Below are 227,431 nucleotides of genomic sequence, written 5' to 3'. Positions count from 1 at the left end.
GCGACGGCCTGTTGCTTGAGGCTTCGATCGAAGAAAAGAACTTCCTCGGCCGCGGCCAGTATATCCGCATTTCGGCCGGTGGCGGCCAGGAAGGCTCGCGCGCTTACGGTCTTAACTTCACCGAACCCTACTTCCTCGGCTATCGTCTTGCCGCCGGTTTCGACGTCAATCACAGCGAGACATCGAGCAACGACAACTACGACTACGAAGAAACCAGCGTGGTCCTGCGCGTAACGGCGCCGATCACGGAAGATCTGGCGACGACGTTCCGCTACAACTACAAGCAGATGAAGTACGACGGCAATACGGCCGATCTGTCTGCGACCTATGCGAACCTGGTTGATGAAAGCCCGTGGACGCGCTCTTCCGTCTCCCAGACGCTGACCTACAATACGCTGGATGACACTGTCCTGCCGCGTGAAGGTATCTACGCCACTGCGACGCAGGAAATTGCTGGCCTCGGCGGCGATTCTCAGTACTACAAGATCTATGGTAAGGCCCGTTACTACCATCTGCTCGCTGACGACGCCGACATCATCGGCTCGCTCTCGGCATCGGCAGGTTATGTTGTCGGCTTCGGCGATCACCTGAACGTCTTCGATCAGTTCACGCTGACCAATTCCGATATTCGCGGCTTCGAGAACAAGGGTATCGGCCCGCGCATTACCAACCCGGACGATCCGCTTGGTGGTACGACTTACTTCACCGCTTCCGCCGAAGCGACGTTCCCGATGCCGGGCTTCCCGCGTGACTTCAACCTGCGCGGCGCAGTCTTTGCGGATGCCGGCACGCTGTTCGGCAACGATGTCGAGCTTCTTGGGGCAGACACCGAAGAAGGTGACGGTTCCTCCCTGCGTGCTTCGGTTGGTCTCGGTCTGATCTGGCAGTCGCCCTTCGGCGCGCTTCGCGTCGATTATGCGATCCCGGTCCTGAAGGAAGACTTCGACAAGACCCAGCGCTTCAAGTTTGGCATTAACAACCAATTCTGATATCGGCAGTCCGGAACTGTAAATTTCAATTCCGTTCTGGAGTTTTGCCGATGGAGCAAAATAGTTTTTTTCTGCCCCATGAAGGCGTGAAGCTTGTAGAGCTGGCGCAATTTCTTGGGGCAGAGCTTGGCAATTCCGCACATGCCGATGTCATCATCCGCTCGGTCTCTCCGATAGCCAGGGCGCGGGAAGGGGATATCTGTTATATCCTCTCTCGCCGCAATCGCGATGAACTGCTGAGCTGCGAGGCTTCGGCCGTGATCTGCGACAAGGCGCTTGCCGAGCTGGTGCCGCCGCATATTCCCGTGGTGATCTCTTCCAATCCGCATGCCGCCTTTGCGATGGCGGGTGGGTATCTCTATCCCGCTGCTCTGAAGCCGGTGACGTTTTCGTCCGGCGAGACCGAGATCGCGCCGAGCGCTATCGTCGATCCGACCGCGCGCCTGGAGAAGGGCGTGATCGTCGAGCCGATGGCGATCATCGGTCCCGGCGCAGAGATCGGCGAAGGCACACGCATCGGCGCCCAGTCGATCATCGGTCCCAACGTCAAGATCGGCCGCAACGGTTCGATCGCAACGGGGGTGAGCATTCTTTGCGCGCTGATCGGCAATGGCGTCATCATCCACAACGGCGTCCGTATCGGTCAGGATGGATTCGGTTATGCACCAGGCCCACGTGGCATGATCAAGATCGTGCAGATCGGCCGGGTAATTATCCAGGACAATGTCGAGATCGGCGCCAATACGACGATCGATCGCGGCGCCATGGACGATACGGTCATCGGCGAGGGAACCAAGATCGACAACCAGGTTCAAGTCGGCCACAACGTCCGCATCGGGCGCCATTGTGCCATCGTTTCACAGGTCGGTCTTGCCGGCAGCACAATCGTCGGCGATGGCGTGCAGATAGGTGGACAGGTCGGTCTCAAGGGACATATCACCATAGGTGATGGCGTACAGATCGCCGCAAAAAGCGGGGTTATGACCGATCTTGCTGCGGGCGGTCGCTATGGCGGAATACCTGCACGTCCTCTAAATGAATATCTGAAAGATGTAGCCCAGCTCATGGCAAAATCCGGAGCGCGCGGAAAAAAGGGAGACAAGAATGATTGAGGAAGCAGCCAGCACGCTTTCTTCGGCTGATATCCTGGAGATCATGAAGCTCCTGCCGCATCGTTATCCCTTTCTGATGGTCGACAAGATCGTCGATATCGATGGTGATAACGCCGCTGTCGGCATCAAGAACGTAACCGTCAATGAACCGCATTTTACCGGCCATTTCCCTGAAGCGCCGATCATGCCGGGTGTGCTGCTTGTCGAAGGCATGGCTCAGACTGCAGGCGCTATCTGCGCCAAGAAGGAAGGCCAGACCGGCAACCTCGTTTACTTCATGACGATCGACAATGCCCGCTTCCGCAAGCCCGTCGTCCCAGGCGACCGCATTGAATATCACGTGCAGAAAATCAAGCAGCGCGGCAATATCTGGAAATTCCATTGCGACGCAAAGGTCGATGGCGCGCTCGTCGCCGAGGCCGATATCGGCGCGATGATCGTACGCAAGGACAACGCATGAGCATGATCGCCGCAAGCGCCAGAATCCACCCTATGGCCGTGGTCGAGGACGGTGCCGTGGTTGGTGAAGGCGTGGTGGTCGGCCCGTTCTGTCACGTCGGCTCCAATGTAACGCTCCACGATAATGTCGAACTGATCAGCCACGTCGTTGTGCTAGGTCGCACGACTGTTGGCGCCGGTACGCGCATATTTCCTTCTGCCGTCATTGGCGGCGATTCTCAGAGCGCTCGCCACAGTGCTGTGGACACGACGCTGATCATCGGGCGCAATTGCACGATTAGAGAAGGCGTCACGATGAACACCGGAACCGTCGAACATGGCGGTTCGACGGTTATCGGTGACAACAGCCTTTTCCTCGCCTATTCGCATGTCGCCCATGATTGCCGCGTGGGCAACAATGTCATTATGTCAAATAACGTCATGCTGGCTGGCCATGTATCCATAGGCGATCACGCGATCATCAGCGGCGGCGCAGCCGTGCACCAGTTCACCCGCGTTGGCAAATACGCCTTCGTCGGCGGTCTTTCCGCCGTCAGCTACGATGTCATCCCCTACGGCATGCTGAACGGCAATCCGGGCGTCCTGAGCGGTCTCAACGTCGTCGGCATGACTCGCGCCGGCGTTGATCGCGCGGTCATCCATACGGTTCGCCGCGCTTATAAGGCGATCTTCGAGGGCGCCGGTTCGATTCGCGAGAATGCTGCCAAGATTCGCGACGTATATAGCGATTGCGAACAAGTAATCGAGATCCTCGATTTCATCGCAGCTGAAAGTGACCGCGCATTGTCTTCGCCAAGCCGGGGGCAGAAGGGCTGATCTGTGGCTTCCGCTGCCGAAACCGCTGAAGGCCGGCTGGCGATTATAGCCGGCGGCGGCCTTCTGCCGTCCTATGTTGCTGAGGCTGCGCGTTTGGCCGGCGAAGACCCTGTCATCGTTATCCTGAAGGATGAAAGCGACCGTCGCTGGGATGGCTTCGATCATGCAATGATCGGCATTGGCGATTTCGCTTCGCTCGATCGGCTTTTCAAGAGATACGGCATCGGCCGCGTTGTCATGTCGGGCAGTGTCCGTCGACGGCCGGACTGGCGCGAAGTTCGGCCAACGCTGCGTATCCTGACCAAGGTTCCCGCCGCCATCCGTACTCTTCTGTCCGGCGGTGACGATACCGTGCTGCAGATGGTCATCAAGCTGATAGAGGGTAGGGGGCTACGCGTCGTCGGCGCCCATGAGATTGCGCCCGATCTGCTGACGACCGCGGGTCCCCTCGGCGCTGTTTCGCCCAACAAAGAGGACCACCGTGATATTGAGCGCGCAGCCGAGGCGGCCGGGGTGCTGGGTGGCCTGGATATCGGCCAGGGCGCCGTCTCGATCGGTGGACGTGTCGTCGCCGTGGAAGGCGTGGAAGGCACGGATGGTATGCTCGAACGTGTCACGGTTCTGAGAGCCGCGGGCCGTATTTCGCAGCGCCGCCGCGGCGTGCTGGTCAAGCTTTGCAAGCCGCAGCAGGATATCCGCGCCGACTTGCCGGCGATCGGCGTCTCCACGATTCTCAACGCTAAGGCCGCTGGTCTTGCCGGCGTCGCCATCGAAGCCGGCCGGTCGCTTGTGCTTGATCGCGACACGCTGATCAAGGCCGCGGATGAGAGTGGTCTTTTTGTCTGTGGTATTGACAAGGGCTTGCCGGGATGGGGGCTTCAATGAGTGAAGGTCCGCTGAAGATTGCCGTCATAGCCGGCGAAGTCTCCGGCGATCTTTTGGGCGCTGATCTCATTGCCGAGCTTAGGAAAATCCATTCCGGACCGATCGAACTTGTTGGCGTCGGCGGTGAGGGGTTGCAGGCTGAGGGGCTAAAATCGCTCTTCGATTTTTCCGAGCTTTCCATCATGGGCATCACGCAGGTGCTGGGGAAACTGCCGAAGCTCTGGTTCCTTATTCGACAGGCGACGGCGGCGATCATCGCGGCAAAGCCCGATATCCTGCTCATCATCGACAGCCCGGATTTCACCCATCGTGTCGCCAAGCGCGTGCGCACGGCCTTGCCTGACCTGCCTGTGGTCGACTATGTCTGTCCGAGCGTCTGGGCGTGGAAGGAGTATCGCGCTCAGCGCATGCTCGCCTATGTCGATCATGTGCTGGCTGTGCTCCCGTTCGAACCGGAGGCGATGCAGCGCCTCAACGGGCCGCAGACAACCTATGTCGGTCATCGGCTGGTCGCAGATCCTGCGCTGCTCGAAACGCGGCGCCTTCGCGCCGGCAGACAGCCGGGCAACGGCCCCATTCTGCTTCTTCCCGGTTCCCGCTCGTCCGAAATCAAAAAACTCCTGCCCTATTTCGGGGTCGCAACGAGTGAACTCCTCGCGCGCAACAGCGCAAAGCGCTTCATCCTGCCGACCGTGTCGCATAAGGAAGCGCTCGTGCGCGAAATAACGGCCGAATGGACGGTCAAACCGGAGATAGTCGTCGGCGCTGAGGCGAAGTGGAGAGCTTTCGCCGAAGCCGATGCCGCAATGGCGGCGTCAGGAACCGTGATCCTGGAACTGGCGCTTGCCAATGTTCCCGTCGTCTCTGCCTACAAAGTCGACTGGATCATGCGCATGTTGACCTCGGGCATCAAGACCTGGACTGGCGCGTTGCCCAACCTGATTGCCGACTACGCGGTCGTACCGGAATATTTGAATGACATCGTTCGCGGCGCGAGCCTCGCGCGCTGGATGGAAAGGCTCTCTGCCGAGACCTACCAGCTCAAGGCGATGAAGGAAGGCTATGATCTCATCTGGCAGCGTATGCAGACCGAGAAGCCGCCCGGCGAGTACGCGGCGCAGATCCTGCTCGATGTTCTCGCCAACAAAAAACCCGGCCGTTTCTGACCGGGTTTTCTTTTGTCTTAAAGTCAGCGCTTAGCGCTTGGAGACCGGTACGTAATCGCGCTTTGGCTCGCCGATATAGAGCTGGCGCGGACGGCCGATCCGCTGTTCAGGATCTTCGATCATTTCGTTCCACTGCGCGATCCAGCCAACGGTACGGGCCAGAGCGAAGAGCACGGTGAACATGGTCGTGGGGAAGCCCAGGGCCTTCAGCGTGATGCCGGAGTAGAAGTCGATGTTCGGGTAGAGCTTCTTCTCGATGAAGTAGGAATCAGTCAGTGCGATGCGCTCCAGCTCCATGGCGACTTCGAGAAGCGGATCGTCCTTGATGCCGAGTTCGCCCAGAACTTCATGCGTGGTCTTCTGCATGATCTTGGCACGCGGATCGTAGTTCTTGTAGACGCGATGACCGAAGCCCATCAGGCGGAACGGGTCATTCTTGTCCTTGGCGCGAGCGATATATTCCGGAATGCGATCGACAGTGCCGATTTCCGTCAGCATGTTGAGGGCTGCTTCATTGGCGCCGCCATGAGCGGGACCCCAGAGGCAGGCGATGCCGGCGGCAATGCAGGCGAACGGATTTGCACCCGAAGAGCCGGCGAGACGGACCGTTGAAGTCGAAGCGTTCTGCTCGTGATCGGCATGCAGGATGAAAATGCGATCCATTGCGCGTGCGAGCACCGGATTGACGACATATTCCTCGCAGGGAACGGCAAAGCACATGCGCAGGAAGTTGGATGCGTAATCCAGGTCGTTCTTCGGATAAACGAAGGGCTGGCCGATATGGTATTTATAGGCCATGGCGGCAAGCGTCGGCATCTTGGCGATCATGCGCAGGCTGGCAACCATGCGCTGATGCGGATCAGTGATGTCGGTGGAGTCGTGATAGAAGGCCGAAAGCGCGCCGACGCAGCCGCACATGACGGCCATCGGATGGGCATCGCGACGGAAGCCGGTGAAGAAGCGGCTCATCTGCTCATGCACCATGGTGTGGTGCGTGACGCGGTAGTCGAAATCCTTCTTCTGGGCGGCGGTCGGCAGTTCGCCGTAAAGCAGCAGGTAGCAGGCTTCCAGGAAGTCGCCATGCTCGGCAAGCTGCTCGATCGGGTAGCCGCGATGCAGCAGAACGCCCTCGTCGCCGTCGATATAGGTGATCTTCGATTCACAGGATGCAGTCGACGTAAACCCGGGATCGTAGGTGAAGGAAGCCGTGTTCTTGTAGAGGGCACCGATGTCGATGACGTCGGGTCCAACCGTGCCTTTTCGCACGGCGAGATCGACTGATTTGTCACCGATTTTGATTGTAGCGCTTTGATCCGTCATGCTGATCCTCCGGGGTGGCGGTGGCGCCGCAAAAGCGCCATAAGGGTTAAGCGTCCTAAGCGATAGCTATATGATCGCGAAGCTAATGCCAAGTTACCGTGATGCCATTTTGTGCATCGCGGCATTATCTTTTAGGCACTGCAGCGACGAGCTAAATGCATATCAGAACACCATGATTTGACTGGATTTTCGCCCCTGTGAATTTTCCTCTTATTTCAATCGATTATTGTTTGCTCGTTTTGATCTCAGGTTGCATTCTTCTGGGATCAAGGGCAGCTCCAGGCGAATATGACGAGGTTAGAGACAAGAGAACGACAGACGCAATCCATTGGTGAGAAAATGGATTTTGCAGGCATTGCTCCGCGCGCCATTGTGACGCAATCGGCTCGGACGCAGGTTGCGATCCCATTTCGATCGAGATTGGCGACTGTTGCGAAACGATACGTCGGGTCGTCCATGCGGATGGCCGCCGAAGAGACCGATCACGGTCGCCTCATCCTCATCTCGCCGGTCTTCCTTGGTGCGGGTGCCGCGACCTGGTTTCTGGCAGCTTCGGATTTTCCGGCCGTCTCCCTCGGTCTCTGCCTGCTTGCGCTTGTTCTCGCTGTTGCGCTTTGCGGCCATGCCCGCACCAAATTGCGGGCGACGCTCCTCGCACTGCTTCTCTTTGTCGGCGGAATGCTCTCGGCGCAGATCGAAACATGGCGGGCAAAGACCCTGATCCTCGATTCAGCCGTAACGACAACGGTAACCGGCCGGGTCGAACGCCGAGAAGGCGACGGCCAAGGGCGCTGGCGTTATATTCTCGACGTCACCGGTACGGATGCTCCCGAGCTCAAGCGTCCGCCCGAACGCATCTCCGTGCTGGTCCGCGGCGCCACCCAGCCGTTCGAACTCGGCGACGTTATCGAGGGCAGGGCGCGCATCACGCCTCCGGCCGGACCGGCGCTCCCACATCTCAATGATTTCGCTTTCAGCGCCTATTTCGATGGCGTTGGTGCGAACGGCTTCTTCTATGGCGCGCCGAAGAAGGTTGCGGAACAGCCGGAGCAAGCGGGTTCGGTCGCCGGGATCGTTCTGGAACGGCTCTACAGCCTGAGAACCGGCATCGGCGATCGGATCCGCTCTACGCTGCCTGGCGACACCGGGGCCTTTGCCGCTTCACTTGTCACCGACGAGAGACGGGCGATCTCGGATGAAACGACGGAAGCGCTGCGGCAATCCGGCCTTGCGCATATCATCGCGATCTCCGGTCTCAACATGGCGCTCTCCGCCGGCATCTTCTTTGTCGGCCTCCGCGTGATTCTCAGCCTGTTTCCCGGCATTGCGCAGGCATGGCCGACCAAGAAGATCGCGGCGGCCGGCGCGCTCGCGGCGGTGACGGCCTACTATCTGATCTCGGGTTTTGCCGTCTCCGCCGAACGCGCCTTCATCATGATGGCGATCATGCTGGTAGCCGTCTTCTTCGACCGTCCGTCGATCAGTCTCAGAAACGTGGCGCTTTCCGCTCTCGTGATTCTCGCCGTCTCGCCATCGGAAGTGCTCGGACCAAGCTTCCAGATGTCTTTCGCCGCGACGCTTGCCCTGGTTGCCGGCTACGATCTCTGGAAGGGGCGGCCGATGCGGGAGAATGCCTTTGCCAAGCTGCCGATCATGAAACCCTTCTTCGTCGTCGGCGGATTCTTCGGGGGCGTCTTCCTGACGTCGCTGATCGGTGGTTTCTCGACGGCACTGTTTTCGATCGAGCATTTCCACCGCCTGACTGCCTATGGCCTGCCGGCAAATCTCGCGGCCATGCCGGTTATTTCCTTCATCGTCATGCCGGCCGGGATGCTGGCGATGCTGCTGATGCCTTTTGGCCTTGATGGTCCGGTGTGGCAGGTTGCCGGCTTCGGGCTTGATCTGGTGATAAAAATCGCAACGACGGTGTCGGGCTGGGGTGGCAATATTGATGTGGGCCGCTTGCCCGGTTGGTACTTCCCGGCGGCCGTCTTCGGCTTTCTGCTGCTGACCCTGCTCAGAACCCGGCTGCGGCACATGGGAACCGCAATTGTGGCGGTCTCAACGCTTGCTGTAGTGCTGCTTCCGTCACAAGCGATGCCCGACATCGCCATTTCCGAAGATGGCGGCTTAGTCGCTATAATCGACGGACAGGCGATGGCTTCGAACCGTGAAAAGCCGCCCGCCTTCATCTTCGAACAATGGCAGAGGGCACTTGCGATCGAAGAGCATCAGAAGCCGGTTATGCTCCAAGTTGCCAAGGCGCCACCCACTGCGCCAGACGGCAAAAGGCTGCAGCTCTCGCCAGAACAACAGGATGAAGCGAGAGAGGCGATGAAACAGTCAGTTGCCACCGGTCGCCCTTCACGCTTCTCCTGCCTGAAGAGCGCCTGGTGCACCGCCTTGCTCGGCAATGGAAAGAAACTGACCGTCATCGACAATGCTGCCTATCTCGGGCCCGCCTGTGATACGGCTGATATTGTCGTGACCGCTGTTCGATTGCGCTTCGACCGTTGCCGTTCCGGCGCGCTGCTCTTTACCGGCGAAACGCTGCGCAAGACGGGTTCTGTTGAACTTCGATTCACCGATAAAGGAGCGGAGGTCGCAATCGCATTCGACACATTGCGGCGCCCTTGGATGCGCCACCGCGCCTATGACTGGCGCAGCAACACATTCGCAGACGCCAGCCTGTCGCCGGTCAGTGATAGCGGCGAATGAGGCCGACGAGCTTGCCCTGGACCTTGACACGGTCCGGTGGAAAAATGCGGGTCTCGTAAGCAGGGTTTGCTGCCTCGAGCGCAATCGATGCGCCCTTGCGGCGGAAGCGCTTGAGCGTGGCTTCCTCGTCATCGACCAGCGCGACGACGATATCGCCCGGATTGGCGGTGCTGCCATTGCGGATAATAACCGTGTCGCCATCGAAAATCCCGGCTTCGATCATCGAGTCGCCGCGAACTTCGAGGGCATAATGCTCGCCTGAACCCAGCATATCGGCGGGAACGGTGATGTCATGCGTATTGTTCTGGATTGCCGAGATCGGAACACCGGCAGCGATGCGGCCCATGACGGGAACGGAGACCGCATTGCTGTTATCGGCCGCGGGTGCGGGCTTTGCCGAGGCAGGAGGTGCCACCGGCTGGGGTTTGCCAAGACTGCCCTCGATGACGCTCGGCGAAAAGCCGCGCCGCTGCTGCAGGCTTGGGTTATAGGCTTCCGGCAATTTGATGACTTCGAGCGCACGAGCCCGGTTCGGAAGCCGGCGAATGAAACCGCGTTCCTCGAGCGCCGTGATCAGCCGATGGATACCGGATTTTGAGGCCAGATCCAGAGCGTCCTTCATTTCGTCGAAAGACGGCGGAACGCCTGACTCCTTCATCCTTTCGTGAATGAAAAGAAGGAGTTCCTGTTGTTTGCGCGTGAGCATGGCGTCTAACCCCATCTTGAAACAAATCCAGAACGGACACTATATGTTCCATATGTGTTCTGCAAGTAGCTAAATTTTCGTAAAACTTCCGTCCATTCTGTCGAGAATCTTATTTTTCTTGGCCCCCCAAGCCTTCCCGGCCTTGTCTCGGGCCGCCTGCTGAAGCACATCTCCTGCAGTTGCTGGAGGGAACTGATGAGCCAAGAAACGCTTCCGATCGACCATCTCGTTTTGCCGGTTACCGATATTGACCTTGCGCGCGAAAGGCTGGGCAAGCTGGGCTTTACCGTCGCGCCCGATGCCCGGCATCCCTTCGGCACGGAAAATGCCTGCGTTTTCTTCGCCGACAAAACCTATATCGAGCCGTTGGGTGTCGCGAGTGTGGAGGAAAGCGAGGAGACGGCGCGTGAGGGGAATGTTTTTACTGCCCGCAACCAGGCTTTCCGCTTCCGCTGCGGCGGCGAGGGACTGTCCGCCATCGCCTTCGCGATAGCGGATGCGAGGCATGAACATACTCGGTTCGCGAGGGACGGCATAAGTGCAGGTTCTGTGCTGCAGTTCGAACGTCCTGTGAAAATGCCTGATGGTACCGAAAGCGTTGCCGGCTTTCGGCTCGCTTTTGCCGGCGATCTCCGGGCCCCGGATTTCTTTCTCTTCGCTGTCGAGCGCGTCAACCCGCTTCCTGCCGACCGCAGCGCGCTGGAGACTCATGCCAACGGCGTGACAAACATTGCCGAGATTGTTCTCACTGCGCAGGAGCCGGCAGCCTTCAGCGAGTTCGTTCGCACGGCCGCAAAAGCTGCCTCTGCGGAGGAAACGAGTTTCGGGCTGGACGTCCCTACCGGAAAAGCGAAAATCAGCCTGATGACCCCTGAGGGGCTGGAGGCCTACTACGATCTGGTGATACCGGATACCGATCGCGGCCTGCGCGGCCGGGCCGTCCTCTTTGCCGTCGGCGATCTGGCCGTGACAGAAGCGCATTTGGCTGCTAACGGGGTGACCTATACACGCAAGGGCAACCGTATTCTGGTGAAGCCAACGCCCGGGCAGGGCGTGCTCTTCGCCTTCGAGGAAACATCATGAGCTCCAATACCAATGCAGAGGTCCGGATCGGCGAAGGCGCTGGCCAGGTTCTGTTTTCCAATTCCGCCAAGCTTTCGCTCATCGCAGGACCCTGCCAGATGGAAAGCCGCGAGCATGCTTTCATGGTTGGTGGCACGCTGAAGGAGCTGTGCGCCAAGCTCGACATCGGCCTCGTCTACAAGACCTCCTATGACAAGGCGAACCGTACCTCGATTTCCGCCAAGCGCGGTATCGGCTTGGAAAAGGCAATGGAAGTTTTTGCCGATCTCAAGAAGGAGTTCGGCTTTCCCGTCCTGACGGACGTTCACACGGCAGAACAATGCGCTGTTGTCGCCGAAACCGTCGATGTACTACAGATTCCAGCCTTCCTCTGCCGCCAGACGGATCTTCTGGTTGCCGCCGCCAAGACGGGTCGTGCCGTCAATGTCAAGAAGGGCCAGTTCCTCGCCCCCTGGGACATGAAGAACGTGCTGGGCAAGCTGAATGCCAGCGGCAATCCGAATGTATTGCTCTGCGAGCGAGGCGTTTCCTTCGGCTACAATACTCTGGTGTCCGATATGCGCTCCCTGCCGATCATGGCGGCGATGGGTGCTCCTGTGATCTTTGACGCCACCCATTCCGTAGCTCAGCCAGGTGGGCAGGGCGATTCCTCCGGTGGTCAGCGCGAATTCGTCGAAACGCTGGCGCGCGCAGCAGTCGCCGCCGGCGTCGCGGGTATTTTCATCGAAACCCATGAGGATCCGGACAACGCTCCTTCCGATGGCCCGAACATGCTCTATCTCAAGGAGATGCCACGGCTTTTGGAAAAGCTTCTGGCCTTTGACGCGGTCGCCAAGGGCTGACAGTCAACAGCCTGACATGATCGTGCTATAGCGACGATGGGACATGCACTTCGGAGGCGCGGCAAAGTGCCATTGTAATTTGCGCACCTTCGATTAAGACGGTTTCAAACGATTTATCCACCCACCGAGCAGGAAGAGATCATGACTGCAATTACCGATATCATCGCCCGCGAGATTCTCGATAGCCGTGGCAACCCCACTGTCGAAGTCGATGTCTATCTCGAAGACGGCAGCATGGGCCGCGCGGCTGTTCCCTCGGGTGCTTCGACTGGCGCGCATGAAGCCGTTGAACTGCGCGATGGCGGCAAGCGCTATCTCGGCAAGGGTGTCGAGAAGGCTGTCGAAGCGGCAAATACCGAGATCTTCGACGCGATCGGCGGCATCGACGCCGAAAATCAGATCCAGATCGACAAGATCATGATCGAGCTCGACGGCACGCCGAATAAGTCGCGCCTCGGCGCCAATGCCATCCTCGGCGTTTCGCTCGCCGTCGCCAAGGCCGCCGCGCAGGCCTCCGGCCTGCCGCTTTACCGATACGTCGGCGGCGCTTCCGCAAGTCTGCTGCCGGTTCCGATGATGAACATTATCAACGGCGGCGCCCACGCCGATAACCCGATCGATTTCCAGGAATTCATGATCCTGCCGGTTGGTGCAGATTCGATCCGTGAAGCCGTCCGCATGGGTTCGGAAGTGTTCCATACGCTGCGTAAGGAACTCGCTGCCCAGGGACACAACACCAACGTCGGCGACGAAGGCGGTTTCGCGCCGGGCCTGAAGAGCGCTCCGGAAGCCCTCGATTTCATCATGAAGTCGGTTGAGAAGGCCGGCTACAAGCCGGGTGAGGACATCTATCTCGGTCTCGATTGCGCCTCTACGGAATTCTTCAAGGACGGCAAGTATGTGATGGAAGGCGAAGGTCGCACGCTCGAACCGGGTGCAATGGCCGAATACCTCGCGGAACTCGTCGGCAAGTACCCGATCATTTCCGTCGAAGACGGCATGGCGGAAGACGATTGGGAAGGTTGGAAGACGCTGACCGATCTTGTCGGTAAGAAGTGCCAGCTGGTCGGCGATGACCTTTTTGTTACCAACTCGGCTCGTCTGCGCGATGGTATCCGCATGGGCGTCGCCAATTCGATCCTCGTCAAGGTCAATCAGATCGGCTCGCTGACGGAAACGCTCGATGCGGTCAACACCGCGCACAAGGCAGCCTACACTGCCGTCATGTCGCACCGTTCGGGCGAAACGGAAGACTCCACGATCGCCGATCTCGCGGTTGCCACCAACTGCGGCCAGATCAAGACCGGCTCGCTGTCGCGCTCGGATCGCCTTGCCAAGTACAACCAGCTTATCCGTATAGAAGAAGGTCTCGGCCCCCAGGCTCAGTATGCCGGCCGCTCCATCATCCGCGGCTAATACGATCTTGGAAATCAGGCATTTGGAACCCGCGCTCCGGCGCGGGTTTTTTGTTGAGTCTCTTCCGGAATCGCTCAGAGTCAACGAACGGTTAAACTCTGCGCGTTAAGTTGAAATGATTGGTAATGCGTCAGAGCATAAGTGTATGTGGACAAAGCATCATAAGAAGAGAAAGACCGGTCGCTTCGTCATTCCGGCCATGACGGTCGCCTTCCTCTCCTATTTCGGTTATCATTGCATTCACGGTGACTATGGTTTGCGTGCGACGGAGGCGTTCGAACGGCAGCGTGTCGCGCGCGAAAAGGAACTGGCCGTGCTGAAGGCCAAGCGCGAGCATCTGGAAGCGCAAGTCGCGTTGCTCAGCGACGGCTCGCTGGATAAGGATATGCTCGACGAAAAAGCGCGGTATCAGCTCAACATGTCGCGCGGTGATGAGATTGTGATTTACAACCATTATCGCAATTAACCGAATTTAAGTTAATCAGAAATTTTTGTTGTTTATCAATAGCTTATCGGCGAATACGAGCCATGCAAATATGGCATTGCTGTGGTCATTTTTCTTCCCTATGGTACGCGCCACCTGAGAACCGATAAACCCATAGGGAGGGTTGAATGGCGTTGCGCAAAACCGCGACCGTTTCCAGCCGCAAAACCAGTGCTAAATCTGCAGCCAAGGCATCGAATGGCGGTCCCATCGCCGATTTCGATCGCGAGGAAGAGCTGAAGGCTTATCGCGAGATGCTGCTCATCCGCCGTTTCGAGGAAAAGGCAGGCCAGTTATACGGCATGGGTTTCATCGGTGGTTTCTGTCACCTTTATATCGGCCAGGAAGCTGTCGTCGTCGGCATGCAGATGGCGCAGAAGGAAGGCGATCAGGTCATCACCGCCTATCGCGACCACGGTCATATGCTGGCCACCGGCATGGAAGCCCGCGGCGTCATGGCCGAACTGACCGGCCGCCGCAGCGGTTATTCGCGCGGCAAGGGCGGCTCCATGCACATGTTCTCCAAGGAGAAGCATTTCTACGGCGGCCACGGCATCGTCGGTGCGCAGGTGTCGCTCGGCACCGGTCTCGCCTTCGCCAACAGGTATCGCGGCAACGACTCGGTTGCTGTCGCCTATTTCGGTGACGGTGCGGCCAACCAGGGCCAGGTCTACGAAAGCTTCAACATGGCAGCACTCTGGAAACTGCCGATCATCTACATCGTCGAAAACAACCGCTACGCCATGGGCACCTCGACGGCCCGCGCCACGGCGCAGTCGAATTATTCGCTGCGCGGTTCCGGTTTCGGCATTCCCGGTGTCCAGGTCGATGGCATGGATGTGCGCGCCGTCAAGGCGGCTGCCGACGAGGCGCTCGAACATTGCCGCTCCGGCAAGGGGCCAATCATTCTGGAAATGCTGACTTATCGTTATCGTGGTCACTCCATGTCAGACCCGGCAAAGTACCGCACCAAGGAAGAAGTGCAGAAGATGCGCTCCGAGCAGGACCCGATCGAGCAGGTGCGCCTGCGCGTGATGGAAAAGGGCTGGGCGACCGAAGAGGATCTGAAGGCGATCGACAAGGAAGTCCGCGACATCGTCGCCGACAGCGCCGATTTCGCCCAAGCCGATCCGGAGCCGGATGTATCCGAGCTCTATACCGACATTCTGCTCTAATCGGGGAGGGAACCCATGCCTATCGATATCCTCATGCCCGCCCTTTCTCCGACGATGGAAGAAGGCACGCTGTCCAAGTGGCTCAAGAATGAAGGCGACAAGGTCACGTCCGGTGACGTGATTGCCGAAATTGAAACCGACAAGGCGACGATGGAAGTCGAAGCCGTCGATGAAGGCGTCATCGGCAAGCTGCTGGTTCCGGCCGGCACCGAAGGTGTCAAGGTGAATGCCAAGATCGCTATCCTGCTGCAGGACGGCGAATCCGCCGACGCGATTTCTGCCGCCCCGGCTGCCGCTCAGCCGGCTCCAGTTGCCGCCCCGCAGGTCGCGCAGGAAGAGAAGCCGACGAATACTGGTTCGGCTGCCGCTCCAGTTCCGGCCGAACCCAAGACTTTCGTGCCGAATGATCCGGAAATCCCTAATGGTACCGAGATGGTGTCGATGACGGTGCGTGAAGCGCTTCGCGATGCCATGGCTGAAGAAATGCGCGCCGATGACAACGTCTTCGTCATGGGCGAGGAGGTCGCCGAATATCAGGGCGCCTACAAGGTGACCCAGGGTCTTCTGCAGGAGTTCGGCGCTCGCCGCGTTATCGACACGCCGATCACCGAACACGGTTTTGCCGGCGTCGGCGTTGGTGCTGCCATGGCCGGCCTGAAGCCGATCGTCGAGTTCATGACCTTCAACTTCGCCATGCAAGCGATCGACCAGATCATCAACTCCGCTGCGAAGACGCTCTACATGTCTGGCGGCCAGATGGGCGCTCCTATCGTCTTCCGCGGCCCGAATGGCGCTGCTGCCCGCGTCGGCGCCCAGCACAGCCAGGACTACGCGGCCTGGTACAGCGCGATCCCAGGTCTGAAGGTCGTCATGCCCTACACGGCATCCGACGCCAAGGGTCTGCTGAAGGCTGCGATCCGGGATCCGAACCCGGTCGTCTTCCTTGAAAACGAAATTCTCTACGGCCAGCATTTCGATGTGCCGAAGCTTGATAATTTCGTTCTGCCGATAGGCAAGGCCCGCATCCATCGTCCGGGCAAGGATGCCACCGTCGTCTCCTTCGGCATCGGCATGACCTATGCGACGAAGGCAGTCGCCGAGCTTGAAAAGCTCGGCATCGATGTCGAACTGATCGATCTGCGCACGCTTCGTCCGATGGATCTTCCGACCGTGATCGAGTCGGTCAAGAAAACCGGCCGTCTGGTCACCGTCGAGGAAGGCTATCCGCAGAATTCCGTCGGCACCGAAATCGCCACCCGCGTAATGCAGCAGGCCTTCGACTACCTCGATGCGCCGATCCTGACGATTGCAGGCAAGGACGTTCCGATGCCTTACGCCGCCAATCTCGAGAAGCTCGCGCTTCCGAATGTCGGCGAAGTGGTCGATGCGGTGAAAGCCGTTTGCTACAAATAAGGGGAGGGCCTTTCCATGCCGATCAATATCACGATGCCCGCCCTCTCTCCGACCATGGAAGAAGGCAATCTGGCCAAGTGGCTGGTCAAGGAAGGCGATAAGGTCAAGTCCGGCGATGTGATCGCCGAGATTGAAACCGACAAGGCGACGATGGAAGTCGAAGCTGTCGACGAAGGCACTGTTGCCAAGATCGTCGTTCCGGCCGGTACCGAAGGCGTGAAGGTCAATGCCCTGATCGCCGTTCTCGCCGCCGATGGCGAAGATGTCGCCGCTGCTGCAAGCGGCGCCGGCTCTGCCGCTCCGGCACCGAAGGCTGCCCCTGCTCCGGCTCAGGCCGAAACAAAGGCTGAGGTCGCACCTGCTCCGGCACCGTCGGCTCCGGCCGCTGTTCCTGCGCCGGCTGCAGTCTCTGCGAACGGCGCGCGCACCTTCTCCTCTCCGCTTGCCCGCCGCCTTGCCAAGGAAGCCGGTATCGATATTTCCGCCGTTGCCGGCACCGGTCCGCATGGCCGCGTCGTCAAGAGCGATATCGAGGCTGTCGCAGCAGGTGGTGGCGCCAAAGCTGCCCCGGCTGCTGCTGCGGCTGCCCCGCAGGCTGCTGCACCGGCCCCAGCCGCTGCCGCTCCGAAGGGCGCTTCGGACGAAGCCGTGCTCAAGCTCTTCGAGCAGGGCTCCTACGAGCTCGTGCCGCATGACGGCATGCGCAAGACGATCGCCCGCCGCCTTGTCGAATCCAAGCAGACCGTTCCGCATTTCTACGTTTCGGTCGATTGTGAACTCGACGCGCTGATGGCGCTGCGTGCCCAGCTGAACGATGCCGCTCCCCGCAAGGACGGCGCTCCGGCATACAAGCTCTCTGTCAACGACATGGTCATCAAGGCCATGGCTTTGGCCTTGCGCGATGTGCCTGACGCCAACGTCTCGTGGACTGAAAGCGCCATGGTCAAGCACAAGCACGCCGATGTCGGCGTGGCCGTCTCCATCCCCGGCGGCTTGATCACTCCGATCGTCCGCAAGGCCGAGGAGAAGACGCTCTCCGTCATCTCAAACGAGATGCGTGATCTCGGCAAGCGTGCGAAGGACCGCAAGCTGAAGCCCGAGGAATATCAGGGCGGCACGACGTCGGTCTCCAACATGGGCATGATGGGCGTGAAGAATTTCGCAGCCGTCATCAATCCGCCGCATGCGACGATCCTCGCAGTCGGCGCGGGTGAGCAGCGCGTCATCGTCAAGAACGGCGAAATGGCGATTGCGACGGTCATGACCGTGACGCTGTCGACCGATCATCGTTGCGTTGACGGCGCTCTCGGTGCCGAGCTGCTGCAGGCCTTCAAGGGCTACATCGAAAATCCGATGGGCATGCTGGTCTAAGCAGGACGCGGGAGGGCGGACATGACGAAGACTGTTCTTTGCTATGGTGACTCGCTGACCTGGGGGTATGACGCCGACACGATCGGCCGTCATGCCTACGAGAACCGCTGGCCGAGCGTGCTTCAGGCAACGCTCGGAAGCGAGGCTCGCGTCATCGCGGAAGGCCTGAACGGCCGCACCACCGCCTTTGACGACCATCTTGCCGATTGCGATCGCAATGGCGCACGCATTCTGCCGACCATCCTGCAGACGCATGCGCCGCTCGATCTCGTCATTCTGCTGCTTGGCACCAACGACATGAAGCCGGTTGTCGCAGGCTCGGCTTTTGCCGCATGTCAGGGTATCGGCCGTCTGGTGCGGCTGATCCGCAATCATGCCTGGCCCTTTGAATTCGATGGACCGGACATTCTGATCGTGGCGCCGCCGGCGATCTGCGAGACGGGCAATGTGCCCTTCGCAGCATCTTTCCCCGGCGGAATCGAGGAATCGGCAAAGCTTCCCACGCTTTACCGTGACCTTGCCGATGAACTCGGCTGTGGCTTCTTCGACGGCAATTCCGTCGCAAGGACCACGCCGCTCGACGGCATTCACCTTGATGCGGAGAATACGCGTGCGCTCGGGCGTGGTCTTGAGCCGATCGTGCGGATGATGCTGGGCCTTTGAAGGTGGCCGCCTTCCTTGCCCTCCGGAAAGCCTCTCGTAGGGATGCTTCGGAACTGGCGATTCTGGCGGATATCGCGTCCCATGGCTTTGCTTCATGGCTCTGGTTTGCCGATGTTGCAAGCGGCATGAGCGACACGCCGCTGGAGCGAGGCCGGCTGAAGATGAGCGACGAGGCGCTCGGCGGCTGGAAGAATGCCGTCATCGGCGAGGCCTATGACGAGATCGCTGGAATGGCGATCGGCTATGAAGTGGATGAAGGCATACGCGATCTCGAAGCGCGGCATCCGGCCATAGAGCCGATGCTGGCGATGCAGAGATCGGTGATCGGGAACTGGTTTATCGGCAGCCTCGCGGTCTATCGCCATATGCGCGGCATCGGTATCGGCAAAAGGCTGCTCGAAGACCAGATAGAAAAGGCGGATGGATTGCCGGTTAGCCTGATCACGTCGGATAGTAACGAAGCGGCACTGTCGCTTTATGGAAGAAACGGATTTTCGGAAGCGGCCCGCATGGATGCCGTGCCGCTCTGCGACAACAGCAGGAAGCACGCATGGGTTTTGATGACCCGCGCGGAAGCGTAACAAAGGCAGGAAAGCAATGGCTCAATCCTACGACGTCATCGTCATCGGCTCCGGTCCCGGCGGTTATATCGCCGCCATCCGCGCAGCGCAGCTCGGCCTCAAGGTCGCCTGCGTCGAGCGCGAACATCTCGCTGGCATCTGCTCAAACTGGGGCTGCATCCCAACCAAGGCGCTGCTGCGCTCGGCAGACGTCCTTCATACCGCCCAGCATGGCAAGGACTACGGCCTCGTGCTGGAAGGCACGATCAAGCCCGATATCAAGGCGATCGTCACCCGTTCACGCGGCATCGCACATCGCATGAACAACGGCGTCGGTTTCCTGTTCAAGAAGAACAAGGTCGATGTTATCTGGGGCGAAGCCAAGATCACCAAACCCGGCGAGATTGTCGTTTCAAAGACGACGAAGAAACCCATGGAGCCGATGGGGCCGGTGCCGAAGAATGCGCTGGGCGAGGGTACCTACACCGCCAAGCACATCATCGTTGCGACCGGCGCCCGTCCGCGCGCCCTGCCGGGCATCGAGCCGGACGGCAAGCTGATCTGGACCTATTTCGAAGCGATGAAGGCCGACCAACTGCCGAAGTCCCTGCTCGTCATGGGCTCGGGCGCTATCGGCATCGAATTCGCAAGCTTCTATCGTACCATGGGCGTCGACGTCACTGTCGTCGAAATCATGAGCCAGGTCATGCCTGTCGAGGATGCGGAAATCTCCGCGCTCGCCAAGAAGCAGTTCGAACGCCAGGGCATGAAGATCCACCTGGAGGCCAAGGTCGCCAAGGTGGAGAAGGGGGCCAACTCGATCACCGCCACCATCGAGAAGAAGGATGGCACGACCGAGACCATCACCGCTGACCGCATGATCTCGGCCGTCGGCGTGCAGGCCAATATCGAAGGCATCGGCCTTGAGGCCGTCGGCGTGAAGACCGATCGCGGCTTCATCGCCATCGACGGCTACGGCAAGACCAACGTGCCTGGCATTTACGCAATCGGTGATGTCGCCGGCGCGCCGCTTCTCGCCCACAAGGCCGAGCATGAGGGCGTCATCTGCGTCGAAAAGATCGCCGGCTTGCCGAATGTTCATCCGATGGACAGGCAGAAGATCCCCGGTTGCACCTATTGCAACCCGCAGGTCGCCTCCGTCGGCCTGACCGAAGCCAAGGCCAAGGAACTGGGTCGCGATATCCGCGTCGGCCGCTTTCCCTTCAGCGCCAACGGCAAGGCTGTCGCGCTCGGCGAGGACCAGGGTCTGGTCAAGACCATCTTCGACAAGAAGACCGGCGAATTGCTTGGCGCCCACATGGTCGGCGCCGAAGTCACCGAACTCATTCAGGGCTTCGTCGTCGCCATGAACCTGGAAACGACCGAAGAAGAACTGATGCACACAATCTTCCCGCATCCGACCATTTCGGAGACGATGAAGGAAAGCGTGCTCGATGCTTACGGCCGCGTTCTGAACGCTTGATAATTTCCTTGGCCGCTCTTTATCCCGTGGTGGCAAAAAGCCATCCACAGGATGGAAAATCCATCCTCGGATAGGCTGGAAAAAACGAAAGGAAATCATCATGTCTATGGGCACGCAGTCGCTTCTCATCTTTCTGCTGATCGGCCTGGTCGCGGGCTTTCTCGCAAGCCTGGTCGTCGGCGGAGGTGGGTTGATACGATGCCTCCTGAGCGGCATCATCGGCGCGTTCGTGGGCGGGTTTCTGTTCAATGCGCTGGGGATTTCGCTGGGCATTGAAAATGCATTGGTGGTTCAGATCATCCACGCAACAGTCGGCGCCATTGTCGTGGTGCTGATTGCAAGGGCGATAGCATAGGGCAAGGGATAGGATGGAAGGCGTCGGCTGGATTTCGGCAATCATCATCGGCGGACTTGCAGGCTGGCTTGCGGGCAAGCTGATGGAAGCGCGTTACGGCATATTGCTGAACATCGTGCTCGGCATTGTCGGCTCGGTCGTGGCCACCGCCATCCTGGCGCAGTTCCATATCGAGGTTGCTGGCGGAAGATTCGGCTATTTCGTGACGGGCTTCGTCGGCGCCTGCCTACTGATATTCTTCGCGCGGCTGGTTCGAAGATAAGTGCGAAGACAGGGCGCATCTCTCACGTCGAAAGATTTGAATAAACGAACGATGCGTAATATGGCAATCCGAGCCGCATGGAGCGGCGGAAAGTTGAACTGACATGGTCACCATTCTCGACACGATCAATCCAGACGCAAAGCGCGTGCGGCATCCGGAAAAGGCGCATCGCCCGGATACGGAAGTCCTGCGCAAGCCGGACTGGATTCGTGTGAAGGCGCCGACCTCGAAAGGATACGCCGAAACCCGTTCGATCGTGAAGGAGCACAAGCTCGTCACCGTCTGCGAAGAAGCGGGCTGCCCGAATATCGGCGAGTGCTGGGACAAGAAGCACGCCACCTTCATGATCATGGGTGAAATCTGTACTCGCGCCTGCGCCTTCTGCAACGTCGCGACCGGCAGACCGAACGCGCTCGATCTGGCCGAGCCGGAAAACGTCGCCAAAGCCGTCAAGCAGATGGGCCTGAGCCACGTCGTCATCACATCCGTCGACCGCGATGATCTGGAAGACGGCGGCGCCGAACATTTCGAAAAGGTGATCTGGGCAATCCGTGCCGCATCGCCGCTCACGACGATCGAAATCCTGACGCCCGACTTCCTGAAGAAGCCCGGCGCTTTGGAACGCGTTGTCGCCGCCAAGCCCGATGTCTTCAACCACAATATGGAAACGGTCGCCGGCAACTACCTGACGGTTCGTCCTGGCGCACGCTATTTCCATTCCATCCGCCTGCTGCAGCGCGTGAAGGAACTCGACCCCACCATGTTCACCAAGTCGGGCATCATGGTCGGCCTCGGCGAAGAACGGAACGAGGTTCTTCAGCTCATGGATGACCTGCGCACCGCCGATGTCGATTTCCTGACGATCGGCCAGTATTTGCAGCCGACCCGCAAGCACCACAAGGTCGAAAGATTCGTCACGCCGGAAGAGTTCAAGTCCTACGAGACGGTCGCCTACACCAAGGGCTTCCTGATGGTCGCTTCCAGCCCGCTGACGCGCTCCTCGCACCATGCCGGCGACGACTTCGCCCGCCTAAAGGCTGCACGCGAGAAGAAGCTGCTGCTGGCGGCAGAGTAAGAACTTACCTCTTGGTTTGATGGGACCGCGACGATTTTTGTCGCGGTCTTTTTTGATGCGCTTGTTGTCATCTTCAGGTCACGTGAAGCAGCTAGCCGGTACGCCGCTTTCCCGGTTGCCATTGGCAAACGGCGAGGAGGACTGGAAGTATGCAAGGGCAGGCCGACCAAACGATCAACTATGTCGATGACGTCTTTGCTGCCGGCCGGATCCGTGACGCAAGGCGCATCATGGTCATCGGCTGCTCGGGCGGTGGCAAGTCGACGCTTGCGCAGAAGCTGGCAAGCCATTTCGACTTGACTTACCTGTCCATCGACCGCGACATCAGGTGGCTGCCCGGCTGGGTTCAACGCAGCAAGGAGGAACAATGTCAGCGCATCGTCGACAGGATTGCCGATGAGCGCTGGATTATGGATGGCACCAATACGTCCACGTTCGATATCCGCCTGCCGCGCACGGACATCGTCATTTGGGTGCGAATGCCGCGCCTGCTTTGCATCTGGGGCGTGCTGACGCGCTGGCTGAAGCATCTTGGCCGCTCGCGTCCGGAAATGGCGCCTGGTTGTATCGAAAAGGTCGACTGGCAGTTTCTGGAGTTCATCTGGACGTTCGAGAAGAAGTTTACGCCGCGCATCATTGAAGCGATTGCTGCCTACGGACCGCATGTACCCGTTTTGCAGGTGAAATCCCGTCGCCAGATGCGCGCGCTTCTTGATCTTCTCGGTGTGCCGGCTTAACTGCGCTTCATGCCGCAATTCGAAACGCATCGCCCTGTCCCGCACACGCCCGACCAGATGTTCGACCTGGTATCAGATGTTGAACGTTATCCGGAGTTTCTGCCGCTCTGCGAGGCTCTGTCGGTGAAGAACCGCAAGGAGCGCGACGGCAAGGAGCTGCTGATCGCCGATATGACGGTCGGTTACAAGGCGATCCGTGAAACCTTCACGACCCAGGTCCTGCTGAACAGGGCCGAGCGCGTTATCGACGTTAAATATATCGACGGTCCATTCCGCTATCTCGACAACCGCTGGCGGTTCGTCGTGGCTGATGGAGGCGGCTGCACGGTCGATTTCTTCATCGACTATGAGTTCAAGAGCCGCATTCTCGGCGCCCTCATGGGATCGATGTTCGACCGGGCTTTCCGCATGTTTACGGAAGCCTTCGAAAAGCGGGCAGCAGCGATCTACGGCTGATCGATCAGCGATCGATGAAATGATCGAAGGGGCGGTTCGCGGGATAGGCGTAGGCGCCACGATCGGTGAATCCGTGGCGATAGAGGCAGCCCCTGAGCGCCGCGTTGTAGATCAGGCCATGCGTGTCAGGCGATCCGCGCGTGCCCATAGCTTCCGGCTCGCAGCGACCGAGCGCATGATCATATTTGCGCAGCAGAACCGGATCGGAATCCACCCGCACGCCGCCATAAACCTGATAGTTGGATGGTGCTTCAGCCGCCGAAACGCAGGCGAGGCTCAAGACGACACCAATGCATGCGAAATATCTCATTTGACTGGTTCCTCAAAACTGGCCCTTGCCTGGACGCGGCAGAAACTGAAATTTCTGCCTTTTGTTCCGTCACTCAAATCACACAATTTCGATAAGCATTTGAAGTGCCGTGCGGATCGTTTCGATCCGGACGTCCGTGCGGCCAATGTCTCCGTAGAGCATCTTACGATGGACAAGCTTACCCGAACGCGATTTCGCCGCAAGATGCACCAGCCCGACCGGCTTTTCCGGCGATCCGCCGCCGGGACCCGCAATACCCGTCACAGCGACCGCCAGATGGGCGCGTGAGCGGAAGAGGGCGCCATGCACCATCTGCCGGGCCGTCTCCTCTGAAACCGCGCCGAAACGGATGAGCGTCTCTTCCTGCACGCCGAGCATCTGCATCTTGGCGGTGTTGGTATAGGTCACGAAGCCACGGTCGACGACAGCGGACGATCCTGAAATCTCCGTGAGCGCGCCGGCAATCAGTCCGCCGGTGCAGGACTCTGCCGTCGACACCATCAGGCCCGCAGCCGTGAAATTGTGGATGATGTTTTCCGCCATCGAAGTGATATCTGCGGGAAACAGGCTCATCGCTTGTTGCCTCCATAGACGACGGTTGCCGTTGCGATCGCGGCAATTCCCTCGCGGCGGCCGACGAAACCGATCTTCTCGTTGGTGGTGGCTTTCACCGAGCAGCGCTCGATGTCGATGCCGAGGAACTCCGAAAGATTGGCGCGCATGGCTTCGCGATGCGGCCCGACTTTTGGCGCTTCCGCAATCAACGAGACATCCGCATTGGTGATGGTACCGCCATGATCGCGCACGATTTTTGCGGCATGTTCGATAAAGATACGGGAGGCCGCCCCCTTCCATTGCGGATCGGATGGCGGGAAATGATCGCCGATATCTCCGGCGCCGCAGGTGGCAAGCAGCGCGTCCGTCAGCGCATGCAGCGCCACATCCGCATCCGAATGGCCCTTGAGCTTCTGGTCGTGCGGAATGAAGACGCCGCAGAGCGTCACACCGTCGCCGGGCTCAAGCTGATGCACGTCATAGCCGTTGCCGGTGCGCACATCCGGGATACGAGCGTTTGAGAGCTTGTCGTCGGCCATGGTTATATCGCTTCTGACTGTCAGCTTGACGTTGGCCGGTGTACCCTCGACGATAGTTACAGGAATACCGAGCCACTCGGCAATCGAGGCATCGTCTGTGAAATCCGTCCTGCCACTCGCCGCCGCCTTCTCATGCGCTTCAAGAATGGCGGCAAAATCGAAGGATTGCGGTGTCTGCGCCGCATAGAGCTGGTCGCGCGGAATAGTCTTGGCTACGGTTCCGTCGCTGCCGGCTCGCTTCAGCGTATCGGCGACCTGCACGGCAGGCAGCACTGCCGTCGCGCCGGCCGAAAGCCTATCCGCGATCCGGTCGAGAAGCTGGTGATCGAAGAAGGGCCGCACCGCGTCATGGATTAGCACATGGCTGACGCCCTTATCCCTGAGGTGCCGAAGACCGGCCAGCACCGATTGCTGCCGGGTCGCGCCGCCGTGAACCGTGTCAATCGGTGTGGCGGAGATGATGTGCCGGGACGCTCTTGCGAAGAGTGCTTCGTCATCCGGGTGAATGACGACGACGATGTGCGTTGCCGCTTCCCATGTCATGAAATTTTCAAGCGTGTGGACGATAACCGGCTTGCCGCCTATCATCCGGTACTGCTTGGGGCCTTCCTCATGCGATCCGGCGCGTTCACCGCGGCCCGCCGCAACGACGACAATTCCAGCCGATATCGGTTGCTTACTATGCATTTGCAGCATAAATCCTTGAAATATGCGGAATAGATTTCAGTTGCTCTATCGTCTTGCTCGGACCTTTTCCAGCATTTGCCCAAAAAATATCAATTCGGGCTCGACCCTCTTGGCAAGCCGCAGAACTATGGCTAAAAATAATGCAGCTACATGGTGTGCCTGAAAGATAGTCATTTGATTTCCAAAGATCTCGCAACGCCTTTTCGAATCGGACCCGTGTCCGTGCAGAACCGCGTTGTGCTTGCGCCTATGTCGGGTGTCACGGACATGCCGTTCCGTCAGCTTGCCTGGCGCCATGGCGCAGGCCTCGTCGTGACCGAAATGGTGGCGAGCCGGGAACTGGTGAATGACACCGCTGAGTCCTGGTCGCGCCTGCGGGCTGCCGGCTTTCGTCCTCACATGGTGCAGCTCGCCGGTCGCGAGGCATATTGGATGGCCGAAGCCGCCAAGATCGCGGCCGATCATGGCGCCGACATCATCGACATCAATATGGGCTGCCCGGCCAAAAAGGTCATCGGTGGCTATTCCGGTTCGGCACTGATGCGCGACCCGGATCATGCGCTCGAGCTTGTCGAGGCTACCGTCAAGGCTGTCGATATCCCCGTGACGCTGAAGATGCGTCTCGGCTGGGACGAAAATTCCATTAACGCGCCCCATATAGCCATGCGCGCCGAAGAGGCGGGCGTCAAACTCATCACCATCCATGGCCGCACCCGCATGCAGTTTTATACGGGCAGGGCGGATTGGGATGCCATTCGCCTCGTACGCGATGTCATTTCCGTGCCGCTGATCGCCAATGGCGATGTTGAGACGGCTGAGGATGCGCAGGAGATCCTGCGCCGATCGGGCGCCGATGCTGTCATGATCGGCCGCGGCAGCCAGGGCAGGCCGTGGCATGCCGGTGTACTGGCAGGTGCCCGTGAACCCGAGCGCGAGGAGATCGCTGCCATTGCCGTCGAGCACTATCGCATGATGCTGGAATTCTATGGCGAGGCTGTTGCCGTCAGGCACGCCCGCAAACATCTCGGCTGGTATCTGGAGCGTTTCGCGCCGGATCTTCCGGGCGAGCAAAAGGCTGCGATCATGACATCGCGCGATCCTATTGATGTGATTGCTCGCTTCAGCGATGCGATAGCGGCAGGTGCGGTAGAGCGGCGGGAGGCTGCATGAGCACGGACGGCACAGCTTCTTGCGAGAACGCAGTCAACACGATGGCAATGGCGGTGCTGAACGCCATCCAGAATCCCGTCGTCATGGTGGATGAGGGCGGTTTCATCGCCTTTGCGAACTGGGAAGCCGAAGCCTTCTTCGGCGCCAGCGCTGCGCATCTCTCCCGCTACCGCATCTCGACCTTCATCCCCTTCGGCAGCCCGCTTCTCGCGCTGATCGATCAGGTGCGCGAACGCAAGGCACCCGTCAACGAATACCGCGTCGATCTGAGCTCACCGCGCCTCGGCCAGGACAAGCTCGTCGATCTCTATGTCGCGCCTGTCATCGCCGAGCCGGGCTCGGTCGTCGTCGTCTTCCAGGAACGGTCGATGGCAGACAAGATCGACCGGCAGCTGACGCATCGCGCAGCCGCCCGCTCGGTCACGGGTCTCGCTTCCATGCTCGCGCATGAGATCAAGAACCCGCTTTCCGGTATCCGGGGCGCCGCCCAGCTTCTCGAACAGTCCGTCATCGACGACGACCGCGCCCTGACGCGGCTGATCTGCGACGAGACGGATCGCATCGTCTCGCTGGTCGATCGCATGGAAGTCTTTTCCGACGAGCGCCCAGTCGACCGTGTGCCGGTCAATATCCATTCGGTGCTCGATCACGTGAAGGCCGTTGCCAAGGCAGGCTTCGCCCGCAATATCCGCGTCACCGAGAATTACGACCCGTCGCTGCCGGCCGTCTATGCCAATCGCGACCAGCTCGTGCAGGTCTTCCTCAATCTGGTGAAGAACGCTGCCGAAGCCGTCGGCGACCGGCCGGACGGCGAGATCATCCTGACGACGGCCTATCGTCCCGGCATCCGCTTATCCGTTGCCGGCACGCGCGAGAAAATCTCGCTGCCGCTGGAATTCTGCGTCATCGATAATGGTCCCGGCGTGCCGACGGACCTGCTGCCGCATCTTTTCGACCCCTTCATCACCACCAAGACCAATGGCAGCGGTCTCGGCCTCGCCCTCGTTGCCAAGATCATCGGCGATCACGGCGGCATCATCGAATGTGACAGCCAGAACAACCGCACGATTTTTCGCGTCCTCATGCCGGCCTCCAAGGATGCCTCGCTTGATGACGCCGGTATTGCAAGCTCGACAGGACCCAATAGATGACAGCCACGATCCTCGTTGCAGATGACGATGCGGCCATCCGCACGGTGCTCAATCAGGCCCTGAGCCGCGCCGGTTATGATGTGCGCATCACTTCCAATGCCGCGACGCTGTGGCGCTGGGTTTCGGCCGGCGAGGGCGATCTCGTCGTGACCGACGTCGTCATGCCGGATGAGAACGCCTTCGACCTTCTGCCCCGCATCAAGAAGGCGCGGCCGGACCTGCCCGTTCTCGTCATGAGCGCGCAGAACACCTTCATGACGGCGATTAAGGCGTCGGAAAAGGGCGCCTATGATTACCTGCCCAAGCCCTTCGACCTCACGGAGCTGATCGGGATCATCGGCCGGGCGCTCGCCGAACCGAAGAGAAAACCGGCCAAGCTTGATGACGACACGCAGGACGGCATGCCGCTCGTCGGCCGCTCGGCGGCGATGCAGGAAATCTACCGCGTTCTCGCCCGTCTCATGCTGACGGACCTGACGCTGATGATCACCGGCGAGTCCGGTACCGGCAAGGAGCTTGTGGCGCGTGCGCTGCACGATTACGGCAAGCGCCGCAACGGCCCCTTCGTCGCCATCAACATGGCCGCCATCCCGCGCGACCTCATTGAATCTGAACTCTTCGGCCACGAGAAGGGCGCCTTCACCGGTGCGCAGACCCGCTCCACCGGTCGTTTCGAACAGGCTGAAGGCGGCACGCTGTTCCTCGATGAAATCGGCGATATGCCGATGGATGCCCAAACGCGTCTTCTGCGCGTGCTGCAGCAGGGCGAATATACGACCGTCGGCGGCCGGACGCCGATCCGCACCGACGTGCGGATCGTGGCGGCAACCAACAAGGATCTGAAGCAGGCAATCAATCAGGGCCTGTTCCGCGAAGACCTCTATTACCGACTCAATGTCGTGCCGCTGCGCCTGCCGCCGCTGCGCGATCGTGCGGAAGATATCCCGGACCTCGTCCGCCATTTCGTCCAGCAGGCCGAAAAGGAAGGCCTCGGCTCCAAACGTTTCGATCAGGAGGCGCTGGAGCTGATGAAGGCCTATGCCTGGCCCGGCAACGTGCGCGAACTGGAGAACCTTATCCGCCGCCTGATGGCTCTTTATCCACAGGATGTCATCACCCGCGAAATCATCGACGCCGAGCTTCGCTCTGATGTCCCCGATAGCCCGATCGACAAGGGCCCGATCCGCAGCGGCACGATGACGATTGCCCAGGCGGTCGAAGAGAACATGCGTACCTATTTCGCCAGTTTCGGCGAAAACCTGCCGCCGCCGGGCCTTTACGATCGCATATTAACGGAAATGGAATATCCGTTAATACTTGCGGCATTAACGGCCACCCGCGGCAACCAGATCAAAGCCGCCGATTTGCTGGGCCTGAACCGCAATACGCTGCGCAAAAAGATCCGCGAACTCGGCATTTCCGTCTACAGAAGCTCCCGTACCGCCTGACCTTCGACCTTGACATTGTGGCAAAGTGCGTTGCATTTTCGCCACAATGCGTTGCTTAAAGGTCACGCATAGGGTTGGACATTCGCCCACGATCGAGCCGTTTGAACGCCGGTTTTCGCAAACCGGCGTTGGTCGGGCTTCTCGTTGGGCGCGACGGCACTGCTGTTCGAAGAGAGGCTGAATGGACGAAGAAGGGGTATCGCCGGGAACGGCGAACGAGTCGGTGACAACGGTGACCGATCGTCGTGCCCTGTTTGCCGTACCCGGTCTGGTGCTTGCCGGCGGCGCCTTGGTGTGCGCAACCGTCACACTCTTCGTGCTGCTCGGCGTAACGCCGATTGCCCCGACCTCGCACGTCGTTATCGGCTCGGTCGTCATCAATTCCTTTTTCGTGCTTGGCCTGATCGCGCTGATCGGTCGTGAATTTGCGCGGCTTTTCAAGGCCCGCACGCGCGGACGCGCGGCTGCCCGCCTGCATATCCGTATCGTGGTGCTCTTCTCGATTGTCGCGATCACGCCGGCGATCCTTGTTGCGATCTTTGCCAGTATTACGCTGAATGCCGGCCTCGACCGCTGGTTTGCGCTCAGGACTCAGGCAATCGTCAGCTCCTCCCGCAATATCGGCCAAGCTTACATGCTGGAAAACGCCAGCTATCTGCAGGGCCAGACGGTGTCGATGGCAAACGACCTTGAGCGCAATCGCGCGCTTTACAGCCTGGACAAGACCGGCTTCGGGGAATTGATGACCCGCCAGGCAAGGGGCCGCGGTCTTCTCGGCGCCTTCCTTGTCGAGCGTGACGGATCAGTTATCGTCCAGGCCGACATCGCTACGGAAAAGCCGTTGCCAGCCATCCCCCAGGATGCGCTGGAAAAGGCTGCTGCCGGCCAGCCGACGCTGATCCCGCCCGGTGTGACCAACCTTGTCGGCGCCATTATCAGACTCGAGTCTATCCCCGGAACCTTCCTCTATACGGTGCGCGCCGTCGACCCCAAGGTCATGAATGCTATGCGCATGATGGAGGAGAACGCCACCGAATATCGTTCGATGGAAGCCGGCCGCGTCTCGCTGCAGATCGCCTTTGCGGTTCTCTATATCGGCTTCGCGCTGATCGTGCTGCTGGCGGCGATCTGGACTGCGATTGCGGTGGCCGATCGCATCGTGCGGCCGATCCGCCTGCTGATTACCGCTGCCGATAGCGTCGCATCCGGCAACATGGATATCGTCGTACCGGTTCATGCGGTCGATGGCGACGTTGCCAGCCTGTCGCGCACCTTCAACAAGATGATCTCGGAAATCCGCACACAGCGTGACGAGATCCTGGAGGCGAAGGACGAGGTAGATGATCGCCGCCGCTTCATCGAGGCCGTGCTCTCGGGTGTGACGGCTGCCGTCATCGGCGTCGAGCAGGACCGGCGCATTACCATCGTCAACAGTTCTGCCGAGACCCTAATGGCGTTGCGGGCCGATGAATTGCTCGGCAAGCAATTGTCGGAAGTCGCGCCCGAAGTGGATCAGGTGCTGACGGAGGCCGCCGCACGTTACCGTGGCGATTTCCGCAAGCAGATCGCGCTGGTGCGCGGCGGCACGGTGCGCACGCTCAGCGTCCAGGTAACCCGCGAAGAAGTGCGAGATCTCAGCGAATCCTACGTCATTACGCTCGATGACATCACGGATCTGGTGATTGCCCAGCGCTCTACCGCCTGGGGCGATGTTGCGCGCCGCATCGCTCACGAGATCAAAAATCCGCTGACGCCGATCCAGCTCTCGGCCGAACGTATCCGCCGCCGCTACGGCAAGCAGATTGACGAAAACGACCGCGCCGTCTTCGACCAGTGTACAGACACGATCATCCGCCAGGTTGGCGATATCGGCCGCATGGTCGACGAATTCTCGGCCTTTGCCCGCATGCCGAAGCCGACGAAGGAGCCGAGCGACCTGCGTGCCATCCTTCACGATGCGATCTTCCTGCGCGAGATGGGCAACAATCATATCTCCTTCCTGCAGGAGCTTGGCGAGGAACGGCTGGAAGGCGCCTTCGACAGCCGCATGCTGGGTCAAGCCTTCGGCAATCTCATCAAGAACGCCGTGGAAGCAATCGAGGCCGTGCCGAGCGAGGAACGCGAATCGCGCAAGATCCTAGTCCGCGCCTCTCTGGACGAGGCGCGCGACCGCTTCACCGTCGATATTATCGATAATGGCCGCGGCCTGCCTGTCGAGAACCGCCACAGCATTCTGGAACCCTATATGACGATGCGTGAGAAGGGCACCGGCCTTGGTCTCGCCATCGTCAAGAAGATCATCGAGGAACATGGCGGGCAGCTCGAACTGCATGATGCACCCGCAGATTTTGACCAGGGAAGAGGAGCCATGATCCGCGTGCATCTGCCACGCCGCGACGTGGCCACAGCCTCGGCAGCCAGTGACAAGGAAAGCGTTTATGGCCTCTGATATTCTCGTCGTCGACGATGAACATGACATTCGCGAGATCGTTGCCGGTATCCTGTCCGATGAGGGTCACGAGACGCGTATGGCGCATGACAGCGACAGCGCGCTGGCGGCAATTTCCGACCGTGTGCCGCGCCTTGTCTTTCTCGATATCTGGATGCAGGGCAGCAAGCTCGACGGCCTCACGCTGCTGGACGAAATCAGGACGCGCCATCCCGAGCTTCCCGTGGTGATGATATCAGGCCACGGCAATATCGAGACGGCTGTCTCCGCCATCAAGCGCGGCGCCTTCGACTTTATCGAAAAGCCGTTCAAGGCCGACCGCCTGATCCTGATCGCCGAGAGGGCATTGGAAAATTCCAAGCTGAAGCGTGAAAACATCGAGCTGAAGCGCCGCGCCGGCGATGCGCTGGAGCTGATCGGCACCTCGGTCGCCGTCTCGCAGTTGCGCCAGACGATCGAAAAGGTCGCCCCCACCAATAGCCGCATCATGATTTTCGGTGCATCCGGCTCCGGCAAGGAGCTTGTGGCGCGCATGATCCACAAGAAGTCGACGCGCGCCAACGGTCCCTTCGTCGCGCTGAACGCGGCCAACATCACGCCCGACCGCATGGAAGTGGCGCTGTTCGGCACCGAGGGTGCACCGGGGCAGGCGCGCAAGATCGGCGCGCTCGAAGAAGCCCATCGCGGCATCCTCTATCTCGATGAAGTCGGCGAAATGCCGCGCGAGACGCAGAACAAGATCCTGCGCGTGCTGGTCGACCAGCAGTTCGAACGCGTCGGCGGCTCCAAACGTGTCAAGGTCGATGTGCGCATCATCTCCTCGACCGCCTACAATCTGGAAAGCCGCATCGCGGAGGGCTGGTTCCGCGAGGATCTCTATCATCGCCTGGCTGTCGTGCCGGTGCGTGTGCCGCAGCTTTCGGAGCGTCGGGAGGATATTCCGTTCCTGGTCGATCAGCTCATGCGACAGATTTCCGAACAGGCAGGCATCCGGCCCCGCCGCATCGGCGATGACGCCATGGCAGTGCTGCAAGCCCATGACTGGCCGGGCAATATCCGCCAGCTGCGCAATAATATCGAGCGACTGATGATCCTTGCCCGCACTGATGGCCCGGATGCGCCGATCACTGCCGACATGCTGCCGACCGATCTTGGCGATATGCTGCCGAAGGTCTCGGCCAAGAACGATTATCACATCATGACACTGCCGCTGCGCGAAGCCCGCGAGATGTTCGAGAAGGATTATCTGATCGCCCAGATCAACCGCTTCGGTGGCAACATCTCCCGCACGGCCGAATTCGTGGGCATGGAGCGCTCCGCACTGCACCGCAAACTAAAGTCGCTCGGCGTCTGATTTTTATCCGGCGCGGGCTCAAGTCGCGCTGTTCCTTTCTTTGCCCTAAGCAGGTTTTCAATGCCAAGAATTGCCTATGTGAACGGACGCTACGTGCCGCATTCCAACGCCATGGTGCATGTAGAGGATCGAGGCTATCAGTTCGCCGACGGCGTCTATGAAGTCTGCGAAGTCCGTCACGGCCTGATCGTCGACCTGACCCGGCATCTGAACCGTCTGGACCGTTCGCTCAGTGAGCTGCGTATCGCCTGGCCGATGAGCCGTGCAGCACTGACGCAGGTGATTCGCGAGACGCTGCGCCGCAATCATGTCCGCAACGGCCTGTTCTATCTGCAGGTGACGCGCGGTGTCGCTCGCCGCGACCACGTCTTCCCGGCTGAAGGTACGCCGCCCTCGATCGTCGTGACGGCCAAGAGCACCGATCCGTCTGTCATCGCCAAGAAGAATGCCACTGGCATCAAGGCGATCACGGTTCCCGACAATCGCTGGGATCGCGTCGACATCAAGTCGGTCGGGCTGCTGTCGAATGCGCTTGCGCGCCAGCAGGCCAAGGAAGCGGGTGCTCAGGAAGCGATCTACATCGATACCGATGGCATGGTGAAGGAGGGGGCTGCGACCAATGTCTGGATCGTCGACGCCGACGGTAAACTGTTAACGCGACCCGCCGAAAGTGGCATCCTGCGCGGTGTTACCCGCACGACTCTGATCGATGTTGCAGCCAAATTGGGGGTTGAAATCGTCGAACGAAAGTTCTCCGTTTCGGAGATGATGGCAGCTCGCGAGGTCTTCATTACCGCAGCCACAAGCATTTGTTTTCCAGTGGTTTCCATTGATGGACAGGCGATTGCGAATGGTCATCCCGGAAGCCTCTCGCAGAATATTCGGGAAGCCTTTTTCGACGTTGCGGAAAAGATTACGATTTGATACCAAGATTTGCTGGACAGGTGGAATGAGGGTGCCGCCTGCCTTGCTGGTGAGGTTGATTGATATTCTACCGGCTTGATCAGGCCGGCAATAAAGAAAGAAGCGGCGCGATGGCGGAACGTTCTCAGAATCTGCAGGACTTATTTCTCAATACTGTACGCAAGCAAAAGATTTCCCTGACAATCTTTCTGATTAACGGCGTAAAGCTCACGGGTGTTGTCACGTCTTTCGACAATTTCTGTGTTTTGCTTCGCCGTGACGGCCATTCGCAGCTAGTGTATAAGCATGCGATCTCGACCATCATGCCTGGTCAGCCAATGCAGATGTTCGAGAGCGAAGAAGCAGCTTCCTAACCAAGGCCAGCCGTTATTTCGACACGCGATACAAAGAACGATTCCATCATCCCTGAGGCAGATAAGCACAGGGATGACATGCGCGCGACCGTTGTCGTGCCAGTGCTGAAGTCGCGCTCGCGCGGCGGACAGACCGAGTCGGCTTCGACCCGCACGCCCGAAAGCCGTCTCGACGAGGCGACCGGTTTGGCTCAGGCGATCGATCTCGATGTCGTCAACGCTTCCATCGTCTCTGTCAACGATCCGCGCCCGGCAACGCTGCTCGGCACGGGCAAGATCGAAGAGATCAAGAACCAGCTCGATGAGCGTGATTCAGGGCTGGTCATTGTCGATCACCCGCTAACGCCGGTTCAGCAGCGTAATCTCGAAAAGGAATGGAACGCCAAGGTCATCGACCGGACGGGCCTGATTCTCGAAATTTTCGGCCGCCGCGCTTCCACCAAGGAAGGCACGCTGCAGGTCGATCTTGCTCATCTGAACTACCAGAAGGGCCGGCTGGTCCGAAGCTGGACCCACCTTGAACGCCAGCGCGGCGGTGGCGGGTTCATGGGCGGTCCGGGTGAAACCCAGATCGAAGCCGACCGGCGTCTGCTGCAGGATCGCATCATCAAGCTCGAACGCGAGTTGGAGCAGGTGGTGCGCACCCGCCAGCTGCACCGCGCCAAGCGCCGGAAGGTGCCGCATCCGATCGTGGCGCTTGTCGGTTACACCAACGCCGGCAAGTCGACGCTGTTCAACCGCATCACCGGGGCAGGGGTTCTCGCTGAAGACATGCTCTTCGCCACGCTCGACCCGACACTGCGCCGCATGAAGCTGCCGCATGGCCGCACTGTCATCCTGTCCGATACCGTCGGCTTCATCTCTGATCTGCCGACCCATCTGGTCGCCGCCTTCCGCGCGACCTTGGAAGAGGTACTGGAAGCCGATCTTGTCCTGCATGTGCGCGATATGTCCGATGTGGACAATCAAGCCCAGAGCGCCGACGTGCTGCGTATTCTCCACGATCTCGGCATCGACGAGGCCGAGGGCGAGCGCCGCATTCTCGAAGTGTGGAACAAGATCGACCGGCTCGAGCCCGAAGCCCATGACGCCATGGTGCAGAAGTCCTCCGGCATGAAGAATGTCATTGCCGTTTCCGCCATCAGCGGCGAGGGCGTGGACACGCTGATGGAGGAAATCAGCCGCCGTTTGTCCGGCGTCATGACGGAAACGACCATCACACTGCCCGTTGACAAGCTGGCGTTATTGCCCTGGCTCTACGACCATGCCGTCGTCGACAGCCGCGAGAATAACGAAGACGGCTCGGTAACGCTGGAACTGCGGCTGTCCGAGACGGAAGCTGCGGAGCTTGAACGTCGCGTCGGCAATGGTCCGAAGCCCGCAAAGGAAGACTGGGACCGGTAAAGCGCCGAAGGTTCGGTGCTTCACTCCGCCCCAGCCACGACAACCCGCTCGATCGCCTTGGCTGCCTGCCAGATCTCTTCCATCCGCTCTAGGCTGGCCGCCTCCAGGCTCTCGCCTTCCACATCAAGAACCTGTTCTATGTGATTGAATCGACGTCGGAACTTTGTATTTGTTCCGCGCAGCGCCTGTTCCGGATCGGCCTTTACATGCCGGCCGATGTTAACGACGGCGAAGATCAGGTCGCCGAGTTCGTCGCTGACCTTTGATTTATCGCCCCCACGAAGCGCAACACGCAGCTCGTCGATCTCCTCCTCGATCTTGTCGATAATCGGTTCGGGTGCCGACCAGTCAAATCCGACCTTGGCGGCGCGTTCCTGGAGCTTCAACGCTTCCGTCAGCGCCGGAAAGCTGCGTTGCACCGAGCCGAGGAAGCCCGCCTTGAAATCTTCAGTAATACCGCGCCGCGCCCGGCGCTCCGTGCGCTCGCGCTTTTCCGCCTGCTTGATCTCGTCCCACTGCTTCTTCACGGCATCGGGCGTATCCGCATCCGAACGGGCAAAGACATGTGGGTGGCGGCGGATCATCTTGCGGGTAATGGCTTCCACCACATCGCCGAACGAGAACTCCCCGGCTTCTTCGGCCATGCGTGCATGAAAGACCACCTGCAGCAGCAGGTCGCCGAGTTCGTCGCAGAGATCGTCCATATCCTCGCGCTCGATCGCGTCGGCAACCTCGTAGGCTTCCTCGATAGTATAAGGCTTGATGGTCGCGAAATTCTGCTCGATGTCCCACGGGCAGCCGGTCTCGGGATCGCGAAGCGCAGCCATGATCTCGATGAGGCGCGAAATGTCTTTCGAAGGTTCCATGGTCTCTCAGCTCAGCGGAATGTCGTTGGTGCTCTTGGTCGCCTGATAGGCGTCGGAGAGGGCGGCGTAGCGCGATTTGATCCGCGCTGTCTGCGCCTTGAGTTCGGCCTTCAGCGCAGCATCCTCGGTCTCGACGAGATCGGCGATCGCAAAGCTCTTCCAGAAGGCGTTCTGCCGCCTGTAACCGCCTGGCTCGAGCCCGAAGACTTCCTTCAGGATTTTCAGATCATGCGGGATGGCAAATCTGTCGCGGGAATCTTCATGGTTGAAGAAATAGTAGAAATTGTCGAAGCCGGCCCAGGTGATCGCCGACATGCACATGGTGCAGGGTTCATGCGTGGAGAGAAAGATCAGGTCTTTCGTTGCCGGCTTATCGGTGAGTTCGTAGAAGCGTTTAAGCGTGTGAACTTCGCCGTGCCAGAGCGGGTTTTCGAGTTCGTTGTTGGTTTCGGCGACGATGAGCGCAAGATCGGATTTACGCAGGATAGCCGCGCCGAACACCTTGTTGCCGGAGGCGACGCCGACTTCCGTTATCGGCAGGATATTGTCTTCCATGACCTGCAGAAGGCGGTTAGCGATTGTCTTTTCCGGCATGAAATTCTCCCGTTTTGCCTATCCTAGCGCCCTACGGAATGAAGCGGAATGCGTAAGTCCGATGCTTGGCACTTTGCCACAGGCTTTATGGGCCTCGTTTCCAGCTTCCGCCAGAAAACCGGCGCCCAAGATATGTGCTTTTCGCGCCGCACGGGTGAGTTTTCTCAAATCATTGATCTACCGGGTAAAAGAATACGCCGCTAGCCGGCCTTTGGAATTCTGTTTCTTCATTCGGCTGTCCGGAGAATGCATATTCGAGCGACTTCGAAGTGGATTGAGAATGCCTCCCAGGACTGAACAGCTTTCGATATTTCCCGCCTTCTTTCGGGTGGAAGGTCGGACTGCGGCCGTTTTCGGCAATGGCGATGAAGCCTTCGCCAAGGTTCGCCTGTTGTTGAACACGCAGGTGCGCATCATTGCGCATGCCGATCGCCCGGAAGCCGATTACCACGCTTTTCTGATTGCCAACCGCATCGACACTGTCCGCGAAGCCTTTGCGCCTGAACAGGTCGAGGGCGCTGTCCTTGTGTTTGCGGCAACCGGTGATGCAGAGCGGGATCGCCGTATCGTCGATGCCGCCCGTGCGGCTAAGATTCCGGCCAACGCCGTCGATCAGCCCGATTATTGCGATTTCTTCACGCCTGCTCTCGTCAATCGTGCGCCTGTTGCCGTGGCGATCGGCACCGAAGGCGCAGGGCCGGTGCTCGCACAGATGATCCGCGCCCAGATCGATCAGCTCCTGTCGCCCTCGCTCGGCCGCTTGGCGGCGCTGGCGACCAGCTATCGCGAGGCCGTTGAGCACCTCGTTCCCCGCGGTATTTCCCGCCGCATCTTCTGGCGACGTTTCTTCTCCGGCCCGGTCGCTGATGCCGTTGCCAACGGCAATCTTCCGCAGGCCCGCCGTTCTGCCAATGGCCTCCTGCGCTCGCTGGATCGCGTTGAAGGCCATGTCTGGCTTGTCGGTGCCGGCCCCGGCGCTGAGGATCTTCTGACCTTGCGCGCCCAACGCGTGATGATGGAAGCCGATGTCATTGTCTATGATGCGCTAGTGCCGCAGGCGATCGTCGATATGGGCCGCCGCGATGCCGAGCGTCTTTCGGTCGGCAAGCGCAAGGGCTGCCATTCGAAGTCCCAGGAGGAGATCAATGATCTCTTGGTTGATCTAGGCCGCCAAGGAAAACGCGTGGTGCGCCTGAAGAGCGGCGATCCGCTGGTCTATGGGCGGGCAGGGGAAGAAATGGCAGCGCTACGCGCCGCCGGTATCTCCTATGAGATCGTCCCCGGCATCACTTCGGCCTTTGCTGCGGCTGCTGATTTCGAACTGCCGCTGACTTTGCGCGGCGTCGCCTCTTCACTGGTCTTCACGACCGGACATGATCTGACCGGAGACGTTTTGCCGGATTGGGCGAGCCTTGCTGTGTCGGGCGCCACGATCGCCGTCTATATGGGCCGCACGGTCGCAGCCTCTGTTGCCGAGCGGCTGATGCAGGCCGGCATCCCCGCAGAGACCACCGTTGCCGTGATCGAGAATGCGAGCCGCGCAGATCGTCGCCTGCTGCACGGAACCTTACGTGATCTTCCCGACCTGCAGCATCGTGACGAGTTGACCGGGCCGGTCATGGTCATTATCGGCGATGCGGTCGCAGGCGCCAACTTCGAACTGTCCGAACCGTTGGTGCGTGAGCGCATCCGGTTCGATGAACTTGCAAGGAGCTGACATGGTTGACAAGGTTCTGACCGCCAACCGCCTGACGGACGGCGTTGCCGTCTGGTTGAACGCCAATGGCGAGTGGGTGACCTCGTTGCAGGAGGCGCTCGTCGCCCGCCATGCCGAAGCCGTCGCCGCACTCGAGGAGATCGGCAAGAAATCCTATGCCGATAACAAGGTCGTTGACGTTGCTGTCGTCGATGTTCAGGAAATCAACGGTCAGCTCTGGCCGTTGCGCCTGCGCGAACGCATCCGGGCTCAAGGCCCGACCATGGAATATGCGCCTGGCTACAAGCCGGCCGATCCCGAATTCATTGCAGTCTGAGGAAGACGATGTACCGTTACGACGAATTTGACCACGCCTTTGTCGCTGAGCGCGTCGAGCAGTTTCGCGATCAGGTCCAGCGCCGCCTTTCCGGGGAACTGGCCGAGGATGCATTCAAGCCGCTGCGCCTGATGAATGGTGTATATCTCCAGCTCCATGCCTATATGCTGCGCATCGCCATTCCCTACGGCACGCTGAGCTCACGCCAGATGCGCATGCTCGCCCATATCGCCCGCACCTATGACCGCGGCTATGGCCACTTCACCACACGTCAGAATCTGCAATTCAACTGGCCGAAGCTGTCCGAAATACCCGATGCGCTTGCTGACCTTGCGACCGTTGAAATGCACGCCCTGCAAACCTCGGGCAACTGCATCAGAAACGTAACGGCCGATCACTTCGCCGGTGCCGCCGCCGACGAGGTTGCCGATCCGCGCCCTTACGCCGAAATTCTGCGTCAATGGTCTTCCGTTCACCCGGAATTTTCGTTCCTGCCGCGCAAGTTCAAGATTGCCGTGACCGGTGCCGAGCGCGACCGCGCCGCTATTCAGGTCCACGATATCGGTCTGCATCTGAAGAGGAACGACAAAGGCGAGATCGGCTTCGCCGTCTATGTCGGCGGTGGTCAGGGCCGCACGCCGATGATCGCCAAACTGATCCGGGACTTCCTGCCCGAAGAGGACCTGCTCTCCTACACGACCGCCATCGTGCGCGTGTACAATCTGCATGGCCGCCGCGACAACAAGTACAAGGCCCGCATCAAGATTCTCGTCCACGAAACCGGGGCCGAAGAACTCACCCGCCAGGTCGAGGCTGAGTTCGCACAGCTTAAGGATTCGGAGCTGAAGCTGCCCGAACAGGACGTGCAGGCGATTGCAGCATATTTCGCGCCGCCGGTTCTGCCGGAGCGTGCCGAAGGTTGGGAAAATCTGGCTCGCTGGAAGAAGGCCGATCCGGCTTTCGCGCGCTGGGTCCAGCAGAACGTGCAGCCGCATAAGAACCCCGACTACGGTATGGTGACGATCTCATTGAAGCCGATCGGCGGTATCCCGGGCGATGCGTCCGATTCGCAGATGGATGCGATCGCCGATCTTGCGGAGGAATATGCTTTCGACGAGATTCGCGTCAGCCATGAGCAGAACCTGATCCTGCCGCATGTGGCGCTCTCCGATCTCGAGGCCGTCTACCGCGGCCTGGTTGCCATCGATCTCGCCGAAGCCAATGCCGGTCTCATCACCGATATAATCGCCTGTCCCGGGCTGGACTATTGCGCGCTTGCCAATGCGCGCTCCATTCCGGTCGCGCAGGAAATCTCGCGTCGTTTCGGCGATCCAGTTCGCCAAGCAGAAATAGGCGAACTGAAGATCAAGATTTCCGGCTGCATCAATGCCTGCGGCCATCACCATGTCGGCCATATCGGCCTTCTGGGCGTCGAAAAGAAGGGCGCTGAACTCTATCAAATCACGCTTGGCGGTTCCGGTGACGAACATACCTCGATCGGCGAAATCATCGGCCGCGGCTTCGAGCCGGACAAGGTGACGGATGCGATCGAGACGATCGTCGATACCTATCTGGGCCTGCGCCTCGATCCATCAGAGATATTTCTTGCCACTTATCGCCGTGTTGGCCCGCAGCCCTTCAAGGATGCGCTCTACGGATCGGCTGCGGAAGCGGCATAAGGAGGGGATGATGACGAAGATCTGGAGAGAAACCGGTTTTGTCGAAAACGATCCCTGGATGATCGAGACCGACGAGGTGAAGGCGACGGGGGATCAGAAGCCGCTTCTGACACTCGACGAATTGATCGCCAAGGCCGATGAGAGCAACGATGTCGGCTTCGGCGTCTTGATCAAGCCCGCCGACGATGTCCTGAAACTCGAACCCTATCTCTATCGCCTGGAGATCGTGGCGGTTGCGTTCCCGGCCTTCAATGATGGCCGTGCTTTCAGCCATGCGTCGCTGCTGCGTCAGCGCCTTGGTTACACCAACGAGCTGCGTGCCGTCGGCGACGTATTGATCGACCAGGTGCCGCTGATGCTGCGTGTCGGCATCGACAGTTTCGCCGTCACCAACGAGACGGCGATCCGCCGTCTGTCGGAAAAGCGCCTGCCGTCCATTCCGCATCATTATCAGCCGGCGGTGCGTGACGCCGAAGCCGGCAAGGGCTATAGTTGGCGCCGTCAGGCAAAGCCGGCCGCCTGAGGCCGCCGGTTCTGCCGTCTTTTTGATGACGGAACGATAGCATGAGCAAATTCGAAGTGGCGGTGATCGGCGGCGGTCTCGCCGGCATGATCGCCGCAGTCGCCTTGGCACGCGGCGGTCGCAACGTGGCGCTGGTCGCCCCTCCATCCCCCAAGGAAGATCGCCGCACCACGGCCCTGATGGACCAGTCGATTCGTTTCCTGGATCGGCTGACACTCTGGGAAAGGCTCCGTCCGGCCGCTGCCCCGCTCACCAGCATGCGCATCATCGACGGCACCAGCCGTCTGCTGCGTGCGCCGACGACGACCTTCCGATCCGCCGAAGTCGGACTGGACGCCTTCGGCTATAATTTTCCGAACAGAGCATTGATGGATGTGCTCGAAGCCGCCGTAGCCGCTGAGGGCAATATCACCCGCTTCACCGACATGGCTGAAACGATCGGGATCGCTCCGGAATCTGTAACGATCACGCTTGCAGGCGGCGAAGAGATCACCGTCGATTTCGCCATTGGTGCTGATGGCCGCAAATCGAAGCTGCGGGAGACCGCAAGCATCGACGTGCGCACCTGGTCCTACCCGCAATCGGCCATGGTGCTGAATTTTGCGCATACGCTGCCGCACCAGAACACTTCCACGGAGTTCCACACGGAGCACGGCCCCTTTACGCAGGTACCGCTGCCCGGTAATCGTTCAAGCCTCGTCTGGGTGCAGAATCCCTCGGACGCCGCAGCCCGTGTCGAACTGTCGCTTGCCGAGCTCAGCAATGTCGTCGAAGAGCGAATGCAATCCCTGCTTGGTAAGGTCAGTGTGGAGGAGGGTGTGCAGATCTGGCCGTTGTCTGGCATGATGGCGCATCGCTTTGGCAAGGGCCGGATCGCGCTGATCGGCGAGGCCGCACATGTTTTCCCGCCGATCGGTGCGCAAGGCCTCAACCTCAGCCTTCGCGATATAATGGCACTGACCGATCTTCTCTGCACGCGCGCGGAATTGCCTGTCGCCGCCGATGCCGGCACAAGCTTCGACCGCAAGCGCCGCGCCGATATCATGACGCGCACCGCAAGCGTCGATCTTCTGAATCGTTCGCTGCTCTCCGATTTCTTGCCAGTACAGGTTCTGCGCGCCGCAGGCCTGCATGTCCTCTCAGCCATTCCACCGCTGCGCAATATCGTCATGCGCGAAGGCATCGAACCGGGGCGCGGCCTCCGCGATATTCCTGGCGCGATCAAGGAACGGCTGAGGCGAAAGAAAGCCTGATTTATCGCAATATATCGGCTGAGCCTGGCGCTCAGCCGATTTGCATGAGGATTGGGAAGGTCTGCTGGAACCAGATTGCGACATTGCTGACCCAACCGAGCAGGAAGGCAAGGCCTGCCAGCACGAGAAAGACGCCCATGATCTTCTCCACCGTCCCGAGGTGCCTGCGAAACCGCGACAGGAAGCGCATGAAGCTCCCCGAAAAGCCGGCGGCAATCCAGAAGGGCACGGCAAGCCCCAGCGAATAGACAGCGAGCAGCCCGGCACCGGAGCCCACCGTTTCACGCGATGCGGCAACGCCGAGGATTGCTCCGAGCACCGGCCCGATGCAGGGCGTCCAGCCGAATGCGAAGGCCAGCCCCATGACGTAAGCGCCCGTCAGCGTCGCCGGCTTGCCGTTGCCCTGGAAGCGAGCTTCGCGTGCCAGGACGCCAATGCGAAAAAGCCCGAGGAAATTCAGCCCCATGATGATGATGATCAGGCCGCCGATCTTGGCGAGAAGATCGAGATGCTGGCGCAGCAGCATGCCGATCGTCGAGGCACCGGCGCCGAGCGACACGAAGACGGTCGCAAAGCCGAGCGTGAAAAAAAGCGCCGAGAAAAGCACGCCGCGCCGCACATCCGGTGCTGCGGCCACCGTTCCGCCGCCGCGAAACTGCTCGACGGAAATGCCTGCCATATAACAGAGATAGGGCGGGACGAGCGGAAGTACGCAGGGCGACAGGAACGAAAGCGCCCCGGCCAGCAGCGCACTCCAAAGGGAAATATCGGCAATCGACACGCATTCTCTCCGGCACCAATCGGAGCGATGTTCCTAACGCCGCAACGGGGTGGTTGCCAATCACCTTTTTGCGCTGACGCAGCCGCCCGGATCTCCAAATTGCCGCAGGCCCCGGCATGATTTTCTCCATCCCAACATGAGACAGCGGATGTGGATATTAACCGCGCGTATACCATCGTTGGTTCTGTGAATGGATCGACTCGGGCTTAACCGGTGGTATTGCCCGGCATTTGCAGGCACCCCACTGCAAATGCCGGGAGGTCCGGTCGGCGAAGTACGAGGCCGACGCCGGACCTCCCGCGTGCTCTCCGGCTTGCTGGCGGTGGAATGGGATCTATATGTTGCGCACGATGCGTTAGCGGTCAGCGCTGCGGAAATGGCTGCAAGCCTTTTCCGCTAAAATCTCATTCCGTTGTGGTGACCGCGTGATAAATTGCCGCGAGAGAATCCGTGAGGAGAATATTGATGAGCAGATTTCGGGCACTCGTGGCAGTCGGAGCACTGATTGGCATTTCCGTGCTGACGGCATGTGCGACTCCCCCGAATTCGTATGGCTCCGCCTCGGGTTACGTGCCGGGAGATTCGATGAACCGTGCCTGCCGAGACGGCTTCAGACCGAATGATGGCCGCTCCTGCAGCTATTGAAAGCGAGAAGGTCGGGACATCAACCTGCCTGGCGGTAACCCGTCAATGCAGTTGCGGCTCATCCTCATCGAGAAAGCTTTGCACGCCATCGCGTTCAGCGGTGGCCAGGAATTCTTCCCAAGCTTCCAGATCTGTGGCGAATTTGTCTTCCCAGACGGTTACGACTTCGGTCTGTGAGATGACCTCGAGGGTCCAATCGCCATTGGTGCCGGCCGGCCGAAATATATCGACGAGCACGGTTACTCCGCTGTCTTCGAATTCGCCGGAAAAATCAGAGTGCTCAAGCTTCGGTTCTTTAGGTGTTTTCGGCATCCGACCTCCAGCACCGTCACGCGCCGTACAGCTAAAAAAAGATTATGGTGAGAGCGTCGGGGTTCGAACCCGAGACCTACTGATTAAAAGTCAGTTGCTCTACCGGCTGAGCTACGCTCTCCCTTTCCGCGAGCGCGAAGCACCCCGGCTGGAAGTGCGCGGAACATATGCAGGCGACCTATCGCGGTCAACCAAAAAAACTTCTTATCCATTGTATCGGGCACATTTCTTGTTGCCCGCCATCCGACATCGCGTTTCCGCCGGCAGCTTGCCGTCAACATGGCCAACGGCGTTCCGCTCTTCGGCGTGAGGTGGTTGCCGCCTGCTGTGGCCTTAATGGCTATGGTGGCGTCGTCATCACCACGCTGTTGGCACCCGTCGCCAGCGCGACCTTGCGCTAACTGTGAGCTTAAACGATGCCGCCGCCTTTCCCGAGCCGCCGACCGCTTCAGAGGCGGCACCGAAATGCCCGCGATACAACCCTGAATATTTGCTTCGACCGTGGGGTTTTCTTGCCGAACACCCCGCACCGACCGCGCTATCCAGCTGTTTCATTGCGAATATTTCATGTTTTTCGGCCGCATTTCCGTGCCATCGTCAGGGCATCGGTAATGTTGGGTTCATCTTCGGCATGATTATCTCATCACGCAGGGCTGATACGGCGAAGCATATATCGAGGATTTGATGGACAATTTGGAGGCTGGCAAAGAGACCGGTTCCGTAACAGGCGCAAATGCCGACCTGGCTGCCGTGCTGGTCGCCAGCCGGCAGAGCAGGGGGCGTCGCTGGCGCGGACGCCTCATCGTTCTGGTGCTCTTGATCCTCGCGGCCGCCGCCGCTGCCTATTTCTCCATCGGCCGAGGCCAGGCCGAGGTCACTTACACGACCCAGCCGGTCAAGCGCGGCGACCTCACAGTGCTCGTCACCGCCACGGGCTCCGTCCAGCCGACCGAACAGGTTGATATATCGAGCGAATTGTCGGGCACGATGCGCGACGTCAATGTCGACTATAACAGCACCGTCAGGGCAGGCGATGTTCTGGCTGTCCTCGATACTAACAAGCTGGAAGCCGATGTGAAGAGTTCGCGTGCCAAGCTCAACTCGGCAAAGGCCAATGTGGTCAAGGCGAACGCTGATTTGGAATCGGCTGCGACCTCGCTCGACCGCCTGAAGAGCCTCGTGAAAAGTAACGTCTCCACCCAGCAGAGCCTTGACGACGCAACCTACAAATATGACTCGGCAGTCGCCGCCAAGGATATCAACGAGGCGGAAGTGCTGGCCTCAGAGGCAGACTTGCAGCTTGCCGAGGTCAATCTCGGCAAGGCGAAGATCGTTTCGCCGATCGATGGCGTAATTCTGACCCGCTCGGTCGATCCGGGTGCGACCGTTGCTGCCTCGCTCTCGGCGCCTGTGCTGTTCACCATCGCCGGCGATCTCAAGAAGATGGAGCTTCAGGTAGATGTCGATGAAGCCGATGTCGGCCAGATCGCGGTCGGCCAGAAGGCGACCTTCACGGTCGACGCTTATCCAGGCCGCGCCTTCCCTGCCGTGATCGAGCAGATCCGCTTTGCCTCCGAAGTCGTCAACAATGTCGTCACCTATAAGGCGGTTCTCTCGGTCAACAATGCGGACCTGCTGCTGCGCCCCGGCATGACGGCGACCGCCGATATCACCGTTGAAGCCGTCAAAGATACATTGATGGTGCCAAATGCGGCCCTGCGTTACGCTCCGCCGCAGGCGGAAGGCCGTGGCGGCCGTGGTATCTTCAGCCTGTTGCGCCCGCCGCGTCCGTTCCGCAGCGGTGGCGGCGGTGATGTCAAACTGACCGGCACGCAGCGCCGGGTCTGGGTGCTGCGCAACGGCCACCCCGCAGCCGTCGTGATCCAGGTCGGCTCCTCGGATGGCCAGTTCACCCAGGTCACCTCGGGCGAGCTTACTGAAAAGGATGCTGTTATCACCGATGCTGCGACGCGCACCAATTGACGGGAGCCGATGATGGAACGCCCGCCGCTTCTGGAATTCAGGCAGGTCTCGAAAATCTACGGCGAGGGCGCTGCAGCAATCCGTGCGCTCGACCACGTGGATCTTTCGATCCGAACGCATGAATTTGTCGCGATCATGGGGCCGTCCGGCTCAGGCAAGTCGACGGCGATGAACATACTCGGCTGCCTCGATGTGCCAACCTCAGGCGACTATGTTTTCCAGGGTATTTCGACGAGCGGCTTTGATCGCGGCCAGCTGACGCTGCTGCGCCGGCATATGCTGGGTTTCGTCTTCCAGGGCTTCAATCTGCTGTCGCGTACCTCTGCCGTGGAGAATGTCGAACTGCCGCTGATCTATCGCGGCCTGGCGGTCGGCGAGCGGCGCAAGCGGGCGAGGGAGGCGCTCGGCCTCGTCGGCCTGTCGGGCAGGGAACATCACAAGACGCAGGAACTCTCAGGCGGCCAGCAGCAGCGTGTGGCAATCGCCCGCGCCATCGTCACCGAACCGGCCTTGCTGCTCGCCGACGAGCCGACCGGCAACCTCGATACCAAGACCAGCATCGAGATCATGGATCTGATGACGCGGCTGAACCACGAACAGGGCATCACCATCGTCATGGTCACGCACGAGCCTGATATTGCTGCCTATGCAGGTCGCCTGCTGCGTTTCGTCGACGGCAAGTTGGAAACCGAAGTAGAGCATCAGCGGAGGGCGGAATATGTTCTTTGAAACGCTGAAGCTCGCTCTGCGCGCGATCAGCCGCAATCTGCTGCGCTCCTTCCTGACCGTACTCGGTGTCGTCATCGGCGTTGCCGCAGTCATCGCGCTTGTCACGATCGGCAACGGCACGACGGCGCAGGTTTCGACCGAGCTGTCACGTCTCGGCACCAACATGCTTTTCGTGCGCCCCGGCCAATTCGGTCCCGGCCGCGCAAGTTCCGAGGCACGGCGCTTCACGCTGAAGGATGTCGAGGCGATACGCGATCAGGTTCCGGGTCTGCGGGCGGTTGCGCCCTCCAACCAGTCGACGGCAACCGTCATCTTCGGCGGCCAGAACCATTCAACCACGGTCTATGGCACGACCAACGACTATTTTGTCGCACAGGACTGGGATCTGGCGCTTGGCCGCAATTTCACGCCGGCAGAGGAGCGCGGCCAGTCGCGCTGCATCATCGGCGAGACCGTGCGCGAGCAGCTCTTCGGGGCTGCGGATCCGACCGGCCAGGTGATCCGTGTCGGCAAGGTTTCCTGCCCGGTTATCGGCGTCATGGCAAAGCGCGGCCAGTCCGGCATGGGCAACGACCAGGACGATGCCGTCATCATGCCGGTCAAGGTCTTCCAGCGCCGCATCAGCGGCACCTCCAATGTGCCGACGATCCTCATCTCGGCGCGAGACGGCGTCTCGACCTCAAAGGTACAGGCCGATGTCGAGAACCTACTGCGTGAACGCCGTAAGATCATCCCCGGTCGCCAGGACGATTTCAACGTCAATGACATGACGCAGATCGCCGAGGCCATGACCGGCACGACCACGCTGCTGACGGGCCTGCTTGGAGCGGTCGCTGCCGTCAGCCTGCTCGTCGGCGGCATCGGCATCATGAACATCATGCTGGTATCGGTGACGGAGCGCACGCGCGAGATCGGTATCCGTCTTGCGATCGGCGCACTTGAAAATCAGGTGTTGACGCAATTCCTGGTCGAGGCCGTCGCCCTGTCGCTCTTCGGCGGCATAGCCGGCATCATGCTCGGCCTGACGCTGGCCTACGGTACGGTCAACTTCCTCAATGTACCTTTCGTGGTCAGTCCGCTCATCATCTTCATCGCCTTCATCTTCTCAGCGGCGATCGGCATGATCTTCGGCTTCTTTCCGGCCAGGCGGGCTGCACAGCTCAATCCCATCGAGGCGTTGCGCCACGAGTAGCGAAAATGCGCTCGTGCGCGGCATGGCTTTGATATATCAGGATAACTTGTCTTCGGCATTCAACCGTGCCAGTATTGATATATCAGCCTCGGATTCGCCCGCATGCAGGAATCGCTAAGCCATCTCGCCTATCTGGCACTAGAGCACGCCATCGTGACCCTGGCTTTGGCGCCGGGCGCGTTGGTAACGGAAAAGCAGCTTATCGATCTTGCTGGCCACGGCCGCACGCCGGTGCGGGAGGCAATCCAGAAACTTGCCTGGCAGGGGCTAATCCTGGTCAGGCCGCGTGTCGGTCTGCAGATCGCAGAAATTCACGCTGAAGACCACGCCAATGTCATGCAGGTGCGCCGCAAGTTGGAGCCGATTGCTGCGGCTCTGGTGGCAGATACGGCCAACGAGGAGCAGAGGGGACGGCTTGCTGCCTGCGCGCGCGCGATGGAGGAATGCGCTGTCCGCGGCGATCTCGCGGGCTTCTTCGCCGCCGACAAGGCCTTTGACGAGATCCTGGAGGACGCTTGTCCGAACAGCTTCATGATCGCTGCATTGGGGCCGGTGCAGACCCATTCCCGCCGTCTTTGGTATTCGACCGCCAATCCGGAACGGATGGATCGCTCCATCTCCCTGCATGTTACTGTCATTAAAGCCATTCATCAGGGCGAGGCCGAGCAGGCGCGCGAGGCCATGGCCGACCTCATCGATTATCTGAGCCAAAAATAGAAACGGCCCCATTTCCGGAGCCGTTGCCTGTGGATCGGGATTACAGCCTCAGCCGACGAAGGCGCGCTCAATCACGAATTCAGCGGGCTTGCTGTTGGCGCCCTCGTTGAGGCCGGCCTTTTCCAGAAGCTCCTTGGTGTCCTTCAGCATGGCGGAAGAACCGCAGATCATGCCGCGGTCGACAGCCGAATCGATCGGCGGCACGCCGAGATCGGTGAAGAGCTTGCCCGAGGAAATCAGGTCGGTGATACGGCCGCGATATTCGAAATCTTCGCGGGTGACCGTCGCATAGTGGCGCAGCTTGTCGCCGACGACTTCCTGGAGGAGTTCGTCGTTCTGGATCTCGTGGATGAGATCGAAGCCGTATTTCAGCTCAGATATCTCGCGTGTCGTATGGGTGAGGATGACCTCATCGAACTTCTCGTAGGTCTCCGGATCGCGGATCAGGCTCGCGAAGGGTGCGATGCCGGTGCCGGTCGAGAACATGTAGAGACGCTTGCCGGGCGTCAGCGCATCGAGAACAAGCGTGCCTGTCGGCTTCTTGCGCATCAGCACCTGGTCGCCCGGCTTGATGAGCTGTAGGTGCGAGGTCAGCGGGCCATTCGGGACCTTGATGGAGAAGAATTCCAGTTCTTCAGCCCAGGCCGGGCTTGCGATCGAATAGGCGCGGAAGACCGGCTTGCCTTCAACCATGAGGCCGATCATCGCAAACTCGCCCGAACGGAAACGGAAGCCATCTGGCCGGGTCATCGTGAAACGGAAGAGCCGGTCAGTGTAATGCGTCACGCTCAGCACCGTCTCGGCGTAAACGCCGGCGGGAGTGGCGGATGCGAATTCTTCGGTCTTTGCGGGTGCGTTCATTTCGATATCGGGCTCGTCGTTCGCAGGATAATCAGGGCATGCGAGGCAGATATTACAAAACCCCGCTAAATTAAAGGCAATCCATTCCATCGCATGCCTGGGGAGCGAAATATGCATGTCACGGTCAGGATTCACTGGCCTGTGGCGAACTGTCGCTTTTGCGCTGGCTAAGCTATTCAAAGGATGCATATTAGGCAAAAAACGACGCCCGCCGCGACGCGGGCGCGACAGGTAGTACGGGGGAACATGAAGATTTTCAATTACAAGCGCGTTCCATACGCGGAAATGCGCGCATTTTCCGTCCATATTCTGACGGCATCCGGTTCCTTTCTCGCGTTTCTCGGCGTGGTAGCCGCCGCCGAGCACCGCTTCATCGACATGTTCTGGTGGCTGGGCCTGGCACTTCTGGTCGACGGTATCGATGGGCCGATTGCCCGCAAGGTGCGCGTCAAGGAAGTGCTGCCCAACTGGTCTGGCGATACGCTCGACAACATCATCGATTACGTGACCTATGTGCTGCTCCCGGCCTTTGCTCTCTACCAGAGCGGTATGATCGGCGAACCCTGGTCCTTCGCCGCCGCCGGCATGATCGTCGTGTCGAGCGCCATCTACTATGCCGATATGGGCATGAAGACGGAGGAGTATTTCTTTTCCGGTTTCCCCGTCGTCTGGAACATGGTGGTCTTCACGCTCTTCGTCATGCATGCGAGCGAGATGACGGCCTTTATCGTCGTCACCGTCTCCGTGATCCTGACCTTTTTGCCGATCAACTTCCTGCATCCCGTGCGGGTCCAGCGCCTGCGCCCGCTGAATCTCGGCATCTTTCTGCTGTGGTCAGCGCTTGGCGCCTATTCGCTGTTGATGCATTTCGACATGCCGCAATGGACCGTCGTTCTCTTCATTGTGAGCGGCATCTACCTTTACGTTATCGGTGCCGTGCTCCAATTCTTCCCGGCGCTTGGACGTAAATGAGGTAGACTGAGATGACAAAGACGAAGGCGGTTTCTTTCTCCAGAAACGGTGGTCCCGAGGTTTTCGAATATGTCGATATCGATCTGCCGCCGCCATCCGCGGGTCAGGTGCAGATCCGCCAGCAAGCGGTCGGGCTGAATTTCATCGATGTCTATTTCCGTGACGGCACCTACAAGGCGCCGCATCTGCCTTTCGTGACCGGCAAGGAAGGCGCCGGCGTCGTCACCTCCGTTGGCCCCGGCGTGACCGATTTCGCCGTGGGCGACCGCGTTGCTTATGCGGGCTCTGATGGCGCCTATAGCGCCGAGCGCAATATCGAGACGAAACATCTGGTGAAGGTGCCCGAGGGCGTCAGCCTGGAAACCGCAGCCGCCATGATGCTGAAGGGCATGACGGCGGAATATCTACTGAACCGCACCTTCAAGGTCGGCCCTGAGACAGTATTGCTGTTCCATGCCGCAGCCGGCGGCGTCGGTCTCATCGCCGGCCAGTGGGCAAAGGCGCTCGGCGCAACCGTCATCGGCACGGCGGGTTCGGCCGACAAGGTCCAACTGGCGCTCGATCATGGCTATGACCATGTCATCAATTACAAAACTGAGAATTTCGCCGGGCGCGTGCGGGAGATCACCGGGGGCAAGGGCGTCGACGTGGTTTATGACTCGATCGGCCGAGACACTTTCCCACACTCGCTGGATTGCCTGAAGCCACGCGGCCTCTTCGCGTCCTTTGGTCAATCTTCGGGCGCGATCGAGAATTTCACGATGGCGCACCTCGCCCAGAGGGGCTCTCTCTATGCCACGCGCCCGACGCTCTTCACTTATATTGCCTCGCGTCAGGAACTGACCGATTGTGCAAACAATCTATTTGATGTTGTGCAGAGCAACAAAGTGCGTATCAATATCAACCAAACCTATCCGCTGCGTGAGGTTGGGCGGGCGCACGCGGATCTGGAAACAAGAAAAACAACCGGAACGACGCTGCTGATTCCATGAGATCCAAAAGGACCGGTCGGCAGAAGAAATGAGGGGAACGTGTCGCCATTGAATGTGCCGGCTTCCGGCGCGTTGTTATCGGTGCAGAAGCTGACGAAATTCTTCGGTAGCTTTGCCGCCTGCAATGAAATCGATCTCGATATAGCGCCGGGCGAAATTCATGCGCTCCTCGGCGAAAATGGCGCAGGCAAATCCACGCTGGTCAAGATGCTGTTTGGCGTTCTGGAGCCGACGGGCGGCCATATCCTCTGGGAAGGCAGGCCAGTCACGATCAGCTCGCCGGGCGAGGCCCGCAGGCTCGGCATCGGCATGGTCTTTCAGCATTTTTCGCTGTTTGAGGCACTGACTGTTGCCGAAAATATCGCGCTTTCGCTTGATGACAGGATTCCGATCGGCAGGATCGCCGAGGAGGCGAGGGCACTGTCTGCGGCCTATGGTCTGCCGCTCGATCCGCATGCGCATGTCGCCGATCTCTCGGTTGGCGAGCGCCAGCGCATCGAGATCGTCCGCGCGCTCTTGCAGAACCCGAAGCTCATCATCCTCGACGAACCGACATCGGTGCTGACGCCGCAGGAGGCCGACAAGCTCTTCGAAACCCTCTTCAAGCTGCGTGCCGAGGGGCGCTCCGTCCTCTATATCAGCCACCGCCTGGAAGAGGTGCAGCGTATTTGCGATCGCGCCACCGTGCTCCGCCACGGCCGTGTGACCGGCGCCTGCGATCCGAAGCAGGAAACCCCCGCCTCTCTCGCCCGCATGATGGTCGGCAGTGAGGTGGCGGCAGTCACCCATCCCGAGCGTAGCGATAAGGGCGACGTGCAACTCGCCGTTTCGAACCTCTCCGTTGCTGCACGGACGCCCTTTGCCATGCCGCTGCGCGATGTTTCGATGAGCGTGCGCTCCGGAGAAATCCTTGCCATTGCCGGTGTTGCGGGTAATGGCCAGAGTGAACTCTTCGATGCGCTGTCGGGCGAATATCCGGTGTCGTCGGCCGAAGCGATCGTGATCCGCAAGAAGCCTGTCGGAACGCAGGGAATCACGGCCCGCCGCCTGCTTGGTGCCGGCTTCGTGCCGGAGGAGCGGCATGGGCATGCGGCCATTTCCACCATGAAACTTTCCGACAACCTCGTGCTGGCGCGCAGCCAGTCGGACCGCAAGGCCTTTCTCGGCGTTCTCGGCATCATCAGGCAGGGCGCGGTGAAATCCGCTGCACGGCGCATCTCAGAGGCGATGGACGTGCGCAAGAGTGGCGATGATCCCGCCGCGGGTTCGCTCTCAGGCGGCAATCTGCAGAAATTCATCGTCGGCCGAGAGCTTGATCGCCAGCCGGCCGTTCTTGTCGTAAATCAGCCGACTTGGGGTGTTGATGCCGGTGCTGCAAGCCGCATCCGCCAAGCGCTTGTGGATCTGGCAAAAGCGGGCTCCGCCGTCGTCGTCATCAGCCAGGATCTCGACGAAATCTTCGAGGTGGCGACAGATATTGCTGTCATTTCCGAAGGACGCCTTTCAAAACCCTATGCGGCAGGTGAACTCACGCGCGAGAAGATTGGCCTGCTGATGGGCGGACTGCATGAAGGCAAGCATGCCGCGGAGGCCGCTGATGCGCATTGAGCTTGAAAAGCGCCCGCAGGTCTCGAAGCTCTACGCCTTCGTTTCACCGCTCCTCGCTCTCGTCCTGACGCTGATCGCAGGCGCGATCATGTTCGCAATGCTAGGCAAGGATCCGGTCGAGGCACTGGATGCCTTCTTTCTCGAGCCGCTTCTGGAAGTCTGGTCGCTGCACGAATTGGCGGTCAAGGCAGCACCGCTGATCCTGATCGCCGTCGGTCTCGCCGTCTGCTATCGCTCCAACAACTGGAATATCGGCGCCGAAGGTCAGTTCACCATCGGCGCGATCACCGGCTCCTATATCCCGGTCATCTTCTACGACTGGCATTCCCCGCTCGTGCTGCCGCTGATGCTGATTCTGGGTGTACTCGGCGGCGCGCTGTTTGCCGCCATTCCGGCGTTGCTGAAGGCGCATTTCAACACCAATGAGATCCTGACATCGCTGATGCTGGTCTATATTGCCCAGCTCTTTCTCGACTGGCTGATCCGCGGCGCATGGCGTGATCCGAAGGGCTTCAACTTCCCGGTCTCGCGGGACTTTGCGCCGGAGGCGATCGTGCCGGCAATCTGGGAGGAGTCCGGCCGCGCCCATTGGGCCTTCATTTTCGCGATCGTCGCAGCTGTTCTCGTCTGGTTCATGATGCGCTTCACTCTGAAGGGCTTCGAAGTCGTCGTGCTCGGCCAGTCGGAACGGGCAGGGCGCTTCGCAGGCTTCTCGTCGAAGAAGATGATCTGGTTCAGTTTCCTCTTTTCCGGCGCGCTGGCGGGCCTTGCCGGTATTTGCGAGGTTTCGGGCTCGATCGGCCACCTGCAGCCGGCGATTTCGCCTGGCTACGGCTTCACCGCCATCATCGTCGCCTTCCTCGGTCGTCTCAATCCGCTCGGTATCATTGCTTCTGGTCTGGTGCTGGCGCTGACCTATCTGGGCGGTGAGGCGGCGCAGCTTTCGATCGGTGTTTCGGACAAGGTCACCCGCGTCTTCCAGGGGCTCATCCTTTTCTTCGTGCTCTCCTGCGATACGCTGATCTATTACAAAATCCGCATCGTCTGGTCGCGGGTGAGGGGCAGCGTGGCATGAGCATCTTCGAAGCCATTCTTCTGACTGTCATCACCGCCTCCACGCCGCTCGTCATCGCAGCGCTCGGCGAACTCGTGACAGAGCGCTCGGGCGTCCTCAATCTCGGCGTCGAGGGCATGATGATCATGGGTGCTGTCGCCGCCTTTGCCGGCGCGCAGATCTCGGGCTCACCCTATATCGGCATTATCTGCGGCATTGCCGCCGGCGCGCTTTTTTCACTGCTCTTCGCCTTCCTGACACTGACGCTGGTGGCAAACCAGGTGGCGACCGGCCTGGCGCTGACCCTTCTCGGCCTTGGTGTCTCCGGCCAGCTCGGCGAACCCTATGTCAGCGTCCCCGGCATTCAACTGAAAGAGATCGTCATCCCGCTCCTGTCCGATATTCCCTTTATCGGTCCGGTTCTCTTCAAGCAGGACCTGATCTTCTACCTATCGATCGCCTTGCTCCTTGGAGTGAGCTGGTTCCTGTTCAGAAGCCGCTCCGGCCTGAAACTCAGGGCGATCGGCGACAGCCACGGTTCTGCCCACGCACTCGGCATTCATGTCATCCGAACGCGCTATCTGGCGGTGATGTTCGGCGGTGCCTGCGCGGGTCTTGCCGGCGCGCAGCTTTCGCTGGTCTATACACCGCAATGGGTGGAGAACATGTCGGCGGGACGCGGCTGGATCACGCTTGCGTTAGTGGTCTTCGCCTCCTGGCGCCCGTGGCGGGTCTTTGCCGGTGGTTATCTCTTCGGAGCGGTCACGATCCTGCAGCTTCATGCGCAGGCCTTTGGTCTCGGCATCCCCGCGCAGTTCCTCTCGATGCTGCCCTATGCCGCGACTATTGTGGTTCTCATCATCATTTCTCATAATCGACGCACGACGTTGATCAATACGCCCGCGTCGCTTGGAAAAGCCTTCGTACCGGAGCGATAGAACAAGAACATCGAGACGGGTTTTCGGAATAACTTCAAACCAACAGGGGTCACTATGAAGAAGTTCGCACTCACACTTGCCGCATCGGCCGCAGCCGTGATCGGCATATCCTCCGCCGCCGCGGCAGCGGACAAGACGAAGGTCTGCTTCGTCTATGTCGGCGCCCACAACGACGGCGGTTATTCGCAAGCGCACGATGTCGGCCGCCAGCAGGTGCAGGCAGAGTTCGGCGACAAGATTGAAACACCCTATCTCGAAAACGTGCCGGAAGGCCCGGATGCCGAGCGCGCCATCGAGCGCCTTGCCCGCTCCGGCTGCCAGCTGATTTTCACGACGTCCTTCGGCTTCATGGACGCGACAGTCAAGGTTGCCGCCAAGTTCCCGAAGGTCAAGTTCGAGCACGGAACCGGCTACAAGTCCGGCCCGAACCTCGCGACCTACAATTCCCGCTTCTATGAAGGCCGTTACATCCTCGGCCAGATCGCCGCCAAGACCTCGAAGAATCACGGCGCTGCCTACATCGCCTCCTTCCCGATCCCGGAAGTGGTCATGGGCATCAACTCCTTCGAGCAGGGTGCAAAGTCAATCGATCCGAGCTTCAAGCTCAAGGTTATCTGGGTCAACACCTGGTTCGACCCGGGCAAGGAAGCAGACGCTGCCAAGGCCATGATCGACCAGGGCGTCGACGTGCTGACCCAGCACACCGACACCACCGCGCCGATGCAGGTTGCCGAAGAACGCGGCATCCACGCGTTTGGTCAGGCATCCGACATGATCGCAGCCGGTCCGAAGGCTCAGCTGACGGCGATCGTCGATACCTGGGGCAACTACTACTCCAAGCGCGTGCATGCCCTTCTCGACGGCACCTGGAAGTCCGAGCAGAGCTGGGACGGCCTGAAGGACGGCATCCTCAAGATGGCGCCCTACACGAATATGCCTGACGACGTGAAGAAAATGGCTGAGGAAACCGAAGCCAAGATCAAGTCCGGCGAACTGCATCCGTTCACCGGTCCGATCAACAAGCAGGACGGCACGCCTTGGCTGAAGGCCGGCGAAAAGGCCGATGACGGCACGCTGCTCGGCATGAACTTCTACGTCGAAGGCGTGGATGATAAGCTGCCGGCACAATAAGCAGATTTTGTAACTCGCAGTTGCGAAAAGGCGCTCTGAAAAGAGCGCCTTTTTTGCTGCGGTGCATACCAAAATGCGCATTTACAAAAGTAATACTATATGATTTTTTGACCCTGCGCCGCGAAGAAGCGGCATTGGGAGAGGAAATCATGAAATTGAAGACTGCACTTTTGAGTGCCACGATTCTGGCTGCCTGCATGTTCGGTTCGGCTTCGGCTGCCGGCTTGACCGTCGGCTTCTCGCAGATCGGGTCGGAGTCGGGCTGGCGCGCGGCTGAAACGACAGTGACCAAGGAACAGGCCAAGAAGCGCGGCATTGATCTGAAGTTTGCCGATGCGCAGCAGAAGCAGGAGAATCAGATCAAAGCTTTGCGCTCCTTCATTGCTCAGGGCGTCGATGCCATTCTCATTGCTCCTGTTGTCGAAACCGGCTGGGACGACGTTCTGAAGGAAGCTAAGGAAGCCAAGATTCCGGTCATCCTTCTCGACCGTACCATCAAGGCTCCTGACGATCTCTATCTGACGGCGGTTACATCCGACCTGGTCCATGAAGGCAAGGTCGCAGGCGACTTCCTGGTCAAGACCGTCGGCGACAAGAAGTGCAATGTCGTCGAGCTGCAGGGCACGACCGGTTCATCGCCAGCCATCGCCCGCAAGAAGGGCTTCGAAGAGGCTCTTGCCGGCCACGACAACCTCAAGATCGTTCGCAGCCAGACCGGTGATTTCACCCGCACCAAGGGCAAGGAAGTCATGGAAAGCTTCCTGAAGGCCGAGAATGGCGGCAAGAATATCTGCGCGCTCTATGCCCATAACGACGACATGGCCGTCGGCGCCATCCAGGCCATCAAGGAAGCCGGCCTGAAGCCGGGCAAGGATATCCTCGTCGTCTCCATCGACGCCGTGCCCGATATCTTCAAGGCCATGTCTGAAGGCGAATCCAACGCCACGGTCGAGCTGACGCCGAACATGGCAGGTCCGGCCTTCGATGCGCTCGATGCCTACCTGAAAGACAAGAAGGCTCCGCCGAAGTGGATCCAGACCGAGTCCAAGCTCTATACGCCGGCTGACGACCCGATGAAGGTCTACGAAGAGAAGAAGGGTCAGGGCTACTGATTTGAACCTCGAACCGCACCGGTCCATCTTGGACTGGTGCGGAACTGCCAGTGTCGGGCCAAGCGTTATGCCTGGTTTTGGCACAGGCGTAAGGCACAATATCAGGAAACAGCAGCCCTCATGGTTCACAATTTCGAGAATATTCTCGCAGCCTCGGCCATAGCGAAATTCTTCCCCGGCGCTATCGCCCTGGATAAGGTGGATTTCACGCTGCGCCGCGGCGAGGTTCACGCGTTGCTCGGCGAAAACGGCGCCGGCAAGTCGACGCTCATCAAATGCATTACCGGCGCCTATCGTCGCGACGGCGGAAGCCTGACACTGGAAGGTCACGAGATTGATCCGGCCGATACGCTGGCCGCCCAGAAGCTCGGCATCGGCACCGTCTACCAGGAGGTCAACCTCCTCTCCAATCTCAGCGTCGCGGAAAACCTCTTCCTCGGACGCCAGCCGAAGCGTTTCGGCATGATCGATGCCCGTACCATGAACCGGAATGCCCGTGAGCTTCTGGCAGGCTACGGCCTCGATATTGATGTAACCGCACAGCTCGACCGCTTCTCGGTCGCCGTCCAGCAGATCGTCGCGATCGCCCGCGCCGTCGATCTGTCGGGCAAGGTGCTCATTCTCGACGAGCCCACCGCCAGCCTCGATACCCATGAAGTCGAGATGCTTTTCCGCATCATAAATGACTTGAAGAAGCGCGGATTGGGTATTGTCTTCATTACTCATTTCCTCGAGCAGGTTTACGCGATCAGCGACCGCATCACCGTGCTGCGCAATGGCCGGCTTGTCGGTACTCATGAGGCCGCCGAACTGCCGCGCCAGAACCTGATCGCCATGATGCTCGGGCGTGAACTCGCCCAGACGGAGCATGCCGTCAGGGAACACACCATTGCGGCCGGTGAGGTCAAATATTCTTTCGAGGGTTTCGGAAAACGCGGAAAGGTGAAGCCCTTTGATCTCGAAGTCCGCGTTGGCGAAGTCGTCGGCGTCGCGGGGCTCCTCGGGTCGGGGCGTACGGAAACGGCCGAGCTTCTCTTCGGCATCGAAAGCGCCGATAGCGGTGTCGCCAGGATCGGCGGAAAACCGGTGGTGCTGTCGAGTCCACGTGCTGCGATCGGCAAGGGCTTCGGCTTCTGCCCGGAAGACCGCAAGACGGACGGCATTATCGGCGACCTGTCGATCCGCGAGAATATCGCGCTTGCGTTGCAGGCCCGCCGCGGCTGGGCACGGCCGCTTTCACGCGCCGAACAGAATGCAATCGCTGACGAATACATCAAGGCGCTCGATATCCGCACGACCGATCGCGAAAAGCCCATCCGGCTGCTGTCCGGCGGAAATCAGCAGAAGGCGATCCTCGCCCGCTGGCTCGCGACCAATCCGAATTTCCTGATCCTGGACGAGCCGACCCGCGGCATCGATGTCGGCGCCCATGCGGAGATCATCAAACTGATCGAGCAACTATGCGCTCGAGGCATGTCGCTGATCGTCATCTCCTCGGAACTGGAGGAACTGGTTGCCTACAGCTCGCGCGTCATCGTGCTGCGCGATCGCGAACATATCGCAGAACTCACCGGTGAGCACATCAGCGCTGCCGGCATTGTCGACGCCATTGCCGCGGCCGACAAACGAACGGAGGATGCATGACTGCCTCGCTGAAGGCGCTAGGCTTTCGTCTTGCGCCACAATTGATTGCGCTTTTGGTTGTTCTTCTTTTGAATTTCAGCTTCTTCCCGCAATTTCTTGATATGATTGTTCAAAATGGCCGGCTCTATGGGAGCCTTATCGACGTGCTCAATCGTGGCGCGCCCGTGGCGTTGCTCGCCATCGGCATGACGCTCGTGATCGCCACCAAGGGCATCGACCTTTCGGTCGGTGCGGTCATTGCAATTTGCGGCGCCGTCGCAGCCTCGTCGATCGTCGAAGGCAATTCGCTTGCCTATACGCTGGCGCTCACCGTTGTCATCGGTTTGCTCTGTGGCTTCTGGAACGGCTTCCTCGTGGCCGTCCTCAATATCCAGCCGATCATCGCGACCCTCGTTCTGATGGTCGCCGGTCGCGGGATCGCGCAGCTCATCACCGAAGGGGTCATTATGACCTTCAACAATGACGGGCTGATCTTTCTCGGCAGCGGCTCCTTCGCCTTCCTGCCCATGCCAGTCGTCATCTGGCTGATCGTCGGCTTGCTGGTCATCCTGCTGGTCCGCCGCACAGCGCTCGGCATGCTGATTGAGGCTGTTGGCATCAACAGGCGGGCCAGCACACTGTCTGGCGTACAGACGCCGGTGCTGCTGATGGCGGTCTATATGCTGAGCGGCCTCTGCGCTTCCATCGCCGGCATCATCGTCGCCGCCGACATCAAGGGGGCAGATGCCAACAATGCCGGGCTATGGCTGGAGCTTGACGCCATCCTGGCCGTGGTCGTCGGCGGCAATTCGCTGCTCGGCGGCCGATTCAGTATTATCGGGTCACTGATCGGTGCGATGATCATCCAGGCGGTCAATACAGGCATCCTGCTGTCCGGCTTTCCGCCGGAGTTCAACCTCATCATCAAAGCCGTCATTATCCTCGTCATTCTGGTGATCCAGTCGCCAGCCATGCAATCGCTGACCAGCTTCCTGACACGCCAGACGAACGCAGGGGGGCGCAAATGAATTCCAAATACTTGCCGCTCCTTGCGACGGTTGTCATCTTCGTGCTCGCTTATGCGGTCTGCACGCTGCAATATCCGAACATCTTGTCGACCCGTGTCATCGGCAACCTGCTAACCGACAACGCGTTCCTCGGCATTGCTGCCGTCGGTATGACCTTCGTCATTATCTCCGGCGGCATCGATCTGTCGATCGGGTCCATCATCGCCTTCACCGGTGTTTTTCTGGCCGTTATCCTGCAGAACACCAGCATTCACCCGCTGGCTGCTTTCGCGATCGTGCTCATCATCACTACGGCCTTCGGCGCGGTCATGGGCGTGATCATCCATTTCCTGCAGATGCCGCCCTTCATCGTGACACTTGCCGGGATGTTCCTTGCTCGCGGCATGGCCTACGTTCTGTCGATCGACAGCATTCCGATCAATCATGAATATTATTCGACGCTGACCAGCCTCTACTATCGTCTGCCGGGCGGCGGGCGCCTGACGCTGATCGGCGCCATCATGCTGATCGTTTTCGCCGCCGGCATCTTCATCGCCCATCGCACCCGATTTGGAACCAATGTCTATGCGCTGGGCGGCGGCGTGCAGACGGCACAATTGATGGGCGTTCCCGTGGCGCGCACGACGATCCAGATCTACGCGCTGTCGGGTTTCCTGGCTGGCCTATCCGGAATCGTTTTTTCCCTGTACACATCTGCCGGATATTCTCTAGCAGCGGTGGGCGTCGAACTGGACGCCATCGCGGCAGTCGTCATCGGAGGGACACTGCTGACAGGAGGAGCGGGATTCGTGGCAGGGACCTTCATCGGTCTGCTGATCCAGGGGCTCATTCAGACTTACATTACCTTCGACGGTACGCTGTCGAGCTGGTGGACGAAAATCCTGATTGGCCTGCTGCTTTTTGCATTCATGGTAATGCAGAAAGCCATCCTTTTCCTTTCCAGTCTGAACAGGAGATATGGGTAGGAGGAGCGACGGATTGCGCAACAAAACGCTTGAAACCGGTAAGGCAGGGCGAAGAACCCAAACAAGTCACGCGCATGTCGTCGATGAGCTCGGCCGGGCAATCGTTGCCGGCACCTATCCCGTCGGTACGATCCTGCCCGGAGACGGAGAATTGGCGCAGCGCTTCAAAGTATCGCGCACGGTACTGCGTGAAACGATGAAGACGCTCGCCGCCAAAGGCATGGTCGTTGCAAAGGCGCGTGTCGGCACGCGTGTGACGGAAAAGAATTTCTGGAACATGTTCGACACCGAGATCATCTCCTGGCATTTCGCCAACGGTGTCAGTGAAGAGTTTCTCCTGCAGCTTTACGATATCCGGCTAGCTTTCGAACCTTTTGCCGCAGGCCTCGTGGCGGAACGCGCGAGCCCGGAGGAGATCGAATTGTTGCGTGGCCTGGCGCTCGACATGGCCGCCAGCGACCATACCGCCGACAGCCTGGCACTTGCCGATCTGCGGTTCCATCTCGCCGTTTCGGAGGCATCTCACAACCCCTTCATGCGCACGCTCGGCGGGCTCATCGAAGCGGCACTCGTCGGCATGTTTCGCATGAGTACGCCCCCCTCGCAGAACGGTTTTGCCAACATAGCCGAAACGCACATGCGCATCGTCGATGCCATCGCCGCGGGCAATAGCGCAGCGGCGCGCAAGGCAATGGAAGATGTCATCGTCGACGGCAGAGAACACGTTCACGAAGCCTTCTCCGCGCTCGCCGAAACCACCATTTCCTTGCCGATTTCGACTTTTTGAAGCCTCACCTTGCTGCTATGAGCGGCAGAACAGCCGATCTGCAATGGATTCTCGGAGTCTGCCATGGAACGCACCTGCCTTGCCGTCATTCTCGCCGCCGGCGACAGCACGCGAATGAAGTCCGCAAAGTCGAAGGTGCTGCATGAGGTCGCCGGCCAGCCGATGATCGCTCATGTCGTCGGTGCAGTGGCCGCAACCGGCATTTCCTCCGTCGCCCTTGTCGTCGGTCGCGATGCCGAGAAAGTGGCGAAGGCTGGCGATATCGGCGGCGTGAAGATCAGATCTTATCTGCAGGAACAGCGCCTCGGCACCGGCCACGCCGTTCTCGCCGCCCGTGAGGCGATTGCCGAGGGCTATGACGATATCCTCGTCACTTATGGCGATGTGCCGCTGCAGACGGCCGGCCCGTTGCTTGAAGCCCGTAAGGCGCTGGCCGAGGGCAGCGACATCGTCGTCATCGGTTTCCACACTGACCGCCCGACCGGCTATGGCCGCCTGCTCGTCAAGGATGGTGAGCTGATGGCCATCCGCGAGGAGAAGGATGCGACGGATGCCGAGCGCACCGTCACTTGGTGCAACAGCGGCCTGATGGCCATCAACGGACGCAAGGCGCTCGACCTACTGTCACGTATCGGTAACGGCAATGCCAAGGGCGAATATTATCTGACCGATCTCGTTGAGATCGCCCGCTCACTCGGCGGCCGCGTGACTGCCGTCGATGCGCCTGAGGTCGAGATGACCGGCTGCAACAACCGTGCCGAACTTGCCGTCATCGAGCGCCTCTGGCAGGAACGCCGCCGCCAGGAGCTGATGCTTTCCGGCGTGACGATGATCGCCCCGGAAACGGTCTTCCTCTCCTATGACACCGTCATCGGCCAGGATGCGCTGATCGAGCCGAACGTCGTCTTCGGCCCCGGAGCCGTCATCGATAGCGGCGCTGTCATCCATGCCTTCTCGCATATCGAAGGAGCACATGTGAGCGAAGGCGCGACCGTCGGTCCTTTTGCGCGCCTGCGGCCGGGTGCGGATCTCGCCCTCGGCTCCAAGGTCGGCAATTTCTGTGAGGTCAAGAACGGGAAAATCGGCGAAGGCGCCAAGGTCAACCATCTGACCTATATCGGCGATGCCGTCATCGGCTCGGGCACCAATATCGGCGCGGGCACTATCACCTGCAATTATGACGGGGTGAACAAGTTCGAGACGGTCATAGGCAAGGATGCCTTCATCGGTTCGAACTCCTCGCTGGTTGCACCCCTGACGATCGGCGACAGCGCCTATATCGCTTCGGGCAGCGTCATCACGGCCGATGTGCCCGCAGAAGCGCTTGCCTTTGGCCGTGCCAGACAGGAGATAAAGCCTGAGCGGGCAAAGCTGCTGCATGAGCGGGCGCTCGCCGTCAAGGCGGCGAAGAAAGCCAGGGGCTGAGCCTTCTTCCGTAACGCGCGGAAATCGAAAGTGACCGCCGTACCAATTGAGAAATAAGCGGGAATCGCTAGGACTGGCGTCGATATTGATGCCTTAGGGGATGTTTGCATGTGCGGAATTGTGGGGATCGTCGGAAATGCGCCGGTTGCGGGCCGTCTTGTCGATGCGCTGAAGCGGCTGGAGTATCGCGGTTACGATTCCGCCGGCGTCGCCACGATCCATGAGGGCGTCATGGATCGCCGCCGCGCCGAGGGCAAGCTATTCAATCTGGAGAAGCGCCTCGACAGCGAGCCGCTGCCGGGAACGACCGGCATTGCCCACACGCGCTGGGCAACCCACGGCGTGCCGAACGAGACCAACGCCCATCCGCATTTCGTCGAAGGCGTGGCCGTCGTCCACAATGGCATCATCGAGAACTTTTCTGAGCTGCGCGATGAACTGAGCCACGAAGGCGCTGCCTTTCAAAGCCAGACCGATACGGAAGTTGTCGCCCACCTCATGGCGAAATATCTGCGCGAAGGCCTGTCGCCGCGCGAGGCGATGCTGAAGATGCTGAACCGCGTCACCGGCGCCTATGCGCTCGCCGTCATGCTGAAGAGCGACCCCGACACGATCATGGCCGCCCGCTCCGGCCCGCCGCTTGCCATTGGTTATGGCAGGGGCGAGATGTTCCTGGGATCGGATGCCATCGCGCTGTCGCCCTTCACGAACGAGATCACCTATCTCGTCGACGGCGATTGGGCCATAATCACCCGCGAAGGCGCGACCGTGCTCGATTTTTCCGGCAAGGTGGTTAAGCGTCCGCGGCAGATTTCCCAGGCGACGGCCTATGTGGTCGACAAGGGCAATCACCGTCACTTCATGGAAAAGGAAATCTACGAGCAACCGGAAGTCATCTCCCACGCGCTCAGCCATTACGTGGATTTCGCGGCCAACACGATCAGCCCGAATGCATCCGCCATCGATTTCAAGGCGGCGACCGGCCTTGCGATCTCGGCTTGCGGCACCGCTTATCTCGCCGGCTTGATCGGCAAGTACTGGTTCGAGCGCTATGCGCGCCTGCCGGTCGAAATCGATGTCGCCTCGGAATTCCGTTACCGCGAAATGCCGCTGCAGCCCTCACAGGCAGCTCTCTTCATCTCTCAGTCGGGAGAAACCGCCGATACGCTGGCCTCGCTGCGCTATTGTAAGGAAAATGGCCTGAAGATCGGCGCGGTCGTCAACGTGCGGGAATCGACCATTGCCCGCGAATCCGATGCCGTTTTCCCGATCATGGCCGGCCCGGAAATCGGCGTCGCCTCCACCAAGGCTTTTACCTGCCAGCTTGCCGTTCTTGCTTCGCTGGCGATCGGTGCCGGTCGTGCTCGCGGTACGATCAGCGCCGACGACGAGAAGGAGTTGGTGCGCCATCTGGCGGAAATGCCACGCATCATGAGCCGCGTGCTCAATCTCATCCAGCCGCAGATGGAAGGCTTGTCCCGCGAACTCTCCAAGTGCAAGGACGTGCTCTATCTCGGCCGCGGCACCAGCTTCCCGCTCGCCATGGAAGGTGCACTGAAGCTCAAGGAAATCTCCTACATCCATGCGGAAGGTTATGCCGCCGGCGAGCTGAAGCATGGGCCGATCGCGTTGATCGACGAAAACATGCCCGTTATCGTCATCGCACCCTATGACCGTTTCTTCGAAAAGACCGTCTCTAATATGCAGGAAGTCGCAGCCCGCGGCGGCCGGATCATCTTCATCACCGATGAGAACGGTGCGGCTGCTTCGAAACTGCCGACGATGGCGACGATCACGCTTCCGAATGTCGATGAAATCATCTCGCCGATGATCTTCTCGCTACCGATCCAACTGCTCGCCTACCATACGGCGGTCTTCATGGGCACGGACGTCGACCAGCCGCGCAATCTCGCAAAATCGGTAACTGTGGAGTAAGTCCCGACGGGCTGAAATATATTGTATGATAAGCCGAATTCTGGCAGTTTTGTGCCTGCGGACACAGGGGGAGGGCTGGGTGAACCGGCCTGTCTAAAGACTGAAACGGAGTTCATCAGAAAAGATGACCGAGAAGGCTCCCCGTGTGCCGGTCGCAATGCGGCTGAGGAATAATTTTCTCGCCGGCCTTATCATCTGCGCGCCGATCGCGATCACCATCTGGCTGACCTGGACGTTCATCCACTGGTCGGACAGCTGGGTGCGGCCCTATATCCCGGCGCGCTGGAATCCGGAAAGCTACATAAATTTCGCCATTCCCGGCTTCGGTCTGTTGACCGCGGTGATTATCATCACAATCGTTGGCTTCCTCGGCAAGAACCTCATCGGTCAAAGCATCGTCCGCTTCGGCGAATCTATCGTTCAGCGCATGCCGCTGGTGCGCACCATTTATAGAAGCGTGAAGCAGATCTTCGAAACGGTGCTGAAGGAACAGTCGAATTCCTTCAAAAAGGTCGGCCTGATCGAATATCCCGGCCCAGGCCTTTGGGCGCTCGTTTTCATCGCCACCGATGCCAAGGGTGAGATTGGCTCGAAGTTCAATGCGATGGGGCAGGATATGGTTGCCGTTTTCCTGCCGCCGACGCCGGTGCCGACGGCGGGCTTTCTCATCTTCGTTCCGCGCGAGAAGATCGTCATGCTCGACATGAACCCGGAAGATGCCGCCAAATTCCTGATCTCAGGCGGCCTCGTCGCCCCGGAACATTTGCCGGTTGTGCGCCCCAAACCGAAGGCCATATCCAAAGTCGATTAACCGGCTCTGAGGAACCGGATCGCTTCGTCTCGACGGAAGAGATAGAGCAGGGTGCGCACTGCCTCGCCGCGCTCGCTCGTCAGTTCCGGATCGCGCTCGATCAGATAGGCCGCGTCCCTGCGAGCGATTTCCAAGAGATCGGCATGCGCCTCGAGGCTTGCGATACGGAAACCCGGCGTGCCCGATTGCCGCGTGCCCAGAAGTTCGCCCTCGCCGCGCAACTTCAGATCCTCTTCCGCGATCCGGAAACCGTCTTCCGTCTCGCGCATGATTGACAGCCGGGCATGACCCGTCTCACCGAGCGGTCCCTTGTAGAGTAGAATACAGGTCGAGGCCTCGTCGCCCCGTCCGACACGCCCGCGAAGCTGGTGTAGTTGCGCCAACCCGAAACGCTCGGCATGTTCGATCACCATGATCGTCGCGTCAGGCACGTCGACTCCGACTTCCACGACGGTCGTCGCTACCAGCAGCCGCAATTCGCCGTTCTTGAAGGCGAGCATCACCGCATCCTTTTCCGGCCCGCTCATCCGTCCGTGAATAAGACCGATGCCGGGGCCGAGCGCCGAGACGAGCGTCGCATGTCGCTCTTCCACCGACATCAGATCGACTTCTTCGGATTCTTCGACCAGCGGGCAGATCCAGTAGGCCTTCTTGCCTTCCGAGAGCGCACTTTTCAGCCGGCCGACGATCTCCCCGGTCCGCTCGGTCGGAATGGTGATGGTGGTGATCGGCTTTCGTCCGGCGGGTTTTTCGGTCAGCTTCGAGACATCCATATCGCCGAAGGCTGCCAGCACCAGCGTGCGCGGGATCGGCGTTGCCGTCATGACCAGCATATGCGGTGAGATGCCCTTTGCTGTCAGCCGCAGGCGCTGGTGTACGCCGAAACGATGCTGCTCGTCGACAACGGCCAGCATCAGGTTCTTATAGTTGACACTATCCTGGAAGAGAGCGTGGGTACCGATGATGATTTGCGCGTCGCCCGACGCGATACGTTCGAGAATATCTTCCCGCTCGCGGCCTTTGGTGCGGCCCGTCAGCACCTCGACGCCAAGGCCCGCGGCATCAGCGAATTTTGAGATCGTTGCATGATGCTGGCGGGCAAGAATTTCCGTCGGCGCCATCAGCACCGCCTGTCCGCCACTCTCGATGACGGCGGCCATCGACAGCAGCGCGACGAGCGTCTTGCCCGAGCCGACATCGCCCTGCAGCAGCCGCAGCATGCGCTCATCGCCAGCCATATCCTTCAGGACGTCGGCAACAGCCTCCGTCTGGCTGCGAGTCGGTGAAAAAGGAAGGCTTCGCAATATCTTGCCGCTGACTTCTCCAGTGGAATGTACGGGTTGCCCGGCCACCTTGCGCAGCCGCTGGCGCACCAGCGAAAGCGACAGCTGACCTGCCAGAAATTCGTCATAGGCGAGCCTGCGGCGGGCCGCGGTCTGCGGATCTATGTCAGACGTATGCCGCGGCTCGTGCAGCATGTGGAAGCTGTCGCGGATCGACGGCAGGCCCTGCTTCTGCGCCAGCGAAAGGTCGATCCATTCCGGCAGCTCCGGCATCCGCGGCAGCGCAGCCTCGATGATCTTGCGCAGCGTCTTCGGCGAAAGCCCTGTCGTCAGCGGATAGATCGGCTCGACCAGCGGCAGGTTCTCGCCCTCGCTTGCCTTGACGATATAATCCGGATGGACCATCGAGGCGCGGCCATTGAACCAGTCGACCTTGCCGCTGACGGTCACTTCCTCATCGATCGGCAACTGTTTTTCCAGCCATGCTGCCTGTCCGCGGAAGAAGACGAGGGTCAGCTCGCCGGTCTCGTCATGCAGGAAGACCCGGTAGGGAACGTTGCGATTGCCGCGCGGCGGTGCCTGATGCCGGTCCACGCGCGCTGTAATCGTCACGATGGCGCCTTGCGGCGCACGGGCGATCCCCGGCTGGTTGCGCCGGTCGATCAGCGAGGAGGGCGCATGGAACAGGAGATCGATGACGCGGCAATCTTCGGGCGTCTCACGTCCGAGCAGCTTGACGAAGAGCTCCGAGATCTTTGGGCCGACGCCCGGAAGGCCCGAAACGGGGGAAAATAGCGGATCGAGAATGGCGGGGCGCATAGGCGCCAAAATGCGATGAACAATAGGGCCTTGGCAAGGCTGACAAGCCGCTTTTGAGAGTCTATAGAGGCGCATCAACAAAGAAGGTGAATGCCATGACAGGTGTAACGCTCACGAGCGCCGGTCTTGACCCGCGCCGCCGCCGGATTCTTTTCCGCTGCTGGCATCGCGGTATCAGAGAGATGGATCTTGTCTTCGGTCAGTTCGCTGAAAACGAACTTGCCACCATGAGCGAAGCCGAGCTCGACGAGTTCGAGACGATCATGACCGAGGAGGACAATGACCTCGTGCGCTGGATCCTGGGAACCTGGCCGACGCCCGAGCATTTAAAGACACCCATGTTTGCCCGCATCGCCGCCTACAAGCCCGATTTTGACACGCCCCGGATGCCGGAATGATCCCTGGATTTGACGCCAAGAAGCTTGCAGCTGCCGCCGAGCCGCTGACGATCGGCAACGTTCCTGCGGGCATGGAGCCGCTGCTGCTTGCCGAACTCGCCCGCAACGGCGAACCCGTTGCCTATGTGCTCTCAGACGGCCATCGCATGGCCGACCTGGAGCAGATGCTCGGCTTCGTTGCGCCCGATATCCCGGTCCTGACACTGCCAGCCTGGGACTGTCTTCCCTATGACCGTGTATCGCCGAGTGCTGATACCTCGGCACGTCGTCTGGCTGCACTCTCTGGTTTGATCGCGCACCGTAAGAAGCCGCATGCTGCAATCGTGCTGGTGACAGTCAATGCCATGCTGCAGAAGGTGGCGCCGCAGGACATCATCGAAAGCCTGACTTTCTCGGCGCGCCCTGGCAATCAGGTCCGCATGGACGATATCGCTGGTCGGCTGGAGCGCAACGGCTTCGAGCGCGTGGCAACCGTGCGCGAAGTCGGCGAATATGCCGTGCGCGGCGGCATTCTCGATGTCTTTGTTCCCGGATCGGAAGAGCCCGTCCGCCTCGATTTCTTCGGTGATACGCTAGAGAGCATCCGAAGCTTCGATCCAGCCAGCCAGCGCACGATCGGCCAAGTCCGCTCCCTCGATCTCAATCCGATGAGCGAGGTGACGCTGACGCCGGATACGATCAGCCGATTTCGCAAGAACTACCTCTCCACCTTCGGTGCGGCCACCCGCGACGATGCTCTCTACCTCGCCGTATCCGAAGGTCGCCGTTATCCCGGCATGGAACACTGGCTGCCGCTGTTTTACGAGAAGCTAGATACGGTGTTTGATTACCTTTCCGGCTTCCGCATCGTCAGCGATCATACGGTGCGTGAGGCGGCCGAAGAGCGTTCCAAGCTCGTCTATGACTATTATGACGCGCGCCTGAATTCCGGCCAGCCGGGCAAGGGCCAGATGGCGCAAGGCACGCCCTATAAGCCGGTCTCGCCCGGTCAGCTTTATCTCGACAGCAAGACCTTCGCGCGCACGCTCGATGCGATCAACGCTATTAGGGTCTCTCCCTTCAACGAACATGAGGGCGAGGCACGCCGCGTCGTCAATCTCGATGCGCGCCAGGGGCCGCGATGGGCGCGCTCCAATGCTGAAGGCGGCGGCGATGCCGAGCGCATCAACGTCTTCGACGTGGTCGTCAAGCACATCGCCGATAGACGTGCCGGCGGTGCGAAGATCGTCATCACCGCCTGGACGGAGGGTTCGCTCGAGCGCTTGCTACAAGTGCTGAACGAACACGGTCTCGAACGCGTCAAGCCAATTACGGCGCTGAAGGATGTCTCGGGCCTTGCGAAAGGCGAGGCGGCGGCAGCCGTTCTCAGCCTCGAATCCGGTTTCGAGACCGGCGATCTTATCGTCATCGGCGAGCAGGATATTCTCGGCGACCGTATGGTGCGCCGCTCCCGCCGCAGGAAGCGCGGGGCAGACTTCATCTCTGAAGTCGCCGGCCTGGATGAAGGATCGATCGTCGTTCACGCCGAACACGGCATTGGCCGTTTCGTTGGCCTTCGCACCATCGAGGCCGCCGGTGCGCCGCATGCCTGCCTCGAGCTGCAATATGCAGATGATGCCAAGCTCTTCCTGCCGGTCGAAAACATCGATCTCCTGTCACGGTTTGGTGGTGAGGGCACGGAGGTACAACTCGACAAGCTCGGCGGCGGTGCATGGCAGATGCGCAAGGCCAAGCTCAAGCGCCGCCTCCTGGATATGGCCGATGCGCTGATTCGTATCGCCGCCGAGCGCCTGACGCGACACGCGCCCGTGCTGACGACACCCGAAGGGCTCTACGACGAATTCGCAGCCCGTTTCCCCTATGACGAAACGGAAGATCAGGAAAACGCCATCGAGGCCGTGCGCGGAGATCTCGGTGCCGGCCGGCCGATGGACCGCCTCGTCTGTGGCGACGTCGGCTTCGGCAAGACGGAAGTGGCACTGCGAGCCGCCTTCGTTGCGGCCATGAATGGTGTGCAGGTCGCCGTCGTCGTGCCGACGACGCTGCTCTCCCGCCAACATTTCAAGACTTTCTCCGAGCGCTTCCGAGGTTTGCCGATCCGAATCCAGCAGGCCTCGCGCCTCGTCGGCTCCAAGGAGCTGGCGCTCACCAAGAAGGAAGTGGCCGACGGCAAGACTGACATCGTTGTCGGCACCCATGCGCTGCTCGGCGCCGGCATCAGCTTCGCCAATCTCGGCCTGCTGATCATCGACGAGGAGCAGCATTTCGGCGTCAAGCACAAGGAGCGCCTGAAGGAATTGAAGAGCGACGTGCATGTGCTGACGCTTTCGGCAACGCCGATCCCGCGCACCCTGCAGCTTGCCATGACCGGGGTGCGCGAACTCTCGCTCATCACCACGCCGCCAGTCGACCGCATGGCGGTGCGCACCTTCATTTCGCCCTTCGACAGCCTCGTCATCCGCGAGACGCTGATGCGCGAGCACTATCGCGGCGGCCAGAGCTTCTATGTCTGTCCGCGCCTTGCCGATCTCGAAGACGTTCACGCCTTCCTGCAGTCCTACGTGCCGGAGTTGAAGGTTGCCGTCGCCCACGGCCAGATGCCAGCCGGCGAGCTGGAAGACATCATGAATGCCTTCTACGAAGGCCGTTATGATGTGCTGCTCTCGACGACCATCGTCGAATCCGGCCTCGACGTGCCGACCGCCAATACGTTGATCGTGCATCGCGCCGATATGTTCGGCCTAGCACAGCTCTACCAGCTGCGCGGTCGTGTCGGCCGTTCGAAGGTGCGCGCCTTCGCGCTATTCACGCTGCCGGTCAACAAGGTGCTGACCGCAACTGCCGAGCGCCGCCTCAAGGTGCTGCAGTCGCTGGATACGCTCGGCGCCGGATTCCAGCTGGCAAGCCACGATCTGGATATCCGTGGTGCCGGCAACCTGCTCGGCGAGGAGCAGTCCGGCCATATCAAGGAAGTCGGCTTCGAGCTTTACCAGCAGATGCTGGAGGAGGCGGTCGCCGAGGTGAAGGGTGTCGACGAGATTAAGGATAGCGGTTGGTCGCCGCAGATATCCGTCGGCACGACAGTGATGATCCCGGAAGGTTATGTGCCCGACCTGCACCTGCGCATGGCACTCTACCGTCGCCTCGGCGAACTCACCGATCTCAAGGAGATCGACGGCTTCGGTGCGGAGATGATCGACCGCTTCGGCCCGATGCCGGTCGAAGTCCAGCACCTGCTGAAGATCGTCTACATCAAGTCGCTCTGCCGCACGGCCAATGTCGAAAAGCTCGATGCAGGACCGAAGGGTGTCGTCGTGCAGTTCCGCAACAAGGAATTCCCGAACCCGGCCAATCTCGTCGGTTATATCGGCAAGCAGGGCGCGATGGCCAAAATCCGCTCCGACCACAGCCTGTTCCTGACCCGCGATCTGCCGACGCCGGAAAAGCGTCTGCAGGGTGCAGCCGTGATCATGACGCAGCTTGCGGAGCTCGCGAAAAGCTAAGGGCAGCCCGGCGAAAATCGAACTGCCCTCGACTGCGTTTTTCAGTTTGCAGATGCTGACGCTTGTCAATTCATCCCGGCGCGTGCTTCGGCCTTTGCTGCGGCAATTTCCCTGAGGGCGCTTGCCAGCACATCCGGTGTTTGCGCGCCGCTGACGGCATATTGCTGATCGAAAATGAAGAACGGCACGCCGTTGACGCCCATGCGCTGCGCTGCGTCGATTTCCGAGAGAATGACGCTGCTGTCGGCGTCCGAAGCGAGCAGCGCGGCAATGACAGGACGCTGCAGGCCGGCCTTGTCGGCAATATCGAGCAACACGTCGTGATCGCCGACGTTGCGGCCTTCTTCGAAATTGGCCTTGAACAGCGCCGAGACGACGGCCTCCTGCTTCTGCCGGTCCTCGACACCAGCCCAGTGGATCAGGCGGTGCGCATCCAGCGTGTTCGGTCCGATCTTGATGGCATCGAAATTGAACTTGATGCCGACGTCGCGGCCATAGCCAGTCAGCATCTTGTGCGCCTCAGCCACACGTTCGGCGCCACCGAGTTTCTGCTCCAGCATCTTTTTCTGGTCGACGCCTTCGGGCGGATAATCCGGGTTGAGGCGATAGGGGCGCCAGTTGATATCGACGCCGATTTCATCCTGCACCTCAGCGATCGCCAGCTCCAGCCGCGCCTTGCCGAGATAGCACCAGGGACAGACGACATCAGAGACAACGTCGATGGTGATGCGTTCCATTGTAATTCCTATTCTGCCATCCCTCAGTGACGGTTGGCTCGATCGCACAGAAGATGTTTTCGACGATCTTTAGAGGAAGGTCGAGGCAAGAGAAAGGAAATAGAATAACGCGCCTGATGATGTGATTATTGCGCGCTCGTATCCCACCATGTCTGCAACTGATAGCCATAGAGCGGCACAGCATCCGGATGACCGATGCGCTTGTTGCGCGCAACCCACTGCTGATCGATGTGGTATAGCGGTAACACATAGTGACTGGAAATCAGCAGCCGATCATAGGAGCGCACGGCAGCCGTGAAATCCTCTGTCGAGCGCGCCCGCAGCAGATGATCGATCAGCGTATCAAGATTGGGGTCGTTGGCCCCGGCAAAGCTGTCCGTACCCTCGCGCGTGCGTGCGGCCGACGACCAGCGGCCCAGCTGCTCGTTCCCGGGCGACAGCGATGAAGTATAGGCCTTCATGATCATGTCATAGTCGAAACTGTTCGTCCGGCTCTGATATTGAGAATCGTCGACGGTGCGGATGGATGCCGCGACGCCGATCGTCTGCAGCGATCGCTGGTAGGCGACCGCGAGTTTTTCCTGATCGGGATTTTGCGTCATGATCTCGAAGGCAAGCTGCTTGCCGCTCGCATCAGCCATCTTGCCACCCTGGATTGTATAGCCCCCTTGCTTCAGGAGGTCGACGGCCTGCTTCAGCACCTTGCGGTCGCGTCCAGAACCGTCGGTCACCGGCAGCTTATAGCTGCCATCAAGGATCGCGGGGTCGATCTGGTCCTTGATCGGCCCGAGCAGCGCCAGCTCACGCGCATCCGCCGGTACGCCAAAGCTCGAGAGATCGGAATTCTGCCAGAAGCTTTGCGTGCGCTTGTAAGCACCGGAGTAGAGGTTCTTGTTGGCCCATTCGAAATCGAAGACCAGCGACAAACCTTCGCGCACCTTGATATCGCTAAAGATCGGCCGCCGCGTATTGAAGACGAAGCCGAGCATGCCGCTCGGCAGTTTCGGCTTGAACACATCCTTCACGACCATGCCCGACATTGCCGCCGGAAAATCATACGCGTTCGCCCAATGCCCCGGATTGCCTTCCAGATAGATATCAACGTCGCCTTTCTTGAAGGCCTCGAAAAGCGTCGTGTCCTGCAGGAAATACTGCACGGTAAGCTGGTCGTAATTGTCCATGCCGACCTTGGCCGGAATATCCTTGCCCCAATAGTTCGGGTCGCGCTCGTAGGTGATGCTCTCGCCCGGCTTCAGGCTCTTGATCTTGTAGGGGCCGGAGCCGATGGGCGGCGTGAGCGTGCTGCGGTCGAAACTATCGAGGTCGATCGCATGTTTCGGCAGGATCGGAAACAGGCCGAAGATCATCGGCGTCTCGCGATCTGCCTTGTCGTTGAAGGTGAAGCGTACGCTGTGGTCGCCGACCTTCTCCATCTTCGAAACGAGATTGAGGCGGCTGGAGAAGGGCACGCGTCCCTTGTCGCGCAGCAGCTCGAAGGAAAAGATCACATCTTCGGGCGTAACCGGCTGCCCGTCCGACCATTTGGCTTTCGGGTTGAGGTTGAACTGGATGAAGGTACGGTCTTCATCCCATTCCACCGTTTCCGCCAGCAGGCCGTAGAGCGTGAAAGGCTCGTCGCTCGAACGCTGCAGCATGGATTCGTAGACGAGGTTGCCGAATTGCGGATCCCACATGCCGCGCGCCGTTGTACGCATGCTTTTCAGGATAAAAGGGTTCAGGCTGTCGAAAGTGCCGACCACGCCATAGGTGATTTTTCCGCCCTTCTTCACGTCGGGATTGACGTAAGGGAAGTGCTTGTAATCGGCAGGCAGCGCCGGCGCACCGTGCATGGCAATACCATGTACGGGCTCAGCAGCGGCGGCGCCACTGATCAGCGTGAAAGCGGCGAGAAGGGCGATCCGAAGCATTCTGAAATTCCTCGATGCGTGGCGACGGGCACGATTCGGCGGCAGGGTAACATGCGAGCGTCCAATTCCAACCGGACCCGCCGTTTTCTTTACCTATGTGCCAAAATGCCGGAGAAATTGCCAAAGAAATGCTGGATATCTTCAACAGCGCGATGTAACACGTGACCCGAAGTTTTGGGGTCATGCATTTGCCTTAATTTTTTAAGAGGTGGAGTGCCGAACGACCCGGTGGTTGGGGCGGCCGAACGTAGCCCCGCAACGGATATCAGGAGACGGAATTCGTTATGATGTTCAAGTCTGAAAAGAAAATGCGGGCAGCACTGTCCGTTATGGCAGTGGTCTTCGGTGCTTCGGCTCCGGTCTCGTCCTTCGCACAGGACGCAGCCGCCCAGGCTCCGGCAGCGTCGGCCGACGCTCCCGCACAGGCCGCCGGCGCACCGCGCCTCGGCTGGTACAAGACCTGCAGCAAGCAGGAAGACAACGACATCTGCGTTGTTCAGAACCTGGTTCTCGCCAATGGCGGCCAACTGGTGACGGCTGTTGGCCTCATCTCGGTTTCCGGCAAGATCAACCGCAAGATCCTTCAGGTTTCGGTTCCGGCCGCACGCCTGATTCCTCCGGGCATCAGCATGCAGATCGATGGCGGCAAGGGCCAGAAGCTCGATTACGCCGTCTGCTTGCCGGACAAGTGCACGGCGGAAATTCCGCTGACCGACGCCATGATCGCAAGCCTCAAGAAGGGCAGCGACGTGGTCTTCACCTCGATCAACTTCCGCCGTGCTGCCAACCCGATCAAGGTTTCGCTCGAAGGCTTCACCGGCGCTTATGACGGCGAACCGGTTTCCGAATCGAAGCTCGCCGAAAGCCAGCGCAGCCTGCAGGACAGCATGCAGAAGAAGGCCGAAGAAGCCCGCAAGAAGCTGGAAGACGCCCAGAAGGCAGCAAAGGCCCAGTAATCGGGACTTTCATGAATTGACGGAAGACCCGGCTTCAGGCCGGGTTTTTTGTCGCTAAAAGAAAGGCCCCGACATGCGGGGCCTTGCCATGCCGGTTATGTGATCCGACTTAATGGGCGAAGCTCATCTTGGGTTTGAACTGGCCTGTCGGGCTGCGGTCGAAGATCTGCTCGACCTGCGGATTGCGAAGCGGCATATCGCTTTCGTCGCTTATCAGGTTCTGCTCGGAGACGTAGGCGACATACTCGCTATCGTCATTTTCGGCAAGCAGATGGTAAAACGGCTGGTCTTTGCTGGGGCGGACTTCCGCGGGAATGGAATTCCACCATTCTTCCGTATTCGCGAACTCCGGATCAACGTCGAAGATGACTCCGCGAAACGGAAAAACCTTGTGCCGGACCACTTCGCCTATACTGAACTTTGCAACTCTTTCTTTCATGGTACGACTTCCTTTCTCACCCAATTTGGTGATCGGTCCCCCGCAAATCAAGATTTTTGCGGGATTTCGTCACATGACTGTCATCTCTGCCCATTGGCCCTTATGGCCTCAGGATCGAAAAAAGCCCCGGCGAACCAGGGCTTTCAACTCTTGTCTTATGCCGAGTAGTACATGTCGTATTCGACCGGATGCGGCGTCATTTCGAAGCGCATCACTTCGGCCATCTTCAGTTCGATGAACGCATCGATCTGATCGTCATCGAAGACGCCGCCCGCCGTCAGGAACTTGCGGTCCTTGTCGAGGCTTTCGAGCGCTTCGCGGAGCGAACCGCAGACGGTCGGGATCTTCTTCAGTTCCTTCGGCGGCAGGTCGTAGAGGTCCTTGTCCATGGCTTTGCCGGGATGGATCTTGTTCTTGATGCCGTCGAGGCCGGCCATCAGCATGGCGGCAAAGGCGAGGTAGGGGTTTGCGGTCGGATCCGGGAAGCGGACTTCGACGCGCTTTGCCTTCGGATTAGAGCCGAACGGAATGCGGCAGGAGGCCGAGCGGTTGCGGGCGGAATAGGCCAGCAGTACCGGCGCTTCATAACCCGGGACAAGACGCTTGTAGGAGTTCGTCGACGGGTTGGTGAAGGCGTTGATCGCCTTGGCATGCTTGATGATCCCGCCGATATAGTAGAGGCAGGTTTCGGAAAGGCCTGCATATTCGTCGCCGGCGAACGTCGGCTTGCCGCCCTTCCAGATCGACTGATGCACGTGCATGCCCGAGCCGTTGTCGCCGAAGATGGGCTTCGGCATGAAGGTTGCGGTCTTGCCGTAGGCATTGGCGACCTGATGAACGACATATTTGTAGATCTGCATCTTGTCGGCGTTGCGAACGAGCGTGTCGAACTTGATGCCGAGTTCGTGCTGGGCGGCAGCCACTTCGTGGTGGTGCTTTTCGACGACGACGCCCATTTCGGAGAGAACCGTCAGCATTTCCGAACGCATGTCCTGGGCGCTGTCGACGGGCGGAACCGGGAAATAACCGCCTTTGACGCGCGGACGGTGGCCGAGGTTGCCGGTCTCGTAATCTGTGTCGTCGTTCGATGGCAGTTCCGTGGAGTCGAGCTTGAATCCGGTATTATACGGATCTGCCTTGTACTTGACGTCGTCGAAGACGAAGAATTCGGCTTCCGGGCCGACGAAGATCGTGTCGCCGATGCCGGACGCTTTCAGATAGGCTTCGGCCTTCTTGGCGGTGCCGCGCGGATCGCGGTTATAGGCTTCACCGGAAACCGGATCGAGGATGTCGCAGACGATGACCATGGTCGACTGAGCGAAGAACGGGTCCATATGCACCGTCTCGGTGTCGGGCATCAGCACCATGTCGGACTCGTTGATCGCCTTCCAGCCGCCGATCGAGGAACCGTCGAACATGACGCCGTCGGCGAACATGTCTTCATCGACGCAGGTTACGTCCATCGTTACGTGCTGCAGCTTGCCCTTGGGGTCGGTGAAGCGCAGATCGACGAACTTGACGTCGTTTTCCTTGATCTGCTTCAGGATTTCGCTTGCACTCGCCATAAGATGCTTCCTCTATTTTGTGATGACGTTAGGTTATGTACGATGAGGATGAGTGAGCTTCGCCGAAGGCAAAGCCGGTCAGATGGCATCGATACCGGTTTCACCGGTGCGGATGCGGATGACCTCTTCGACATTGGAAACGAAAATCTTTCCGTCGCCGATGCGCCCCGTCTGCGCGGCCTTGCGGATCGCGTCGATGACAGCCTCCGCGTTTTCATCTGCGAGCACGACCTCGACCTTCACCTTCGGCAGGAAATCGACGACATATTCAGCACCGCGGTAGAGTTCGGTATGGCCCTTCTGGCGACCGAAGCCCTTCGCTTCCGTGACAGTGATACCCTGCAGACCGACTTCCTGAAGGGCTTCCTTCACCTCGTCCAGCTTGAAAGGCTTAATGATCGCTTCGATCTTTTTCATGAGAAAATGTCTCTCCGCTTCTCCCGTTACAGCAGGAATTTTCCCGCTCGCGGGATATGATGCAGATATCGTGCCAGTTTGAAATCCGTCCCACGCAAAAAATCACGGAATTTTATCCGCGCAGCGCTGTTTGCCCGCGTTCCATGTCGTTTTGATGAAAAAAGAGGTGAAGGGGGTCGTGTTTTTATCGAAAATGGCACAAAACCTGAAAAAACCATTTCAATTTCGACTTCCCCGGGTGTCTTGCGATTCGATGAAAAATTAATCAGATGCATAAAATATGACCTCTTGTTTTCTTGATCATACGGTTGTTTTTTAGGCGTTTTTTGAATTGAATAGGTCCATGAGCCAGCGCCTTTCCGATCTCCTCCTGACACCCGCAGAAATGGCTGCGGCCGATAGGGCTGCTGCTGAATCCGGAATCGACTCCTACGGCCTGATGGAGAAGGCAGGTGCTGCGGTCGCCGCCACTGCGCTGCGGCTTTATCCGGGCGCTGTACGCTTTGCCGTCCTCTGCGGTCCGGGCAACAATGGCGGCGACGGCTATGTGGTTGCCCGGCTCCTGCAGGAGAGCGGCGCACACGTGGAGATCTTTCATCTTGGTGATCCGGAGAAGCTGAAGGGAGACGCCGCACGGGCGAGGGCAGCCTGTGCACTGAAAGGATTGGATATAGGCAACTATGATCCGCAGCAGGGCGATATCGTCATCGACGGTCTCTTTGGTGCGGGCCTTGCGCGCGCTGTCCCGGCGGACGTGGCCGAACTGATCCAAAAGGTGGAGAAGGCGCGCATTGCGGTCATCGCCGTCGATCTGCCATCCGGCCTCGACGGCCGCACTGGCGCAGTACTCGGAGCCGCCTTCCGCGCGGCGCATACCGTGACCTTCATGACCCGCAAGCCCGGCCATCTGCTGATGCCGGGCAGGGAGCTTTGCGGCAGCCTTGAGGTCTTCGATATCGGTATTCCGAGCCGAATCATCAGCGCGCAGACGGATGGTCGTGTCGATGAGAACACACCTGCCGCGTGGCGTGCTGTCATTCCGACCGAGCAGATGGAGACACACAAATATAAGCGTGGCCACCTTGTTGTATTTTCAGGTGATGCGAGCAAGACAGGCGCCGCCCGCATGTCGGCCATGGCGGGGCTGAAGGCCGGGGCCGGGCTTGTCACCATCGCCGCGCCGAGCGAAGCACTTTCCGCCAACAGCGCCCATCTGACCGCCATTATGCTGCACGCGATTGACGACGCGGCGGCATTGAAGGGCTGGCTTGAAGATGCACGTCTTCAGACCTTCGTTCTCGGCCCTGGCTTCGGCATCGGAAAGAAGGCCCGCAAATTCGTATCCCTACTGCGCGACCGTCATCTCGTTCTCGATGCCGACGGCATCAGCTCGTTCAAGGATGACCCGCAGGCGCTGTTCGATCTGTTCAGGGGAGAGCCGCGCCTCGTTCTAACGCCACATGATGGCGAGTTTGCGCGCCTCTTTCCTGATATCGCCGCAGATAAGAGGGCAGGAAAGGTGGACAAGGCACTGGCCGCCGCCGGCCGCTCTAATGCAATCATCATCTACAAGGGTGCCGATACCGTCATCGCCTCTCCGGACGGACGGGCGCTGATCAACACCAACGCACCGGTCTGGCTCGCGACCGCCGGTTCCGGCGATGTGCTGGCAGGCATTATCGGCGGCTTGCTCGCTCAGGGCCTGCCGGCATTCGAGGCAGCAGCTGCTGCTGTCTGGCTGCATGGAGAGGCAGGCCACCGCGCCGGGAAAGGGTTGACGGCCGAAGATCTCGCCGCGCACGTACTGCCCTACTGAGCGATTATTTGTCGATCCGCTTCTGCAGGGCGATCGCCCCATGCGGCGCATTGACTTTGCCCTCATGGATCATGAAAGCAAAGACGTCGCGCGGCTCGACCTTGACCTTCCTGTCCTTGTCGATCAACGGCAGGTCGTCAGGCACTTTTCCTTCGGCCCAGGTCTCAAGTCGTTTGGCCCAGTCCTTCAACTCCGGTTCCGGATAGCAGGTCGGAATGTCATCCGATCCCTTCTGAAGCCGCGTATAGACGAAATCCGCCGTCACATCGGCAATCATCGGATAGTCGAAATGCTCTGCGCAGACAGGCGCCACACCATATTTCTCAAGCAGTGCGACGAATTCCGGCACCTTGAAGGAATCGTGCCTGACTTCCACGACATGGCGCAGCTTCAGTCCGTCCTGCTTCTCCGGCAGCAGCTTCAGGAACGCCTCGAAATCATCGGGTTCGAACCTTTTCGTCGGCGCAAACTGCCAGAGCAGAGGGCCGAGATGATCGCCAAGTTCGCTGATGCCGGATGAAAGGAATTTCTCCATCGATTCCCATGCCTCTGCAAGCACACGGCGGTTCGTTGTGTAACGCGTTGCCTTTAGCGAAAAAACGAAGCCATCGGGCACATCAGCGGCCCATTTGGCAAAGACCGCTGGCTTCTGCGTGCTGTAGTAGGTGCCGTTGACTTCGATGACCTTCAGCTGGCGGCTGGCATAGTTCAGCTCGTCTTTCTGCTTGAGATCGGCGGGAAAGAAATGGCCGCGCCACGGCTCGAATGTCCAGCCGCCGATACCTACGCGGATCGTGCCCGATTTGCTCATCTGCTCCTCCTCTTGCGATCCCTCAGATCGCGCCAACCTTCTTTGCCCCATCGACCTTCTTTGTCATGTCGACGATGGTCCATCCTGGCCGATAGGGATTGGGCCGGCGACCCGTTTCCTGAAAACCGAAGGCGGAATAAAGCGCGATGTTTCGCTCCATCCGCGCATTGGTATAGAGCCGCATCTCTGGCTTTCCCCACTCCCGCGCTTTGTCCTCCAGCCAGCGCAGCATGGCCACGCCATGTCCCGCTCCCTGGAAGTCTGGCGATACCGCAATGCTGAAAAGCATCACGTGGTTGGCATGGCGCTCGACGACCGCGAGCCCCGCCATGGTACCATCAGCCTCCCGTAGCAGACTTCGCCGCGTTCGATCCGCGGCTCGTAATTTTCCGTCACCGGGATCGGCGGATAGCCGAAAAGATCGGTATAGGGCTGATAGGCAGCCGATGTCAGCGTCATGACCGCAGGCAGTTCCGCAATCGTGGCGATCCGCATCGTCATTCCGCTGCTACGACCGCCTTCTTGACCGGCCGCCGCTCCAGCAATTCCTTCAAGAACTGACCGGTATAGGAACGCTTCTCCTGGACAATGGTCTCCGGCGTGCCGACGGCCACGATCTCGCCGCCGCCGTCGCCACCTTCAGGTCCGAAATCGAGGATCCAGTCGGCCGTCTTGATGACTTCGAGATTGTGCTCGATGACAACAACCGAATTGCCCTGATTGACCAGCTCGTGCAGCATTTCCAGAAGCTTGGAGACGTCATGGAAATGCAGGCCGGTCGTCGGCTCGTCGAGGATATAGAGCGTGCGGCCCGTCGAGCGCTTCGATAGTTCCTTGGCGAGCTTGACGCGCTGCGCCTCGCCACCCGAAAGCGTATTGGCCTGCTGGCCGACCTTGATATAGCCAAGACCGACATCGAACAGAGACTGCAGCTTGTCGCGTACGGCCGGAACCGCTGCGAAGAACTCGACGCCTTCTTCCACCGTCATGTCCAGCACGTCGGAGATCGACTTGCCCTTGAAGGTGACATCGAGCGTTTCGCGGTTGTAACGCTTGCCGTGGCAGACGTCGCAGGTGACATAGACGTCAGGCAGGAAGTGCATCTCGATCTTGATAACGCCATCGCCCTGGCAGGCCTCACAACGGCCGCCCTTGACGTTGAAGGAGAAACGGCCCGGCTGATAGCCGCGTGCCTTTGCCTCCGGCAGGCCGGCAAACCAGTCACGGATCGGTGTGAAGGCGCCTGTATAAGTGGCCGGGTTCGAACGCGGTGTGCGGCCGATCGGCGACTGGTCGATGTCGATCACCTTGTCGATATGCTCGAAACCATCGATGCGGTCGTGATCGGCAGGGATTTCGCGCGCGCCCATGACGCGTCGTGCCGCCGACTTGTAGAGCGTCTCGATGAGGAAGGTGGACTTGCCACCACCCGACACGCCTGTCACCGCCGTGAAGACCCCGAGCGGGATCGCCGCTGTGACGTTCTTCAGATTGTTGCCGCGTGCACCAATAACCTTGATCTCCTTGCCCTTCTTCGGCTTGCGCCGTTCGTCAGGCAGGGCCACGCCAAGTTCGCCCGACAGATATTTGCCGGTCAGCGATTTCGGATTGGCCATGATCTCCTGCGGCGTGCCATGCGCCACCACCTGGCCGCCATGCACGCCCGCCGCCGGGCCGATATCGACAACATCATCTGCCGTCAGGATCGCATCTTCGTCATGCTCGACCACGATGACCGTGTTGCCGATGTCTCGCAGGTGCTTCAGCGTGTCGAGCAGGCGGGCGTTGTCGCGCTGATGCAGGCCGATCGACGGTTCGTCGAGCACGTAGAGAACCCCGGTCAGGCCCGATCCGATTTGCGAGGCAAGTCGGATACGCTGGCTCTCGCCGCCCGACAGCGTGCCGGAATTGCGCGACAGGCTGAGATATTCGAGACCCACATCATTGAGGAAACGCAATCGGTCGCGGATTTCCTTGAGAATGCGCACGGCAATCTCGTTCTGCTTGGCGTTGAATGTCGCCGGCAGTTCCTCGAACCAGTCGCGGGCGATGCGGATCGACATTTGCGTGACTTCGCCGATATGCAGCTTGTTGATCTTGACCGCCAGCGCTTCCGGCTTCAGGCGAAAGCCGTTGCAGGACGGGCAGGGGGCTGCCGACATGAAGCGCTCGATATCCTCGCGCGCCCAGGCCGAATCCGTTTCCTTCCAGCGCCGCTCGAGATTGGGTACGATGCCTTCGAAATTCTTCGAGGTGGTGTAGGAACGCGCACCATCGGCATAGTGGAATTCGATCCTCTCCTCGGTGCCGTTCAGGATGACATCCTTGGCTTTTTCGGGAAGGTCGTTCCAGCGGCTGCCGAGCTTGAAGCCGAAATGCTTGCCGAGCGCTTCCAGCGTCTGGTTGTAATAGGGCGAAGTGGACTTGGCCCAGGGCGCGATCGCACCGTCGCGCAGTGTACGCTCCGGCTCGGGCACGATCAGATCCGGGTCGATCTTCTGCTGTGAACCGAGACCGTCGCAGGTCGGACACGCGCCGAAAGGATTGTTGAACGAAAAGAGCCGCGGTTCGATCTCCGGAATGGTGAAGCCGGAAACCGGGCACGCAAACTTTTCCGAAAACAGCACACGCTCGTGCGTCTCGTTGAGCGATTTGTTGGCCGAGCCGCCGGCCGAGGTTTCCTCGGGCGGCAGCGGCTTGTCGGCGAATTCGGCAACGGCGAGGCCGTCGGCAAGCTTCAGCGCCGTTTCGAAACTGTCGGCCAGGCGCGAAGCCATGTCGGGCCGCACGACGATACGGTCGATGACCACGTCGATATCGTGCTTATATTTCTTGTCGAGCGTTGGCGCATCGGCGATCTCGTAGAACTGCCCGTCCACCTTGACGCGCTGGAAGCCCTTTTTCATGAGCTCCGCCAGTTCCTTCTTGTACTCGCCCTTACGGCCACGGATCATCGGCGCCAATATATAAAGACGTGTACCTTCCTCGAAGGCGAGTACACGGTCCACCATCTGACTCACTGTCTGGCTCTCGATCGGTAGGCCGGTGGCCGGCGAATAGGGAACGCCGACACGTGCAAACAACAGGCGCATATAGTCGTAGATTTCGGTGACGGTGCCGACGGTCGAGCGCGGATTGCGCGAGGTCGTCTTCTGCTCGATCGAGATTGCCGGCGACAGGCCGTCGATCTGATCGACATCAGGCTTCTGCATCATTTCCAGGAACTGGCGTGCATAGGCGGAAAGGCTTTCGACATAGCGGCGCTGGCCCTCAGCATAGATCGTATCGAAGGCGAGCGAGGATTTGCCGGAGCCGGAAAGGCCGGTCATGACGATCAGCTTGTTGCGCGGCAGATCGAGGTCGATGCCCTTCAGATTATGCTCGCGCGCGCCACGGATGGAGATCGTCTTCAGTTCGCTCATCGTCTCTGCTTCAAGTGGTTTGGGGATCACAGCCCTTATTTAGTGATGCCAGCGGGCGAGTCGAGGCTGAATGTCCGGAACAACAAAGGTTTTCGATTCTGTTGACAGGATCATAGCGAATAATTAGAACAAATAAAGAACAAAATTCCTTGTGGATTAAGAGGGCCTGGATGCGCATCGCTTGTCCTCTATGGTTTAAGGTGCGCCGATGATTTTTGAACGCCGCCGGTCAGGGCGGCAGTAAGGTGAGCGATATGGCTGGCAGTGTGAACAAGGTAATTCTTATCGGAAACGTGGGTGCCGACCCCGAAATCCGGCGCACGCAGGATGGCCGGCCGATCGCCAATCTCCGCATCGCGACCTCGGAAACCTGGCGCGACCGCAACTCCGGCGAGCGCCGCGAGAAGACTGAATGGCACACCGTCGTCGTCTTCAACGAAGGCCTCTGCAAGGTCGTCGAACAATATGTGAAGAAGGGCGCCAAGCTCTATATCGAGGGCGCTCTGCAGACCCGCAAATGGCAGGATCAGAACGGCAACGACCGCTACTCGACGGAAATCGTGCTGCAGGGCTTCAATTCGACGCTGACGATGCTTGATGGCCGTGGCGAAGGCGGGGGCGCGAGCTCCGGCTTCGGCGGCGGTCGCGGCGGCGATGATTTCGGGGGCGACGACTACGGCGCGGGTCCGTCGTCGGGGGGGGGCCGCAGCAGCGGTGGCGCCCGTGGCGGCAGCAACAACAGCGGTGGCGGCAACTTCTCGCGCGATCTCGACGACGACATCCCGTTTTGATCGATCCTAACCGAAGATTTGAGGATCGCGCTCTAGCCTTTTGAATCCACACATCGGCCCGAAAATCGATTCCGATTTTCGGGCCGATTTGTAAGCGCCGTTTTCAGGTCGGCGTCGCGCTGATCAGGTTGAGGGCGGATTTCGCACCGTCCACGACGAACTGGGCGGCAAGAGCCGCCAGGATGACGCCGAGAAGACGGGTCAGGATCGCCCGGCCGGTGACGCCGAGGAAGCGGTCAAGCCGGTCGGCGAGGAATAGCACCACCAGCGTGATCAGCAGGCAGCCGGCAATGACGCCGATTAGCTGCGCACGCTCGACGGTGGAGGGCAGGGTGCCTCCGAGCAGGATCGTCGCCGAAATGGCCCCCGGTCCGGCGATCAGCGGCAGGGCAAGCGGGAAGACGGCGATATTCTCGATATGATCCTTGGTGATCGCCACTTCCGTGGTCTTTTCCTTGCGGTCCTGCCGACGCTCGAAGACCATTTCGAAGGCTATCCAAAAAAGCAGCAGTCCGCCCGCCAGCCGGAATGCGCCGATGGAAATGCCGAGAACGCCGAGCACGCCGGAGCCGAACAGCGCGAAAACGGCAAGGATGATGAAGGCGATCGTGATGCCGCGCAGCGCCACCTGCTTTCGCTCCGGGCGGCTCATACCCACAGTGAGGCCGAGAAAGAGCGGGGCAAGCCCTGGCGGATCGATGGTGACAAGCAGCGTCGTGAACGCGTTGATCAGTTGGTCGGCGCTTGCCATCGCTTCTCCAAAACCCCATATAGGTGCTTGTTTTTCATGATTGTGCTGTGCCGATCCCGATTTGGCAAATGCATGATTGCTGATTGTCTTCCTACTACGGGCAAATACCGTGGTTTGCCCTCTTTCGACCGCAAAAGCCTGTTCAAAACCCTTGGCCAAATTGGCGTGGGAACAGGCTTTCCGCTATAAATCTTCGAGTGATTCTAGAAGAGAACGTGAACCGTTTTGACTGAGCAAACACCCCCCGGCGGCGGGAAGCTCCCGCCAGGCATCGAGCCCATCTCCATTATGGAGGAAATGCAGCGGTCCTATCTCGATTACGCCATGAGCGTGATCGTGTCGCGTGCGCTGCCCGACGTGCGCGATGGCCTGAAGCCCGTGCATCGGCGCATCCTTTACGGCATGTCCGAGCTCGGCATCGACTGGAACAAGAAATACGTCAAATGCGCCCGCGTTACCGGGGATGTGATGGGTAAATACCATCCGCACGGCAACGCCGCGATTTACGATGCGCTCGCCCGCATGGCGCAGGATTGGTCGCTCCGTCTGCCGCTCATCGACGGCCAGGGCAATTTCGGTTCTGTCGACGGTGACCCGCCGGCGGCCGAGCGTTACACCGAATGCCGCCTGCAGAAGGCGGCCCATTCGCTGCTCGACGATCTCGACAAGGAAACGGTCGACTTCCGCGACAACTATGACGGCACGCTCTCCGAGCCGGTCGTCGTTCCCGCCAAGTTCCCGAACCTGCTGGTCAACGGTGCAGGCGGCATCGCCGTCGGCATGGCGACCAACATTCCGCCGCATAACCTTTCTGAGGTCATCGACGGCTGTATTGCGCTGATCAACGATCCCGCGATCGAACTGCCGGAACTGATGCAGATCATTCCTGGCCCCGACTTCCCGACCGGAGCCAAGATTCTCGGCCGCGCCGGGATCCGCTCGGCCTATGAAACCGGCCGCGGTTCCGTCGTCATGCGTGGCGTTGCCACCATTGAGCCGATGCGCGGCGATCGCGAACAGATCATTATCACCGAAATTCCCTATCAGGTGAACAAGGCGACGATGATCGAGAAGATGGCCGAGCTGGTGCGCGAGAAGCGCATCGAAGGCATCTCCGACCTGCGTGATGAATCCGACCGCCAGGGCTACCGTGTTGTCGTCGAGTTGAAGCGCGACGCCAATGCCGACGTCATCCTCAATCAGCTTTATCGTTACACGCCGCTGCAGACCTCCTTCGGCTGCAATATGGTGGCGCTGAACGGCGGCAAGCCGGAACAGCTGACGCTGCTCGACATGCTCCGCGCCTTCGTCTCCTTTCGCGAGGAAGTCGTTAGCCGGAGAACGAAATTTCTGCTCCGCAAGGCGCGCGAACGCGCCCACGTCTTGGTAGGTTTGGCGATTGCCGTTGCCAATATCGACGAAGTCATTCGCGTCATCCGCCAGGCGCCTGACCCGCAGTCGGCTCGCGAAGAACTGATGACCCGCCGCTGGCCGGCGGAAGATGTCGAAAGCCTGATCCTTCTCATCGACGATCCCCGCCATCGCATCAACGAAGACCTGACCTATAACCTCTCCGAAGAGCAGGCCCGCGCCATTCTCGAGCTGCGTCTTGCTCGTCTGACGGCTCTCGGCCGTGACGAAATTGGCGATGAACTCAATAAGATAGGCGAGGAAATCAAGGACTATCTTGATATCCTGTCGTCGCGTGTCCGTATCCAGACGATCGTCAAAGACGAGCTCGCTGCAATCCGCGACGAGTTCGGCACGCCGCGCCGCACCGAGATTGTCGATGGCGGTCTCGAAATGGACGATGAGGACCTCATCGCCCGCGAAGATATGGTCGTGACCGTCTCCCATCTCGGCTACATCAAGCGCGTGCCGCTGACGACCTATCGTGCGCAGCGCCGCGGCGGCAAGGGCCGTTCGGGGATGACCACTCGTGACGAGGATTTTGTTAGCCGGCTATTCGTGGTAAATACCCACACACCGGTTCTGTTCTTCTCCTCGCGCGGCATCGTCTACAAGGAAAAGGTCTGGCGCTTGCCGATCGGCACCCCAACCTCGCGCGGCAAGGCGCTGATTAACATGCTGCCGCTGGCGTCAGGTGAACGCATCACCACCATCCTGCCGTTGCCTGAGGATGAGGACAGCTGGGATAATCTCGACGTCATGTTCTCGACCACGCGTGGCACGGTCCGCCGCAACAAGCTGTCGGATTTCGTCCAGGTGAACCGCAACGGCAAGATCGCCATGAAGCTGGACGAGGAGGGCGATGAAATCCTCTCCGTCGAGACCTGCACGGATCGGGACGACGTTCTGCTGACGACGGCGCTCGGCCAGTGCATCCGCTTCCCGGTCGATGATGTCCGCGTCTTCGCCGGCCGCAATTCCATCGGCGTGCGCGGCATCAATCTCGGAGATGGTGACCGCATCATTTCGATGACGATTGTCGGTCATGTCGATGCCGAGCCGTGGGAGCGCGCTGCTTATCTCAAGCGCTCCGCCGCCGAACGTCGTGCGACGGGCGTGGACGAAGAGGATATCGCTCTGGTCGGTGAAGAAGTCACCGAAGAGGGACAGCTCTCCGACGAGCGTTATGAAGAGCTGAAGGCACGCGAGCAATTCGTGCTGACGGTTTCTGAAAAGGGCTTCGGCAAGCGCTCGTCTTCCTACGATTTCCGCATCTCCGGTCGCGGCGGTAAGGGTATCCGCGCCACCGATACGTCGAAGACAGGCGAAATCGGCGAACTGGTCGCCGCCTTCCCGATCGACGATGGCGATCAGATCATGCTTGTTTCGGATGGCGGTCAGCTGATCCGCGTTCCGGTCGGCGGCATCCGTATCGCCAGCCGCGCGACCAAGGGCGTGACAATCTTCTCCACTGCCAAGGATGAGAAGGTCGTATCGGTCGAGCGCATCAGCGAGCCGGAAGAAGAGGCGGCAGAGAACGGTTACGAAGCCGTGGTTTCCGAAGACGAAGCTCCTGCAGCGGGCGAAGCTGACGAAACCCCATCGGCTGAATAATTCACCACTTTCTCATTGCAGACCGGGCGGCCCCTGCCGCCCGGTTTTTTATTGCGCTATGAAGAGCTTGCCGATTCATCCGGAGGGGGAATGCTGTGGGCAGCTGGACAAGGCGAGGGGTGCTGGCCGGTATTTCGGCCGCAGCCGGTGTGGCGGCGGGGCGTCTTCTGCTTCAGCCGCAAAGTGATCCCGGACCAGCCTTTCCAGCGGAACTTCCCATTGAAGATGGCGCGACCATTCTCAATGACGCCGGAGAACTGACACCGACCCGGGTTGCGGCACATCTGACCGTCAAGGAGCCGCCACAGGAGGCCACGGTCGACCGGTTGCGCACGGCGCTCGCTGAATCCGTCAAGGCAAACAGGCCCCTGAGCGCCAGCGCCGCGCGCCATTCGATGGGCGGCCAGAGTCTTGTCGAGAATGGTACGGCCCTAACGCTCGATCAGGATTGGCTGGAGGCAGATACGGCCGCCAAGACCTACCGTGTCGCTGCCGGCGCACGTTGGTCGACGATCATTTCCAAGCTCGATAGCATCGGCTTTTCGCCCGCCGTCATGCAGTCCAACAACGACTTCGGCGTTGCCAGCACCTTTTCGGTCAATGCCCATGGCTGGCCCGTTCCATTCAGTGCTTGCGGCAGCACCGTCCGTTCTATCAGGTTGATGACGGTGGACGGCAATCTGCTGACCTGCTCACGCACGGAAAACGCGGAGCTCTTCAACCATGCCATGGGCGGATACGGCCTTTTTGGTATCATCACCGAACTTGAGCTCGACATGGTGCCGAACGTGCTTCTGCAGCCTACCTTCGAGCATTTGGCGGGTGAGGATCTCGGACGGCGCTTTGCCGAAGTTCTGGCGAGCGATAGCGCGATCAACATGGCCTATGGCCGTATGGATATTTCGCTCGATCGCTTCTTTGAAGACGCGCTGCTGATCACCTATCGCGCCGCCCCGGATCAGACAAAGGTACCGCCGGCCTCCGGCTCCGGTTTCATCAGCCATGTCTCGCGCGAAATCTTCCGGGCGCAAGTCGGTTCGGATACGGCCAAACATCTTCGCTGGTGGACCGAGGCTGTCATCAATCCATCGCTTGCGGCGCAGGCGACGCGCAACAGCCTGATGAACGAACCCGTCGTCACGCTCGACGACCGCGATCCGTCCCGCACGGATATCCTGCACGAATATTTCGTCTCGCCGTCTCGCTTCGCTGATTTCGTCGCAGCCTGCCAGGATATCATTCCGGCCTCCTATCAGCAGCTCCTGAACATCACGCTGCGCTATGTCGATACCGATAGCGATAGTGTGCTGGCTTACGCCACGGAACCCCGCATTGCCGCGGTCATGCTCTTCTCGCAGGAAAAGACTGTCAGAGGCGAGGCCGACATGCAGCGTATGACGGAAGCGCTGATCGAGCGCGTGCTCTCAATCGGCGGCAGCTACTATCTGCCGTATCGGCCGCATGCCCGATTGGATCAGTTTACCCGCGCCTATCCCCGTGCCGGAGAATTTGCAGCGGCCAAGCGCCGCCTAGATCCCAGCCTTACCTTCCGCAATCATTTCTGGGATCGCTATCTCGGAAGCCTCTAGGGAGATCATGATGTCCAGGCTTCGGTTGATTGCCGCGCTTTATACGGCGGCTCTGCTCTTTGCGGCCGCGTTGAATTACATTCCGGGACTGACGGATGCGGAGGGGCGCGCTTTCGGGATTTTCGCGCTCGATATCTATGACGACAGCCTGCATCTGGCCTCGGCCGCCTGGGCCGGTATCGCAGCCTTCCTGTCGGCCCGTGCATCCCGAAACTTCCTTTTCTATTTCGGCTTGCTCTATTTCAGCGATGGCCTGCTTGGACTGGTCACCGGGTCGGGTTATCTTGATCTCGGTATCGTCAACTACGGAATTCAGGATCTTCCCTTTACGTTCAAGGTCCTCGCCAACCTGCCGCATCTCTTTCTTGGCGGTGTGGGGCTCGCATCCAGCTATATCTTCCGCCGTGAGGCCCCGTGATGCGGCGTCTTCTGAAGATCATCGGCTGGCTCCTCGCGGTTCTCGTCGTCGTCCTGCTGCTGCTCAGCCCCGTTGCCTATGTCGAAACCTTCTGCCATGCCGACCCTGAGCCTGACAGCTATAAGCCGCTGATATCGGATCCCGAATCCCGCCGGCAGGAGGCCAATACCTATCTCACCTATCCGGAGTGGCATATCGTCTATGCCTATGACGGCCTCGCCGAAACCCTGAAGACGGGCGACGAACATGGCTTCGGCTATGTCTCCAGCGTGAGGGATTTCTGGGTCGCAGACTGTGCGCTGGCCCGTATTGCCGATCGCCACGGCGGCGCTGACAGCGAGACGCGAATGATGATCGCCACCATCGGTGTCAGCTTCACCATCGAAATGGGCCTGAAGGCGACCTATGAGGAAACAGTCGGCCGGCTCTTTGCGCTCTGGCGCGGCAGCGAAAAGACGCCGCAGGATATCGTTGCCCGTGAGATGGCGATCGATTATGCCGCCTTCCTGCGTCAGACCCCATGGTACAAATATCCCTTTCAACCCTGGATCGACAGGCTTTGGGCCGCACCTGTAGAAGAGCCGCTGCGCGGCTGGGAGCGCCGTCTGGCGCTCGGCGGCGAGTGGCGTGCCAAAATTGGCTATGCCGGCATGATTGCCAGCGCTGTTGCGGCAACGGGCGAGGCGAAGCTAACGATCCGATCGGTCGTATCAGGGCTGCCGGCGAACACGCTTTCGACAATTCCCGATGTATCGGTCATTTCGGAAAGTGCTGATGGTGTACTGATCGAAACGCCGCGCTACGACCGCTTCACCCGTATCCTTGCGGAGATCGCGAAGGCCGGCGGCACAATCCGCGAGATTGCCGGCAACGACGAAATCATGGTGTCGCTAACCATGCCTTCAGGGATGGAGCAAGGCAATCTGGCCGGCGAGGTGATCGCCCGCCTGCCTCGCACCGGTTTTGACAGCGACCGCCTGCTTCTGTCAGTCAGGATACCTGATCTGGCGCCGCTGCTCAAAGACCGGCCGATTGCCGATCCCGGCCTCGAGCATATATTCGATTTCTGAACCATCGGACAGGTCGCTCTTTGATCACACGCTTGGCACGCAGGACAGGCACTTCGATTGCGGTCGTCGCTGCAGTCTTCGTGCTGTTTGCTGTGGTCTTTGCGGCAACGGGCGAGGCGCCAGCTGCCATGGTCTTTCCCGCCGGCAGCATTGAACCCGGCTCATTGCCCGAAGATGCCTCCATCCTGCGGTGGAACAGGAGCTTTGCCGTCGTCACAAGCGAACGCAGCGACTATGTGCGTGCGCTCTATGGCAAGGGGGCGCTTCTTGTTCTGCCGCTGCGTAAGAGCGGCTGTCTGGCGCTACAGCCTGCATCTTCGCCATGAGAAAAGCCGGATGCAGAACATCCGGCTTGCATTCATGCTTTGCGCTGCAGGAGCGGCTTTAGAAAGCGCTATGCTTCTTGTTGAGCGATTTCACTTCCTCGCTTTCACGGCGTAGCGCGGAAATCGTCGAAGTAACGGACACTATGAACATGATACTGATGAGTGCTGTGAGAACTGTCAGGATCGCGAACATGGCCGTTCCTTTCTACAGGGAGTTGCGTTAACGCCCCTTAGTACTGACCGAGTACGCTTACGGTGCGTGCCGAAGCGAATGGGCCATAGACTTTGGAAGCATCAACCTTCTGGTTGTCATAGAGAGCGATTGTGGCAGTCAGCATGCCCGTAATCATTACCATCCAGAGCATGTTGATCATGGTGATCTTGCCAGGCATCTTAATTCCCTTCCTGCCGCGTTGCCGCTTCTCGTATGTGTCGATCATGTGAACGCATCCGTCTTTAAAAGGTTCCCGCCGGATGTTGACGGGGGTTTACCAATGGTGTTCTGAAGCGACCTTGAATGTCGTGTTCATCTGCCGTTCAGAATTCAAATCGATTAGAACGCATGCGTCCAAGCTGGCGCATGATGGCTGCATGTTCATTGACTTCCGGGCGCACCCAGCCAAGCTGATGCCGATCTGCGAAGTAACCATAGAAAAGCTCTGCAAATACCGAAAAAATAACGGCTATTGCAATGAGGATGATCAGCATGATCCGGGTCTTTCCGGGGATGACGCTACCGGGACCGGTAGCTTCTGTGTCGATGATCTGAGTAAAGCAGATCGCGTCTGAGCGGGCCTTGAACGTGCCGTTCATTCATCGTTCAGCCGTCTCTGACGGCATGGCTAATTGACTTGCGGGAAAACGGCTTCCATGACAAAAGGCGTCAAACGAACGGCCGGACCAAATGACCACAGCTTTCTATCCGGGGTCCTTCGACCCGATCACCAACGGACACGTTGACGTGCTGGTGCAGGCGCTCAACGTCGCCGAAAAGGTGATTGTCGCAATCGGTATCCACCCCGGTAAGACAGCGCTCTTTTCCTTCAACGAAAAGGCCGAACTGATCCGCGCGTCGCTCGCCGAAGTGCTGCCGGAAAAGAGCGCGCTTATCGATGTCGTCTCCTTCGACAATCTCGTCGTCGATGCTGCGCGCGCGCATGGCGCAAGCCTGCTTATCCGCGGCGTGCGTGACGGCACCGATCTCGATTATGAAATGCAGATGGCTGGGATGAATCGGCAGATGGCGCCCGATATCCAGACCATCTTTTTGCCGGCAGGCACAGCCTCGCGGCCCATTACCGCCACATTGGTGCGCCAGATCGCGGCCATGGGCGGAGATGTCAGCGCCTTCGTACCGGCGGCCGTGTTGAAAGCCTTGAAATCCAAGCGCAAAGACTAGGCGGAAACCGCCTCAATGGAGCCCACATGAAACTCTTCTATCTTGCATTTGCCGGCGTGCTGTATTTCGCTTCTTTCGCGGGGGACGCCTTTGCGCAGGCTGCCGATCACTACGTCACCATTCAGCTGAAGAGCGGCCCGGTCGTGATCCAGCTCCTGCCTGACGTTGCGCCAAAGCACGTTGCGCAGATCGAAGCGCTGGTGAAGAAGGGTGAATACGATAATGTCGCCTTCCACCGTGTCATCCCCGGCTTTATGGCCCAGACCGGCGACGTGAAATACGGCAACATGGAAAAGAACTTCGATGCGAGCCAGGCTGGCACCGGCGGCTCCGATCTGCCTGACCTTCCGGCAGAATTTTCCAAGACGCCCTTCGTCCGCGGCACGGTCGGCATGGCGCGCGCCCAGGATCCGAATTCCGCCAACTCGCAGTTCTTCATCATGTTCGCTGACGGCTCCTTCCTGAACGGCCAGTACACGGTCGTCGGCAAGGTTGTCTCCGGCATGGAAAACGTCGACAAGATCAAGAAGGGCGAAGGCCAGAACGGCGAAGTCAGCAATCCCGATCGCATGATCAAGGTCACGCTGGGCAAGAAGTAAGTTCAAGACAACAAGGAGAACGACAATGGCCGAGATCAAGGATCCGGAAAACACCATCATTCTGGAAACCACCAAGGGCAAGGTTGTCATCCAGCTTCTGCCGCAGGTGGCTCCCGAGCATGTCAAGCGCATCAAGGAACTTGCCCGCGAGAAGGCCTATGACGGTGTCGTTTTCCACCGCGTCATCGCCGATTTCATGGCGCAGACGGGTGACGTGCAGTTCGGCAAGAAGGGCGGAGAGAGCTTCAACCCAGGTCGCGCCGGCATGGGCGGCTCTTCGAAGGACGATCTAAAGGCTGAATTCTCCGCAACACCGCATGTCCGCGGCACCTGCTCGATGGCTCGTTCGCAGAGTCCCAACTCGGCCAACTCCCAGTTCTTCATCTGCTTCACCGATGCTCCATGGCTGAACAAGCAGTATTCCGTCTGGGGCCAGGTCATCGAAGGCATGAACAATATTGACAAGATCAAGAAGGGCGAACCCGTTTCCGATCCGGATTCGATCGTCTCCATGCGGGTTGCCGCCGACGTCTGATTGTGATTTCTGCTGGAACCCGCCCTTGCGCGCGAGCGCGGGGCGGGTTTCGCTTTGCCTGAAAGTGCCTCGATGCGCGTAGACCTCTTCGATTTCGACCTGCCGGATGAACGCATTGCGCTGCGGCCCGCCGAGCCGCGCGACAGCGCGCGGCTGCTCGTCGTCGATCCGAATGCGCGGATAGTGCTTTCCGATCACCGCGTCTCGGATCTGCCCTCTTTCCTGCAGGCAGGCGATGCGCTGGTCTTCAACGATACCAAGGTCATTCCGGCCCAACTCGAAGGCATTCGCCATCGCGAGGGCGCCGGCGGCCAGCAGGTTTCGGCCACACTCCACATGCGCATCGGCGCCAACAAATGGAAGGCCTTCGCCAAGCCCGGAAAACGCATCAAGGAGGGCGACCGTATCGCCTTCGGCCATGGCGGCGAAAGCTGCATGATCGGCTCGCTCGATGCGACCGTCGAGGAAAAGGGCGAAGCGGGCGAGGTGACGCTCTCCTTCGACCTCTCCGGCCCTGCGCTCGATGAGGCCATTGCCAGCGTCGGCCATATTCCGCTGCCGCCCTATATCGCCGCCAAGCGGCCGGAGGATGAGCGCGACCGCGCCGACTACCAGACGATCTATGCGCGGGAGGAAGGAGCTGTCGCTGCCCCGACCGCCGGCCTGCATTTCACACCTGATCTGTTCGAGGCGCTCGACAAGGCTGGCATCGAACGGCATTTCGTGACGCTTCACGTTGGCGCCGGCACCTTCCTGCCGGTCAAGGCCGAAGATACCGACGATCACAAGATGCATCTCGAAAGCGGCTATGTCAGCGCCGAGATCGCTGCGAAGCTGAATGCCGTGCGGCAAAGGGGCGGGCGCATCATCTGCATCGGCACGACCTCGCTGCGGCTGATCGAGAGCGCTGCAGAGGAGAGCGGCGAGATCAAGCCCTGGGCCGGCGCGACCGGCATCTTCATCACGCCCGGATACCGTTTCAAGGCGGTCGATATCCTGATGACGAATTTCCACCTGCCGCGTTCGACACTGTTCATGCTGGTCTCGGCCTTCGCCGGCTTCGACACCATGCACGCGGCCTATAAACATGCCATTTCGACAGGCTACCGCTTCTATTCCTACGGCGACGCGAGCCTTCTTTTCCGGAAAGACCGATGACGACTGAGAACTTCCAGTTCACCCTAAAGAAGACCGATGGCGGCGCGCGCCTCGGTGAAGTTTCCATGCCGCGCGGCACGATCCGCACACCGGCCTTCATGCCGGTCGGTACGGTCGGCACGGTCAAGGCCATGTATCTCGACCAGGTGCGCGAGACGGGTGCCGACATCATCCTCGGCAATACCTACCACCTGATGCTGCGCCCGACGGCGGAGCGTGTCGCCCGCCTCGGCGGCCTGCACAAGCTCATCCGTTGGGAGCATCCAATCCTGACGGATTCCGGCGGCTTTCAGGTCATGTCGCTGTCCGGCCTGCGCAAGCTCGATGAGCAGGGCGTCACCTTCAAGTCGCATGTCGACGGCAGCCTGCATCATATGTCGCCGGAGCGCTCCATCGAAATCCAGGGGCTGCTCGGCTCGGATATCCAGATGCAACTCGATGAATGCGTGGCTCTGCCGGCCGAGCCGAAGGAAATCGAGCGCGCCATGGAGCTCTCGTTGCGCTGGGCCGAGCGCTGCAAGGTCGCTTTCGGCAACCAGCCTGGCAAGGCGATGTTCGGTATCGTCCAGGGTGGCGACGTGCCGGCCCTGCGTGTCCGCTCTGCTGAAGAACTCGCCAAACTCGACCTCAAGGGCTATGCCGTCGGCGGCCTTGCAGTCGGCGAGCCGCAAGATGTGATGCTGAAGATGCTCGAAGAAACACTTCCGGCCCTGCCGGGTGAAAAACCGCGCTACCTGATGGGTGTCGGCACACCTGACGATATCCTGAAATCCGTTGCCCGCGGCATCGATATGTTCGACTGCGTAATGCCAACCCGCTCGGGCCGCCATGGTCTGGCCTTCACCCGCCGCGGCAAGGTCAATATCCGCAACGCCCGCCACGCAGAAGACATGCGCCCGCTCGACGAACAGTCGAACTGCCCGGCGACGCGCGATTATTCACGTGCCTATCTCCACCATCTTGTCCGCGCCAACGAGGCGCTCGGCGGCATGCTGCTCTCCTGGCACAATCTGAACTACTATCAGGAACTGATGCAGGGCATCCGCAAGGCGATTGCCGAAGGTCGTTTCGCCGATTTCATGGCGGAAACGATCGAGGAATGGGCGAGGGGCGATCTCGAGCCCGTCTGATCAAATGCCTTTGCTCTCGGCATTCGGCACGATCTGCACGCCGTTGATCTTGAAGCTGCCGTCGGGCTGGCGAGCGACCTGATAGATCGCCGTCCAGTCCTTGCCGTCTCGACCTGAGATCAGCACCTCCTGATAGATCATTGCTCCGTCGTCGATCGATCTGCTGCGACCGAAGGCATAGTTGCCGGGGTGATAGACCGGCTCGTAGCTTTTCTTCACCATCGCGAAGAAGACGTTTTTGTCTGGATACATGGCCTTAATGCCAGGCGCAGCAAACGAATAGGCGGTATCCGCATCGTCCTTGAGGAATGCCCTGATCTGCTCCTCGATCATCGTCTGTGTTGCCTGCACGGGATCTTCGGCGCGGGCGGCCATGCCTGACATCACGGATACAGCACACAGAACCAGCACTGCGAAGAAGGCGCGCATAGGATCATCTCCGGCTATGTCAGCAGAAGTGTAGGCTATTTTGCGCGCAAGGAAAGAGCCCGATAAACCAGGACTCAGGACCAGCGGCGGAAGAGGGCGCTGGCATTGACGCCGCCGAAACCGAAGCCGTTGGTGATCGCATATTCCATCCCTACCTTGCGCGCCACCTTGCCCACGAGATCGATGCCTTCGGCCGCCGGATCGGCCGTTTCCAGATTGCGCGTCGGCGGAGCGATCTGGTCGCGCAGTGCGAGAATCGTGAAGATCGCTTCGAGCCCGCCTGCAGCACCCAGAAGATGACCCGTCGCCGATTTGGTTGCGCTGACGGCAACGCTGCCATCGCGGCCAAAGACTGTTCCGATTGCAGCGATCTCGCCCTTGTCACCAACCGGTGTCGAGGTCGCATGCGCATTGAGATGCTTGACCTCCGAGGCCGGGATACCGGCCTGCCGTAATGCCGCTTCCATCGCCCGGCGTGCACCGTCGCCGTCTTCTGGTCCAGCCGTCATATGGTAGGCGTCGGCGGCCGTGCCGTAGCCGACGAGTTCGGCAAGAGGTGTCGCGCCGCGCACCAGCGCATGCTCAAGTGTTTCGATGACAAGAATGCCGGCCCCTTCGCCCATCACGAAACCGTCGCGCGCCGTGTCGAAGGGACGCGAGGCCAGTTCGGGCCGGTCATTGAAGCCGCTTGAGAGTGCGCGAGCTGCCGCAAAGCCGCCGAGGCTCACCTTGTCGATGCAGGCTTCGGCGCCGCCGCAGATAGCGACGTCAGCTTCACCGGAGCGGATCAGCCGCGCCGCGTCGCCGATGGCTTGAACGCTTGCCGCGCAGGCCGTTACAGGCGCCCCGAGCGGGCCTTTGAAACCGTAGCGGATACTCACCTGACCGGCCGCGAGATTGACGAGGAAGGAAGGCACAGTGAAGGGCGAGAGCCGCCTCACGCCGCGCGTCTCAGCCGTGCGCACCGCATCCGCAATCGCCGGAAAGCCGCCGACGCCGGAGGCGATGATCGTCGCCGTCCGCTCGCGCGCATCCACGCTCTCCGGCATCCAGCCGGCTTGGCGCACCGCTTCGTCTGACGCCATCATAGCGAACTGGATGAAGCGATCCATCTTCTTCTGGTCTTTGGGCGGCACGGCGCGGTCGGGATCGAAACCGGCTTCGGCATCCTCATTGATGGAGGGAACGACCCCACCGACCTTGGCGGCGAGATCGCCGACCATATCTTCGGGGAGAACGCGCAGGCCCGAACCGCCAGCGACGAGCCGGTTCCATGTGGTCTCGACGCCAACGCCAAGCGGCGAAACAAGTCCCATGCCGGTGACAACAATGCGTTCCATGGATTTTTCCTTTCTAAAGCAATTCCAGCAAGACTGCGGAGCTGGTTTGCGTTCGGAACTGCGTAAAAACAAAGAGATAGAGCATTGGAAATGCTCTACGCGTCGATGCCGAGATAGTAGGCGCGCATGCGGGCGATCCGTTCGCGGTCGCCTTCGTCAGCAGCCGGTCCCGGCAGCAGACAGGTGTTTTCGGGTTTCAATTCTTCGCCGCTGGCTGCATCCACCAGCACGGGTTGTCGTTCCTCGCCGGAAGCGGCATTGCCGAGCAGGAACGCAAGATCCTCTTGCGGAACGTGCCGGCGTCCCCAGGAAAACAGGGCCATCAGGACGGGGAAGAAATCGCGCCCCTTGTCCGTCAGCACATATTCGTAGCGGGCAGGGCGCTCGTTGTAGAGGCGCTTTTCGAACAGTCCTTCATCGACCAGATGCGCGAGCCGCCGCGTCAGGATGTTGGGCGCCACGCCAAGGCTTTTCTGGAATTGGTCGAAGCGCGTCAGTCCGTGAAAGGCATCGCGTAGGATCATCATGCTCCACCAGTCGCCGACGCTGTCGAGCGCGCGGGCGGCCGGGCATTTGAAATTGGCGAAGCTTGTTCGTTGCATGATGAAAGTCACTACAGAAGTTACTTGCATCATGCAAGTCACTAGTTCAGGCGTTGTCTCGCCCGAAGATCTGCGCCGCACCACACCGGTTAGAAGAGCGCCCGCCGCAACGAAAATCGCGTCGACGGGGTTCCGATATAGAGCGGGCCGACATTGGCGAAGAGAAGGAAGGCCACGAGGAAATTGAACCAGCCCCAGAGGACATTGGTAACCGGTGAACTGAGCTTAGCACCCTGCAGCCGAACGAAAGACGCTCGAAAGGGCCTGCCGCTGACGCCGTTGACGAAATGTGGCAGGCTGTTGGTCAGGAAGGCGGCAATGAGGTGAACGATATAGGCGACACAGGGCAATGATTTCTGCGCTTGTCTGATGGGGCGCACCGACAATGTGGTGCGGTATCTGCGTGCGAGAAGGAAAAAAGGGGCTCCGGAAAGGAGCCCACGCAGGTTCGCCGCTTGAATAGCCAGCCTGCTCTCAAAGGAACAGGAAGTCATCATGATGGAGCGGCGCCAGGTTGGAAAATGTCGCAACCTGCACGGCCGCTCCGCGCCCGTTTCCATCGGCGTCGTAGAAGAGGTTCCCGGTCGATTGATCGTAGATCAGACGATCGTTCGCATCCAGGGCCTTGGTGCCGGGCACGAAGTTTTCGGCGGAAAAATTCTCGGGATCGATCGCCGCAAAGACCTCGTGGTCAAGCACGATTTTATCGCCGGCGCTTGTCGAAAAGTCCTCGATCTTGTCGATGTTTTTGTAGGCATTTGGCTTGAGATCGAAGATGAAATGATCGGCTCCAGCTCCGCCGTTCAGAACGTCGTTGCCATTGCCGCCGATGAGCTGGTCGTTTCCGGCGCCGCCTGAAAGCACGTTGGCTCCAACATTGCCGGTCAGTACATTGTTTCCGCCATCGCCCGTGGCGTTGATGTATCCCGTGCCGATAAGCGTCAGATTTTCGACCGTACCAAGCGTGTTCGCCAGATTGTAGGATATGGATGCATTAACGGTATCATTGCCGTTGCCGCCTGTTTCATCGACGATGTCGCCTGCCGAATCCACCTTGTAGGTGTCGTTGCCGAGGCCGCCAATCATCCGGTCTTCGCCTCTGCCGCCGTCGAAAATATTGTTGCCGGAATTGCCGGTAAGGATGTTGTTCATGACCGTACCCGTCGCATCGATGTTTGCCGACCCGAGGAGGGTCAGATTTTCGACGTTGCCGGTCACATGATCCTTATCCGCCAGGCTGACGGAGACCGTTGACTTGATGGTATCATTGCCGGACGCGCCAGCCTCGATAACGACATCGTTGGAGTTGTCGACGATGTAGGTATCGTTGCCGCGCCCGCCCGTCATCCGGTCTGCGCCTGCCCCGCCATCCAGCACGTTGTCCCCGTTATTGCCGACGAGAACATTGCCGAGTTCATTGCCGGTAGCGTTTATGTTGGCGTTACCGGTCAGCGTCAAGTTCTCGATGGCGCCGACCGCATGTGCGGTATCCGCCAGGCTGAAGCTGATCGACGACATGACGATGTCTGTTCCACCGCCGCGGCTTTCATCGACGATGTCGGTCGGGGAAGTGACTGTGAATGTGTCGTCTCCGGCGCCGCCATAGATGTGGCCGGGCTCCTGCAGGGCGGCAGATGGAGCAGCGATGTTGATGATGATGGGGTGATCGACCACATCCACGTTGAGGGAGGAGATGTTGCTAAAGCTTTTGATCGGCACGTTGCCCGTCAACGGATCGTAGACCTGCACCGTCCCGAAAGCTCCGCCCAGATTCACGTTGACGCTGGCCGTCGTCGCCTGGATCGCTTTGTCGGTCGTCTGGTTCCAGATATCGGGTTCGTTCCAGATAATGATCTGGTAGCTTCCGTCGGATTTCTCCGTCAGATAACTGCGCGCGGTGGAAGGTAGCCCGTTGATGGTGTAGTTGAGCGTCCCCGGATTGAACGTCGCCTGCGTCGCGCCGTCATCTTCGAGAATGTCTGTCAGATTGTGGATCGCCGTTGCCGCCGGCTTCGGGGTGTAATCCAGCCGAAACAGCCCGAAATGCTTTTCCTGGTCGGCGCCTCCCGGATCGGAATAGGCATCGAGAAGCTGATAGATGAAGGTCCCCTCCGATCCGAGAAAGGCGCCGTCCATCAGTGTATTGAGAAGCAGTTTTGCCTGCGTCGTCTCGTCGACGCCCTCCCACCCGCCATTGGTATCGGCGGTGAGCGACGTGTGATAGCCGATCTCGGTGATGGTGAGCGGCTTGCCGGGATCGGCCCGCATCTGGTCGCCGGATTCACGCGAAAGCCAGGAGAAGGGCTGGTCGCCCTCTTTCGCATAGGTGTGGATCGTCGTGTAATCGTTGGAAGAGGCAACCGTGTAACCGGTGAAGCCGAGAACCGGAATGTCCTTCAACAGCGGATCGGCATTCACCGCGTTGAACAGGTCCTTTTGATATGCGAGCGCCGCAGCCTCTCCCGAAAGCCCCTTATAGGACACCGGCCAGTTGTTGACCTCGTTCGGGCCTTCAATGCCGACGACTGCGCCGGGATGCGCTTCCACAAAGGCGTGCAGTCGCTGGACCACAGTGGCGGGAGTATCGTCCCGCCCGGAGACGAAAACGAACTTGACGCCCGCATCTGCCGCATCCCCAAGATGGCCTTGGCCATAAGGGTCGGAGGCGGGAGTGGGGGCGTGGTCGCGAACTGTGTCGAGGCCAAGATAATCCAGGGCTTTCACAACTTCCGCGATATTCGAATATTTTCCATCGGTATAGTCGATATGTGTATCGATTCCGAATGAATCGATAACATCTGTAATTCGAGTGGCTTGGGTCATTTCACAATCCTCCCTTGGAAGTAGAAAAGATTACTTCCAACGTATAGTGATTCCATCAAACGCAGCCCTGCTTCACAGTAGAATCCGCCAAAGTTATGATTGCGTTAACTATATTGTATTGTTCCACAGATAATTGCGGCTGATGCTTTGGCATTAACCCGATATTGTACGGACGTCGCACGCTGACAGTGGAAGGATCGGGGAGACCTCGCTAACAAAGCGAGAACGCGTGGTCGCCAACGGACACGCTATAGCGACTGGTTCGCGCTCAGAGAGAAGATCGACGTCCGCTTTGGCGCCACCAATTATAGGATGACGTCGCAAATGCAGGCAAAGTCGCATCGATTTGCGAGGGATGTCTTGACGGGCCCGCAGCGGCGCAGAGCACCGCGCGTATGAGCCAGAAGCGGCGAGCCTCGAAAACTCAGTATGGGGGGAGGGGCGGCCAACCCCGATAGGAAATGCCGGGACGTTTCCGCCCCGGCACATCGTATCGATCAGGCCGCCTTGGCGATTGTGCCATGCGGATCGAGGACGAATTTCGTCGCCGCACCCTGGTCAAAGCTCTCATAGCCCTGGGCGGCATCCTCAAGCGAAATCACCTTCGCATTGACGATGTCGGCGATCGGAAGCCGGTCATGCAAGATCGCCTGCATGAGCTGGCGGTTATATTTGAGCACCGGTGTCTGGCCGGTATGGAACGACTGCGCCTTCGCCCAGCCAAGGCCGAAACGAAGCGAGAGGCTGCCATGCTTGGCCGCATTGTCCACTGCACCTGGATCTTCCGTGACGTAGAGGCCGGGAATGCCGATGGAGCCGGCGGCGCGGGTGATCTCCATCATCTGGTTCAGCACGATCGCCGGCTGTTCACCGCCGGAATGTCCACGCGCTTCGAAGCCGACGGCATCGATGGCGCTGTCCACTTCATTGGTGCCGACCACCTGCGCGATCATATCTCCGAGCCGGTCGCTCTTCGACAGATCGATGGCTTCGAAACCGACACGGCTGGCATGGGCGAGGCGGTCCTTGTTGAAATCGCCAATCATCACGACGGCCGCGCCGAGGATGCGGGCGGATGCCGCCGCTGCAAGACCGACCGGGCCTGCACCTGCGACGTAAACGGTAGAGCCGACGCCGACGCCGGCTCTGACCGCGCCGTGGAAACCAGTCGGCAGGATATCGGAGAGCATGGTGAGATCACGGATCTTGGCCATCGCCTTGTCGCGATCGGGGATTTTCAAGAGGTTGAAATCGGCGTAGGGGACCGTGACATAACGAGCCTGGCCACCGATCCAGCCGCCCATGTCGACATAGCCGTAGGCGCCGCCGGCACGTGACGGATTGACCGTCAGGCAGACGCCGGTGTCCTGTGATTTGCAGCAGCGGCAGCGCCCGCAGGCCACATTGAAGGGCACGGACACGATGTCTCCGACATCGAGCATTTCCACATCGATGCCTTTTTCAATGATTTCACCGGTAATCTCGTGTCCCAACACGAGGCCCGGCATCGCCGTAGTGCGGCCGCGCACCATGTGCTGATCTGAGCCGCAGATATTGGTGGAGATGACTTTCAGGATAACGCCATGTTCGATGCGGCGGCCATCCGGCGCCTCGAGTTTCGGATCGTCGATGTCGCGGACTTCCACTTTTCCGGGCCGCAAATAGACGACGCCACGGTTCTTGCTCATTTCCGTCTCCTCCGTTGAAATCAAGGCAACGCGCTACAGCTCCTCCCGCAGCGATTGCTTGTCATAGAGTAGACCAGAAAGATCCGAGCGCCGTCCCGAAAGCGACGCCCTGCAGGCGGAAACCAGCAAAACCGGACCATGCCGCCGCCTTCAAAGCTCGCAGTGGCTATCGTACCGCGGCCGGCAGCACCTCGAATTTCCAGAATTTATCCGGCTGGAAGTAGGTCATGGCAAACCGGCGGATATCATCGACGGTGACTTTGTCGTAGCCGCTGAGATTGTCGCGTATCCGTTCCAAACGGCGAGGGTCGGTTTGAGCGCCGTTCAGATACTGCACCCAATATTCGTTACTCTGCTGCTGATGCTTCAATGTTTCGATGATCGGAGCCCGGGCCCTGACCAGTTCGTCCGGCGAGACATCGTTTGACCTGAGATCATCAGCGATCTTGTCCACGAGCGCATAGAAATTCTCGACCTTGTCCGGCGTCGTCTCGACATAGAGATAGGCGTAGCCATAGCCAGGAATGTCCCACGACAGGTCCATTGCGCCCTGTGGACTATAGGTCGCGCCTTCGGCAATGCGGAACTGGTCGATCAGCCTGTTTTCGAAGATTTGGCCGGCGACGTTGGCGGTAAAGCCCCGCTGAATATCCGAGAGCATATCGCCAACGGGGGCGGCGACAATCGCCGCGGCGTTATCGTCCCGGCCGTTATGGGTCCGCATGACGGGTTTTTCGGTGGGGGCAGGGAAACGCACATCGTTTGCAACATTGTCTATTGTCGCGTCCGGGCGAGCCGGCAAAGCCCCGAAGGTTTCAGCCGTCAGGCGGATTGCCTCGTCCGCCGTTATGTCGCCGACAATGGTGACATCGATGGGGCCTGCGGAAATTTGCGGCCGGAACAGCGCTTCGAAATCTTCCAGTTTCGTGGCGGACAATTGCGCCTTGTCCGGGAACGTCCAGCGCGGGTCGCCGGAATGCACGAGGCCTGCGAAATCGCGGCCGATGACGGCCCCTGGCGTCGCCTCATATTGATCAAGGTTGTTCAAGTAGGCTTGTCGGACTCGCTTGAAAACTTCCGGTCGGTAGGTGGGATCGGAAGTGTAAGCTGCCATGATCTGCAATTGCGTCGCAAGATCCCCCGTCTGTGTCTGGCCGGTGAACTGGAAGGAGCTGTCATCCACCGAGAAATCGATGCCGGCGATTTTGGCGGCCAGCGCTTTCTGTAAATCCGGGTAATCCATAGCCTTGGTGCCCGACAGGACGACGGCCGGCGATGTCCAGATCGCAAGGGGATGGTCATTTGGCAATCCCAGCCGGCCGCGACCAATATCCTCGCGCACCAGCACTTCGTTGGCGCGCAGCTTGGTCGGCTTGATGGTCAGCCGCACGCCGTTGGCAAAGCGCACCATGGTCAGGCCAAGATCCTCGACGACGCGACGTTCGACGACAGCGCCAGGTTCACCGAAATGGGTATAGGGCCAGACGACCGCTGCCGCAGCGGACGGCGCGGTGACTGGAACGGCACGGGAGGCGTCATATGCCTGTCTGATGCCGCTGGCGCCGCCCTTTGGCGCTTGAGCGGTCTGCAGGACGAGCTGCGGGCCGTTCCCGGAAAAGACACCTGCGACAACCTCGTTGACCTCGGCCGCTGTCAGGTCCTTGGTGATCGTCTCGAACATCGAAAGATTTTCCGCGGGGGAGGTGAAGACCTGATTGTCATCCACGCTGCTCGCCAGCATGGAAGCGATGTCGGTGCTCGTGCGTGTCGCAGCACCGGCGGCGGCGGCTTCAAGGAGAGAGCGATATTCGACGATTTCGCGATCAAGCTCGGTCTGCTCGGCGCCGAATTGTTGGAAACGACGCTGTTCCTGATCGATAGCCACGAGCGCCTGCTGCCATTTGTCTGTCTCGGAATTCGCCATGACGACAACGATATGGGCGGAGTCGAACAGATCCTGAGAACCGACGGAGGCGCTGATGAAAGGTGCATCGGCTCTGCTGGCCATGGCGCCCAGCCGACGTTTGAGTACCAGGAGACCGAGATCTTCAACCAGCTGCTGGCGCCGCTTGGCAAAAGTGTCAGGCGAAGCATCATAGGGTCGCGTCCAGGCGATCTGGACATTTGTTGTGCCGCCCGGAACGGTGATGACCTCGGCGCTTTCGCCTTTCGGCTTCAGCGTGCCTAGATCGGGCCTGTGCGGGGCAGGGGTAGCGACCTTCCAATCGCCGAAGTGCTGCCTGATTTCCAGTTCCATGGCAGTGGGATCGACATCGCCGACCACGATGAGCGTGGCGCGATCGGGCCGATAGTTCGCATGGTAGAAATCACGCAACAGATCGACAGGCGCATTGCTGATAATGTCGATCTTGCCGATCGGCGCGCGCATCGTCACGCGCTGGCCAGCAAGCAGGGAGTTCGTGACGCCGATTGCGGCGCGATATTGCGGCGTGTCGCGCAGTCGCTCTTCCGACAGGATGACGCCACGCTCACGGGCGAAGGCGCCGGCATCCAATGTCAGCTCGCTCGCCGTCTCGCGCATCAGCATCAGGCCGGTCGAAAGCGTGTCCGCATCGACCTCGGGAAGATCGAGTGCGTAGACGGTCTCATCATAGGACGTGTTGGCATTGGTGTCCGGCCCGAAGGCCAGGCCCTTGCGCTGCAGGATGCGGATCATCTCGTCACCGGCAACATGCGTCGAGCCCTTGAAGGCCATATGTTCGAGGAAATGCGCCAGCCCTTGCTGATCATCCCGCTCGTCGAGCGACCCGGCGCCGATCCGGAAACGGATCGCCGCCTGTCCCGGCGGCGTGGCGTTGCGCATGATCGCAAACCGCATGCCGTTTTCGAGCGTACCGAAGTGGATGCCAGGTTCGGCCGGCAGGTCGCTGAGCGTCTGCGGCCAGGGTGCGGACGGGCTTTCAGCACGAGCCGGCAATCCCGACATAAATGTTGCAGCAAGCGCGATCGCCAACAGGAATCGCAAAAAACTTTGAAATCTCATAGGTTTAAAGCATTCTCTTTAACTGGTTGGCACGGTGTGATGTTGGCCAGACTATCAATTAGGTTGCATCTCACATCAACGCCTATTTTCGGGACGGATGCTTTTCCTAAATCGTCCCAGGCGCGCGTCGGACCGACTACTTGTTAAAGCTGATGAAAGCTACGATGTCGTCAGGCTGTCAGAGGCGAGACGTCGACTGGAAGATGCGGCGATCGGGCCGCGTTTCGTTCAACGAAGGCGTCGATTGGTAGCTTCGCCGTGGATGGCTGGCATTTTCGCCGTCCCGAGCACGGCGATCGGCGACGAGGGGCGACCCACTGGCACAACACGGCGGGGCGCGTGGATGGAGATCGGGCCGCGTCCCGCTGATTATTAGACAGCCTTGAGCCCGGCTGCCGCCTTCAGAGTGGAACCCCGCCGGTACCGGTGCTGGGCGAGCCACTCGGAGCAGCTGGGGTGGTGGGCGTGGTCGGTGTCGTCGGAGTAGGGGAAGTGCCCCGGGTGGTCTGACCCGACCCACCTTCGCTTGGCGCAAAACCTCCCTTCAGTGCGTCCTGCATTAATTTCTTTCCTCCGTCCCTCTCCTCCTGCACCCGCTGTTGTTCTTGCCCGCTCAAAATGCATCCCTGAAGGACGCCGGCGGCACTTAGGAGCACTGCCGAAAGTGTGATGGTGTATCGGATACGCCTGGCTTGAATTGGCATGTTCGCATGGTCCTCAAAAAGTTTAATGCGCGTTTTGCTCGACGCATCGCGCTTGGGAATTTCAACCAGTTGTCCGTGATTTCCGTCCTCAGTCAGGACGTGATGTCGGGCCGGCAACAGCCGTCGTGGCTATCAGGCAATTGTTTGTGCAATATTTGAGAATTGAAAAAACCGGCGTCGTAATTGATCCGAACGAGCGGCTGGCGCGGCTGACTCTCGAGCGCTTCTACAGATATTCTGATGGCCGCTGGTGGCCTAGACGGCCGCGACGGAACCGATGCTGCGAAGCACAAAATCAGGAATGATTTGTTTCCCGTACAATCGCGACACATGCGCGATCATGTTGCGCATGACGTTTGCACGACCCTGTTCCAGAGCTACGTGGCGCGCAGAGGTGAAGTAGAGATACTCGATCGCGCCGGCAGCGTGATCGGGACCAAGTGCCGCAAGTGCGTGTTCCAAGGCATCCGACAATCTTTGATCGGGCGCCGCGACCATCCAGCCGATCATCAGGCGAATCTGAGGCGGGCAATCCGAGCCGAGGTCAGCCATGTCGGTGGCCCGTGCTGCCGAAGACGCACTGTGGCCTGCAGCCAGCATTGCGATACACTTCAGGACCCTCATGTGGCGGTGAAATTCGGAACCCGGTTCGGCCACTCTAATGCCTTGATCGAAGATTCCGACAGCTTCATCAAAACGCCCGCGGGCATATCGCAGCTGTCCGAGAATGGGCAGACCGGCAGTGGAGTCTTGGGTGCGGGTGAGGGCGCTCTCGACAATTTCCTCGGCGAGGTCAAGATGGCCCCGGTTGATGAAGTAGAGAAGCTTGGCGGCGCCCAGCATCAGCAGCGGTTTGTCCTCGATTTCGGGCAGGCAGTCCAGGACGGTCGCTTCGATCTCGCTCTCTATGCGATCGCGTTCCTCCAGGCTCATGCCGTCATCGAACGGACTGGTCAGGACAAGGCGCGCAAAGAGATGCAAGCCCCATTGAATCGCGGCGTCGGCATCGAAGGGGTCCTGCGAGCGGCCTTTAGCAAGTTGCTCGCCGCTTGCCAGCCACTTCGGATTCGAGGTCGAAAGCAGGTCTGAGGCCCTTCGGAGCCGGGCTTCAGGCGTTTCATCCAAGGGTATGCCGAGCCCGTTGGAGGCCTCTTCGAGGGCTTGTTGCAAAGTATCGACAACGCCTTGAGATACGCGCGTCGCCTCGTTTGCGAATGAGATATTATCTGTGACATCGAGATGCAGACGAAACGCTTTCACGATCCGCTTTGACGGCATTTCCCGCAGAGTGGCCGCACAATTGAGGCGGCCAGTGTCGGCATGAAAACTCACCTGCAGGAAATAGCGCGACTTGTCATAGGCAGAGAGAAGATTTCTGTCGGCAACAATGACCCTGCGGCCGATGCCGATACCTGCAGCAATCAGGTCGCTAAGTTTGTCCATCAAGGACAGGCCTTGTTGACGGAGCGGATGATTCTGAAGCTCGAAGCTTGGGCCGATGACCAGGAATGCATCGATCGGACCCCGGCGAGATGGCGTCGCGATCCAGACGTAACCCTCGCCATATTGGGTGGCGATATAGATGGGTGATTTTGCATTATCACCCAGCTTCAGCCGCAACCTGTTGACCAGAAAATCGATATTGCGATCGGAGGAATCGGAGCCCGGCTGAGCGATCTCATCTAGCAGACGGCTGCGAGTCATAAGACGTTGCGGACTGCTGGTGAAAGCGAGCAGCAGGGCGCGCTCGTTTCTGGTGAATTGGATAGTCTGCCCGTTGCGATGGGCAAACATGCAAGCTTCGTCGATTGTCAGATCCCCAAAATGGAGAGTTTTTGCCTTGCCTGTATCCGCAAACGAAATCATGTCAATTCCAACCGCCTGACCAGCGATCACCGCAAATCGGGCGATTGAGCGGCTTTACACCGAAAATATTCTGCAAGCCTATAAGACGAGTTTGCGCGAAACAACATACGTCGTTTGACAGAAGCGATCGCCTGATCTCAGCGTAGATGGTCGAGCGGTGACGACCGAGCTGGCGGGCCATCTCATTGATCGGAACCTTGCGCTCGACCAGGTGATGAAGGCGACGACGATCGGCCAGGGTCAATTGCGAATAGCAGCGGGACATGCCAAAATTTCCAAAGTGAAGCCATGGAAATCATTGGCATGTCGCACTTGGAAATAGAATGTACCTGCTACAAGAATAGATCGCATAACATAGATTATGGAACCGAAACCAATATTCAAACCCGTTCTCGAACCTCAGGCTTCCAACCCACTACTGCGCCGCCTGCATCTCCGGCTGTGGCCACCGCTGGAGTGCTTCCCGTCCGGCATCCGTCAAGCCGTAGACGCCTCTGTCGAGTCGTTCGAACCAGCCATAGACATTGGACAGCAGGATCTTGCCGGCTTCCGGTACACCGCACCTGATATCACGAACGCGTAGCGGCCCCGATGCCAGCGCCGCCGCGCAGCCGAGCGCCTGTTGGCGATATGCCGTCATGAGCGGCGTGCGCGTGCTGCCGCCAAGCGCTGGGTCGCCGCGGCGTTTCTGGTGCTCGCGCATCAGCCGCGATCGGCGCTTCGGATTGGTTCGCGGCATTGGCGATACGGAGCCGACGATGATGCTGACGTCGCCGGCGTCCGAAATCCCGAGCATGCCGATGCCGAGTCTCCGGCAAAGATCGCGATAGCGTTTATCGGCTTCCCGGCCTTTGCCCTTGGCTGAAATTCGCGCAGCAATCCAGACCTCGTCCGATATGGCCGCGCGATCGACGCCCTGCAGGATGAGCTCGAGATTGAAGCTGAGCTTCAGCTCGCAGACTACGACAACAGGCGGATCGTCATCACTCAGGCCGACGAGATCGCAGCCGCCGACTTCGCCCTTGACGACATAACCTGCCTTTTCGAGGAAGCCTTTCACGGGCAGATAAAGCGAAGTTTCCATGGGCCTGCGGATCGAAGAAAAGAATCGTTCCATAATCTACATCGATCCGATGATACGGGACACCGCATCGATGGCCATCAACCGGATTACACGTAATGACCGTGGATGGTCATCAACGCACCCCTTCGCAGGTTGACGGAAAACCCTCAAGACGCTAGCACGCTCGAAGCGTATCCCGGGGGTAATTCAATATGGATATTTTCACAGCGGCCGGTTTGACGGCCCTGCTGCAGGTCATTGCTATCGACCTTGTTCTCGCCGGCGACAATGCTGTCGTTATCGGCCTTGCTGCTGCCGGCCTGGAAGCCGCGCAGCGCCGCAAGGCAATCATTGTAGGCATTCTGGCGGCAACGGTGCTCCGCATCCTGTTCGCTTCCGTGGCCGTCTATCTGCTGGCAATCGTCGGATTGCTGCTTGCCGGCGGCTTGCTGCTGCTCTGGGTCTGCTGGAAGATGTGGCGCGAGCTGCGTGCCGGCCATGGTGAAGAACATGCGGCCGAAGCCGGTGCATCGGCGCCGAAGAAGACCTTCTTCCAGGCTGCAACGCAGATCGTCATCGCCGACGTTTCCATGTCGCTCGATAACGTCCTGGCCGTTGCCGGCGCCGCTCGCGAGCATCCGAGCGTACTGGTTCTGGGCCTTGGTCTCTCCATTGCGCTGATGGGCATCGCTGCGAACCTCATCGCACGGCTGCTCAACAAGCATCGCTGGATCGCCTATGTCGGCCTGCTGATCATTCTCTATGTCTCGCTGGACATGATCTACCGCGGATATATCGAGGTTGCCCCTTATATCGGCAGCTGAACCTCGACCTCGAAGCTCATCTGATCAAACGCCGGCGCTACATGGTCCGGCGTTTGCGCCGTGACCACATCATAGTCGAGCGGCGTATGCATGTGCGTCAGGATTGCCCGTCTGGGCTTAAGCCGCTCGATCCAGTCGAGTGACTGTTCCAGCGAAAGATGGCTGGGATGGTAAGCATATTGCAGGGCATCGATGATCAGCATGTCGAGCCCCTGCAGCTTCTCCACCGTCTGCGGCGGAAAATCGCTGACATCGCTGCAATATGCCACATCCCCGATGCGGAACCCGAGTGAATGGATGTCGCCGTGCTGCTGCAGATGCGGCTTGAAGGCGATCGTTCCGCCTGGCCCATGGATTTCGATGGGCTTTTCCAGATCCTCGATTACGATCGGCAGCGCGATCGGCGGATAGTTGCTGCCGGGTGGTGTTTCCAGGCAATAGCCGAAGGCGTCGCGCAATCGGTCCATGGTGAACTGATCGGCAAAGATCGGCACGCGCCGGCGGGTATTGTGGAAATAGCCACGCAGATCATCGATGCCGTGGATATGGTCTGCATGCGGATGGGTGTAGAGGACTGCGTCGACATGATCGACCCCTGCCCTGATCATCTGCTCGCGAAAATCCGGCCCCGTGTCGATGACGACGGTCGTTGCAGCGCCATCATCAGAAAACTGCTGCACCATAAAGGCGGCGCGTGTTCTTCTGTTCTTTGGATTGTCCGGATTGCAGGCGCCCCAGTCGCCGGTGATGCGCGGCACACCGGGTGACGACGAACAGCCGAGAATGGTGAACCGCTGTCGCCGTGACACGCCGCTAGATCCTCGGCATCTTCGAAAACAGCCTGAACGCGTTGTCGGTGGTGATCCGCGCGACTTCCTCGTAGAGAAGGCCGATCGTATCAGCCAGTACCTCGGCCGTATTCACTACGTAGGATGGCTCGTTGCGCTTGCCACGCCAGCGCTTGGGCGCCAAGTATGGTGCATCCGTTTCGACGAGCAGCCGGTTATGCGGAATCGTCTTTGCGATCTCGCGCAGTTCCTCCGATTTCGGAAAGGTCAGGATGCCCGAAAAGGAGATGTAGCCGCCGAGCTCGACCCCGGTCTTCGCAAGCTCGGGACCGGCCGAGAAGCAATGCAGAATGAAGGGGAAGGCCCCCTTCCCTGTTTCCTCGGTCAGGATCGCCGCCATGTCGGCATCGGCGCTGCGGCTGTGAATGACGAGCGGAAGCTGCGTCTCGCGTGCCGCCGCAATATGGCGACGAAAACCGGTCTGCTGGTCTTCGGGCTTCTGCGTGTCGTAGAAATAGTCGAGACCCGCCTCGCCGATCGCGACGACCTTGTGATGGGCATTGGCGAGCCGCACCAGATCTTCCGTCTGGATATCCAGCTCGTCGCCCGCATTGTTGGGATGCGTGCCGACCGAACAGAAGACGGAAGGGTATTTTTCGGTAATGGCAAGCAGCCCGTCGAGCTTGCGCACGCGAGTGCAGATCGTCACCATCTGCGCGACACCGGACGCATGGGCGCGCGCGACGATGTCGTCGCGCTCGGCCTCGAAATCGGCAAAGTCCAGATGGCAATGCGTATCGACCAGCACGGCTTTAAGCCTCCGGAGCCATGTAACGCGGGAAGACCGGCTTCGGCGCTTCGAGCGGCGTTCCCGGCACTAGACGGCCGGCCTCACCAAGCGCTGCGAAGTCGCGTTTATCCGCAGGCGCGGCGACGAGATCGAGCAGTTTGCCAGCCGATTCCGGCATGAAGGGCTGCAGCAAGATGGCAATCTGGCGCACGACTTCGGCAGTCACATAGAGCACGGTGCCCATGCGTGCCGGATCGGTCTTCTTCAGCGCCCAAGGCTCCTGGCCGGCGAAATAACGGTCGGTCTCGGAGACGACGGCGATAATGGAAGCCAAAGCGCGATGGATCAGCTGCTTGCCCATGTCTTCGCGCGTCGAGACATGCAGTGCGTCGGCCTGCGCCAGCATCGCCTTGTCCTCATCGGTCAGTGGTCCGCATTCCGGGATCTTGCCGTCGCAATTCTTGACGATCATCGACAGCGAACGGCTGGCAAGGTTACCGATGCCATTGGCGAGATCGGAATTGATGCGCGTTCCGATCGCCTCTTCGCTGTAGCTGCCGTCCTGGCCGAAGGAGACTTCGCGCAAGAAGAAATAGCGCACCTGGTCGAGGCCGAAATGGTTCACAAGATTGACCGGATCGACGACATTGCCGAGCGACTTCGACATCTTCTCGCCCTTGTTGAGCAGGAAGCCGTGGGCAAAAACGCGCTTCGGCAGCGGCAGCTTCGCCGACATCAGGAAGGCCGGCCAGTAGACGGCGTGGAAACGGATGATGTCCTTGCCGATGATATGCACGTCGGCTGGCCAGTATTTCGCCCGCGGTCCGTTCCTATCTTCGATATACCCCGTGGCTGTAATATAGTTCGTCAGCGCGTCGACCCAGACATACATGACATGCGAGGGATCGTTCGGTACCTTGATACCCCAGTCGAAGGTGGTGCGTGAGATCGACAGGTCCTTGAGGCCCGACTTGACGAAGGAAATCACCTCGTTGCGGCGCTCGGCCGGGCCGATGAAATCGGGGTTTTCCTCGTAGTGCTTCAGCAGCCGGTCCTGGTATTCTGAGAGCTTGAAGAAATAGCTCGCCTCTTCCACCCATTCGACTGGCGTGCCTTGCGGCCCGTAGCGCACGCCATCGGCGCGCAGCTCCGTTTCATTTTCCTGGTAATAGGCTTCGTCGCGCACCGAGTACCAGCCGGCATAGGAATCCTTGTAGATGTCGCCATTATCGGCCATCAGGTTCCAGATGTTGCGCGAAGTCTCGTGGTGACGTTCCTGCGTGGTGCGGATGAAGTCGTCATTCGAAGCATTGAGCAGCTTCGCCATCGCCTGGAATTCGCCGGAATTGCGGTCGGCAAGTGCTTGTGCCGTGATGCCTTCAGCACGCGCTGTCTGCTGCATCTTCTGGCCATGCTCGTCGGTACCCGTCAGAAAGAAGACATCCTTGCCGTCGAGGCGCTGGTAGCGCGCCATGGCATCGGTTGCGATCAGCTCATAGGCATGGCCGATATGCGGCTTGCCGTTGGGATAGGAGATCGCGGTCGTGATGTAGAAGGGAGTCTTGTCTGTCATGGCGGCCAATTCCGGCTTACTCTATAAAAATCGTCAGCCGCTATTAGCGCATGTCTCGCACAAGCGAAACATCAAGTTTGGCAGCCGCCGACGATTTCCGGGCCACGTATTGATGACCTTGACTCGCGTTCTGGCGCAATCTACCCCTTCTGTCGCAAGAGAGCGGGGCGGTAGCGAAGTGCCATTTTTCATCGATCGGAATAGTCATGGCCGCGCGCCCTCGGAGGCGCGTATTTGACGTTCGAGCCTCTCTATTCTCTCTCTGGTCTCATGGTAGGAGCGCTGGTCGGCATCACCGGCGTCGGCGGCGGTTCGCTGATGACACCTCTTCTGGTGCTCCTTTTCGGTGTCCATCCGGCGACCGCCGTCGGGACCGATCTTCTCTACGCAGCCATCACCAAGACAGTCGGCACGGCTGTTCATGGCGTGCATGGACGTATCAATTGGAAGATCGTCGGCAGTCTTGCGGCCGGCAGCGTCCCTGCCGCGCTTTCGATGCTGTGGCTGATGGCCGGCGTCGACCGCAAGAGCATTGGCGTCGCAAATACCATCACCACCGCCCTCGGCTGGCTACTGGTCATGACCGCAATCATGCTGGTTTTCCGTAGCCAGATCCTCGAATTTGCCCGTCGCGCCATTGGCCAGCGCATGCCGCCGAAACCGGCGACCATCGCCATCTTCACGGTCGTTCTCGGTTTCGTGCTCGGTGTGCTCGTTACCCTGACCTCCGTCGGCGCCGGCGCCCTGGGCGTCACGATCCTGCTTGTCCTCTATCCGCGGCTCGATGTGCGTGAGATCGTCGGCTCCGACATTGTCCATGCAGTGCCCCTGACGCTTATCGGCGGCACGGGTTACTGGCTCATCGGAGAGATCGATTGGTCGATGCTGCTTGCCCTGCTCGTAGGCTCCATTCCCGGCATCGTTGTCGGCAGCCTTCTCGCACCGAAGCTGCACGAGCGCACCATTCGTATTGTGCTTGCCATTACGCTGGGGATTGTTGCCTGGAAGCTGCTGACGGGTTGATCAGGCGCGGGGCTGCTTGATCTCCGAAAGCACTTCCATGATCGTCTGTTTGCGGTCGAGATTATAGGCGTCGGAGATGGTGAGCTTCTCGGTGATTTCGGAATAGAGCCGCGCCAGCCGCTCGGCTGCCGCAATCTGCCCTTCACCGGCGGCAAGACGCGCGCGGTTCATCACGTCATCGCCCACATGGCTGACGAAGAAATCGAAGATCGTATCAGCTTCTTTGCCCGAAAGCGCATCCGCAAGGCGGTGCATAGCCTTGCGTGCCGCTGGCCCCTCGGAGAACAGAACGTCGTTATAGGCCTGAATGATCTCGCCGCCGCCGTAGTTCAGCAGTTTCAGCGCCTCGCCGACGCTGCCCTTTGCGGCGGAAAGCAGGGCCTGCCCATCCCCCTGAATGCCGAGATGGGCAAGTGCTGAAACCAACGCACTATCATCAATGGGTGCAAGCTTCAGCGGCAGGCAGCGCGACCGGATCGTTGGCAAGAGCTTTCCCGGCGCATGAGACAGGACAAGGAACATCGCCCGCTTCGGCGGCTCCTCGAGGATCTTCAGGATGGCGTTTGCCGCATTCCGGTTCATGTCGTCGGCGGGATCGATGATGACGATGCGCCAGTTGTTGGTGCCCGAGGTCTGCGAGAAGAACTTGCCGGCCCGGCGTACCTCATCGACGGTGATCGCCGATTTGACCTTTCCAGTCCTCTCGTCGACCGGACGAGCGAGATGCAGGAGATTGTGCGAGGCGCCTGAGGCGATCTGCCGGCTGACAGCAGATCCGAGATCCGGATCGGCAATGCGTTCCGGCGCGGTGGCCGGATCGGGATGCGATAGAATATGGTTGGCGAAGCGGAAGGCCAGTGTCGCCTTGCCGATGCCCTCGGCCCCCTCGATCAGGATCGCATGATGGCCCTTGCCGGAGCGATAGAATTGAGCCAGGAAATCCTCGGCATCTTCATGCCCGAAGAGCTTCGTGTTCTCGGCCGGCCAGATGGCGCCGTCGAGCAGTCCTGGGCTGTCCTCACTCATGATGCGCCGCTTCCGGCATCCGCGCTCCGGCCGATGGCTTCAGCAACTGCTTGACGATGGTAAGTATTTCCGCGGCAATCGCCTCTTCCGGCTGCGTGGCGTTGACGACATGGCAGCGCTCAGGCTCACGCGCGGCGATATCGAGATAGGCTTCGCGACGCTTCTCGTGCGTCTCGAGCGTCTCCTTCTCAAAACGGTCGGGGCCGTCGGGGTTTCGCTTGACGACGCGCTCCAACCCCAGCTTGGCTGGAATATCGAGGATCAGCGTACAGTCAGGCATCACACCGTTGATGGCGATTCGCTGCAGTGTTTCGATGAAATCCGGTTCCAGATTGCCGGTAACACCCTGATAAACGCGCGAGGAATCCATGAAGCGGTCGCAGAGCACGATCTTGCCGTTCGAAAGAGCGGGCCGGATGACCTCTTCGACGTGGTCGTTGCGGGCGGCGGCAAAGAGGATCGCCTCCATGCGAGTGCCGAACGCTTCTGCCGCACCGGACAGCAGCACATGGCGCACCGCTTCGGCGCCCGGCGAGCCTCCCGGCTCCCGGGTCAACAGCACGTCATGGCCTTCGGCCTCGAGGGCCTTGGCGAGGCGGCGGATCTGCGTGGATTTCCCAGCACCCTCTCCGCCTTCAAACGTAACGAACAAACCCTTACCGGACGACAATGATACTTTCCTGCATTCTGAGCGCCACGCTCTTACTCTATCTATCCGAAGATGTTGCGGAGTGAAACCTTTTGCCACGGCGACATATTCGCCTTCCCCGGCAAATTACGGCTGTATTGGCCTCGAGAAAAGGTATCAGCTCTGCTCGGGCTTGTCCCACAGCCAGGAGAAGAACAGCGACTCGCCAAGTTCGAGCAACGCATCGACTGCCCGGCTGGTGAGCGATCCCACTTCCACGGATTGCGCCGTATAGAGCGGGACCTCACGCAACATCCTGTTGCCGGAAACAATGCGCAGTGTTCCGACTTCCGTGTCGGCCTTCACGGGGGCTATCAGAGGCCAATGATAGACGATGCGGGCCGCAAGCCGGTCAGGATTGTTGATGGGAACATAGACGCTGACCGGTGCCTTGGCGACGAGATCAACGGTGCGCGCCATGCCGCCATAAACGCTTGCAGCACCGATGACTTCCTTGTCGGCAAAGACCTGACGGCTCTCGAAGGCTGTGAGCCCCCATTCCAGCACCCGCTTGGCCTCCTCCGTCCGTTCCTTGTCCGAGGCGATGCCGGCAAGCGCCACGAAGAGGCGCCGTCCGTTGCGCTGCACCGAGGCGACGATCGAATAGCCCTCCCCTTCCGTAAAGCCCGTCGCCAGGCCGTCCGCGCCGAGATCCATGCCGAGCAGCGGATTGCGATTACGCTGGAAGATCCTGTTCCACTCGAAATCAGGCTGGGCGAAATAGGAATAGAGATTGGGATAGGATGTCTGCAGATCGGTGGCGAGCGTCACCAGTTCCCTGGCCGTCACCTTGCTTTTGCCATCGGGGATTCCGGTTGAATTGCCGAAGACGGCCTTGTCCATGCCGAGATCGCGTGCGCGACGCGTCATCGATGCCGCAAACTGGTCTTCGCTGCCGGCCATGCCCTCGGCAAGGATGATGCAGCCATCATTGGCGCCTTGGATCGCCACACCCTTGATGAGGTCCTCGACACGAACCTTCGATTTCAGCGCTGCAAACATCGTGGCCGCACGTGAGGGCGCGCCGCCGGTGCGCCAGGCATATTCGGAAACCGGATATTCGGTATCGAGCGAAATCTGCCCCTTGCTGACGGCATCGAAAACGAGATCCATCGTCATCAGCTTCGCAAGCGCGGCAGGCGCGAAAACTTGGTTCTCGTTCTTGGCGAGAAGTACAGTGCCGGTAGAAGCTTCGATCATATAGGCCTGCGCGGCCTTGGTGACGAAGCCGGCCTCTGTGCCCTCTGCGGCAATGGCTGCGGAAGCTGGCAAGAGCAGGCATGCAAGGAGGCGAAGCAACGGCTTCAACATCGCAATTCCCATTGATCGTGCGGGTTGATTCAGGAGGGTAAAGCGAGCCGGAAGCCGATGCAATTACACTTTGTCGTGGGGCTTTATCGCGCCTTTGCGCTGCCGCCATTCTGGCGCTTGAAGGAGGCGAGAATGGATTCCTGCGTCAGCCCGTCATTGCGCACCATCACGGCATCGAACGCGAGCGGAACCTTCACGGTGACCGCCTCCTGATAGTTCATCGCAAGCGATGTGCCCTTCGACCAGCTGTTCGGGCGTTCAAAGGGAATGGGTCCGATTTCCGGCAGGATCACGGCCTGTTCCATCGCCTGCACCCCATTGGAGAAAGCCGGGGGCGGCTGCAGAAAATGGCCGCCTGCCGGCGCTCGCATCGGCATGGGGGCCGGAGCCGGTGTCGCATTATATTTGGCGCTCGGCGAGTTGCCGGCATAGGCAGCGGACGAGAATGGCACCGGTACGCTGTCAGGAGAAGGGTCGGAATAGCCGCCGAGGCTCTGCAACTGGTCGCCGGTGATCTTCTTGCTGTTGGAGGCAACCATCACGCCGGTCGCGATCTGTCCCCCGCCCGGATAGATGCCCGGAAGACGGCTGCCCTTCGGAACATAGGAAGCCATCAGATAGGGCATGTCATGACCGTCGAGCGGCGCCTTGCCGACATACTGAACGCGAACCTTGCCGGTGCCGCTGTGCTGCAGGTCGAGCATGGAAGCCGTCTTGTTTGAAAGGTCGATGATGCGGCCTTCGTGATAAGGGCCGCGGTCGTTGACGCGCACGATGATGGATGAACCGGTCTCGACATTGGTCACGCGCGCATAGCTCGGCAGCGGGAAAGTCGGATGCGCGGCGGAAAGATGCATCTGGTCGTAGACTTCGCCATTCGCTGTCAGGCGGCCGTGGAAGGCCGAGCCATACCAGGACGCGATGCCGACCTTGTTATAGGAGTAGTCCTCCCTCGGGTAATACATCTTGCCCTTTACGACATAGGGATCGCCCACCATGTAGCGGCCACCGCCCTTGGGGATATTGTTGCCGTTGGCAACACGCGGGCTGGCTTTGACGCCATATTCGCTTTCGGAGAAATATTCCTTGCCGTGGGATTTCTTCTTGGGAACCGCCTGCGTTGTGCCGCAAGCCGCCACCGTTGCGCACACGGCTGACAATGCCAGCCACCGTGCCGCCGTTGCGAAAGACGCCGCCCCGTAATTCAATTTCATATGCCCCACGCCACCAAAGACCGCTATGGTTAAGGAACTCATTCATGAATGAGTTGAAGTGCCTTATTCCGTGCCTTCCTAACGAGACTTTAATCTTGTGGATATCGTGGCGAATTTGCGAACGATTTCGGCACGATAGCGAGAATTCTAATGATTATGGTTAACATTTGGTTGATTTTAACCTGTGCTGGAATGAAATCGCGCATGTATTTCCGCATGTTGAACCGTTTCGGATCGTGACAGTACCTTCCGGCTAGCACGATGGTCCTGACCCGCAGTAGGACACATTATGGCAGTTTATCTGTCAGAACTGTCAGAGCACATTGACGCTGAAGTCCGAACCGCTATAAAGCCTGCCGAACCGCGATTTGGCCGTCGGCAGAAGGAGTCCTCGTCAAAAACGAGAGCCTGTCAGCAAAGACGACCGGATCAACTGGATGGAAGAGTGTCCGAGTGGTTTAAGGAACCGGTCTTGAAAACCGGCGTGCGGGAAACCGTACCGTGGGTTCGAATCCCACCTCTTCCGCCATAAAATATTGAATTTATTAAGTATTTTTCTGTGGCCGAGATCCTCGTCGCTTGTTCCGGCGGAGATGACCCAGCTACGCGCATCAAATCGTATTTAATCATCCTCTTGATTTTGGGATAAGTTCGCCCGAACGATATCCGAAAGCTGGATTGCGTTGTCCAGGCTCCAAAACAGCGAGTCCGATGGCGCGGTTGGAGGATGGGGGGATTTGCATGGCGGAGGTACTAGACCTCGACTGCGTGGTCGTGGGCGGAGGGGTCGTGGGGCTTGCGGTCGCGCGCGAACTTGCAATTTCCGGCCGCGATGTGGTTTTGCTTGAGGCGGAGCCGATAACCGGCAGCATCACATCGGCCCGCAACAGCGAGGTCATCCATGCCGGGCTCTACTATGCCACCGGCAGCTTGAAGGCTGAGCTCTGCGTTGCCGGGAAACACCGGCTTTACGACTATTGCCGGGAACGAAATATTCCCCACAGGACCTGCGGCAAACTCGTTGTCGCTGCGAGTGAGGAGGAGGTTGGATATCTTGAAAAGCTGTCGAGGCAGGCCGCCGCAAATGGCGTCGAAGACTGCTATCTGATCGATGCTGCGGAGCTTGCTCTCAGGCAACCACAAATCAGGGGCTTTGCAGCGCTTGTCTCGCCGTCAACCGGCATTATCGACAGCCATAGCCTCATGCAGGCCTACATCACGGATATAGAGGCCAACGGCGGAACCATCATCTGTAATTCCCCCGTCATCGACGGTGAATTCACTGCCGACAAGGTTCGCCTCGCAGTCGGCGGTCGCGATCCGGTAGCGATCGAAATACGCCTTGTGGTCAATGCCGCTGGCCTGAATGCCTGGGCCTTGTCAGAAAGCCTGTCCGGCCTGGACGCCGGCACTATCCCCTCGCGTCACTACGCCAAGGGATGTTATTTCGGCCTGACCGGCCGTGCACCCGCAACACAGCTGATCTACCCGGTCCCGGAAGCCGGTGGTCTCGGAGTGCATCTGACACTCGACCTTGCTGGCCAGGCGCGCTTCGGTCCTGATGTCGAGTGGATCGAGACGATTGACTACGACGTCGATCCAGGCCGGGCGGATAAGTTCTATTCCGCAATCCGCCGCTATTGGCCCGATCTGGTGGATGGCGCGCTACAGCCCGCCTATTCAGGCATCCGTCCGAAGATCGCCGGCCCGGCTGCGGGCGGCGGTGGTGACTTCGTAATTCAAGGGCCGGAGCAAACCGGCCACCCAGCCTATGTGGCGCTTTACGGAATTGAGAGTCCCGGCCTGACCGCTTCGCTCGCCATCGGGCAGAGCGTCGCGCGACTTGCCGAATAGAGAGCCTTCTGTCGTCCGCTGCTTTACAGCTGCTACCACTTCGTCTCAGTCCGCTGTGCGTTTCTTTCTGCCGCGTTAGCTATGCGGCAAGAGCCGTAGAGGTCGTATCAACAAAAGCCTCTTCTTTGTTAATGCAAATGAGAAAGCTGCAGTTCCAGATGAATTGATATGAGATGTAATGCATGTTGCGTCGAAAAATTTTTACTTAAATTTCATGCTTAACTACTCGTTAACAAGCAGCTTGCGCAGTTGAGGCGATGAACTATGCTTGTTCCCAATAAGGAGAGGATTTGATGTTCGAGAAGAGTTTGCTGATGCCGGTTGGCTTTGCCGCATTGGCCTTTTCCGGCCTGATGTTTCAGATTGCGGCTCATGCGTTTATCGCGCCGGTTACAGTACTTCATCCCTGACAGCGCTAAGCCGCTGCCATACTGGAACTTTTTTCAATTGCGCGCGTTCTATCCCACGTTTTATCCAGGAGGGAGATTGTCATGGAAAACGAAGGTGTAGGTTGGATTGCAGCTATCATTATCGGCGGTTTCGCCGGATGGCTGGCGGAGAAGTTCATGCACAGCAATATGGGCGTGTTCATGAACATATTGCTCGGCATCATCGGCGCGATCGTCGCCAACTGGATTCTCGGTATCCTCCATGTCCAGCCGTTGACCGGCTGGCTCGGATACCTGATCACGGGCTTTGTTGGCGCATGCATCCTGATTGCGATCGGGCGTCTCATCCGCCGCTGACCTGACACGAAGAGATTGCCAAATAAAGATTAAAGGCCGGACGTCATGCGTCCGGCTTCTTTCGTCTATCGGCGGCTGAGGAGACCGAAGAGATAGGCGACACCTGCCGTAATGGCGATTGCTGTCAGCGGCTCTTCACGCACCTTGTCGCGGACACGCTCGGTCATGATGGAGGCTTCGTCGGTCACTGCGGTCTTTGCGCCCTGCCCCAGCGCGATCACACTCTCCGAAAGGCGGGCCAGATCCTCGCGCAGCGCAGCTACCTGCGCGGACAGATCTTCGGCGGCAACTTCGGCCTTGACGCGCGCAGCGGTGGATTCGGCGGAAGCGGGTTTCAATTCAACCATGGTCTGCTCCTGTTGATGGAATGCCGCTTCAACGAAGTGAGGACTGTAAAGGTTCCGCAATCAAGCATCTTTTGTCGCTCGAGGCGGGCAGCGAGCGCGTGTGCAAGTCCCGCAAGCTTTTCATGCGACAAGCCTTCATTTCCTCGCAGCTTTGTTTTATGGAACGACGAATGTCTGCCCTCTGGGCCAATGATAATGCGAGGTTTGCGTTTCCATGTTCCATCTTCTGAGAAGAGCTGCTCAGACCTGGGTTGCCAAGCTGCTCCTGCTCCTGCTCGTCGCCTCCTTCGGTATCTGGGGTGTATCGCGGGAGCTGATAAGCGGCGGCAACAGCACGACGGTTGTCACCGTTGGCGACCAGCATGTGGACGTCAATGAATTCCGCCTCGCCTATCAGCGCCAGGTGGCCCAACTCGGTCAGCAGTTCGGCATGCGCCTGACGCCCGAGCAGGCGCGCGCCTTCGGCGTTGAACAGCAGGTCCTCGCCCAGCTCGTTGCCGGCGCCTCGCTCGATCAGCTTGCCGATGAGATGGGCCTAGGCCTATCCGAAGACCGCCTTGCCCAGCTAATCGGCGACGATCCGGCTTTCAAGGCAGTCAACGGCCAGTTCGACCGGTCGCTCTTCACGTCTCGTTTGCGCAATGCCGGCATCCGCGAAGACGACTACATCAAGGATCGCAGCAAGCAGGCTGTCCGCAGCCAGATCATCGAAGCCGTTGCCAACGGCTTCCAGGCGCCTGCGACTCTCGTCAACGCGCTGAAACTCTACGGCAACGAGAGCCGCAACGTCGATTACCTGCTGCTCACCAACGCCAATATCGAGCCGATCAAGGCGCCGGCCGAGGATGTGCTCTCCAAGTGGTTCGAAGACGCCAAGCAGCGCTACCGTGCGCCGGAATACCGCAAGATCGCCTATCTGAAGCTTCAGCCCGACGATATCGCCGATCCGACAACCGTTACCGACGACCAGATCAAGGAGGCCTTCGACAAGGCCAAGGCGACTTACACGACGCCGGAAAGCCGCACGCTGGAACAGCTGACCTTCGCCAGCAAGGATCTCGCCAATGCGGCCGAAACCGCGCTGAAGAGCGGCACGAGTTTCGACCAGCTCGTCACCGATCAGGGCAAGACTGCGGGCGACGTGCTGCTCGGCGAATTCACCAAGGACAAGGTTCCCGATCAGGCTGTTGCTGACGCTGCGTTCGCGGTGAAGGCGGATGGCGGCACCACGCCTGTCGTCGACGGTACTTTCGGTCCTGTGATCCTGCGCGTGACCAATATCAAGCCGGAGACCACGAAGAGCTTCGACGAGGTCAAGGAGGAGCTCCGCAAGCAGCTTGCTGTCGCCAATGCGTCGCAGGAAGTCATCAATGTTCACGACCGTATCGAGGATATGCGCGCCGGCGGCACATCCCTCGAAGAGATCGCCAACCAGCTCAAACTGAAGGCTGTCGTCATCGACGCCGTCGACATGACGGGCGCCGACAAGGACGGCAACCCGGTCAAGGATATCCCGGTCCAGCAGCAGCTTCTGCCGGAAGCTTTCAAGACCGATGTCGGCGCCGATGCTGTCGCCATTTCCGTCGGCAATGACGGCTATGTCTGGTTCGATGTCCGCGACATCATGCCGGAGCGTGAGCGTCCGCTTGCCGAAGTGCGTGACAAGGCGGTTCAGGATTGGACAGCCGAGCAGCAGAAGGCCGAGCTTGCCAAGAAGGCCGACGAGCTGAAGGCTCAGGCGCAGAAGGGCACCTCGCTTGCCGATATCGCCACCCCGCTTGGTATCGCCGTCGAAAGCAAGAGCGGCGTCACCCGCTCGACCGACGACCCCGTTCTCGGCCGCGCCGCCGTCAACGCCGCCTTCTCCGGCCCTGTCGATACCGTCGCAGCAGCCGTCGGCGCTGACCCGAGCACGCAGATCCTGCTGAAGGTGACCGAGGTCAACGACGAACCGACGACCGATGCCTTGAACAACCGCGATCAGCAGATCGCTACCATCGCAAATCAGGCTGGTGACGACATTCTCGATCAGATGGTCAACCTGTTGCAGAGCCAGTACGGTACACAGGTCAACCAGAAACTCGCCGAACAGGCGACCGTCCGCTAGGGGGAAGCGACGCATGACCGATCTGAAGCCGCTTTTGGCCAAGGCAGCAAGCCGCGAGCCCCTGACCCGCGACGAGGCGCGCCAAGCCTTCGACATCCTGATGTCCGGCCAGGCAACGCCTTCGCAGATCGGCGGCTTCCTGATGGCGCTTCGCGTTCGCGGCGAGACGGTCGATGAGATCGTGGGCGCCGTCACCACGATGCGTTCCAAGATGCTGCGTGTTGTCGCCCCTGCCGACGCGATCGATATCGTGGGCACGGGCGGTGACGCCAGCGGCACCTACAATATCTCGACGCTGGCGGCGCTGATCGTCGCCGGCGCGGGTGTTCCGGTCGCCAAGCACGGCAATCGCGCGCTGAGCTCGAAATCCGGCGCCGCCGACAGCCTTGCCGCGCTCGGCGTCAATCTCGAGGTCACCCCGGAAATGATTTCGCGCTGCATTGCCGAGGCCGGGGTCGGCTTCATGTTCGCGCAGCAGCATCACTCCGCCATGCGCCATGTGGGCCCGACTCGCGTCGAACTTGGCACGCGTACGATCTTCAACCTGCTTGGTCCCCTTTCCAATCCGGCCGGCGTCAAGCGCCAGCTTCTCGGCGTCTTCGCGCCGCAATGGGTCGTGCCGCTCGCCGAAGTCATGCGTGATCTCGGCTCGGAAAGCGTCTGGGTCGTTCATGGCGATGGCCTCGATGAAATCACCACGACGGGCAAGACCAGCGTCGCCGCCCTCGAAAACGGTCAGATCCGCACCTTCGAACTGTCGCCGGCCGATTTCGGCGTGGCGCCCTGCGTGCTTGCCGACATCAAGGGTGGTGACGGCACTGTGAATGCCGCCGCACTTCGCGAGGTGCTTGCCGGCGCCAAGAACGCCTATCGCGATATTGCGCTCGCCAATGCCGCCGCCTCGCTCGTCATCGCGGGCAAGGCAGAGACGATCCGTGACGGCATGAAGTTTGCAACGGAATCGCTCGACAGCGGCGCAACGGCATCTGCGCTCGATAAACTGATCGCCGTATCCAACGATATCGACTAGGATCGTCTCATGACCGATATCCTGAAGAAAATCGAAGCCTATAAGCGCGAGGAAATCGCTGCCGCCAAGGCAAGGACATCGCTTGCCGATCTCAAGGCCATGCAGGCCGGTCAGTCCGCGCCGCGCGGCTTCCACAAGGCGCTCGTCGCTAAGCGCGATGCCGGAGAATTCGGCCTGATCGCCGAGATCAAGAAGGCAAGCCCCTCCAAGGGCCTCATTCGTCCGGATTTCGATCCGCCTGTTCTTGCCAGGGCTTACGAAGCCGGTGGTGCTGCCTGCCTTTCCGTGCTGACCGATACGCCAAGCTTCCAGGGCGCACCGGAGTTTCTGACGGCAGCGCGCGCCGCCTGTGCCCTGCCCGCGCTGCGCAAGGATTTCATGTTCGAGACCTATCAGGTCCATGAAGCCCGCGCCTGGGGTGCCGACTGCATCCTGCTCATCATGGCCTCGCTGAGCGATGACGATGCCGAGCGCCTGCAGGACGAGGCCTTCTCGCTTGGCATGGATGTGCTTGTTGAGGTCCACGATGCGCCGGAAATGGAACGTGCGCTCAAGCTTTCATCGCCGCTCGTCGGCATCAACAACCGCAACCTGCGCACCTTCGAAGTCAGCCTCACCGTCAGCGAAAAGCTGGCTGCCATGGTCCCTGACGATCGTCTTCTGGTCGGCGAAAGCGGCATCTTCACCCATGAGGATTGCAAGCGTCTGCAGACCGTGAGGATCAATACCTTCCTCGTCGGCGAAAGCCTGATGCGTATGGATGACGTCGCGGCCGCCACACGCGCGCTGCTGACAGGCGAAGCCGCAATCGCGGCCGAATGAGCATGAGCGGCGAAAAGCCAGGCCTCACCCATATCGCTGCCTCCGGCGAGGCGCACATGGTCGATGTTTCCGACAAGGCCGAGACCGTGCGCATCGCCACTGCCGAGGGCCATGTGAAAATGGCGCCTGAGACGCTTTCGCTCATTCGTCAAGGCAATGCCAAGAAGGGTGATGTCATCGGTACTGCTCGCCTTGCCGGCATCATGGCCGCCAAGCGCACGGCCGACCTCATTCCACTCTGCCATCCCCTGATGCTGACAAAGGTCACGGTCGAGATCGAGGAAGATGCCGCCCTGCCCGGCCTGCGGGTCACGGCCACTGCCAAGCTCACAGGCAAGACCGGTGTGGAGATGGAAGCGCTGACTGCCGTCTCCGTCGCGTGCCTGACGATCTACGACATGGCCAAGGCCGCCGACAAGGCCATGGAAATCGGCGGTGTCAGGCTGCTTGAAAAATCCGGCGGCAAATCCGGAGATTTCCGCCATCCGGAGGCAAGATGAACCTTTTGCCGGTCGCCGAGGCCCTAAGTCGCCTGCTGTCCAGCGCCACGCCCGTCATGGGGTCCGAAACGCTGCCGCTCGCCGAAGCTGAAGGTCGCGTTCTGGCCGTCGATCTGACGGCAGGCCTGACCCAGCCGCCTTTCAATTCCTCGGCGATGGATGGCTACGCACTGCGCCGTGAGGATGCGCCGGAGCCGGGCGCCGTGCTGAAGGTCATCGGCACGTCCTCCGCCGGCCATGGTTTCGAGGGAAGCGTCGGTCAGGGCGAGGCTGTCCGCATCTTCACTGGTGCCCCCGTCCCTCCAGGCGCCGATAGCGTGTTGCTGCAGGAGGATGCGGAGAAGATCGAGTGTGGCATCAGAACCAAATTCCCTGTACGGCAAAACCAGCATGTGCGCCCGCGCGGCCAGGATTTCGCTGAAGGCGAAGTAGTATTGCCTGCTGGCACTGTGCTGGATTTTTCCCGGCTGACGGTCGCTGCCGGTATGAACCGCGCTGATGTCGAGGTGCTGCGCCGCCCGCTGATGGCGATCCTCGCAACCGGCGACGAATTGTTGCCGCCCGGGAGCACGCCCGGCCCATCGCAGATTATTGCGTCCAATACGTTTGGTATTGCGGCCCTTGCCCGCAAGGCCGGTGCGGACGTGCTCGATCTCGGCATCGTGTCCGACGATAAGGCTGAGATTGCCGCGACGATCGACAAGGCACGCAATGCCAAAGTCGATGTCATCGTCACGCTCGGCGGCGCTTCGGTCGGCGATCATGATCTGGTGCAGGCCACGTTGATCGAGGCCGGCATGCAGCTCGATTTCTGGCGCATCGCTATGCGCCCGGGCAAGCCGCTGATGGTCGGCAGCTTCGGCAAGACGCACGTCCTCGGCCTGCCTGGCAATCCGGTCTCAAGCCTCGTCTGCTCGCTGCTCTTCCTCGAACCGCTGATCCGTAGGCTCGCCTCGCTGCCGCCGGTTCAGCGCGAGACAACTGTGGAAACCGCCGTGACACTGCGCGCCAATGATCACCGGCAGGATTATGTCCGGGCAAAACTTTCGAAATCGGCGGCCGGTGGCTGGCTGGTCGAACCCTTCGACAAGCAGGATTCGTCGATGATGAAAACCTTCGCCTATTCGGACTGCCTCATCATTCGCCCGCCACATGCGCCGGAACTGCCGGCAGGAACCACCTGCCCTGTCATGCTTCTGCGGCCGGATCTCCTCGCCTGATATTTCCTGACGTTACCGCGATCCGGTACCATCATGTTATGATCGAAAAGCCGCTGGGCCGTTTCGTCAGGGCTGGAAGTCGGCATAGCGTCTGATGACAAGCCTTCGCCTCGGTTCACCTCAACCGGAAAACCGCGCTATTGGCGGTCGGGTTGTCCTTGGCTCCGCCGAAATCCGGCACAGCATAGTCTGCAACCTGCAATAGGGAGCTCGTTGGAAGAGGCGCCCTGCCCGGATCGCCGATGAGCACATCGAGACCGGCCGTGCGGCAGCGTTGAAGGAAAGGCAGAACACGCAACGCCAACGCCGGGTCATAGAAGATATCGCCGGCAACGATGATGTCGGCAGAAGGCGGCGCGTCGTCGATGATGTCGCCCAGTTGCGTCCCGATCACGACATCATTCGCTGCGGCATTCAGCCGTGCCGCGGCAATCGCCTTCGCATCGATATCGACGGCCAGCACGTGCGCTGCACCGCATTTCATCGCCGCGATGGCGACGAGGCCGGAGCCGGTGCCGAGATCGACGACACGTCTGCCGGTAACCGTTGCGGGGTGGTCGAAAAGATAGCGGGCAAGCACCGCACCACCCGCCCAGGGATAGGCCCAATAAGGTGGCAGATCGGAATCGTCAGCCATTGCAAGACGATAGAGACCGCTTCTTGGAGTCGCTATATGCAGCTGTATATCAGAGATGAAAGGCACGCCGGAAAGCGGCAGGCTCGCCCGGATGAAGGCCGTTAGGTCGAGACGATCATCTGCAGAAGCCGGTCTCATCTGGGATTGCCTGCCTTCGTTGCGAAAGGCCTCACCGGCTGGCCGCCAACTGCCTCAGCGGTCCTTTTTCTTGCCGAACTTTGCCTTGCCGCCATCGAATTTGGCGCCTTCGAACTTGTTGCCACCTTCGAACTTGTTCTTGGAGCCTTCAAATTTGGGCTTGCCCGGCTTCTTCGTCCAGGGCTTGTCGTCCCGGCGCTCGGCGCCGGCTGGCCTGTCTTTTTGGAACTTACCGTTCTGCTTATCGCCGCGGAAACGATCATCGCTACGCTCTTCGAAGGATTTCTTTGCGTAGGCCGGCTTACTGAAATCGGGCGTGCCGTTCAGTCTGTTGACGCGGATTCCGCGCTCCATCGTCTTGTTCGGGCCGAGCGCACCGAAAAAGCTGTCCGCGCTATCGGCGGCGATTTCTATGAAGGTCTCGTCTGGCTGCATTTTGATGGCACCGATTTCCCGTTTGGTCACGTTGCCGGCGCGGCAGAGCATCGGGATCAGCCAGCGCGGTTCGGCGTTCTGCTTGCGGCCGACGGAGACAGAGAACCAGATGCTCGGGCCGAAATCATCGCGCGGTCCCTTTTGCGCCGGCGCGAATTCGCGCGGCTCGCCGTCGCGGCGCTTGCGTGCACGGTCATCCTGGACCGGGACTTCGATCAGGTCTTCCGGAGCCGACTGGTTGGCGCGATAGAGACGCACGAAAGCGGCGGCAAGAGTCTCGGCGCCGTGGCTCGCGATGAGCTTCTGCACCAGATCCTGCTCTTCTTCCTGCGGCTTGTCGGCGAAGATCGGGTCGGCGAGCAGCCGCTCGTCATCACGCTCCGTCACTTCTTCCACGGAGGGCGGCCGTGCCCAAGTGGCCGCAATACCGGCATTTTCGAGAAGTCGCTCAGCCTTGCGGCGCACGTTGAGCGGCACGATGAGCGCGCTTACACCCTTGCGTCCTGCGCGACCCGTACGACCGCTGCGGTGCAGCAGCGTTTCCGGATTGGTCGGCAGATCGGCATGCACGACGAGATCGAGGCCTGGCAGGTCGATACCGCGGGCCGCGACATCGGTCGCGATGCAGACGCGCGCACGACCATCGCGCATGGCCTGCAGCGCATGGCTGCGCTCGTTCTGCGTCAGTTCGCCCGAGAGCGCCACGACATTGAAATTGCGATTGTGGAACCGCGCTGTCAGGTGATTGACGGCCGCACGCGTCGAACAGAAGACGATCGCATTGCGCGCCTCGTAATAGCGCAGCACGTTGATGATAGCGTTTTCACGGTCGCTTGGAGAAACGACGAGCGCACGATATTCAATGTCGATATGCTGCTTTTCTTCCGCCTGGGTGCTGATGCGCACGGCGTCGCGCTGATAGCTCTTGGCGAGCTTGGCGATCGCAGCCGGAACCGTTGCCGAGAACATCAGGGTACGGCGCTCATCGGGCGCCGCTTCCAAGATGAATTCCAGGTCTTCGCGGAAGCCGAGATCGAGCATCTCGTCCGCCTCATCCAGCACGGCAGCCTTGAGTTCGCTCATATCAAGCGCATGGCGGCGGATGTGATCGCAAAGGCGTCCCGGCGTGCCGACGACGATATGCGCGCCGCGCTCCAGGGCACGCCGCTCGCTGCGAATATCCATGCCGCCGACGCAACTGACGATTACGGCGCCAGCCATTTCATAAAGCCATTCCAGCTCACGCTTCACCTGCAGCGCCAGTTCCCGCGTCGGCGCAATCACGAGAGCAAGGGGTGCGCCCGCCGGCGCGAAGCGCTCGGCGCCTTCAAGCAGCGTCGGTGCAAGGGCCAGCCCGAATGCAACGGTCTTGCCCGAGCCGGTCTGGGCGGAAACGAGAGCGTCCGATTCCGCGAGTGCCGGATCGAGCATCGCCTTCTGGACGGGGGTGAGTTCGGTATAGCCGCGCTTCTGCAACGCCTTGGCGATCGCCGGAGAGACGCCGTTATAGTCAGTCATGTGTTCGATCTTTCGGAGCTGTCAGGCGCGTAACGCGCCGTCGCCGGATCGTCCGGCCGAAGAGTTGGGCCGTTCCTACCCGCTCCGGGTGCGAATGTCAAAGTGTCTCGCCGCGCCATGTGTAGATGGCGATGCCGCCGGAGCGGCCGCGAAGCTTCGTCTCGAACGGTCCGGCCAACCGCCCCGTCTGCAACAGAATGGCATCGGGACCGGCCGCGTCGAGCAGGCTGGCGCTGAATGCAAGCTCCGCGCCGCGGCTTGCCGCCACTTCCATCAGCCGCTGAGCGACATTGACAGTATCGCCCGTCGCGGTGATCTGCTGCCGGTCGCCGGTGCCAAGACGCGAAGCGACGATCGGGCCGCAATGAGCACCGAGCTTGAAGCCTATTTTCCTGCGCCGAAGCTCCGGATGGCCTGCGAGGAAGAGGCGCGTGCGGTCGGCAAGCCTGACGGCGCAGGCTGCTGCCCGCGCCGCATCGTCCGCCGCCGGTGTCGGCAGCCCGAAAAGGATCATGGCGCCGTCGCCCATGAAGCTTGTAATCGCCCCGCCGAGCAGCCGTACCTCCTCATCGATCAATTCAAAGAAGCCGCTGAGGATCTCGCGCACCATGGCAGGTCCGACCGCTTCGCTAAGGCCGGTGAAGCCCGAGAGATCGATGAAGACGACGGAAGCATTCTGCCGCACGGGCTCGGCCAGGAACGCCGGATCGCGCGCCAGCCACTCCCCGAGGCCGGGCGCTTCGATGCGCTGCAGGCGCTCGGATTGATCGGCAAAGTGCCGCGCACGGCGGCGGTCGCGCCAGAGTTCTGCCGCGCCGAAAATAATCGCGGGCGGGAGTGCCGCCGCAATCGGCAATGCAGCGCTCAGCCAATAGCCGTTCGCAAAAGCGGCAAGGTTGAGCATCGCCCAGGCAATGACCGTAAGACAGATGATGACGAAGCCGAGAGCGCTGCGGCGCCATGCGACCAGCGCGACCAGGAGAACAGGCAAGGCCGTCGCAATGCCAGCATCCGCCTGCCGTGTCCTGCTGTCGCGCACCATGCCATCGCCCGCGACCAGATGGGTGATCGCCGTCGACATGACTTCGACACCCGGCAGGATGGGATCGAACGGCGTGGGAAAGACATCACCGCCGCCGGTGACCGTCGCGCCGATCACCACCACCTTGCCGGTTATGGCGTCGGCCGGCAGCTTGCCGTCGAGCGCATCGGCGGCGCTGAAGGTGCTGATGCTGCCTGCGGGACCATAGAAGGTCAGCGGCAGGCGCTGACCCGTATCCGTTGGAATGCGGTGAGCGCCGAGCCGGATGCCGTCGTTTTCGATCAATGGTTCGGCCCCGAGCGCAATCGAGGCTGCGCGCAGCGGAAAGGCTGCGTCGAGACGGTCGGCTGCGCGAGAAAACAGCGGGATGAAACGCGGTACGCCGCTCTGGTCCGTCGCCACATTGACGATGCCGAGCGGCGCAGCCTCCGCGAAGCGCGGCTGCGGCAGCAGAAGCTGCTGTGCCTCGGGGACCGTTGCAAGCGGATCCTCGGCATTTTCTATCACTGACTGAAGACTTTGAGGGAAGGTCGCGGCACCGGCAATGATAGTGGGTGCGGATCTGATCGCCGTTGCAAGCGCCGCATCCCCCTCCTCCGTGCCGGGATCAACGAGCAGTATATCGAGAGCCAGGGCCTTTGGTTTCAACGTTCCGATGGATGTGACGAGCTGTGCAAGCGTGTCCCGCTTGAGCGGATAGCCATGCGCTGCGGCGGTGCGGTCATCGATCGCGACAATGGAAACGATATCGGGTGGGGACCGGACACCGACGATCATGCTGCGCAGATCGACAAGCGTGGCTTCCACACGCTCGATGAGGCCCGAGTTCGACTGCTGCTGCAGATGGAAATAGCCGAGGGCCGCGCCCCATAGACCGGCGAGCAGCAGTGCGATCACTGTCGGAAGCCGGTGGTTCATGAGACCGCTTATTGCCCGAGGCGTGAAAGAAGAGCCGCGACGCGAGGCGCCGGCCAGGTGCGAACGGTGAGCGCAGCCGTTCCGCGCATCACGTCAACACCCTCGCCTGGTCCAAGCACGACGGCTGCCCCTGCCGGACGGCGTACGCCGACGCGGCCGCGGGTGACCAGCACGGAGGTCATGCCGCCTTTGACATCGACGGCCCATTGGGTGCCGCGGACGGCCGCGATCGCCTGCGGCGTCACCACCTGGAAACCACCGTGATGCTGACTGCTGTCCACGTCGACAAGGGCAGCCTTGCTGCGCAATGACAGCGAATCCGGGCTGCCGTCACGATTGCGATCGATGAGTGCGAAGGATGCTCCGCGTTCGGCGGTGATATTGACGCCGCCAGGGCAGCGGAAGATCTGGTTGCCATTTGCCGCACGCGAAATCGCGCAGCTGGCAGACTGGGCATAGGCTGCTCCCTGAGGCAGGAGCCCGATGGTCAGGGCAGCGGAAAACAGGCTGAGGGAGATTGCTGGGGTGGCTTTCATGATCCGCCTCTCATGACCCGCCGGTACATCCTCGAAGGTGCCGGCCGGCCCATACTAGCTGAATTCGCTGGTTTCCCTATGCAAAAATCGGAAGCTGCGCAAGCCATTCGGAAACATTCAGGATTCGCCCGGTGACGGCCCGATGTAGCGGGCGCGGGGGCGGATAAGATGGCCACTTTCAATCTGCTCCATCGCATGCGCCAGCCAGCCGGCCGTGCGCGCCAGTGCGAAGATGATGATCGGCGCCTCCTCCGGCAGGTCGAAAGCGGCCGTCATCGCGGCAAGCGCGAAATCGACATTGACCGGCTCGCCCACCATTTCTTCGCCGGCCAGCTGCACATCACGAAAGACCGGAGGCACGTCGAAAGACGAGAGCAGAACGCGCGCCCGCACATCGCCGTCGGGATAAAGCGGATGTCCGAAGGCTACAGGCCTGCTTCCCCGCAGCAGCTGGTGGCGGATCGCCCGTTCTGCCCCGATGCTTGAAGCGGCTTCGACAAGCGCGTCGATACTCCGCCACGCCGAGCCGTGCAGCGGGCCTGTCAGCGTCGAAAGACCAGAGAGAGCGGCGGCAGAAAGTGCCGCTCCCGTCGAAACCGTGACGCGGACAGCGAAGGTCGAGGCATTCAGCTCATGATCGGCGAGCATGACGAGCGCCCGACGCAGGCAATCGGCAGCCTCCGGCCTGTGCCAGCATGCGGCGAGACGGTGATGCAGGGAAAGGTCCGTAGGGCCTGGCGCCAGCGCATCGGCTACGGTGGAAAGCACGCTGCATGCTTCCATCTGCAAGGCGGGGCGTGCACGTCCGAGCGACGGCAGATCGGCGCTCACCCGTCCCGCTAGCGCCAGAAGCGCAGCGTGAATGGAAGGCGCCGCCAGGTCTGTGGCGCGTGATGGTACGCAGGTAAAACTCTCCGCATTCCAAAGCAGCAGCGCAGTCCCCTCCAGCGTCGCATGCACAGAAAGCTCCGCCGCATCCTGCCCCCGATACAGCAACCGTCCTGCGGCAATGGTTGAGATCGCGGATGTCAGCACGGGATCGCCCCAGCTGATCGCCTCGGCGGCGACCGTCTCGCTCTTGCGTCGGCCGGCATGCCGCTCGGCAAGCCGTTTGACGTCGCTTTGCTGATAGAGGCTGCGGCGCGGGTCGGCCGGGTCGGCCTTGGCGCGGATACGGCCTCGGCTGACATTGGCATAAAGCGTCTGCGGCTTGGTGCCGAGTTTCGCCAACGCTTCTTCTGCTGTCAGCCAGGTCATCGCAACCTCATATTGATCAATTACATCAAGATTGACGTCAACCAAACTAGGTCCGATCTTTCCTCCGGTAAAGGAGAAAGACCCATGAAAAATGGTTTGGAAGATGTCGTTGCCGCTGAAACCCAGCTCTCGGATGTCGACGGTGAAGCCGGCCGGCTGATCATCCGTGGCGTATCCCTGGATCACCTGGCCGGGCGCAGTACCTATGAAGATGTTGCCGCCCTGCTGCTGGACGGGTTGATCGAGCCCCATCTCGACGCAAGCGAATTGCGCCGCCGGCTCGGCCAGGCGCGAATGGAAGTTTTCGCCGAAGTCAAAACTGCCGATACTCTCCTGCTCAAGCTGCCACCGGTCGATGCCATGCGTGTTCTTGTTGCCCGCCTACCTGACGGCGAGGACATAGATACCGTGCTCCGTCTGCTTGCCGCACCCGCCGTCTTCCTGCCGGCGGTTCTGCGCCTGCAGCGAGGCGAAAAGCCGGTAAAGCCCAATGCGGGCCTCTCACAGTCGACCGATATCCTGCGCATGCTCTCAGGCGCGATGCCGAGTGCCGAGCAGACCGCAGCCCTCGACACTTATCTCGTGACGATCTCAGATCACGGCCTGAACGCTTCGACCTTCGCATCGCGTGTCATTGCCTCCACCCGTGCCGGCCTCACCTCCTCTGTTCTGGCGGCAATCAGTGCGCTCAAGGGACCGCTGCATGGCGGCGCGCCGGGACCGGTGCTCGATATGCTGGATGGGATAGGAAGCGAGGCCAATGCCGGCCCCTGGCTGCGTTCCGCACTCGATAGCGGTGAGCGGCTGATGGGCTTCGGCCACCGCGTCTATCGCGTGCGCGACCCACGCGCTGACGCGCTGAAAAACGCGCTGAAGCCGCTCGTTGCCGCCAGCCAGGTCAATGCCGCCAGAATTGCGCTTGCCGAGGCGGTGGAACAGGCGGCGCTTGCGGTTCTAAGGGAACGCAAGCCGGACCGGCCGCTGGATGTGAATGTGGAATTCTATACCGCGCTGCTCTTGGAAAGCCTCGGCTTCCCGCGCGAAGCCTTCACAGGCGTCTTTGCCATCGGCCGCACCGTCGGCTGGATTGCGCATGCCCGCGAGCAGGCCTTGGAGGGCCGCCTCATCCGTCCACGCTCGGTCTATGTGGGACCACTGCCGGAAGCGGCATGACGGAATGAAAAAGCCGCTCCCTCGTTTCAAAGGGAGCGGCTGGAATTGTGTAACAGCGAATAATTAGACCAACCGGCTCTGTTCCGTGGCCGCTTCGATGAAGCTCGCAAAGAGCGGATGCGGGTCGAGCGGGCGGGACTTTAGTTCCGGATGGTACTGAACGCCGATGAACCACGGATGGTCGGGATACTCGATCGTCTCCGGCAGAACACCATCAGGTGACATGCCCGAAAAGACCAGGCCGCAATCTTCCAGCCGGTCCTTGTAGTCGATGTTGACTTCGTAGCGGTGGCGATGACGCTCGGAAATGTCGGTAGAGCCGTAGATATCCGAAATCTTCGTGCCCTTCTTCAGCGCCGCCTTATAGGCGCCGAGACGCATCGTGCCGCCGAGGTCTCCCGCGGCCGTTCGCTTTTGCAGCTCATTGCCCTTTACCCATTCGGTCATCAGGCCAACGACCGGTTCCGGGGTCGGGCCGAACTCGGTCGAGGAGGCGTTGGGCACATCAGCCAGGTTGCGGGCAGCCTCGATGACGGCCATCTGCATGCCGAAGCAGATGCCGAAATACGGTACCTTGCGCTCGCGGGCAAAACGCGCCGCGTGGATCTTGCCTTCTGAACCGCGCTCGCCGAAGCCGCCGGGCACGAGAATGCCATGGACCTTTTCGAGGTAAGGCGCCGGATCTTCCTTTTCGAAGACTTCCGACTCGATCCATTCGAGCTTGACCTTGACGCGGTTGGCGATACCGCCGTGATGCAGCGCCTCGATCAGCGACTTATAGGCATCCTTGAGGCCTGTATATTTGCCGACGATCGCGATCGTCACCTCGCCTTCCGGCGTACGGATGCGATTGCAGACCTCTTCCCACTGATTGAGGCGCGGCTTCGGAGCCGGCTCGATGCCGAACGCGGCCAGCACTTCATCGTCGAGGCCTTCCTTGTGATAGGCCATTGGCACGTCATAGATATTGGCAACGTCGAGCGCCTGGATGACGGCGGAGGGACGCACGTTGCAGAACAGCGACAGCTTGCGGCGCTCTGCTTCCGGGATTTCCCGGTCGGCACGGACCAAGAGAATGTCGGGATGAATGCCGAGCGCCTGCAGTTCCTTGACGGAATGCTGCGTCGGCTTGGTCTTCAGCTCGCCTGCTGCCGGAATGTACGGCATCAGCGTCAGGTGCACGTAGATAGCTGTGCCGCGCGGCAGGTCGTTGCCGAGCTGGCGGATCGCCTCCATGAAGGGCATCGCCTCGATGTCGCCTACCGTGCCGCCGATCTCGCAGATGACGAAATCGTAGTCATCGTTGCCCTCGATAACGAAATCCTTGATCTCGTTGGTGACGTGCGGAATGACCTGAACGGTCGCGCCGAGATAGTCGCCGCGGCGTTCCTTGTCGATGATGTTCTTGTAGATGCGCCCGGTGGTGATGTTGTCGGTCTTGGTCGCCGATCGCCCCGTAAAACGCTCGTAGTGGCCGAGATCGAGGTCGGTTTCCGCGCCGTCGTCGGTGACGAAGACTTCGCCGTGCTGGGTCGGGCTCATAGTGCCCGGATCCACGTTCAGATAGGGGTCAAGTTTGCGAAGCCGGACCCGATAACCACGGGCCTGCAACAACGCTCCGAGAGCCGCGGCCGCAATTCCTTTTCCGAGGGAAGAAACCACGCCGCCAGTGATGAATACGTATCGCGCCATGGGAGTCACCGGATACCTTTTCAAAAACGATTCCACCAGCCCAAAAATTCTTTTCCGGAACTTTTGGTGCGTGGCGCAGGAATCTGAACAAAAGAAAACCGGCAGACCCGAGGGCCTGCCGGCGGTTTATTTTCTGGACCGGCTTATTGTCCCGTGGGGACGCCGGAAGGCTGTGCCGGCGCGGTAGCGGCCGGGGCCTCAGGCTGAGCCGGAGCCGTCGTCTGAGCAGCCGGAGCGGTCGCCGCAGGGGCGCTTGCAGCCGGTGCCTGAGTTGCTGGCGTCTGCGCCGCAGGAGCTTGCGTTGCCGGGGCAGCCGGTGCCGGAGCCGCAGCGCCGCCATTCGGAACGCCGCTGTTATCGGCAGGCTTGGCCGGAGCCCCTGTGTTGCCGCCGCCGAGCGAATCGAGAATGCCGTTGCCCTGCCCGCTCGTTGCCGGAATGCGATTGAGAATATCGGTCGGTCGGCTTTCGTACCGGGTCAGGATGCCGAGGCCGAGCGAGGTGATGAAGAACAGCGTCGCCAGGATCGCCGTGGTGCGCGTCAGCGCATTGGCCGTGCCGCGAGCCGACATGAAGCCCGATCCGCCGCCGATACCGAGGCCGCCGCCTTCGGAGCGCTGGATGAGCACGACGCCGACGAGCGCGAGCACGATCATGAGATGGATGACAATCAATACGGTCTGCATGGGTCCAGTCCTGCCCGTCTGAGGACGGACATAAAGTAAAAATCTGGCGGCTCTTTACATGAGGTCATCAGCTATTCCAAGCCCTTCGGCCAGGAATATGCAATCGCTTCAGGCGAGCAGCGCTTCGTATGTGCCGTAGATGGCGAGGAAGTCGGTGGCTTTCAAGCTCGCACCGCCGATCAGCGCGCCATCGACATTGTCGACGGCGAGCAGTTCGCGGGCATTGCCGGGCTTGACCGAGCCGCCGTAGAGAATGCGCATGCCCTTGCCCTCGTCACCGAAGCGGTGGACGAGTTCGGAGCGGATGAAGGCGTGGGCGATTTCCACGTCCTTTGCCGTCGGTGTCAGCCCGGTACCGATCGCCCAGACGGGCTCATAGGCAATAACGGTATTGTCAGCGGTTGCTTCCTCCGGCAGCGAGCCGGAAAGCTGGCGCTTGAGAATGTCGAGGGTCTGATAGGCGTCGCGCTCTTCGCCGGTCTCGCCGACGCAGACGATCGCCGTCAGGTCCGCCTGATAGGCGGCCTGCGCCTTGGCGCGGATCATATGGTCGGTCTCGGCATGGTGGATGCGCCGTTCCGAATGGCCGACGATCACATAGGTGCCGAAGCAATCGGCAATCATGTCAGCCGAAATATCGCCGGTATGCGCACCGGATTGCGCCTGATGGCAATCCTGTCCGCCGATCGCAAGCGGGCTGTCGGTCGCAAGCGCGGTCGAGACGTAAAGCAGTGTCGCCGGCGGGCAGATCAGCGTTTCGACCTTCTCAGACAACGGAACCATGACGCCTTGGGCAATCGCCTTGATCTGGTCCAATGAATCGCGCGTGCCGTTCATCTTCCAGTTCCCCGCCACGAGCGGGCGTACGTCAGGTGTCATGCTGCTCTCCCAAAATCCGCATATCCGGCGGCCTTAGCAAAAGCGTGGCTCAAAAGAAAGCGCCGGGGATGGCTTGAGGCCCTATATGACCCGGAATCTGCCGTTCAGGACGCCAAAACCCAGTTCAGCACTCTGCGCCAGTCGATCATGCGGATCGGCGTTCCATGATTGCCGTTCTGAAAGAGCGTGAAATGCGTCGGGTACTTCGCCTTGTCGAGCTTTTCGAACAGTGCCTGCTGCTCGGTTGCCGCATAGACAGGGTCACGGCTGCCATGGGCAAGCCACAGCGGCAGCTTGGCTTTGTAGAACGGGCTTTTCACGAAATCCGGGTCCGAGACGCCGCTCATGATCAGCATGCCCTTCAGCCGCTTGACGCTTCCGGCGTCGCGCGCGATGCCCCAGCAGATCTGGCTGCCCATCGAGGCGCAGCTGAGGATAACTGGACGGCCTGGAGACTGCGCGCTCGCATATCGGATCAGCCCGGCAATGGCGGCAACGCCATTGGCGTCGAAGGTCTTGACCGTCGGGGAATAATAGACGCCACCGTTGCCGGCCGTAAGGTTCTTCAGCCGGTTGAAGTTGCCGCCGAAGGAATAGTCATTTGCGCCGAGCCGCCGGTCTCCGTCGCGGCCGTGGATGAAGATGACCGTGAAGGCGGCGTTCTGGGTTGGTCCCACCCTGGTGACATCGAGTACGGTGCCGTTGAGCGACAGCGTTTCATCCACCTGCAGTTTCTTGACGCCGAGCGAGACATATTTCTGCTGCACCCGCTTTTGCGGGATCTGATCGCGCCCGTTGATATCCCGCATCTCGTCGTAATCGATCACTTCCGATGCGCCGTCATCGCCTGTCTGCAGCACTGTCTGCGCCGAAAACAGATCGTCCTTGTAGGGCGGCAACGTCTCGGCCGCGGCGGTCGTGACAGCCGCGGACAGGAAAAAGGCCGCAATTGCAGTGATCATGGTGCAATGACTTGTGGACATCGGCATGCAGATGGTTCCCAAAGAGCTGCCGCGACTTGCCATTCGGCGCCCGGCAACGCAAATCACATCTTGAAAAGCTCCGCAAATCCGGGGCGCGTCGCGTATCGGGGCGCTTTCTGTCAGAATTCCCCTGATTCGCAAACGCGATACGGACCGCGACCATTGTGGGCCAGCGGCGGCCCTTCAAGAGAATGAAGATCTGAACGGTTCCATGGAAGACAGCAACGACCTCTTTTCCGGAATGCCCCTGACACAGAAGCAGGAGGAGGCTGCAAAGCCTGCGGCACCCGCCGAACGGCGCGCCGCGGCTGCGGCACCCGCTGCCGCACGCCCTGCCCCGACGACGTCGAACGGTGACGATTACGGCGCTTCATCGATCCGCGTTCTGGAAGGCCTGGAACCGGTGCGTATGCGCCCCGGCATGTATATCGGCGGCACCGACGAAAAGGCGCTGCACCACCTCTTTGCCGAAGTCATCGACAACTCGATGGACGAAGCGGTGGCCGGCCATGCCGATTTCATCGATGTGCATCTCGATATCCAGGGCTACCTGACGGTTACCGATAACGGCCGCGGTATCCCCGTCGAGAACCATCCGCAGGTTCCCGGCAAGTCGACTCTCGAAGTCATCATGACCAAGCTGCATGCCGGCGGTAAATTCGACGGCAAGGCTTACGAGACCTCCGGCGGTCTGCACGGCGTCGGCGTCTCCGTCGTCAATGCGCTGTCGGATTCTCTCGAAGTCGAAGTCGCTCGCAACCGCAAGCTCTACCGCCAGCGCTTCTCGCGCGGCGTGCCGCAGGGCGGGATCGAAGAGCTCGGCGATGTGCACAATCGCCGCGGCACCAAGGTCCGCTTCCATCCAGATCCACAGATCTTCGGCGACCACGCAAAGTTCGATGCTGGCCGCGTGTTCCGCATGGCCCGCTCAAAAGCCTATCTCTTCGGCGGCGTCGAAATCCGCTGGAGCTGCGATCCGGGCGTGCTGCCCGAAGGCTCCGACGTGCCTGACAAGGCCGTCTTCCACTTCCCCGGCGGCCTGAAGGATTACCTGCAGGCGACGATGGGTAAGGAATTCACCGTCACCCGCGAAATCTTCGCCGGCAAGAGCGAAAAGGTCGCTGGCCACGGTGCGCTGGAATGGGCGATCACCTGGTATGGCGGCGATCCGCAGGTCCATTCCTATTGCAATACCATTCCGACACCCGAAGGCGGCACGCACGAGGCGGGTCTGCGCATCGCGCTGACCAAGGGCCTGAAGAGCTACGCCGAACTGACGCAGAACAAACGCGCAGCACAGATCACCACCGACGACGTGATGATTTCGGCCGTCGGCATGCTCTCGGTCTTTATCCGCGAGCCGGAATTCGTTGGCCAGACCAAGGATCGACTGGCAACGGTCGAAGCCCAGCGTCTCGTCGAAAATGCGCTTCGCGACCCGTTCGACCACTTTCTCGCCGACAATCCGGGTGAAGCCGAGAAGCTTCTCGACTGGGTGATCGAGCGAGCAGAAGAACGCCTGCGCCGCCGCAAGGAGAAGGAAGTCAACCGCAAGACAGCGGTACGCAAACTGCGCCTGCCAGGCAAGCTTGCCGATTGCTCGCAGAACACTGCCGAAGGCGCCGAACTTTTCCTCGTCGAGGGTGACTCGGCAGGTGGCTCCGCCAAGCAGGCGCGCAACCGCGCCAACCAGGCTATCCTGCCGCTGCGCGGCAAGATCCTCAACGTCGCCAGCGCCGGCCGCGAGAAGCTCTCGGCCAACCAGCAGATCTCCGATCTCATCCAGGCGCTTGGCTGCGGCACGCGCTCGAAATACCGCGAAGAGGATCTGCGCTACGAACGCATCATTGTCATGACTGATGCCGACGTCGACGGCGCGCATATCGCTTCGCTGCTCATCACCTTCTTCTATCAGGAGATGCCGGAGCTCGTGCGCGGGGGGCATCTCTTCCTTGCGGTGCCACCGCTCTACAAGATCACGCAGGGCGCAAAGTCTGCCTATGCCCGTGATGATGAGCATCGCGCCGAACTGATGGAGACGGAATTCAAAGGCAAGGCCAAGATCGAGATCAGCCGCTTCAAAGGTCTCGGTGAAATGCTGCCCGCTCAGCTCAAGGAAACCACCATGGATCCCTCCAAGCGCACCCTTCTGCGCGTGCTGATCGATGAGGTAGATTTCGAAGGCACGCGCAATGCCGTCGACGACCTGATGGGGACCAAGGCCGAGGCACGCTTCCGTTTCATCCAGGAACGTGCGGCTTTCGCTGAAGACCTCGATATTTGACGCATGTCGCGCAAAAGTGTGCAGCGGTTTTGCGACAACGACATGCGAAAAACAAAGACTCAAAGCGGGGAGCGAATCTGAAAGAGCGCGAGACGCGTCGAGTCACAGCGAATTCATAGAACTGACGAAGAACCGTTACGCTTCCGTCAAAATACCGGCGCAATAGAACGGCCGGCGCTCTGCCCTCCCGAGAGGTCACCGCAGCGCCGGCCCTCTTGTTTCAACCCTTTGCCGGATATTTGCCATGACCGGGCGTTTTCTCGCGACTGCCGCTTTCGTTCTCCTGTCCAGCACCGCTTCCGTTTTCGCAACCGATATTGGCGCGACCGTCGAGACCGCCTGCCCCTTCGGCGATTGCGCCGCTGCGATCTCCCTTTCCTATCTCGGTGAATTCGTCATCCCGACCGGTCAGATGGAAAACGGCGTTGAATTCGGCGGCATTTCCGGCCTCGATTTCGATGCCGCCACTGGCCATTACATTGCCATCAGCGACGATCGCTCCGAAAAGGCCCCGGCCCGCTTCTACGCTCTCGATATCGATGTCAGCGCCGCCGGCTTGAAGGGCGTCACCGTCGTCAAGCATGTCACCTTCCAGGACAAGAACGGCCAGCCTTTCGCCTCGCGCACCGTCGATCCTGAATCCATCCGCTTCGGCAAGGACGGCATTTACTGGGGTAGCGAGGGTGATGCAAAGGCGCTGATCGCCCCCTTCGTGCGCGTCACCTCTCCTGATGGCACCTTCGTGCGCGAGTTCAAGCTGCCTGACGGTTTTGCGCCGACCGCCGACAAGTCGACCGGCATCCGCGACAATCTCGCTTTCGAGGATATCGCCGTGTCTCCATCCGGTGATGTATTTGTCGGCGTTGAGGCGGCCCTCTATCAGGACGGCCCGAACCCCAGCCTGACCACAGGCAGCCTGTCGCGCATCGTCTGCTATGACGGCGCAACCGGAGAGCCCAAGGCTCAGTATGTCTATCCGGTCTCGCCGATCCCTCAGGCCGCCACGAAGGCCGAAGGTGGCAACGACAACGGCATGTCGGAAATGATTGCCCTTGATGATCACCGCCTGCTTGCCGTCGAGCGCAGCTATGCCCAGGGCTTCGGCAACAACGTCAAGCTTTTCATGATGGATCTCGATGGCGCGACCGATGTCTCCTCCATCGCCTCGCTTGCCAAGAACGACCAGCGCGTCGTCCCTGCCCGTAAAAGCCAGGTGCTGGATCTGCGTGCCATCGGCCTGACGCCGGACAATATCGAGGCCATGGCAATCGGCAAGGCGAAGGATGGCACTGATGTCCTGATCCTCGGTTCGGACAATAATTTCTCGACTGGCCAGAAGAGTCAGTTCTACGCCTTCAAGATCAACCGCCGCCCTCAATAATATCGAGGCGATCGAAAGCTCAAAGAAGTACGCTTTGCACACGCTTTATCGGGCGGACCTTGAAACCGCCCGGTTCATAGCCCATAAACTAGGACAACAATAAAAAGAGGCGCGCGTGGGTGTGTTTAATCGTCAGAAAACCAATACGGAGCCGCGATGGCTGGGGCCTTCGGCGACGATCCGTACGCCGCTGATACCTTCCATTTCGGCTGCCCGCTGGCTGCTCGTGCTCGTTGCCGCAGCCGGCGTCTATTTCTTTTACGGCTTCGTGGTGCCTGTACTCGCAGCCCTCGTCATCGGCTTTGCGAGCTGGCCGCTTTACCGCAAGCTGGTTGCCCGCGTCGGCGGCAATACGACGATCGCCGCTACAATCGCGATTGTCCTCATAGTCACCTTTCTCGTCATTCCGATCAGCCTTGCCGTTGCCTATACGACCGGTGAAGTGCGCACCTGGGTCGCATGGGCGATCCACGCCAACCGCTTCGGGGCGGAGACGCCGCAATGGATCGTCGCGCTCCCGCTCGCTGGCTCCTATCTCGATGAACTTTGGACGAAATATATCGGCAGCCCCGGTGCCATGGGTGAGCTGATCCAGGCAGTCAGCGGCGCCCATATCGGCAACATCTACCGCGCGGTTCTGGCGGCTGGCGGCGGTGCCTTTCACCTGCTCCTTACGCTGCTCTTCATGCTGATCGCACTCTTCTTTGTCTATCGCGACGGCTTCTCCTTCTCCAAGCAGATCGACATGCTCGGCGAACGCATTCTGCCGAACCGCTGGGAGCGTATTTCCCGCGTTGTGCCTGCCACCATCAGCTCGACGGTCATGGGCATGACGCTGATTGCCATCGGTGAAGGCATCGTGCTGGGCGTTGCCTACTGGATCGCCGGCGTGCCCTCGCCCGTCACCCTCGGCGTGCTGACCGGCGTCATGGCGCTGATCCCCGGCGGTGCACCGCTCTCCTTCACGCTCGTATCCGTCTATTTGCTGGCGAGCGGCGCACATGTCGCCGGCATCGGCCTCTTCGTCTGGGGCACGGTCGAACTCTTCATCGTCGACAAGACGCTGCGCCCCAAGCTCGTCGGTGGACCGATCAAGCTGCCGTTCCTGCCGACCTTCTTCGGCCTCGTCGGCGGCGTGAAGACGATGGGCTTCCTCGGCCTCTTTATCGGCCCTGTGCTGATGGCGCTGCTGGTCGCGATCTGGCGCGAATGGATACATGAAGTCCGCACCGCCGATGCAGGCCCGCATGTCATCCTCGATGAACAGGCGCCACCGGTTCACCGAGCGGCCGAATGATCTCCAGGTCGCAGAAGCAGGTTAAGCAGTAAGGCGCTTTTCCATGAAGAGGCTCAGCGGGTCAAGCAGATAGGAGCCGAAAGGTTCGATCTCGATATATCCGTATTTCCTGTAGAGGCTGATCGCTTCGGGTTGGTAGATGCCGGTCTCCAGACGAATGGCCTCAAGACCTTTTGCCCGGCCGATTTCCTCCAGCCGGTCCATCAGCCGGCTTGCGACTCTAAGGCCTCGCGCCTCGGGATCAACGAACATGCGCTTGATTTCTGCCGTTCCGTCGCCTGCTTCCACCAGCGCGCAGCAGCCGACGATCTCGCTGCCGTTGCGCGCCACGAGGAAGCTGACGGACGGCTTTTCCAGCGTCGAAATATCGACGAGGTGGTTGCTCTCGGGTGGATAGAGCGATTGTGCATAGGCATCCGAGAGGTCGAGAAGCCGGATCACGCCATCCTGACGCGGCGATTCCAGAGCGATGGTCACCGACATTTTCTCTCCTCTTCCGACGAAACGAGCGATTTTTCCCTGGAAGACGAGGACTTCACGTCGCTGCCCTCATTCCGTTGGAATTGTGCTTTCGAAGGTGGTGACACGCTCAATAGCCATGGAGGCAAAATATGCAAGCCGTCCTCATCGCCATGACGATCCTCGGTTGCGACGATTCCGTCAGCCAATGCAATTACGTTGCCACGGTCGACAAACAATGGGAAACCGTCGTCGCCTGCGATGCCGAGGCCGAGCAGCGGCTGAAGGCCTATGCTAATGCAAGCTATCCGACCGTCATTGCCGTCTGCGAGGCGCCGAAGTCGCTTGCCGCTGCCGAACCGGCTAAGCCCGCGCCCGCTGCCCCGGCAGCGCCCGAGGTAGCCGAACAACGGGATGGCCTTGGCGGTTTCGTGGATACTATTGCCGGGCGTGTGCGCGCCAATCTGCCTTCTGGCCGGGACGTGAAAAACACCCTGGCGAAACCGCTGCACTTCGTTTCTGCAAGCTATTCCTGGGCCGCCGCCCGGTTTAACGACTAGGCAGCCGCAAGCGAGGCATAAACACGGGCCGACCGGCGCTGCTCGGCAACATGCAGCTTTTCGACCATATCGAGCAACTCGCCGACAGCGTCGTGCTGCCCGACCCGGTTGTGGAATTTCTGAAGCAGGCGCCCGCAGACGCTGCCGAGAAGCGAGGTTGACGTCTTGCGCGAAGCTTCGCGCCACAGAAACGTCGCTTCCACGAAGATGATGCTGATATCCCGCGGCAGGCCGGCCGATTCATAGAGCGCGCGCACGGCATGCATGCGGCCCGTGGCAAGGATTGCCCGCACGCGGCGATCGTTGCAGCCAGATAGATTGACGATGGCACAGGCGAAGAACTCCACCTTGCCGCAGCAGAGCGCATGCATGAGGAAGGACGGCGTCAGCCGGTCGTTCAGGCGAAGATGCTCGACAAGATCGGGGACTTCGATGGGTGAGATATCGCCGGCAATGGAAACGATCGCTGCTTCCGTCGCCTCGCGGCTGATGCGCTGCAGCCTCTGGAGGCCGATTGCCGCCTGCGCCAGCGGCAGACCGACCAGCGCATTGCTGACATGCTGTGTCAGAAGCTGCCGGGCATCGGCCGGCAGATCGATGCGGTCGAGAAGCAGGTTTCTGATGTCGACGATATCGCCGAGCCGCTCGGCAATCCGCTTCAGGGACTGGGCGGAAATCGCGGCGCTATCGTTTTCCAGGAGGCAGAGAACCTCGTCCTCGTCACCGACTTCGGCAAGCGCCGCCGAAACAGGACGCGTGACATAGGCGCGTGCCGCAATGAGCATCCGTGTTGCGCTGCTGCCGCGTGCTGCGAGATCGACCAGGTCGGCATCCGTCAAAATCGGCGAGCATGTCACCGCGTGGCAGGCGATTTCCGGCTGGTCCTCGGCGAGCGAGAGAATGATGTTGCGCGGCGCATGCGGTGCCCAGGCTATCGCCTCGGCGAGCGCAAGCCGCACACGTGGCGACGGATCGTCGAGCAGATAGGTCATCGCCTTTTCCGCAGCGGCGCGCCGGTCATCTGACATTTCCGATTTGAGATAGACGCGTCCGAGAGCACTCGCAGCGGCCGCCCTGTCAGCGGCCTTGGCCGTTTCGGCCCAACGAAGAAATGCCTCAATGATCACGACCACGCCCCGGGTACTGAACGCGATTCGGTCGCGTCTTATTCAATACAGGGACGGTAGCCGGAAAAAGTTTATTATTGGTTCACCATGTTTGTTAGCTTTTGCTCAAGCCTTGCGTCGTGTTCAGACTTTCGGCCTGAACATTTCGAAGACCTCGCTGCCCTCGCAATAATCCATATACCCCATGCGCGCGATCGGCCGCGCCAACGCCACAACGAACCGGCCATCCCTGATGATGGTTTCATCGATATGAATGCCGACAACTTCCCCAAAGACGAAGACATTCTCAGATGCTTGGCCGGACAGTGTCTTCGGCTCGATGATCTCGGTCACCTTGCATTCCAATACGGCGAAAGCCTCAGCCACATAGGGCGCATCGATGAGTTCCGCCTGTTTTGGAGTCAGCCCTGCGAATTCGAACTCGTTGGTGCCGTAAGGTAAGGCAGCAGAGGTCAGGTTCATCTGCTCCGCCAGATTGCGGCTGACGAAATTGCAGGTGAATACGCCGGTCTCCCTGGCGTTTTGCTGGCTATGCTTATGCCCGCTCGACGAAAACATCACCAGCTTCGGCTTGTCGGCGACCGCATTGAAAAAGGAATAGGGGGCGAGATTGATTGACCCGTCCCTGCCCTTGCTGCCGATCCAGCCGATCGGACGCGGCGCAACGATCGCCTTGAAAGGATCGTGCGCCAGCCCGTGCTGATTGGTATCCGTCGTATAGAACATCACACTTCGCCGCCGACCCAGGTGACCGTCTCGGTTAGTTCGGGACGCGGACGCTCGACGGGCGGGAATGTGCTGGAGCCGATATGGATGAAGCCGGCGACCTTTTCACCCGGGTGGACGCCAAGCGGCGGGTAGGCACGCTCGTCATAGGCAAACCATTCCGTCAGCCAGTTTGCAACGTAGCCATGCGCATTGGCGGCCAGGATGACGTTGAGGCAGAGCGCGCCGGCCGACATGATCTGCTCCCATTCGGGGATCTTGATATGCGGGCCGGCCTTGCTGACGATGCCGACGACGACCGGTGCGCGCGTAAAGCGCGTGCGCTCCACCTGGATCATTTCCTCGGAAAGATCGGGCTTGGCTTCGAGTGCCAGTTTCAGCAGCTCTTCGCCGAGCCTTACACGCTCTTCGCCGCGATAGACGATGAAGCGCCAGGGGGCGAGCTTGCCGTGATCGGGAACGCGCGATGCAAGGCGTAGAATTTCCTCTATCTCTTCCTTTGCCGGTCCCGGTTCACACATCTGGAATGCAGGGATGGAACGGCGCACGGCGAGATAATCGATCAGCTTGATGTCGGATTTCATGCAGGGGAAGCTCTCATTTATATGCGGAGGTTGGCCACAGGTCTTGAATTTGCCATGCCATTGGTCTTGAAGTGGACTTTGCGATTTCAGAAGTCAATCGGTTCACGAACAGGATGTTTGGCATTTTGCCTTTTGCACGAATTGGCCTTGCTATTGCTCTGATGTTGCTGACGCCATTCGGCGCTGCAGCTCAGGACGCCTTCAAGGAATTCAAGCAGCTCGAATCGACGCCGAAAATGCCGAAGCTCAACGCATTCGTCGCGCCGGGAGCGGCACAAGGCGTGCGCCTGCGTGACGTTTCGCTGGAGGCGAAGTTGACGGCCGATGGCGCGCCTGTCGAAGACGGGCTTTCCTGGTACGTCTTCAGCCCGGTTGCCGGAGCCGATGGCAAGTTGCCGCTCATCGCCAGTTCCCGCGGAGGCACGGCAGCCTTCCAGCTCGCTGCCGGCGATTATTTCGTCAACGTCTCCTTCGGCCGCGCCGGCGTTACCAAGAAGCTGACGGTGCCGGATGCAAGCGAAGTCGACAAGCAAGTCATGATCCTCGATGCCGGCGGCCTATTGCTCAATGCCGTCTCCGGCTCCGACGTCCGTATTCGACCCAACCAGCTGAGCTTCTCGATCTATTCCGCCGAAGTCCGCGACGACGGTGAGCGCGGCCTTGTGATGGCCGATGTACCGCCGAATACGGTCGTGCGCCTCAATGCCGGCACCTATCACGTCGTTTCCGAATACGGCAACGTCAACGCCACGATCCGCGCCGATATCCAGGTCGAAGCCGGCAAGCTCACCGAAGCGACGATCCAGCACAGGGCCGCTCAGATCAATTTCAAGCTGGTTTCGGAAACCGGCGGCGAAGCGATCGCCGATACCGCCTGGTCGATCCTGACGGCGGCCGGCGACAGTGTTGGCGAAAGTGTTAGCGCCTTTCCGACCATGGTGCTGGCGGAAGGTGAATACACAGCGGTCGCCCGCAACAAAGACAAGATCTATCAGCGTGATTTCACTGTCGCTGCCGGCGTCAATACCGATGTCGAAGTGCTGATGAAGGACCAGCAGGCCCAGCAGCCGATTGCTCCAGCCGCCACGGCCCTACCGCCGGGCCAGGCCGCGGCCGGGCCGAAGGGCGTGCCCCAGCCGGGCGGGGAGATCCCGCCGCAGCCGCCCTTGCCGTCCTACGAAGATCTTCAAAACGGCGACGGCGCCAGCCTCGACTGAAGCCGGATCCGGACGTTCGGGAAGTTTTCAGCTTGCGCGCTTGATGAAGGCCTTCTTCTTCGGCGCCATCGAGAAGACGGCCTCAAAGAGGCGGGCGAGCAGATCCTTCCGGTCGCTGCCGCTGCTTAATTCCTCCCAGGACAATACCCTTCCCACATGCGCGATGATCGTGCTGCCCGAGAGACGGCGGAACTCGCGGATCAGCAGCGACAGGCGCAGCGTCATCGAAACCCGGCTGGCGAGATGGAATAGCCGGCCGTTCTGGCCTTCGAAATAGATCGGCAGTACGCTGGCGCGCGCCGCCTGGATGAGCCTAGCCGGGAACATCTTCCATGGCAGATCTTCGGCGCGGCCGAAACCCTTCTTGGCAGTGGCCACACCACCGGCCGGGAAAACCACGATCGTCGTCCCATCCTTCAGCAGGCGAACGGCCTCGTGGCGGCTCTTCATATTCATCGCCATCGCTTCCTTGGTTTCCTCGAAAGAGATCGGCAGCGAGTAAGGCGCCATCTCCGGCACCTTCAGGAGATCGTTATGGATCAGCACTCGGAATGGACGGCCGAGCTGTTCGGCAAGCGCCAGCACCGCAATGCCGTCGCCGATGCCGAAAGGGTGATTGGCGACGATCACGATCGGTTCTTCCGGCAAGGGCGCGAGCGGCCAGTTGCCCTTCACATCGACCTCGACATTGATGAGGTCGAGCATCTTGCCGAAGACGCGGTCGCTCTTACCGACGATATCGCTGCGCCAGATATCGTAGAGCCGCACATAGCGGTCACGGCCGGAAAGGCCCTCTATGGATCGGATGAGCCAGCGCTTGAGGCGTGGATCCCGTTCGTTCGCGTAGGAAAGCTCTCTGAAGCGCACACGAATGCCTGTCGGGATGAAAACCCGTCCCTATTTGTGGCGGCTATATTACTGTTGCATGTCAGATTTCTGACAGCGCCGGGCAGATCGATGCCCGGCGCTATCATTGTCCAAAAGGCAATCTTCAGGCTGTCTTGGCCTTCTTTGCCTCGAGCTTGCGACGGATATCGGGCGGCGTTGCCTCCAGGACAAGGCTTTCGATCGCCGATTCCACCGACATAGAGGTTTGCTCCTGGCTGCCGAGGCGGCGGATATTGACCGTCCGCTCTTCTGCTTCCTTCTTGCCGCAGACGATGATGACGGGAACTTTCGTAACGGAATGTTCGCGGATCTTGTAATTGATCTTCTCGTTGCGGAAGTCGGTCTCGACATGCAGCCCGGCTTCGCGCAGCGCATCCGCCACTTCCCGGCCGTAGCCATCGGCTTCGGAAGTAATCGTCGCAACGACGACCTGCAGCGGCGAGACCCACAGCGGCAAATGGCCGGCGAAGTTCTCGATCAGGATTCCGAGGAAGCGTTCCATCGAGCCGCAAATGGCGCGATGGATCATCACCGGCTGCGTCTTTTCCGAATTGCTGTCGATATAGAAGGCGCCGAAGCGTTCCGGCAGGTTGAAGTCGACCTGCGTCGTGCCGCACTGCCACTCGCGCCCGATCGCGTCCTTCAGCGTATATTCGAACTTCGGCCCGTAGAAGGCGCCCTCGCCCGGCAGGATACCGGTCTTGATGCGTCCCTCGGACTGCGCCTCGATCGTCTTCAACACGTCGGTCATGACGGCTTCCGCCCGGTCCCACAGCGCATCGGTGCCGACGCGCTTGTCCGGACGGGTGGAGAGCTTGACGACGATTTCCTTGAAACCGAAGTCTTCATAGACTGACAGGATCAGGTCATTGATCTTCAGGCATTCGGCCGCCATCTGCTCGTCGGTGCAGAAGATGTGCGCGTCGTCCTGCGTGAAGCCGCGCACGCGCATCAGACCATGCAGCGCGCCCGAAGGCTCGTAGCGATGCACCAGGCCAAATTCGGCGAGACGGATCGGCAATTCGCGATAGGACTTCAGCCCGTGTTTGAAGATCTGCACATGGCCGGGGCAGTTCATCGGCTTCAGCGCAAAGACGCGGTTATCCGCTTCCTTGTCTTCCGGATGCGTCATCGCATGCGCCGATTTCACGGCGAACATGTTTTCCTGGTACCAGCCCCAGTGACCTGAGGTTTCCCAGAGCGCCGTGTCGAGCACCTGCGGCGCGTTGACTTCCTGATAGTCGATCTCAAGTCGCCGGCGCATGTAGGAGACGAGCGATTGGAAGATACGCCAGCCCTTGCCATGCCAGAAAACGACGCCCGGACCCTCTTCCTGGAAGTGGAACAGGTCCATTTCGCGGCCGAGCTTGCGGTGATCGCGCTTTTCAGCTTCCGCCAGCATGTGCAGGTAATTGTCGAGATCGGCCTGCTCGGCCCATGCCGTACCGTAGATGCGCGACAGCATGGCGTTGTTGCTGTCGCCACGCCAATAGGCGCCGGCAACCTTCATCAGCTTGAAGGCGCTGCCGATCTGGCCGGTCGAGGCCATGTGTGGGCCGCGGCAAAGGTCGAACCATTCGCCCTGATTGTAGATCTTCAGATCCTGCCCTTCGGGAATCGCATCGACGAGCTCGACCTTGTACTGCTCGCCCTTGGCGGCGAAGACTTCCTTGGCCTTCTCGCGCGACCAGATCTGTTTGGTGAAGGGCGCGTTCCGGGCAATGATCTCCTTCATCTTCTTTTCGATCTTCGGCAGATCGTCGGGCGTGAAAGGCTCGTTCTTGGCAAAGTCGTAATAGAAGCCGTTCTCAATAACAGGGCCGATCGTCACCTGCGTGCCGGGCCAGAGTTCCTGCACGGCTTCGGCCATCACGTGTGCTGCGTCATGCCTGATGAGCTCCAGCGCGCGCGGATCCTTGCGCGTGATGATCTCGATCTTGCCGTCGGTGACGGCGTCGGAAAGGTCGCGCACGGTGCCGTCAATCGCAATGGCGACGGCGCTCTTGGCAAGCGACTTGGAAATGGATTCGGCGACATCCCTGCCGGTCGCGCCAGCTGCGAAGCTGCGCATCGAACCATCAGGAAATGTCAAGGAAACGGATTGGGACATCGAAATTCTCCTTGTCCAGTCCCGCCAACGAATGCGGGTGGTTGAAACGGAAGCGTCATCCCATCAGGATGCGCTGCCGCCTGATACTGATATTTGGGATCTGAGTAAAGGAAAAGCCTATCTAAAGAACCATTTCAAAAAGGCCGCGCACGGTGTTCCAGTTGCGCAGCGTACCCACGCCCATGCGCTTAGTCGTAAGCGCCGAAAGCAACTTGGATTGGCTCGGCTTGCCGTGGAAATCGATCCAAAGATCGCAGCCGACAAGCTTCATCCGCTGCCCTTCGGCAAGGAGCGGCTTCAGTGCTTCTACCTTGTCCGGGTCGATCGGCAGCCGATTGACGCGCACGATTACCTGGTCGCCAACGCCGTCCTTGAAGGGATTGGCGCTGCAGAGCGCCATCCAGGTGCAGTCGCTGCGCACGATGATATCGACATGCTTGCCGAACTTTTCCTCAAAGGCCTCTTCCAGCTTCTCTTCGACTTCGTGCGGCCGCATCTCGTCTGCCTCGAAGACGAGATTGCCGGTCGAGACCAGCGTGCGCGGTTTGCGAAAGCCGAGCTCTTCGGCAAGCTTCCGCAAATCCTCCATGATCACGCGCCGCTCGGAGGTCAGAACGATGCTATGCAGGAGTGCGACAAAGGTACACACCTCATGCCTCCTTCCGTCCGAGTGCAAAATAGCGCCAGGGCGTAAACCAGCGGAAACGAGATTCTAGCTTGTCGGGTACGCGGTCGAGCCCGCTCGTGCCGCCCGGACCGCACCGGCCGACGCGAAAAAGTGTCATCCAGCCGCCGGCCCAGAGCCCGTGGCGAGCGATGGCCTCATAGCCGTATTCGGAACAGGTCGGGATATGCCGGCAGGAATTGCCGATAAAGCCGGAAAGCGTCAGCTGATAGAGCCGGATGAGCCCCATACCGAAAAGGCGGTCAGGCGTCTTGCTGAACGGACCGGTGTAGTTGCGGGAAAATTTCTGCTGCCGCTGGGTGCGGGGCTTCGGTGTGGCGGCACCGCCCTCGTCTTCCTCTTCCTCACGCAGCAGACAGAATTCGCACATCGTTCACGCCTCGACGGCTTCAGCGCGTTTTGCCTCGACCTGGCTGATGGCGTCGACGACGGCGTCGAAGGTCAGCATGGTGGAGGCGTGGCGCGCCTTGTAATCACGCACGGGAAGGAGATAGCGCATGTCGGCGAACCGTCCATCCGGCCCCTCGCCATCCGCTTTGAGCATGGCGAGCATATCCTCGCGTGCCTGGCGCACTTCGCCCGATGTCGCGCCGACGACATGGCGGGCCATGATCGAGGAGGACGCCTGACCGAGGGCGCACGCCTTCACGTCATGCGAAAAGGCGCTAATCGTATCGCCCTCCATTTTCAGCCAGATCCGCACTTTCGAGCCGCAGAGCCTGGAATGTGCCTGGGCGCTCGCATCCGCGCCGTCAAGCGTGCCGGTCAAAGGGATATTGCCGGCAAATTCGAGGATTTTGCTGTTATAGATGTCGTCCATGACGGATTTGGCTCCAAAAACGCCTAAAAGAGACGCTAATTCCTATGTGATCGTCGTGTAAACAAAAAACACACAGTCAAACGACAGCATACTTACATACCAGGGTCGTCTTCCTATATGTATGTCGTTCGAGGGTCGTTGAAATGCAATGGCCTCGGATAACTTTGATTGGGAAACCAATAAGTTTGCCGATTGAGTTTGATTGGGAAACCGTGCCGGAAGGGTTCGAGAAAGCGAACCTGGAAAGCCCCGGAGCCTGCCAAAGGTGCAAGAATTCCCGCTTGGGGTACCAGTGGCTAGTCCGAAAAGGTCCGCGTTGCGGACCAGGAGACCATTGAATATGGACGCCATCGTCAAGAATTTTCCGCAGACCGTTCGTGAATCGGATCGCCCCTCCCAACAGGAGGCAGAGGACGCCGTTCGCGTCCTGCTGCGCTGGGCCGGCGACGATCCGTCGCGCGAGGGCCTGCTGGACACGCCTGCCCGTGTCGCTAAGTCCTATCGCGAGCTCTTCGCCGGTTATGAGATGAGCCCGGAAGACGTACTCGGCCGGACCTTCGAGGAGGTTGCAGGTTACGACGATATGGTGCTGGTGAAGGATATTCCGTTCTTCTCGCATTGCGAACACCACATGGTGCCGATTATCGGCAAGGCGCATGTCGCCTATATGCCTGATGGACGCGTTCTCGGCCTCTCCAAGATCGCCCGTGTCGTCGAGATTTACGGGCGCCGCTTGCAGACGCAGGAAACGATGACCTCGCAGATCGCCAAGGCCATCGACGAAACGCTGCGCCCGCGCGGTGTCGCAGTCATGATCGAGGCCGAGCATATGTGCATGGCCATGCGCGGCGTTCAGAAGCAGGGCTCGACCACATTGACGACAACCTTTACAGGGACGTTCAAGACCGAACCGGCCGATCAGGTGCGATTCATGACGATGGTACGGGGTCGTTAATATCGGCTCCCCTCAGGAAGGCCGCGATGAGCGAACTGATTTTCAATCAGCCGTCGGACGATAAATCCGAACTGGAGGATGCCGGCGATTTCACGCCGCATTTCGATGATCGCGGCCTGATCACAGCCATCGTCACCGATGCCGGCGACGGCGAATTGCTGATGGTCGCCCACATGAACGCCCAAGCTCTGGCGTTGACGATCCAGACCGGCATCGCCCACTATTTCAGCCGCTCGCGCGGCAAGATCTGGAAGAAGGGCGAAACTTCGGGCAACCTGCAGACCGTCAAGGAAATCCGCACCGATTGCGACCAGGACGCCATCTGGCTGAAGGTCGAGGTCGCCGGCCATGACGCGACTTGTCATACCGGTCGTCGCTCCTGCTTCTACCGCACCATCACCCTTGAAGATGGCAAGCCCATGCTGACCATCGTCGATGACGACCTGCATTTCGATCCCAAGGACGTTTACGGGAAATAGGCTAAATCTCGTCCGCCTGCCCCTTATTGCGACGCCGGACCCCTCTATATACAATTTGGAAAGGGTTCGGGGCGGTTAATGAGAACCCAAATGTTCTGCCGGGAGGAGGGAATCCCATGTTGGGCTGGAGTATGAATCGTCAAAGCTCCGACGGGGGTGGTTCTGGCTCGGCAGTGCGTGACGACACGCCCATTTCTCCTGTACTCTCCGTTCCCGAAAAGAAAGCAAAGCTTGCCCTGGCGCTCGGCGGCGGCGCCGCCCGCGGCTGGGCGCATATCGGCGTGCTGCGTGCTCTCGACGAAGCAAGCATCGAGATCGGCATGATCGCAGGCACGTCGATCGGCGCGCTCGTCGGCGGCTGCTATCTCGCCGGTAAGCTCGACGAGCTGGAAAATTTCGCCCGTTCCCTCACCATGCGCCGCATCGCGAGCCTTCTCGATCTGACGATCGGCGGCTCCGGCCTCTTCGGCGGCATGCGGCTCACTAAACGCATGCAGGAACATCTGGAAGGACTGACGATCGAGGATCTGGACCGGCCTTTCGTCGCCGTCGCGGCCGAGGTCAACACCGGGCACGAAGTCTGGATCGCCAACGGTTCGCTGATCACGGCAATTCGTGCCTCCTACGCCCTGCCCGGCATCTTCGAGCCGGTGCGCAGCAATAACCGCACACTGGTCGACGGCGCGCTCGTCAATCCCGTGCCGGTTTCCGTCTGCCGAAGCTATGAGCAGCCGCTTGTCGTCGCCGTCAACCTCAACTATGACCTCTATGGCCGCTCCGCCGTGGTCCGCCACAATGCCAGCCTCTCGCCGGCCGAAGTGCAGCAGCAGAGGGAGGCGCCCTATGCCGCCAGGATGGGCATGACCGGTGTCATGGTACAGGCCTTCAACATCATTCAGGATCGTATCGCCCGAGCCCGCCTCGCCGGCGACCCGCCAGACATTTCGCTGCAGCCGCGCCTGTCAGATATCGGCCTGTCGGAGTTTCATCGTGCGGGGGAAGCCATCGAACGTGGCTATGAGGAAGCCCGGGCGAGGCTGCCCGAGCTGCAGCGTATGCAGGAACTCTACGCCAGGCATCCCTGACGCCTAAGCAATTCCAGTTCGCAGCAGCGTCCGGAATTGGTAGAACAACGGTCATTCAGCTCGCAATATAGGCCTTAATCTCTTCGGCCTCGCGCTCGACTTCGGCAATGCGCGACTTCACGACGTCGCCGATCGAAATAATGCCGGCAAGCTTGCCGTTGGTCTCTACGGGAACGTGGCGGAAGCGTTTGCTGGTCATCAGCTCCATGAGCTCGTTGACCGAAGTCTGCTCGTTGCAGCGCAGGACCTTCGAGGTCATGACGGAAGAAAGCGTCTGATCGAGCCCATCTTTGCCGGCCTTGGCGATGACATGTACGAGATCGCGCTCGGTGAACATGCCGGAAATCTTGTTTTCCATGCCGACGACGACGATCGCGCCGATCTTCTTCTTACTGAGAATCGCAGCCGCCTCCGAAACCGTGGTGTTCGGCCCTGCGGTGACGACGTCACGACCTTTCAGATCGAGTATTGCTTTGACGGAATTGGCCATATGGACCTCCTATGGCGAAAGTGAAACACTTCTCGGAAACACAGGCTCCGCGGCGGTCTCTCCTCCCATCGCGGAGGTCAATGGTGCACTTGTTGGATCATGATTGCAACTCGTCGTCGGGCAAAGGTTCTTCAAAATACTCCTCAGGCGGCTTCAGGTCGAAGAGCGCAAAAAGGAAGAAGCCGAAGACGAAACCGCCGATATGCGCATCCCAGGCAATCTCCTGGCTGCCGTCGCCGAGGAGCGGGATGCCGACGGCGATCAGAGCGTTGCCGACCAGCCAGAGCAGCGTGAAGATGATCACCGTGCGGTTCTGCATCGCCTGCAGCACCGACAGTCGCGGATTGAGATGCGCGGGGCGGACCATCTGCCGCCCGGAAGGGAAGGCAAAGCGGCAGGCTGCACCCATCAGACCCGAGACTACACCCGATGCACCGATGAGCAGCCCTTCGCTGCCCCAGTTCAGGGCCGCATGCAGCGCCGCCGAGGCGACGGCGGAAAGAATCCAAAAAATGATAAAGCGGAACGTTCCGATCCGGCGTACGACCGGCGCGCCAAAAGCCATCAGCCACAGGCTGTTGAAGACGATATGCTCAATGCTTCCATGCAGCAGTGAATAGGTGACCGGCGTCCAGTAGAGCTGCGGCCCCTGCTCCGCAAGCGAAACGGCATAGCGCAGCGGAATGAAGCCGAAGTTGAACAGAAACCAGGAAAGCCAGTCGGGAGACAGTAGCGACTGCCCGGTGTAGATCAAGACCAACAGCAGCAGCGTGGCAAGCAGCGTTGACGGAAGATTGAAGACCGGCTGGCGCGGCGGCCGGGCCGGCGGTTCGGGCTGGGAAGGCTGGAATGCCTGGTCAGGCCCGGACGTCTGTTCGTTCATGCTCTCATCGCCTCGTTGCAGGCACAGCCATACAGGAGCCGACATCAAAAAAAAAGCCGTCCGGAACTGGCCGGACGGCTTGCCAGGGCTCCCCGAAGGATGACCCCTCCCCTGGCAGTCTTTGTGCAGAACTTCACTGTTCGAAGTGATGGACAGACGGTCTCATGATCGGCCCCAGCGCTCAAGCGAAACCCTTTCTTAACCTTAACTCGCCGGATTTGGCATGAAATCCGCAAGGTAGAAGGTGAAGGGGCGAAAACCGCACCCTAATGAACCGAAATGAGACACTGCCATGCGCCTTCAGATCACGATCGACATATTCGACTACTGGAATGCTCTGCGCGGCGGGCGGGATGCGCCGCTGAAATCGCAAATCGAACCCGGCGCGATCCCTCACCTCCTGGCGAGCCTCTTCATACTGGAGACCGGCGAAGACCGGCATATCCGCTTCCGTCTCGCCGGCACCAAGATCTGCGATCTCTTCGGCCGCGATCTGCGCGGCGAGCGCTTTTCCACCCTCTGGGCCAATGGCCAGCACGAAGATATCGAAAAGACGGCACAGGGCGTGATGGCTCATGCGATCCCGACGCTTTTCAACGCGACTGGCTACAGCATCGCCGGCCATGATGCGATCTTCGAGATTATCATGATGCCGCTCCGTTCGCCGGAAGCCGGCTGCGACCGGCTGCTTGGCGCCATCGCGCCTGCCGCTGCTGCAAGCTGGCTGGAGATCGTGCCGCTGGAGTTTCTCGCTCTCGACCGCAGCCGGCTGCTGCATGACAAGTTCGGTCGTGCGGCCCAGGCCGAGCCGCGTCGTCCTGCCGAGGTCGCCGCTGAAAAACAGGCCACGTTCGGCCGGTCCATGCTGCGTGCCATGTCGCATTTCCTGCATGGGGCAGCAGCCCGCTGACCGTCGCATTTTGGGTCGCCGCCCATAATACTTTAGGGTTACGGGCGGCTCGTTCCCACAACCTTCTGTTAATGGATTGCGGGTAAGGATTAGACCCAGCGATTTCATGAAGAAGCCCTTTGATGCACTCGTTCCAGCCCGCTCAGACGCACCGACCTGCGCCGCGCCCTGAACAGGGAGTGTTCCAGCGCGTGCCCATCAACATGCAGGGCCGGCTGATGCTTGCGAATTACGAAGAATTCGAGTGCATGGTGATCGATATGTCGCCCGGCGACATGTATGTCACCTGCGCTGGCCGCCCGCGCGCCAATGAACGCGTCGTCGCCTACATCGATCATCTCGGCCGCGTCGAAGGCCACGTGCAGATGGTCGATATGCGCGGTTTCACCATGTCGATCAACGCCACCGAGCGCAAGCGCGAGAAGCTCGCGGCCCAGCTCACCTGGCTTGCCAACAAACACGAGCTCGGCCTGCCGGAAGATCGCCGTCATGATCGTCTGACCCCGCGCGAGACCAAGACCGAACTCGCGCTGGACGACGGTACGCGCTACATCTGCCGTATCATGGACCTTTCGCTCTCGGGCGCCGCCGTCGATTGCGAAGTGCGCCCGCCGCTTGGTACGCCCGTTCGTCTCGGCAACATGCGCGGCCGCGTCGTTCGCCATTTCTCGGAAGGCGTTGCGATCGAGTTCCTGTCGGTCCAGTCGCGCGAGACACTCCGCGAATTTCTCTGAAGCAATTCCAGCAAAAGTGTGCAGCGGTTTTGCGTCCGGTTTCGGGCAGGCCGGCGGGATCGGCAAGCAGAATTGTGGCCGCTTCCCATTCATGCCAATCCCGCGCTGCCTGCAGCCGCACCTGGTCCGATCCGCGGTACCTTCTGATGCGCGCGCGTATCATCACCCACTATTTTCGTGAGGGCGCGTGGCTGGAAGACGGCATCCGCCTGAAAAATGCCCCTCGCCTCGCGGGCATTCCGGGAATTCTCATCCATGGGCGTTTCGATATGGAAGCGCCGCTTGTCACCGCCTGGGAACTTGCCCGCGCATGGCCCGGTGTCGAACTTGTGGTGCTACCGAAGGCGGCGCGTTCCACCGGAAACGTCGATATCGCCGCCGCGATCGTCTCAGCGACGAACGAATTTCGTGACCTCTGACGAATTATTTTTTCGGCCGCAATCCGGACCTGAGCCATAATCGGCTTTTGGAGCAGCGATTCCGCCCTTTTATGAGCCGCAGTCCGACTTGCGCCAACTGCCATTCCCACCAGAGGCGGCTGCAGAAATTTATCCGGCTTATCGAAAACCGTTAACAGCCTGTCCGCTTTTCGGCCATTTCCCGCCCAAAAGCCTTTTTCACAAAGCTTCAATTTTAATCGAATTTGCGACGAAAGCGGTTTTAATTTTAGTCGTATTCGAGATGGATTTGATTCAAGTTCTCTGCGTATTTGAATCAACTAAGTCTTTAATTTGATTGCGTAATTTTGCGTGAGATAAAAATGTCCGTGTCATTGTCGTCCTCATAACGGGGAGACGATAATGTCAATTCGAAATCTACTGAAAGGCGGCCTTCTGGCCGTTGGCATGATAGCGGCAATGGCGGGCGCAGGACAGGCATCACCCGCCAGTATGACGCTTGCAGGCAACGCGAGCCCGCCGATCGGGCACTATGAATTCTGCCAGGCCAATCCGAGCGAATGTGCCTATGCCGGCGGCGACGCCGGTCCCGCAATCCTGACCGAGGATCGCTGGAAGGAAATTCTCAAAATCAACTACACCGTCAACTCCACCATCCAACCTATGACGGACAAGGAGATCTACGGTGTCGAGGAGCGCTGGGCCTATCCGCGAACAGTCGGTGACTGCGAGGATTTCGCTCTTCTGAAGCGCAAGATGCTGATCGATGCCGGCCTCTCACCGTCCGATACGCTGATAACGGTCGTGCTGCAGCCGAATGGCGAAGGCCACGCCGTGCTGACGGTGCGCACCGACCATGGCGACTTCATTCTCGACAACATGCGCAACAAGGTGCTGCTGTGGTCGGATACCGAATATACCTACCTGAAGCGCCAGTCCGCTGACGATCCGGCTCGCTGGACGAAGCTGCAGGATGGCCGCGCCGTCGCTGTGGGCAGCGTGAAGTAACAGGCATACCGGCCCCGGTCAGTCCCCGCATCCCCGTCCCGACCGGCGCCCAGAGCCGTTCCCGCTGTCCCGGGAACGGCTCGCTTCTTTTGTGGCATTCCCTTTTGGCGCGCCTGCCTCCATCCGGACGCACGCGCTCTAACTCTATGAAACCGCAATCGGGCCGATGCTTGGTTGAGTTAACGGCTCGTTAACCCTCGCTATCCCATCATCTCCTTGAGATTCATCACCGGCACCGACGACTCGTGTTCTCTTACGGCGGCCCGACATCGGAGGACGACGATGAGCCATTCCGCCGCGGGCCATCCTGGCGAGCAGCCTCTTATTTCGACCCGCTTCCTGGTTCGCGTCACGGCGACGATCGCGGTCTTGGCGCTGCTGACGGTGGCGATCAGCATTGCCGGCCGCTGGTTCGGCCGTCACATTTCGCTCGCTGGCAATACAGAAAGCAATGTCGAAATCACGCTCACCATCGGCCGCGACACCATTGCCCTGCCCGCCAACACGATTCGCTTCCCCGGCGAACGTCATGACGGTGCCGCCGAACGGGTCGATCTCTATCTCACCTGGCCGGAACTGCATGGCTACAGCAAGCAAACGCGCCAGCGCTTCGACGACATTGCCCAGTCGTCAGGCCTGATTTTCCTGCAGATCACCCAAGGCACGATGTCGCGGGACATGTCGGGTCGGCTGGAGCCGATCTATTCGCATCTGATGGATGGTGCCTCCGAACCCTTTGCGCATGGCCTGACGCTGCACCGCCTTCGTGCGGACGCCGGTTACAACGGCGAAGTTCTGCTGACCGCGCCGCGCGAAGGGAGGGCCGATTATGTCGTGCGCTGCGTCCTGCCCTCGTCTGCAGAAATGGCAACCAGCGGCGATTGCCAGCGCGATATCAAGGTCGGCAAGGATTTAAGTGTGCTTTACCGGTTCTCAAGCCGTCATTTGGCCGACTGGGACCATATTGATGCCGCGATCAGGACCTTTGTGGAAACCCGGCTCGTGAGCCGGTCTGCAACACTCCGCTAAAATCCCCGCAAATGTCTGAAGAAACGATTCATCATAAACGGATTGGTAACGCTGAACCGGTAGTTTTCCAAGACAGCCGGTTACGCAGTAGGGGGCGCGTGACCCGCCGAACATCCAAAATGCAAGCGAAGAGTGGAATAGTGTCAAGGTCAATTTCCTCCGTATCATCGCCACGGTCTGCCGGTTTCCTCGCAAAGGTGCTGACGATCCTTTCGATGGCTATCGCGGTCGTCGCGGTCGACTCGGTCAATGCCGAAGCGGAAGCTGCAAATCCGAAATATGCCGGTATCGTCGTCGATGCACGGACGGGAAATGTTCTCTACAGCGAGAATGCCGACCGTCTGCAGTATCCGGCGTCGCTCACGAAGATGATGACGCTTTACATGACTTTCGAGGCGCTCGAGCAGGGCCGCATCCGCCTCGATACGCCTGTCCCCTTCTCTGCTCATGCTGCAGCCCAAGCGCCGACCAAGCTTGGTGTACGCGCCGGCGGCACGATCACTGTCGAACAGGGTATCCTCGGCCTTGTGACGCTGTCTGCCAATGATGCGGCAACGGCGCTCGGCGAAATGCTCGGCGGTTCGGAAGATCGCTTCGCGCAGATGATGACGGCCAAAGCGCATGCGCTCGGTATGACGCGCACCACCTATCGCAATGCCAACGGCCTGCCGAACACCGCGCAGATGACGACGGCTCGCGATCAGGCTCGCCTCGGCATCGCCCTTCGTCAGCATTTCCCGCAATATTACGGTTATTTCTCCGCGCGTGCCTTCAAGTTCGGCAACCGCGTGATCCGCAGCCATAATCGCTTGGTGGGTTCCGTCCGCGGCGTCGATGGCATCAAGACCGGCTACACCCGCGCTGCCGGCTTCAATCTGGTCAGCTCCCTGCAGGTCGATGGCAAGTCGATTGTCGGCGTGGTTCTCGGCGGCGCCTCCACCCCTGCCCGCGATTCGCAGATGCGCACGCTGCTCGCCACCTATCTGCCGAAGGCCTCCGCCAGTGGCGGGATGCTCGTCGCCCAGTCGAAGCCAATGCCTGAGATGATCGAAACGCCTGCGCCGGTTTCTCCTGCCAAGGTCGCCCAGTTGACGGAAAAGAAAACGATCGCCGCCAACCAGTCGCCGGTCACGGCCGCCGCTGCCGATGTCGGCCTGCCGCCTAAGGGTCCGCTTCCGGACAGCCGTTATCGGACGGCAAGCACGGAAGTTGCCTATGCGGAAACCGCCGCACCCAAAACGGACAATCCCTTGCTGACGCAGCCGATGCCGTCTCCGACCAAGGTTAAGACGGTCGCGATCAAGCAGCAGCAGGAACAGGCTTCCGTCGCCGTGCCGACGCCGGCACCCGCCTATATGCCGCCGGAACAGGGCGACACCTCCGTCGACGAGCTGACGACGGCCTCCACCAAGGCCGCCCCTGCAAAGGAAGTTGCCGCGAGGGAAATGCCGCAGCCATCTGGCTGGGTCGTACAGATCGGCGTCTCCTCGAACCGTGAAACGGCGATGGACCTTCTGGCAAACGCCAAGGCCAAAGGCGGCAAAGCGCTGAGCTCCGCCAAGCCTTTTGCCGTCGCCTACGGCAATGGAGGCGACCAGATCTACCGCGCCCGCTTCGGCGGCTTCGATGAGCAGCGTGACGCGGTCAACGCCTGCAAGGCCCTGAAGAAGGCCGGTGTCAAGTGCTGGGCAGCCGCCCAATGAAATATCTGGCGCTGCCTATGACTGATTTGGCAGCACCCCTGTCTGCCGGCTGTGGTGTTCGCGCCGCCGGCAGTCGATCCTAGTTCGATTTGTATTGCGTACGAGGAAGATGATGTCGATCAACGAGAATATTCCAAATGCGCCTGCCGGCCGCCGAGCGGTCAACAAGGGCCGCTCTGGTTTGCATCCGCTACACGAAGCAGCTCTGCGTCTTGCCGAAATTGGCCTGCAGCGCCCTAAGGCAAGATCGCCGAAGACCCGTGATCTCATCAACCTGCTGCTGTGCCACGGTGCGCGCGCGTGGCGCTACTCGCAGCCGGAAGCGCATATCCATTTGCACATCACGTCGCCCGACGGCAATTCGCCGGTCATTCTGCGACTGCGATAAGGTGCACGAAAAGCCCTATAGCAATCCGAGTTCAGAAAGCTCGCGGCGAAGATCCGCGGGCATTTCCGCAATGCCTGCGCCAAGACTGTGGAGATCGCGCGGCACGTCCTCATCCGGATAATAGCGCCAGCCCTGGAAGGCGCGCTTTGGCTGGACCGAGGTTTCGACCACCTCCGGACCGAGTACCAGATGGCAGCGGCCGATCCCTTCTCCATCTGTAAATGTCTTGATGTCTAGGATCTTTTGCCGGGCCTGCACCTGCCCCTTGATCACCCAATAGAGTGAACCGCCGTCGAGCAGCTCTTCCACGCGCTTCGGTACCATGCGGGTCGTATGGACCGAGTGTGGCTCCATTCCGGCAGCAATGGCGCGCAGCGAGCGCTCGGCGACCCATTCGCGCAGGTCTTCGATCGAGTCGCAGCCGACGCAGAGCTTGATGAGATTTAGTGCCATGCTGCCGTTGAAGTCCTTTTGATCGGCAGCGTCAAGCGGCTAAAGCATGTCGCGCAAAAGTGTACCGCGGTTTTGCGTCAACGACATGCGTTAAACAAAGCATGTCGCGCAAAAGTGTATCGCGGTTTTGCGATACGGCATGCGTAAAACAAAGAGCCGAAGCAACGGCGTCCACAAACTCAGCATTCGACGACGTTGACGGCAAGGCCCCCAGTCGAGGTTTCCTTATACTTCTCGCTCATGTCGTAGCCCGTCTGGCGCATTGTCTCAATACAGGCATCGAGCGGCACGAAATGCTGACCGTCGCCCTTCACTGCGAGGGATGCGGCCGTGACCGCCTTCACCGCGCCCAACGCATTGCGCTCGATACAGGGAACCTGCACCAGGCCGGCGATCGGATCGCAGGTCATGCCGAGATGGTGTTCAAGCGCGATCTCCGCGGCATTTTCGATCTGGGCCGGCGTGCCGCCCATGACGGCTGCGAGGCCTGCGGCTGCCATGGCGGCGGCTGAACCGACCTCGCCCTGACAGCCGACTTCTGCGCCCGAGATCGACGCATTGTGTTTGATGATGCCGCCGATCGCCGCTGCCGTCAGCAGATAGTCGTGGATGCCCTTCTGGTCCCAATCCTCATGGAAATGCTCGTAGTAGCGGATCGTCGCGGGGATGACGCCCGCCGCGCCATTGGTCGGCGCCGTCACCACGCGCCCGCCCGCGGCATTCTCCTCGTTGACCGCCATCGCGTAGACGCTCAACCAGTCGTTGGCGAGCAACGGATTGATCCGGTTGCTGCGCCACTCCTCCTGCAGCTTGTCGTGAATATGCTTGGCGCGGCGTCTGACGTTGAGGCCGCCGGGCATGACACCTTCGACCTTCAGTCCACGCTCGATGCAGGCGCGCATCGCTTCCCAGATGCTGTCGAGACCGGCATTCAGTTCTTCGCGGCTGCGTTGGCTTTCCTCATTGGCGCGCTTCATCTGCGCGATGGTCAGACCGGACCGTTCGGCCATTTCCAGCATCTGCTTGGCGCTGGCGAAGGGATAGGGCACCTTGTAACTGCCCTGGGATGCCTTTTTGCGCGCCCGCATCTGCTCCAACTCGGTATCGGTGACGACGAAGCCGCCGCCGACGGAATAATAGATGCGCTTGACGAGAAGCCGACCGTCCTTGTCATAGGCGGAAAAGCTCATGCCGTTGGCGTGACCCGGCAGCGGCTGCTTCTTGTCGAAGATCAGGTCCGTTTTCGGCCGGAACTGGTAGGCTGGATGCCCCTCGGGCGTGATTCGGCCGCTCTTGTCTACCTCGTCGATGATCGCATCCATGCGATCCGGATCGACCTTATCGGGCGCCTCTCCCATCAGTCCGAGGATGACGGCCCTGCCCGTTCCATGGCCTATTCCCGTATGGGCGAGCGAACCGTGCAGGCTGACCTTGATGGCTGCCACCTGCGCGCCGGTGGAAGGACGCGGCCATTCGTTGGACAGAATGAGCTCAAGGAACCGGTTGGCAGCCGTCATCGGCCCCATCGTGTGCGAACTCGACGGCCCGACACCGATCTTGAACACATCGAATACCGAAAGAAACATGGAAGCGCCTTTTAAATTTCACGATGCAGACTATGCGAGCCCGGTTTCGCATCCGCGTGGCGGACCGACATCGCCTTGAACCGGTGCGACATCCGGCCGGACACTAGTTCGAAGTGGGCCAACTTGCCAGTCGTTCTCATCTTGCCGGTCATTGCAGCAATCGCATGCATATGTAGAGTGGCCGCGTTTGATGCGGGAACTGAATCACTGATGATGACGACGGCGGATTATATCGCGCTTGCCTTCTTTATCTTTATCTGGATGGGCTATTCCTGGCTGCTGCACGGCCAGACTTTCTTCGGGCGCACGAGCCTGACCCATGCCATGGCGGAGCGAAGGCGCGAATGGATATATAATTCTTTGCGCCGCGATTTGAAGATGATCGACACCCAGATCATGGCCGGGCTGCAGAACGGCACCGCCTTTTTCGCCTCCACATCCATCTTCGCGGTAGGAAGCTGTTTTGCCTTGCTCGGTGCGACGGAAAAGGTGGATGCGGTCTTCGCCGATCTGCCTTTCGTCTTCCACAGCGGCCATGCGGTCTTTGAGATGAAGGTCGGCGGCCTCGCTGCCCTCTTCGGCTACGCCTTCTTCAAATTCGGCTGGTCGTACCGGCTCTTCAACTATTGCACCATTCTCTTCGGTGGCATTCCGATGGTGCATGATACGGAAAAGGACGTGATCGCCGCCGAGCGCGCAGCAGAGCGTGTCATTCGTATGAATGTCATCGCAGGCGGCCATTTCAACGAGGGTCTTCGGGCGATTTTCCTGTCCATCGGTTATCTCGGCTGGTTCATCAACCCCTATGTTTTCATGGGGACGACGGCGATGGTCATTGTGGTCCTGACCCGCCGGCAATTCTTTTCGGAAGCGCGCCTCGCCATCATGGACGCCAATCCGCCACCAAATCTCCACCTTTCTGCTGTTCAGCGCGACAAGCCGTCGGCGAGCGACGGCGACGAACTGTCCGGGGGATTGTGAATGATAGTGTCGGCAACGGAAGCGGCGGCTGGTGCAAAAACGCCGCGTATCGGCCTCGTGGATACGGCGCGGGGTGCCGCGCTCGTTGCCATGGCAACCTATCATTTCAGCTGGGATCTGGAGTTCATGGGCTATCTGCAGGCCGGAACGGCCGAGACCGGCTGGCTGAAGATCTACGCCCGGGCGATCGCCACCACCTTCCTCTTCATCGTCGGCGTCAGCCTGGTGCTTGCCAGCCGGCCGGACATGCGCTGGCGTGCCTTCTGGAAGCGTTTTGGCATGATCGCCGGTGCGGCCGTGGTCATATCGGCTGCGACCGCCTACTTCGTGCCCGGCGAATGGATCTATTTCGGCATCCTGCATTCCATCGCGATTCTGAGCCTCATCGGCGTGGTCTTCCTGCGCCTGCCCTTGCCGGTGACGCTGCTTGCCACGCTTACGCTGTTCGTCGCCTGGATCGCCGATGCCTTTGTGATGCCGGGCGTGCTGGATTCGCACCTGTTCGACCCGAAATATCTGGCCTGGCTCGGCTTTGCGGCGACACCTGACCGGTCGAACGATTTTGTGCCGCTCTTTCCCTGGGCGATCCCCTTCCTCCTCGGCATGGGCTTGGCGCGCCTCGCCTTCCGCACGAACCTGACCCTGCGGCTGGCCGCGTTAGGCACGGGTCGGACATGGTTTGCGCGCCTCGGCCGCCACAGCCTTGCCTTCTACCTCATCCATCAACCGGTGCTGATCGCCATTGCCTATGGCCTGACCTTTATCGTTGCACCGCTAAAGCCTGATCCGGCGGCGACCTATCTGCGCCAGTGCAATACCTCCTGCACGGTCGAGCAGGGCGAAGCGCTCTGCCGCAGCTTCTGCCAGTGCACGCTCGATAAGCTGCAGGCGCAGCAACTCTTCACACCGTTCCAAGCTGGCGAGGTCAAGGCGGATGATGAGCGGATCATGGCGCTTGCCAGCCAGTGCAGCGCCGAAATAGAGCCAGCGCCGCAGTCACAGCCCGTGCCTCAGCAATAATCAGGTGGTGACGCCGATTTCGGCGAGGCGGCCAAGGCAGGCCTCCTCGATATTGTCGAGCTCGGTGATCGTCTCATCGATATCTTTGCGCTTCTGGCGCAGGTCTTCGCGCTTCTCGTCGACGCGCTTCATCAGAAGCTTAAGCTGGCCGAGCTCGCCCGGCGGCTCCTTGTAGACCTGAATGATTTCGCGGATTTCGGCAATGGTGAAGCCGATGCGCCGGCCGCGCAGGATTTCCTGAATGAGACGCCGGTCGGCGGGCCGAAAAAGCCGGGTGCGACCGCGGCGCTCCGGATGGATCAAACCTTCGTCTTCATAGAAGCGAAGCGTGCGCGTCGAAACTCCGAATTCGCGCGTCAGCTCCGTTATGGTATAATACTTATTCACTAGCATCTCATCCCCGTCGTTGACCCGGCATAATATTGACTTTTACGTAATAGTCAATTTCCGCATCTGTTCAGATGCCGAACCACCATGTCGCGATGCCGAGGAAGGCGAAGAAGCCGGTGCAGTCGGTCACGGTGGTGACGAAGACGGATGAGGCGATCGCCGGGTCTGCGCCCATCTTGTCGAGCAACAGCGGCAGCAGGATGCCGGCAAGCGCCGCCGCGATCAGATTGATGATCATTGCCGCGCCGATGACGGCGCCAAGCTGGTAGTTGTGGAACCAGGTGCCGGCGATCACGCCCAGCAGCAAGGCAAAGAGCATTCCGTTCAAAATGCCGACACCCGCCTCTCTGCGGATGATGCGACCGGCATTATAGATATCGAGATCGCGGGTCGCGAGCGCGCGCACGGTGACGGTCATCGTTTGCGTACCGGCATTGCCGCCCATGGAGGCGACGATCGGCATCAGCACGGCAAGCGCGATCATCTTCTCGATTGAACCATCGAAGAGACCGATGACGCTGGCAGACAGCATCGCCGTGCCGAGATTGATCAAGAGCCACAGGAAGCGCGAGCGCACGGTCGAGATCACATTGTCGGAGAGTTCTTCGTCGCCGACACCGCCGAGACGCTTGATGTCTTCGTCCGCTTCTTCATGGATCACGTCGACGACGTCGTCGATGGTGAGCACGCCGACGAGGCGTTCGTTCTCGTCGACGACGGCAGCCGAAAGAAGGTCATACTGTTCGAAGAGCTGGGCCGCCTCTTCCTGGTCCATCTCGGCGGGTATCGGATGGTTCGTTTCCCGCATGATGTTTTCGATCTTCATCTGTCGCTTGGTGCGTAGGATCTGGTCGAGATCGACGGCGCCGAGCAGCTTGAAGGTCGGATCGATGACGAAGATCTGTGAGAAGGAATAGGGCAGATCCTCTTCGTCGCGCATATAGTCGATCGTCTGCCCCACCGTCCAGAATGGCGGCACGGCCACGAATTCCGTCTGCATGCGACGGCCGGCAGAGCTTTCGGGATAATCGAGGGCGCGGCGAAGGCGAACCCGCTCCGTAAACGGCAGCTGCGCGAGAATTTCTTCGCGGTCTTCCTGATCGAGATCTTCGAGAATGTAGACGGCGTCGTCCGAATCCAGTTCGCCGATGGCAGCCGCGATCTGCTCGTTCGGCATCTGATCGACGATCTCGCGGCGGATCGTCTCGTCCACCTCGGTCAGCGCCGTCATATCGAAATCGTCGCCGAGCAGGCGCACCAGCGCCAGGCGCTGATCCGGCTGGATCGATTCCAGGAGGTCGCCTATTTCCGATTCGTGCAGGCGCGCGACGTTCTGGCGCAGAAACAGCGTGTCGCGATCGGCGATGGCAGCACCCAGGCGCGCCAGGAAATCGCTGCGCACGTTGCCGTCTTCGTTATAGATATCGACGTCTTCGTCTGCTTGACGTTTGCGATTGCGGTCTTCCGTGTCGGTCGTCGTCATAGGCCGCCCTCGCATCCTTATTTGATTTCAAAGACTATCGAGCCGCGTTCGAGAATGTCGGCTGAAAATGCATTGTCAACAAGCGGATAAGTGAATTCCGCCCTGCCCTTGCGGCCGCCGGAATCCTCATTGACCAGCTAACCGAAAGCCCTTCTGCCGTAAAGCGCAAACCCTTGCTTTCTGATGACAATGCCTGCGGTCGGCTATAGTTTCCGCTGCCATCTGTCGAAAGGAAGCTTAGCTGTGCCGATCCGCCCGATTCTCCGCTATCCGCATCCCGGCCTGAAGACGGTCTGCGCGCCGGTGAGCTCGTTCGATTCTGCCCTGTCTGAGCTTGCCGACGATCTGCTACAGACGATGCGCGCGGCACCCGGCGTCGGCATCACCGCTGCCCATGTCGGCGTCTTCCAGCGCTTGACGGTACTGGAGCTCGACAAGGCGGACGGCGTGCGCATCTACGCCAATCCAGAGATCACGTGGTTTTCGGATGAGACGATGGTTCATCTGGAAGGCAGTGTCTCGATGCCGGGTGCAACGGATGAGGTCATCCGGCCGAGGGCGGTTCGTTTTCGCTACCAGGATCTGGATGGCCATCAGCATGAAGAAGAGGCCATCGGCTTCCTCGCCATCTGTATCCAGCATGAAGTCGACCAACTCGACGGCATTTTCTGGCTGCAGCGCCTGTCGCGGCTGAAGCGGGACCGGCTGATCAGGAAATGGGAAAAGACGAAAAGCTGAGGCTCGCGCCACTATCGGGCGAACCAATGGCACCCTTCCGACGTTTGCCTTGCAGTGAAACCGGAAGGAGACAGAAATGCCTCGCATTAACGACAAGTCCCCGCTTTCCCGCGAGGAAGACTACCGCGACTTCGAAGAGCGCAATCTGGACGATGGCTGGCCCTATGCCGACGGTAGCGGCGCCAAGGCTGACGGCAGTGAAAACCGTGCTTATGGCGAAACCTCGGCCAATTTCGACCGCGACCGCAACAGCGGTTTCCGCATCGATGGCACCGACGAGGACGGTAATGAAAACCGCCTGAAGGATTCGCTCGAGCCTGATACGATCGACCGCAACGAAAGCGACGACCTCGAAGTCCGCGTGACCGAGAACCTGGAGAACATCCCCGACGTAGATATCGACAGTGTGGAAGTTCACGCCGACGGTCATACAGTGACGCTGGAGGGTTCGGTCGAAACGATCGGCATTGCCCGCAAGGTCGAACTTGGCGCCCTGTCGGTAGACGGTGTCCATCATGTCCGAAACCACCTGCGGACGACCGGTGTCGATGCGCATATCCCGAACGAGGATTGAGGCTGAAAAACACAAAGTTGCCGCATTTCAAACCCGGAAAGCGATCTGCTTTCCGGTTTTATGTCTCTAAAATTACAAATAGTTAATCAATTAAAGATTGCAGAATTGTCATATTGGCGAAAGTGCTGACGTCTCAGGCGATTATCTGTGCCGGCTAAGGTAACGCACCTCTCAAGAGCATTGACAAATATGTGATTTCATTTGGACAAAACGTCGCAAGATCGCCGTCAACTTTCTCACAAAATTGCCCAAATTGGGGAGCGGACTCGACCTTGCCGAGGGTTGGTTCTGTGTTGTTGAATTCAACAACAGATTGAGGAGATAGACTCATGCGTATGAAAATCGCTGTCGCCGCCACCCTGTTTGCCGTCAGCATGGCAAGTGCTGCTTTCGCGGCGCCGAAATATATGGACGACTATTCCAACGATGGTGACGGCCTCTACCCGACGCCGGTCGCGCCGGCAAAGCCCGTCCATTATCCGACTCATGTTTCCCCCCCGGCCTATTCCAGCGACTACACGAATGACAGCGACGGTTTCGCACCGGCCGCGATGGCCAAGCCCGCGAAAGTCGATAACACCGCGACTGCCAGTATCAGGCCGCTTCCGGATTGCCACAGCATGATCGGCCCAAAGGGCTCGCACCAGAAAGGTGCAGATAGCGGTGCAAGCCGCACGGAAGCATGCCGCGCAACGCATTGAGATGTTCTGAAAAAAGGGCCGGCTTCCGGCCCTTTTCTCTTGTAAATTCAATGTTCAGCGCGGCGTAATCCACACCTCGGACAAGCTTTTAAAAAAAACTGTCACATCGCGCTTGTGTCCGTCAGAGGCTTTTGCTACATGCTGCCTCGCCGACGCAAATCGGCCTACCACGATGCGGTCGTGGCGGAATTGGTAGACGCGCAGCGTTGAGGTCGCTGTGGGGCAACCCGTGGAAGTTCGAGTCTTCTCGACCGCACCAAAGAAACCCGCTTCGGCGGGTTTTTTCTTTTCTAGCCAAGGGTTTAGTTCTTTAGCAGATAAGCCCTTGCCTCAGGACGCAAGTCCCTTCCCGCCAATGCCGCCCCTCGTGAGTATCAGAACAAAGCTGCTGGCGCCGGCTGCAATTCTGATGCACAATCTGCCGCTTGACTTCCATCTGGAATTGAGAACATGAATGGAACGCTTTAGGGGTTCAGGGGCGTTCATTTCATGAAGATCATTTCTATCATCAATTTTTGACGTGTTGCTAAGGGACTAGCGTCCCGCTGATGCCGGTTCATGCGCGAGTAGTGCATGCTCACCGACGATCCAGTCTTTGTCACACATTCGAACGCAAGCCGCGCATTCGGCTTGGCGTTTATCTTCGCTCTGCCTGCGCAACTGCATGGCATAAACGATTGAGGGACCGCATGACATCGGAAGATCGTTATGAATACGTCAAGGGAGGCGTAGCACTCGCGATTCTCGGAACCCTTGTTGTCGGCGTTTACATCGATTCGCTATATCGCGGCGATACGGAGACGGCGGCCTACAAGACAGTCGATGATTGCCTTAAGGACAACAAGTTTGGTCCTGACGACTGCAGAAACAGCTTTGCGATCGCTCGCGATGAACATCTGAACAGTTCCCCTTCCTACGATAAACGTGAGGATTGCGAGGAGGAATTCGGCGACGGTCGTTGTGAGCAAACCTCTTCGGTCCATACGACCGGAGGAGGACATTTCAGCCCTTATTTCGGCGGGTATCTGATTGGTCAGCCCGACAAGACGGTGAACGGCGTCTACTATCCGGCTGTACCCGCATCGGCGCTGTACGAGAGCCGCCACGTTCCGGGTTTCGTGGATGCTCGGGGCATTCTGGTCACCAACAAGGCCGGGGGCTTCAAGATGGCCTATCAATCCGCCGCTCACGATAAGCCTCCCGCCCTCACGACCACGCTTGCCCGCTCCGGTTTTGGAGCGCGCCACTTTTCCGCATCTTGAGGCGCCGAAATGAAGCGTATCGCGATAGGTGAAAGGCCGGACTGGGCGCAGAAACTCGAGGCGCTCGATTTCACCATCCACCACATGTATGGCGAGCTCTATTGGGATGAGCGGCACGCCTACCAGTTTACGCTCGGGCAGATCGAAGACGATCTGGAAGACCCGACCAACGACATCCTGCAGCTCTGTTACAAGGCGGTCGATTGCATTTGCACCGATCCCGCATTGATGACGCGCATGGCGATCCCGGCCGCATTCCATGAGGCAATCCAGCGGTCCTGGAAATGGTCCGATCGCGATATCTACGGCCGCTTCGATTTGCGCTACGACGGCAAGAGCCCGGCAAAGCTCTTCGAATTCAATGCCGATACGCCGACCTGCCTCTTCGAAAGCGCCGTCCTCCAGTGGGAATGGCTCCAGGATATGAAGCAATCGGGCCGGCTGAATGCAGATGCCGACCAATTCAATTCGATCCATGAAAAGCTCATTGCTGCTTTCCAGTATTTCAAGAATGCCAGCGACAGCGGCGTTTTCCATTTCGGCTGTATTACCGACAATGAGGAAGACTACCTCACGACCAAGTATCTTGCCGATGTTGCCTTCCAGGCGGGCTTCGAAGTGGTGCTGCTCGATATGGGGGAGATAGGCATCGATCCAGAGAATTGGTTCACCGATCTGGAGGACCGCCGGATGGAGAATCTCTTCAAGCTCTACCCGCTGGAATTCATGGTGTACGAGGATTTTGGCGCTCATCTCATCTCCACGCCCACAAAGATCCACGAGCCGCTTTGGAAGATGACGTTATCGAACAAGGGCCTCCTCCCCGTCCTCTGGGAAATAGCGCCCAACCATCCGAACCTGCTGCCCGCCTATTTCGCCGACGACCCGCAGGCGCTTCGTCTGGAAAACGCCGTCAAAAAACCGCTCCTGTCGCGCGAAGGCGCAAACGTCACGTTGACGTCGGGGGAAACGATAATCGAGGTGGACGGCGAATATGGCGAAGAGGGCTACATCCTGCAGGAAACCTGCCTGCTTCCCCAATTCGGCGATGACTATGCCGTCATCGGCTCCTGGGTCGTCGCCGGCGAAGCCTGCGGCATCTGCATCCGCGAGGACAAATCGCCTATTACCCAGAACCTCTCCCGCTTCGTCCCGCATTTCATTATGGATTGATTGCGCAGGCGCCTGCGTCTCCAGGATGGCTGACAGCCGCAAAGAGCGATTGAATCGCTCTTCGCCCAAGTCCATATAGAAGCCCGCGCCCGCCCTCTCCATTTTGCGGATTGCGCCAAGGACTGCCATGCTACGCACCGATCTCGATTTTTCCATGCTCCCGAAACTCGGCTCACGCCCCGTACGCTGGCGCATCTCAGATGGGCTCGTTCCCTATGAGGAAGCGGTGGAGACGATGGAGCGGGAAGTCGCAGCGATTTCAGAAGGCGGCGACGAACTCGTCTGGCTGCTGGAGCATCCGCCGCTTTATACCGCCGGCACCAGCGCCGATGCCAAGGATCTCGTCCAGCCGGATCGTTTTCCGGTCTTCGCCACCGGCCGCGGCGGCGAATACACTTATCACGGCCCCGGCCAGCGTGTCGCCTATGTCATGCTCGACCTGAAGCGGCGCAGGCAAGATGTTCGCGCCTTCGTCGCTGCGCTGGAAGAGGTCATCATCCGCACGCTCGCTTCGATGAATGTGCGCGGTGAGCGGCGCGAGGATCGTGTCGGCGTGTGGGTCCGCCGGCCGGAGAGACCCTTGCTGCCTGACGGCACCATGGCGGAAGACAAGATCGCAGCACTCGGTATCCGCCTGCGCAAATGGGTGACCTTCCACGGCCTGTCGCTCAACGTCGATCCTGATCTCGATCATTTCGCCGGCATCGTGCCCTGCGGCATCTCTGCCTATGGCGTCACCAGCCTCGTCGATCTCGGCCTGCTCGTGACGATGGTCGACGCCGACATCCGCCTGCGCGCCGCTTTCGAAGAGATCTTCGGCGAAACCGTCAACGATACAGCACTCTGTCCCTGATCGCCGTCCTTGATTGCCCGGGCTTCCTGTGGTTGATGACATCATCCGCAAGAAACAGCCGTCATGTCCGAATCTCCCTCCACCCAGAATCCCCTCCAGGGCATGGCCATCATGGCCGGCGCCATGGCCATCCTGCCGACGATGGATGCGATCGCCAAATATATGGCGACCTTTGAGGGCATGTCGCCCGGACAGGTAACTTTCTACCGCTTCTTCTTCCAGCTCGTCTGCACCCTGCCGATCCTCTTTGCCGTGTTCGGCACACAGGCTCTGTCGGCCAAGCGCCCGTGGATGAACCTGCTTCGCGGCGCGCTGCATGGTGCGGCGAGCCTGCTCTTCTTCGTCGCCGTCAAATACATGCCGCTCGCCGATGTCTTCGCCATCTATTTCGTCGAGCCCTTCATGTTGACGGCGCTCTCGGCGCTGTTCCTCGGCGACAAGGTCGGTTGGCGCCGCTGGATGGCAATCGTCGTCGGTTTCGGCGGCGCCATGATCGTCATTCAGCCGAGCTATGAGATCTTCGGCCTGAAGGCGCTGCTGCCAGTCTTCTGCGCCTTCCTCTTCTCGCTCTATCTCTTCCTCAATCGCGCCATCGGCGAGGCGGATTCGCCGCTGACCATGCAGACTATGTCAGGCATCGGCGGCACAATCTTCATGGCGGGCGCAATGTTTGTCGGAAGCAGCCTCGGCAATGCCGACTTCACGCCTTCCCTGCCCGCCTCCTGGCTCGGCCTCGTCCTGCTGCTGATCCTCGGCACGATCTCGGGCTATGCGCACATGCTGGTCGTTAAGGCTTTCCGGCTTGCGCCGCTCTCGCTGCTTGCGCCATTCCAGTATTTCGAGATCATTTCGGCGACTGTGCTCGGCTACGCTCTCTTCGGCGATTTTCCGAACGTTTCCAAATGGATCGGCATCGCCATTATCGTCGCATCGGGGCTTTTTATCATCTGGCGCGAGCGTTTGCAGGCACGATCATTAAAATCCGCATGAAATGCCGCATCTGCGGTTAACTCTCCTTCTTGAGGGATCTTCAATCCGGTATCGATAAAATCATTTCCGGCTTCATGATGAAGTCTGGAGATAAAACATGAGTGAGTTCCGTCTCGCTTTTCCGGCGTGTGTCATCGCCGGCAAGCATCGGCTGACGGCCGAAGACATAGTGCTGCTGCGCAAACACACCTTTCCGGAGGGCATCCGGACATCCGATCATGTCGTGGTGATGTTGGCGCTCAATAATTCCTGCCCCGAAAAATGCGCCGAATGGAACACGTTCTTCGTCGAACAGCTGGCAGGCTTCATCGTCGATTATACCTATCCGCAGGGCTCGCTGGACGAGATCAATGTCGCTTGGATCATGCGCATGTTCACGACCGACGGCGTCGTCAATTCCGCGCTCGAGCTCGAGCTCATCCTGCATGTCATGGAACTCAGCGCCCACGTACCCGATGAGCTGCGTGCCCTCGCGCTCGATCAGCTCCGCCTGGCGCTATCAGAGGATCTCGGCGGCTACAAGCTGACCCGCGCCACCGACCGCAAAAGCATCACCCGGCAGGATGTGGATTACCTGATGCGTGTTTTGAGAAACGTCAGCGAGGGCGGCGTCATCGGCGTGTCGCCGGTCGAATATGGCGTGCTGCAACGCATTGATGCGGTAACCCAGCCTGGCGCCAATCATCAGCGCTGGGGCGAGATCATGGCTTCGGTCGAGCTCAAGGATTATGGCCAGCCGGGACGCAGCCGCTGGCTGCGCATCATCGACGAAGAGCCGGTCGTCGCAGCCGCGGTTGCGTGATCTGCCGATACCTTCGTCCGTCTCTGATTCTTCAGCCCAATTGTGCGTTCCGGCTTTTTATGCGTAAAACTCCGGAACGCATTTCCTGGGTGGAGTCTCGATGTTCAAGAAAATCCTGATCGCGAATCGCGGCGAGATTGCCTGCCGCGTGATCAAAACCGCGCGCCGCATGGGCATTGCCACCGTTGCGGTCTATTCGGATGCGGATCGGGATGCCCTGCATGTCGAAATGGCCGATGAGGCCATCCATATCGGCCCCGCCCCGGCAGCCGAAAGCTATCTCGTCGCTGACAAGATCATCGCCGCCTGCAAGGAGACGGGTGCCGAAGCCGTGCATCCCGGCTACGGTTTCCTGTCGGAACGCGCCTCCTTCTGCGAGGCGCTGGAGAAACAAGGTATCATCTTCATCGGCCCGAAGCCCAAAGCCATCATGGCAATGGGCGACAAGATCGAATCGAAGAAATTCGCCAATGCCGCAAAGGTCTCGACCGTGCCCGGCCATCTCGGAGTCATCGAGAATGCGTCCCACGCTGAAAAGATCGCGGCCGAGATCGGTTATCCCGTGATGATCAAGGCGTCGGCCGGCGGCGGCGGCAAGGGCATGCGTATTGCCTGGAACGAAGCGGAAGTGCGCGACGGTTTCGACCGAGCCCGCTCCGAAGCCCAAAGCTCCTTTGGCGACGACCGCGTGTTCATCGAGAAATATGTGGTCGATCCGCGCCATATCGAAATCCAGGTTCTGGCGGATGCGCACGGCAATGTCGTCTATCTCGGCGAGCGTGAATGCTCCATCCAGCGCCGGAACCAGAAGGTTGCGGAAGAAGCGCCCTCACCCTTCCTCGATGAGAAGACCCGAGCCGCCATGGGCGCGCAGTCGGTGGCGCTTGCCAAAGCCGTCGATTACCAGAGCGCCGGCACGGTGGAATTCATCGTCGACCGCGACCGCAATTTCTATTTTCTGGAAATGAACACCCGCCTGCAGGTCGAGCATCCGGTGACGGAATTGGTGACCGGCATCGATCTCGTCGAGCAGATGATCCGCATCGCCGCCGGCGAAAAGCTGCCCTTCGCGCAGAAGGACATCAAGCTGAACGGCTGGGCGGTCGAAAGTCGCCTCTACGCGGAAGATCCCTACCGCAACTTCCTGCCTTCGATCGGCCGCCTGACGCGTTACCGCCCGCCGGCGGAAGGCCGCAACGGCGACGTGATCATCCGCAACGACACCGGCGTCTTCGAAGGCGCCGAAATCTCCATGTATTACGACCCGATGATCGCCAAGCTCTGCACATGGGCTCCGAGCCGTCTGCAGGCGGTGGACGCTATGGGCCAGGCGCTGGATGCCTTTGTGGTCGACGGAATCGAACACAACGTTCCCTTCCTCTCAGCGCTCATGAAGCATCCGCGCTGGCGCGAGGGACGCATTTCGACAGGCTTCATCGCCGAAGAATACCCCGATGGTTTTGTGCCGACGGCGCCAGACTCTTCGGAAGAGGCAGCCCTTGCCGCCATCGCGCTGTCCGCTTCCCTGGTTGATGCGATCAGGCGCGAAGGCTTCGCAGATCGTCTGCGCCACCCGAGTGGCCCGCTGCGCGAGGAATGGGTCGTCAAGATCGGCAGTATCTATGTGCCCGTCAAACTGATCGATGGCCTCGTCACCATTCCCTTCGAAATGGAAATGGAAGTCGGTGGCCGCACAGAAACCGTTGTCACCGATTGGAGACCGGGCGATCCGGTTTGGCACGGCAGGATCGCCAGCCGCCAAGTGACGGCGCAGATCCGCCCTGTTCTCAACGGCCTGCGCATCGATTGGCAGGGTCTGTCGGTCAAGGCCCGCGTCTTCACACCTCGCCATGCCGAGCTTGACCGTCTGATGCCCGTCAAGCTGCCGCCCGATACGTCCAAGCTGCTGCTTTGCCCCATGCCGGGCCTCGTCGTTTCCATTGCCGTCTCTGAGGGTCAGGAGATCAAGGCGGGTGAAACGCTTGCCGTCGTCGAAGCCATGAAGATGGAAAACGTGCTGCGTGCCGAGCGTGACCTCGTCGTCGGCAAGATCAAGGCCGCTCCCGGCGAGAGTCTCGCGGTCGATGCCGTCATCATGGAATTCGCCTGAAGCGTCTACCCGAAAATCAGAACCGACGGTCTGACGCCGCTCTCAATCCTTTTTCCGCTTGAGCCGTCCTCGCGGAGCGTGCAAGAGTCCGCCACGCAAATCATGAGGAGATCGAAGATGGATGTTCGCGCCGCCGTTGCCGTTCAGGCAGGAAAACCGCTCGAGGTCATGACTGTTCAACTGGAAGGCCCGAAGGCCGGCGAAGTGCTGATCGAGGTCAAGGCGACCGGGATCTGCCACACCGATGATTTCACCCTATCCGGCGCAGACCCGGAGGGCCTATTTCCGGCGATCCTCGGTCACGAAGGCGCCGGCATCGTCGTCGATGTCGGCCCGGGCGTCACCTCAGTCAAGAAGGGCGATCATGTCATTCCGCTCTACACGCCTGAGTGCCGCGAATGCCCCTCCTGCCTGTCGCGCAAAACCAATCTCTGCACGGCCATCCGCTCGACTCAAGGTCAGGGAGTGATGCCTGACGGCACCTCACGTTTCTCGATCGGCAAGGACAAGATCCATCACTATATGGGCTGCTCAACCTTCGCCAATTACACGGTCCTGCCCGAGATTGCCGTCGCCAAGGTCAATCCGGACGCCCCCTTCGACAAGATCTGCTACATCGGCTGCGGCGTGACGACCGGCATCGGCGCCGTCATCAACACGGCCAAGGTCGAGATGGGCGCGACGGCAATCGTCTTCGGTCTCGGCGGCATCGGCCTCAACGTCATCCAGGGCCTGAAGCTTGCCGGCGCAGATATGATCATCGGCGTCGATCTCAACAACGACAAGAAGGAATGGGGCGAACGCTTCGGCATGACGCATTTCGTCAATCCGTCCGAAGTCGGCGCCGACATCGTTCCCTATCTCGTCAATATGACCAAGCGCGGCGCAGACCAGATCGGTGGCGCCGATTATACGTTCGACTGCACGGGCAATACCAAGGTCATGCGCCAAGCGCTGGAAGCCAGCCACCGCGGCTGGGGCAAGTCGGTCATCATCGGCGTTGCCGGCGCCGGCCAGGAAATCTCGACTCGCCCGTTCCAATTGGTCACTGGCCGCACCTGGATGGGCACGGCCTTCGGCGGCGCCCGCGGCCGCACCGACGTACCGAAGATCGTCGACTGGTACATGGAGGGCAAGATCCAGATCGATCCGATGATCACCCACACCATGCCGCTCGAAAAGATCAACGAAGGCTTCGAGCTCATGCATTCCGGCAAGAGCATCCGCAGCGTGGTTCTCTATTGATGGCTGCTGTTGCCTATAGGGTCGACCTCAAGGGTTTCGCTGAGCTCTCCGCGCGGGAGCTCTATGATCTCCTGAGGATGCGCGTCGACGTCTTCGTCGTCGAGCAGAACTGCCCTTATCCGGAACTCGATGGCAAGGACATCGACGCCCTGCATCTGCGGCTCATGGATGGCGGGGAACTCCTAGCCTCGACGCGGCTCCTGAAGCCACACAGCGCGCACGATCCGGTGAAGATCGGCCGCGTCGTCGTCTCGCCCGCCCATCGCGGCAAGCGGCTCGGTGAAGCGCTGATGACCGAATCGATCGCCGTTTGCGAGCAGCTTTATCCGGAAAATCCCATTGCCCTTTCGGCGCAGGCGCATCTGCGCCGTTTCTACGAATCCTTCGGTTTCGCGAAAACCTCGGAGGAATATCTGGAAGACGGCATTCCCCATCTCGACATGGTCCGCCAGCCGGCCACTCAGACGGCGTAAGGATATCGCCATGATCTATGTCGACGCGGATGCCTGCCCCGTCAAACCCGAAATCCTGAAAGTGGCCGAACGCCTCGGCATGGAAGTGACCTTCGTCGCCAATTCGGATCTCCGCCCGTCGCGCGATCCGATGGTGCGCAACGTCATCGTCTCCAACGCCTTCGACGCTGCCGATAACTGGATTGCCGACAATACCGGCCCGACAGATGTCGTCGTCACCGCCGATGTGCCGCTTGCGGTCCGTTGCGTCGCCAAGGGCTCCTTCGTGACCGGCCCGACCGGTCGCGTCTTTGATGAAACCAATATCGGCATGGCAAGCGCGATGCGCGATCTCGGCGCGCATCTGCGTGAAACCGGCGAGAGCAAGGGCTACAACGCTTCCTTCAGCCCGAAGGATCGCTCGCGTTTTCTCGAAACCTTCGATCGTCTCTGCCGCAGGGCGAAAAACGCCTGAGCCTCAAGCGGGAATCGGGTGGCATGGCAGCCATACCAATTCCTAGCTTGAAGTGAGCCGTTCCCTCGTCCATATGAGCTGTGACGCAGACGACTGCGGCGCTCGGCTTGCCCGGGTCGCAAAAGTCGCGGGGACGGCCTCGCTCTTAACAAGGAGAGTATGATGGCCTGGTTCCTGCTTTTTCTTGCTGGCCTTTTTGAATGCGGTTGGGCCATCGGTCTGAAATATACCGATGGTTTCACCCGTCCGATACCGACGGTTCTCACGGTCATTTCCATGGTGGTGAGCGTCGCGCTGCTTGGTCTTGCCGTCAAAACCTTGCCGATCGGCACTGCTTATGCGATCTGGACCGGTATCGGTACGGTTGGCACCGTGCTGCTCGGCGTCTGGCTTATGGGGGACGCGGCAAACGCCTCCCGCCTGATCTGCATTGTGCTGATCGTTACCGGTATTGCTGGCCTTAAATTGACGGCCTGAAAAGGAAATATCCGAAATGAAAAAGAGGCTGCGGCGTTGAACCCGCAGCCTCTTTGCGTTTGGAATGCTCTAGGCTGTCGCGTTCCGGTTATCGACGGACCACGCGCCCGCGCCGGCAAAGAACATGTAGAGGAAGACGAAGCAGAACAGGATCGCAGCATCGCCCTGGTTGATGGCCGGAAAGAAGCTGTGCGGCATATGCGCCATGAAATAGGCGATCGCCATTTCACCCGCCAGCAGGAAGGCCACCGGCCGCGTCGCAAGGCCGATGAGAATGAGGATGCCGCCGAAGGTTTCCAGCAGTGCCGCAATCAGGAACAGCGTCGAAAGCGGGCCTTCGCCCTGCGCGGCCGGGAAGCCGAAAAGCTTCATCGTGCCGTGCTCGATGAACAGAAGCGCGGTCATGATTCTGAGAGCGGCCAGACCATAGGGGCGGTAGGCGGATAGACGCTCGAAAGTTGACATACAGACTCTCCTAAGGATGTGCTGCCGAGCGTTACCGTGTCTCTAACCGGGATTGAAGACACAGTTTGCTGACAGGCGTTCACAACTTCGACAGTGGATAAACACCTGAAGAGGCTCCCTTATTCGATCATAGCGGAATGTTGTCGTGCTTCTTCCAGGGATTGCTGAGATCTTTGTTCTTCAGCATCTTCAGCCCCCGCGCCAGCCGGCGCCGCGTCGAATGCGGCATGATCACCTCGTCGACATAGCCCCGCTCGGCCGCCACGAACGGCGACAGGAAGCGATCCTCATACATCTTCGTATGCGCGGCGATCTTTTCGGGATCGGTGATATCCTTGCGGAAGATGATCTCGACCGCGCCCTTGGCGCCCATGACGGCAATCTGCGCCGTCGGCCAGGCATAGTTGAGATCGCCCCGCAGATGCTTCGACGCCATCACGTCATAGGCGCCGCCGAAGGCCTTGCGGGTAATGACCGTGAGTTTCGGCACCGTTGCCTCGGCATAGGCAAACAGCAGCTTCGCCCCATGCTTGATGAGGCCGCCATATTCCTGCGCCGTGCCTGGCAGGAAGCCCGGCACGTCGACGAAGGTGACGATCGGAATATTGAAGCAGTCGCAGAAGCGCACGAAACGCGCCGCCTTGCGTGAGGCATCGCTGTCGAGCACGCCGGCCAGCACCATAGGCTGGTTGGCGACGAAGCCGACAGTCGAACCTTCAATGCGCCCGAAACCGCAGACGATGTTCTTGGCGAAGCTCGCTTGGATCTCGAAGAAATCTCCTTCGTCCGCCACCTTCTGGATCAACTCCTTGATGTCGTAGGGTTTGTTGGCATTGGCCGGGATCAGCGTATCCAGCGAATTGTCGGTATCGGTCACCGATTGGTAACATTCGGTCTCAGGCACCGGCGACGTGTTCGATTGCGGCAGGAAATCGATAAGCCGGCGCACCTGCAGGAGCGTATCGACATCATTGTCATAGGCGCCATCGGCAATCGAGGAGCGCGTCGTATGCACGCTTGCGCCGCCGAGTTCTTCGGCCGTGACAGTCTCGTTGGTGACGGTCTTCACCACATCGGGACCGGTCACGAACATGTAGGATGTATCGCGTACCATGAAGATGAAGTCGGTCATAGCAGGCGAATAGACGTCGCCGCCGGCGCAAGGTCCCATGATGACGGAGATTTGCGGGATGACACCCGAAGCCAGCACATTGCGCTGGAAGACCTCGGCATAACCGCCAAGGGCTGCGACCCCTTCCTGAATGCGCGCGCCGCCCGCGTCATAGATGCCAATGATCGGCGCGCGGTTCTTCAGCGCCATATCCTGCACTTTCATGATTTTCTCGGCATGTGCCTCGGACAGCGAGCCGCCAAAGACCGTGAAATCCTTGGCGAAAACGAAGACGGTGCGGCCGTTGACCGTGCCCCAGCCGGTCACCACGCCGTCGCCGGCAATGCGGCTCTTCTCCATGCCGAAATCGGTGGAGCGGTGCTCCACGAACATGTCGAACTCCTCGAAGGACCCTTCGTCGAGGAAGAGGTCGATCCGTTCGCGCGCTGTCAGCTTGCCGCGCTGGTGCTGCGCATCGATGCGCACTTGTCCGCCGCCGAGACGGGCAATTTCGCGGCGGCGTTCGAGCTCTTCCAGAATATCTTTCATGATCTCCCCTCGCCGCTTTCCGCGGTTTTTAATGACCTAACGTCCGCTGAGTGCGAAGGCGGAGCGCACACGCGCGGCGATATCTTCTGCCAGAATGTCGTCGGCCAGGTCAGGGTCGGCGGTCAAGCTCGTGACTTCGAAGGAGGTCACGGCGATGACAGATCCATCCTCGACGGAGGCGGCATCGATGCTGACCTTCGCGACGTTGCGGTCTTTTTGGAAGCCAAGGCCCTTCGTGACGGAAACGATCCGGATCGTCAGCACTACACGCGGCAATTCGCTCGTGCGGACTGTCGCCCGGATGGCGGCGTTGACGCGATCGCTGATACCGGACAGCAGCTCTGCAGACATGGTCGCGCTTGAGAGCACGACGGCGCTGCGCACGTCATAAACGGGCTTTTCCTGCTTCTTCGGCATGAGGCTGGCGCAGGCCGTCAGCGCCATGCATGCAAGCGCTATCAGGCAAAATTTCGACCTCAGCCAATTCATTCCAAATTCCCGCATAACCCCGTCCGGAGTCGCAGATTTGGTCATAAAGCCCAACAAGGCAATATGATTCAGGCCCTTAGCGCGAAAAAAACATGCGTTGCGGCTTTGAAATCCTCAAAACGCTTGGCCCGGCGCTGCTCGGCTTCTTCGTCGCTTCCCCAATGTTCAATGGTCCAGTCCTCATCGAGATGAGCGAGCGACCAGGCTTCGTCAGGCGTGATTTCGCCTTCGGCAATGGCAAGCGCGAGCAGCGCCGAACCGGTGATCGTCGTCACCGTATGGAGAGCTGCGAGCTCGAGCGCGCTGTCGTGCCGGCGCAGTGCCGAGCCGAAGGCGGCGATCGCCTCGCGCGGCTGCTCGTGATGCATCACGCCTTCGACCAGGATGAAACGCGCACCGAGATTGGCGGCCGCCCAGTCGAGCACCGGATCCCAGCGCTCGGTCTGCCGCTCGACCAGCTTTTCCGGACCATCGGCGCGGTAGCAGAGCAGATCGCTCGACGAGAAGCGCAGGATATCCTCGAAGACGGCCTGCGTGTCCGTCGCGACACCATCGATTGCCGTGTTGACGAGGCGTGTCACCGGCATCAGCGAGGGATCGATCACCTCGGCCTGCGCATCCCATTCGGCGGCAACGAGCTTTGCCAGCGCCTCGCTCGGGACTGCCAGGATCTGACGTGCCGGCGTGCGCACCATTTTGCCGTCGAGTTCGATCGCAAAACGATCCTCGTGGGGGGTAACAGCAACCGCCTGATAGAAGCGCTTCGGCAGTGGCTTCTTCATCTGGATCTGCGCACGGCGGATCGGATCGGGATGGCTCAGGCCCTCGGAAAGGTCGTTCAGCAGGTCGCGCATGGGCTCACCTCAGGAAAAATGGCGCAATATCTCGTTCGGATGATAGGCGATCGCATCGGCGCCGTTGGCGATCAGCTCATCCACGCTGGCATATCCCCAGGCAACGCCGATCGCCTTGGCGCCGGCGGCCTTTGCCATCTGCATATCGTAAATCGCGTCACCAATGACAATGGCATCGGCTGCATTCATGCCGGTTTCGTCGCAGCATTCGCTCACCATGGCCGGATGCGGCTTGGAGGGGCAATCGTCGGCGGTGCGCGCAACGACGAAATGCTTGTCGAAGCCGTGCGTCTCCATCACCAGCTTCAGTCCGCGCCGTGACTTGCCGGTCACCGCACCGATCAGGAGATCCTCACGTCCGGTCAGCGCATCGATCATCTCGCGAATGCCGGGAAAGAGCGGCTCACGATAATCGAGATCCTGACGCACGACCGAAAACAGCGATTTGTAATGCGCCGTCATGTCGATATCCTCCTGCTCGACATGCGGCTTGCCCTGCATGCGGGCAATGGCGATATCGAGCGACAGGCCGATGATCGCCTTAGTGTCCTCGAACCGAGGTTCCGGTTTGCCAAACTTTTCGAAGGTCCGGCGCATAGTTTCGTGGATCAGCCCGGCGCTGTCGACCAGCGTGCCGTCGCAATCAAAAAGCGCAAGCTTCATTCTTCGTCATCCAGAATGGGGGCTGAGTTCTCGTCGAAACCGAGTAAGTTCCAGCTCTGCACCATATGCGGAGGCAGAGGGGCCGTTACGCGCAGGCGCCCGCCGGAAGGGTGCGGAATATCAATATGGCGGGCATGCAGATGCAGCCGCTTCTGGATACCGCCGGGGAAATCCCAGTTCGGATCCTCATCGAAATATTTGGGATCGCCGATGATCGGATGGCCGATATGGAGCGCGTGGACACGAAGCTGGTGCGTGCGCCCCGTATAGGGCTCCATCTCCAGCCAGGCGAGACGTTGCGCTGCCGTCTCGACGATGCGGTAATAGGACACCGCATGATCGGCACCATCCTCGCCGTGTTTGGCAATCCGCATGCGGTCGCCATCCATGGTCTGTTCCTTGACGAGCCAGGTCGAGATCTTGTCTTCACGCTTGCGCGGCACGCCCTTGACCAGCGACCAGTAGGTCTTCTTTGTGTCGCGCTCGCGGAAAGCAGCCGTCAGCTTCTGTGCAGCACCACGGGTGCGGGCGATGACAAGCACACCAGACGTATCGCGGTCGAGGCGATGGACGAGGCGGGGCTTCTCGCCCTTCGGGCTGGTCCAGGCTTCCAGCATCTGGTCGATATGGCGCGCCACGCCCGAGCCGCCCTGCACGGCAAGGCCGGCCGGCTTGTTGAGCACGATCACCTTGTCGTCTTCATGCAGCACCATGCGCGACAGGAGTTCGAAATCACCGGAATGCTTCAGGTCCTTGCCGGCGATCGGCCCGGACTTGACCTTGGCGTCGACATCGAGCGGCGGCACACGCACCATCTGGCCAGGCTGCACACGAGCATCCGATTTGACACGGCCGCCATCGACACGCACCTGGCCGGAGCGCAAGAGCTTCTGCAATGGACCAAAGCCGAGACCCGGATAGTGGATCTTGAACCAGCGGTCGAGCCGCATGCCCGCTTCATCGGGCTCCACCTTGATGTGTTCTATGCCTGCCATGGAATTCTTTCGGAAAATATGGGCGCGATCAAGCCGGCGCCTCTCTTGCCGCTGCCTTTAGAGCATTTTTCAGAAAACGGAAATCGGAATCGAAATCAGATCAGCGATTCCGCCCTGATTCCAATCGCATCTGCGGAATTCTTACCGTCCGGTAAAATGCGAATGATTTTCTTAAGCCGAACGCGAAGATCCTGCCGGTATGACGGCCTAATGACACAGCTCGTTTCCATATCCGCGAACACCGCTGCCCTTGCCTTCGAGTCCCTGCGCATCCCGCAGCGCGTAGCGACGGGCACGGCCGCGCGCGAGGCTCGCAAGATTGCGGAACGCCAGCTCAATCAGAGCGGCGAAGATGTCGAGGAAACGACCAACATCATCCAGAATACCGAAGTCGCGCTCGATCTGATGACCAAGGGCTATCGTCAGCCGCAGGCGGGCTTGCAGCAGGCCCTACAGTCCTATGAGGATGTCTGAGATTTAAAATATTGCTGGGAGGAGCAAGGCCCGCGACTTTGGTCGCGGGCCTTTGTTTTTCAGCGCTTACTTACCCTGCGCCGACAGCACGCTCAGCATCAGATCGACCTTGCCGGCCTTTTCGAAGGTCAGGGTAACGGGTATCTTGTCGCCCTGCTTGAAGGGCGTCTTCACCTTCTGGAACATCAGATGCAGGTTGCCCGGCGAAAGCTCCACCGTCTGGCCCGCGGGAACCGCAATGCCATTCTTCAACTCGCGCATCTTCATGACATTGTCCTTCATGGCCATCTCGTGAAGCTGCACCGCGCCGGCATTGGGCGACGTGACCGACACAAGGCGGTCATCGGTCGAGCCGTTGTTCTTCACTGTGAAGAAGCCGCCACCAACGGGTTGGCCGGGCAGCATCGCCTTGGCAAAGCCACGGGAGACTTCGAGATCGCCGACTTTCACAACGTCGCCGTCAGCAGCCATGCTCATGGAGCCCATGTCCATGCCCTGCATGTGCTGGTGGTCCTGGCCGACAGCGGATCCGGCAAAGCCGCAGGCGCAAAGCAGTGCCGCCAAAGCTGATGTCCTGACAATCTTCATCGGATATCTCCTCGCTCTCAGAGCTTTTCCTGATCAGAATGTTTCAATCTGGCCAGGAAAGCCCTCGGCTGCCGATAGCCAATTTCGCCTGCGAATGCAAAAGTCCATTTGCCGCGGACCGTAACCGGCTCGTTAACGCCGCGACAAAAATTTGTGCGGTCGCGACATTTTGCTTGCCAAGCCCTGCCACCCCCGGATAATTGCCGCAACCTTGTTGGGAGAAGCCGGTACGCTGATGCCGGTGCCGAAGGAGCAACCGCCCCGGAAACTCTCAGGCGAAAGGACCACAAGGGGCAGACGGAACTCTGGAGAGAGGCGTTCTCGAAACGTCCGCCGAAGGGATAACAATCTCAGGCACAGGGACAGAGGGGGCTCAAGGAGACAAGGCGCAGCCGCGCCTTCAGTTTTGAGCCCGCGCCTGGAATACCAGGCGCAAACCCCGGAGGCGTCGTTTGGACGATACTGCTGCCCTCAAGAAAACCCCGCTTCACGCGCTGCACCTGTCGCTCGGCGCTCGTATGGTGCCCTTCGCAGGCTATGACATGCCGGTGCAGTATCCCTCGGGCGTCATGAAGGAGCACCTGCAGACCCGCACCGCCGCCGGCCTCTTCGATGTCTCCCACATGGGCCAGGTCATCATCAAGGCGAAGTCCGGCAAGTATGAGGATGCAGCGCTCGCGCTCGAAAGTCTCGTGCCGGTCGATATCCTCGGTCTCGCCGAAGGCCGCCAGCGCTATGGTTTCTTCACGGATGAAAACGGCGGCATCCTCGACGACCTGATGATTACCCATCTCGACGACCACCTCTTCGTCGTCGTCAACGCCGCCTGCAAGGAAGCCGATATCGCGCACCTGCAGAAGCATCTCTCCGACACCTGCGAGATCACCGTCCTCGACCGTGCTCTGATCGCGCTCCAGGGCCCGCGCGCCGTCGAAGCGCTCGCAGAACTCTGGGCTGATGTCGCCGCCATGAAGTTCATGGACGTGCGCCACTGCCGTCTGCACGACGTCTCCTGTCTCGTCTCGCGTTCCGGCTATTCAGGCGAAGACGGTTTCGAAATCTCCATTCCCGCCGACAAGGCCGTCGATGTCACCAACCGGTTGCTCGAGCATCCGGATGTCGAGCCGATCGGCCTTGGCGCGCGTGATTCGCTGCGCCTCGAAGCCGGCCTCTGCCTCTATGGCAACGATATCGACACGACCACGTCGCCGGTCGAAGCCGCCATCGAATGGGGCATGCAGAAGGCTCGCCGCACCGGCGGCGCCCGCGCCGGCGGTTTCCCGGGTGCCGAGCGCATCCTCGGCGAATTGGATAACGGCGTTTCCCGCAAGCGCGTCGGCCTGAAGCCCGAAGGCAAGGCGCCGGTGCGCGGCCATGCCAAGCTTTATGCCGATGCCGAGGGCAAGACCGAGATCGGCGAAGTCACCTCTGGTGGTTTCGGTCCGTCCGTCGAAGGCCCCGTCGCCATGGGCTACGTGCCGGTTTCCCACGCGGGAGTAGGTACGCAGGTCTATGCCGAAGTGCGCGGCAAGTACCTGCCGGTGACTGTTTCTGCCCTTCCCTTCATCACGCCGACCTACAAACGCTGACCCCCATTGCGAGAGGATTTTTCCATGCTGAAATTTACCCAGGAACATGAATGGCTGAAGCTCGAAGGCGATGTCGCGACCGTTGGCATCACCACTTATGCTGTCGAGCAGCTCGGCGATCTCGTTTTCGTGGAATTGCCTGAGGTCGGCGCCACCTTCTCCAAGGATGGCAACGCCGCAACCGTCGAATCCGTCAAGGCAGCTTCGGATGTCTATTGCCCGCTCGACGGCGAGATCGTCGAAGTCAATCCGGCTATTGTTGCCGATCCGTCGCTCGTCAATTCCGATCCGCAGGGTGCTGGCTGGTTCTTCAAGCTCAAGCTCAAGAACCTCTCCGACGCCGATGGCCTGCTCGATGAAGCGGCCTACAAGGAGCTGACTGCGTAATGACGACGCCTACCGAATTCCAGTTCACCGACTATCAGCCCTATGACTTCGCAAACCGTCGTCATATCGGCCCCTCGCCGTCTGAAATGTCCGATATGCTCGGTGTCATCGGCTACAAGAGCCTCGATGCGCTGATCGACGCGACCGTCCCGCCCGCCATCCGCCAGAAGGCGCCGCTTGTCTGGGGCGCGCCGATGACGGAGCGCGAGGCGCTCGACAAGCTGCGCGAAACCGCCAACAAGAACAAGGTCCTGACCTCGCTGATCGGCCAGGGCTATTACGGCACGATCACGCCACCGGTCATCCAGCGCAACATCCTGGAAAACCCGGCCTGGTACACAGCTTACACGCCCTATCAGCCGGAAATCTCGCAAGGGCGTCTCGAAGCGCTGCTGAACTACCAGACGATGATCTGCGACCTGACCGGTCTCGACGTCGCCAACGCTTCGCTGCTCGATGAAGCGACGGCCGCTGCCGAAGCCATGGCCATGGCCGAGCGTGTCGCCAAGTCGAAGGCCAAAGCGTTTTTCGTCGATGCCGACTGCCATCCGCAGACGATCGCACTGATCCGTACCCGCGCCGAGCCGCTCGGCTGGAGCGTCATCGTCGGCAATCCCTTCACCGATCTCGATCCGGTCGATGTCTTCGGCGCGATCTTCCAGTATCCGGGCACGCACGGCCATGTGCATGATTATACCGGTCTGATTTCCCGCCTGCACCAGACGGGTGCCATCGCCGTCGTCGCTGCCGATATTCTGTCGCTGACGCTGCTGAAGTCGCCGGGCGAAATGGGTGCCGACATCGCCATCGGTTCCTCACAGCGCTTCGGCGTTCCGGTCGGTTATGGCGGTCCGCACGCGGCCTACATGTCGGTCAAGGATGCCATCAAGCGCTCCATGCCCGGCCGCCTCGTCGGCGTTTCCGTCGATGCCCGCGGCAACCGCGCCTATCGCCTGTCGCTGCAGACGCGCGAACAGCATATCCGGCGCGAAAAGGCGACGTCGAACATCTGCACCGCGCAGGTTCTGCTCGCCGTCATGGCCTCCATGTATGCCGTCTTCCATGGTCCCAAGGGCATCAAGGCGATCGCCCAGCAGGTCCACCAGAAGGCCGTACTCATGGCCAAGGGCCTGGAAAAGCTCGGCTACAAGGTCGAGCCCGACACCTTCTTCGACACGATCACCGTCGATGTTGGCCACATGCAGGGTCTCATCCTGCGCGCAGCCGTCGCCGAAGGTGTGAACCTGCGCAAGGTCGGCGAGACGAAGATCGGCATGTCGCTTGACGAGCGCACCCGACCGGCAACGCTGGAAGCCGTCTGGCGCGCCTTCGGCGGCAATTTCCAGATCGCCGATTTCGAGCCCTCCTATCGCCTGCCGAAAGATCTCTTGCGCACCAGCGAATACCTGACGCATCCGATCTTCCACATGAACCGCGCCGAAAGCGAAATGACCCGCTACATCCGCCGGCTCTCCGACCGCGATCTGGCGCTTGACCGCTCCATGATCCCGCTCGGCTCCTGCACGATGAAGCTGAACGCGACGGCCGAAATGCTGCCGATCACCTGGCCGGAATTTTCCGACATCCATCCCTTCGTGCCCGCCGACCAGGCGCTCGGCTATCGCGAAATGATCGATGACCTGACGGAAAAGCTCTGCGCCGTCACCGGCTACGATGCTTTCTCCATGCAGCCAAATTCCGGCGCGCAGGGCGAATATGCAGGCCTCCTGACCATCCGCAATTACCACATTGCCAATGGCCAGGGTCACCGCGACGTCTGCCTCATCCCGACATCGGCGCACGGAACCAATCCTGCCTCGGCCCAGATGGTCGGCATGAAAGTGGTCGTCGTGAAGGTACGCGAGAATGGCGATATCGACCTCGACGATTTCCGTGCCAAGGCGGAGCAACATGCGGAGAATCTCTCCTGCTGCATGATCACCTATCCCTCGACGCATGGCGTGTTCGAGGAAACGGTCAAGGAAATCTGCGACCTCGTGCACAAGCACGGTGGCCAGGTCTATCTCGACGGCGCCAACATGAACGCCATGGTCGGCCTGTCCCGTCCCGGTGACATCGGCTCCGACGTGTCGCACCTCAACCTGCACAAGACCTTCTGCATCCCGCATGGCGGCGGCGGTCCCGGCATGGGCCCGATCGGCGTCAAGTCGCATCTGGCACCCTACCTGCCCGGCCATCCGGAAACCGACGGCCGTTCGGGTGCGGTCTCCGCAGCGGCTTTCGGCTCTGCATCCATCCTGCCGATCTCCTGGAGCTACTGCCTGATGATGGGCGGCGAAGGCCTGACGCAGGCAACGAAGGTGGCGATCCTCAATGCCAACTACATCGCTGCCCGCCTGAAAGGCGCCTATGACGTGCTCTACAAGTCGGCTGCCGGTCGTGTCGCGCATGAATGCATCATCGATACCCGTCCGTTGGTCGACAGCGCCGGTGTCACCGTCGATGACGTTGCCAAGCGCCTAATCGACTGCGGCTTCCATGCGCCGACCATGAGCTGGCCGGTTGCCGGCACGCTGATGATCGAGCCGACCGAATCCGAAACCAAAGCCGAGCTCGACCGCTTCTGCGAGGCGATGCTGGCGATCCGTCAGGAAGCCCGCGACATCGAGGAAGGCCGTTCGGACAAGCTGAACAACCCGCTGAAGAACGCCCCGCATACGGTGGAAGATCTCGTCGGCGAATGGGATCGCCCCTATTCGCGCGAACAGGCCTGCTTCCCGCCCGGCGCTTTCCGCGTGGACAAGTATTGGTCGCCGGTCAACCGTGTCGACAACGTCTATGGCGACCGCAACCTGATCTGCACCTGCCCGCCCGTCGAGGCTTACGCAGAAGCCGCTGAGTAAAGGTCAAGCTGGACGCCCGATGCGAAAGCAAAGGGCTGGACAATCAAAGCCCCTTCCTTCACGGGAGGGGCTTTCCTAATTCTGATGGAATGCACGAAGGAAGATCACACCATGTCTCAGGATCAAAGCGAAGCAAGAATGCAGGCGCCCTGGTCGAAGCCTGTGCTCGTTGCCCTCGAAGAGCCCGGCCAATATGAGACCATCGCCAATACCCAGGCGGCCTCCTGGGCGATGATCGAGGACTGGCCGACGGAAGATGGTGCCGCACTTGATCAGGCGCTGCTGATCTGCGCCGATGTCATCAAGGGCAAGCGCACCGGCGAGGATGCGCGAAAGGCTTTCATTGCCGCCGCAGTCGAAGCTGGCCTCGACATCAAGGCGTGAACGGCGGCTGTTGGCAAGGAGCTGATGCGCGGCTATGCATTCGTGATTACGGGTATGAGAGCCGGCCGCCGAGGCTCGCGTGCCATTTCGGCACAAACGTCGCAGATCCCCTCGCCTTTCGCTAACCGAAGCCATTCAGCTTTCCCTAAACCCTTGCCGGTACAACGCTGATGTCCGGAAACAGGGAAACGGTCGATGAGCATTTCTGCAGTCACGAATACGGCTCTCTCGGGAATGCTGGCGCAGACGAAGCGCGCCGGCGCGATCGCCAACAACGTCGCCAATGCGAGCACACCGGGCTACGGCCGGCTCAACACCAGCTTCCAGTCCGTGGAAGCTTCAGGCGTGCAGGCAAGCGTCACCGAGACGGACCAGGATGTGGATTTCGCGACCGAATTGACCGACCTCGTCGAGACCGAACAGAGCTATAAGGCCAATGCGGCGGTCTTCGAAACTGGCGCCGATCTCTGGGACGTGCTGATGAGCATCAGGCGCGATTAAAGCGCTCTTCTGCTTTATACGATTGAATAAGCCACTGAGCCGAGCGCCACGGCGCCGAAGGCGATCAGCATATAGCTCGTCGCCCGGCCGACCTTGGCCGTGAAATCGGTCGAGAGCCGGTCTCTTGCAAGGCTGACGGCACCGCTCAGGCAGAACCACCAGAGCAGGGATCCCATGAAGACACCCGAGACGATTATTGCCGAACTGAACCGGCGCGTCTCCTCCGTCAGGCCGAGGCCGGCAAACAGTGCGCCGAAGGAGAGGATCGTCGCCGGATTGGAAATGGTCAACAGGAAGGTCGATATGGTCGTATGCAGGAAGTCGGCCGCATCGATCTTTGCCGCCTTGATCTTTCCCTTGTTTTTGAGCCCGCGCCAGCCGAGCCAGAGCAGCATCAGCCCACCCCCAAGCGCCAGCGGGATGGTGGCCATCGACATGGTTTCGGAGAAAGCGGCAATCCCGGCGACAGCGACCAGTGCATAGCTCGCATCCCCGAGCGCAGTCCCCAGCCCGCCGGAAAAGCCATACCAGAACCCCTTCTCGAGGCTGCGGTTAATGCAGAGCGTTCCGATCGGCCCGAGCGGCGCAGTGATGATGACACCCAGGAGGGCGCCCTTGAGGAACAGGAGGAGCATTGTCCGCTTCGTTTCTTCTTGGTCGCTTGTCGGTCTCGGACAGGCTCATAAAAATCAAAAGGCCGCCAATTATGGCGGCCATCAGGCAAGTTCAATGGAAAACTGTTAATGCTGAGCCGGAACCACGGCATCGCCGCGTGCGGCAAGCGCTGCGAGATCGGCGGGCTTCAGCTCTACGGACTCACCACAGCCGCAGGCCGATGTCTGGTTCGGATTGGTGAAGATGAAACCGGAGCGCAACGTCGTCGTCTCGAAGCCGAGTTCGGTGCCGAGCAGATACAGAACAGCCGAAGGCTCGATCCAGACCTTGGCGCCGTCGCGCTCGATCAGGTCGTCCTTAGCATTGGGTTCCGTCACCATGTCGATGGTATATTCCATCCCGGCGCAGCCACCCTTCTTGATGCCGACGCGAATGCCCTTGGCATTCGGCCCGCCATTGCCGACGATCGCTTTCACGCGTTCTGCGGCGGCTTCCGTCATGCTCATTACTGCAAAGCCCATGGGCTCAATCTCCTTCGACAACCGGGGTCAAGATCCGGTGCTTGGTGAGTCAATGTAGTCACCGCGGGTAAACGGATCAATACCGATCGGTCAATACCAGCCAACGGCGACCTGCGCCTCCTCCGACATACGGTCCGGCGTCCACGGCGGATCGAAGGTCATTTCGACTTCGACGCCCGAAACGCCTTCGACGGCACCGACGGCATTTTCCACCCAGCCCGGCATCTCCCCGGCGACCGGGCAACCGGGTGCGGTTAGCGTCATGACGATCTTGACCATACGGTCGTCTTCGATATCGATCTTGTAGACGAGGCCGAGCTCGAAGATGTCAGCCGGAATTTCCGGGTCGTAGACGGTCTTGAGAGCGCCGATCACGTCATCGCTGAGACGCGCCAGTTCCTCTTCAGGAATACTGGAATGCACGATGCCCTCTCGCACGTCTATCTTCTGTTCATCCAGGCTCATGGCTTCTTCCTCAAGCAAAGAACTTGCGCGCATGGTCGAGCGCATCGGCCAGCGCATCCACTTCGGCGCGGGTATTATACATGCCGAAGGATGCCCGGCATGTGGAGGTCACGCCGAAGCGTTTCAAGAGCGGCATGGCGCAATGCGTGCCGGCGCGGACGGCAACGCCCCGGCGGTCGATCACCATTGAGACGTCATGGGCGTGAATGCCCGCGAGCTCGAAGGAAAAGATCGCGCCCTTGCCCGGCGCATTGCCGAATATGTGGAGCGAGTTGATCGCCTTGAGCCGCTCTTCGGCATACGCTGTCAGGTCCGCCTCATGGGCTGCGATATTCTCGCGGCCGATCTTGTCCATATAGTCGAGCGCATAACCAAGCCCGATCGCCTGCACGATCGGCGGCGTGCCGGCTTCGAAACGGTGCGGCGGGTCATTATAGGTGACGACATCCTCGCTCACTTCGAAGATCATCTCGCCGCCGCCCTGGAACGGCCGCATCTCCTTCAGCCGGTCCTTTTTGCCGTAGAGCACGCCGATGCCGGAGGGACCATAGAGCTTATGGCCGGTCATGACATACCAGTCGCAATCGATATCCTGCACGTCGACGGGCAGATGCACGGCACCCTGCGAACCGTCGATCAGCACCGGAATGCCGCGCTCATGGGCGATACGGCAGACTTCCTTGATCGGGACGATGGTGCCGAGCGCATTCGACATATGGGTGATCGCGACGAGCTTGGTTCTGTCGGTCAGGCTCTTCTCGAAATCCTCGATATGGAAGGCGCCCTCATCGTCGACAGGGACCCAGACGAGCTTGGCGCCTTGCCTCTCCCGAATGAAATGCCAGGGCACGATATTGGAGTGGTGCTCCATGATCGTCAGCACGATCTCGTCACCCTCGCCGATCTTGGGCATGCCCCAACCGTAGGCGACGGTATTGATTGCCTCGGTCGAGTTCTTGGTGAAGACGATATCGTTTACCGAAGGCGCATTCAGGAAGCGGCGCACCTTTTCGCGCGACGTTTCATAGGCCTCGGTTGCCGCATTGGAGAGGTAGTGAAGGCCGCGATGCACATTGGCATATTCGTGGCTGTAGGCATGCGAGATCGCATCGATCACGGCTTGGGGCTTCTGGGCGGAAGCGCCGTTGTCCAGATAGACCAGCGGCTTGCCATGCACCTTCTCCGCAAGGATCGGAAAATCCCTGCGGATGGCTTCTACATCATAAGCGGTTGCCGGTACGATCTTGTCCATGGCGCTGTCCGATCAGGCGTGCTTTTCCAGCCAGGTCGAAATGACGCCTTCCAGCGCCTCGACCAGGGCTTCGTCTTCCAGTTCCTCGACGATCTCGGCAACGAAGGCGTTGACGAGCATGGCGCGCGCCTTGTTCTCCGGAATGCCGCGAGCCATCAGGTAGTAGAGATGGTTGTCATCGATATCGGCAACCGTCGCACCATGGCCGCACTGCACGTCGTCGGCGAAGATTTCGAGCTCGGGCTTGACCGAGAATTCGGCATCATCGGACATCAGCAGCGTGTTGCAGGCCATCTTCGCATCGGTCTTCTGGGCATCGGGTGCAACCCGGATCATGCCCTGGAAGACACCCTTGGCGCGGTCGAAGACGACATTGCGGATGACTTCCGTCGAGCCGGTATGCGGCACGTTGTGGCCGAGGACCATCGTCACGTCCGTATGCGTCTCGCCGCCGAGCAGGTTGATGCCGCGCAGCGTCAGATCGGCGCCCTCGCCCGTTACCTTGATGTTCAGTTCCTGGCGGACCAGCTTGCCGCCGGCATTGATGACGAAGAGTTTCAGCTTGGCGTTGGCGCCGAGATCGACACGGATCTGGCCAAGGTGTGTATCCTCGGCCCCTTGCTGCTGCAGGATGATCCAGGTCAGCTCCGTGCCCTGCCCGACCGTGATGTCACTGACATGCGACACGAGCGCGGCATTGTCTGTCACCGACTGGTGACGCTCGATGACGACACCCTTCACATTGGCGCCAAAGGCGACCGGCAGGCGGGTATGGATGTCGCCGCCGGCATGCACAAACTGGACTTCCAGTGGCTCTTCAAGCTCGGTGTCTTCAGGCACTTCGACGGCATAGCCGTCCTTGACGAAGCTGCCATTGATACGCCCGACAGCATCGTCATTGCCAAGCGCGTCGAGGCCGGTAGCGGCAGAACCGTCGATCAGCTTTTCGGAATAGGAAGAAACCTGAAGATCGCCAGCCGAAGCCTTGTTGGCGGCCCTGCCCTGAATGACGGACAGAACCGGAGAGCCCTCGACCAGCGGTTCCAGCGCTTCAGAGCCGGCGTCACCTGCCTTAGCCGGAACGTTACGCAGCAGGTTCTTGAGGTCGGTATAGTGCCAGGCCTCGATGCGGCGCGTCGGCAGGCCTTGCTTCTTCAGGTCGTCGAGCAGCCGGTCGCGCAACGCGGTCACCGCACCATTGCCCGGCAGTTCGCCGATCTGCTCGTTGAACGCTTCGATCAGCGCCGATTCGGCCGCAGTCAGGCGGCTCGTCGTTTGCATGTTCATGGACGTCGTCCTTTCCGCCACGGTCAGGCTGCGGCGCCGATGATGTCGGCGTAGCCGTTGGCTTCCAGCTCATGCGCCAGCGTCTTGTCACCGGACTTGATCACCTGGCCCTTGTAGAGAACGTGGACAGTATCCGGCACGATGTAATCGAGCAGGCGCTGGTAGTGGGTGATGACGACGACGGCACGGTCAGGCGAACGCAGCGCGTTGACACCGTCGGCAACGATCTTCAGCGCATCGATGTCGAGGCCGGAGTCGGTTTCGTCGAGTACGCAAAGCTTCGGCTCAAGCAGCGCCATCTGCAGGATCTCGGCGCGCTTCTTCTCACCACCGGAGAAGCCGACGTTCAGCGGGCGCTTCAGCATGTCGGTATTGATCTGCAGCTTGGCGGCAGCCTCCTTGACGCGGCGCATGAAATCCGGCGTCGTCAGCTCGTCTTCGCCGCGTGCCTTGCGCTGCTCGTTCATCGCAACCTTCAGGAATTGCATGGTGGCAACGCCGGGAATTTCGACCGGATACTGGAAGGCCAGGAAGATGCCCTTGGCGGCGCGCTCGGCGGCATCGAGCTCGAGGATGCTCTCGCCGTTGTAAAGAATGTCGCCCTCGGTCACTTCATAGTCTTCGCGGCCGGAAAGGATGTAGGAAAGCGTCGACTTGCCGGAGCCGTTCGGGCCCATGATGGCGGCAACTTCGCCGGCCTTCACGGTGAGGTCCAGGCCACGGATGATCTCGGTGCCGTCTTCGGCGATGCGGGCATGAAGGTTTTTGATTTCAAGCATCTTTGGTTCCTGCGTTCTGTCTGCGTAGCTCATCGGAGCCTCGCGTAATTTCTAAGGACATCAACATGTGTGCTCGGCGCTACCGCCAAAAGATACGAATGACACGGAAGACCGCGGCCGTTACCAGCCAAAGCACTTCGAGAAAATCCGGGATATCCGGAATGACCTTTCCCGCTTTTTCCATGCGCTGCCGGAGAAACACATACGGCTGCTCCGGCGGCTTTTCTGCCTCGTATCTTTGTTCGCGGGGGCGAATTTTCGCCAATATCTCCCCGCGCATATTCATCAGGCGTTCAAGAATGCGCTTCTTGTCCGCCTCGCTCATGTCAGCCGACCGAGCCTTCCAGCGAGATGCTGATCAGCTTCTGCGCCTCGACGGCGAATTCCATCGGCAGTTCCTGCAGCACTTCCTTGACGAAGCCATTGACGATCAGCGCGATCGCCGCTTCCTCGGGAATGCCGCGCTGCAGGCAGTAAAAGAGCTGATCTTCGGAGATCTTCGAGGTGGTCGCCTCGTGTTCGAACTGCGCCGTCGAATTCTTCGCCTCGATGTAGGGCACCGTATGGGCGCCGCACTTGTCGCCGATCAGCAGCGAGTCGCACTGCGTGAAGTTGCGGGCGTTCGAAGCCTTGCGGTGGGCCGAAACCTGGCCGCGATAGGTGTTCTGGGAAACGCCGGCGGCAATGCCCTTTGAGATGATGCGACTCGACGTGTTCTTGCCGAGATGGATCATCTTGGTGCCGCTGTCGATCTGCTGATGGCCGTTGGAAACGGCGATCGAGTAGAACTCGCCTCTGGAGTCATCGCCGCGCAGGATGCAGGACGGATATTTCCAGGTGATTGCCGAACCGGTTTCGACCTGCGTCCAGGAGATCTTCGAGCGATCGCCGCGGCAATCGCCACGCTTGGTGACGAAATTGTAGATGCCGCCCTTGCCGTCCTTGTCGCCCGGATACCAGTTCTGGACCGTCGAATACTTGATCTCGGCATCGTCAAGCGCAACGAGCTCGACCACGGCGGCATGCAACTGGTTTTCATCGCGCTGGGGTGCGGTGCAGCCTTCGAGGTAGGAGACGTAAGCGCCTTCCTCGGCGATGATCAGCGTGCGCTCGAACTGGCCTGTATTCTTCTCGTTGATGCGGAAATAAGTGGAAAGCTCCATCGGGCACCGCACGCCCTTCGGCACGAAGACGAAGGAGCCGTCGGTGAAGACAGCCGAGTTCAGCGTCGCATAATAGTTGTCGGTCGTCGGAACGACGGAGCCGAGATACTTCTGGACGAGTTCAGGATGTTCACGAATGGCTTCCGAGATCGACATGAAGATCACGCCGGCCTTCATCAGCTCTTTCTTGAAGGTCGTGACGACCGAAACGGAATCGAACACCGCATCGACGGCGATCTTCGGCTTCTCGACGCCGGCGAGAATCTCCTGTTCCTTCAGCGGAATGCCGAGCTTCTCGTAGACCTTGAGGATTTCGGGGTCGACTTCATCGAGCGACTTCGGACCCGGCGTGCTCTTCGGCGCTGCGTAATAATGGATCGCGTTGAAATCGATCTTCGGATAGTCAACGCGTGCCCAGGTGGGCTCTTCCATCGTCAGCCAGCGCTTGTAGGCTTCCAGGCGCCATTCGAGCATCCATTCCGGCTCCTGCTTCTTGGAGGAGATCAGGCGGATGATGTCTTCGGAAAGGCCCTTGGGCGCCTTGTCCATTTCGATGACGGTTTCAAAGCCGTATTTATACTGGTCCACGTCGATCTGACGGACGCGATCGACCGTTTCCTGGACAGCAGGCATGTCACTCTCCAATCTCGCCGGAGAAAAGGTCCGGCAGCTTGTCAGTGGGGCAATTGACTTGCCCCAGATATAAGTGGCCAAAAGGGACTTTTCAGCCCTGATAGCAAGCAGAAAATTGCGTTTCCGCAAGTTTGTGAGGCGATCAGGCCGCCTCGCCCGCCAGCTTTCGCCGGGAGGCAATTTTCACAAAGGCGGCAATCGCCCGGTCTACGTCTTCTTCCGTCGTCGAAAAGCCGAGCGACATGCGCAAGGCTCCGAGCTTCGGATCGCGGCCCATCGCCGTCAGCACATGGCTTTCGCCGACCCTGCCGGACGAGCAGGCCGAACCTGCCGAAAGCGCCACGCCTTCGAGATCGAAGGCGATCTGCCCGGTCTCCGCCTTCAGGCAGGGAAGTGTGAAGAAGATGGTATTGGCAACGCGCGGGCCGCCGGCGCCGTGAATGATGACATCGGGTGCCGCAGCGCACATGCCGGCCTCAAGCCGGTCGCGGAGTGCGGCAATCGCGGCGTTGCGCTCTTCAAGGTTCTGCAGCACGGCTTCTGCCGCCGCCCCAAAACCGATCAGCGCAAGAGAATTCTGCGTCCCCGAGCGGTGACCCTTCTCCTGCCCGCCACCGCGGATCAGCGCCTTCGGCATCAGCGCTTCGCCGCGGGCGATCAGCGCGCCGGCGCCCTTCGGGCCGCCGATCTTATGGGAGGAAATGATCATGAAATCCGCGCCGATCGGCCCGATTTCGATCGGCAGGCGGCCGGCCGCCTGTACCGCATCGACCACGAAGAGCCCGCCATGGGCCCGCACGATCCTGCCCGCCTCTTCGACCGGCTGGACGATGCCCGTCTCGTTGTTGACGAACATGACCGCCACCATCGGCAGGCCCGTCGACTTGTCATGGGCGTCGAGAAGTGCGGAGAGCGCCGTCAGATCGACGATGCCGGCATCGGTAACCGGGATCTCGGTCGTCTTGTCCTTCGGGAAACGGCCGCCTTCGCGGATTGCCAGATGCTCGACGGCGGAATGATAGAGGCGGCCGAGCTTCAGCGGCGTGCGGCCCATGCTGAAATCAGGCGTCAGCACCATGTTGGCGGCTTCGGTCGCACCGCTCGTAAAGACAACATTGGCAGGGTCGGTGCCCGTCAACAGCGCCACCTTGCGGCGCGCACCCTCGATGGCTGCGCGCGCAGCGCGGCCCTCGCCATGCACGGAGTTGGGATTGCCGAAGATGTCCACGGCGCGCATGATCGCTTCACGCGCTGCAGGGTGCATCGGCGATGTTGCGTTCCAATCGAGATAAAGGCGTGGCGGCGCCATTGTCTTCGGTCCTGCGCTTGACGACCTTGCTTGAGCGCGGCGGTGCATTTTTCTTGAAATTTCCGCCGGGCTTGCCTTATGACACGTTCCACGCTGCGTGGATCGCCATGCAAGTTTCGAATTGTTCTAAACTGCGTTTTAGAAAAGCTGACAACCGTCGTCAAGTCATGTTGTCGCCAAACGTAGCGTGGACGCGAAATAAAACCCGGAGTACCGATGCCCGAAGTTATTTTCAACGGCCCAGCCGGCCGTCTTGAAGGCCGCTACCAGCCCTCCAAGGAAAAAAGCGCACCGATCGCCGTCATTCTGCACCCGCATCCGCAGTTTGGTGGCACGATGAACAACCAGATCGTCTACCAGCTCTTCTACATGTTCCAGAAGCGCGGTTTTACGACACTGCGCTTCAATTTCCGGGGCATTGGCCGCAGCCAGGGCGACTTCGACCACGGCGCGGGCGAGCTTTCGGATGCCGCCTCCGCCCTGGACTGGGTGCAGAGCCTGCATCCTGATTCTAAAACCTGTTGGGTTGCCGGCTATTCCTTCGGCGCCTGGATCGGCATGCAGCTTCTGATGCGTCGTCCGGAAATCGAAGGTTTCATGTCGATTGCGCCGCAGCCGAATACCTATGACTTCTCGTTCCTGGCGCCATGCCCCTCCTCCGGCCTGATCATCAATGGCGAGGCGGATAAGGTGGCACCGGAAAAGGACGTCAACGGCCTCGTCGAGAAGCTTAAGACCCAGAAGGGCATTCTCATCACCCACCGCACGGTACCTGGCGCCAACCACTTCTTCAACGGCCAGGTGGACACGCTGATGGCCGAATGCGAGGATTACCTCGACCGCCGCCTCAACGGCGAACTCGTGCCGGAACCGGCAGCCAAACGGATCAGGTAACGGTCCGCCGCATGGCGGCCGTCATCGCGAATTCCACGCCTTTGACACCTTCGATAAAGATCGGCCCGCGCTCCCGCATGCCGATCTTTTTCAATACGTGCTGCGAGGCGAGATTGTCCGGGTGCGTGAAGGCGATGAAATGAGGCGCAAGATCTCTGGAAAAGAACCAGTCGGCAACGCTTCCCGCAATTTCCGTCGCATATCCCTTGCCCCATTCGCGAGCGTAAAGGGCATAGCCCATCTCATATTCGCCAGTGTGATACAGCGAGATTCCGGCACGGCCGATGAAGCGGCCGTCTTCGCGGCTGACGATCTTGTATTTCGTCGTGCCGTAGCGCACCTGCTCGGCCAGATAAGTCCGTAGCCTCTCCTCACACTTTTCCCGCGACCACGGCGCCGCTCCGGACATGTAACGCGTCGTCTCGATCGTCGAATGCAGGTCATGAATCAGGTCGACATCGGAATGATTCCACATGACGGCAACAATGCGCGGCGTTTCGAAGACGACCTCGCCGTTCATCTTACCGGTTCCGCCAGCACGCCGCCGGTAACCGGATGGCTGACGCCCGTCGTGCCGGGATAGGTGAGCGGCAGTCCCTCCAGCGAGCGTACTGCCAGATAGGCCCAGGCTTCCGCCTCCATCGCGTCGCCGTCGAAACCGGCCTCCTCAGCACTCATGACACGAGAACCGTTCTTCCCGGCCATATCGGCAAACTCAGCCATGATCGTGTCATTCAGCCGACCGCCGCCGCAGACGATATAGACGGAGGGGCTTTGCGGCAGATAGGAGGCCGATTTGACGATCGAGGCGGCAGCCACATGCGCAAGCGTGCGCGCACCATCCTCCAGGCTCGCCTCACCCTCTGCCAGTGGTCTGAAATCGCCACGGTCGAGCGAGCGCCGGATATTGCCCTGGAAGAACGGGCTGCCGAGATAGCGGGCGGCAATTTCGGCCACCACCTGCCCGCGCCCGGCGATCTCGCCGCCGGGATCGTAGGTCTTGCCGGTCTGCATCTCCACCCACTGGTCGATCAGCGTGTTGCCGGGGCCGCTATCGAAGGCGGCGATGCGCCCCTCCACGCCGATATAGGTGAGGTTCGAAATGCCGCCGATATTGACGAAGCAGACCGTCTGCCCTTGCTGTTGAAAGCGGCCGGCAAGCGCAGCATGATAGGCCGGCACTAGCGGCGCACCCTGCCCGCCATGAACCATGTCGTTGGCCCGCATGTCGTAGACGACAGGAATGCCGGTGCGTTTCGCCAGCAGCTCTCCATCGCCGATCTGGATCGTCAGCCTATCGTCAGGCCGGTGCAACACGGTCTGGCCGTGAAAACCGAGCACATCGACATCGCCGCTTCTGAGTCCGAATTTATCGAGAAATGCCGTAACGGCATCTGCATGACGTAGAGTGAGTTCAATCTCGATGTCACGCAATTCGTCCGGTCGTGCATTGCGATCGGTCAGCGGCCGTGCCAGATCGAGCCCACGCTTCAGCCGCTCGCGAAAACCGCCATCATAGGCAACGCCCAGAAACGGTCCGCGCTCGATGAAACCTCGCCCGTCTGTCCTGAGCAACGCCACATCGATGCCGTCCATCGAGGTGCCGCTCATCAAACCGATCGCAGTCCTGACGATATCCATTGCGCCGCGAGCCTTTCATGCGATTCCCGGATGCACTTTTGGAAAAACAGTGCTAAACGCGCCGCGACGGTTCAACAAGCGTCAATCCCAGTCCCGTTCGACGTTCAAGAGACGAAGCCCATGTCGCAGTTCAAGTCCGATTTCCTCCGCACGCTGCAAGAGCGCGGCTTCATTCATCAGATTTCCGATGAAAGCGGCCTCGACGATCTCTTCGCCAAGGAAACCGTGACGGCCTATATCGGCTTCGATCCGACCGCACCCAGCCTGCATGCCGGATCGCTCATCCAGATCATGATGCTCCACTGGATGCAGAAGACCGGCCATCGCGCCATCTCGCTGATGGGTGGCGGCACCGGCATGGTCGGTGATCCCTCGTTCAAGGAAGAGGCCCGCCAGCTGATGACTGTCGATACGATCGAAGGCAACATCGCCTCGATCAAGCGCGTTTTCTCGAATTACCTGAATTACGGCGATGGTCCGAAGGACGCGCTGATGATAAACAATGCCGAATGGCTGCGCTCGCTGAACTATCTCGAATTCCTGCGCGATGTCGGCAAGCATTTCTCGGTCAACCGCATGCTGTCCTTCGACAGCGTCAAGACGCGCCTCGACCGCGAACAGTCGCTGTCCTTCCTGGAATTCAACTACATGATCCTCCAGGCCTACGACTTCGTAGAGCTTGCCAAGCGCTATGACTGCCGCCTGCAGATGGGCGGTTCAGATCAGTGGGGCAATATCGTCAACGGCATCGATCTCGGTCACCGCATGGGGACGAAGCAGCTGTATGCGCTGACCTCGCCGCTGCTGACGACTTCGTCCGGCGCCAAGATGGGCAAGTCTGCGACCGGTGCCGTGTGGCTGAATGCCGACATGCTGTCGGCCTATGACTTCTGGCAGTACTGGCGCAACACGGAAGACGCCGATGTCGCGCGCTTCCTGAAGCTCTACACTACGCTGCCGATGGATGAGATCGCCCGCCTGTCGGCACTCGCGGGTTCCGAGATCAACGAAGTCAAGAAGATCCTGGCAACCGAGGTCACCGCGATCCTGCACGGCCGTGAAGCCGCCGAAAAGGCGGCTGAGACGGCGCGCAAGACCTTCGAGGAAGGCGGTCTCTCCGAAAACCTGCCCTCCGTCGAGGTTCCTGCCTCCGAACTCGATGCCGGCATCGGTCTGCTCTCCCTGATCGTCCGTGCCGGTCTTGCCGCCTCGAACGGCGAAGCCCGCCGTCATGTCCAGGGCGGTGCCGTGCGCATCAACGACCAGGCTGTCAGCGACGAGCGAAAGATGATCGGCAGCGGAGAAATCACTGCTGATGGCGTCATCAAGCTGTCGCTCGGCAAGAAGAAGCACATCCTGATCCGTCGCGCAGCCTGATCGGCGCGAGCGACACGAACCAAAAAGCCGGCCTTCGCGCCGGCTTTTTCTTGTCTGGCTTGAGCCGAAAGCTCAGGAGCGGCCCGAGTAGAATTTCTCCATCACGAAATTGTCGAACCGCTGCCCGCGCCGTTCGACGGTCTGCCGTGTGAGGATCCGGAACCCCTTGCGCTCGAAAAATGGCTGCGCCGTCAGGCTGGCATGCGTGTAGATCCGATCGATACCAAGCGCTTCCGCCTCCTCTTCGACGCGCGTCAGTAGGCGGCCGGCAACGCCAAGGCCCTGAAAAGCCGGATGCACGAACATCATGTCGAGGCACCCGTCCGGCGTGAGATCGGAGAAGCCGACCGACTTGCCGTCGATCTCCGCGATCCAGCCCGGCCGGCTGATCCTGCGCTCCGCCCATTTTGCAGCGTCTTCCACCTGCGCCCAGGCATCGATCTGCTCAGGCGAATAGTCTTTCGACGAGACTTCGCGGATGGCGCGCAGAAAGATCTCGATCGTCGCATCGCTGTCGGCAGGCCTGTAGGGCCGGATCAGGATCGAGTTCTTCACTGGTATCCTCAGGCATTTACTGGAATTCGAAGATCTGGCGGAAGACGCCGGGCGCGATGACCGACAGTGGGTTGATCTGCAGGTTCGGCTGGTCGAACTTGCCGGTCAGCTTGAAGGTGATGCCGATCAGGCCGCGGTCGGAACCATTGCCGAGAATGACGCCGATCAGCGGCAATTCGGCGAATAGCCGGTTGAGCCCGTAAGCCGGCATGAAGGTGCCGGTCATGTCCATATTGCCTCTGGCGTTGCGCACGACGCCCTGGAAAGTGGCGCCGATCTGGTCGCCGCGCAGCACGCCGTTTTCGATGGAGATCGCCCCGCCGCGTGAGACGACACGGGCAAAGCCACGCTGGAAGCGCTGCGAGGAGGTATCGATATCCCGCTTCACGGCTTCGCTGAGGCTGCGCTGGTCCGAGCCGACAGGCGTGGAAACGATCGAGCGCAGGCGTTGCTCGTTGACGATCGAGAAGCGGCGCACGTCGAGCGAGCCATCCCAGCCGCCGCCCGCATTGAGACGGATAGCCAGATTGAGAAGCCCGCCCTGCATATGCTGATACAGATCGGCAAAGCGTGAGACGGAGCCGGCATCGCCGCTGGTGATGTTGATGACGCCGCCGCTCTGCATCTGGCTGACGACCGCCTCGCCGCTATCGGTGATGCCGGAGAAATTCAACGATTGCAGTCGGCTGCCGCTCATGGCGATCTGCGCCTGGAAATTGCCGATCTTCTCGTCATTGAAGCCTATGATGTTCTGCAGCTTCGCCCGTACGCTTATGCTGCTGTTGTCACTGCCATCGCCATCGCTGTCCGAATCCGATTTCAGGCGGGCGATGATCGGTCGCGCATCGGCGCTGGCTCCGGATACGGAAATATCGAAGCCGCCCTTGCTGCGCTTCAGCGACAGCCCGAAATCATCGACGGAAGACAGCTTCACGCTATCGAAATCTGCCGATATCAACCCGCTCTTGCCGATCACGAGCGCCCCGGTCGCCCCAAAGCCATCCCCCTTCAGACGGAAATTCTTGACCTGCGTATTGTCAGGCGGGCCGGAAACCTCGAATTCGGCATTAGCGGGAATACCGCTGCCCTTCGACCAGCCGATCCAGGGCAGATCGAGCGATGCCTTGCCGAGGTCGAGCTGAACGTCCTGCCGGTCTTCGTCGATACGCGTCAGCACCAGCTTGACGCTGCCGCCGAGGATGCCGGACAGGCCCGGCAGCAACTTGTCGCGCTGGTCGCCGTTCAACGTTGCCGTGATCACACGCTGTGGCTCGATCCCGGAAGATTTGTCGACTGGTTCCAGCATATCGATATCAGCGGAGACGCCGTCGATGTCGGCCTTGCCCTTGACCTTCACCTGCTGCGGATCGGCATCGAGCATGCCGTCGAGATTGGTGATGACGCGGCCCGAGAACGGCTTGGCAAGCGCGACGTCGGTGAGTTTCATCTGCGCCTGCCATTCGGGTGGCGGCGGGTTTTGCGAGGACAGAAGTCCGAAACGCGCCTGCACATGCGCGTCGATAGTGCCCTTAAGGTCGTCGGGCACAAAGCCCGCGCGCTGCAGCACCTTGATCGGCTTGTAGGTCAGAAGCTCGCCCACAGCATCCGCTGAGCCTGATACGGAAATGTCGGCTTCGGCCATTAGTGGCTTGTCATAGACTGACGGCATCACGAAGGTGCCCGGCTGCACCGCTACTGAACGCCCGGAGGGGAAATAGGAGGTGCCGCTCTTGAGCGAGATCGTCGCCTTTCCGCCCGTCAGGTCGAAATGCGCTGCCGTATCGCGCACCGGTGGGATCTCGCCGGCGACATTCAGGCGCGTACCGGCGATGTCGAAGGCGATGCGGAGTTGGTTTTCGTCGAGCCGCAGGCCACGTCCTCCCGCTGCCTCGTCCAGCCGGCCTGGCGGGATGAAGACGGAAATGGACGCATCGGTCACCACGCCGCCGAAGAGGTTTGCCAGCACCCAGACCCGCGCTTTGGACGCCATCCAGAAAGGCCAGAGCTGCTTGACCGCCGTCGTCTGCATCTGCTGGGACTGGCCGGCAAAACTGATCTCCGGTGATTTATCGTTCAGCCGGACGTGCAGCGCTCCGTAGAGGGAGCCAAGCGGCGAGGAAGCCACCATATTCGAAAACTGGAATTCACGGCCGGCGACGAGGTAGCGTCCGGTCGCCTGCAGATCGAAAGACAACGGCTGCTCGCCGGAATTGGGTGCCGCCGTGCCGCCGCTGATCAGCGCGTCGATGCCGAACCCCTTGCCCGCATTCGGATCGAGCTTGTCGAGGTCGATCAGTGCCCCGCTGATCGGCAGCACAGTCGGGCCGAGATGCAGCTGCGATTTGGCGATCTCCAGCGTCTGCTTGTCGAAGTCATAGGCCAGATTGAGTTGCCCGTCCGTCAATTCCTGAGAATCGCCGTCGACATAGATAAGGCCCGGATCGAGTTTGAGAGCCGCATTGAGCGACGGCTTGACGCCGTCGGCAGCTCTGACCGCGGAAATGGTAAGATCGCCGAACGTATTGAGGCCCTGGCGTTTCTCGCCCTGTTCGTTGCGCTTCAGCGCAAAGGGAGTGAGGTCGGCATGCGACAATGTGCCATCGAGCCGGGAGGCGCGCCCGCTCGCCTGCTCGGTGATCACATTGAGATCAGCCGCCTCGCCGTTGATGGAAATCTGGCCGCTGAGCCGCAGCGAGTTCGGCCCGGCATGTTCGAAGGCGAGATTGTCGACGACGAGGGAAAGCGGCCCATTTGCCGTATCTGCGAGCTTGATGTCGATGCCGGAGATGCGCACGGAGCCGGTACCGCCGCGTTCGACGAAGGTTTCGAACAAGTCGAGATGCGAGAAGATCGTCTCCATTGCCGCCGGAATGGCATCGACACGCAGATCGTCAAGCGTGATGGGAGCGGTTGATGGAAGCAGCGACGTGTCGAGGGCGATATCGTCGGCTTCCACCGATGATATCGCAACGCGGCCGCGAAAGAGCTGAAGCGGATCGAGCGCCATCCGCATGGAGGATGTGGTCGAAAGATGCTGGCCGCTTTGCTGGTCGATCATGTTGACGTCGCGCGCTTCGAGCGCCAGCCGCAGGCCGGATGTGAAGCGGATGACGGTGGAACCGACTTCGGCACGGTAGCGCGGCCCCAGTGCGCTGTTCAACGCCGACTGCGCCTGCTGCGATAGCGGCGCGTCAATGATCCCGCTTTCGATGGTGAAGACGATTGCCGCCAGGATGAACAGGATAACTGCGCAGAATCCGCCCGTGACCTTCGCCGTGCCGCGCATGCGGGAGCGCGGCGGCGGGCAATGCACGATAAGCGGGTCCTTCACCTGCGCTGAAGGCAGGTTGTGCAAGGCGACGATGTCCTTCTTGCGGAACGTGACCTTTTCGCCGCGGATGGCTGACATGCGCCTTGGGAAACTCCTGAATCTGATTTGAATGGCTCTGGGCGGGACGCCGTTTCATCCACTATATAACCTGCCTGATATAGTATCTCTCCTAAACCCGGCAAAAGAAAGTTTTGAGATGTCTGCACCCGGTATTGGCTCCCGTGCTCCCGATTTCAGCCTCCCGCGCGACGGCGGCGGGCGCATTTCGCTCTCTGATTATCACGGCAAGCCGGTGGTCCTGTTCTTCTATCCCAAGGATGACACGACGGGCTGCACGACCGAATCTCTGGATTTCACCGCACTTGCCGATGAGTTCGCAGCCGCCGGCGCCGCCATCGTCGGCATGTCGCCCGATTCGGCCGCATGCCATGACCGCTTCATCAAGAAGCACAAGCTGACGGTGGCGCTTGCCTCGGACGAAGAGAAGACGGTGCTGCAGGCCTATGGCGTGTGGAAGGAGAAAAAGATGTATGGCCGTACGTTCATGGGCGTCGAGCGCACGACCTTCCTGATCCGCAGGGACGGCACCATCGCCACCATATGGCAGAAGGTCAGGGTGCCGGGCCATGCCGCAACGGTGCTCGAAGCCGTCCGGAATCTTGCCGCGTGACGGCGATCACGTCGCTGCGCGGCGGCGCGATCGATGCGATCCGCTCCGCCGATCTCGACCGCAAGACAGAGCTCGCGCAGGAAAGCGCTACCAGGTGGTTCGCACGTCGCATCTCGCTGCGCTCGCCGCTGGACGCGCCGCTGCCCGAGCGTCCAGGAAGGCCGGAAAAGCCTCTGCTGGTGCCGCCGACCCAGGTCGAGAAGCGTTCGCTGCATACCGTGCCTGGCCGGATCGCCCTGCTCCACGCAATCGCCCATATCGAGCTCAATGCCGTCGACCTGGCGCTCGACATCGTGGCGCGATTTGCCTCGGCGCATGTGCCGAATTCCTTCTTTGACGGCTGGATGCAGGTGGCCTACGAAGAGGCCAAGCACTTCCGCATGGTGCGGAAACGGCTCAACGATCTCGGCGCCGATTACGGCGATCTGCCCGCCCATGACGGCCTCTGGCAGGCAGCGCATTCGACCCGCAACGATCTCACGGCCCGCCTGGCCATCGTGCCGCTCATTCTCGAAGCGCGCGGACTGGATGTTACGCCTGCGCTGCAGGCCAAGATGCGCGAGACCGGCGACCTCGAAAGCGCCGCCGTCCTCGACGTCATCTACAATGACGAGAAAGGCCATGTCGCCGTCGGCGCCAAATGGTTCCGCTTCCTCTGTGCGCGTGAGAAGCGTGATCCTGCGAGGACATTCCAGGAGCTGGTGCGGGCCAATTTCCGCGGTCCGCTGAAGGCACCGTTCAATGATGTGGCCCGCGCCGAAGCCGGGCTTACGCCCTCCTTCTACAGGGCGCTGACCTCGACCAGCCAGAGCTGATTGGTAAGCTCTGGCTTGCTGACGTAAACCGGCTGTTAACCATAAAAGTATGTAATCATCTCTCAATGGGGCAGGCGCTGAAAGCGAATCTTTGGGGGACCCTCGGTGACGAACGGACATCACAGTCGGGTATTCGGCAAGAGGGCGCAGGAACACGTCCTTATTCTTGCGAGTGGCGACAAGGTGCGTCACATGACGGTGAAGCCTTGGATGGCGGCGGTGGCCTTCTGCTTCGTCGGCGTCTTCTCAATCGGCTATCTGCTGGCCACCTCCTACCTGGTGCTGCGCGATGACCTGATCGGCGCGACCATGGCCCGCCAGGCCCGTATGCAGCATGACTATGAGGATCGCATCGCCGCACTGCGCGCCCAGGTCGACCGCATCACCTCCCGCCAGCTTCTCGACCAGCAGGTGGTCGAGGACAAGGTCGACAAGCTGATGGAACAGCAGATGGCGCTGACCTCACGCCACGGAAAGCTCGACAACCTGCTCGACCGCGCCGAAACCTCAGGACTGACGGGCAAGGATGCTCCTGTAACCGATGTACCGGCGCAAGCTTATGCGCCTGACATCAAGGACAAGCGCGCATCGCTTTCCGGTGGTGCGCAGGCGATCGAAAAGCTGATGTCAGCCGATAACAAGCCGGTCGACGCGGGCGCCCCCGACAACTCCACCCTCGCCTATGTTCCATCAGAGGAAACCGTCGGCGACCGTGCCGACCGCATTTTTTCCAAGGTCACGCTCTCGCTGAAGACCGTCGAGCAGGATCAGAAGAACCGCATCGATCAGCTCACGAGCGACGCCGGCAACGCCGCCGATACGATCGAGGGCGTGCTCGACCGCTTCCACATCGCCGTTCCGGCTGAGACGATCGCCGCCAAGGAAAAAGAGGAGAGCGCCGTCGGCGGTCCTTACGTGGAGCCCGAAAGCGACGACGATTTCAACAATTCGCTCGTCCAGCTCGATGGCGCGCTGACGCGTCTGGAAGCGGTGCGCAGCACCGCCGAATCCCTGCCCTTTCGCAATCCGGCCATTGGCAAGGAAGTCACCAGCCCCTTCGGCAACCGGCGCGATCCTTTCCTCGGCCGGCTTGCCTTGCATTCCGGCATCGATTTCCGCTTCTCGCCGGGTGAAAGGATTCGCCCTACCGCGCCCGGCAAGGTGATTGCAGCCGGCTGGACCGGAGGCTACGGCAACATGGTCGAGGTCGATCACGGCAACGGTATTTCGACGCGCTACGGCCATATGTCGGAAATTCTGGTCAGGGTCGGCGACACGGTTGACCGCAACAATGTCATCGGGCTTGCCGGCAGCACTGGTCGGTCAACGGGCACGCATCTGCATTATGAGGTGCGCCAGGATGGACATGCGGTCGATCCGATCTATTTCATGAATGCCGGCCTTAAACTTGCCACTTATATAAAATAGCCGGTCGCGGTAACGAACGCTTCACCTCGCTCCCTGGGGTGGAGACGCTCTTCCTTGACTTGCCGGCCGTTTCGGAATATGTCGCCCACCATTGCGGCATGCAATCCTGCCGACTCGCCAGAGACCGGCCGAACGAAACGGAAACAGTTTTCCCTTTGACGACATTTGCTGAACTTGGTTTGAGCCCCAAAGTGCTCTCCGCTGTTACCGATGCGGGCTACACGATTCCCACTCCCATTCAGGCCGGGGCAATTCCCTTCGCGCTTGAGCGCCGCGACATCTGCGGCATCGCGCAGACCGGTACCGGCAAGACGGCATCTTTCGTTCTTCCCATGCTGTCACTTCTGGAAAAGGGCCGAGCCCGCGCTCGCATGCCCCGCACGCTGATCCTGGAGCCGACCCGGGAACTCGCCGCCCAGGTTGCCGAGAACTTCGAAAAATACGGCAAGAACCACCGCCTCAACGTCGCCCTCCTCATCGGCGGTGTTTCCTTTGAAGATCAGGACCGCAAGCTCGAGCGTGGCGCAGACGTGCTGATCTGCACCCCCGGCCGCCTTCTCGACCATTTCGAACGAGGCAAGCTCCTGATGAGCGGCGTCGAAATCCTCGTCATCGACGAAGCCGACCGCATGCTCGACATGGGCTTTATTCCCGATATCGAACGCATCGCCAAGCTGATCCCTTTCACCCGTCAGACGCTGTTCTTCTCGGCCACCATGCCGCCGGAAATCCAGAAGCTTGCGGATCGCTTCCTGCAGAACCCTGAGCGTATCGAGGTTGCCAAGCCCGCATCGGCCTCCAAGACTATCACGCAGCGCTTCGTCGCTTCGCATGGCAAGGATTACGAGAAGCGCGCTGTCCTGCGCGATCTCATCCGCGCCCAGGAAGACCTCAAGAACGCGATCATTTTCTGCAATCGCAAGAAGGACGTCGCCGATCTCTTCCGTTCGCTGGACCGCCACGGCTTCTCCGTCGGCGCCCTTCATGGCGATATGGACCAGCGCTCGCGGATGACTATGCTCGCGAACTTCAAGGACGGCAACATCAAGCTGCTCGTTGCCTCCGACGTCGCCGCCCGCGGCCTCGATATTCCCGATGTCAGCCACGTCTTCAATTTCGACGTGCCGATCCATTCGGAAGATTATGTTCACCGCATCGGCCGTACTGGCCGCGCCGGTCGTTCCGGCGCTTCCTTCACCATCGTCACCCGCCACGACCAGAAACATGCCGACGCGATCGAAAAGCTGATCGGCGAAAAGGTCGAATGGCTAAACGGCGATCTCTCCGCCCTGCCGCCGGCTGAAGAAAGCCGCGACAGCGAGCGGTCTCCCCGCCGCGGAAAGGGTCGTGAGCGGGATAGGGATCGTGGCCGCGACCGCCGGTCTTCGAGTCATAAATCTGATATCAACGCCGAAGATAATGGTGGCGAAGTCGTGGAAGCAGCAGCAAAGGCCGACAGCGTGAAGAACGAGCGCAAAGCAGAGCAGAAGCCGCAGAATAATGCGCGCGGCAATCGGCCCTATCCGGCAAACGACGACAATCGCGAACGTCGCCGCCACCGTGATCACGACGATGGCCCGACACCGGTCGGATTCGGCGATGATATCCCCGCTTTCATGCTGATCGCAGCCAACGCCAAGATCTGAGTCCCATGGGCAAGCCCGGTATCGATTTCCCGGGCCTCGGAGTCGGCCTAGTGATTTTGCGCGACGGCAAGATCCTTCTCTACAAGCGAGTGCGTCCGCCTGAAGCCGGCTACTGGAATATCGTCGGCGGCAAGGTCGATCATATGGAGCCGGCTGAGGAAGCCGCGCGCCGCGAGGCGGAAGAGGAAACGGGACTGACCATCGGCCGCATCGAACGCATCGGCTTGACCGAACAGATCATCGAAGCCGACCGCCAGCACTGGATTTCACTTCTTTATGTCGCCCGTGAAGTCACGGGTGAGCCGCAACTGACGGAACCGGACAAACTCTCGGATTTCGGCTGGTTCGGCCTTGCCGACCTGCCGGAGCCACTGTCGGCTTTCACCAGGGTTGCGATATCAGCTCTTCCAGCCGGGCAATTGCGCTGATCATTCGGCCCGCAGTGCGGCTTCGTAGGCAAGCCGCACCCAGCGCGCCATGACATCGGGGTCGTCATAGGCTTCGTCGGGAATGCTCCAGTAGGGCATCTTCACCGGAGCGCCCTTTTTGCCCTCGTAGAACCATTGGCTGGCGCCTGCCGCGGCAAATTCCGGTGCGCTCTCTTGATCGGCCTTCAGCAGGATTTCGTCGCGCACTTCGAGTGCCAGGATACGGCCGAGATGGTAGATGCCCTTACCGCCGAACATGCGCTTGATGGTGACGGGCCCAAGCGATTGAAACATTTCCTCGATGCCGGCATTGTCCATGTTGCTGGGCCTATATCGTATGATAGTCGCGGTTCAGATAAAGGAGTGCCGGGTGGATCTCGGTAAAACGAACGGCAGCGACCTCGCCGAAGAGGACGTTATGGGTCGGCATTTCCTTGATGTCGGTCACCCGGCAGTCGAAGACGGCAAGTGCATCGGCAAGTACGGGCGCGCCCGTCGCCAGCGTTTCGAAGCGGGCGCTCGAAAAGCGATCCTCGTTTTCCAGATTCGAGCGGCCTGAAAAGGCATCGGCAACGCCCTGATGATGGGCGCCGAGCGAGTTCAGCGCGAAGATGCCGCTGCGCCAGAAGATCTCGTTCTTCACATTGGTGTTGTTGAGGCAGACGAGAACGGAAGCCGGATTGTCGGACACCGAGCAGGCAGCCGTGATGGTGACGCCACGGCGGGCTTCACCAAGCGCCGTCGTCACGAGTTGCACATGGCCGGCGTAGCGGCTCATGGCATCGCGATAGAGGCCGGGATCGATATGCTGCCTGTTCAACACATGCTTCTCCGCAATCGGTGTCTTGTTTTTGTTATTTCACCAATATGGCGGGCATCGGTTACCTTTTCTACAATGGCATGCTCTAAAAGCTGCAGAACACGCTTGTTTTTCTTTGACGATTGCCGCCGTGCGGATAAAAGGGCATGGACAAGACGAGAGACCTGCACCTTTCATGATGAGCCTGCGTGTCATAGCCGCCCTTCTGTCGCTCATGGCGTTGACGGCCGAAGGCCGCGCGGCCGGCGTGACGATCGGTGTCGTGGCGCCGCAGGACGGCACTTTGGCCTCGCTCGGCGCCCAGATTTCCGCCGGCGCGAATTTTGAAATCCAGCGGGCGGGTAATACGGTCGTTCCCGTCAACGAGACCTGCCAGGACAATAGCGGCCAGACGATCGCCGATGCGTTGATCGCCGCCAAGGTCCAGATCGCCATCGGCTTCCTCTGCAGCGAGACGCTGGAAGGCGCCCTGCCGAAGCTGAAGGACGCCAATATTCCCGTCGTTACCGTGTCGGTGCGCTCACGCATCCTCATGGAGGATTCGCTGAAGAACGGCTGGCCCCTCTTTCGCCTCGGCCCGAAAGATGGTGATGAAGCCGCAAAGGTCATCCAAATCATTCTGCAGCAATGGACGGGGTCTCCGATCGCTCTCATCGAGGACGGCACGATCCACGGCCGCGAACTGACGGAAGCCGTGCGCAACGCGCTGGAAGAAAATGGCTTGAAGCCCGTTTTCACCGACACCTACCGGCCGGGACAGGAACAGCAGGTCGGCCTCGTGCGCCGCCTGAAGCGGGCCGGTGCCGCCAAGGTCTTCATCGGCGGCGACAGGAACGATGTCGCCATCATCGCCCGTGATGCCAAGGCCGAAAACATTCCGCTCAGAATTTTGAGCGGCGATGCGATGCGCGCTGCAAACCAGCCGCTCGCGCTGGCGGATGGCGTACGCGCCGTTGCCATTCCCGAATATCCGCTTCTGCCGGATGCGGCTGCGACCGTCGAGGCCCTGCGCGCAGCCGGAACCGAGCCGGAAGGTTATGTCCTGCCGGCAGCCGCGGCCGCGCTGATTGCCGATCAGGCCGTGCAGGCGGCGCTGGCCGAAGGCAAGCCAGTGGCAGAAAAGCTCATCGGAACGCAGTTCAATACGCCGATCGGCCCAGTCACCTTCACGCCGGCCCACGAACTGTCACAAAATCCCTACCGTCTTCTCGAATGGCGCGGCGATGCATTCGTTCCGCCGACCGATGGGACAGACTGACCTATTGAAATTTGCCGCGAGGCGTCCGCCGCTTCCGGTTGAGATGGAGACGGAGATCATGACGACACTGCCCATTCGCATCGCCCCATCGATCCTGGCGGCAGATTTTGCAAAGCTCGGCGAGGAAGTGCGCAACGTCACCGAGGCCGGCGCTGACTGGATCCATCTTGACGTGATGGACGGTCATTTCGTGCCAAACATTTCGTTCGGCCCCGATGTCATCAAGTCGCTGCGCTCCTATACGGACGCGACCTTCGACTGCCACCTGATGATCTCGCCTGCCGATCCCTATCTCGAGGCTTTTGCGAAGGCTGGCTGTGACCGGATCACCGTGCATGCAGAGGCCGGACCGCACCTGCACCGTTCGCTGCAGACGATCCGCCATCTCGGCAAGAAGGTCGGCGTCACCCTCAATCCGGCAACGCCGCTCTCGGTCGTCGAGAACGTGCTTGACGATGTCGACCTCATTCTCATTATGTCAGTCAACCCCGGTTTCGGCGGCCAGAAATTCATTCCGGCAATGGTAGACAAGATCGCAGCGGCAAAGTCACTGATCGGTGACCGCCCAATCGAGCTTGAAGTGGACGGTGGCGTGACGGTCGATACCGCGCCTGCCGTGGCTAAGGCCGGCGGCAATGTGCTCGTCGCCGGATCGGCAATTTTCAAGGGCGGCTCGGCCGAGGCCTATCGCCAGGCGATATCAGCCCTTCGCAACGCGGCTGAGGGAGCGCGCTGATGACGAAGCGCATGGTCATGGGCGGGTTTTTCGCTGCCTTGCTGACCGGTATGGCCGCCACGGCCTTTGCCGGCGATATCGCGAATATGCAACCTGTCGGCTTTTCCGCCGACGGCAAGGTCTTTGCCTTCCAGGAATTCGGCATGAAGGATGGCAAGGTCCCCTATTCGGATACTTATTTCATCGATACCGACACCGGCGCCGATATCGAGGGCACGCCCTTTCATCTGGAACTGACCGACAAGGATGCCGATCTGTCCAAGGCACGCCGCCAGAATCTGACGGCAGCCCGCCAGCAGATGGATAAGTACAACCTTTTGACCAATCCCGGCCTTATCGCCGCCTTCAACCCGCCGACCGAGCTCGGCTCACCGATGAAAACGATCCGCTATACGACGCTTGCAACCGACGGCCCGGCGCGCGGAGCCTACACGCTGCTGCTGGGCGATGCCCAGGTCGCGAGGCCAGATGCCTGCAAGGGCCTGAACCACGTCGTTGGCTTTACGCTGCAGCTCATCGAGAAGGACGGCGCACCGAACCGCCAACTCGTCCACGAAGACAAGACAATCCCGGCGGACCGTGGATGCCCGGTGGAATATCGCATGGGCGGCGCCCTCGTCTATCAGCCGGAATCGGGCAAGCCTGTCCATATCGCCCTCATCCTGGCGCTGAGCGCCTCTCCGGACGGTCGCAACGGCCGCTGGATCGCCGTTCCGGTTCACCCCTGAGAATGAACCGTCTTCGGGCGGCATGGCCGTCCTTATCAGAACTTTTCATCGGCGCCCCGCTCTGGGGCATTCAGATGCTGCTCTCGGCCATCGTAGGCCTCTATCTGCGCAACGGATGGGAGACGAGCCATGTGCTCGATCTCGCTATCCTCTATTTCGGCGGGGGACTGCTTTCCTGGCCCTTCAACTTGCTTGCCGGGCGCTATCTTGCGCTCGGTCATCAGGTAGAGGCGCGTTTTGCCGCATTCTTCCTGGTGCTGACGATGGGCACGGTCCTGATGACGGCCTTTCTCTTCGCCATGGACTACCGGATTTTCTATTCCCGCTGGCATTCGCCGTTCGGCTCGGTCATCTGGATGTTCCAGTTTGTCTTTACCGGCGCCAGCGCCATTTATCAGTTCCTCGTCCTTGGCTTGGGGCTGTTTTTACCCCTCGGACTGGCCTGTCTTTTTGCCACTAGCCTGGCTCTTGCCAAACGCATGCGTTGAGATTGCCGGCCGTCTTTGCTACAGGGGCCGCAGCTACTGTCACGAAATGAAGGCGCTCGCCCATGATCCCTCGTTATTCCCGGCCCGAGATGGTCGCCATCTGGTCTCCCGAAACCAAATTCCGCATCTGGTTCGAGATCGAGGCCCATGCCTGCGACGCGCTGGCAGACCTTGGTGTGATCCCGAAATCGGCCGCCGCCACCATCTGGGAAAAAGGCGGTAAGGCGACCTTCGACGTTGCCCGCATCGATGAGATCGAGGCCGTCACCAAACATGACGTCATCGCCTTCCTGACGCACCTTGCCGAAATCGTCGGCCCGGACGCCCGCTTCGTCCATCAGGGCATGACGTCCTCGGACGTGCTCGACACAACGTTCAACATCCAGCTCGTGCGTGCCGCCGATATCCTGCTCGCCGACATCGACCGTGTTCTGACAGCGCTGAAGACGCGCGCTTTCGAGCACAGGGATACGATCCGCATCGGCCGCAGCCACGGCATCCATGCCGAGCCGACGACGATGGGCCTGACCTTCGCGCGCTTCTATGCCGAGATGAGCCGCAACCGCGCCCGCCTCGTTGCCGCCCGAGCGGAAATCGCGACCGGCGCCATCTCCGGCGCTGTCGGTACCTTCGCCAATATCGATCCTGTTGTTGAAGAACACGTCTGCGCAGCACTCGGTCTCGTTCCGGAGCCGGTCTCCACACAGGTCATCCCGCGCGACCGTCATGCCATGTTCTTCGCCACGCTTGGCGTCATCGGCTCGTCGATCGAAAACGTCGCCATCGAAATCCGCCACATGCAGCGCACCGAAGTGCTGGAGGCGGAAGAGTTCTTCTCGCCGGGCCAGAAGGGCTCGTCCGCCATGCCGCACAAGCGCAACCCGGTCCTGACCGAAAACCTGACCGGCCTTGCCCGTCTCGTGCGCATGTCGGTCGTACCCGCCATGGAAAACGTGGCGCTCTGGCATGAGCGTGACATCAGCCATTCGAGTGTCGAGCGGGCCATCGGCCCGGATACGACCATCACGCTCGACTTCGCGCTGAACCGTCTAGCCGGCGTCATCGAAAAGCTCGTGGTCTACCCCGAGAACATGATGAAGAACCTCGACAAGTTCCGCGGCCTTGTTCATTCGCAGCGCGTTCTTCTGGCGCTGACGCAGGCAGGCACCTCCCGCGAGGATGCCTATCGCCTCGTGCAGCGCAACGCCATGAAGGTCTGGGAACAGGGCAAGGATTTCCTTGAGGAATTGCTGGCCGACCCCGAAGTGCGTGCTGCACTGTCGGAGGCCGATCTCCGCGAAAAATTCGATCTCGGTTATCATACCAAGCACGTCGACACGATCTTCCGCCGCGTCTTCGGCGAAGCCTGATCGGCACGAAACGGCGCCCGCGAGGCGCCGTTTTCATTTCCGCTTGCGCGATGTGGAACCGACAGGCGGCTTGCGTTTTCTCGGTTCGCGTTTTGCAGGCGATTTTTCGGCACTCTCATCCGATATCTTGCAGGCTTCGGTCTCGCCCCGACCTTTGGCCGCCTTGGCCACCAGGCGGTCGAGATGCTTGAGTTCCTCCTCATCGAGGTTTTCGATGCCGATGAAGCGGTTCTCGGCGTGGCTCGTTAGAATGATTTCGTTGAGCTTCGCCTGGATGGCCCGCGTATCGCGTGTCTGCGCATTCTGAAGCACGAAGACCATCAGGAAGGTAATGATCGTCGTGCCGGTGTTGATCACCAGTTGCCAGGTTTCGGAATAATCGAAGACAGGGCCGAGAGCAGCCCAGATGACGACGGCGATAAGTGCCAGAATGAAGGTCACCGGCGTGCCTGCCCACTCCGATATCTTGGATGCGAAGCTGGCAAACGCGTGGCGCATGGTCACCTGGAAATCCTCCTTCGAAGTCGGCGCAAAACAAACTCCAAGAAGGGCTGCGAAGTTCCAGGTCCTATAGAAATTCGGGGTATCGCGAATTCGCGATACCCCCAGGGGCGCTGTCTTCACATGGCTTCGCGGGCAATGAGTTTTCGGTAAAGATGCCAGGTCGCATGGCCGAGGATCGGGATGACGAGTGCGAGGCCGATAAAGAGCGGGATCGTACCGATGACGAGCGACGCGGCAACGATCAGGCCCCAGAGCAATACCGGTATCGGATTGACGAAAGTCGCCCGGATCGAGGCGACCATCGCGGCCACCGCTCCGCAATCCCTGTCGAGCAGCATCGGGAAAGTCACGACTGTAATCGCCAGAACGACGAGGGCAAAGCCAAGGCCGGTCAGATTGCCCCAAAGGATGAGTTGCATGCCTTCGGGCGTAGCGAATACCTGCTGCAGAAAAAGCGACATGGAGCGCGGGAAAACTTCGCCGAGAAAGTTCGTATAGATGGTCTGCGCCGTGACCAGCCAGACAGTGAAGATACCAAACAGCAGGAGGCCGACGGCGATTATCGACGGCAAAGCCGGCGAATGGCGAACGTCGAGCGCATGTTTCCAGGAAGTATCGAGCCCGGCCTCGCGCCGGCGGCTGATTTCATAAAGACCGATCGCGGCGATCGGGCCGATCAGCACGAAACCCGACATCAGCGGAAAGACCATCGGTGCGAGATTGGCGCCCGAGGTCAGCATCGTCAGGAAGATGCCGGCGATCGGATACATGAGACACAGGAAGACGTAATGCGAAGGCTTCTCGCGGAAATCCTCGAAACCGAGCCTGAGCGCGTCGAAGACGTCGGCTATGCCGATCCTGTTGACTACGGGCCGTGCGAAGCTATCGCCGGCGCCCGTCATGACATGAAATGTCGTCATGGCTTTCTCCTCCTCAGCCAAGATGAGCCGGAGGCGATTGTGTCGGCAACAAGGGGCCGACACGAGAACGCAACCGGCATAAGGCCACTCTAGCAAATTTTTTGAGCTAAGTCGCTCTTTCCCTTGACATCACGGTTAAGCTTTCTCACATCGGCGGCACCATGAAAGCTTCAGACGCAGATATCCTCATCATTCCCGGCTATACCAATTCCGGTCCCGACCATTGGCAGAGCCGTTGGGAAGCAAAGCTCAGCACTGCGCGCCGCGTCGAACAGGCGGAATGGTCCAAGCCTGTGCGTGAGGACTGGACCGCCCGCATCGCCGAAGCGGTAAACGCCTCCACGCGCCCCGTCGTGCTCGTCGCCCATTCCCTAGGGGTGCCTTCGGTAATCCATGCAATCCCGCTGTTTCAAAAGCGCGTTGCCGGCGCCTTCTTCGTGGCGCCGCCCGATGTTGCCAATCCGGATATCCGCCCGAAACATCTCATGACTTTCGGCCCCTACCCGCGCGATCCCCTGCCCTTTCCGTCGATTACGGTCGCCAGCCGCAACGATCCCTTCGGGACTTATGAGCATGCCGACGACATTGCCAACAGCTGGGGCTCCTTTCTCGTGGATGCCGGCGAGTCCGGTCACATCAATGCCGAATCCGGTCACGGCCCCTGGCCTGAAGGCACGATGGTCTTTGCCCAGTTTCTCAGCCGTCTCCCCGGCTGAGAAAGCCGAAAAATCCTGCGTTTCCAGCGGATTAGCTATCGCTTTCTAAGCACACTTGCCGCAGTCGGCCGAGCAGCGAAAGCTCGTGCGCTCCATCATCGAGATTGGTCGCTCGCTGAATATTCTCGTTACCGCAGAAGGTGTCGAGACCGCCGATCACGTCCGCATCCTGCAGGAGCTCGGCTGCGACATGCTGCAGGGCTATGCGCTCGCCCGGCCGATGTCCGGCCTGCAGCTCCCGGCTTTCATCCGTGGCGAAAGCTGGCGGCAGCCAGAGGGCGAGGCTCGCGCGCTGAAGGCGAATCTGCGCCATTCCATGGGCCATCCCGTCTCCAAAACAGCCTCCCGATAAAGACCTGTATAACCCTTCCGAGATTTTGCCTTCATTCCACCCTAAAGAAAAAGGCGGTAGTCTTCTCTTGGCAAGATTTCGATTCTCTTTGCGGTTTTCCCGCCCAAGGCCGGAAACCGGGGAAGGAGTGACAGGCGGATTGTGAAACTCTCTCTTTTCCTTTAAGGGGACGCCACGAGATCGATCCACGCGCGCCATCCCAAGGGCGCCAACAACTAGAGAATAACCACAATGAACCGTCGCCGCCGTATCTACGAGGGCAAGGCAAAGATTCTGTATGAAGGACCTGAACCGGGCACGCTGATCCAGTTCTTCAAGGATGATGCCACTGCTTTCAACAAGAAGAAACACGAAGTCATTGATGGCAAGGGCGTCCTCAACAACCGTATTTCTGAATATATCTTCAGCCATCTGAATAAGATCGGCATTCCCACCCACTTCATCCGCCGGCTCAACATGCGTGAGCAGCTGATCAAAGAAGTGGAGATGATCCCGCTCGAGATCGTCGTGCGCAACGTTGCCGCCGGCTCGCTCGCCAAGCGCCTCGGCATCGAGGAAGGCGTGGTTCTGCCGCGTTCGATTATCGAATTCTATTACAAGTCCGACGCGCTCGAAGACCCGATGGTCTCCGAAGAGCACATTACAGCCTTCGGATGGGCAAATCCGGCCGAGCTCGACGACATCATGGCGCTCGCCATCCGCGTCAACGACTTCATGACCGGCCTTTTCCTCGGTGTCGGCATTCAGCTCGTCGATTTCAAGATCGAATGCGGCCGTCTCTTCGAAGGCGACATGATGCGCATCATTCTGGCTGACGAGATCTCGCCGGACAGCTGCCGCCTCTGGGATATCGAGACCCACAAGAAGATGGACAAGGACCTCTTCCGCCGCGATATGGGCGGTCTGCTGGAAGCCTATTCCGAAGTTGCGCGCCGTCTCGGCATCATCAATGAAAACGAGCCCGTGCGCGGCACCGGCCCCGTTCTGGTTAAGTAAAAGCAGGGAAAAACAAGTGATCAAGGCTCGCGTCACCGTCACGCTGAAAAACGGCGTTCTCGATCCTCAGGGCAAGGCCATCGAAGGCGCGCTCGGCGCCCTCGGCTTCGGCGGCGTCGGCCATGTCCGCCAGGGCAAGGTCTTCGACCTGGAGCTCGAAGGCACTGATAAGGCCAAGGCTGAGGCGGACCTCAAGGCCATGTGCGAGAAGCTGCTCGCCAATACGGTCATCGAGAACTATACTATTTCTCTCGACTAAGGGTTGTGGCGAGTGACCAATGACTGAAGTACCCCAAGAGCTGATGCATGAGTCGCTGAAGCGCATGCATGCGGATATTTCGGGCATTAAAGATGGCCAGAACGAGATTAAAGCCGAACTCAACGCAATGCGCGGCACAATGATTTCGATGCAGCAAGACATCCATAATATCTACGGTGTCCCGTCGCGTCACGACCAGCGCCTCGATCGTATTGAAAATCGTCTCGAACTTCGAGAATTGGCAGAAGCACAAACAAGGTTTGAACAGAACCCATGAAATCAGCCGTCGTTCAACTTCCGGGCCTCAACCGCGATCGCGACATGATCGCCGCTCTCACCAAAATCTCCGGTCGCCAGCCGGTGACGATCTGGCAGACGGAAACGGAAATCCCTGATGTCGACCTGATCGTCATTCCCGGCGGCTTCTCCTATGGCGATTATCTGCGCTGTGGTGCGATCGCTGCTCGCATGCCGGTCATGCAGGCGATCATCGAGAAGGCGAACAAGGGCGTGAAGGTGCTGGGTGTCTGCAACGGCTTCCAGATCCTCGTCGAGGCTGGCATGCTGCCGGGCGCGCTGATGCGCAATGCCTCGCTGAAATTCGTCTGCCGTGAGATCAAGCTCGAAGTCGTCAATGCCGAGACGGATTTCTCCCGCGCCTATGAAAAGGGCCAGATCATCCGCTGCCCGGTCGCTCATCACGATGGGAACTATTTTGCGGACGCCGAGACGCTCGCTGCCATCGAAGGCAACGGCCAGGTCGTCTTCCGCTATGCCGAAGGCACCAACCCGAACGGCTCGGTCAACGATATTGCCGGCGTCATGAACGCCAAGGGCAACGTTCTCGGCATGATGCCGCATCCGGAAAACCTGATCGAAGCCGCCCATGGCGGTTCGGATGGCCGCGGCCTCTTCGCCTCGGCGCTCGACGTCATCGCCGCCTGATTTCTGCCAAGAGCAAGATAGATGCGCTCTCGCCTTTTCGCAGCGGTTGCTAACGCTGCAACCTTTGCCGGCCTTGCCGCACTCGTCGCTGCCTGCCAGTCCCCGACACCCGCAAAGGGACCGGACCGCAGTGCGCTGTCGACGATGGAACGCGTAGCCCTCGGCGCCAATAGCTGCTGGTTCAAGTCGGGCGATCCGGCTTTTGCCGCCTACAGGCTCGCACCGGAACTCAATTCCTTCTCCGGCCGGCCGCGCATTCTCGTCGTCCACAAGGCAAGTCCCGAAGCTCGCCCGCTGCTCGTGGTGCAGGCCGAAGGCAGTCCGGCGAAGATGCAGGCTTTCGGTCCGATGATGTCCGAGCCGGTTGCCGGCCGCATCGCCGCCGATGTCACCCGCTGGTCGGGCGGCAATCGCGCCTGCAGCTAAGTTTCCCGTCTCAATCCCAGAAAAACGACTTGCTGATTTCGCGAGCGGCATCGGACTGCGACAGGCCGATATCCTTGAGCTGGTCTGCGGTCAGTCCGCGCAACGTCTGGCGTCCCTCCCGCTTCTGTTGCCACAGAAGGAAGCCTGCCCACAACCGGCCGAGCCGGGTTATTGCCGGAGACTGCGTCGGGATGACAATCTCATGCGGGCCATCAATAGAGACAATCGATACAATCTGACCCTTGATGTGAGGTACAGCGGACATCTTCGACTCCTGTAGTTTCCGCTAACGAATTGTCTCATATCCTTGACAGGATGAGGGTGACAATCTATTCATTGTCACCATGACAAATTGGCTCCCAGATCTCTCGCAGGGCTCCGGCCCAGTCTATATGCGACTTGCGGACAACATCGAATCCGCCATAGCTTCTGGTGCTTTGCCGGCGGGCACCAAGCTGCCGCCGCAACGAAATCTTGCCTATGACATTGGGGTGACAATCGGAACAATCGGTCGCGCCTACGCACTCGTACACGAGCGCGGTCTCGTCGCGGGCGAAGTCGGTCGCGGTACCTATGTACTTGACCGTGCCAATACGCCTCCGAGCGACCAGACAGATCCCATTACCCTCTCGCTGAGTGGCACCCGCGTTGCAGACGCCCCGGCAAACAAGCTTCGTTTCGACACGACCGCCGCCCCTGATCTCGGTCAAGGCAAGATCATCGCCGGCATCATGGCCGAGATTGGCGAGCAGCATCTGGCCGAAATCTCCTCTTATTCGCGTAGTTTTCCGTTGAGTTGGTTTGAAGCAGGCCGTCTCTGGCTGGCGCGCAACGGCTGGTCGCCGGAAGTCGAAAATGTCGTTCCGACGCTCGGTGCGCATGCTGCGGCAATTGCCGTCATCACCGCCGTGTCGGCGCCCGGTGACAAAATTGTCTTCGAGAACCTCACCTACACACAGGTCAGCCGCAGCGTCCGGCTGCTTGGCAGGCGCACGCTGACGGTCGAGTCGGATGAGAACGGCGTCATTCCCGAAGATTTCGAGCGGCTCTGCCAGCAGCAGCATCCGAAGTTGATCTTCCTGATGCCGACTGTCCACAATCCCACATTGGCAATCATGCCTTATGAGCGTCGCGTCGCAATTGCCGACATCGCCAGACGGCACGGTGTATGGATCATCGAAGACGATCTCTACGGCGGCATGGCGAATGACGCAACGCCACTGCTTGCCTCGATCGCGTCCGATCGCACCTTCCTGGTCAACGGCCTGTCGAAATCGGTTGCCGCCGGCGTGCGTGGCGGCTGGGTCGCCTGCCCACCGCATTTCGCCCAGCGCATCAGGGTCACGCACAAGATGGTCACAGGAGGGCTGCCCTTCATCCTGGCCGAAACCTGTGCGCGGCTGGTCCAGAGCGGCAAGGCGCACGAGATCCGCAATGCAAGCGTGGTGGAATTGTCAGCCCGTGTCAGGCTTGCCCGTGAGCAGTTGCAGGGCTTCGAATTCGAGTCCCACCTGCACGCGCCCTTCCTGTGGCTGAAACTGCCGGAACCCTGGATGTCAGGCACCTTCAAGAATGCCGCCTACAGGGATGGTGTGCTGGTGGATGACGAGGATGAGTTCAAGGCGGC

219 protein-coding genes, 3 tRNA genes, 6 pseudogenes and 1 riboswitch (2 of these 229 running past the window's edge) are annotated in these 227,431 nt (G+C 60.0%); of the genes and pseudogenes, 137 read left to right on the top strand and 91 right to left on the bottom strand.

The annotated features are described in order from the left end of the window. The 6 genes in view from bamA to lpxB are tightly spaced (at most 50 nt apart) and all read left to right on the top strand, a layout consistent with a single transcriptional unit that may run on beyond the window. Positions 1-989, top strand: partial view of an outer membrane protein assembly factor BamA gene (bamA, locus tag FHT78_RS19350; RefSeq protein ID WP_183747614.1) — the end only. 1,342 nt of this gene lie to the left of the window's left edge; 989 of the gene's 2,331 nt are visible here — the last part of the coding sequence; its start codon lies off the left edge, out of view; the stop codon is at positions 987-989. Positions 990-1,039: 50 nt separating this feature from the next. Next, positions 1,040-2,101 carry a UDP-3-O-(3-hydroxymyristoyl)glucosamine N-acyltransferase gene (gene lpxD, locus FHT78_RS19345; RefSeq protein ID WP_183747471.1) on the top strand — a complete coding sequence of 354 codons (1,062 nt, stop codon included), beginning with the start codon at positions 1,040-1,042 and terminating at the stop codon, positions 2,099-2,101. Further along, positions 2,094-2,561: a 3-hydroxyacyl-ACP dehydratase FabZ gene (fabZ, locus tag FHT78_RS19340; protein ID WP_183747468.1), complete on the top strand. Its 468-nt coding sequence runs from the start codon at positions 2,094-2,096 to the stop codon at positions 2,559-2,561. The genes lpxD and fabZ overlap by 8 nt, the downstream gene beginning before the upstream one ends. Further along, positions 2,558-3,376, top strand: a complete 819-nt coding sequence (lpxA, locus tag FHT78_RS19335; RefSeq protein ID WP_183747465.1) for an acyl-ACP--UDP-N-acetylglucosamine O-acyltransferase — start codon at positions 2,558-2,560, stop codon at positions 3,374-3,376. Before fabZ ends, lpxA begins: the two co-directional genes overlap by 4 nt. Positions 3,377-3,379: 3 nt before the next feature. Continuing rightward, entirely contained in the window at positions 3,380-4,261 is an 882-nt protein-coding gene (locus FHT78_RS19330; protein ID WP_183747462.1) for an LpxI family protein, read from the top strand. Further along, positions 4,258-5,427, top strand: coding sequence for a lipid-A-disaccharide synthase (lpxB, locus tag FHT78_RS19325; protein ID WP_183747460.1), 1,170 nt, complete (start codon positions 4,258-4,260; stop codon positions 5,425-5,427). The genes FHT78_RS19330 and lpxB overlap by 4 nt, the downstream gene beginning before the upstream one ends. Positions 5,428-5,457: 30 nt before the next feature. Here lpxB and gltA read toward each other — a convergent pair whose 3' ends face one another. After that, on the bottom strand, positions 5,458-6,747 hold the full coding sequence (gene gltA, locus FHT78_RS19320; RefSeq protein ID WP_007822430.1) for a citrate synthase: 1,290 nt from the start codon (positions 6,745-6,747) through the stop codon (positions 5,458-5,460). A gap of 339 nt (positions 6,748-7,086) precedes the next feature. Here gltA and FHT78_RS19315 point away from each other — a divergent pair, with 339 nt between their 5' ends. Continuing rightward, positions 7,087-9,465 (top strand): ComEC/Rec2 family competence protein, encoded by a 2,379-nt coding sequence (locus FHT78_RS19315; protein WP_246715357.1) that lies wholly within the window; start codon positions 7,087-7,089, stop codon positions 9,463-9,465. On the opposite strand, the gene lexA is transcribed toward FHT78_RS19315, so the two are convergent. Then, a complete protein-coding gene (gene lexA / locus FHT78_RS19310) occupies positions 9,446-10,171 on the bottom strand; it encodes a transcriptional repressor LexA (RefSeq protein WP_183747453.1) in 726 nt (241 codons plus the stop codon). The genes FHT78_RS19315 and lexA overlap by 20 nt on opposite strands. Positions 10,172-10,366: 195 nt before the next feature. Here lexA and FHT78_RS19305 point away from each other — a divergent pair, with 195 nt between their 5' ends. The 15 genes from FHT78_RS19305 (at position 10,367) to FHT78_RS19235 (ending at position 23,546) form a co-directional block, all read left to right on the top strand. Next, positions 10,367-11,254 (top strand): VOC family protein, encoded by an 888-nt coding sequence (locus FHT78_RS19305; protein ID WP_183747451.1) that lies wholly within the window; start codon positions 10,367-10,369, stop codon positions 11,252-11,254. Further along, a complete protein-coding gene (gene kdsA, locus FHT78_RS19300; protein ID WP_183747448.1) occupies positions 11,251-12,096 on the top strand; it encodes a 3-deoxy-8-phosphooctulonate synthase in 846 nt (281 codons plus the stop codon). Before FHT78_RS19305 ends, kdsA begins: the two co-directional genes overlap by 4 nt. 141 nt (positions 12,097-12,237) lie before the next feature. After that, entirely contained in the window at positions 12,238-13,512 is a 1,275-nt protein-coding gene (gene eno / locus FHT78_RS19295; protein WP_183747445.1) for a phosphopyruvate hydratase, read from the top strand. A gap of 145 nt (positions 13,513-13,657) precedes the next feature. Beyond that, the gene (locus FHT78_RS19290) at positions 13,658-13,978 is read left to right on the top strand and encodes a septum formation initiator family protein (protein ID WP_183747442.1); all 321 of its coding nucleotides are present in this window, start codon (positions 13,658-13,660) and stop codon (positions 13,976-13,978) included. A 146-nt stretch (positions 13,979-14,124) separates the two neighbouring features. Next, the gene (pdhA, locus tag FHT78_RS19285) at positions 14,125-15,171 is read left to right on the top strand and encodes a pyruvate dehydrogenase (acetyl-transferring) E1 component subunit alpha (RefSeq protein ID WP_183747439.1); all 1,047 of its coding nucleotides are present in this window, start codon (positions 14,125-14,127) and stop codon (positions 15,169-15,171) included. A 15-nt stretch (positions 15,172-15,186) separates the two neighbouring features. Next, complete coding sequence (locus FHT78_RS19280) at positions 15,187-16,584, top strand: pyruvate dehydrogenase complex E1 component subunit beta (protein ID WP_183747436.1); 1,398 nt, start codon at positions 15,187-15,189, stop codon at positions 16,582-16,584. 15 nt (positions 16,585-16,599) lie between these two features. Further along, positions 16,600-17,955: a pyruvate dehydrogenase complex dihydrolipoamide acetyltransferase gene (locus tag FHT78_RS19275; RefSeq protein WP_183747433.1), complete on the top strand. Its 1,356-nt coding sequence runs from the start codon at positions 16,600-16,602 to the stop codon at positions 17,953-17,955. 21 nt (positions 17,956-17,976) lie between these two features. Further along, a complete protein-coding gene (locus tag FHT78_RS19270) occupies positions 17,977-18,618 on the top strand; it encodes an SGNH/GDSL hydrolase family protein (RefSeq protein ID WP_183747429.1) in 642 nt (213 codons plus the stop codon). A 2-nt stretch (positions 18,619-18,620) separates the two neighbouring features. Further along, positions 18,621-19,199: a GNAT family N-acetyltransferase gene (locus tag FHT78_RS19265; RefSeq protein WP_183747427.1), complete on the top strand. Its 579-nt coding sequence runs from the start codon at positions 18,621-18,623 to the stop codon at positions 19,197-19,199. Between the two features lie 16 nt (positions 19,200-19,215). Continuing rightward, positions 19,216-20,661: a dihydrolipoyl dehydrogenase gene (gene lpdA, locus FHT78_RS19260; protein WP_183747424.1), complete on the top strand. Its 1,446-nt coding sequence runs from the start codon at positions 19,216-19,218 to the stop codon at positions 20,659-20,661. Between the two features lie 100 nt (positions 20,662-20,761). Then, positions 20,762-21,016: a GlsB/YeaQ/YmgE family stress response membrane protein gene (locus tag FHT78_RS19255; RefSeq protein ID WP_007822459.1), complete on the top strand. Its 255-nt coding sequence runs from the start codon at positions 20,762-20,764 to the stop codon at positions 21,014-21,016. A 13-nt stretch (positions 21,017-21,029) separates the two neighbouring features. Next, entirely contained in the window at positions 21,030-21,278 is a 249-nt protein-coding gene (locus FHT78_RS19250; protein ID WP_183747421.1) for a GlsB/YeaQ/YmgE family stress response membrane protein, read from the top strand. Positions 21,279-21,381: 103 nt separating this feature from the next. Continuing rightward, positions 21,382-22,353, top strand: a complete 972-nt coding sequence (lipA, locus tag FHT78_RS19245) for a lipoyl synthase (RefSeq protein ID WP_183747418.1) — start codon at positions 21,382-21,384, stop codon at positions 22,351-22,353. Between the two features lie 149 nt (positions 22,354-22,502). Beyond that, positions 22,503-23,090 (top strand): AAA family ATPase, encoded by a 588-nt coding sequence (locus tag FHT78_RS19240; RefSeq protein WP_183747415.1) that lies wholly within the window; start codon positions 22,503-22,505, stop codon positions 23,088-23,090. 9 nt (positions 23,091-23,099) lie between these two features. Continuing rightward, on the top strand, positions 23,100-23,546 hold the full coding sequence (locus tag FHT78_RS19235) for a type II toxin-antitoxin system RatA family toxin (protein WP_183747412.1): 447 nt from the start codon (positions 23,100-23,102) through the stop codon (positions 23,544-23,546). Between the two features lie 4 nt (positions 23,547-23,550). Here FHT78_RS19235 and FHT78_RS19230 read toward each other — a convergent pair whose 3' ends face one another. The 3 genes from FHT78_RS19230 to FHT78_RS19220 form a co-directional block, all read right to left on the bottom strand. After that, the gene (locus FHT78_RS19230; RefSeq protein ID WP_183747409.1) at positions 23,551-23,856 is read right to left on the bottom strand and encodes a hypothetical protein; all 306 of its coding nucleotides are present in this window, start codon (positions 23,854-23,856) and stop codon (positions 23,551-23,553) included. A 78-nt stretch (positions 23,857-23,934) separates the two neighbouring features. Next, the gene (locus FHT78_RS19225) at positions 23,935-24,429 is read right to left on the bottom strand and encodes a CinA family protein (protein ID WP_183747406.1); all 495 of its coding nucleotides are present in this window, start codon (positions 24,427-24,429) and stop codon (positions 23,935-23,937) included. Beyond that, complete coding sequence (locus tag FHT78_RS19220) at positions 24,426-25,646, bottom strand: bifunctional 2-C-methyl-D-erythritol 4-phosphate cytidylyltransferase/2-C-methyl-D-erythritol 2,4-cyclodiphosphate synthase (protein ID WP_183747402.1); 1,221 nt, start codon at positions 25,644-25,646, stop codon at positions 24,426-24,428. The genes FHT78_RS19225 and FHT78_RS19220 overlap by 4 nt, the downstream gene beginning before the upstream one ends. 141 nt (positions 25,647-25,787) lie before the next feature. Between FHT78_RS19220 and dusB the strand changes: the two genes are divergently transcribed. The 8 genes from dusB (at position 25,788) to hflX (ending at position 35,890) form a co-directional block, all read left to right on the top strand. Next, a complete protein-coding gene (gene dusB, locus FHT78_RS19215) occupies positions 25,788-26,807 on the top strand; it encodes a tRNA dihydrouridine synthase DusB (protein ID WP_183747399.1) in 1,020 nt (339 codons plus the stop codon). Continuing rightward, on the top strand, positions 26,804-27,958 hold the full coding sequence (locus FHT78_RS19210) for a nitrogen regulation protein NR(II) (protein ID WP_183747396.1): 1,155 nt from the start codon (positions 26,804-26,806) through the stop codon (positions 27,956-27,958). Before dusB ends, FHT78_RS19210 begins: the two co-directional genes overlap by 4 nt. Then, positions 27,955-29,406 carry a nitrogen regulation protein NR(I) gene (gene ntrC, locus FHT78_RS19205; protein WP_183747393.1) on the top strand — a complete coding sequence of 484 codons (1,452 nt, stop codon included), beginning with the start codon at positions 27,955-27,957 and terminating at the stop codon, positions 29,404-29,406. Before FHT78_RS19210 ends, ntrC begins: the two co-directional genes overlap by 4 nt. A gap of 181 nt (positions 29,407-29,587) precedes the next feature. Continuing rightward, positions 29,588-31,855, top strand: a complete 2,268-nt coding sequence (locus FHT78_RS19200) for a PAS domain-containing sensor histidine kinase (protein WP_183747390.1) — start codon at positions 29,588-29,590, stop codon at positions 31,853-31,855. Continuing rightward, entirely contained in the window at positions 31,845-33,209 is a 1,365-nt protein-coding gene (locus FHT78_RS19195; RefSeq protein WP_183747387.1) for a sigma-54 dependent transcriptional regulator, read from the top strand. Before FHT78_RS19200 ends, FHT78_RS19195 begins: the two co-directional genes overlap by 11 nt. A 60-nt stretch (positions 33,210-33,269) precedes the next feature. Next, positions 33,270-34,133 (top strand): D-amino-acid transaminase, encoded by an 864-nt coding sequence (locus FHT78_RS19190; RefSeq protein WP_183747383.1) that lies wholly within the window; start codon positions 33,270-33,272, stop codon positions 34,131-34,133. Positions 34,134-34,243: 110 nt separating this feature from the next. Then, positions 34,244-34,486: an RNA chaperone Hfq gene (gene hfq, locus FHT78_RS19185; RefSeq protein ID WP_003539403.1), complete on the top strand. Its 243-nt coding sequence runs from the start codon at positions 34,244-34,246 to the stop codon at positions 34,484-34,486. A 78-nt stretch (positions 34,487-34,564) separates the two neighbouring features. Beyond that, positions 34,565-35,890 carry a GTPase HflX gene (gene hflX, locus FHT78_RS19180; RefSeq protein WP_183747380.1) on the top strand — a complete coding sequence of 442 codons (1,326 nt, stop codon included), beginning with the start codon at positions 34,565-34,567 and terminating at the stop codon, positions 35,888-35,890. 20 nt (positions 35,891-35,910) lie between these two features. Here hflX and mazG read toward each other — a convergent pair whose 3' ends face one another. Then, the gene (gene mazG / locus FHT78_RS19175; RefSeq protein ID WP_183747377.1) at positions 35,911-36,756 is read right to left on the bottom strand and encodes a nucleoside triphosphate pyrophosphohydrolase; all 846 of its coding nucleotides are present in this window, start codon (positions 36,754-36,756) and stop codon (positions 35,911-35,913) included. A 6-nt stretch (positions 36,757-36,762) separates the two neighbouring features. Next, entirely contained in the window at positions 36,763-37,350 is a 588-nt protein-coding gene (locus FHT78_RS19170) for a nucleoside deaminase (RefSeq protein WP_183747374.1), read from the bottom strand. Between the two features lie 280 nt (positions 37,351-37,630). Here FHT78_RS19170 and cysG point away from each other — a divergent pair, with 280 nt between their 5' ends. Genes cysG through FHT78_RS19145 form a run of 5 tightly spaced genes read left to right on the top strand, consistent with a single transcriptional unit; the run spans position 37,631 to position 42,838 of the window. Next, positions 37,631-39,067: a siroheme synthase CysG gene (gene cysG / locus FHT78_RS19165; RefSeq protein ID WP_183747371.1), complete on the top strand. Its 1,437-nt coding sequence runs from the start codon at positions 37,631-37,633 to the stop codon at positions 39,065-39,067. Between the two features lies 1 nt (position 39,068). After that, the gene (locus FHT78_RS19160) at positions 39,069-39,383 is read left to right on the top strand and encodes a DUF2849 domain-containing protein (protein ID WP_183747368.1); all 315 of its coding nucleotides are present in this window, start codon (positions 39,069-39,071) and stop codon (positions 39,381-39,383) included. 8 nt (positions 39,384-39,391) lie between these two features. Further along, positions 39,392-41,062: a nitrite/sulfite reductase gene (locus tag FHT78_RS19155; protein WP_183747365.1), complete on the top strand. Its 1,671-nt coding sequence runs from the start codon at positions 39,392-39,394 to the stop codon at positions 41,060-41,062. A gap of 10 nt (positions 41,063-41,072) precedes the next feature. Beyond that, the gene (locus FHT78_RS19150; protein WP_183747362.1) at positions 41,073-41,585 is read left to right on the top strand and encodes a DUF934 domain-containing protein; all 513 of its coding nucleotides are present in this window, start codon (positions 41,073-41,075) and stop codon (positions 41,583-41,585) included. A gap of 41 nt (positions 41,586-41,626) precedes the next feature. After that, positions 41,627-42,838, top strand: a complete 1,212-nt coding sequence (locus tag FHT78_RS19145) for a UbiH/UbiF family hydroxylase (RefSeq protein ID WP_183747360.1) — start codon at positions 41,627-41,629, stop codon at positions 42,836-42,838. A 31-nt stretch (positions 42,839-42,869) separates the two neighbouring features. On the opposite strand, the gene FHT78_RS19140 is transcribed toward FHT78_RS19145, so the two are convergent. Continuing rightward, positions 42,870-43,619, bottom strand: a complete 750-nt coding sequence (locus FHT78_RS19140) for a cytochrome c biogenesis CcdA family protein (protein ID WP_183747357.1) — start codon at positions 43,617-43,619, stop codon at positions 42,870-42,872. A gap of 465 nt (positions 43,620-44,084) precedes the next feature. Between FHT78_RS19140 and FHT78_RS29385 the strand changes: the two genes are divergently transcribed. After that, positions 44,085-44,264, top strand: coding sequence for a hypothetical protein (locus tag FHT78_RS29385; protein WP_246715354.1), 180 nt, complete (start codon positions 44,085-44,087; stop codon positions 44,262-44,264). Positions 44,265-44,306: 42 nt separating this feature from the next. Here FHT78_RS29385 and FHT78_RS19135 read toward each other — a convergent pair whose 3' ends face one another. After that, a complete protein-coding gene (locus FHT78_RS19135; protein WP_183747354.1) occupies positions 44,307-44,576 on the bottom strand; it encodes a hypothetical protein in 270 nt (89 codons plus the stop codon). Between the two features lie 45 nt (positions 44,577-44,621). After that, a tRNA-Lys gene (locus FHT78_RS19130) sits at positions 44,622-44,697 on the bottom strand. A gap of 563 nt (positions 44,698-45,260) precedes the next feature. Here FHT78_RS19130 and FHT78_RS19125 point away from each other — a divergent pair. From FHT78_RS19125 to FHT78_RS19110, 4 genes are all read left to right on the top strand, one after another. Then, the gene (locus FHT78_RS19125; protein WP_183747351.1) at positions 45,261-46,559 is read left to right on the top strand and encodes an efflux RND transporter periplasmic adaptor subunit; all 1,299 of its coding nucleotides are present in this window, start codon (positions 45,261-45,263) and stop codon (positions 46,557-46,559) included. Between the two features lie 12 nt (positions 46,560-46,571). After that, the gene (locus FHT78_RS19120; RefSeq protein ID WP_183747611.1) at positions 46,572-47,288 is read left to right on the top strand and encodes an ABC transporter ATP-binding protein; all 717 of its coding nucleotides are present in this window, start codon (positions 46,572-46,574) and stop codon (positions 47,286-47,288) included. Beyond that, entirely contained in the window at positions 47,278-48,480 is a 1,203-nt protein-coding gene (locus FHT78_RS19115) for an ABC transporter permease (RefSeq protein ID WP_183747348.1), read from the top strand. Before FHT78_RS19120 ends, FHT78_RS19115 begins: the two co-directional genes overlap by 11 nt. Before the next feature lie 102 nt (positions 48,481-48,582). Next, positions 48,583-49,197 carry a GntR family transcriptional regulator gene (locus FHT78_RS19110; protein ID WP_183747345.1) on the top strand — a complete coding sequence of 205 codons (615 nt, stop codon included), beginning with the start codon at positions 48,583-48,585 and terminating at the stop codon, positions 49,195-49,197. Positions 49,198-49,245: 48 nt separating this feature from the next. Here the strand turns inward: FHT78_RS19110 and FHT78_RS19105 are convergent, their stop codons facing one another. Further along, a complete protein-coding gene (locus FHT78_RS19105; protein ID WP_183747342.1) occupies positions 49,246-50,058 on the bottom strand; it encodes a ferredoxin--NADP reductase in 813 nt (270 codons plus the stop codon). A 246-nt stretch (positions 50,059-50,304) separates the two neighbouring features. Here FHT78_RS19105 and pcsA point away from each other — a divergent pair, with 246 nt between their 5' ends. The 14 genes from pcsA (at position 50,305) to FHT78_RS19035 (ending at position 66,439) form a co-directional block, all read left to right on the top strand. After that, the gene (pcsA, locus tag FHT78_RS19100) at positions 50,305-51,030 is read left to right on the top strand and encodes a phosphatidylcholine synthase (protein WP_183747339.1); all 726 of its coding nucleotides are present in this window, start codon (positions 50,305-50,307) and stop codon (positions 51,028-51,030) included. Positions 51,031-51,041: 11 nt separating this feature from the next. Further along, a complete protein-coding gene (locus tag FHT78_RS19095; protein ID WP_183747336.1) occupies positions 51,042-52,022 on the top strand; it encodes a quinone oxidoreductase in 981 nt (326 codons plus the stop codon). Positions 52,023-52,061: 39 nt separating this feature from the next. After that, complete coding sequence (locus FHT78_RS19090) at positions 52,062-53,630, top strand: ABC transporter ATP-binding protein (protein WP_183747333.1); 1,569 nt, start codon at positions 52,062-52,064, stop codon at positions 53,628-53,630. Then, positions 53,620-54,705: an ABC transporter permease gene (locus FHT78_RS19085; protein WP_183747330.1), complete on the top strand. Its 1,086-nt coding sequence runs from the start codon at positions 53,620-53,622 to the stop codon at positions 54,703-54,705. Before FHT78_RS19090 ends, FHT78_RS19085 begins: the two co-directional genes overlap by 11 nt. Then, a complete protein-coding gene (locus FHT78_RS19080) occupies positions 54,702-55,622 on the top strand; it encodes an ABC transporter permease (RefSeq protein WP_183747326.1) in 921 nt (306 codons plus the stop codon). Before FHT78_RS19085 ends, FHT78_RS19080 begins: the two co-directional genes overlap by 4 nt. A 54-nt stretch (positions 55,623-55,676) precedes the next feature. After that, a complete protein-coding gene (locus tag FHT78_RS19075; RefSeq protein ID WP_183747323.1) occupies positions 55,677-56,753 on the top strand; it encodes a BMP family ABC transporter substrate-binding protein in 1,077 nt (358 codons plus the stop codon). 149 nt (positions 56,754-56,902) lie between these two features. After that, a complete protein-coding gene (ytfQ, locus tag FHT78_RS19070) occupies positions 56,903-57,865 on the top strand; it encodes a galactofuranose ABC transporter, galactofuranose-binding protein YtfQ (protein WP_183747320.1) in 963 nt (320 codons plus the stop codon). A 120-nt stretch (positions 57,866-57,985) separates the two neighbouring features. Then, entirely contained in the window at positions 57,986-59,509 is a 1,524-nt protein-coding gene (ytfR, locus tag FHT78_RS19065; RefSeq protein ID WP_183747317.1) for a galactofuranose ABC transporter, ATP-binding protein YtfR, read from the top strand. Then, a complete protein-coding gene (locus tag FHT78_RS19060; RefSeq protein WP_183747314.1) occupies positions 59,506-60,516 on the top strand; it encodes an ABC transporter permease in 1,011 nt (336 codons plus the stop codon). Before ytfR ends, FHT78_RS19060 begins: the two co-directional genes overlap by 4 nt. Next, complete coding sequence (yjfF, locus tag FHT78_RS19055; RefSeq protein WP_183747311.1) at positions 60,513-61,481, top strand: galactofuranose ABC transporter, permease protein YjfF; 969 nt, start codon at positions 60,513-60,515, stop codon at positions 61,479-61,481. The genes FHT78_RS19060 and yjfF overlap by 4 nt, the downstream gene beginning before the upstream one ends. Before the next feature lie 13 nt (positions 61,482-61,494). Continuing rightward, positions 61,495-62,268, top strand: coding sequence for a FadR/GntR family transcriptional regulator (locus FHT78_RS19050; RefSeq protein WP_183747308.1), 774 nt, complete (start codon positions 61,495-61,497; stop codon positions 62,266-62,268). A gap of 63 nt (positions 62,269-62,331) precedes the next feature. Then, the gene (glmU, locus tag FHT78_RS19045; RefSeq protein WP_183747305.1) at positions 62,332-63,693 is read left to right on the top strand and encodes a bifunctional UDP-N-acetylglucosamine diphosphorylase/glucosamine-1-phosphate N-acetyltransferase GlmU; all 1,362 of its coding nucleotides are present in this window, start codon (positions 62,332-62,334) and stop codon (positions 63,691-63,693) included. A gap of 108 nt (positions 63,694-63,801) precedes the next feature. Next, on the top strand, positions 63,802-65,628 hold the full coding sequence (glmS, locus tag FHT78_RS19040; protein ID WP_183747302.1) for a glutamine--fructose-6-phosphate transaminase (isomerizing): 1,827 nt from the start codon (positions 63,802-63,804) through the stop codon (positions 65,626-65,628). 124 nt (positions 65,629-65,752) lie between these two features. Further along, on the top strand, positions 65,753-66,439 hold the full coding sequence (locus tag FHT78_RS19035; RefSeq protein WP_183747299.1) for a DUF502 domain-containing protein: 687 nt from the start codon (positions 65,753-65,755) through the stop codon (positions 66,437-66,439). Here FHT78_RS19035 and recG read toward each other — a convergent pair. Next, positions 66,436-68,541, bottom strand: coding sequence for an ATP-dependent DNA helicase RecG (gene recG / locus FHT78_RS19030; protein ID WP_183747296.1), 2,106 nt, complete (start codon positions 68,539-68,541; stop codon positions 66,436-66,438). The two genes, FHT78_RS19035 and recG, sit on opposite strands and share 4 nt — an antisense overlap. A 95-nt stretch (positions 68,542-68,636) precedes the next feature. On the opposite strand from recG, the gene FHT78_RS19025 reads away from it, so the two are divergent. Together FHT78_RS19025 and mfd are read left to right on the top strand one after the other, a co-directional pair. After that, on the top strand, positions 68,637-68,939 hold the full coding sequence (locus FHT78_RS19025) for a succinate dehydrogenase assembly factor 2 (RefSeq protein WP_183747293.1): 303 nt from the start codon (positions 68,637-68,639) through the stop codon (positions 68,937-68,939). Then, positions 68,936-72,442, top strand: coding sequence for a transcription-repair coupling factor (gene mfd, locus FHT78_RS19020; protein ID WP_183747290.1), 3,507 nt, complete (start codon positions 68,936-68,938; stop codon positions 72,440-72,442). Before FHT78_RS19025 ends, mfd begins: the two co-directional genes overlap by 4 nt. Before the next feature lie 65 nt (positions 72,443-72,507). Here mfd and FHT78_RS19015 read toward each other — a convergent pair whose 3' ends face one another. After that, the gene (locus tag FHT78_RS19015) at positions 72,508-73,179 is read right to left on the bottom strand and encodes a DsbA family oxidoreductase (RefSeq protein ID WP_183747287.1); all 672 of its coding nucleotides are present in this window, start codon (positions 73,177-73,179) and stop codon (positions 72,508-72,510) included. Positions 73,180-73,304: 125 nt separating this feature from the next. Then, positions 73,305-75,107 (bottom strand): extracellular solute-binding protein, encoded by a 1,803-nt coding sequence (locus FHT78_RS19010; RefSeq protein WP_183747284.1) that lies wholly within the window; start codon positions 75,105-75,107, stop codon positions 73,305-73,307. Between the two features lie 284 nt (positions 75,108-75,391). Between FHT78_RS19010 and FHT78_RS19005 the strand changes: the two genes are divergently transcribed. Continuing rightward, positions 75,392-76,063: an invasion associated locus B family protein gene (locus FHT78_RS19005; RefSeq protein WP_183747281.1), complete on the top strand. Its 672-nt coding sequence runs from the start codon at positions 75,392-75,394 to the stop codon at positions 76,061-76,063. Between the two features lie 109 nt (positions 76,064-76,172). Here FHT78_RS19005 and hspQ read toward each other — a convergent pair whose 3' ends face one another. The 3 genes from hspQ to FHT78_RS18990 all read right to left on the bottom strand — a co-directional run bounded on the left by hspQ (position 76,173) and on the right by FHT78_RS18990 (position 78,484). After that, on the bottom strand, positions 76,173-76,502 hold the full coding sequence (gene hspQ / locus FHT78_RS19000; protein WP_183747279.1) for a heat shock protein HspQ: 330 nt from the start codon (positions 76,500-76,502) through the stop codon (positions 76,173-76,175). A 155-nt stretch (positions 76,503-76,657) separates the two neighbouring features. Further along, positions 76,658-78,067 (bottom strand): type I glutamate--ammonia ligase, encoded by a 1,410-nt coding sequence (gene glnA / locus FHT78_RS18995; RefSeq protein WP_183747274.1) that lies wholly within the window; start codon positions 78,065-78,067, stop codon positions 76,658-76,660. 78 nt (positions 78,068-78,145) lie between these two features. Further along, entirely contained in the window at positions 78,146-78,484 is a 339-nt protein-coding gene (locus tag FHT78_RS18990; RefSeq protein ID WP_003539626.1) for a P-II family nitrogen regulator, read from the bottom strand. 343 nt (positions 78,485-78,827) lie between these two features. Between FHT78_RS18990 and FHT78_RS18985 the strand changes: the two genes are divergently transcribed. Further along, positions 78,828-80,300, top strand: a complete 1,473-nt coding sequence (locus FHT78_RS18985) for an NAD(P)H-hydrate dehydratase (RefSeq protein ID WP_183747271.1) — start codon at positions 78,828-78,830, stop codon at positions 80,298-80,300. A gap of 4 nt (positions 80,301-80,304) precedes the next feature. Here the strand turns inward: FHT78_RS18985 and FHT78_RS18980 are convergent, their stop codons facing one another. The 3 genes and pseudogenes from FHT78_RS18980 to uvrA form a co-directional block, all read right to left on the bottom strand. Then, positions 80,305-81,111: a DUF72 domain-containing protein gene (locus FHT78_RS18980; RefSeq protein ID WP_183747268.1), complete on the bottom strand. Its 807-nt coding sequence runs from the start codon at positions 81,109-81,111 to the stop codon at positions 80,305-80,307. 22 nt (positions 81,112-81,133) lie between these two features. After that, positions 81,134-81,612: pseudogene (locus tag FHT78_RS18975) on the bottom strand (GNAT family N-acetyltransferase). Further along, a complete protein-coding gene (gene uvrA, locus FHT78_RS18970; RefSeq protein WP_183747265.1) occupies positions 81,609-84,533 on the bottom strand; it encodes an excinuclease ABC subunit UvrA in 2,925 nt (974 codons plus the stop codon). Before uvrA ends, FHT78_RS18975 begins: the two are co-directional and overlap by 4 nt. 254 nt (positions 84,534-84,787) lie before the next feature. Between uvrA and FHT78_RS18965 the strand changes: the two genes are divergently transcribed. Then, positions 84,788-85,324, top strand: a complete 537-nt coding sequence (locus FHT78_RS18965) for a single-stranded DNA-binding protein (RefSeq protein ID WP_183747262.1) — start codon at positions 84,788-84,790, stop codon at positions 85,322-85,324. 103 nt (positions 85,325-85,427) lie between these two features. Here FHT78_RS18965 and FHT78_RS18960 read toward each other — a convergent pair whose 3' ends face one another. After that, entirely contained in the window at positions 85,428-86,075 is a 648-nt protein-coding gene (locus tag FHT78_RS18960) for a MarC family protein (protein ID WP_183747259.1), read from the bottom strand. A 225-nt stretch (positions 86,076-86,300) separates the two neighbouring features. Here FHT78_RS18960 and gyrA point away from each other — a divergent pair, with 225 nt between their 5' ends. From gyrA to FHT78_RS18935, 5 genes are all read left to right on the top strand, one after another. After that, on the top strand, positions 86,301-89,099 hold the full coding sequence (gene gyrA / locus FHT78_RS18955; protein WP_183747255.1) for a DNA gyrase subunit A: 2,799 nt from the start codon (positions 86,301-86,303) through the stop codon (positions 89,097-89,099). Positions 89,100-89,194: 95 nt separating this feature from the next. After that, on the top strand, positions 89,195-90,688 hold the full coding sequence (locus tag FHT78_RS18950) for an FAD-binding oxidoreductase (protein ID WP_183747252.1): 1,494 nt from the start codon (positions 89,195-89,197) through the stop codon (positions 90,686-90,688). A gap of 7 nt (positions 90,689-90,695) precedes the next feature. After that, positions 90,696-91,106 (top strand): hypothetical protein, encoded by a 411-nt coding sequence (locus tag FHT78_RS18945; RefSeq protein WP_246715352.1) that lies wholly within the window; start codon positions 90,696-90,698, stop codon positions 91,104-91,106. After that, on the top strand, positions 91,106-92,176 hold the full coding sequence (locus tag FHT78_RS18940) for a hypothetical protein (RefSeq protein ID WP_183747249.1): 1,071 nt from the start codon (positions 91,106-91,108) through the stop codon (positions 92,174-92,176). The genes FHT78_RS18945 and FHT78_RS18940 overlap by 1 nt, the downstream gene beginning before the upstream one ends. A gap of 32 nt (positions 92,177-92,208) precedes the next feature. Continuing rightward, on the top strand, positions 92,209-92,502 hold the full coding sequence (locus FHT78_RS18935; RefSeq protein WP_246715350.1) for a hypothetical protein: 294 nt from the start codon (positions 92,209-92,211) through the stop codon (positions 92,500-92,502). A 58-nt stretch (positions 92,503-92,560) separates the two neighbouring features. Here FHT78_RS18935 and FHT78_RS29675 read toward each other — a convergent pair whose 3' ends face one another. The 3 genes from FHT78_RS29675 to FHT78_RS18925 all read right to left on the bottom strand — a co-directional run bounded on the left by FHT78_RS29675 (position 92,561) and on the right by FHT78_RS18925 (position 93,315). Next, a complete protein-coding gene (locus FHT78_RS29675) occupies positions 92,561-92,695 on the bottom strand; it encodes a hypothetical protein (RefSeq protein WP_281412871.1) in 135 nt (44 codons plus the stop codon). A gap of 37 nt (positions 92,696-92,732) precedes the next feature. Then, complete coding sequence (locus FHT78_RS18930) at positions 92,733-92,942, bottom strand: hypothetical protein (RefSeq protein WP_183747620.1); 210 nt, start codon at positions 92,940-92,942, stop codon at positions 92,733-92,735. Positions 92,943-93,039: 97 nt separating this feature from the next. Then, complete coding sequence (locus FHT78_RS18925; RefSeq protein ID WP_183747243.1) at positions 93,040-93,315, bottom strand: hypothetical protein; 276 nt, start codon at positions 93,313-93,315, stop codon at positions 93,040-93,042. Between the two features lie 91 nt (positions 93,316-93,406). Between FHT78_RS18925 and coaD the strand changes: the two genes are divergently transcribed. From coaD to tgt, 5 genes are all read left to right on the top strand, one after another. Continuing rightward, positions 93,407-93,901 (top strand): pantetheine-phosphate adenylyltransferase, encoded by a 495-nt coding sequence (gene coaD, locus FHT78_RS18920; protein WP_183747240.1) that lies wholly within the window; start codon positions 93,407-93,409, stop codon positions 93,899-93,901. A gap of 26 nt (positions 93,902-93,927) precedes the next feature. Beyond that, complete coding sequence (locus tag FHT78_RS18915) at positions 93,928-94,500, top strand: peptidylprolyl isomerase (protein ID WP_183747237.1); 573 nt, start codon at positions 93,928-93,930, stop codon at positions 94,498-94,500. A gap of 25 nt (positions 94,501-94,525) precedes the next feature. Further along, on the top strand, positions 94,526-95,035 hold the full coding sequence (locus tag FHT78_RS18910) for a peptidylprolyl isomerase (RefSeq protein WP_183747234.1): 510 nt from the start codon (positions 94,526-94,528) through the stop codon (positions 95,033-95,035). Between the two features lie 72 nt (positions 95,036-95,107). Next, complete coding sequence (gene queA / locus FHT78_RS18905; protein ID WP_183747231.1) at positions 95,108-96,193, top strand: tRNA preQ1(34) S-adenosylmethionine ribosyltransferase-isomerase QueA; 1,086 nt, start codon at positions 95,108-95,110, stop codon at positions 96,191-96,193. Continuing rightward, positions 96,190-97,323 carry a tRNA guanosine(34) transglycosylase Tgt gene (gene tgt / locus FHT78_RS18900; RefSeq protein ID WP_183747228.1) on the top strand — a complete coding sequence of 378 codons (1,134 nt, stop codon included), beginning with the start codon at positions 96,190-96,192 and terminating at the stop codon, positions 97,321-97,323. The genes queA and tgt overlap by 4 nt, the downstream gene beginning before the upstream one ends. On the opposite strand, the gene FHT78_RS18895 is transcribed toward tgt, so the two are convergent. The 10 genes and pseudogenes from FHT78_RS18895 to FHT78_RS18850 all read right to left on the bottom strand — a co-directional run bounded on the left by FHT78_RS18895 (position 97,324) and on the right by FHT78_RS18850 (position 110,863). Beyond that, entirely contained in the window at positions 97,324-97,752 is a 429-nt protein-coding gene (locus FHT78_RS18895) for a DUF4864 domain-containing protein (protein ID WP_183747225.1), read from the bottom strand. 74 nt (positions 97,753-97,826) lie between these two features. After that, positions 97,827-99,092: a beta-ketoacyl-ACP synthase II gene (gene fabF, locus FHT78_RS18890; protein ID WP_183747222.1), complete on the bottom strand. Its 1,266-nt coding sequence runs from the start codon at positions 99,090-99,092 to the stop codon at positions 97,827-97,829. A gap of 95 nt (positions 99,093-99,187) precedes the next feature. Beyond that, positions 99,188-99,694, bottom strand: a complete 507-nt coding sequence (locus FHT78_RS18885; protein ID WP_183747607.1) for a helix-turn-helix domain-containing protein — start codon at positions 99,692-99,694, stop codon at positions 99,188-99,190. 78 nt (positions 99,695-99,772) lie between these two features. Then, positions 99,773-100,044 (bottom strand): annotated as a pseudogene (locus tag FHT78_RS18880) (hypothetical protein); the annotation flags it as partial. A 124-nt stretch (positions 100,045-100,168) separates the two neighbouring features. After that, positions 100,169-102,517 (bottom strand): calcium-binding protein, encoded by a 2,349-nt coding sequence (locus FHT78_RS18875; protein WP_183747219.1) that lies wholly within the window; start codon positions 102,515-102,517, stop codon positions 100,169-100,171. A gap of 497 nt (positions 102,518-103,014) precedes the next feature. After that, entirely contained in the window at positions 103,015-104,205 is a 1,191-nt protein-coding gene (gene fdhA, locus FHT78_RS18870) for a formaldehyde dehydrogenase, glutathione-independent (protein WP_183747216.1), read from the bottom strand. Between the two features lie 166 nt (positions 104,206-104,371). After that, complete coding sequence (locus FHT78_RS18865; protein WP_246715347.1) at positions 104,372-107,152, bottom strand: M16 family metallopeptidase; 2,781 nt, start codon at positions 107,150-107,152, stop codon at positions 104,372-104,374. A gap of 1,016 nt (positions 107,153-108,168) precedes the next feature. Beyond that, a complete protein-coding gene (locus FHT78_RS18860) occupies positions 108,169-109,809 on the bottom strand; it encodes a winged helix-turn-helix domain-containing protein (protein WP_183747210.1) in 1,641 nt (546 codons plus the stop codon). Positions 109,810-109,906: 97 nt separating this feature from the next. Beyond that, a pseudogene (locus FHT78_RS18855) lies at positions 109,907-110,044 on the bottom strand (helix-turn-helix domain-containing protein); the annotation flags it as partial. Positions 110,045-110,194: 150 nt separating this feature from the next. Then, on the bottom strand, positions 110,195-110,863 hold the full coding sequence (locus tag FHT78_RS18850; protein ID WP_183747207.1) for a DUF2161 domain-containing phosphodiesterase: 669 nt from the start codon (positions 110,861-110,863) through the stop codon (positions 110,195-110,197). Between the two features lie 191 nt (positions 110,864-111,054). Between FHT78_RS18850 and FHT78_RS18845 the strand changes: the two genes are divergently transcribed. Continuing rightward, entirely contained in the window at positions 111,055-111,666 is a 612-nt protein-coding gene (locus FHT78_RS18845) for a TerC family protein (RefSeq protein ID WP_183747204.1), read from the top strand. On the opposite strand, the gene FHT78_RS18840 is transcribed toward FHT78_RS18845, so the two are convergent. The 3 genes from FHT78_RS18840 to metG are packed head-to-tail and all read right to left on the bottom strand — an operon-like array spanning position 111,651 to position 114,817. Further along, entirely contained in the window at positions 111,651-112,475 is an 825-nt protein-coding gene (locus FHT78_RS18840; RefSeq protein ID WP_183747201.1) for an MBL fold metallo-hydrolase, read from the bottom strand. The genes FHT78_RS18845 and FHT78_RS18840 overlap by 16 nt on opposite strands. A 4-nt stretch (positions 112,476-112,479) precedes the next feature. After that, positions 112,480-113,262 carry a TatD family hydrolase gene (locus tag FHT78_RS18835; RefSeq protein WP_183747199.1) on the bottom strand — a complete coding sequence of 261 codons (783 nt, stop codon included), beginning with the start codon at positions 113,260-113,262 and terminating at the stop codon, positions 112,480-112,482. Between the two features lie 4 nt (positions 113,263-113,266). Next, a complete protein-coding gene (gene metG, locus FHT78_RS18830) occupies positions 113,267-114,817 on the bottom strand; it encodes a methionine--tRNA ligase (RefSeq protein WP_183747196.1) in 1,551 nt (516 codons plus the stop codon). Between the two features lie 234 nt (positions 114,818-115,051). Here metG and FHT78_RS18825 point away from each other — a divergent pair, with 234 nt between their 5' ends. After that, complete coding sequence (locus FHT78_RS18825; RefSeq protein WP_183747193.1) at positions 115,052-115,840, top strand: sulfite exporter TauE/SafE family protein; 789 nt, start codon at positions 115,052-115,054, stop codon at positions 115,838-115,840. Here the strand turns inward: FHT78_RS18825 and FHT78_RS18820 are convergent, their stop codons facing one another. The 4 genes from FHT78_RS18820 to FHT78_RS18805 form a co-directional block, all read right to left on the bottom strand. After that, positions 115,841-116,866 carry a DNA polymerase III subunit delta' gene (locus FHT78_RS18820; protein ID WP_183747190.1) on the bottom strand — a complete coding sequence of 342 codons (1,026 nt, stop codon included), beginning with the start codon at positions 116,864-116,866 and terminating at the stop codon, positions 115,841-115,843. It lies immediately after the preceding gene. Then, positions 116,859-117,536, bottom strand: coding sequence for a dTMP kinase (gene tmk / locus FHT78_RS18815; RefSeq protein WP_183747187.1), 678 nt, complete (start codon positions 117,534-117,536; stop codon positions 116,859-116,861). The genes FHT78_RS18820 and tmk overlap by 8 nt, the downstream gene beginning before the upstream one ends. A 135-nt stretch (positions 117,537-117,671) precedes the next feature. After that, entirely contained in the window at positions 117,672-118,865 is a 1,194-nt protein-coding gene (locus tag FHT78_RS18810) for a D-alanyl-D-alanine carboxypeptidase family protein (RefSeq protein ID WP_183747185.1), read from the bottom strand. Between the two features lie 83 nt (positions 118,866-118,948). Continuing rightward, complete coding sequence (locus FHT78_RS18805; protein WP_183747183.1) at positions 118,949-120,079, bottom strand: septal ring lytic transglycosylase RlpA family protein; 1,131 nt, start codon at positions 120,077-120,079, stop codon at positions 118,949-118,951. Between the two features lie 439 nt (positions 120,080-120,518). On the opposite strand from FHT78_RS18805, the gene FHT78_RS18800 reads away from it, so the two are divergent. The 3 genes from FHT78_RS18800 (at position 120,519) to FHT78_RS18790 (ending at position 122,679) form a co-directional block, all read left to right on the top strand. Then, positions 120,519-120,608, top strand: a tRNA-Ser gene (locus FHT78_RS18800). Positions 120,609-120,820: 212 nt separating this feature from the next. Then, positions 120,821-121,933: an NAD(P)/FAD-dependent oxidoreductase gene (locus FHT78_RS18795; protein WP_183747180.1), complete on the top strand. Its 1,113-nt coding sequence runs from the start codon at positions 120,821-120,823 to the stop codon at positions 121,931-121,933. Between the two features lie 491 nt (positions 121,934-122,424). Next, the gene (locus FHT78_RS18790; RefSeq protein ID WP_183747178.1) at positions 122,425-122,679 is read left to right on the top strand and encodes a GlsB/YeaQ/YmgE family stress response membrane protein; all 255 of its coding nucleotides are present in this window, start codon (positions 122,425-122,427) and stop codon (positions 122,677-122,679) included. 65 nt (positions 122,680-122,744) lie between these two features. Here the strand turns inward: FHT78_RS18790 and FHT78_RS18785 are convergent, their stop codons facing one another. Next, on the bottom strand, positions 122,745-123,026 hold the full coding sequence (locus tag FHT78_RS18785; protein ID WP_183747175.1) for a hypothetical protein: 282 nt from the start codon (positions 123,024-123,026) through the stop codon (positions 122,745-122,747). A gap of 214 nt (positions 123,027-123,240) precedes the next feature. On the opposite strand from FHT78_RS18785, the gene FHT78_RS18780 reads away from it, so the two are divergent. From FHT78_RS18780 to glp, 5 genes are read left to right on the top strand one after another with little or no spacing between them, the layout of a single operon-like run. Beyond that, on the top strand, positions 123,241-125,133 hold the full coding sequence (locus FHT78_RS18780; RefSeq protein WP_183747172.1) for a SurA N-terminal domain-containing protein: 1,893 nt from the start codon (positions 123,241-123,243) through the stop codon (positions 125,131-125,133). A 13-nt stretch (positions 125,134-125,146) separates the two neighbouring features. Then, a complete protein-coding gene (trpD, locus tag FHT78_RS18775; RefSeq protein WP_183747169.1) occupies positions 125,147-126,163 on the top strand; it encodes an anthranilate phosphoribosyltransferase in 1,017 nt (338 codons plus the stop codon). A gap of 9 nt (positions 126,164-126,172) precedes the next feature. Beyond that, complete coding sequence (gene trpC / locus FHT78_RS18770; protein ID WP_183747167.1) at positions 126,173-126,985, top strand: indole-3-glycerol phosphate synthase TrpC; 813 nt, start codon at positions 126,173-126,175, stop codon at positions 126,983-126,985. A gap of 2 nt (positions 126,986-126,987) precedes the next feature. After that, on the top strand, positions 126,988-127,485 hold the full coding sequence (moaC, locus tag FHT78_RS18765; protein ID WP_183747165.1) for a cyclic pyranopterin monophosphate synthase MoaC: 498 nt from the start codon (positions 126,988-126,990) through the stop codon (positions 127,483-127,485). Beyond that, entirely contained in the window at positions 127,482-128,705 is a 1,224-nt protein-coding gene (gene glp / locus FHT78_RS18760; RefSeq protein WP_183747163.1) for a gephyrin-like molybdotransferase Glp, read from the top strand. Before moaC ends, glp begins: the two co-directional genes overlap by 4 nt. Positions 128,706-128,820: 115 nt before the next feature. Here glp and FHT78_RS18755 read toward each other — a convergent pair whose 3' ends face one another. From FHT78_RS18755 to FHT78_RS18735, 5 genes are all read right to left on the bottom strand, one after another. Further along, positions 128,821-129,480, bottom strand: a complete 660-nt coding sequence (locus FHT78_RS18755) for a 50S ribosomal protein L11 methyltransferase (protein WP_183747161.1) — start codon at positions 129,478-129,480, stop codon at positions 128,821-128,823. A gap of 54 nt (positions 129,481-129,534) precedes the next feature. Continuing rightward, positions 129,535-131,433: a DEAD/DEAH box helicase gene (locus tag FHT78_RS18750; RefSeq protein WP_183747159.1), complete on the bottom strand. Its 1,899-nt coding sequence runs from the start codon at positions 131,431-131,433 to the stop codon at positions 129,535-129,537. Between the two features lie 97 nt (positions 131,434-131,530). Continuing rightward, positions 131,531-133,393 carry an adenylate/guanylate cyclase domain-containing protein gene (locus tag FHT78_RS18745; protein ID WP_183747157.1) on the bottom strand — a complete coding sequence of 621 codons (1,863 nt, stop codon included), beginning with the start codon at positions 133,391-133,393 and terminating at the stop codon, positions 131,531-131,533. An 8-nt stretch (positions 133,394-133,401) separates the two neighbouring features. Beyond that, a complete protein-coding gene (locus FHT78_RS18740) occupies positions 133,402-133,929 on the bottom strand; it encodes a FecR domain-containing protein (RefSeq protein ID WP_183747156.1) in 528 nt (175 codons plus the stop codon). Positions 133,930-134,046: 117 nt separating this feature from the next. Then, positions 134,047-135,186 carry a citrate/2-methylcitrate synthase gene (locus FHT78_RS18735; RefSeq protein ID WP_183747154.1) on the bottom strand — a complete coding sequence of 380 codons (1,140 nt, stop codon included), beginning with the start codon at positions 135,184-135,186 and terminating at the stop codon, positions 134,047-134,049. Positions 135,187-135,270: 84 nt separating this feature from the next. On the opposite strand from FHT78_RS18735, the gene FHT78_RS18730 reads away from it, so the two are divergent. After that, positions 135,271-136,359 (top strand): citrate synthase/methylcitrate synthase, encoded by a 1,089-nt coding sequence (locus FHT78_RS18730; RefSeq protein ID WP_183747152.1) that lies wholly within the window; start codon positions 135,271-135,273, stop codon positions 136,357-136,359. A 63-nt stretch (positions 136,360-136,422) separates the two neighbouring features. On the opposite strand, the gene FHT78_RS18725 is transcribed toward FHT78_RS18730, so the two are convergent. The 4 genes from FHT78_RS18725 to FHT78_RS18710 all read right to left on the bottom strand — a co-directional run bounded on the left by FHT78_RS18725 (position 136,423) and on the right by FHT78_RS18710 (position 140,605). Then, positions 136,423-138,051, bottom strand: coding sequence for a CTP synthase (locus FHT78_RS18725; RefSeq protein ID WP_183747150.1), 1,629 nt, complete (start codon positions 138,049-138,051; stop codon positions 136,423-136,425). Between the two features lie 143 nt (positions 138,052-138,194). After that, positions 138,195-138,737, bottom strand: a complete 543-nt coding sequence (gene secG / locus FHT78_RS18720) for a preprotein translocase subunit SecG (RefSeq protein WP_183747148.1) — start codon at positions 138,735-138,737, stop codon at positions 138,195-138,197. Positions 138,738-138,845: 108 nt separating this feature from the next. Beyond that, positions 138,846-139,616, bottom strand: a complete 771-nt coding sequence (gene tpiA / locus FHT78_RS18715) for a triose-phosphate isomerase (protein WP_183747146.1) — start codon at positions 139,614-139,616, stop codon at positions 138,846-138,848. A 104-nt stretch (positions 139,617-139,720) separates the two neighbouring features. Beyond that, the gene (locus FHT78_RS18710; protein WP_183747144.1) at positions 139,721-140,605 is read right to left on the bottom strand and encodes an alpha/beta hydrolase; all 885 of its coding nucleotides are present in this window, start codon (positions 140,603-140,605) and stop codon (positions 139,721-139,723) included. Between the two features lie 205 nt (positions 140,606-140,810). On the opposite strand from FHT78_RS18710, the gene parE reads away from it, so the two are divergent. The 3 genes from parE (at position 140,811) to FHT78_RS18695 (ending at position 145,561) form a co-directional block, all read left to right on the top strand. Next, positions 140,811-142,883 carry a DNA topoisomerase IV subunit B gene (gene parE / locus FHT78_RS18705; protein WP_183747142.1) on the top strand — a complete coding sequence of 691 codons (2,073 nt, stop codon included), beginning with the start codon at positions 140,811-140,813 and terminating at the stop codon, positions 142,881-142,883. Between the two features lie 244 nt (positions 142,884-143,127). Continuing rightward, positions 143,128-144,264, top strand: coding sequence for an esterase-like activity of phytase family protein (locus FHT78_RS18700; protein ID WP_183747140.1), 1,137 nt, complete (start codon positions 143,128-143,130; stop codon positions 144,262-144,264). Positions 144,265-144,379: 115 nt separating this feature from the next. Beyond that, positions 144,380-145,561, top strand: a complete 1,182-nt coding sequence (locus tag FHT78_RS18695) for an AI-2E family transporter (RefSeq protein ID WP_183747138.1) — start codon at positions 144,380-144,382, stop codon at positions 145,559-145,561. 21 nt (positions 145,562-145,582) lie between these two features. On the opposite strand, the gene FHT78_RS18690 is transcribed toward FHT78_RS18695, so the two are convergent. Further along, positions 145,583-146,044: a GNAT family N-acetyltransferase gene (locus FHT78_RS18690; protein WP_183747136.1), complete on the bottom strand. Its 462-nt coding sequence runs from the start codon at positions 146,042-146,044 to the stop codon at positions 145,583-145,585. Between the two features lie 128 nt (positions 146,045-146,172). On the opposite strand from FHT78_RS18690, the gene FHT78_RS18685 reads away from it, so the two are divergent. Next, on the top strand, positions 146,173-146,580 hold the full coding sequence (locus FHT78_RS18685) for a hypothetical protein (RefSeq protein ID WP_183747134.1): 408 nt from the start codon (positions 146,173-146,175) through the stop codon (positions 146,578-146,580). Here FHT78_RS18685 and FHT78_RS18680 read toward each other — a convergent pair. The 3 genes from FHT78_RS18680 to FHT78_RS18670 form a co-directional block, all read right to left on the bottom strand. Then, a complete protein-coding gene (locus tag FHT78_RS18680) occupies positions 146,577-147,707 on the bottom strand; it encodes a DUF2336 domain-containing protein (RefSeq protein WP_183747132.1) in 1,131 nt (376 codons plus the stop codon). The genes FHT78_RS18685 and FHT78_RS18680 overlap by 4 nt on opposite strands. A 123-nt stretch (positions 147,708-147,830) precedes the next feature. Beyond that, positions 147,831-148,433: a flavin reductase family protein gene (locus FHT78_RS18675; RefSeq protein ID WP_183747130.1), complete on the bottom strand. Its 603-nt coding sequence runs from the start codon at positions 148,431-148,433 to the stop codon at positions 147,831-147,833. After that, positions 148,433-149,017 carry a nitroreductase gene (locus FHT78_RS18670; protein WP_183747128.1) on the bottom strand — a complete coding sequence of 195 codons (585 nt, stop codon included), beginning with the start codon at positions 149,015-149,017 and terminating at the stop codon, positions 148,433-148,435. Before FHT78_RS18670 ends, FHT78_RS18675 begins: the two co-directional genes overlap by 1 nt. 113 nt (positions 149,018-149,130) lie before the next feature. On the opposite strand from FHT78_RS18670, the gene FHT78_RS18665 reads away from it, so the two are divergent. Then, positions 149,131-150,234, top strand: coding sequence for a hypothetical protein (locus FHT78_RS18665; protein WP_183747126.1), 1,104 nt, complete (start codon positions 149,131-149,133; stop codon positions 150,232-150,234). A 27-nt stretch (positions 150,235-150,261) separates the two neighbouring features. Here the strand turns inward: FHT78_RS18665 and FHT78_RS18660 are convergent, their stop codons facing one another. From FHT78_RS18660 to FHT78_RS18640, 5 genes are all read right to left on the bottom strand, one after another. Next, complete coding sequence (locus tag FHT78_RS18660; RefSeq protein ID WP_183747123.1) at positions 150,262-151,101, bottom strand: lysophospholipid acyltransferase family protein; 840 nt, start codon at positions 151,099-151,101, stop codon at positions 150,262-150,264. A gap of 124 nt (positions 151,102-151,225) precedes the next feature. Beyond that, positions 151,226-153,232, bottom strand: coding sequence for a threonine--tRNA ligase (gene thrS / locus FHT78_RS18655; RefSeq protein ID WP_183747120.1), 2,007 nt, complete (start codon positions 153,230-153,232; stop codon positions 151,226-151,228). A 121-nt stretch (positions 153,233-153,353) separates the two neighbouring features. Next, positions 153,354-153,881, bottom strand: coding sequence for a DUF1697 domain-containing protein (locus FHT78_RS18650; RefSeq protein WP_183747117.1), 528 nt, complete (start codon positions 153,879-153,881; stop codon positions 153,354-153,356). A 1-nt stretch (position 153,882) separates the two neighbouring features. Then, a complete protein-coding gene (gene yidD, locus FHT78_RS18645) occupies positions 153,883-154,287 on the bottom strand; it encodes a membrane protein insertion efficiency factor YidD (protein ID WP_183747114.1) in 405 nt (134 codons plus the stop codon). Positions 154,288-154,290: 3 nt separating this feature from the next. Continuing rightward, positions 154,291-154,737 carry an iron-sulfur cluster assembly scaffold protein gene (locus tag FHT78_RS18640; protein ID WP_183747111.1) on the bottom strand — a complete coding sequence of 149 codons (447 nt, stop codon included), beginning with the start codon at positions 154,735-154,737 and terminating at the stop codon, positions 154,291-154,293. 340 nt (positions 154,738-155,077) lie between these two features. On the opposite strand from FHT78_RS18640, the gene folE reads away from it, so the two are divergent. The 3 genes from folE to FHT78_RS18625 all read left to right on the top strand — a co-directional run bounded on the left by folE (position 155,078) and on the right by FHT78_RS18625 (position 157,256). Next, the gene (folE, locus tag FHT78_RS18635; protein WP_183747109.1) at positions 155,078-155,692 is read left to right on the top strand and encodes a GTP cyclohydrolase I FolE; all 615 of its coding nucleotides are present in this window, start codon (positions 155,078-155,080) and stop codon (positions 155,690-155,692) included. Between the two features lie 26 nt (positions 155,693-155,718). Then, complete coding sequence (gene hisI / locus FHT78_RS18630; protein ID WP_183747107.1) at positions 155,719-156,171, top strand: phosphoribosyl-AMP cyclohydrolase; 453 nt, start codon at positions 155,719-155,721, stop codon at positions 156,169-156,171. 116 nt (positions 156,172-156,287) lie between these two features. Beyond that, positions 156,288-157,256 carry a patatin-like phospholipase family protein gene (locus FHT78_RS18625; protein WP_183747105.1) on the top strand — a complete coding sequence of 323 codons (969 nt, stop codon included), beginning with the start codon at positions 156,288-156,290 and terminating at the stop codon, positions 157,254-157,256. 55 nt (positions 157,257-157,311) lie between these two features. Here FHT78_RS18625 and FHT78_RS18620 read toward each other — a convergent pair whose 3' ends face one another. Then, the gene (locus tag FHT78_RS18620) at positions 157,312-157,746 is read right to left on the bottom strand and encodes a CBS domain-containing protein (RefSeq protein WP_183747104.1); all 435 of its coding nucleotides are present in this window, start codon (positions 157,744-157,746) and stop codon (positions 157,312-157,314) included. A 97-nt stretch (positions 157,747-157,843) separates the two neighbouring features. Next, a complete protein-coding gene (locus FHT78_RS18615) occupies positions 157,844-158,629 on the bottom strand; it encodes a rhomboid family intramembrane serine protease (protein ID WP_183747103.1) in 786 nt (261 codons plus the stop codon). A gap of 292 nt (positions 158,630-158,921) precedes the next feature. Between FHT78_RS18615 and FHT78_RS18610 the strand changes: the two genes are divergently transcribed. The 7 genes and pseudogenes from FHT78_RS18610 to FHT78_RS18580 all read left to right on the top strand — a co-directional run bounded on the left by FHT78_RS18610 (position 158,922) and on the right by FHT78_RS18580 (position 164,799). Then, positions 158,922-159,539: a PAS domain-containing protein gene (locus FHT78_RS18610; protein WP_183747102.1), complete on the top strand. Its 618-nt coding sequence runs from the start codon at positions 158,922-158,924 to the stop codon at positions 159,537-159,539. A gap of 122 nt (positions 159,540-159,661) precedes the next feature. Next, positions 159,662-160,273: a PilZ domain-containing protein gene (locus FHT78_RS18605; protein ID WP_183747101.1), complete on the top strand. Its 612-nt coding sequence runs from the start codon at positions 159,662-159,664 to the stop codon at positions 160,271-160,273. A gap of 116 nt (positions 160,274-160,389) precedes the next feature. After that, positions 160,390-160,692: pseudogene (locus FHT78_RS18600) on the top strand (prolyl aminopeptidase); the annotation flags it as partial. 381 nt (positions 160,693-161,073) lie between these two features. Further along, positions 161,074-161,679 (top strand): transglutaminase-like cysteine peptidase, encoded by a 606-nt coding sequence (locus FHT78_RS18595; protein WP_183747095.1) that lies wholly within the window; start codon positions 161,074-161,076, stop codon positions 161,677-161,679. Positions 161,680-161,961: 282 nt separating this feature from the next. Further along, positions 161,962-162,708 carry a hypothetical protein gene (locus tag FHT78_RS18590; RefSeq protein ID WP_183747091.1) on the top strand — a complete coding sequence of 249 codons (747 nt, stop codon included), beginning with the start codon at positions 161,962-161,964 and terminating at the stop codon, positions 162,706-162,708. 119 nt (positions 162,709-162,827) lie between these two features. Further along, on the top strand, positions 162,828-164,411 hold the full coding sequence (locus FHT78_RS18585) for an SPOR domain-containing protein (protein ID WP_183747090.1): 1,584 nt from the start codon (positions 162,828-162,830) through the stop codon (positions 164,409-164,411). Between the two features lie 112 nt (positions 164,412-164,523). Then, a complete protein-coding gene (locus FHT78_RS18580; protein ID WP_183747605.1) occupies positions 164,524-164,799 on the top strand; it encodes a hypothetical protein in 276 nt (91 codons plus the stop codon). 15 nt (positions 164,800-164,814) lie between these two features. Here the strand turns inward: FHT78_RS18580 and FHT78_RS18575 are convergent, their stop codons facing one another. Together FHT78_RS18575 and FHT78_RS18570 are read right to left on the bottom strand one after the other, a co-directional pair. Further along, a complete protein-coding gene (locus FHT78_RS18575) occupies positions 164,815-165,252 on the bottom strand; it encodes a DUF1489 family protein (RefSeq protein WP_183747087.1) in 438 nt (145 codons plus the stop codon). Between the two features lie 179 nt (positions 165,253-165,431). Then, positions 165,432-166,838, bottom strand: a complete 1,407-nt coding sequence (locus FHT78_RS18570) for an L-serine ammonia-lyase (RefSeq protein ID WP_183747084.1) — start codon at positions 166,836-166,838, stop codon at positions 165,432-165,434. A 213-nt stretch (positions 166,839-167,051) separates the two neighbouring features. Here FHT78_RS18570 and FHT78_RS18565 point away from each other — a divergent pair, with 213 nt between their 5' ends. Together FHT78_RS18565 and FHT78_RS18560 are read left to right on the top strand one after the other, a co-directional pair. After that, positions 167,052-167,819, top strand: coding sequence for a DUF599 domain-containing protein (locus FHT78_RS18565; protein WP_183747603.1), 768 nt, complete (start codon positions 167,052-167,054; stop codon positions 167,817-167,819). Further along, a complete protein-coding gene (locus tag FHT78_RS18560; protein ID WP_183747083.1) occupies positions 167,820-168,839 on the top strand; it encodes a heparan-alpha-glucosaminide N-acetyltransferase in 1,020 nt (339 codons plus the stop codon). It abuts the gene before it with no gap. Here FHT78_RS18560 and FHT78_RS18555 read toward each other — a convergent pair whose 3' ends face one another. Together FHT78_RS18555 and mgtE are read right to left on the bottom strand one after the other, a co-directional pair. Continuing rightward, positions 168,840-169,232 carry a MerR family DNA-binding transcriptional regulator gene (locus tag FHT78_RS18555; RefSeq protein WP_007826104.1) on the bottom strand — a complete coding sequence of 131 codons (393 nt, stop codon included), beginning with the start codon at positions 169,230-169,232 and terminating at the stop codon, positions 168,840-168,842. It abuts the gene before it with no gap. A 64-nt stretch (positions 169,233-169,296) separates the two neighbouring features. Next, positions 169,297-170,712: a magnesium transporter gene (mgtE, locus tag FHT78_RS18550; protein ID WP_183747079.1), complete on the bottom strand. Its 1,416-nt coding sequence runs from the start codon at positions 170,710-170,712 to the stop codon at positions 169,297-169,299. Between the two features lie 243 nt (positions 170,713-170,955). Here mgtE and FHT78_RS18545 point away from each other — a divergent pair, with 243 nt between their 5' ends. From FHT78_RS18545 to sugE, 14 genes are all read left to right on the top strand, one after another. After that, complete coding sequence (locus tag FHT78_RS18545) at positions 170,956-171,450, top strand: peptide deformylase (protein WP_183747076.1); 495 nt, start codon at positions 170,956-170,958, stop codon at positions 171,448-171,450. A gap of 76 nt (positions 171,451-171,526) precedes the next feature. Further along, positions 171,527-172,024 (top strand): BON domain-containing protein, encoded by a 498-nt coding sequence (locus tag FHT78_RS18540; RefSeq protein WP_183747073.1) that lies wholly within the window; start codon positions 171,527-171,529, stop codon positions 172,022-172,024. A gap of 329 nt (positions 172,025-172,353) precedes the next feature. Beyond that, a complete protein-coding gene (locus tag FHT78_RS18535) occupies positions 172,354-172,725 on the top strand; it encodes a hypothetical protein (protein ID WP_183747070.1) in 372 nt (123 codons plus the stop codon). Between the two features lie 174 nt (positions 172,726-172,899). Beyond that, a tRNA-Leu gene (locus tag FHT78_RS18530) sits at positions 172,900-172,984 on the top strand. A 430-nt stretch (positions 172,985-173,414) separates the two neighbouring features. After that, positions 173,415-173,987 carry a DUF1190 domain-containing protein gene (locus FHT78_RS18525; protein ID WP_183747067.1) on the top strand — a complete coding sequence of 191 codons (573 nt, stop codon included), beginning with the start codon at positions 173,415-173,417 and terminating at the stop codon, positions 173,985-173,987. Positions 173,988-173,996: 9 nt separating this feature from the next. Continuing rightward, positions 173,997-175,160, top strand: coding sequence for a glutathionylspermidine synthase family protein (locus FHT78_RS18520; RefSeq protein WP_183747064.1), 1,164 nt, complete (start codon positions 173,997-173,999; stop codon positions 175,158-175,160). A 127-nt stretch (positions 175,161-175,287) separates the two neighbouring features. Continuing rightward, the gene (lipB, locus tag FHT78_RS18515; protein ID WP_183747061.1) at positions 175,288-176,013 is read left to right on the top strand and encodes a lipoyl(octanoyl) transferase LipB; all 726 of its coding nucleotides are present in this window, start codon (positions 175,288-175,290) and stop codon (positions 176,011-176,013) included. Between the two features lie 63 nt (positions 176,014-176,076). Further along, positions 176,077-177,003: a DMT family transporter gene (locus FHT78_RS18510; protein ID WP_183747057.1), complete on the top strand. Its 927-nt coding sequence runs from the start codon at positions 176,077-176,079 to the stop codon at positions 177,001-177,003. Positions 177,004-177,100: 97 nt separating this feature from the next. Beyond that, a complete protein-coding gene (locus tag FHT78_RS18505; protein WP_183747055.1) occupies positions 177,101-177,805 on the top strand; it encodes a hypothetical protein in 705 nt (234 codons plus the stop codon). Positions 177,806-177,905: 100 nt separating this feature from the next. Next, positions 177,906-179,915, top strand: coding sequence for an acetyl/propionyl/methylcrotonyl-CoA carboxylase subunit alpha (locus tag FHT78_RS18500; protein ID WP_183747052.1), 2,010 nt, complete (start codon positions 177,906-177,908; stop codon positions 179,913-179,915). A gap of 117 nt (positions 179,916-180,032) precedes the next feature. Next, positions 180,033-181,160 carry an S-(hydroxymethyl)glutathione dehydrogenase/class III alcohol dehydrogenase gene (locus FHT78_RS18495; RefSeq protein WP_183747050.1) on the top strand — a complete coding sequence of 376 codons (1,128 nt, stop codon included), beginning with the start codon at positions 180,033-180,035 and terminating at the stop codon, positions 181,158-181,160. Next, a complete protein-coding gene (locus FHT78_RS18490) occupies positions 181,160-181,633 on the top strand; it encodes a GNAT family N-acetyltransferase (protein ID WP_183747048.1) in 474 nt (157 codons plus the stop codon). The genes FHT78_RS18495 and FHT78_RS18490 overlap by 1 nt, the downstream gene beginning before the upstream one ends. Positions 181,634-181,643: 10 nt before the next feature. Continuing rightward, positions 181,644-182,087 carry a YaiI/YqxD family protein gene (locus FHT78_RS18485; protein ID WP_183747045.1) on the top strand — a complete coding sequence of 148 codons (444 nt, stop codon included), beginning with the start codon at positions 181,644-181,646 and terminating at the stop codon, positions 182,085-182,087. A 162-nt stretch (positions 182,088-182,249) separates the two neighbouring features. Further along, complete coding sequence (gene sugE / locus FHT78_RS18480) at positions 182,250-182,564, top strand: quaternary ammonium compound efflux SMR transporter SugE (protein ID WP_183747601.1); 315 nt, start codon at positions 182,250-182,252, stop codon at positions 182,562-182,564. Between the two features lie 69 nt (positions 182,565-182,633). Here sugE and FHT78_RS18475 read toward each other — a convergent pair whose 3' ends face one another. The 6 genes from FHT78_RS18475 to FHT78_RS18450 form a co-directional block, all read right to left on the bottom strand. After that, on the bottom strand, positions 182,634-183,029 hold the full coding sequence (locus tag FHT78_RS18475; protein ID WP_183747042.1) for a DoxX family protein: 396 nt from the start codon (positions 183,027-183,029) through the stop codon (positions 182,634-182,636). A 127-nt stretch (positions 183,030-183,156) separates the two neighbouring features. Beyond that, positions 183,157-184,689 (bottom strand): acyl-CoA carboxylase subunit beta, encoded by a 1,533-nt coding sequence (locus tag FHT78_RS18470; RefSeq protein WP_183747039.1) that lies wholly within the window; start codon positions 184,687-184,689, stop codon positions 183,157-183,159. 36 nt (positions 184,690-184,725) lie between these two features. Continuing rightward, positions 184,726-185,178, bottom strand: coding sequence for a hypothetical protein (locus tag FHT78_RS18465; protein ID WP_183747036.1), 453 nt, complete (start codon positions 185,176-185,178; stop codon positions 184,726-184,728). Positions 185,179-185,246: 68 nt separating this feature from the next. After that, the gene (locus FHT78_RS18460) at positions 185,247-186,032 is read right to left on the bottom strand and encodes an ATP12 family chaperone protein (protein WP_183747033.1); all 786 of its coding nucleotides are present in this window, start codon (positions 186,030-186,032) and stop codon (positions 185,247-185,249) included. Positions 186,033-186,041: 9 nt separating this feature from the next. After that, entirely contained in the window at positions 186,042-186,695 is a 654-nt protein-coding gene (locus FHT78_RS18455) for an HAD-IA family hydrolase (RefSeq protein ID WP_183747031.1), read from the bottom strand. Continuing rightward, positions 186,692-187,690, bottom strand: coding sequence for an RluA family pseudouridine synthase (locus tag FHT78_RS18450; RefSeq protein WP_183747028.1), 999 nt, complete (start codon positions 187,688-187,690; stop codon positions 186,692-186,694). The genes FHT78_RS18455 and FHT78_RS18450 overlap by 4 nt, the downstream gene beginning before the upstream one ends. A gap of 210 nt (positions 187,691-187,900) precedes the next feature. On the opposite strand from FHT78_RS18450, the gene FHT78_RS18445 reads away from it, so the two are divergent. Continuing rightward, complete coding sequence (locus tag FHT78_RS18445) at positions 187,901-188,164, top strand: hypothetical protein (RefSeq protein ID WP_183747025.1); 264 nt, start codon at positions 187,901-187,903, stop codon at positions 188,162-188,164. Positions 188,165-188,230: 66 nt separating this feature from the next. Here FHT78_RS18445 and FHT78_RS18440 read toward each other — a convergent pair. Further along, positions 188,231-188,683, bottom strand: a pseudogene (locus FHT78_RS18440) (copper chaperone PCu(A)C); the annotation flags it as partial. 273 nt (positions 188,684-188,956) lie between these two features. Continuing rightward, positions 188,957-189,049, top strand: a riboswitch (glycine riboswitch). 155 nt (positions 189,050-189,204) lie between these two features. On the opposite strand from FHT78_RS18440, the gene gcvT reads away from it, so the two are divergent. The 5 genes from gcvT to FHT78_RS18415 all read left to right on the top strand — a co-directional run bounded on the left by gcvT (position 189,205) and on the right by FHT78_RS18415 (position 194,477). Further along, entirely contained in the window at positions 189,205-190,341 is a 1,137-nt protein-coding gene (gene gcvT / locus FHT78_RS18435; RefSeq protein ID WP_183747020.1) for a glycine cleavage system aminomethyltransferase GcvT, read from the top strand. 24 nt (positions 190,342-190,365) lie between these two features. Beyond that, positions 190,366-190,728, top strand: a complete 363-nt coding sequence (gcvH, locus tag FHT78_RS18430) for a glycine cleavage system protein GcvH (protein WP_029868842.1) — start codon at positions 190,366-190,368, stop codon at positions 190,726-190,728. Next, the gene (gene gcvP / locus FHT78_RS18425; RefSeq protein ID WP_183747017.1) at positions 190,728-193,592 is read left to right on the top strand and encodes an aminomethyl-transferring glycine dehydrogenase; all 2,865 of its coding nucleotides are present in this window, start codon (positions 190,728-190,730) and stop codon (positions 193,590-193,592) included. The genes gcvH and gcvP overlap by 1 nt, the downstream gene beginning before the upstream one ends. Before the next feature lie 138 nt (positions 193,593-193,730). Continuing rightward, positions 193,731-193,976, top strand: a complete 246-nt coding sequence (locus FHT78_RS18420) for a DUF982 domain-containing protein (RefSeq protein WP_029869121.1) — start codon at positions 193,731-193,733, stop codon at positions 193,974-193,976. Positions 193,977-194,171: 195 nt separating this feature from the next. After that, positions 194,172-194,477, top strand: a complete 306-nt coding sequence (locus FHT78_RS18415; RefSeq protein WP_183747014.1) for a flagellar basal body protein — start codon at positions 194,172-194,174, stop codon at positions 194,475-194,477. A 14-nt stretch (positions 194,478-194,491) separates the two neighbouring features. Here FHT78_RS18415 and FHT78_RS18410 read toward each other — a convergent pair whose 3' ends face one another. The 9 genes from FHT78_RS18410 to FHT78_RS18370 form a co-directional block, all read right to left on the bottom strand. Then, entirely contained in the window at positions 194,492-195,112 is a 621-nt protein-coding gene (locus FHT78_RS18410) for a LysE family transporter (RefSeq protein WP_183747011.1), read from the bottom strand. A 105-nt stretch (positions 195,113-195,217) separates the two neighbouring features. Next, positions 195,218-195,613, bottom strand: a complete 396-nt coding sequence (gene sufA / locus FHT78_RS18405; RefSeq protein ID WP_183747008.1) for a Fe-S cluster assembly scaffold SufA — start codon at positions 195,611-195,613, stop codon at positions 195,218-195,220. Positions 195,614-195,703: 90 nt separating this feature from the next. After that, the gene (locus FHT78_RS18400) at positions 195,704-196,078 is read right to left on the bottom strand and encodes an SUF system Fe-S cluster assembly protein (protein ID WP_183747005.1); all 375 of its coding nucleotides are present in this window, start codon (positions 196,076-196,078) and stop codon (positions 195,704-195,706) included. 10 nt (positions 196,079-196,088) lie between these two features. Beyond that, positions 196,089-197,330: a cysteine desulfurase gene (locus FHT78_RS18395; RefSeq protein ID WP_183747002.1), complete on the bottom strand. Its 1,242-nt coding sequence runs from the start codon at positions 197,328-197,330 to the stop codon at positions 196,089-196,091. 12 nt (positions 197,331-197,342) lie between these two features. Further along, positions 197,343-198,617, bottom strand: a complete 1,275-nt coding sequence (gene sufD / locus FHT78_RS18390; RefSeq protein WP_183746999.1) for a Fe-S cluster assembly protein SufD — start codon at positions 198,615-198,617, stop codon at positions 197,343-197,345. A 23-nt stretch (positions 198,618-198,640) separates the two neighbouring features. Beyond that, entirely contained in the window at positions 198,641-199,396 is a 756-nt protein-coding gene (gene sufC / locus FHT78_RS18385; RefSeq protein WP_183746996.1) for a Fe-S cluster assembly ATPase SufC, read from the bottom strand. A 79-nt stretch (positions 199,397-199,475) separates the two neighbouring features. Next, positions 199,476-199,721 (bottom strand): hypothetical protein, encoded by a 246-nt coding sequence (locus FHT78_RS18380; protein WP_183746993.1) that lies wholly within the window; start codon positions 199,719-199,721, stop codon positions 199,476-199,478. Position 199,722: 1 nt separating this feature from the next. Beyond that, on the bottom strand, positions 199,723-201,192 hold the full coding sequence (sufB, locus tag FHT78_RS18375; protein ID WP_183746990.1) for a Fe-S cluster assembly protein SufB: 1,470 nt from the start codon (positions 201,190-201,192) through the stop codon (positions 199,723-199,725). Positions 201,193-201,334: 142 nt separating this feature from the next. After that, positions 201,335-202,501, bottom strand: a complete 1,167-nt coding sequence (locus tag FHT78_RS18370) for a cysteine desulfurase family protein (protein ID WP_183746986.1) — start codon at positions 202,499-202,501, stop codon at positions 201,335-201,337. 216 nt (positions 202,502-202,717) lie between these two features. On the opposite strand from FHT78_RS18370, the gene FHT78_RS18365 reads away from it, so the two are divergent. Continuing rightward, positions 202,718-203,395 carry an alpha/beta hydrolase gene (locus FHT78_RS18365; protein WP_183746983.1) on the top strand — a complete coding sequence of 226 codons (678 nt, stop codon included), beginning with the start codon at positions 202,718-202,720 and terminating at the stop codon, positions 203,393-203,395. Here the strand turns inward: FHT78_RS18365 and FHT78_RS18360 are convergent. Together FHT78_RS18360 and FHT78_RS18355 are read right to left on the bottom strand one after the other, a co-directional pair. Next, positions 203,388-203,915: a GNAT family N-acetyltransferase gene (locus FHT78_RS18360; RefSeq protein ID WP_183746981.1), complete on the bottom strand. Its 528-nt coding sequence runs from the start codon at positions 203,913-203,915 to the stop codon at positions 203,388-203,390. The two genes, FHT78_RS18365 and FHT78_RS18360, sit on opposite strands and share 8 nt — an antisense overlap. Next, entirely contained in the window at positions 203,912-205,036 is a 1,125-nt protein-coding gene (locus tag FHT78_RS18355; protein WP_183746978.1) for an anhydro-N-acetylmuramic acid kinase, read from the bottom strand. The genes FHT78_RS18360 and FHT78_RS18355 overlap by 4 nt, the downstream gene beginning before the upstream one ends. Before the next feature lie 120 nt (positions 205,037-205,156). Here FHT78_RS18355 and tyrS point away from each other — a divergent pair, with 120 nt between their 5' ends. Further along, on the top strand, positions 205,157-206,413 hold the full coding sequence (tyrS, locus tag FHT78_RS18350; RefSeq protein ID WP_183746975.1) for a tyrosine--tRNA ligase: 1,257 nt from the start codon (positions 205,157-205,159) through the stop codon (positions 206,411-206,413). A 72-nt stretch (positions 206,414-206,485) separates the two neighbouring features. On the opposite strand, the gene FHT78_RS18345 is transcribed toward tyrS, so the two are convergent. Both FHT78_RS18345 and FHT78_RS18340 read right to left on the bottom strand, forming a co-directional pair. Then, on the bottom strand, positions 206,486-206,968 hold the full coding sequence (locus FHT78_RS18345) for a GNAT family N-acetyltransferase (protein WP_183746973.1): 483 nt from the start codon (positions 206,966-206,968) through the stop codon (positions 206,486-206,488). A gap of 16 nt (positions 206,969-206,984) precedes the next feature. Next, complete coding sequence (locus tag FHT78_RS18340) at positions 206,985-210,377, bottom strand: DUF3971 domain-containing protein (protein WP_183746970.1); 3,393 nt, start codon at positions 210,375-210,377, stop codon at positions 206,985-206,987. A gap of 118 nt (positions 210,378-210,495) precedes the next feature. Here FHT78_RS18340 and FHT78_RS18335 point away from each other — a divergent pair, with 118 nt between their 5' ends. The 5 genes from FHT78_RS18335 (at position 210,496) to FHT78_RS18315 (ending at position 215,286) form a co-directional block, all read left to right on the top strand. After that, positions 210,496-210,969, top strand: a complete 474-nt coding sequence (locus tag FHT78_RS18335; RefSeq protein WP_183746967.1) for a peroxiredoxin — start codon at positions 210,496-210,498, stop codon at positions 210,967-210,969. Continuing rightward, positions 210,966-211,784, top strand: coding sequence for a ferritin-like domain-containing protein (locus tag FHT78_RS18330; protein ID WP_183746965.1), 819 nt, complete (start codon positions 210,966-210,968; stop codon positions 211,782-211,784). Before FHT78_RS18335 ends, FHT78_RS18330 begins: the two co-directional genes overlap by 4 nt. Before the next feature lie 105 nt (positions 211,785-211,889). Continuing rightward, a complete protein-coding gene (locus FHT78_RS18325) occupies positions 211,890-213,212 on the top strand; it encodes a peptidoglycan DD-metalloendopeptidase family protein (protein WP_183746962.1) in 1,323 nt (440 codons plus the stop codon). Between the two features lie 155 nt (positions 213,213-213,367). After that, the gene (locus FHT78_RS18320; RefSeq protein ID WP_183746959.1) at positions 213,368-214,858 is read left to right on the top strand and encodes a DEAD/DEAH box helicase; all 1,491 of its coding nucleotides are present in this window, start codon (positions 213,368-213,370) and stop codon (positions 214,856-214,858) included. A 5-nt stretch (positions 214,859-214,863) separates the two neighbouring features. Then, positions 214,864-215,286: an NUDIX domain-containing protein gene (locus FHT78_RS18315; RefSeq protein WP_183746956.1), complete on the top strand. Its 423-nt coding sequence runs from the start codon at positions 214,864-214,866 to the stop codon at positions 215,284-215,286. On the opposite strand, the gene FHT78_RS18310 is transcribed toward FHT78_RS18315, so the two are convergent. Together FHT78_RS18310 and FHT78_RS18305 are read right to left on the bottom strand one after the other, a co-directional pair. After that, positions 215,287-215,604, bottom strand: coding sequence for a TfoX/Sxy family protein (locus FHT78_RS18310; protein ID WP_183746953.1), 318 nt, complete (start codon positions 215,602-215,604; stop codon positions 215,287-215,289). 10 nt (positions 215,605-215,614) lie between these two features. Beyond that, positions 215,615-216,109 (bottom strand): flavin reductase, encoded by a 495-nt coding sequence (locus tag FHT78_RS18305; protein ID WP_183746950.1) that lies wholly within the window; start codon positions 216,107-216,109, stop codon positions 215,615-215,617. Between the two features lie 172 nt (positions 216,110-216,281). Here FHT78_RS18305 and FHT78_RS18300 point away from each other — a divergent pair, with 172 nt between their 5' ends. From FHT78_RS18300 to purB, 5 genes are all read left to right on the top strand, one after another. Beyond that, on the top strand, positions 216,282-217,364 hold the full coding sequence (locus FHT78_RS18300) for a branched-chain amino acid ABC transporter substrate-binding protein (RefSeq protein WP_183746947.1): 1,083 nt from the start codon (positions 216,282-216,284) through the stop codon (positions 217,362-217,364). Positions 217,365-217,422: 58 nt separating this feature from the next. Beyond that, positions 217,423-218,100 carry a ribulose-phosphate 3-epimerase gene (rpe, locus tag FHT78_RS18295; RefSeq protein WP_183746944.1) on the top strand — a complete coding sequence of 226 codons (678 nt, stop codon included), beginning with the start codon at positions 217,423-217,425 and terminating at the stop codon, positions 218,098-218,100. Then, a complete protein-coding gene (locus tag FHT78_RS18290; protein ID WP_183746941.1) occupies positions 218,100-218,828 on the top strand; it encodes a DUF2259 domain-containing protein in 729 nt (242 codons plus the stop codon). The genes rpe and FHT78_RS18290 overlap by 1 nt, the downstream gene beginning before the upstream one ends. 2 nt (positions 218,829-218,830) lie before the next feature. Then, positions 218,831-219,316: a hypothetical protein gene (locus FHT78_RS18285; RefSeq protein WP_183746938.1), complete on the top strand. Its 486-nt coding sequence runs from the start codon at positions 218,831-218,833 to the stop codon at positions 219,314-219,316. A gap of 62 nt (positions 219,317-219,378) precedes the next feature. Continuing rightward, positions 219,379-220,686: an adenylosuccinate lyase gene (purB, locus tag FHT78_RS18280; protein WP_183746935.1), complete on the top strand. Its 1,308-nt coding sequence runs from the start codon at positions 219,379-219,381 to the stop codon at positions 220,684-220,686. A 33-nt stretch (positions 220,687-220,719) separates the two neighbouring features. Here purB and FHT78_RS18275 read toward each other — a convergent pair whose 3' ends face one another. Then, positions 220,720-221,184 (bottom strand): low affinity iron permease family protein, encoded by a 465-nt coding sequence (locus FHT78_RS18275; RefSeq protein WP_183747599.1) that lies wholly within the window; start codon positions 221,182-221,184, stop codon positions 220,720-220,722. Between the two features lie 122 nt (positions 221,185-221,306). Next, complete coding sequence (locus FHT78_RS18270; RefSeq protein ID WP_183746932.1) at positions 221,307-222,110, bottom strand: DUF2189 domain-containing protein; 804 nt, start codon at positions 222,108-222,110, stop codon at positions 221,307-221,309. A gap of 161 nt (positions 222,111-222,271) precedes the next feature. Here FHT78_RS18270 and FHT78_RS18265 point away from each other — a divergent pair, with 161 nt between their 5' ends. The 7 genes and pseudogenes from FHT78_RS18265 (at position 222,272) to FHT78_RS18235 (ending at position 225,804) form a co-directional block, all read left to right on the top strand. Further along, on the top strand, positions 222,272-222,826 hold the full coding sequence (locus FHT78_RS18265; protein ID WP_183746930.1) for an alpha/beta hydrolase: 555 nt from the start codon (positions 222,272-222,274) through the stop codon (positions 222,824-222,826). Positions 222,827-222,881: 55 nt separating this feature from the next. Then, positions 222,882-223,178 (top strand): annotated as a pseudogene (locus FHT78_RS18260) (EAL domain-containing protein); the annotation flags it as partial. Positions 223,179-223,409: 231 nt separating this feature from the next. Further along, on the top strand, positions 223,410-224,174 hold the full coding sequence (gene purC, locus FHT78_RS18255) for a phosphoribosylaminoimidazolesuccinocarboxamide synthase (RefSeq protein ID WP_007826228.1): 765 nt from the start codon (positions 223,410-223,412) through the stop codon (positions 224,172-224,174). Positions 224,175-224,190: 16 nt separating this feature from the next. Next, positions 224,191-224,433: a phosphoribosylformylglycinamidine synthase subunit PurS gene (gene purS / locus FHT78_RS18250; RefSeq protein WP_112567613.1), complete on the top strand. Its 243-nt coding sequence runs from the start codon at positions 224,191-224,193 to the stop codon at positions 224,431-224,433. 19 nt (positions 224,434-224,452) lie between these two features. Next, positions 224,453-224,710 carry a hypothetical protein gene (locus tag FHT78_RS18245; RefSeq protein WP_183746927.1) on the top strand — a complete coding sequence of 86 codons (258 nt, stop codon included), beginning with the start codon at positions 224,453-224,455 and terminating at the stop codon, positions 224,708-224,710. Then, positions 224,707-225,378 carry a phosphoribosylformylglycinamidine synthase subunit PurQ gene (purQ, locus tag FHT78_RS18240; protein ID WP_183746924.1) on the top strand — a complete coding sequence of 224 codons (672 nt, stop codon included), beginning with the start codon at positions 224,707-224,709 and terminating at the stop codon, positions 225,376-225,378. Before FHT78_RS18245 ends, purQ begins: the two co-directional genes overlap by 4 nt. Positions 225,379-225,399: 21 nt before the next feature. Continuing rightward, positions 225,400-225,804, top strand: a complete 405-nt coding sequence (locus tag FHT78_RS18235) for a hypothetical protein (protein ID WP_183746922.1) — start codon at positions 225,400-225,402, stop codon at positions 225,802-225,804. Between the two features lie 10 nt (positions 225,805-225,814). On the opposite strand, the gene FHT78_RS18230 is transcribed toward FHT78_RS18235, so the two are convergent. Continuing rightward, positions 225,815-226,069: a DUF1127 domain-containing protein gene (locus tag FHT78_RS18230; protein ID WP_183746919.1), complete on the bottom strand. Its 255-nt coding sequence runs from the start codon at positions 226,067-226,069 to the stop codon at positions 225,815-225,817. Positions 226,070-226,148: 79 nt separating this feature from the next. On the opposite strand from FHT78_RS18230, the gene FHT78_RS18225 reads away from it, so the two are divergent. Then, a protein-coding gene (locus tag FHT78_RS18225; RefSeq protein ID WP_183746914.1) for a PLP-dependent aminotransferase family protein crosses the window boundary here: on the top strand, positions 226,149-227,431 show its 5' portion. Its footprint extends 136 nt past the window's final position; 1,283 of the gene's 1,419 nt are visible here — the first part of the coding sequence; the start codon lies at positions 226,149-226,151; its stop codon lies off the right edge, out of view.

The sequence above is a fragment of the Rhizobium sp. BK196 genome (assembly GCF_014193255.1).
Taxonomy (GTDB): domain Bacteria; phylum Pseudomonadota; class Alphaproteobacteria; order Rhizobiales; family Rhizobiaceae; genus Rhizobium.
This window is presented reverse-complemented; position numbering and strand designations above follow the sequence as displayed.

Excerpts from the sequence above, each read along its gene's own strand:
- dusB (WP_183747399.1), top strand. The coding sequence starts at position 25,788 with ATGGTGTGCCTGAAAGATAGTCATTTGATTTCCAAAGATCTCGCAACG.
- FHT78_RS18585 (WP_183747090.1), top strand. The coding sequence starts at position 162,828 with ATGCAAGCGAAGAGTGGAATAGTGTCAAGGTCAATTTCCTCCGTATCA.
- FHT78_RS18340 (WP_183746970.1), bottom strand. The coding sequence starts at position 210,377 with ATGTCAGCCATCCGCGGCGAAAAGGTCACGTTCCGCAAGAAGGACATC.
- mazG (WP_183747377.1), bottom strand. The coding sequence starts at position 36,756 with ATGGAACCTTCGAAAGACATTTCGCGCCTCATCGAGATCATGGCTGCG.
- FHT78_RS18805 (WP_183747183.1), bottom strand. The coding sequence starts at position 120,079 with ATGAAATTGAATTACGGGGCGGCGTCTTTCGCAACGGCGGCACGGTGG.
- FHT78_RS18455 (WP_183747031.1), bottom strand. The coding sequence starts at position 186,695 with ATGAAGCTTGCGCTTTTTGATTGCGACGGCACGCTGGTCGACAGCGCC.
- FHT78_RS18615 (WP_183747103.1), bottom strand. The coding sequence starts at position 158,629 with ATGAACGAACAGACGTCCGGGCCTGACCAGGCATTCCAGCCTTCCCAG.
- FHT78_RS18275 (WP_183747599.1), bottom strand. The coding sequence starts at position 221,184 with ATGCGCCACGCGTTTGCCAGCTTCGCATCCAAGATATCGGAGTGGGCA.
- sufC (WP_183746996.1), bottom strand. The coding sequence starts at position 199,396 with ATGCTTGAAATCAAAAACCTTCATGCCCGCATCGCCGAAGACGGCACC.
- tpiA (WP_183747146.1), bottom strand. The coding sequence starts at position 139,616 with ATGACACCTGACGTACGCCCGCTCGTGGCGGGGAACTGGAAGATGAAC.
- FHT78_RS29675 (WP_281412871.1), bottom strand. The coding sequence starts at position 92,695 with ATGTTCGCGATCCTGACAGTTCTCACAGCACTCATCAGTATCATGTTC.
- FHT78_RS18685 (WP_183747134.1), top strand. The coding sequence starts at position 146,173 with ATGCAAGCCGTCCTCATCGCCATGACGATCCTCGGTTGCGACGATTCC.
- FHT78_RS19160 (WP_183747368.1), top strand. The coding sequence starts at position 39,069 with ATGGTTGACAAGGTTCTGACCGCCAACCGCCTGACGGACGGCGTTGCC.
- FHT78_RS18605 (WP_183747101.1), top strand. The coding sequence starts at position 159,662 with ATGCACTCGTTCCAGCCCGCTCAGACGCACCGACCTGCGCCGCGCCCT.
- FHT78_RS19025 (WP_183747293.1), top strand. The coding sequence starts at position 68,637 with ATGACAGGTGTAACGCTCACGAGCGCCGGTCTTGACCCGCGCCGCCGC.
- ntrC (WP_183747393.1), top strand. The coding sequence starts at position 27,955 with ATGACAGCCACGATCCTCGTTGCAGATGACGATGCGGCCATCCGCACG.
- FHT78_RS18725 (WP_183747150.1), bottom strand. The coding sequence starts at position 138,051 with ATGGCGCGATACGTATTCATCACTGGCGGCGTGGTTTCTTCCCTCGGA.
- FHT78_RS18450 (WP_183747028.1), bottom strand. The coding sequence starts at position 187,690 with ATGGCAGGCATAGAACACATCAAGGTGGAGCCCGATGAAGCGGGCATG.
- FHT78_RS19230 (WP_183747409.1), bottom strand. The coding sequence starts at position 23,856 with ATGAGATATTTCGCATGCATTGGTGTCGTCTTGAGCCTCGCCTGCGTT.
- hisI (WP_183747107.1), top strand. The coding sequence starts at position 155,719 with ATGAGCGAACTGATTTTCAATCAGCCGTCGGACGATAAATCCGAACTG.
- FHT78_RS18505 (WP_183747055.1), top strand. The coding sequence starts at position 177,101 with ATGAGTGAGTTCCGTCTCGCTTTTCCGGCGTGTGTCATCGCCGGCAAG.
- FHT78_RS18790 (WP_183747178.1), top strand. The coding sequence starts at position 122,425 with ATGGAAAACGAAGGTGTAGGTTGGATTGCAGCTATCATTATCGGCGGT.
- tyrS (WP_183746975.1), top strand. The coding sequence starts at position 205,157 with ATGTCGCAGTTCAAGTCCGATTTCCTCCGCACGCTGCAAGAGCGCGGC.
- ytfQ (WP_183747320.1), top strand. The coding sequence starts at position 56,903 with ATGAAATTGAAGACTGCACTTTTGAGTGCCACGATTCTGGCTGCCTGC.
- recG (WP_183747296.1), bottom strand. The coding sequence starts at position 68,541 with ATGCGCCCCGCCATTCTCGATCCGCTATTTTCCCCCGTTTCGGGCCTT.
- FHT78_RS18565 (WP_183747603.1), top strand. The coding sequence starts at position 167,052 with ATGACGACGGCGGATTATATCGCGCTTGCCTTCTTTATCTTTATCTGG.
- FHT78_RS18290 (WP_183746941.1), top strand. The coding sequence starts at position 218,100 with ATGACGAAGCGCATGGTCATGGGCGGGTTTTTCGCTGCCTTGCTGACC.
- FHT78_RS18730 (WP_183747152.1), top strand. The coding sequence starts at position 135,271 with ATGAAAAATGGTTTGGAAGATGTCGTTGCCGCTGAAACCCAGCTCTCG.
- mgtE (WP_183747079.1), bottom strand. The coding sequence starts at position 170,712 with ATGACGACGACCGACACGGAAGACCGCAATCGCAAACGTCAAGCAGAC.
- FHT78_RS19075 (WP_183747323.1), top strand. The coding sequence starts at position 55,677 with ATGAAGAAGTTCGCACTCACACTTGCCGCATCGGCCGCAGCCGTGATC.
- FHT78_RS19150 (WP_183747362.1), top strand. The coding sequence starts at position 41,073 with ATGACGAAGATCTGGAGAGAAACCGGTTTTGTCGAAAACGATCCCTGG.
- FHT78_RS18400 (WP_183747005.1), bottom strand. The coding sequence starts at position 196,078 with ATGAGCCTGGATGAACAGAAGATAGACGTGCGAGAGGGCATCGTGCAT.
- FHT78_RS18965 (WP_183747262.1), top strand. The coding sequence starts at position 84,788 with ATGGCTGGCAGTGTGAACAAGGTAATTCTTATCGGAAACGTGGGTGCC.
- FHT78_RS18985 (WP_183747271.1), top strand. The coding sequence starts at position 78,828 with ATGAGCCAGCGCCTTTCCGATCTCCTCCTGACACCCGCAGAAATGGCT.
- purB (WP_183746935.1), top strand. The coding sequence starts at position 219,379 with ATGATCCCTCGTTATTCCCGGCCCGAGATGGTCGCCATCTGGTCTCCC.
- FHT78_RS18500 (WP_183747052.1), top strand. The coding sequence starts at position 177,906 with ATGTTCAAGAAAATCCTGATCGCGAATCGCGGCGAGATTGCCTGCCGC.
- FHT78_RS19250 (WP_183747421.1), top strand. The coding sequence starts at position 21,030 with ATGGAAGGCGTCGGCTGGATTTCGGCAATCATCATCGGCGGACTTGCA.
- FHT78_RS19010 (WP_183747284.1), bottom strand. The coding sequence starts at position 75,107 with ATGCTTCGGATCGCCCTTCTCGCCGCTTTCACGCTGATCAGTGGCGCC.
- FHT78_RS18980 (WP_183747268.1), bottom strand. The coding sequence starts at position 81,111 with ATGAGCAAATCGGGCACGATCCGCGTAGGTATCGGCGGCTGGACATTC.
- lpxB (WP_183747460.1), top strand. The coding sequence starts at position 4,258 with ATGAGTGAAGGTCCGCTGAAGATTGCCGTCATAGCCGGCGAAGTCTCC.
- FHT78_RS19200 (WP_183747390.1), top strand. The coding sequence starts at position 29,588 with ATGGACGAAGAAGGGGTATCGCCGGGAACGGCGAACGAGTCGGTGACA.
- uvrA (WP_183747265.1), bottom strand. The coding sequence starts at position 84,533 with ATGAGCGAACTGAAGACGATCTCCATCCGTGGCGCGCGCGAGCATAAT.
- FHT78_RS19005 (WP_183747281.1), top strand. The coding sequence starts at position 75,392 with ATGATGTTCAAGTCTGAAAAGAAAATGCGGGCAGCACTGTCCGTTATG.
- FHT78_RS19105 (WP_183747342.1), bottom strand. The coding sequence starts at position 50,058 with ATGAACGCACCCGCAAAGACCGAAGAATTCGCATCCGCCACTCCCGCC.
- FHT78_RS19240 (WP_183747415.1), top strand. The coding sequence starts at position 22,503 with ATGCAAGGGCAGGCCGACCAAACGATCAACTATGTCGATGACGTCTTT.
- FHT78_RS19115 (WP_183747348.1), top strand. The coding sequence starts at position 47,278 with ATGTTCTTTGAAACGCTGAAGCTCGCTCTGCGCGCGATCAGCCGCAAT.
- FHT78_RS19015 (WP_183747287.1), bottom strand. The coding sequence starts at position 73,179 with ATGGAACGCATCACCATCGACGTTGTCTCTGATGTCGTCTGTCCCTGG.
- FHT78_RS19110 (WP_183747345.1), top strand. The coding sequence starts at position 48,583 with ATGCAGGAATCGCTAAGCCATCTCGCCTATCTGGCACTAGAGCACGCC.
- metG (WP_183747196.1), bottom strand. The coding sequence starts at position 114,817 with ATGACAGACAAGACTCCCTTCTACATCACGACCGCGATCTCCTATCCC.
- lipA (WP_183747418.1), top strand. The coding sequence starts at position 21,382 with ATGGTCACCATTCTCGACACGATCAATCCAGACGCAAAGCGCGTGCGG.
- FHT78_RS18745 (WP_183747157.1), bottom strand. The coding sequence starts at position 133,393 with ATGAACCACCGGCTTCCGACAGTGATCGCACTGCTGCTCGCCGGTCTA.
- FHT78_RS18875 (WP_183747219.1), bottom strand. The coding sequence starts at position 102,517 with ATGACCCAAGCCACTCGAATTACAGATGTTATCGATTCATTCGGAATC.
- FHT78_RS19270 (WP_183747429.1), top strand. The coding sequence starts at position 17,977 with ATGACGAAGACTGTTCTTTGCTATGGTGACTCGCTGACCTGGGGGTAT.
- FHT78_RS18365 (WP_183746983.1), top strand. The coding sequence starts at position 202,718 with ATGCCCGAAGTTATTTTCAACGGCCCAGCCGGCCGTCTTGAAGGCCGC.
- trpC (WP_183747167.1), top strand. The coding sequence starts at position 126,173 with ATGACCGATATCCTGAAGAAAATCGAAGCCTATAAGCGCGAGGAAATC.
- FHT78_RS18445 (WP_183747025.1), top strand. The coding sequence starts at position 187,901 with ATGACACAGCTCGTTTCCATATCCGCGAACACCGCTGCCCTTGCCTTC.
- glnA (WP_183747274.1), bottom strand. The coding sequence starts at position 78,067 with ATGGCGAGTGCAAGCGAAATCCTGAAGCAGATCAAGGAAAACGACGTC.
- FHT78_RS18665 (WP_183747126.1), top strand. The coding sequence starts at position 149,131 with ATGTTTGGCATTTTGCCTTTTGCACGAATTGGCCTTGCTATTGCTCTG.
- glp (WP_183747163.1), top strand. The coding sequence starts at position 127,482 with ATGAACCTTTTGCCGGTCGCCGAGGCCCTAAGTCGCCTGCTGTCCAGC.
- FHT78_RS18915 (WP_183747237.1), top strand. The coding sequence starts at position 93,928 with ATGAAACTCTTCTATCTTGCATTTGCCGGCGTGCTGTATTTCGCTTCT.
- lpxA (WP_183747465.1), top strand. The coding sequence starts at position 2,558 with ATGAGCATGATCGCCGCAAGCGCCAGAATCCACCCTATGGCCGTGGTC.
- glmS (WP_183747302.1), top strand. The coding sequence starts at position 63,802 with ATGTGCGGAATTGTGGGGATCGTCGGAAATGCGCCGGTTGCGGGCCGT.
- FHT78_RS18560 (WP_183747083.1), top strand. The coding sequence starts at position 167,820 with ATGATAGTGTCGGCAACGGAAGCGGCGGCTGGTGCAAAAACGCCGCGT.
- FHT78_RS29385 (WP_246715354.1), top strand. The coding sequence starts at position 44,085 with ATGAGCAGATTTCGGGCACTCGTGGCAGTCGGAGCACTGATTGGCATT.
- FHT78_RS18460 (WP_183747033.1), bottom strand. The coding sequence starts at position 186,032 with ATGCGCGACCTGCTGAACGACCTTTCCGAGGGCCTGAGCCATCCCGAT.
- FHT78_RS18265 (WP_183746930.1), top strand. The coding sequence starts at position 222,272 with ATGAAAGCTTCAGACGCAGATATCCTCATCATTCCCGGCTATACCAAT.
- FHT78_RS18470 (WP_183747039.1), bottom strand. The coding sequence starts at position 184,689 with ATGAAAGATATTCTGGAAGAGCTCGAACGCCGCCGCGAAATTGCCCGT.
- FHT78_RS18785 (WP_183747175.1), bottom strand. The coding sequence starts at position 123,026 with ATGGTTGAATTGAAACCCGCTTCCGCCGAATCCACCGCTGCGCGCGTC.
- FHT78_RS19220 (WP_183747402.1), bottom strand. The coding sequence starts at position 25,646 with ATGCTGCAAATGCATAGTAAGCAACCGATATCGGCTGGAATTGTCGTC.
- fabF (WP_183747222.1), bottom strand. The coding sequence starts at position 99,092 with ATGGAACGCATTGTTGTCACCGGCATGGGACTTGTTTCGCCGCTTGGC.
- gltA (WP_007822430.1), bottom strand. The coding sequence starts at position 6,747 with ATGACGGATCAAAGCGCTACAATCAAAATCGGTGACAAATCAGTCGAT.
- yidD (WP_183747114.1), bottom strand. The coding sequence starts at position 154,287 with ATGTGCGAATTCTGTCTGCTGCGTGAGGAAGAGGAAGACGAGGGCGGT.
- purQ (WP_183746924.1), top strand. The coding sequence starts at position 224,707 with ATGAAATCAGCCGTCGTTCAACTTCCGGGCCTCAACCGCGATCGCGAC.
- hspQ (WP_183747279.1), bottom strand. The coding sequence starts at position 76,502 with ATGAAAGAAAGAGTTGCAAAGTTCAGTATAGGCGAAGTGGTCCGGCAC.
- FHT78_RS19155 (WP_183747365.1), top strand. The coding sequence starts at position 39,392 with ATGTACCGTTACGACGAATTTGACCACGCCTTTGTCGCTGAGCGCGTC.
- FHT78_RS18570 (WP_183747084.1), bottom strand. The coding sequence starts at position 166,838 with ATGTTTCTTTCGGTATTCGATGTGTTCAAGATCGGTGTCGGGCCGTCG.
- FHT78_RS18945 (WP_246715352.1), top strand. The coding sequence starts at position 90,696 with ATGATGTCCAGGCTTCGGTTGATTGCCGCGCTTTATACGGCGGCTCTG.
- rpe (WP_183746944.1), top strand. The coding sequence starts at position 217,423 with ATGACGACACTGCCCATTCGCATCGCCCCATCGATCCTGGCGGCAGAT.
- FHT78_RS19275 (WP_183747433.1), top strand. The coding sequence starts at position 16,600 with ATGCCGATCAATATCACGATGCCCGCCCTCTCTCCGACCATGGAAGAA.
- FHT78_RS18475 (WP_183747042.1), bottom strand. The coding sequence starts at position 183,029 with ATGTCAACTTTCGAGCGTCTATCCGCCTACCGCCCCTATGGTCTGGCC.
- FHT78_RS19145 (WP_183747360.1), top strand. The coding sequence starts at position 41,627 with ATGAGCAAATTCGAAGTGGCGGTGATCGGCGGCGGTCTCGCCGGCATG.
- FHT78_RS18735 (WP_183747154.1), bottom strand. The coding sequence starts at position 135,186 with ATGACCTGGCTGACAGCAGAAGAAGCGTTGGCGAAACTCGGCACCAAG.
- FHT78_RS18285 (WP_183746938.1), top strand. The coding sequence starts at position 218,831 with ATGAACCGTCTTCGGGCGGCATGGCCGTCCTTATCAGAACTTTTCATC.
- gcvP (WP_183747017.1), top strand. The coding sequence starts at position 190,728 with ATGACGACGCCTACCGAATTCCAGTTCACCGACTATCAGCCCTATGAC.
- FHT78_RS18490 (WP_183747048.1), top strand. The coding sequence starts at position 181,160 with ATGGCTGCTGTTGCCTATAGGGTCGACCTCAAGGGTTTCGCTGAGCTC.
- lipB (WP_183747061.1), top strand. The coding sequence starts at position 175,288 with ATGCTACGCACCGATCTCGATTTTTCCATGCTCCCGAAACTCGGCTCA.
- FHT78_RS18270 (WP_183746932.1), bottom strand. The coding sequence starts at position 222,110 with ATGACGACATTTCATGTCATGACGGGCGCCGGCGATAGCTTCGCACGG.
- FHT78_RS18740 (WP_183747156.1), bottom strand. The coding sequence starts at position 133,929 with ATGAAAGCCACCCCAGCAATCTCCCTCAGCCTGTTTTCCGCTGCCCTG.
- sufD (WP_183746999.1), bottom strand. The coding sequence starts at position 198,617 with ATGAACATGCAAACGACGAGCCGCCTGACTGCGGCCGAATCGGCGCTG.
- FHT78_RS18700 (WP_183747140.1), top strand. The coding sequence starts at position 143,128 with ATGACCGGGCGTTTTCTCGCGACTGCCGCTTTCGTTCTCCTGTCCAGC.
- FHT78_RS18810 (WP_183747185.1), bottom strand. The coding sequence starts at position 118,865 with ATGTTGAAGCCGTTGCTTCGCCTCCTTGCATGCCTGCTCTTGCCAGCT.
- FHT78_RS18960 (WP_183747259.1), bottom strand. The coding sequence starts at position 86,075 with ATGGCAAGCGCCGACCAACTGATCAACGCGTTCACGACGCTGCTTGTC.
- ytfR (WP_183747317.1), top strand. The coding sequence starts at position 57,986 with ATGGTTCACAATTTCGAGAATATTCTCGCAGCCTCGGCCATAGCGAAA.
- FHT78_RS18625 (WP_183747105.1), top strand. The coding sequence starts at position 156,288 with ATGTTGGGCTGGAGTATGAATCGTCAAAGCTCCGACGGGGGTGGTTCT.
- FHT78_RS18520 (WP_183747064.1), top strand. The coding sequence starts at position 173,997 with ATGAAGCGTATCGCGATAGGTGAAAGGCCGGACTGGGCGCAGAAACTC.
- FHT78_RS18510 (WP_183747057.1), top strand. The coding sequence starts at position 176,077 with ATGTCCGAATCTCCCTCCACCCAGAATCCCCTCCAGGGCATGGCCATC.
- FHT78_RS18580 (WP_183747605.1), top strand. The coding sequence starts at position 164,524 with ATGTCGATCAACGAGAATATTCCAAATGCGCCTGCCGGCCGCCGAGCG.
- FHT78_RS18360 (WP_183746981.1), bottom strand. The coding sequence starts at position 203,915 with ATGAACGGCGAGGTCGTCTTCGAAACGCCGCGCATTGTTGCCGTCATG.
- lexA (WP_183747453.1), bottom strand. The coding sequence starts at position 10,171 with ATGCTCACGCGCAAACAACAGGAACTCCTTCTTTTCATTCACGAAAGG.
- hfq (WP_003539403.1), top strand. The coding sequence starts at position 34,244 with ATGGCGGAACGTTCTCAGAATCTGCAGGACTTATTTCTCAATACTGTA.
- FHT78_RS18595 (WP_183747095.1), top strand. The coding sequence starts at position 161,074 with ATGTCAATTCGAAATCTACTGAAAGGCGGCCTTCTGGCCGTTGGCATG.
- FHT78_RS18380 (WP_183746993.1), bottom strand. The coding sequence starts at position 199,721 with ATGAGCGAGGCGGACAAGAAGCGCATTCTTGAACGCCTGATGAATATG.
- glmU (WP_183747305.1), top strand. The coding sequence starts at position 62,332 with ATGGAACGCACCTGCCTTGCCGTCATTCTCGCCGCCGGCGACAGCACG.
- FHT78_RS18590 (WP_183747091.1), top strand. The coding sequence starts at position 161,962 with ATGAGCCATTCCGCCGCGGGCCATCCTGGCGAGCAGCCTCTTATTTCG.
- yjfF (WP_183747311.1), top strand. The coding sequence starts at position 60,513 with ATGAATTCCAAATACTTGCCGCTCCTTGCGACGGTTGTCATCTTCGTG.
- thrS (WP_183747120.1), bottom strand. The coding sequence starts at position 153,232 with ATGTCCCAATCCGTTTCCTTGACATTTCCTGATGGTTCGATGCGCAGC.
- FHT78_RS19170 (WP_183747374.1), bottom strand. The coding sequence starts at position 37,350 with ATGCCGGAAAAGACAATCGCTAACCGCCTTCTGCAGGTCATGGAAGAC.
- FHT78_RS18885 (WP_183747607.1), bottom strand. The coding sequence starts at position 99,694 with ATGCAACGAACAAGCTTCGCCAATTTCAAATGCCCGGCCGCCCGCGCG.
- FHT78_RS18670 (WP_183747128.1), bottom strand. The coding sequence starts at position 149,017 with ATGAAATCCGACATCAAGCTGATCGATTATCTCGCCGTGCGCCGTTCC.
- secG (WP_183747148.1), bottom strand. The coding sequence starts at position 138,737 with ATGCAGACCGTATTGATTGTCATCCATCTCATGATCGTGCTCGCGCTC.
- FHT78_RS18910 (WP_183747234.1), top strand. The coding sequence starts at position 94,526 with ATGGCCGAGATCAAGGATCCGGAAAACACCATCATTCTGGAAACCACC.
- FHT78_RS18640 (WP_183747111.1), bottom strand. The coding sequence starts at position 154,737 with ATGGACGACATCTATAACAGCAAAATCCTCGAATTTGCCGGCAATATC.
- FHT78_RS18230 (WP_183746919.1), bottom strand. The coding sequence starts at position 226,069 with ATGTCCGCTGTACCTCACATCAAGGGTCAGATTGTATCGATTGTCTCT.
- FHT78_RS19095 (WP_183747336.1), top strand. The coding sequence starts at position 51,042 with ATGACAAAGACGAAGGCGGTTTCTTTCTCCAGAAACGGTGGTCCCGAG.
- folE (WP_183747109.1), top strand. The coding sequence starts at position 155,078 with ATGGACGCCATCGTCAAGAATTTTCCGCAGACCGTTCGTGAATCGGAT.
- FHT78_RS19060 (WP_183747314.1), top strand. The coding sequence starts at position 59,506 with ATGACTGCCTCGCTGAAGGCGCTAGGCTTTCGTCTTGCGCCACAATTG.
- FHT78_RS18300 (WP_183746947.1), top strand. The coding sequence starts at position 216,282 with ATGATGAGCCTGCGTGTCATAGCCGCCCTTCTGTCGCTCATGGCGTTG.
- cysG (WP_183747371.1), top strand. The coding sequence starts at position 37,631 with ATGCCTCCCAGGACTGAACAGCTTTCGATATTTCCCGCCTTCTTTCGG.
- FHT78_RS18675 (WP_183747130.1), bottom strand. The coding sequence starts at position 148,433 with ATGTTCTATACGACGGATACCAATCAGCACGGGCTGGCGCACGATCCT.
- pcsA (WP_183747339.1), top strand. The coding sequence starts at position 50,305 with ATGAAGATTTTCAATTACAAGCGCGTTCCATACGCGGAAATGCGCGCA.
- FHT78_RS18990 (WP_003539626.1), bottom strand. The coding sequence starts at position 78,484 with ATGAAAAAGATCGAAGCGATCATTAAGCCTTTCAAGCTGGACGAGGTG.
- FHT78_RS19255 (WP_007822459.1), top strand. The coding sequence starts at position 20,762 with ATGTCTATGGGCACGCAGTCGCTTCTCATCTTTCTGCTGATCGGCCTG.
- FHT78_RS18465 (WP_183747036.1), bottom strand. The coding sequence starts at position 185,178 with ATGAATTGGCTGAGGTCGAAATTTTGCCTGATAGCGCTTGCATGCATG.
- FHT78_RS19290 (WP_183747442.1), top strand. The coding sequence starts at position 13,658 with ATGTGGACAAAGCATCATAAGAAGAGAAAGACCGGTCGCTTCGTCATT.
- FHT78_RS18575 (WP_183747087.1), bottom strand. The coding sequence starts at position 165,252 with ATGGCACTAAATCTCATCAAGCTCTGCGTCGGCTGCGACTCGATCGAA.
- FHT78_RS18940 (WP_183747249.1), top strand. The coding sequence starts at position 91,106 with ATGCGGCGTCTTCTGAAGATCATCGGCTGGCTCCTCGCGGTTCTCGTC.
- FHT78_RS18535 (WP_183747070.1), top strand. The coding sequence starts at position 172,354 with ATGCGTATGAAAATCGCTGTCGCCGCCACCCTGTTTGCCGTCAGCATG.
- FHT78_RS18245 (WP_183746927.1), top strand. The coding sequence starts at position 224,453 with ATGACTGAAGTACCCCAAGAGCTGATGCATGAGTCGCTGAAGCGCATG.
- FHT78_RS18795 (WP_183747180.1), top strand. The coding sequence starts at position 120,821 with ATGGCGGAGGTACTAGACCTCGACTGCGTGGTCGTGGGCGGAGGGGTC.
- FHT78_RS18485 (WP_183747045.1), top strand. The coding sequence starts at position 181,644 with ATGATCTATGTCGACGCGGATGCCTGCCCCGTCAAACCCGAAATCCTG.
- hflX (WP_183747380.1), top strand. The coding sequence starts at position 34,565 with ATGCGCGCGACCGTTGTCGTGCCAGTGCTGAAGTCGCGCTCGCGCGGC.
- FHT78_RS19280 (WP_183747436.1), top strand. The coding sequence starts at position 15,187 with ATGCCTATCGATATCCTCATGCCCGCCCTTTCTCCGACGATGGAAGAA.
- FHT78_RS18415 (WP_183747014.1), top strand. The coding sequence starts at position 194,172 with ATGAGCATTTCTGCAGTCACGAATACGGCTCTCTCGGGAATGCTGGCG.
- FHT78_RS18750 (WP_183747159.1), bottom strand. The coding sequence starts at position 131,433 with ATGACTGACTATAACGGCGTCTCTCCGGCGATCGCCAAGGCGTTGCAG.
- FHT78_RS19135 (WP_183747354.1), bottom strand. The coding sequence starts at position 44,576 with ATGCCGAAAACACCTAAAGAACCGAAGCTTGAGCACTCTGATTTTTCC.
- fdhA (WP_183747216.1), bottom strand. The coding sequence starts at position 104,205 with ATGAGCAAGAACCGTGGCGTCGTCTATTTGCGGCCCGGAAAAGTGGAA.
- sufA (WP_183747008.1), bottom strand. The coding sequence starts at position 195,613 with ATGGGCTTTGCAGTAATGAGCATGACGGAAGCCGCCGCAGAACGCGTG.
- FHT78_RS19190 (WP_183747383.1), top strand. The coding sequence starts at position 33,270 with ATGCCAAGAATTGCCTATGTGAACGGACGCTACGTGCCGCATTCCAAC.
- gcvH (WP_029868842.1), top strand. The coding sequence starts at position 190,366 with ATGCTGAAATTTACCCAGGAACATGAATGGCTGAAGCTCGAAGGCGAT.
- FHT78_RS19315 (WP_246715357.1), top strand. The coding sequence starts at position 7,087 with ATGGATTTTGCAGGCATTGCTCCGCGCGCCATTGTGACGCAATCGGCT.
- trpD (WP_183747169.1), top strand. The coding sequence starts at position 125,147 with ATGACCGATCTGAAGCCGCTTTTGGCCAAGGCAGCAAGCCGCGAGCCC.
- tgt (WP_183747228.1), top strand. The coding sequence starts at position 96,190 with ATGACGACTGAGAACTTCCAGTTCACCCTAAAGAAGACCGATGGCGGC.
- FHT78_RS18710 (WP_183747144.1), bottom strand. The coding sequence starts at position 140,605 with ATGCCGATGTCCACAAGTCATTGCACCATGATCACTGCAATTGCGGCC.
- pdhA (WP_183747439.1), top strand. The coding sequence starts at position 14,125 with ATGGCGTTGCGCAAAACCGCGACCGTTTCCAGCCGCAAAACCAGTGCT.
- FHT78_RS18780 (WP_183747172.1), top strand. The coding sequence starts at position 123,241 with ATGTTCCATCTTCTGAGAAGAGCTGCTCAGACCTGGGTTGCCAAGCTG.
- eno (WP_183747445.1), top strand. The coding sequence starts at position 12,238 with ATGACTGCAATTACCGATATCATCGCCCGCGAGATTCTCGATAGCCGT.
- FHT78_RS18395 (WP_183747002.1), bottom strand. The coding sequence starts at position 197,330 with ATGGACAAGATCGTACCGGCAACCGCTTATGATGTAGAAGCCATCCGC.
- FHT78_RS18540 (WP_183747073.1), top strand. The coding sequence starts at position 171,527 with ATGCCTCGCATTAACGACAAGTCCCCGCTTTCCCGCGAGGAAGACTAC.
- FHT78_RS18555 (WP_007826104.1), bottom strand. The coding sequence starts at position 169,232 with ATGCTAGTGAATAAGTATTATACCATAACGGAGCTGACGCGCGAATTC.
- FHT78_RS18845 (WP_183747204.1), top strand. The coding sequence starts at position 111,055 with ATGGATATTTTCACAGCGGCCGGTTTGACGGCCCTGCTGCAGGTCATT.
- FHT78_RS18525 (WP_183747067.1), top strand. The coding sequence starts at position 173,415 with ATGACATCGGAAGATCGTTATGAATACGTCAAGGGAGGCGTAGCACTC.
- FHT78_RS18755 (WP_183747161.1), bottom strand. The coding sequence starts at position 129,480 with ATGAGACCGGCTTCTGCAGATGATCGTCTCGACCTAACGGCCTTCATC.
- FHT78_RS18410 (WP_183747011.1), bottom strand. The coding sequence starts at position 195,112 with ATGCTCCTCCTGTTCCTCAAGGGCGCCCTCCTGGGTGTCATCATCACT.
- FHT78_RS18865 (WP_246715347.1), bottom strand. The coding sequence starts at position 107,152 with ATGTCGGGATTGCCGGCTCGTGCTGAAAGCCCGTCCGCACCCTGGCCG.
- FHT78_RS19085 (WP_183747330.1), top strand. The coding sequence starts at position 53,620 with ATGCGCATTGAGCTTGAAAAGCGCCCGCAGGTCTCGAAGCTCTACGCC.
- FHT78_RS18610 (WP_183747102.1), top strand. The coding sequence starts at position 158,922 with ATGCGCCTTCAGATCACGATCGACATATTCGACTACTGGAATGCTCTG.
- fabZ (WP_183747468.1), top strand. The coding sequence starts at position 2,094 with ATGATTGAGGAAGCAGCCAGCACGCTTTCTTCGGCTGATATCCTGGAG.
- queA (WP_183747231.1), top strand. The coding sequence starts at position 95,108 with ATGCGCGTAGACCTCTTCGATTTCGACCTGCCGGATGAACGCATTGCG.
- FHT78_RS18235 (WP_183746922.1), top strand. The coding sequence starts at position 225,400 with ATGCGCTCTCGCCTTTTCGCAGCGGTTGCTAACGCTGCAACCTTTGCC.
- kdsA (WP_183747448.1), top strand. The coding sequence starts at position 11,251 with ATGAGCTCCAATACCAATGCAGAGGTCCGGATCGGCGAAGGCGCTGGC.
- coaD (WP_183747240.1), top strand. The coding sequence starts at position 93,407 with ATGACCACAGCTTTCTATCCGGGGTCCTTCGACCCGATCACCAACGGA.
- sugE (WP_183747601.1), top strand. The coding sequence starts at position 182,250 with ATGGCCTGGTTCCTGCTTTTTCTTGCTGGCCTTTTTGAATGCGGTTGG.
- FHT78_RS19305 (WP_183747451.1), top strand. The coding sequence starts at position 10,367 with ATGAGCCAAGAAACGCTTCCGATCGACCATCTCGTTTTGCCGGTTACC.
- FHT78_RS18420 (WP_029869121.1), top strand. The coding sequence starts at position 193,731 with ATGCAGGCGCCCTGGTCGAAGCCTGTGCTCGTTGCCCTCGAAGAGCCC.
- FHT78_RS18895 (WP_183747225.1), bottom strand. The coding sequence starts at position 97,752 with ATGCGCGCCTTCTTCGCAGTGCTGGTTCTGTGTGCTGTATCCGTGATG.
- parE (WP_183747142.1), top strand. The coding sequence starts at position 140,811 with ATGGAAGACAGCAACGACCTCTTTTCCGGAATGCCCCTGACACAGAAG.
- FHT78_RS18335 (WP_183746967.1), top strand. The coding sequence starts at position 210,496 with ATGTCTGCACCCGGTATTGGCTCCCGTGCTCCCGATTTCAGCCTCCCG.
- purC (WP_007826228.1), top strand. The coding sequence starts at position 223,410 with ATGAACCGTCGCCGCCGTATCTACGAGGGCAAGGCAAAGATTCTGTAT.
- FHT78_RS19035 (WP_183747299.1), top strand. The coding sequence starts at position 65,753 with ATGACCGAGAAGGCTCCCCGTGTGCCGGTCGCAATGCGGCTGAGGAAT.
- lpdA (WP_183747424.1), top strand. The coding sequence starts at position 19,216 with ATGGCTCAATCCTACGACGTCATCGTCATCGGCTCCGGTCCCGGCGGT.
- FHT78_RS18820 (WP_183747190.1), bottom strand. The coding sequence starts at position 116,866 with ATGAGTGAGGACAGCCCAGGACTGCTCGACGGCGCCATCTGGCCGGCC.
- FHT78_RS18925 (WP_183747243.1), bottom strand. The coding sequence starts at position 93,315 with ATGAACGGCACGTTCAAGGCCCGCTCAGACGCGATCTGCTTTACTCAG.
- FHT78_RS18315 (WP_183746956.1), top strand. The coding sequence starts at position 214,864 with ATGGGCAAGCCCGGTATCGATTTCCCGGGCCTCGGAGTCGGCCTAGTG.
- FHT78_RS19080 (WP_183747326.1), top strand. The coding sequence starts at position 54,702 with ATGAGCATCTTCGAAGCCATTCTTCTGACTGTCATCACCGCCTCCACG.
- lpxD (WP_183747471.1), top strand. The coding sequence starts at position 1,040 with ATGGAGCAAAATAGTTTTTTTCTGCCCCATGAAGGCGTGAAGCTTGTA.
- FHT78_RS18355 (WP_183746978.1), bottom strand. The coding sequence starts at position 205,036 with ATGGATATCGTCAGGACTGCGATCGGTTTGATGAGCGGCACCTCGATG.
- FHT78_RS18620 (WP_183747104.1), bottom strand. The coding sequence starts at position 157,746 with ATGGCCAATTCCGTCAAAGCAATACTCGATCTGAAAGGTCGTGACGTC.
- FHT78_RS18370 (WP_183746986.1), bottom strand. The coding sequence starts at position 202,501 with ATGGCGCCGCCACGCCTTTATCTCGATTGGAACGCAACATCGCCGATG.
- moaC (WP_183747165.1), top strand. The coding sequence starts at position 126,988 with ATGAGCGGCGAAAAGCCAGGCCTCACCCATATCGCTGCCTCCGGCGAG.
- mfd (WP_183747290.1), top strand. The coding sequence starts at position 68,936 with ATGATCCCTGGATTTGACGCCAAGAAGCTTGCAGCTGCCGCCGAGCCG.
- FHT78_RS19210 (WP_183747396.1), top strand. The coding sequence starts at position 26,804 with ATGAGCACGGACGGCACAGCTTCTTGCGAGAACGCAGTCAACACGATG.
- FHT78_RS19225 (WP_183747406.1), bottom strand. The coding sequence starts at position 24,429 with ATGAGCCTGTTTCCCGCAGATATCACTTCGATGGCGGAAAACATCATC.
- FHT78_RS18495 (WP_183747050.1), top strand. The coding sequence starts at position 180,033 with ATGGATGTTCGCGCCGCCGTTGCCGTTCAGGCAGGAAAACCGCTCGAG.
- FHT78_RS18310 (WP_183746953.1), bottom strand. The coding sequence starts at position 215,604 with ATGGACAATGCCGGCATCGAGGAAATGTTTCAATCGCTTGGGCCCGTC.
- FHT78_RS18690 (WP_183747136.1), bottom strand. The coding sequence starts at position 146,044 with ATGTCGGTGACCATCGCTCTGGAATCGCCGCGTCAGGATGGCGTGATC.
- FHT78_RS19235 (WP_183747412.1), top strand. The coding sequence starts at position 23,100 with ATGCCGCAATTCGAAACGCATCGCCCTGTCCCGCACACGCCCGACCAG.
- FHT78_RS19195 (WP_183747387.1), top strand. The coding sequence starts at position 31,845 with ATGGCCTCTGATATTCTCGTCGTCGACGATGAACATGACATTCGCGAG.
- FHT78_RS19120 (WP_183747611.1), top strand. The coding sequence starts at position 46,572 with ATGGAACGCCCGCCGCTTCTGGAATTCAGGCAGGTCTCGAAAATCTAC.
- FHT78_RS19125 (WP_183747351.1), top strand. The coding sequence starts at position 45,261 with ATGGACAATTTGGAGGCTGGCAAAGAGACCGGTTCCGTAACAGGCGCA.
- FHT78_RS18930 (WP_183747620.1), bottom strand. The coding sequence starts at position 92,942 with ATGATCGACACATACGAGAAGCGGCAACGCGGCAGGAAGGGAATTAAG.
- FHT78_RS18850 (WP_183747207.1), bottom strand. The coding sequence starts at position 110,863 with ATGGAAACTTCGCTTTATCTGCCCGTGAAAGGCTTCCTCGAAAAGGCA.
- sufB (WP_183746990.1), bottom strand. The coding sequence starts at position 201,192 with ATGCCTGCTGTCCAGGAAACGGTCGATCGCGTCCGTCAGATCGACGTG.